We start from the raw sequence: 230686 nt of genomic DNA on the forward strand, positions 1-230686 counted from the left end.
TATTGAAACTTCCTGCGTGTCTTCTAAGGGTTCTATTCGTACCATGACATCGCTTGATTCAAGCGTGCCTGCAACGGCTGCGTGGAGTATTTTCATAGTTCACCTGTGACTAATTCAGAATTTTCGATACGGTGAGGGGCCGATGTTGAACGGGAAGCTAACATATCCTCTAAATAGCGATAGGTTGCCTCGGGAACAATCGGCTTGATCGCCGCAAGATCTTTTTTAGCAAGCAGTCTACGAACTTGTGAGGCGGATACCGCCGTGCCGTCATAGACCATTCGCGGAAATTCAACCAGCTCAATAGGTGGATAACTAAGCGTGCGAGTTTCGAGCCAATAGCGCATGTCTTCGTTATATTGATTAGTGACTTTGCAAAAAGGCTCAGTGCCCACAAAACGGTGTGTGATCCCCAGTGCTGGTGCAATATATTGACGGAAAATTTTGATATCGATTTCGGTATAACAATTATCAACAACGGCTTTGTCCTTGATGAAATAGCAGGGAAAAGTCGCTCTTGAGATGATGTATTCAGAGCCTTTGTGGATAGTGAGATTTTCAATTCCTTTGGTGCCAGCTTCAATCAGTGCTAAGCGAACGCTATAAGGGAACCGTGAGGTATCTTCTTTGACGACAAATAAATGTAGCCAATCACAAGACTGAGCGGCTTTTTCGATTAAATAGCGGTGACCCAGAGTGAATGGATTGGCATTCATCACGATAGCACCTATTTTTTTGCCTTCTTTACGGTAGTTTTTTAAGTTTTTAATATAGCGTTTTAAGTAACAACAACTATTTTCCATTAATACCATGATATTTGGCACAGTAGCCAAAGTATGGAATCCACATTGTTGAAATAAACTTTCGTTTTGAGTTTTAGTATAAATGAAGAGATGGGTTGTATTATTTTCGTAGGCAAGGTTAACTAATTCAGTGGCTAATTTTAATGCAAGACCTTCACCACGAACATGATCACTGATAGCCACACATTTAATAACATTTTTAGCGAGGCCACCACATGCAATTAATTTATCATTGCGCGTAATTGTAATAAAAACGTCAATGCTTGAATCAATGTCGAGGTCGTTCTCTTTTAAAAACTGAGCAATTTCAGCTAGTTTCCTGTTCTCATGACGTTTTACTTGGTGAAACGTTATGTTTTCGAACATATTAGTATCCTGCATCTCATATAGAGATGTTTTTAAGTTGTTACTAATGTTAAAGTTAATTAAATAAAACTCTTAATATTAATTTAATAAATAACTCATTAGCTTTTTATTTAATTATCCTTTTCGATATTAATATTAATGCTTATAGCATTATTATATTTGACCTGTTTCATGTTTCTAAAAGGAGTTTGTATTTGTTTAATGGTTTTTATGCACTTTATTATGGGATATGTTTTTTATTGCTTGGTTTTAATGGATTTAATTATTAATATGGTGTTTATTTGTTTGCTAAATCGAGTCTAGTGTGTGTTATTGGCTTGCTTTTCGTGTAACAATATTTTTACTTTTCAGTAGGTAACATAGGGTATCTCATGGCAAAAGAGCATCAACGTTCTCTATTTAGAAAAAATAAATCGATATCCTTTTCAGTGCGGGTGTTCTTTTTGCTATTACTCGTTTCTGTCGTATTGACTTTTAGCCTAGGCAAGTATTTCACCGACACGGCAGAAAACCGTTTAATGGCCAATATTCGCTCTCTTGCCATGAGTCAGGCGAAGCTAATTGCATCGATGGAAGGTATCGTCCAATCCGTCAAAACCAAAGACATTCAAAGCCTCAAAGTGATTGCAGATCAACTAAATCAAGATTCAGATTATGATTATGTGGTGATAGGGGATGAAAATTCGATGCGCTTATATCACCCAAACCAAGAAAAGGTTGGCTTTAAAATGCAGTGGAATAAACCCGGTGCATTGGAACGAGGTGAAAGCTATTTTATTGACGGAGAAGGGTCTATAGGGAATGCTGTACGCGCAAAAACGCCGATATTTGATGAAAATAATAAGGTGATTGGGGTGGTGTCTATCGGGTACCTCACCAATAAAATTGAAACTTCCCGTAGTGAATTATTTGTACAAACGGGTGCCACCTTTTTTGGGGTTTTGGTCATCTTGCTTTTTTTGTCATGGGCCTTTACTCGGTTGATCCAACGGCAAATGCTGGGGATGGAGCCTGAGCAGATCGCGCAAATGGTGGTTATGCAAAAAGGGATCTTTGAAGCCGTTTTCGAAGGGGTGATTGCCGTTGATTGTGAAGGGCGCATCATTAATATCAATCACAACGCACGCAAAATGCTCTCCCTAAGTGAACCATCTAACCATTTGGTTGGGCGCGCTATCAGTGAGTTAGTGACGCCGGCAACATTTTTTATTAATGATATCTCTACCACACAACATGATGTCATTTGTTCCTTCAATGGGTTAAATGTGATTGCAAACCGCATTGCATTACACGATGAAAATCACTTAATTGGTGCGGTCATTAGCTTTCGTAGCCAAAATGATATTGAATCTCTCAATTCCCAATTGACACAAGTACGTCAATACGTTGAGAATTTGCGCTCTTTGCGTCATGAACACCTTAATTGGATGTCAACGCTGAGCGGCCTTCTACAAATGAAGGAATATGATCAAGCACTAGCGATGATCAAAGGGGAATCTGAGTCACAACAGCAGTTGATTGATTCATTACGCAAGCAATTTGCAGATAAGCAAGTCGCTGGGTTACTGTTTGGTAAATATCACCGTGCCAGAGAGCTTGGGGTGCAATTGGTATTTATAGAAGGGTGCCAATTGAGTTCGTTACCGCCGTTACTTAGCAGTACAGAATTTTGTGCCATTTTGGGGAATCTTCTGGATAATGCGTTTGAAGCAAGCTTGAAAAATAATGAGGGTAATAAGCAGGTTGAGTTGTACCTTTCTGATGAAGGGAGCGAGTTTGTGATCGAAGTCGCGGATCAGGGCTGTGGTTTCCCTGCTGAAATGAAAGAAAGGTGGTTTGAAAGAGGTATGACAACAAAAACGGAGTCAGTCGATGGGCACGGCATTGGCTTGTATCTTGTGGCTTCGTATGTCAAAAGGTGTGATGGTGTGGTTATAATTGAAGATAATCAACCACATGGTACTCTATTCTCAATTTTTATTCCGAAAGTGAAGATGCAAAATGATTAAGATAAAAATCCTCATTGTGGAAGATGAACTCTTATTAGCAGAAATGCACGGTGAGTATATAAAATCCTATCCCGCTTGCGATAAAGTTTGGGTTGCAGGTGATTTGGCTCAGGCCAGAAAAATGATTGAATATATGAAGCCTGATCTCATCTTACTCGATAACTATTTGCCTGACGGTAAAGGCATTGATCTGGTTCATGAATTGATCCAAGAAAGAAACAATGCCGATATCGTATTTACCACGGCGGCGAGCGATATGGAAACTGTCTCAGAAGCTATCCGCTTAGGTGTGTTCGATTATTTGGTGAAGCCTATTGCTTATGAGCGCTTAGGGCAAACACTCGATCGCTATATTCAACGTAAATCAGTGTTACAGGCAGGGAGCAAAACGAATCAAAGCCAAATCGACGATATGTTTAATACTTATGCACGGGGGGAGGCCAAAGAGGAACTACCAACAGGGATTGATGCGTTGACACTCGAAAAAGTGCTCTCACTTTTTGCACAACCCGATGCGGAATATACCGCCGAGACAATTGCAGAAACAATTAAACTGAGCCGTACAACGGCACGCCGTTATTTAGAGTACTGCTTAGCTCAACATAAAATCGAAGCGGAAATTGAGTACGGCAAAGTAGGGCGGCCTCAACGAATCTACCGTGCCGTTCAAAAATAGCGGGTAATAACATCATGAAGTCTGCATAAACAAACAGCAAACCGTTTTTATGCAGACAAGCAGGATTATTTTTTAAGGTTATTTTCGAGGATCAACACTTTCTTTTCTGCTCTTTCATTTCCCTGAGAGGCGGCGAGCTTATACCAGTAAAGTGCTTTTCTATCATCCTGTTTGACGCCCATACCGTATTGGTAGCATGCTCCCGTGGCATATTGTGCGTCATTATTACCGTGTTGGGCTGCGCGAATAAACCAGTGACAGGCTTTTGCTTGGTCAGCAGGCATACCATCACCCCTCGCATAAATTAATGCTAAATTAAATTGAGCAGAAATTTCACCTTGTTCGGAGGCCAGTGTTAGCCATTTAATCGCGGATTTCACCTCTTTTTTCACCCCCTGACCATGCAAATAGAGCATACCTAAGCTATTTTGTGCGGGTGAAAAGCCCAGTTGAGCTGAGCGTGAAAAGTATTGATAGGCTTGCTGATAATCGGCTTTATCATACATGCCAGTGGCGGCTTGATAACCCAATAAATAAAGAGCTTGGGGATTATTTTGCTTTGCCAGCGATTGGTAGATTTGTTGTGCTTTTTGGGGGTCTTCAGTAACGGCAATGCCTTTTTCATACCAGTAAGCTAGCATTAATTCTGCGGGTTGAAAATGTTGTGCTGCCGCCTTAACCAACCAAGCTTCGGCTTGTTGTTTATTTTTAGGCAATAATTTATCAACGCCGCTCAGAGTATATTCAGCCATATTTAATTGGCCTAGAGGGTCGCCTGCTTCAGCCGCTTTTTTCATCCAAAACAGCATTTGTTCTGGGCTCTTATCGACACCATTGCCTTGTTGATACAGCAACGCAAGGTTAATTTGCGCTTTTGTAAACCCTTGCTGAGCCGACAAACGATACCACTTAGCGGCCTCCGTTAACTGTTTTTCGGATTGAAGCAGCATAGCAAGGTTAAACTGAGCTTCGGCTTGTCCGTCCTGCGCACTTTTGAGCAACAGTTGTTTGTCTTGAGGGGGAGACAAAGGTGCTGCATAACTGTTAAGCGCAAAGGCACTACAAATAACGAACAGTGACAACAAAAATTTTTTCACTGAAGATCCTTTTATTAACGTATCTACCATAAGGTTAACTCGCTGTTTTCCCTAGCGCAATAAACAATCTCTTTCAGGTGGTTATCGCAAAATAGCTATTTGTGCTGCAAAAGGAATTTCTGGTGATAAAAAAATAAAAAATTATGAACCTTTTGTATGAGCTGGTGGTCTTAGTAATAAGTATATTCTGTTTGCTTGCGTAAACATTCATATATTTACCCTCAACATTCATTTCTTTACATGAAGTAATGCAATAATGCAGCTATGAAATGGTAGTTTTACTCGAAGTAACTAAGATCCTTAAGTAGAATGCATTATGCCCAGCCGATTTGCTGGGCTTTTTTTTATCTAACTTCCTTCAAATCCCACCTGATTAGTTCTGTGAATAGATAGATGGAGTGTGGTTCCATACGACTCCCATCGCGTGATTAAATATCAAACAACTCATCCCAAATAGAGTATCCAATAATAGATTTTTTAGTCGGACGGCACTGTCATATAACAATCTACCGAGGGAAAGATATAAGGTTATTAATTGAAATGAGCTTAAGGTAAATTTAATTATCTTAGTTTTAAAATTAGCACAAAATGTTTAACATTTACGTATCAATTGGTTAATTAATATCCAGCATTAACTGTGTAAATTAGCTATAAAAGTGACCTTATTCACGATATCGAACTATTTATGGGGTAATTAGTACTAGCTAAATCTTTATTTTTGGTGCATAAATAGCGTATATTGCTTAATTGATTTTCGCATTTCTAGCGGTATTTATCACTATCAATGTTGAATAAATAATCAAATCTGCTTTAACTCATTGAATTTTATGTTTGTGCTTCATAAGCATCCTATTACACACAGTGATGTCGAATTTGAAGGTTAATGTATCGGCGGGAAGTTAGTGAATTTAACGCGTTTAACCGGACAACTTTGGATTTTTAAACTGGAATTCTTGAGACAATAACAATGCTGAGGGTATAAACAGTACCCCATTTAGCTTTTTTTGCTTATGTACAGGTTGTCATAGAGGTAACTAGTGTCCACAACTAATAACAAAGAGGAAGTCAGTCTTAACGCGTTTAAGCAACCTCGCTCGTTCTATCTCATCTTTTCTATTGAACTTTGGGAACGTTTTGGTTATTACGGTCTCCAAGGGATCCTCCCTCTCTACCTAAGCCAAGTGCTGGGCATGTCAGAAACAGAGTCAATTACTTTGTTTTCTGCTTTTGCTGCATTAGTTTATGGCTTTGTTGCTATTGGGGGATGGTTAGGCGATAAAATTCTCGGCACAAAACGCGTTATCGTTCTCGGTACGTTAGTGTTAATTGCTGGTTATGCTTTCGTCGCATATTCAGGGCACGATGTCTCCATGGTGTATATCGGGCTAGCAACGATTGCTGTTGGTAATGGTTTATTTAAGGCTAACCCATCATCGTTACTATCCACTTGTTATGAAAAAGATGACCCGCGTTTGGATGGTGCATTCACCATGTACTATATGTCCGTTAACATCGGCTCTCTTTTCTCGATGTTAGCAACGCCTTGGTTGGCAAAACATTATGGTTGGGATATTGCCTTTTCCCTCAGTGTTGTCGGCCTCGTTATCACATTGATTAACTTCTTTATGTGTAAGAAATGGGTTGCCGATCATGGTTCTAAACCTGACTTTGCTCCAATAGTGATTTCTAAATTGCTAGTGACTATTGTAGGGGTTGTGGCTCTGATCGTGATTTCTACATGGTTACTGCACAATTTGGAGATCGCTCGTGCAGCATTGGGTATCATTTCGCTAGGGATTATTGTTATCTTTATTAAAGAAACCTTAGCGCTAAATGGCTCTGCACGTCGTCGCATGATTGTTGCACTTATTCTGATGTTAGAAGCTATCGTCTTCTTTGTTCTGTACAGTCAGATGCCAACCTCGCTTAACTTCTTTGCGTTACACAACGTTGAGCATGAAATATTTGGAATATTCTCTGTTGAACCAGCACAATATCAAGCATTAAACCCATTCTGGATTATTATTGGTAGCCCAATTCTGGCGGCAATCTACAATAAAATGGGCGATCACTTACCGATGCCACACAAGTTTGCTATCGGTATGTTGCTATGCTCGGCAGCCTTCTTGGTGTTGCCATTAGGTGCGAAATTTGCCAACGAGGCGGGGATAGTGTCTGCTGGCTGGCTCATAATTTGTTACGGTTTCCAAAGTATTGGTGAACTGATGATCTCAGGTCTCGGCCTCGCGATGGTAGCGCAATTGGTTCCTCAGCGTTTGATGGGCTTTATCATGGGAGCATGGTTCTTAACTAACTCTGCTGCTGCATTTATTGCCGGTTACGTAGCATCCTTGGCCGCTGTACCAGAAGGGAAGGTGACAAGTTCACTTGAATCACTATCCGTTTACAGTGATGTCTTCTTGAAAATTGGTATTGTAACGGGTGTGATTGCGATTTTGATGGTGATTACTGCTCCAATGTTGAACCGTATGACATTGGCACAAGATAAATAACGCAGTTTAACCTATATAAAAGGCCATAGACGGTGAGCTGTCTATGGCCTTTTTACTATGTCACCATCCTTTTTACTATGATGGGGTCAGGAATATGTTGTTGTAATACCATGCAAGGGAACAACCGCATATTGGGGCAATTAGTTTTTCACTTTATGCACAATATCAACGTATTTTGATTTATCATCCGGTGTTGGATAAATACGATAAGTATATTCTTCCGGCGTCACGGTGATGTTTTCAACTACGCGGGTAAATAGCACTTCACCTTTATCATTTTTCGCGGTAATTGAGCGGCTTTTACCATCGTCACTAAATGACCAGTCACCCTGCATTTTTGGCTTACCTTCTGGCGTCATCATTTTAAATGTGCCATCTGGAAAGTATTCGGCAAGTCCAAAGAAATTGGCAACTTGTTCATTGGCGGGGTCAACTTGCTTGTTATCTTGATCAAGCGCTTCTGTGGTTACCCAGACTTTACCTACCATGATATCCTCATAGCTATTGAGTTTTTTCGCGACAGACGCTGAAAACGTAGTGCTAGCGTTAGCATTTGAGTTAGCTTGAGCTGTAAAAGCAGACAGGGTTGACAGAGCGACGGCTGTGGCGATAAAAAGTTTCAATTTCATAAATACTCCATTATTAGATCATGATACAGATGATTAAAAAATATCCTTCTATAACCTAGAAGAATAATGTCAAAATGTGAAGGTGAAAATTATTGCCAATTATGTCGTCGAACTAAGTAGATTTACAAAGGCGCTTTGAAAAAGAACTGGTAGGTTTAATACCAGTTCGATCAGATGAGATTAATGGAAATGTCGGTTATTAATAATCTTTAACGAACGGTTATGACCATTAATTAGCAGCGTATTCGAGGTGTAACTGTGGGAATGATGCGCGATGCCATCCATTAACACTGTGGGGGTAATGGCTGTTGCTGCAAACATGACATCATTACTACTCACCATTGAGTCTAATGTGAGAATTTCCCCAATATTCACGCCCATTTGGCGGCAGCGCGCTGCCTCTTGTTCAGCTAAGAGTCTATTTTGTGCATTATCTCCTTTAGCTTGAGTACGAGAGACTAAACGAGCTTGCATATCACCACCTAAAGCACGTGCAATGGCGGCACTAATAATACCTTCAGGTGCACCGCCAATACCATACATCATATCAATAGGATGCTCAGGTAAGATAGCTAATAAGGAAGCTAAAACATCGCCATCAGGGATTGCAATGACATTCGCACCAAAATTGCGAATTGTTTGCATGATATGTTGATGGCGTGGCTTATCAAGCATAGCAATTGATAAATGAGCTATTGGTTTATTCAGTGCTGAGGAGAGGTTTTCAAGATTTTTTTCTAATGGATTATTGAGATGTACTGTACCTTTGGCTTCGTAACCGACAACCAATTTTTCCATATACATATCTGGAGCCTGTAACAGGGTACCCGTTGGCGCTGCGGCTAAAACCGCAATGGCATTGTGCTCATTACAGGCGACCATACGAGTACCATCAATAGGATCAACAGCGATATCTAATTTCTGTTTCGCTGAGGGATTACCCACTTGCTCCCCAATATATAGCATGGGCGCATCGTCAATTTCACCTTCACCGATCACGACTTGACCGTGAAAATCTAATTCATTTAGGCGGTTACGCATGGCTTCAACGGCGGCTTTATCTGCTGCGTTTTTATCTTGTTTACCTACCCAATTATGCGCGGCTAATGCCGCAACCTCTGTAACGGAAGCGATTGCATAAGCTAATTCATCGCTAATTTTCATTATTTATTCCCTGAATGCGAAAAGAAATCATATATAGATATGATACTTTTTTTGTGATCTCTATGGCAAATAATCGGTGAACAAAATCAGGAAGGAAAAGCAGGCTAATGCTAGCCTGCTGAGTAGGTTAGAGCATTTCGACGATAGTAATACCGCCAATAATTGAGATGAGGGAGGCTAATGTACTGAGTAAAACTGTGCCAGCGGAGGTGTCCGTGTAAGCCTTATTACTGATAGCCAGTGCCGGTACCGCCGTTGCTGTTGGTAAAATACCGATAATAAAGGCTGATTTTAACATATCGCCCTGTAGCCCCAATGCAATACCCGTTCCTAGTATTAATGCGGCTTGCAAAAAGTTTTTCACAAAGACGTTGAACACAATCTCAACACTGATTTTCAGCTTAATACCTGAAAGTAATAAGCCAAGGAAAAACAGCGCGACACCACCAGCGGTTTTACCTAATTCGTTGACCGAATTTTGCAAAATTTCAGGTAATTTAACGCCAAATATGGCTAATAGCGCCCCTAATATAGGTAAGAAAACTAATGGCTGTGCAATCGCTTTGCCGATCGATTTAAAAATACCATTATTCTGTTGTCTGCCACTAATAAGCAACAGGGTAAAAGGAATAATAATAATGGTATAAATTAAATTTCCCAACACCATCGCAATAAGACCGGACGACCCGACCGTTGCTAATAAAACAGGTGGTCCACAGTAAGCCATATCAGGGAAGGAAACCGATAAGGCTTGCATTGCTGCATCTTTCTTATTATGACGAAAGAATAACTTACCAACCACGAAGCCAATAATATAAGAAGCGATTAAACCAACCGCCAACGCTAATAGATAATCAATATTTAGCAGTACGGAAGGTGGCGCTTGTGCAGCGGCAAGAAATAAAGCAAAAGGTAGCGCAATTTTAACCACAAAGTCTGCAAACGCTTGTGAATACTCACGTTTTATAAAACCATATTTCCCGGATAGCCACCCGACCGCTAAACCGAGGATGATTGGTCCAAGTGCAGCCATTATTATATGTAACAGCATAATGTCCTCATAATATGAAATAAAAATATTTCCAGCATATTTAAGCTGCGATTGATGGAATCGATTAATCCTAATTTGAGTATCGAAATAAAACTATTTATATGCAATCTAAATTATTTTGTATATACTTCTTTTATTGATACTCTTTCTTACATTATTAATGCGTATTTATTTTTTAATAATGTAAACATATAAATAACATAAATTTATAAAGAAAGGCGAAAAAAAGATGAGTTTTTATTAAATAACATCAATGAAAACAAAAAAAAGAGTTACAGAGAATCAAGAGAGATAAAAAATAGTCAATAAGCATATTACATTAGCAAAAAAGGCTATTTTATGGTTCCTCTTAATAAGAGTAATAGCGTGTTGGCTTGTAGGACAAACTCTTTTTGAGTTACCGTTTTTAGGCATAACCTAGCGAGCACTTTAATTTGTAATAATTTATTACAGCAGCTTGGCAATAGCTAGAATGCTATCTACACTAGGCGAAGAGAGGAATACGCTTTTTTTGCAAATTTTTTAATCGTAGGTTTAAAGATGAGGGAAAGCTATTTGTGGATGGCTTGATACTGATAGGGTTAATAATTGCTATTTTAGCAGCTGTTTCACCTATACTTGCGATTATCGCAATAGTTTTTGTCCAGCGAGTGAAATACCAATTATTCCAGCAAAATCAACGTATTCTATCATTAGAGCAAACGCTAAAGCGCTATCAAGATAGGGAGATTAATCAGCAAACGGAGCTGAGCCCTCCAGAAACGATTGTTGCCTCTGAAAAACCACAACAATATCAAAGCGCCTCGGAAGAGCTCTCTCATTATTCTAATGAGTTGGAGCCTTTGCCTACGGCTCCACCCGTCTTAAACTCCCAAGTAACAGAAGAAGTACCTCAACGGCAATTCCAACCAACAGTGGATGTTAATCGTGTTGCTCAATCTTCAAACAACGTTGGTCATCCTTCAAACAATAAAGTGAGTGGCCAAAATAATGAGGTAGTCCCTCTATTTAGTCACTTTTTTAGTTGGATTTGGAAAGGGAACCCACTAGCAAAAATTGGTATTCTTTTGCTGTTTTTTGGTATCGCTTATTTACTGAAATTCAGTATTCAAAACAACATGCTATCACCACAAGTACGCCTGATAGCGAGTGCAGTAGCTTGTTTAGCTTTACTTGGTGTGGGGTGGTATTTACGCCATAAAAAGTCTTTATTTGCCTTGATCTTACAAGGTGGCTCAATAGGCTGTTTTTACATTACCGTTTTTGCCGCTTTTAAACTGTATACAATGCTACCTTATAGTATGGCATTCGTTGCAATGATCTTGATTTGTGCAGCCAGTATTTTGCTTGCATTGTTACAACGAGCGATCAGTTTGGCTGTTTTAGCCTCGTTAGGCGGGTATTTAGCGCCTATTTTGCTATCTACTGGTGGCGGAAATCATATTCTGCTCTTTTCCTACTATTTAATGTTATCAATCGCCATTTTAGTGATTAGTGTATGGCAAGCATGGCGCCCACTTAATTTAGTTGGCATGTTCATGACCTATGCAGTCGCACTATTATGGGGAGTACAGTATTATCAAATTGACTATTATGTTTCTAGCCAACTGTTTCTGATTGCTAACTTAATTGTGTTTAATGTGTTAACACAATTATTTGCATTACGTTACCCACACGAGAAGCAATTAGTTGTCGACTATACATTACTGCTTGTTCCACCTTTTATTAGTATGGCAATGCAGTGTGCAATTTCTTGGCAAATCAGCTTTGCGCCAGCATTTTCGGCACTATTACTCGGTTTACTTTATTTACTCGCTGGGTTAAGGATCCATAAACGCTATGCTGTGGTGGGGAAAAATTTAGCATTAGGCAATATTATCATTGGTATTGGGTTCGTTACGTTGGCAATACCACTGGCGCTCACCTATGAATGGACATCAATTCTTTGGTCTGTCGAAGGGTTATTATTACTGTACTATGGCTTCTCTCAGCAAAATAAAAAACTAATCGTAATTGGGCCATGGCTTATTTCAGTGAGTGCCTTGATCTTATTAGCTGGTTTTTCCTTCAATATATGGAGCCGTACAAGTACTTATTTGGTGCCTGTCTTATTGGCGGCTTGTTTCAGTGCCGGTGCGATATTTCACGTAAAACGTGGCACATCAGAAAATTACAAAGTGCTTAGCTATGCTTTCTTAATTCTTGGCTTGATGATTTGGATTGTATGGCTCCCTGTTATCACCGACATATTATCTTGGAGCGGTGAGTCTGAAAGCTTCATCATCATGGCATTAGTCATTATTTCCGCTTGGCTATGGCGCATGTTAGCCATTAAGACTGATTGGGTGCCTTTATTGTTATGCCAATCGTTTATTTGGCTAATTGGCTATTACTATCTGGCCTTGGATTTTATTAATGACCAAAACCCAATGGGGAGAGGAGATGGCTCTCTGATTTGGCCAGTGATGTTAGGTAGTTCGATTTTATTTGTGATACATGCTCAGAAAGCGCGTAATATTTGGCTGCAACGTATATTACACGGTGCAACGTTTTGGCTGATCTTGGCGTTTATTGCGACACAAGTGAATTGGTTTGTCGCCATTTTACCTTGGGGAATGAATGAGCTTGGTTACTTTATCTATGTGATGGCGATAACCCTAACAATTTTAGTGATGTATTGGTTGCAAAGCCAAAAAATGCCGCCAATGAAACGCAACGGTATAATTTATTGGTATAGTTTTTTACCTGTTATTGTTGTTTTAATCGGCCTCTCATTTATTGCTAATTTTGAAGATGGGAAACTGACATTCTGGAATTATGTTCCACTGATCAACCCATTGGATGAAGCCGGTTTATTTAGCATTGCTTCGTTATTATTAATGCGTCGTGGGCTAATACAAAAATTAAAGAAAATTAGGGAATTTGACCTTTGGATCATTAGGGGACTAGGCTTTTCGGCTATCGTTCTGAGTGGGGTATGGTTTAATGGCATAATCATCAGGATCATCTCCGATTTTGCTGAAATTAATTGGAATGTCGATGCGCTCTTTAATTCTCGATTAGTCCAAACTGTCCTCTCTATTAGTTGGTCACTAGTCGCTTTAGGCTTTATGATTTTTGCCAGCATTAAACAAAACCGTATGAGCTGGTTCTTGGGGGCAGGAATATTTGCTTGTGTTATTGCTAAATTATTCTTAGTCGATATTTATGGGCAGGATGGCTTATCTCGTGCAATAAGCTTTATTGTTGTCGCGGTGTTGATTTTAGTGGTGGGGTATTTTTCACCACTGCCACCAAAAACAGCCCAACATAAAGGAACTAATGAGGTTGAAGATGAAGCTAACTAAAAGCAAAGGGAAGTGGCTGACTTTCGTTTATCTTTCTTTTTCATTTTTATTGTCTAGCTTCGTGCATGCACAAGAGCAAAAAGCATTAACGCCCTATGACTTTTATCAGGGCATAGAATTGAAATATTCTAGCGATAATAGTTCGTTTGCTTGGCTTGAGCTTCCTTCTGAAGCCTATATCAACTCTGCATATCCTCAAACATTACAAGATGTCAGAGTGTTTAATGGAACAGGTCAGGAGGTTCCATCGGCTTTATTTTATGATACAGAAGAGAGGCGTAAAATCTCACAAGTTAGCTTTGCTTTGCAGCGACTAATTATTCGTGCAGACCAAGTCAATTCGAAAGAAGAAACTCACGACGATCAACAATATCTTTTGATTGAAACGCAACCAAGTAAGCTAACACGCATAGAATTGCCCGCAATGCAGCAAGCCAAAGATGCGGTATATCAATCTTATCTATTAACGCGACAAAATAATAATCAAGAAGATTTTCCGATTCAGACACTTTCTTTGCAGTGGATGAATAATCAACAAGATTGGCAAGGGAAAGTGTTTATTTATGCTAGCGATAATAAACAGGATTGGGTGAATATTTCTGCTTATCAGCCTGTCATGAGTTTGAATTCAAACTCTGGGGGGATTTATAGCAATACAATTAAGTTATTAGAAGGGCATTACGTTGCGCTAAGAGCCCCTTATTTGATGGTCATTATTGTGGCAGCTAAAGAGACGAAGATCCCTGATTTAACAATGGCGCAAGGGACCTCTATGGTTGTTCATTCAACAAGGCGGCAAGAGACCTGCCACTTTATTACCAATAATGAAGGGGTGTCACTAAACCAATTAATATATCGTTTACCCTCGCCACAGCCTTTAAGTGCGATTGTGATCCAATTGCGGCAAGCAAACCGCGTGTTGCCTTTACACATTGAATATACCTCTACTTCTGGAGAAGAATGGCTACCACTAACAAATATAGTGGCCTATAACCAAATACAAAATGGCCAAGAAATCCGCAATCCGGAGTTGGTATTAAATGATTTAATGGTTAAAAAACTCAGAATTACTGCATTAAAAGGCAGCTGGGATGATAAACCACCATATATTGAAGGGAAACGCGATGCCGTTAATTTAATGTTCAACGTACAAGGAGCATCGCCTTATCTATTAGTTTGGGGGAGCCAGCTTGCCGGTATTGATAATATCAGCTACCAAGAGTTACTTGGTCAACCACTAACAATCGATGAATTAATGCATCGTTATCCTAAATTGTATGTGCCAGAAGAGATTATTGAGCTGGGTGGTGAAGAGCAATTAACATCAAATGACTTTGTGATAAATGAGTTTGACTGGATGACTATCACGTTATGGGTGCTACTTGGGGTAGGGATCATCGTATTGCTGTATTTCTGCTGGTATCTATTAAAAGAAGTGAATGCAAAGTCATCAGAATAAATTAACTTCCTTTCGAAAATCCTTATCGCTAATAGGGGGAAAACGTTCTCCCTATTGTGATAAGCGACCGTACAGCGCCTTTATAGAAAAGGCATATTTTGCTATTAAAAAATTTACAAAATTCCCCAAATGATTACTTGTCGGTACTATTTTTTGACATGGTATTGCGCTAAAACGAAGGTTGAGCAGGAGGGAATTTCAATGAGAACACGTTTTTTTTCAAAGTTATTTATTGCTATCGCATTGCTAACCAGCGCGTCATTATTTGCTGAGGCGGCAGAAACGGTCACTTCATACGAGCAGGTTAATGTGAAAATAGAACATCCATTGAAACAAAATAAGATGCAAGATCTTGGTGATATAGAATCAATGCGTGAGCAAGCCGAGGTAAGGCGTGTAGAGCTGACTGAAACAACAACAGATCGCCGCTTTAATGGTCGCCAATTCCGAATTGGTGACAAGCAATGATCACCTTGTATTTTTATCGTGTCTCATCTTATAGTGAGCACTAAACTAACGTGAATCATCAAAAGGAAATACCATGTATCAAGGGCAATGCCTCTGCGGCGCTGTAAAAATTAGTACCCATCAGCCTATCGATAAAATAAGTGTTTGTCATTGCGGTATGTGTCAACGTTGGAATGGTGGTCCAGGCTTTAGTGTTGATTGCCATGATGATGTCGTTATTGAAGGGGAAGAGGCGGTGACGCGTTTTGCCTCATCACAATGGGGTGAACGCGCATTTTGCCAACGGTGCGGAACGCATCTATTTTATCATCTGCATTCACCGTCTTCTTACTATGTTTCTGCGGCTTTATTTGAAGAAAGTCAGCATGCAGAGATGGCCATGCAAATATTTGTTGAGAGTAAACCTAAGTACTACAACTTTATTGAAAAAACACCCATGCTGACAGAACAAGATATTATGAAGCTAATGGCTAAATAAAAGGTTTGAGAGCCAGCCGTTGCTGGCTTAGTTAAATTTAATCTATTTTATTTTGCTTCCATAATGTTAATACCCTAAATATGAATTACAATAACCTAAAAGACTTATAACCTTTTATAGAAGGCGATTTAATTCTGTGCATTTGATGCGGGGAAGTGCACGCAAGCTTACCATATCAATATGCATCACTATCTAGGGAATATAACGAATGAATAGTATGAGAAATATGCGGCACGCCAGTAATATTGCGTGGGTTTTGCAATGGGTATTAAATATTGGCTTGATCGCATTAGCGATTGTACTGGTTTTCTTTTTAGCAAAAGAAACGTACACCATGGCCTCCTTAATGTTTAGTGGGCAAAAGGAAGCAACAGCATATGAACTATTAGAAGGAATTGTGATTTACTTCCTCTATTTCGAGTTTATTGCACTGATTACTAAGTATTTTTTGTCTGGTTACCATTTTCCATTAAGGTATTTTATCTATATCGGCATTACGGCTGTAATACGTTTAATTATTGTTGATCACAGCGATCCACTGACAACACTACTTCATTCTGCTGCAATTTTAGTCTTAGTGGTTGCCCTTTATATCGCCAATACCGAAAAACTAAAACGAGAGTAGAATATTTCAAAAAAAATTAATGGTAAAAAAGGAATGTTATTCATTCCTTTTTCTTATCTTTTGATTAATAAAAAATAATCGTTAATTTGCGAAATCTGAGAAGTTATCCCTAACAAAAGCATATTCCTGCTGAGTTTAAATAATTAAGATAATTTATAATGATAAATTATCTTAATGCAAGTCATCACAACTGGTTTATCCTGTTAAATAATCGAAAGAAAGTATTTTACTTTTCATAAATCGTTATTTAGTGTGTAAAAGTTTATTACTCTAATAACTTAAGTACTTGCAAATATGACAACAAATACACTCCCTAAAAAAAAGGGCTTCTTAAACCGTGTTGAACGTATCGGTAACGTGATGCCTGACGTTACAATGCTGTTTATTTATGCCTTGATAATCTGTTGGTTTTTATCTTATTTACTTTCATTTGTAGATTTTAATTATTACCATCCAGTGTCGAAAGAAAAAATCACTGTCATTAATATGTTTAACTATGAGGAAATCATATTATTCATCACAGCGGCAGTGAAAAATTTTATTAATTTCCCTCCTCTTGGAATAACAATAGTTGCAACATTGGGGATAGGGATTGCTGAAAGCAGCGGTTTTATCAATACTGCGCTGAAAAAAATGCTCTCGTTTATCACTCCGAAAATGTTGACGCCAACGGTAGTGTTCGTGGGGATTGTTTCCCATATTGCTTCTGACTCTGCTTACGTTATTTTGATGCCTGTCGCTGCAATGATGTTTTACGCGAGTGGTCGCCATCCATTAGCGGGTATTGCGGCTGCATTCGCAGGATTAGCGGGCGGATTTACTGCAAGTTATACGCCTTCTATCATCGATCCTATTATGCAAAGCTTCACACAAGATGCTGCGCAAATGATGGCTCCTGGCTATAGTGTTAACGTACTGTGTAATTACTTCTTTAGCCTTGGTGGCACATTTGGTGTTATTTTTACTTGCTGGTTTATTACCGAAAAAATTGTTGAGCCATGGTTAAATAAAAACTGCCCAATTACCACCAAAGATGTGGATACCGATGCCGATCAGGACCTCGGTAAGATCACGCCATTAGAAAATAGAGCGTTTCGCGTATCGGGTCTTGTCGTGCTGGCTTTGGCAGCGGGTCTGTTTGCCTTATTATGGCCGGAAAACTCATTATTACGTGGCCCAGATGGCAGCTTGACTAGCCCGAAAGCGCCTATCATGCAAATCGTTGTGCCACTGCTGTTTATTTTCTTTGCGTTGCCCGGCATCGTGTACGGCTATATGACTAAATCTTTCACCTCTACGAAAGATGTGGTGAAAGCGATGGAAAATATTACTAAATCACTGATCCCCTTTATTGTCTTCGCTTTCTTTGCCGCGCAATTCTTATATTCGTTCCAACATTCGAATCTAGGTACATTATTAGCGTTATCTGGTGCGGAATTACTGCGTACCCTTGATATGCCTTCAGGATTGACTGTTTTTGGTGTCATTCTACTGACTGCAATATTAAATATTATGATCACCTCAGCCACGTCTAAGTGGGCGATCATGGCTCCTGTACTTGTGCCAATGTTGATGGCGGTCGGCATCTCTCCGGAACTTACCCAAGCGGCCTTCCGAGTCAGTGATTCGGCAATGAACGTCAGTACCCCCATGTTCCCATTCTATCCGTTGATCCTGATGTATTGTCAGAAATATTACAAAAATGCAGGAATTGGTACTCTTTGCTCCATGATGATACCGTTTACGGTGGGTCTGTTGATCACATTGACCGCAACGCTATACCTCTTCTGGGCATTCGATATTCCAATTGGATTTGACAGTGGTTATACATGGCAGCCAACACCATAAGTCAGTTGTTGGATTGAGTAAAAGGAACAAGAAAAATGAATAAATTAGGTAAACAGCTCGAACAACGTTTTTTTCGCTATCTTGCAATCGAAAGTCAAAGTGATGCAGCGGCAACGGTTGTGCCGAGTACAGAAGGGCAACGTGATTTAGCGAAATTGCTGGCAAAAGAGCTAGAAAGTTATGGCCTAAAAGAGATTTATATCGATGAACATGCAATTCTTTATGCTGTACGTCCGGGCAATAAACCTTCAGCACCTAAAATCGGTTTTGTCACCCATTTAGATACGGTCGATGTTGGTCTATCGCCAGTTATTAAGCCTCAAACACTTAAATATGAAGGCAAAGATCTGTGTTTGAATGCCCAAGAAGATATTTGGTTTAAAGCGTCAGAGCACCCAGAAGCGGCCCCTTATATCGGTGAAGAGATTATCTTTAGTGACGGAACGAGCGTACTCGGTGCGGACAACAAGGCCGCGGTTACCGTGGTTATGGAGTTAATGGATAAGCTGCAACAGGCAGATTTTGATTGCGGTGATATCTATATTGCCTTTGTTCCTGATGAAGAAATAGGGTTACGTGGCTCAAAAATCATGGACCTATCTCGCTTCAAAGTAGATTTTGCCTACACCATTGACTGTTGTGACCTCGGGGAAGTGGTGTATGAAACCTTTAATGCAGCGTCAATTGAGGTGACAATTAAAGGGGTTACGGCTCATCCTATGTCGGCAAAAAATGTACTATTGAATCCTATTCGTGTCGCACATGATTTTATCGGCTGTTTTGACCGTTTTGATACTCCTGAACATACCGAGCAGCGCGAAGGTTATTTCTATGTGACTGATTTAATAGCAAATCCCGATAATGCAAAAATCAAAATGGCGATCCGCGATTTTGACCGAAACAGCTATGAAGCTCGTAAACGTTATATCGGTGAAGCGATTGAATTGATCCGAACGCGCCATCCGAGAGCAAAAATTGATTTTAAAATCGAAGATGTGTACAGCAATATCAGTGATTCGCTCGGTGATGACCGTACGGCTATCGACTTAATTTTTGAAGCATTAAAAATTCAAAATGTTGAGCCTAAAGTGATCCCTATGCGAGGGGGCACAGATGGTTCTGCACTCTCTGCTAGAGGAATTTTAACGCCGAATTACTTTACAGGCGCATTAAATTTCCACTCGCGATTTGAATTCTTGCCTCTCAGCTCGTTTGAGAAAAGCTATTTGGTATCAGAGAGTATCTGCCGTTTAGTCGGTCAGAAATAACCAATTAGTTTCTATTTATAATAATGTCATAGCCATGTATTTGCATGGCTATTTTATTTTAAAAGGATATCGCTTTTTTGACGTTATTTTTAGCATGTATTGATTCGTAGAATAATAAAGCAATCAGTTAATCACGAAACGAAAAGACTATATTTTATTTTGTAAAATTGCTATTTATGGAGGTTTATATGGGTGAGTCGTCATAAAATATAGAGAGAAAGATGATTAATATTATAATTATTGATAATAATAATATATTAATTCGTGGGCTTGAGGCTATTTTTAGCCGACACAAACGATGTCATATTGTGGCTTCATTTCCTTTAATCGAACAAGCCATCTCATGGAATCGGCAACAAAAAGCCAGCATTATCTTAATTAATAACGATAACTGCCAATTTGAATCATTAAAGGCGCTACAAACGCTAAGACGAACACAGCCTGATGTTGGTATTATTATTTATAATATTCACGCTCATTATTCATTCTTACTCAAAGCGCTCGATCTTGGGATCCAAGGTATACTAAGTGCCAAAATTGAAGTAAATGAATTCTTAGAAGCTATACAGGTGGTCAATGCGCGCAGCAAAATTATCTCACCAGACATTGCGCAATCTATTGCTTTAAAACGTATTAATCAGCATGAACAGACCGATCTCTATGAGTTATTGTCAACGCGTGAGTTAGAAATCATGTTGCTTATCACCCAAGGGATCCCCACAAAACAGATAGCACAGGTGCTAAATTTAAGCCCTAAAACAGTAAATACCTATCGATATCGAATGTTTGGTAAACTTAATATCCGTAGTGATGTAGAATTAACCCATATTGCCATTAGCTATGGGTTAATTGTAGCCAAACAGGGTTTATTAGGGTGTCAGAACAGTTTGAACCAAAAGCTTTCTTAAAGACAGTGACCAACCAACCCGGCGTCTATCGAATGTATGATGCTGGGGGAACGGTTATTTATGTCGGTAAAGCAAAAGATTTAAAAAAACGACTTTCCAGTTATTTCCGTACTAACGTCAGCAGCCGAAAAACTGAACAGTTAGTGAAAAATATCGCCTCCATTGACGTCACGGTTACACACACAGAAACAGAGGCGCTATTACTCGAACACAACTATATCAAGCTTTATCAGCCTCGCTATAACGTCTTACTGCGTGATGACAAATCCTATCCTTATATCTTTCTGAGTAAAGAAACGCATCCAAGATTATCGATGCACCGTGGTGCTAAGCATGCGAAAGGTGAATATTTTGGGCCATTTCCTAACTCTTATGCAGTAAGGGAAACATTGGCTTTGATGCAAAAGCTATTTCCTATCCGACAATGTGAAGATAGCGTCTACAAAAATCGTTCAAGGCCGTGCCTACAATACCAAATCGGGCGTTGTTTAGGCCCTTGTGTTAAGGGATTAGTGAGCGATGAAGAGTATGAACAACAAGTTAATTACGTTCGTTTATTTTTAACAGGTAAAGACCAGCAAGTATTAACTGGCTTGATTGAACGGATGGAAAAGGCCAGTCAAGCGTTACGTTTTGAAGAAGCGGCACGGTTTCGTGATCAAATTCAAGCGGTGAGGGCGGTAACAGAGCAACAATTTGTTTCTGGTGATAGCGATGACCTTGATGTGATTGGTGTAGCATTCGAGGCAGGGCTTGCTTGTATTCATGTGTTGTTTATACGGCAGGGGAAAGTGTTAGGAAGCCGGAGTTATTATCCTAAAATACCGGCTGACACATTACTTGAAGAAGTGGTGCAAACTTTTCTTGGGCAGTTCTATTTACAAGGAAGTGAAAATCGAACATTGCCCGGAGAGATCCTGTTAGATTTTGCGTTACCTGAGAAAACATTGCTGGCTGACTCACTATCGCATATCGCTGGGCGTAAAATTCAAATTCAAACTCAACCTCGTGGTGCAAGGGCGCGTTATCTGAAACTGGCACGGACGAATGCATCAACCGCGTTATTAACCAAGCTTGCACAGCAGTCCACAATCCATCAACGGATGTCATCATTAGCGAAAACAGTTGGGTTGGATTCAATCGCTCGAATGGAGTGCTTTGATATTTCCCATACGATGGGGGAACAAACCGTCGCATCTTGTGTTGTTTTCGATAAAAATGGTCCAGTGAAGTCGGAGTATCGGCGCTATAACATTACGGGGATCACCCCAGGTGATGATTATGCTGCGATGCATCAGGTTCTTACTCGCCGCTATGGCAAGCATATTGATGAGAGTAAAGTACCTGACATTATTTTTATTGATGGGGGGAAAGGGCAATTAGGCCAAGCAAAAGATGTGTTTAATTCTCTGGATGTGGATTGGGATAAAAATCGACCATTGTTAATTGGGGTTGCAAAAGGGAGTGACCGTAAAGCAGGGTTAGAGACGCTATTCTTTAAGCCAGAAGGGGAAGGGGTTGCGTTGCCGCCTGATTCACCTGCACTGCATGTGATCCAACATATACGAGACGAATCACATAATCATGCGATTACAGGCCACCGCCAGCGTAGAGCAAAGGTTAAAAATACCAGCGCGCTCGAATCTATTGAAGGTGTAGGACCCAAACGTCGTCAAATGCTACTAAAATATATGGGGGGCTTACAGCCGCTGAAAAATGCAAGTATAGAAGAGATAGCAAAAGTGCCCTCGATCTCATACGCGTTGGCAGAAAAGATTTATAATGCATTGAAACAGTAGGTGTCTTAAGGCACCATACTTATTAAATCCAATTTGGTCAAAAAGTTACTGAGCATGATGAAATTAAATATTCCTACGTGGTTGACCCTGTTCCGAGTCATTCTGATACCGTTTTTTGTGCTGGCTTTTTATTTACCAGTCAGTTGGGGGCCTTTTGTTTGCGCATTAATTTTCGTTATTGCGGCAGTAACAGATTGGTTTGATGGCTATTTAGCAAGGTTATGGAAGCAAACAACCAAGTTTGGGGCATTCCTAGATCCTGTTGCCGATAAGGTGATGGTGGCAACAGCATTAGTGCTTGTTACGGAAAGTTTTGATGTTTGGTATGTCACTTTACCCGCCGCGACGATGATCGCTCGTGAAATTATTATTTCTTCGTTAAGAGAATGGATGGCTGAGATAGGCAAAAGAAGTAGTGTTGCCGTGTCATGGATTGGTAAATTTAAGACAACAGCCCAAATGATCTCTTTAGTTGGGTTATTGTGGCGTCCAAATTTGCTTATTGAGAATCTTGCTATCGCATTATTGTATGTTGCAGCTATCTTAACGTTCTGGTCAATGTATCAATATTTGAAGGCAGCATGGTCAGATTTGAGCGAAGCTTGATCGAAATGATTGAAAAAACAGCGAACGAACGGTTTTGAGTGATTTTTTTAAATATTTGTGTTGACTCAAAATGTGAAATCAGTAGAATGCAACGCATCGAACGGCAACGAGGTTTACGAAAAAAAATAAGTAAATCAGCCAGTTTGAAAAGCGAAAGCTGAAAGGCGGGAATAGCTCAGTTGGTAGAGCACGACCTTGCCAAGGTCGGGGTCGCGAGTTCGAGTCTCGTTTCCCGCTCCAAATCTCAGTAAGAGATTGAGAAGAAGGCGCGTTAGCAAAGCGGTTATGCACCGGATTGCAAATCCGTGTAGCTCGGTTCGACTCCGGGACGCGCCTCCAAAATTCAGCCCAGGTGGTGAAATCGGTAGACACAAGGGATTTAAAATCCCTCGGCCTTTAGGCTGTGCGGGTTCAAGTCCCGCCCTGGGCACCAAATAAAAACTCAGTTGAATATCAACGAGTTAGGGAAAGAAAGAAGCCACCTTTTAGGTGGCTTTTTTTGTGACTGAAATCACCTTTCGCTATTATTTCGCTATTAACTTTCGCTACTAACTCCCCCCATTCACTAACGCTTTTGCCCTCCGACCGTTGGAACGATTACTACTTTTCGATCATATCGTGCAGTCTGTGATGGTGTTTTATGGCCAGAAATATTTTGTTTCTCACTCAGCGTTCCTTCCAGATCAGATATTCCTTTGGCCTTCAAATCATGAAACGTAAAATTAAAATCTAAATAAGGAAATTTTTTTACAGCTTCTTCTTTAGCTTTTTGCCAACGACTATTAAAGCCATCTCGCGTATATTTTGAACCTTTCGATTGATGAATGACATAAATACTACTAATTCCTGAGCTAAGTGGTAATGTTCTACTTAAATCAATGGCTGCTTTTAATCTTTCCGTCCACGCTTTAATTTGTTTCTTACCCGTCTTCCCTTGTTTAATAAATATTCCATCATCAGATAATTGTGAATAAGTGAGCGTTAAAACGTCTGCTTGCCGCGCACTACATAAATAAGCGATCTCCATAGCGACTTTGACTATATCCGGTGCAACAGAATAGAGCGCATTATATTCATCGTCTGTAATGTACCTATCGCGCGCAATTTCTTTAAACTGCCTAACACCCTTGCATGGATTACCTTTCACCATGCCGCGTTCATATGCCCAGCTGAACACGCGAGATAAAAAAGCTTTTTCTCTATTCGCTTGGGTTTGGCTATTAACACCGCGTTTGTCCATATATTTTCTAACATGCTCAGGCTTGATATTATCAGGTAGCATTTTTCCAAAAACAGGTAATAGCTTTTTTGAATACTTTCTATAGTCTTTCTGCGATGTCACGGAAAGATTGGTAAAGTCAGCTGAGAAAAAGAATTTATCAATTAAAGCATTCAATGTTTCTTCGTTTTTTTGATCATTAATAAACTTTTCATAAGCAAACCACACTTCAGCCTGTGTGAATGTTAAGTCACACAATCGAACAGTTCTTCCTCCTGGTACTTGGAATTCAAATGCAGATTTACCTCTTCGTACTCGAGGAGGCATCCAATTATCCTCAGCGTTTTTTCTTCTTCTAACTCGCACCATGATCACATCGCCCCGAAGTCAGGTTCTTCTTGTGCATGTACTTGAGCGCGTTGTTTAAGAGGGTTGTTAAAATGACCCCACGTGGTTTTCGGGTAGCCGTCAGGGCGCTTAACAAAGAAGATCCCCGAACGAGTTAAAACTTCGCACTGTTTTGATGGAAATTGATAGCCGGTTAATTCAATCATTTCCTCATGAGTGATAATGTCATGATCGCTTTTCATTTTGGTCTTGCCTCATCATCAATAAAATAAGCAAATCGGCTGTATCACAAGCGCGTTTTATATCTGCTTCAGTTAATTGCTTGTTTTTAACGCTTGCTGCTAATCTGCCTAATTTAATATCGAAATCCGTTAATAACTGCTCTTCGGGCTTCCAAGGTTGTAATTGCATGGTGTTAACTCGTTTGGTCGTTGAGAAAACACCATGCTAGTAATAAATAAAAAATAAAACTGATTATGCTTAATCAATTATTCGCTCGAATAATCGCATCAACGGGATAACATTCAGCAACCTTACCTTCACTAACTAATAGTTCTCTATCTACTAAACAGTTGATCTCATCAGGATAGATATAGCCATAAGGTTCAAACTGGCAATTCATGGCGCTGCAGACCATCAGAAATAAACCAAACATTATTGCTTACTCCTCTGTTGCTCTGCCTGAGTAGGTTGAATTTCAATTTTGATATACGCAGGAAAGTCATAAGAAACTTTGCAGCGCCTGTCCGTTGAAATAAAACCGTACGATCCATCGGGTAGGGTGATTTTTACTTCCTGGTCTTTTTGATGTTCGTGTCTTAGCATTGGTCTTGCCTCTTGGTTTCTCTACTTCTAATTGCCATTTTTATTCTTGCCAATTGTAAAACAGTCTGTTTATGTTCATGTGTTGCACCAGACAAATGTCGATTAATAACAGCGTGCTCTTTTGTAGAAATAATCATCAAATTATTGATGTCACAATTCTGCTTATCATCATCAATAAATTTAATGATGAATCCCTTTTCTAATTTCCCGTTGTATTTTTCCCAAACTAGTCGATGCTTTAATTCCCATTTATTTGGCTCTGCTATTTTAACTTTAACATAACCGTCTGTTGTTAATGTTTCAGCACCAACTGGTTGGTAATTGTACGGTTTATTTCCTTTTTTAAATGAACCGCTATTTGCTGAAATTAAACCCTTCTTATTTTTGTTAAATGGAATACAACCTTTTTTAAAATTTCCGGATCTTCCTGTTCTCAGTTTTAAACGTTGACGTAACCCATTAATGTCTACTGTTGAACGTGTAGTTGAAAACTGTTCATTAAAAGCTTTTGTCAATTCACCTATCGGTAACAAATAGTTTTTGCGCATAAAGTCATGCATTTCTTTTGTATAAACAAATCGAACCCGAGTCATTCTTTTACATCCTTTTTCACTAGATAGGTTGGTGTATTTTGAATTCGTCCTTCATCAGCCATTTTTATTGCTGTGAGTGCCAATTTCCCATTCTCAACAATTGATGAGGCAATTTCTGATACTGCTTTTGCTCGATTGATTTCTTCTTTTAATTGTTCGCCTTTGAGGTCTTCATCTGATAAACGTTCTAATTGTGCAAATAAATGATTGTGCAAATCTTCTATATTATTCTTCATAATCAATACTCCGTGACATGTCACGCTAGTGTAAAATAGTTGAGTTTGTTGGAGCGTTTAACTGTAGTAATAATGCTTTTTGTACCTGCGATAGCATTTGACGCTCTTGCTTTGTGACATCTTCCGTTGACGCTGTGGACCATTCGATACTGGATTTATTACTGTCTTCGTCGTGGTTGATGATGATTTCTAATTTCATGGCCATAATATTATTTCCTATAACGCGCCCATTTCTGAGCGCTAAAAGCTATTAACGAACTTGCAAAGTACGCTCACCGATTTCTAAGTGTGCACCAGCCACTTTTTTACCTTTTTCAATCGCTTCTTTAATGGCTTTTTTGTCTGGCGTAGTTACCACTTGAACTTGGATTAGATCATCAGGAAGCAACTCTTCGTTATCAATGACAACAGAAGTTGATCCTTTACGCGCAGTAAATGTATTTTTAAGGGTTTTGAGTTTATCTAAACCCGATGCGAGTAAGCATGCTAAAGCATATTTTTTTAAGTTTTTAGCCTGATTTTCGAATGATTTTTTACGCTCAGACAAACGCTTAGATTCTTCATCTAATGTTTTTGCTTGCCCTTAAATATTGCGAACATGAACCATAATTGCATCTAGCTTATCGCCTAACTCGCCCTCAATGCCTTCTAACGTATCAGCGATTTCTTCAGGGGAAAAATCGCCAGTCTCAACTAGTTGTTGTAGCTTTTCATAGCTTGCAGCGAGTGCAATAGCAGTAGTTTTGGTCATTAGATTGCCTCTTCTTTCTGTTTAAATAGGTCTATACACTCTTTTTCAATTTCATTTAATCGACGTAACCTACCTGATAAATATTTTGCGTACTCTTTGTCACCGCGATCTTGTGCTAACTTAATGTGTGTTGATATTTCACGAGTAAGGGTAGATGCAATACCGCGCAATTCATTTTGTGTAACAGCACTGCGCATGGTTTCAGTATGCTTAGTAAATTTCTCATCCAGCTCTTTACGAACGCGAGTCACATCTTCTGCGCTATCTGTTGCGGCTTTGATTTCGTACTCGAGCTTATTACTTGCTACATATTCAGGGTTATCATGCATGCCCAAAAAGACATCAGCTGAGAAACCAAGCATGGATAATCCTTTTTTTATGGCATCTGTTAATGATTTTTTATAAACCTCAATATCAGTCACTAAGCCATTATTAGATTTGTATCTAAATTTGGTTGCGCCGTAGCTAATTATTTCTCCACGAACCTCACCTTCAATGATGTACCAAAGTAGAATTTTTATAGAATGGTGTTGCTCGCAAAATAATGATCCATCCGCATCGCGTAAATAACGGGCTCCAATATATTTATTTTTCTCATCGTAAATAGGTTCAGAAAGTGGCATACCGTCGATAAATTCACTTTCAAGCACTTCATAATTCCAACCTGTACCTAATGGTCCAAATATTTCAGTTGCACGCATTACCATGTAAGTGCCGTTTATGCTTGTTCCTGTATAACCTACACCGGTTAGTGGCTTTGTGAATCTAGGATCAGTGCGCTGTACTTGCTGCCATATATACATGTTGGCTTGTTGTTCTGCTGATTGTTGCTTGAGAGACTCTTCTAGTATCGTTGCTCGTTGTTCGAAATCGTCATGCTGTACTGCTGATTGAGTTGTTTTAATTACGACCGCCTCAGGCTCTTTTGTTTGTTCAGTGGCAGTTTCGGTAGCTGTGCTTTCTTCGACTTTAGCTGGCTCCTTTTTCTTGCGGGTGCGCCTTGGTTTTTCTTCAATAACAGGGGGTTTTTCTTCAACAACAGAGGGTTTTTCTTCAACTGTCGTTGATGATTGTTCATCATTAGCCGGTTGCTGAATTAAATTATCAACTGAAAAACGGCCGTTACCGAGTGCTGTTACTTTGGGTTGGTTGGTACCAAGTTTTGAATCAATAAACGCTTTACGTGCATTTGCATCACTTAGTAATTCAGTTCGTTCGCGAGCTTCTGTGATGAGTGAAAAAATTTTCTCGCGAGGAATGTCGAGAATGTCGGGATAGATACGCAAACTCATTGACCAGCGTTTCCATGCGTTGTCATCGTTGCTGATCAGTTCTTTAGCTCTGCGAACATCAGAACATTTCACGTCATCGATATCAACATTACTTAACAGTGCGAGCGCGATTTCAGTATCAAGCATCGCGTAATCGCGTTTTATCACCTGTTCTTCATGTGCCGTTTCAACTTCTGATTTAGGCTCTTCAATTAACCAATTGTTACCTAACCCGATCGCATCAATGACGGAAATATCATCATCAGCAAACTCAAAAACAGCATTAGCAATTTCATATGTTTGCTCTGCATCCATCGAATCTAGCTGTTTTATTTTTCCTAAACCTTCTGCGATATTGCGAATTTTATGTTGCTCTTTGCTTTCGTTAACAAAGCTTACCGCTTTACTGACATCAGAACGGGTGAATTGCGTTTTATTGAATAACAAAATAGCAGCGATACGAATAACGACATTTATTTTGTTAAAATCTTCATATTGAACAGGTACCCATTTTTCACCATCGAATTCATTTTCAAGTGCAAACTTCTCGTCGAACTTATCGAGGGCAGGGCGAGGGGAACCGACACTATCTTCACAGACAATCGGCTCATCAGTATTAAAATTATCCATAGCTTCTGGATAAGCTTCAGACAGCTTGATCATTGCAGCAGCAGAAGCTAATTTTGCATTTGTAGAATTCAATGCAATTGTTAAAGGTACAGCACCGTTCGTCCGAGCGTCGATAGTCGGCTCGAATACACAGATAAAAGTTTTCATTGGTCTTGCCTCTTAGTAAGGTATTTCTTCGTCGATTTTTGAAATTGGTTTGCCTTCTACACAGAGCAGCATTTGGATCTGATCTTCCAGCAAACTGGATTTCACATGCGCATCAGCAAGTATTTTATTTTGCTCTGAACGTAATGCCTCAATTTCAGCATTTACCAGCTGCTCAGTTGTAAGCTCTTGGAATGGGATCTCAACGTTGCATTCAGATACAACAAAGCCTAAGTCAGAATCGATATCGTATTTGAATGTAGAAGGGCGGTATCGATATGAACCGTCAAATTGCTTCTGTGCATGAATGTATAGTGTGACATTTAGGGGGGTTTTAGGTTGTGCTTTCATAGCAACTCCTTTAAAATATAGTCTGATCAGTGATTCTTATCATTGGTCTTGCCTCTTAAGCGGATTGGTCTCCGCTAAGAACTTCCGGTTAGCTTTGGTCGGCGACCCGGGTAAAAGAGCCCACCTCGGTGGGTTTTTTTACGTCTATAATTTGTTGCCCGTCTTTCCGAGCTGTCAGGTCTGGTCTTGCCTCGATCGTGGTCGATGGTCTTGCCTAGCTTTGGTCTAAAAGTTTTCCCTGGTACTGCTAAAAAATTGCCGTTATATCGTGGTAATCATGGTCAGTCGCGATGAGGGTGACGGTTCTCCTCCGACATAACAGCAATAAATCTGGTTTGAACACTTACCTAAACACTTGCTGTGTTGTTTGCTTGCTGATAAATCTACAAGTTTAAATTGAATATTGCAAGTGATAATTACAAAATATTCTTGTAGATGTTGGCGTGAAAAATTACAAGAAAGCTAAGTTCTTGTAATTTATATTGAATGGATTGTGTTTATTTTAAGCGTAACGCTTGTAAGTTCTAGATTGGCTAAGAAGCACTTTTCCTGAGATGAAAAATTGTTCTTCATCTTCTTTCGTTATTTCCCAATCACGATATTTAGCATTATCAGAAATAACAACTAGTTGATTTTTAATCATTTGCAACCGTTTGATATGAAGTGTCTGCCCAAATACAAACACATAAATGCCATCACCATCAAAATGATTTATATGAATATCTATAAATATTTGGTCACCAGGGCATATAGTGTCATTCATGCTATCGCCAGTAACAGTGATCATTTTTATGTTTGAACTAGGCCTATTTCCAAATAAACGTAGAGCTTCATCGGAAGTATACTCAATAGATCTAATGGTTTCGGTAAACTCCCCTTTAGTAATAATTCCTGGACCTGCACTAGCTTCAATATCAAGTAATTCAACGAAATATGAATCTTCTCGCCGAGAAATTACAGTTGGTTTATCTACTGATTCAGCTGAAATACTATCCATAAGAAACCAATGCTCAGGGTAACCAGTAACAGAAGATAATGCGGACAGATTCGCTCCTCTAGGTGCAGTTTTTCCACTCACCCAGAACTGAACAGATTGAGGGCTAACACCAATCCTTCGAGCTAACTCTGATTGAGACCAGCCTCTTTCATCTAATATTTGATTGATTCGTGTTGCTGACACGACATTCTGATTTTTTTTCATAACCTGATACTACAAGGATTCCTTGTAAAACTCACTTCAAGAAAAACTTGAAATAAGATTATGTTTGATTGTAAGATAAACTTGTAATCACTAAAGGAGGCTACAAATGACACCACTTGTAAAAAATAAAATTATTCATCTGGCTAATCAATCTGAGATTGCCAGACGATTAGGAACTAAACCTCAAACAGTCAATCTTTGGTTTAAGAATGGCGTTCCCGCGCAGAAAGTTTTAAGCCTGTGTGAATGTTTAGAATGGCGCATTACACCTCACGAAGTGGCGCCTGATATTTACCCGAATACAAACGATGGCCTCCCAAGTGAACATCTAGTATTACAAGTTTCAAATTAAAAAACTGATTAAGGCAAATCAATTTTTGCGACAGGAGACGCGAGTAGATGAATTTTGATATCGATATTGTTCGTTCCGAGGTTGAGAGCTGGGCCTCAGAACAAGGACAAGAACACGTAGCGATTGAAATCAGTCGTGCGTACTTACAGATCATCAGAGACAAATCACAAAGCAGGTTACATGTGATTGAAGACGAACAGGGCAGGGCAGATTGGAAAGCCATCAACAACAACCGGCAACAAATTTTCAGATGGTTACGAGGAGATTCTGCGGCATCGATGCGAAAGATAGCTGAGTTAATGCCGGCGATACAAATCGCGTTACCGGCTTCGAGGTTAGCTCGAGTACGTGGCGACACGAAAAATTATTTAACGTCAGTGGCGATACAACTTTTTGCTGATGCGATCAGTGAAATTTTATTAGAGGGGCGTGACATGTCACATCGAATAAATAATGCCATTAACGCACTTAATGCAATATCACGCCCGACAAGCATGCATTAATTCAAGAGGCAAGACCAATGCTAAGAACAATTGAGAAAATCACATATCGCAATGGTTTTTTGTTGAACGGAAAACCGGCTGATAGAGAGAAAGTCGAAGATGTTTTCGAAGGTAGACGAGCAGCTGCTCTGAGCGTTTGGGAGCAGTACGAACAACAGAAAAAAAAGCTGCTTTCAAAGAAACTCACGCCGGAACAATACCAGAACGCCTGCCGTGATATAGCCAAAGCACTGGGGGTGTGAAGTGAATAACGCACTGATGACAGAGACAGTCAGCCAAATAGGGCGCATGAACATAACGGGTAATGTGATCCCCGCGAACTGGTGGCATCACATCAAAATGCCAAGTGGCAAGCCTGATAATATTGGGATCATATTGCTTTCAGAAATTATTTACTGGTACCGGCCAGCGGAAATTCGGGATGAGTTTACTGGCGAACTTCAAGGGTGGCGCAAGCGGTTTCAAAGCGATAAGTTGCAACGTAGCTATCAATCATTTGCGGATCAATTTGGTTTTACAAAACGGGAAGTCACCGAAGCGATAAAACGGTTGAAAGCAAAAGGTGTTATTACACTAGAGTTTCGTACCATTAATACAGTAAGTGGGCCATGTAACAATGTGATGTTTATTGAGCCGGTTGTTGAGTCCATTCATGAGATAACTAACTCTATCTCATTGATTAATAATCAAACAGAATTAGGGCATGTTTCTGTGATAGGTCTCACTTCTAAACGTGATAGGGGGTACGTTGAAACGGAACAGCCCCCACATACAGAAGTGATAGCCCCCACTTCTAAACGTGAGACAAATACAGAGATTACTACAGAGACTACTACAGAGATTATTGATGGTACGTCAGGTGAACCTGACGACAACAAACCATCATCAAAAATTAAATTGAATTATGGAAAAATTATCGATTCATATCACGATATTTTACCTGATATGCCTGCTATCAAAGTTTTGACTGATGAACGCAAGCGCAAAATAAAAAACTTCTGGATTAAATTTAAATTCAATCAAGAGCGCTGGGAGAACTATTTGACCTATGTTTCTAGCAATTGCTGCTGGATGTTGGAAGAGAGAGAAAATGGTCGTGGTGGCTTATGGCGCCGTAAAAATTTGGATTATTTGATTACTGAGCGCTGTTATGTTGCGGTCAAGGAGGAACGTGCTAATGACAAATAATTACTTTGTGCCACCAAACAGCACGGAAGCCGAACAAGCGGTGTTAGGTGGTTTGATGATGAGCACGGATGAAGACAAGCGTCAGTATGTTATTTCGCAGATCAAACCGGAATCGTTTTATCAGTGGTCTCACAATCGAATTTTCGCTGAAATTGTTAAATTGATTAAATCTAATTACCCAACGGACGTGATCACTGTAAGTGATGCCCTAACCGAAGCCGGTGATTTGGATAAAGTTGGCGGATTTGCCTATGTAGCGGAGCTTTGTAAGTTACCTACAGCAGCTAACATTGTGAATTATGCACGTATTGTCAGAGACAAAGCCATTCAGCGTTACGCAATCAATAATCTCAATACCTGTGTTGAAATGATGCTGGCTAATGATGGCTTAGAAGTCAGTAATAAACTTGCCAATGTTCAGCAAGTGATTTCAAGTGTGGTTGAGCATGCTAAAACAGGCAAAAGCAAAGGATTACGACCTGCTCGTGATGTCGTCGGTGATTGGGTGTGCGAGGTTGAAAGACGCTTTGATGATCCGAAAAATGCGGCTGGTTTTACTTTAGGTATCGAATCACTTGATGATTTAATGGCTCCCAAACAAGCGCTAAGAGGATCTCTAATTGTCGTGGGTGCTAGACCTAAAATGGGAAAAACCGCGTTCTACAACCGTGTAGCGACTCATTTTGCTTTAAATCACCGGTTACCCACGTTGTTATTCAGCCTTGAAATGACTGACCGTGGGATCATTGAGCGCATGATAGCCCAAGAAGGCGGAGTTTCAGCAGATATATTTTATACTGGCGCACATGATGATATGGAAATGGCGCGTGCATTAGCAAGAGCTGAAGAGATCGCTGAGTCGAATATGTATATCGATAGCACTCCTGGTGTTGATTTGCACCATATTATTGCTGAGTGTCGAAAGGTAAAAAGGGTTAAAGGGAAAGTTGGGCTTATTGCTGTGGATTATCTAACATTAATCAAAGCTGCCCCAGCAGAACGCCGCGATATTGCCTACGGTGACATTACAACGGGTTTAAAAAACTTAGCTAAGGAAATGGATTGTGTGGTCCTGTTACTTACCCAGCTTAACCGTAAGCTGGAAGAACGAGCAGACAAACGACCGACACCCGCTGATAGCAGAGATACAGGGCAAATAGAGCAAGATTGTGATGTGTGGATAGGTTTATATCGTGATGCGGTTTATAACACTAATGCGGATAAATCGTTGATGGAGATAATTTTACGATTAAACCGTGATGGTAAAACGGGTACCGCCTACGCTCAATTGGTTAACTCGTATATCAAAAATATCAGCCAACGAGATGCTGAACAATTAGCATTTAAAGGGCGAGAAAATAACCGAAGTTACTCTCAAAAAGGAACACAAAACACAAACGCATTTTAAGCAGTTAACAAGGCTTGACCAAGCCATTGACCAATAAATTAGAGGCAGACCAAATGATAATCAAAGACCCCATCACACACGAATCACTCGTGCGTGATAACAGACCTATTTTCCCTGATGATGGTTGTGACTATTCGCAATGTCACATCGACCGCCTTAACGCAGCTGCAAGAGCAAGAACCAAGGCACCTTATCAACCGGTACTGAAACCACAAAAGAGGTAGGTATGTCAGGGCAATCAAGTTACTTGCCTGATGGACTTCCTCACAATCGTGCTTTATGGCCAGAAAAGTATCGCGAACTGGAGCAGCTTGATTTATTGGCTAGCCGGCTAATACGACAGCTTAAAAATCGCAAAATCTACAGAGAGCGAGTACTGGTTGAAATTGAAAAAGCACCAGAGGTACATCGGGAATTTTTTAGAGATAGACTCAATTATTGGCGTGAGGTGATGAAGGTATGAGTATGCAGCAAATCAAGCATCCGGTGAGTCGGTATCATGGCGGTAAGTTTCGTTTAGCTAAATGGATAATAAGTTACTTTCCTGAACATCGTTGCTATGTAGAGCCATTCGGCGGTGTAGCCAGTGTACTCATGCTGAAGGAACGTAGTTATGCAGAAGTATATAACGACCTTGATGGTGAAGTTGTGAATCTATTTAGAGTGTTACGTGACCCTAATTTAAACACTCAATTGCAAGAGGCTTGTGTATTAACGCCTTATTCTCGTGATGAGTTTATTTTAGCAAAAGAGTTTATTACTGATCCACTGGAACGTGCGAGGCGTATGGTCGTTCGCGCATGCATGGGCTTTGGCTCAGCTGCCGGTTTAAATGGTAATTCAGGTTTTCAATCTGACAGTAAACGTGAGTATTCAATCTATTCTCATTTGTGGGCTAAATATCCTGAAAACTTATCTGCTTTTTGTCAGCGCTTGCAAGGGGTAATTATTGAAAATAGGCCAGCGTTAGATTTGATTAAAAAGCACGATTCTACAGATACGTTATTTTATTTGGATCCGCCTTATGTTCCATCGACAAGAGTTGCTGGTAATCGTTATTATAATTTTGAAATGACGAACGAACAGCATAGTGAATTACTTCAAGTAATTAAATCGGTTTCTGGAAAAGTGGCTATTAGCGGCTATAACTGCGATTTATACAACAACGAATTATCTGGCTGGCGAAAGGTTACTAAAGATGCCCGAATTTCTGCAGGTCGTGGTACTAGAATTCGAACTGAATGTTTGTGGATGAATTATTGAGTAGAGAGGCAAGACCAATGAAAATGACCGCATCCGAACGTAAGGCTAAGCAACGTGAAAGACAAAAGCAGCAAGGCTTAGTCAAAGTTGAATTATTACTTGATGAACAAGAAATGGGGATGCTCCAAAGAAACTGTGCATTACGTAGACCAGGAAGGGATCCGTATGATATCGCTGAATATCTCTCAATGTTGATTAGAATTGATGACCGTTCAGTTATATCTTTGGTTACAGAACTAAATAAACAGCGTTGTAAAAAATGTAATGAACAACTACCGGTGGATAAATGTTGCCTTAGTGGTAGCGATGAGTGCTGGAATACGTTAGGGTGGCATGAATTGAAATTGAATATAGAATAGTGATTCCAATTTAATATAGGAGCATCATATGACAGTAGTAGACTTTTTTACTATTTTGGGTAGTTTTGCATCTGCAGGGGCAATAATTGTTTCGCTTATTGTTTACAATTGTCAAGTAAGGAAAGAAAAAACAAATAAAAATGCACAAGATATTAATGAGCGGAAAGCATTGTTTACTTTAATTGGTAACAATGTTTCGGAGACTAGGAGTATTCTTGAACAAGTTAAAAGGTTTTCAGACTACTCACAAAAACATGGAAAATTGCCAGCCTCATTACAGCAGGATTCTAGTGGAATAAATTGTGTGTCAACTTCTTTAGGCGGTTTTGATTTTTATACAGCAAAAGCGGTAAATGTTAATTTTGTTGAATTCATTTTGGATATATGCAGGATTGACAATAAATTAGCTTTAGAGTTACTCGATATTAGTAAAAGAAAAGATGAATACAATTTCGAAGTACTTCAAAGACCATTGTCATTCGTAGACGATAAAGGAACTACGAAGAACCTTGAGGATAGCATTCGCATGGTTACATCAAGTGCGGAGTATTTTTACGAAAAGCTAATAGAGATAGAGGGGATTCTATCTCTAAAGTAAACTTTAGCCCATTTTACGAAAAACGGTTTATTTATTAGAATTAGTTCTATTGGTCTGAATACCCCAAACCTAAACAATTTCTGTGTCTACTGAGAGAAACTATGGCGCAGCATAGCTAGGCCATAATACCTAATGAGTACTAGTCTAGTATTGGAGGATAATGAATGTAGTATCAGTCCTGCATTGTTCGGACTGATACTAGCTAATCTATTTTTGGTTAAAAGCAGTAGGCTTATTTCATAGAAAATGCAATATTTTTCTGCTTAAATGTTAAATAAGAGTGGGCGTATGGGCTTAGGTGTCCATATTTTTCAATAAAAGCAAAAAAGTAATAGTCTTTTTCACTTCCCAATGCATGAATGTTTCTCAGCTTATTTTGCAGCTCATCAGATAGATTTAATTTAAAACTGCCATTAATACATATAGATGGTCTGTAAATATACTTATTTATCCATTTAAGGTTAGTGGTATACTTCAATCCTTGTGGTCTATTGGATTTTTTATAATTATCAATGAATTCATATAAAATCCCCTCTTGCAAAATTTTTGAATCTATGTGATAAAGTAGTCGCCCACTGATATTACTATTCATATTTTTCAGAAACTTGCTCATGAAATGTGATTCAATCAAAATAAAACAATGATTTAGCATGGTGAAATAATAAAACTCACCGCTTATAAAATCTTTGCGACCATATTTTTTTGGAAATATTAATGAGTAAGCATCCACCATGTATATAGGAACTGATACTATTTTATAATTTTGGGGTTGAGTGCCTAAAAGTAAATAATTTTTTAGCTCATCGACTAAACTATCACTTAAACTTAGTCTATCATAGCATGTCCAATTAAAGGTGGCACGCCAGAACATACTAGAAGCAAAATAGAATAAATAATTGTCATCTAAGTCTGTAATATCATGAAATATAGAGAGATTGCTTGTCATTGAACATCTTTTTAAATATGCAAGTAACAAGTCTGAAATGTTTGTTTGTTTGTTTTTTCTCCATTTTTTCGCAACATAATTTTCACCGTTCTTGGTGAAAAGTTCTTCACAAATATGACATAGCAAATAAGACTTTATTTCTTTAAACAATGGCTTAGCATTATTACGATAAGTTATTATCTTTTCATGACCCTCAAGTAACATAGGTGCTAATTCTCTGTATACAAATTTGGGGAAGAAATGACTATTTTGGATTTTTTCAGCATTATTGCCACATAAAGCACATTTAGTATTTTCTTTCTGCGTCACAAGCTAGTTCCTTTAGGTGATTAACTATTAGATAATCATATGAAATTTAACTTTGAGAGCAAAGCGGAACACCTTTAAAAGTATATTTTTTTTGCTATAATCCTATTGTTGGTCTGAACACCCAATCCTAACTACTTGCTGTGTCTACTGAGAGAAAAAGTATGGCACAGCATAGCTTTATTAAAATGTCTAACGACACTCTTGTACCGGCTAATCCCGCTGCGAGAGATTTCCTGCATTCAAAAATCAAGTGTGGTGATGTGCTTTCGGCTGATTTCAAGAAAGCTCGCAACCCACGTTTTCACCGTAAATACTTCGCTTTACTCAATCTAGGGTATGAATACTGGGAACCCACCGGCGGTACCATTTCGCCTGAAGAAAAAGGACTCGTTCGCGGTTACGTTAAATTCCTCTCTTACTACACCGATAACGACGACGCCCTTCAATCCGCTGCAGATATTTATCTCGAGGAGATAGCACAGAAACGTGCTCACAATATTTCAGCAACCAAATCCTTTGATGCTTTCCGCTATTGGGTAGTAGAGCAATCTGGCCGTTATGAAACGTTCGAAATGCCTGACGGCAGCCTGAGGCGTGTCGCCAAATCAATCAGTTTTGCCAAAATGGATGATCTAGCTTTTGGTGAACTCTACAAAGCCACACTCGATGTGCTTTGGAACTTCATTCTATTCCGTAAATTTCCCACCCAACAAGCTGCTGAAAATGCGGCGGCCCAGTTATTAGATTTTACCTAGAGGCAAGACCAATGACCAAAAAATCAAAGACCAAAGAAGAGAAACAGTGGTTATCAGATGTAGCAGAACTCGGCTGTATTTGTTGTAGAAACATGGGGTATGGGGCAACTCCTGCGGAAATCCATCATACACGAACAGGGCAGGGAATAGCGCAGCGTGCTAGTCATAAAGATGTATTGCCGTTATGCCCGCCTCATCACCGCGCTAGCTATGACACCGGCTTTCATGCGGCCCCAAAAACATGGCAGCAAATTCACGGTACCGAAGCGGAATTGCTTGAGCAAACCAAAAGAGAAGTCATGGAGCTGCGCGCATGTCGTATCTGATAGCCATTAAAAAATATTGTTGATGTGTAATAGGTGGTGAACCAATGAAACTCGAAAATACACTTAAAAACTTTCACCCTAAGTCACCTACATTCGGTAATGTAGCAGGTTGCACGTCCCCTGACCGAATAACAGGCACAGATATTATGGCGGCTATGGGGATGACCGAATCACAAGCTAAGTTTGGTATGACGGCTTTTCTGGCTAAAAATGATGTTAGCAAAGAGGATAAGTTTTCAACAGTAGAGGCATTAACTCAATATGCTAAAAAAATAACACCAAAGCTGGTGGCTAAAGCTGCAGGAAAGAAACTGGGTCACTGTTTGATTATTCTGGCCAGAATGGCATTTGAGGATTACGCGCGGTCAGCGGGTTCGGTTTATCAGTGTTCAGCATGTAGCGGGAAAGGGTTGATCTACAAAATGAAAGATGTTGTCAAACATCCCGGTATCACGACTCTTGAAGGCGAAACGATTATTGATCCAAACATCAGAGAGGAGCTAGTTGGTGAGCTATGTCAGGACTGTAATGGAAAAGGTCAGCTAACTAATCGTTGTCGCTGTAAAGGGCGGGGTAAGGTATTAGATGAAGAACAGACCGAATTACAAGGTGCGCCTGTTTTTAAACTGTGTGACCGCTGCGCTGGGCGAGGGTATAAACGTGTACCGTCGTCTATAGCGTATAATGCGATAAAACATTTAGTGCCAGATCTTAATGAGAGAACGTGGCGTCGAAATTGGAAGCCATTCTATGAGAAATTAAGGAGTAAGTGTTTTATTGAAGAAAGCATTGCTGAGCAGGCATTTAGCAAGGTAATAAAATAGATAGCGCACTTATGAAAGTACGCTATTAAAGGGGATTATTTTTTATTATTTAAAAAGTTAGATATTGACGGCTGGGAGGTGTTGGCGAAAGCGGCTGTGACTTCTTGCGTGTTGTTGACCATCATTTCATTGATTGCTTGATCTGGGGTGCTACCTTCGTTCAAAAATGTAACGGTTGTTGTGTGTTGCTTTTGCTCAACCAATAACCCATTACCAGCAACTATTGCGCTAGTCCCTGTATTTTTATACAAGGTACCTGTATGAAATGTTGCGTCAACAATTCCCATTTGTGACAATGTGTTATGCATTTGATTTGCTTGTTGAACGGCTTGCCCCAAATTAACAGATGTTTGATTTAATTCTGAGAAGGGGATCAATCCATTCTCAGCGTCTTTGTCATTAGACATATGCAAAATCCTTGAATTTTTTGATTAAAGTTGGGATTACTAATCTACCTAATTCATTTATTGAACGGTAATTGTAATGCGGCACTTGTAAGATATATGTGGCACTGGTGATTATATATTTTGTAGCTTAAGTTAAATTGTAATTAACTAATTAGTATTTGCATTTTGTCCGAAACTGGCTTATTATCTTCTAATAATGGACATTCTATACCTAGTCGCATTAAACCAATTTAAGACCTCGCAATGCGGGGTTTTTCGCACTATAGAGGTTTATATATGTTTGATGATTTTGAGGGGTTTGATGAGTTCGAGTGGGTTTAATTTATTGATATTGTTAAGTGGCTTATTGCTGAATTAAGCATATCTATATGATTAAAGTTAGTAATTAGATGAATTAAAGAAAAAAGCCATTCAGTATCAAATGGCTTAAATATCGAAAGTTGATTATTTATTGTTAATTATTAATTATCGTCATATACATCATTGTCTGGTATAATGTTGTTTGACATATCAAAGCCAATCAGGCCGCTATCATCTAACGAAATTCCAGCCCTTAGATACTTAGGGCCTAATAAATTATTAGGGTTTGAAAAAGATGGCGATCCATAGCAATATGAGAGCAGTGTTTGGTAGAACATCATGTCAAGTTTTGAGTGTAGATTTAAATTAACCACCTCTGTCCCTCCGCTAGCTCTTTCTAGCATTAACCTAAAAGGAATATCCTCCCCCGCAAAGTCATTATATATACTAGAAAACCCTTTAACATTGAAAACTATATAACGGCGCCTTTCCATAAAAACCTCGCTTAAATTTTATTAATAGACTAAGTTTTTGAAATTCAATTTAACTGTAGTTAATTAAAGCAACAAAAGCTAATTAATATTAAAATATTTAATGGAATGTGTTTTTTGTATTTAAGTGAGTATCTTTGATTGATTGATTGATTGGTTGATTCAAAATTAACACAGTCAGATCTAGCGAGAGAGATGGGAGTTAAAAAGCAGGAAATCACCCGGCTTTTTAATCTTCAACACTCAACTAAAATTGACACTATTAATCAAGCTATTATTGCAATGGGGCATAGACTAACCCTTTCATTATTATAGTGCAAAACATCTAACCAAGAGGTCGCCTAGTGCGGCCTTTTTTCGTATACAGCCCCCGCAAATCACTATTAACACGTTTAATTACTGCAATGACGTTGCGGTTGGCTACCTATTAACTAAATCATGGAACACTCCATCGGGGGTGGATATGCGTATGCCACATAGAGATCCAAATAACTATAGCTGGTTCCGCGAGGTGCTTATCTTATTGATGACCATGCTCGGCGTGGCTGCCAGCTATGCATATAAGGTTTTAAACGGAGAGAGGTTCAGCTGGCGGACTTTTATCTTACAAGCAATTGTTGCGGTATTTGCTGGCGCAATTGTATTTCTTGCATCTAGTTACTATCAATGGGTTCCTGAAATAGCTGGCGGAGCAGCTGGCTTTGCTGGCTGGTCTGGTGCTGAGCTCATTAAAACAATCGAAAAGCGTTTTTTAAGGAAGGTATCAGGTGAGTAAATTTAAATTCAGTAAACGCAGTGAAGAGAACTTAAGAGGTGTTCATCCGGACTTAGTTAAAGTGACCCGTCGAGCGATCGAGTTAACCAATATTGATTTTATGGTTATCGAAGGTAAGCGAACTGAAGCTCGCCAACGACAATTAGTGAAAAATGGCGCTAGCCAGACTATGAATAGTCGCCACTTAACTGGACACGCTGTTGACTGCGCACCGTTGGTTAATCGTGAAATTCCGTGGAACGATTGGTCTAAGTTCAAGTTAGTTGCTGATGCAATGTTGCAAGCTGCCAAAGAGCTTAATGTCGATCTGGAGTGGGGCGGAAACTGGAAAAGCTTTAAAGATGGTCCTCATTTCCAATTAACACATAAATCATATCCGGCTTAATGCTTACAGAGGTCATTATGAAATTCGATAAGTCATTTTGGCTATTTATCATGGTAGTGATATTAGGCTGGTGGGTTGTTACTGTTCACGATAGCAACAAGCTACTGAAAAAAGAAAATTCAGAGCTTATTGATAGTATTCAAAACTACGAAAAGCGCATTAACTCCCTTCACGAACTCGACACTAAACATACCCAAGAGCTAACAAATGCAAAAGCTGAAATTGATAAGTTGCGTATTGCTGCTGAGCGCAATCCTGAGCGGGTGTACATCAAAGCCAGTTGTAAAAAAGCCGAGGGCACTACCGCCACCGGCTTGGATGATGCAATCACCGCCAGACCTACTGACACCGCTATCCGAAATTATTGGTTACTCAGAGAGCGAATTGCAGAGTCAGAGCAAATGATTAAAGGACTTCAGGAATATGTGAAAAATCAATGTATTTCTGCTAATTAGTTATGTTGTGCATTTAGAAAGACTTTCAGGTATTGAAAACAATGGTTGGTAGACTGAAGCAACATATAACCATGTTATAACCACAGCCCCTACAATAATGGCTATATACACAAAGATTAATTTTAAAGAAAGTTTTTCATGTTTTATAGGTTTTAGAGGAAAGTAATTAGTAAACACATCATTGATAAAGAGAAAAAACAATATGCCAATAAAAAAGGCGCTTACGTGATAGAAAGCTCCCTGAAACTCAGGGAATCTGCATGATGCCTTTATAGCTATAAGGAAGATTAAACCATTTACCACAGTATATGCGGCTAAGTTTGAAGCTACACTACTAACTCTCTTGCTAATAGATGGTAATTCATCAGTATGCTTGTTTAATGCTTCAATGCATTTATGCAATCGTTCGAATATGTCAGTAAGTTTCATTCATGATTCCTTAAGGTAAATAAAATTGATTTAATATAACTCATTACAAAGCCTACTTTCGAGTGGGTTTTTTAATAGGTTAAAGGAGATAAACACGATGGCTAAACCGGATTGGGGGACGCTACAGCAACAGTTCCTCACCGAACATGCTAAATCAGGAATATCCCCTAAAGAGTGGTGTGAAGACCAGGGACTCAATTACGCAACAGCAAGGCGATATATAAAAAGGCCAGCTGCGCAATCTGCGCAAAAAACTGCGCACAAGAAATTGCACACTGCGCACGAAAAAGAATGCGCAAAAGAGCCAGTGCGCAAAAGTGATATATCAACTGCGCAAAGTAGAGGACAAGATAATGCGCACGATGATGAAAACACGTTTAACCTGCGCAACTACGGGCTTAGTGACCTACAGGCTAAATTCGTTAATGAGTATCTTGTCGATTTGAACCGCACGGCTGCATACAAGAGAGCTGGTGGTAAATGCGAGGGTAATTCTGCATATGTAAGTGCGAGTAGGATGTTTAGAAATGTTAAGGTCAATCGGGCAATAACTGATGCTTTAGCAGAACGAGAACGTCGAACCGAGATAACCCAAGATGCCGTATTAAAAATGTGGTGGGATATTGCGACTGCAGACGTTAACGAACTAACTGAATATCGCCGGCTGTGTTGTCGTCATTGCTGGGGCTTTGGTTTTAATTATCAGTGGCGTGATGCGGTCGAATATGATGATGCTGTGAAAAAAGCCATGGCAGCGAGTAAAGCGCCTCCGCAAGATGTGGGTGGCTACGGTTACGATGACACATTAGACCCTAATCCCGATTGCCCTCGATGCAATGGTGCTGGTATTGGCCGTGCTCATTTTCACGATACACGTGATTTAACCGGCGCAGCTCGTCGTTTATTTGCCGGTGTGAAAGAGGGTAAGTTTGGTGTCGAGGTGATCACTCGTAATCAAGATGATGCGCTTAAGATGGTTGCACAACATTTAGGGATGGTGAAAACCAGAACTGAATTAACTGGTAAAGATGGCGAACCTATCAAAACGGAAGTTGCAAACATGACTTCACAAGAAGCCGCAGACGCTTATAAAAAGCTAATGGGTTAATTGGTAAAAATAACCGTTTAAGCCCAAAAATAGGCTATGCAAAATCACACCTATTTTATGCATGCTTTATTCACTCTAATTTTCACTAATCCAAGTAGATAACTATGATAAATACCCCTCAAATTTAAGAAATTAACTATGCCTATCCCATTTCCATTTGATTTTAAAAATCCTGACTATACGCAGGTGTTTGAATGGCGAATGGAACGATTAACACGTATTCGCCAAAACCCCGAAGCTATACCTGTGCTCAATGCTTATTACAAGGATAACCCTGCTCAGTTTATTATCGATTGGGGAATGACTTACGACCCGCGAAACCCTGAGCGTGGTTTACCTTCTTATATTCCATTTCTGCTATTTCCTCGACAAGAGGAGTGGGCCGAATGGTTTATGGAACGATGGAAAGCACAAGAACCAGGCGTTACGGAAAAAAAACGTGATATGGGAATGAGTTGGTTAACTGTAGGATTGGCTTGCACAGTATGTAATTTTAATCGTGGCATCAGCGTAGGTATTGGTAGCTGTAAAGAAGAGTACGTCGATAAAATTGGTGTGCCTAAATCGTTGCTAGAAAAAGCGCGTATTTTTATGACTTATCTACCGGCTGAATTTTGTTTCGGTTGGGATAGGGCTAAAGACGCACCTCACATGAGAATTAAATTCCCTTATACTTACTCAATCATATCAGATGAGTGTGGTGATAGTATTGTGTGGGGAGATCGTGCGAGTTTTTATATTGTCGATGAAACCGCTTTTCTTGAGCGACCCACTTTAGTAGATGCTTCACTCTCTGCGACAACCAACTCCCGACAAGATATTTCAACCCCTAAATAGTAGCAGAGAAAAGCTGGCGGAATGGAACAATAAATAATAAATTGCATTTAAGCATCAAGTCACGTTGTTGATTCCGGTGCTTACTTTCCATGATTAATTAAGGAACTAAGGTTGATGAAAAGCCGTTATCAGATTCAATTTTCACTATCGAGATTGGAAGTAGAGAAAATACAAAAGCTAATACAACAGCCTGTTGTTATAGATAAAGAAAAAATGCCATACAGGTTATTCACTAAGCTATGGAATATATTTTCAATGATATCGATTGCATTAGGGGGCGTATTATTAATAATTGGATATGAGGCTTATTCAGTTTTGGATGAATTTTCTGTTCTTAAAGACTTAGGTTTTTTTTCCTTTTGTGGCTTGATTATCTCATTGATATGTCTGTATATAACATTTCGCATAGAGCAGCGTTACATAGAAAAAAACGAGAAAAAAGAACAAAGTAATCCTGACAGACTAGTTAAGATTAAAATTAATAGGAAATATATAGACAGTATTATGAAAGGTACTCTAATAAGGGTATTTTGGCAAAATATAGAAGAATGCTATATCAAGGAAGAATACATGTTTATTTTTGCTTTTGATGGTGAAGGAGCCGTTATCCCAGCGAGTGCTCTAGCAGATGGTGAATTTCAAGAGTTATATCAGTTTGTTAGGGAGCAGATGGCTAGCCATAAATCCAAATAAAAAGACCGTCAAAGCATAAGCCAAGGTAATATGAGCCTGTTTAGAAATTTGTGTATTTGCCTGATTTTGATATGTTCAATCTAACATCAAAAGCAGGTTGTTTTATGGACGAAAAACATTATAGGCTCTGGCTAACGAATTGGTCGAAAATCTCAAAACCCTTGAAGATCTCAACCAGTTCGATCGCCTGCTGAAAAAACCAGTGTTGAAGCAGCGCTCAATGCTGAAATGACTTACTACATCGGCTATGATAAAAACCAGTCTAGAGTAAGCGTCAGTGCCCGCAACAGCTATTCGACAAAGACAGTTTCTACTGGCGACGGTGCGCACTTTCCGCGATTGTAACGGCTCCTTCGAACCGCAATTGGTGGAAAATAGATCGGTATGGCGCCGATGTTTCGCCGGAGATGGCCTCAAAGGTCACTGATGCTGCGATGGAATAGGTTGTTAAATGGCAGAATTGGTCAATTGATACTGTCTATCCCATTGTTTACCTTGACTGTATTTTCCTAAAAGCACAGCAGAACAGCCTCGTCATTAACAAATTCGCATTTCTAGCTCTGGGTATCAATATCGAAGGCCAGAAAGAGCTATTAAATATGTGGCAGACCGAAAATGAAGGCGCAAAGTTCTGGCTTAATATGCTGACAGAGCTGAAAAAACGTGGTCTGAATGATATCCCCATTGCGCGTTGACGGGCGGAAAGGTCCCCATGCCGTGTATCCGCAGGCACGTATCCAGTTGTGTATCACACATACTCAAGAGTTCTCCTTCTATTCCTTGATATCAGGAAAGAATAGGGCAAATAGTGGTACATCAAAGTTGTTCAAAATAGATAAAGGCTTTCATGAGATCACTTTCACTTTCTGGCTTATTCAAATCTACGCCTGTCGCTTTCATTGTGATTTTAAATAGCTCTTCCCGTGTTATACCAAGTCTAGCAGAAACATGATTAGCGCAGCTTCTAACATGGGATGCTCTTTGATTTAAAGGTAATTCAGAGTTGAGGGCTTTTGACCTCGAACTATTGTGTGACATAAATTAACCCTAATAAATTCAACATGAGTTATTGTAACATTAGGAGACGCTGAAATTGGAAACTCGTACTGATGGACAAATTTAAAATAAATAATAGGCCAAAAATGAAAACTAACAAAAAGATAATGGAATTGGGTGAAAAGCTTAAAGATAGACTGCCACTAGAGCGAGTTATGTTCGCGGTCGAATATGTTAATTATTGTGAAAGTCCTTTAGCTTTAGAAACGTTACGTGATTATATCGAAGAATACGATGTAGTGATTACTCATGATGAATATAATTCCTTCATCGAAATAGCAGAAGAATTAAATATCCAGCTAGATACGAAAGACTTAATTGTGAGGTGAAAAAATTGAATAACCACAGTGCAAATAAGCACTCAGGATATACATCAATACGTTATCATAAAATTACCCTAGTGCTACATTAAGGTTTCAGGCGGTCAAATTACCGTTAGTAGATAAAACTCATTAATAGTTACACCTATCAGATGAAAACTATTTTTGGGTTAATAGATCAATATTTGACAAGGCGCTACTGTTGTTAATGAATAATTAGGTTAGCGTAAAACTCTAAACGAAGGTGGTAATCATGAATTTTCAGCATTTTCGAATAGCTAGGCCAGTGAGCAATTTAACAAAAAGTCGTGAAATGTATTGCGGTGGGCTAGGGCTAGAAATAATTGGCTCATTTTCAAATCATGATGGTTTTAGTGGGTGCATGTTAGGAAAAGTAGAGCTGGGTTGGCATATTGAATTTACGGAATGCCATGAGCACCCCGTATCACCATCCCCTACAAATGAGGATTTATTGGTGCTGTATATCCCAAATCGAGAAGAGTGGCTTGATGTTTGTTTGAAAATGGATAATGCAGGATTTAATAGAGTGAGATCATTTAATCCATATTGGGATATTGAGGGAGTGACATTCAGTGATTGTGATGGGTATAGAGTTGTTCTACAGAACGGAAAATGGGGCTAGTGTATTACACGGTTAAGATTATCTTTGGTTGGCGTTTCAGTATCTGCAATAAATTGATTATTGATGATACTTATGCAACATTCGTAATAAACCCTATCATAGTATAATAGAATGATAATCGTGCTCACAAGATAGCCAGAAAAATGTATGTAGGGAATAAAAAGGGGCATTCAATCTATCTTTTAAAATAATTAAAAATTAATTATATCAAATTGCTAGTCCCCGCGTTGGCAATAAAAATAACCTTTATTACTAAATGACTAGATGAATTTATTTTCGATGAAAATCATGCTTCATGATATTTTCAGATGCCCGTTCAGAATATAAATTTTACGTTAGGAAATTTTATGCATGATTTCTGATTATCTACGTCTGGCGCTGATATATCCTGCAAAATCCTTCCAGTAGAATGGTGATATTGTTCCGACTAAAAAGAAGATATCTTCCCAACGAATGATATGTACTTAACCTAGAAATAAGCAACGGTAAAAAAAGCAGTGGCATAGATAGCTAGAAAGTACCACTGAAAAACAAAGGCGCTTTCTTGAATGTTATGATGTTCATGATGCATTGCCAGCGGCGTTGCATTCATCTTATGGGATACGGGCTTAAAAGCCTACTTTTGCCATTGAGGCATGAATAATTTGCAAAAATCATCGACATGACAGAATAAATTAACTAGATTACGCATAGCGGGTTCCTCAGTGAAAAGTTATTTCTTGGTCGAAAGATCTGATCACAGAACCCGCTTTTAGTTCCTTTCTTTTTTGTTTTTCTTATCCCGAGTTCAGGTTAATTAATAATTCAATGAAGTAATCAAGAAAAAGATAATAAAAATCAGTAAAAAAATGGCAGATAGACCAACTAATACACGAAACATATTAAGCAGATCAATGGCAATGCTAGATTTGTTGTCATTTTTGTTGATTGGCTTGGAACTTATCCCTTTAAACGACAGCCAAATAATCAAGAGCAACACGGGACCTAGAATGAGTGTAGTAATACCTAAGACAATGGGGACTAAAGCCATAATGTATTCCTAATCTTGCGATGCAGGTTTCATAAGGAGAAATTATACAAAAATACGGTAACAAAAATAATTAATGGAATAAAAAATGAAGCAAAAAATGAGTAAAGGCACCCAGACATAGAAGTATCACCTTTATATTTATGATCCATATAAAGGGCTATGGCTGTGAATGAAATAAACGAAACAATGAATGCAGTAAAAAGAGCAGCTCCTAAGTCAGCCATAATAGATAAGTTCCTGTTCAATCGAAGTTGCCAGTATACATAAGTTAAATATTTATAGCCATCAGCTAATCGCTAGTGGTTTTTTCATTTATGGATACGTCATGTTAAATAAGAGGAGCGCGGCGCATTGTTGCTGCCTCATGTGTTATCTATATTCCTTATGTAGTGAGCGCATACTGAGAATCAAACACAATGAATACCACCGTTTGGGTTGTTTTTCTGGAGATCACAGTAACGTTTGCTGTGGATAGAAGAAATGACGTGACAGCGGGACAATCAAAAATCTATTTTTATGAGTGGGCTTTTTAATCAGCGAAGAAGATAAACACGATGGCTAAATCAGATTGGGGGACTTTAGCCGGTGCATCTTGCCAGTTATTTGTTGGGGGAAGGAGGGGAAGTTTGGCGTTGAGGCAATCACTCGCTATTAAGGTGATGCGCTTAAAATGGCCACACAACATTTAGGGATGGTGAAAACCCGAACTGAATTAACCAGCAAAGGCGGCGAACCTATCAAAACCGAAGTTGCAAACATGATTTCACAAGAAGTTGCCGACGCTTATAAAAAACTAATGGGTTAATTACTGGAAATAGCCGTTTGAGCGAAAAAATAGGTTATGCAAAATTACACCTATTTTACGTACTTTTTATTCACTGAGAATTTATGCATTTTTAAGGAGTAATCTAGATAAATGGTGCTTATCTGCAGAAACTAAATTGAACCTGTTTTCCGTAGGGGTAAGCACCATAATTTTAAATAAGAATGTGTTAGTCACATTTAAGGGGGCCGAATGCCCCTTAGGGGGTGTCGTTTAAAAGAAACAATAAAAGCATTGCCACGGCGTTATTAATCATATGCAAAATAATTGGTGCCATAAGCGAATTAGTCTGAATTCTGACATGGCAAAAAATAACGGACATCACAAAAATCATAATAAATGTGGCAGGTGAATTATATTGATGGTGTATCATTGCAAATAGTACAGAGGTGATAATAATCATCACATGCTTGCCATTTGGGCCGTAGCCCATTCCGGCATTCAGTAAAAAGCCTCTGAAAATAATTTCTTCAATAATTGGCGCTGCGAAAACGACTGACACGACCAGAATAAACTGATGCAATGGTGATAGGGCGAGCATCTCAAGTATCGATGTTTCATCTTCTCCGTAAAACATAGTTGCAACAGATAATATGACCATTGCTATTATTGGAAGCCTGAGATCTGAAAATCGTACTGTGCCGAAAGGCATTAGCCCGGTTCGTTTCTGGTAATATGCTCGAGAGAACAGGGAATAAGGTAAGATAAATAGAATCGTAAATAGTGGCCAAGCGGCTAAGGCATCGTTATAGGTGGTTATCCCAGGAAATGCCAGTAAGGCATACTGAATTAAGTACCAACCTACAAAAAAACTGACGCAGACCAAGCTGTGTAGAACTCTGTCCATAGATATCATTATTATCCACATTGTTTTGTTGTTTATAAACGTTGATTTTAATGTATTACCAATAAAAAACCAAAAAATATTGGTTTTGTTTCATTTGCCATTGTCGAAGCGCTTAAGTGGATTATATTAAATAGCCCCTAAATGTAAGGAATTGACTAAGCCAACTCCTTCCCATTTGATTTAAAAATACTGAGCTATTTCCTGCATGATGAGCATGTGACAAAGACAATCCAGCCCAATTTATCATTGATTGGGGGATGATTAACGACCCACGTAATCCTGAGCGTGGCTTACCCTCGTATATTCCATTTACTGCTCTTTCCTTGGCAGGAAGAATGGGCTAAACGGTTTATCAGTAACGCACTAACAAAATATCGTCGTCTGTAATGAGGCGGCGCTAATCTCCCAGAGCGAGAATGATACGTATGATAATGTAAAACAATGCTATTAGCTTAATAAAAGTTAACTTTCACTCTTATCTGGAGTAATAGCTATCATATATCTAGATATGGTGTATAGCTCGTAGGCTTACAATGATGTTGATGTGGGGCACGCACTGCAAAAGTAAATATACCTGCTCGTAATAAAAGTAAAATCGCAATACCAAGGCTAGCCACGAGCAAGAATCCACTCAGGATGAGTAAATTAAAAATGCATTTGACCTTGGTTTTGCTTGCCACGAAAAAAACATGGAAAATTAGCTAAGGTAAAGTGAGTGCTGAATATCTCAGAGAAATTTGTTGCAGGAATTACTTATCTGTCAGTTGATGACTTAAAAAGTATCAACAGCGTATTGATAGTGCTGCAAACTCTTAATGAGCCAATAGAAGTAGAAGTATTGAACTTCAATGATCTTAGTTTATCCCAATCAAGTTCAAGTCATGTGAACTATTACCAGCAAACAGATGATATGTTTGTTCTTGTTTCATCTTTAATTAAAAGCTGGATAAGAAACCACCCGGTTACTAATGCGAATAAATGAACCGCTATGATGGCGAGTTGTGTTTATCTACTGCTTAACGGTTATGAGTTAACTACCCCAAAGAATGAGGTCATAGAGATGGCTAATGGAATGGCGACCAAAGAATATTCGCTTATTGAGTTAGATGGTTGGTTAAGTTTCTGATTTAGGCCTTTTGACTTAAGACAATTGTGTGAGTAAACGGAGATAGCAGCCATCTCAATCATCAAGATAAAGATAGACTAGTTCACTGTGGCGATTTTCCTAGGCATAAAAAAGTCGAAGGTGTTATCACCTCAGCTATAGATAATACCATCATCGACCAACCTGCTCATTTCGCTAACAAAATTATTGGTTATTCAGATAGCACATGATTTTAAGGTCGCAGAATTATGTAAGACAGAAGTGTTTATTTGAATAGCAAATAAGTGATACTGATTAAAAAGGGAAGGTATCCAGTATTGAAAAGATATAAAGAATAATGTTAACAAGAGGTATATCACTAAAATATATACGATTATATCAAAAATCTTTCCCGTATGTTGATTGCGTTCAAATATAACAATATAAATCTTATTTAAGTTTTAATAGGATTTATATTAACTAGCCATACGGGAACAGCAATAGTTAAAATAACAAGTCAACAAAAAGCAACATCGCTACACATATGCAGATATAAAGAAAAGGGGGATGCCATCATCTTGAGCAAAGGAGGGTGCAACCGATACTGCATGCTCCTCTTTCTTTAATGACGCTAACTAACAATGTTCACCAAATAAATACATTGTGTGATGTTTTAATTGACTTGAGAGTCTTCTTGCTCAGCGAATGCTTGTAATTCCCTGATATATCTATGCCATTGCCTTCCCTTTATTTCTTGAGCGTATTCACGAATAGGGAGGGTTCGGTCATGAGTGATAGAGTGGTCGATTCGAGAAATTTCAAATATAACAACCATCTCTCCATTAACTAAGTAGGTATAAATATTTTCACCTTGTTCAATCATCTCATAAATACAAAATACTGATTTTAATTCGGTAGGATGAATCACTTGCCTTAAGTAAGGGACTATCACCTCATTTTGTTTTATCATAAATTTCTGCATATAGTCTTGAGTGGTGTGTTTATTCTTCATTTATAAGCCTTTTAGCAATTCAGGGTTTAAATAACTATATATTTATAACCCGTCATAGTGAATGATCCCTAGCAACTGGCTCTCCAATTTTTGAGGACAAAACAGAAAATTAGGTCTCTGTCAGCAGTAGGCGTTCATAATGATCTATGGTTCGTTTAGCTCTTGAATTATTTCTGAAGAAAAGAATAATATTGACTCATGACTGTGTTTGGATAGTCGTTCAAAATGTGGTCACTTCGTGACAAATCGTTTTTTGAAGGATTCAAAATATTCAGTAAGATAATTGCCTATCTGTACACTGTATTTAGTGAAATTTCCTGCCAATGATTCTGTCTGTAAAGTAATTTATCACGCTACCAAGTCAGCCTCTAAACAGTGGCGTATGTCAATTTGAAGCCGAAGGCAGGCGATGCATCGCTTTATTATTGAGCTTAGTGACAGCATAGATGATTATCTTAAATGCAAGGCAAATACACAAAGGTATTTTAGGTGCGGATATAAATTTATCCGTAAATGCTTCCCTCTCAGCAATCGCTTCCTTTAACAACATAAATATTTATCATGGAAATAGCGGTTTATTTAATAAGGAATAAAAATGTTTAATGTTGCTATTATTATTTTTGATGAATTTACTGATATCGATTACTTTTTGATGCGTGATATTTTTGGTCGCTGCCGTGAGGATTGGAATGTTAGCGTGTTGGGCACTAAACCCTTTCACACATCTACTCTTGGGCAAAAGGTCGAAACCGATGGTCACGTCTCACTTGCAAATCAAGCTGATGTCGTTTTATTCAGCAGCGGTCAGCAAGGTGTGCCAAATGCACTTGCCGATAAAAGTTTTATGCAGTCCTTTAAACTTAACAGTCAGCAACAAATCATTGGTTCTATTTGCGCAGGCTCCTTTATCTTACATAAGCTTGGATTATTGAATGACATTCAAGCAACGACACATCCCGATGCAAGAAATGCGTTTATTAATATGGGAGCAGACGTTGAAGATAAGCCTCTGGTTATTCGTGGTAATATCGGTACAGCAGGGGGGTGTTTATCCGCCTTATATTTAACGGGGTGGATAGCTGAAAAACTTTTTGATAGTGACAAACGTCGACAAATGCATCGTCAGATATTACCTGCAAACCAACACGAGTTATATGAACAAATTATTGTTAATGCAATTACAGAAGCCCAACACTAAATTACAATAAGTTTTATTGGTTTTTAAATGCGAAATGGATTGCGCAATAGTCTGAACCATCTGCTCAGCGGGTGGTTATGTTTTGTGCTATAGCATCGCTATTCTTATTAAATATGTCATTTTTTACCTTGAATATTGATGAAAAATCAAAAACAGAATTGTTCAGTTATAGATGAACAACGTCAGGGCTGATAGAAAAAAATGGTGCCGCGTGGTGAGTGTTTAATTATACATATTGCTCAATGAATGACCTTGATAAGGCTTATTTTAATATTATCGGGTGTATTACTGTTTTGATAGCATTATTATCAACCCCCTTTTATCACTGCGCATAGCTGATGATTAATATAACAATGTGCTACAGTGATTATTAGTATTTGAGTGATCCCTCAACTAACCAAAAACATCAAAATAAAGCCTCACCGAAGTGAGGCTTATGTATATGCGCTTTGCTAAAGAAACACTAAGGATCCTATACACGGTAAATGAATAAAGAATATTGCAGAAAGTACCAATATCAGGGTTAGCAATAAAAGGATTGAATGTCTAAAAAAGCTTACGGATTTTGGATTTTTCAGGAAAAATATTAATAAAAATGGGATGATAATTCCTAATATAGATACATAAGTTAGATACTTATCCAAATATTTAAACATAACTAACCCTATTTAAATTGGCTCTTTATATTGTCATTTCACGTACACAAATGGCCATTTATATCTGCCAGCTAGTAAGGCCGTCAGTGCCAATGACATTGTAGTGACAGCGGCTGCAAGGTAGCTTCCTTTAGAGCAGTGCGGCATAACGAGTTTTAAATTCCCAGTTATAGGCCACACCAGTCTTGCTCTTGCCATTATCCCAATTCACCGACCAAGTCATTAGGCCTTTAATCGACAAGTTTTTGGCATCAAGACGCGCAAAAGCATTATAGACAGCTTGTTTATCAATCACATAACCAGAGCCAGCAGCATCGTTGTTGGCAGGCAAACCGATAACAAATTTAGAGGGTGGAATTTTTGTATAACCGCGGGTACCAGTAACTAGACTTTCAGTCAGGTAATACAAAAAGTCTTCTTTCATTGCGTCACTATTTTGGGAGAGCCAAGCACCTTTACCGCTCGTGGTTTCATCAACCCAAATACCATCGCCACCCTGATTATAATATTGCGGAGCAATAAAATCATAATATCCTTCTAGGGCATTGATATAATCTAGATAAGCACCGTTGATGCGTAAATATGGGAATTCTGGCGCCATACTGATAATAAAGTTTTTCCCTTCGGCGGCGTAATGTTCTTTTACTTTTTTCAATGCGGCAGGTAAAACTGTTTTATTATTAGCTGAACTAATGGCGGTTTGCTCTAAATCGATATCTAAGCCATCAAAGCCGTAGGTTTCCACCAAACGGATAATTTCATTAGTTAGCTTGTCTTCGTCGCCAGTTTTCAATTGGATATGCGCATCGGCACCACCTAGGGAAATGAGTACTGCGCGGCCTTGGCTGTTTAATACTCCGACTTGACGGCGGAACTCGGCATCCGACAGATTGTATGGCTTGAAGGTTGGAATACCTTCGCCTTTCATAAAGGCCACGGCCACCACGTTATATTCTTCAGGAATGTCTGTCAGATTCATATTGGCACATTGCCCCTGCTGATAGCCATCACTGGCACCCGCGGCCCAATTGTGCCAAAAACCCATCATAATTTTTTTATTAGAGATATCCGGCATGGCGGCTGCGTCATCTACGACTTGTGTATTGATAATGTTATCTGAGCTCATAGTAACCTCGTTATTTTAGGTAAGATTAATTCCACACGCGCCAATATTGGTGGGCGTAAAGATATAATGCGTTTTTTTAACGAGGGTAAGGTGAAACCTTTTCCTGCCAATAATAAATTAAATTCAAGCTAACAGGAAAATGTAGGATGCTTTCAAAAAAGAATGTTTTGCTCTTAGATATATAATTTTTCAGATTAGTGGAGGCGTATTTATAGCAATGGCTATCTTCAAATGACTCACTAAAGAGTAAATAAATTATGACAGTAATTGTTACATATTATTTATAGCTATTATTCCAATTTATATTGATGATATTTATTGTCAGTATCATGCCGCGGTTTTCACTTATGAAGCGAGTGACGATTAGCTTTGTGAAATGGATAGATGAACCATAATCTGATAATGTTGACAAATTAGCAGGGGTTCGCAAGAGGCTAGAAACGACGTATCAAGTGAGCCGTGCAAGAAAATAAAATAGGTAATTCTGCTAGTATTATTGGTTACAGCGGAATAGCTAGTGTTTATTTTATAAATGATAATGATTGTTTATAAGTGGAATCTTATCTGCTTTGGTCTTTATTGTCTATTTTATGGGGGATGCCAAAGATATTACAACAAAATTCTAAAATTAGAAATTGGAGTGGTGAGTCGTGATAGAAAAATAGAGTATTTCGCTTTTAGTTAAAATGCTAGAATCATTCTACCTATGAAAATGCGATAGAGAATTAAAATGATTAGATTATTTCTATTTTTAATATTTGTGTTCCCTTCAATCACATACGCTGCAAGTTTTGATTGTGCTAAGGCTCAGAGTAATGTGGAAAAACTAATATGCAATACTCCTGAGCTATCTAAAGCAGATGATGAATTATATGTTGATTATCTGCAAGCAAAGTTAGTAACTGGAAACAGCGATGAATTTAAGAGGTTAGTTAAAAAGAATTGGGAATTGCGGGTTAAAAATTGCGATACAAAGTCGTGCTTGCTAGATTGGTATCATCGCTCAACGATTATTTATAGAAATATTGCTGCTAGCCAACCAGTAGATGAGCAAGATATATCTGAATTTAATTATTATTATAATTCGCCAGTAAAGTTAAGAGGCGTTATTAGATTAGAAAAACCAGATGGGTTCTTAACATTAAGAACAGATAATATAATTTCTGTCTCATCAAAAGAACCGGAAGATAGTGAGGGAGAGCCCACTGAATGGGGGATAGGTGCTTTGCATTTAGCACCAAGAAATTCAGATCAATTTAATCAGCTAAAAGAGATCCAAGGTAAAAAGGTAGATATCACTTGTGACCTATACCATGCAACCAATATTCATCACAAAACTCCGGTTCTTTGCAGTGTTGAACATTATGTTTTGGTTAAGTAATTGGCTGTATGGCATAAAACTGAAAACATAAAGTATCGTAGAAAAATGAAATAGGGCAACCTGCTATTCGTTTGTGATGAGTGACTGAAGGTACGATATTTTTATCTTTTTTTACCCTTTATTTTTTGCTCAAAAAATTTCCCTTTAAAAATAATAAGTTATATTCTGTCGTAGAAATGAAGGTATTTTGCATAAAATCGTTGTAATTTATTGTTGCGCTAAGATTTTTTCCTGATAATTTATAGTGTACTGCCGCATAGGCAGCTTAGAAAAATACGACCCCGAATAAAGCACACATGATCTGGTGTACTGCCGCATAGGCAGCTTAGAAAATTAATCTCCTTATCGATGCTATTGACGTACCGTGTACTGCCGTATAGGCAGCTTAGAAATTGGCGATATCGCACTCATGGATGATTTTCTGGTGTACTCCGGATGCAACTCCCGCTATCGCTGGCAACACCAGAGAAAATTGTAAAACCAAAACAAATAGTGAAAGTAAAACAAATTATGCGGGAACCATATATTTGACATAACCTAAAACAGCAAAGTTTATCGATTATATTCGTGAAGCATTACACCATCAACATGCAAAAAGGCATCTCTTAGTATTCCCAATGATTGAAACTCATTTAACTTATGATAATACGTCGACTCTACCTGTTCACGGGTAAGGCCTGTGAGGTAATCATTTTGTTGATTTGTTTCCCAATAAATCTCACCTTTTCCTTTTATGAAGTATCCTCTTAAAAATCCAGGCCATTTATCACGCATGTTAGATATCAACAGAGAGTGGCTATCAGGCTGTGTTGCTTGAAATTCATGAAAAAAATCACCTCTAAAGATAAAAATATTATTGCATTTAGTACATTGATAGATATCTCTTACATACTTGTATGCTACAGAAGCAAAATTATCTCTAGACTCCCCTTCTAGTTCATCAAGAAAATCATAGAAGTCTTGATCAGAGATGTAATAAGCCTTATAACTAAGATAATCTGTATTATCCCTAATTATATGACCGCAGCTACATTGAAACTTAGACATTTAATATTGACCTCATAATTCTGGATTTAGAATAAGATTATCGCCAATATTGATAATACATAATGTTAGATAAAAACATCATAAATATCTTAAAATTACCTAGAGTGATAAATATAACAGTATGTTAAATAAAAACACACTGAATTGACGTAAACACGGGCTTATAGGCTTACAAATCAAACTTGCTCATGGATATCTTATCAATTAATCTCTTTAGTAAATGGTCATTATTTTTTCCACACTGGGGATGGCTAATTTTTGAGGCGCTTAACCTATGATATTGGGTACGACTCATTGTATTTATTGCTTAGTCAAGTGAGATAATCTTTGATTAAAATACACTAGTATGAAAAGATTACCATTAATGTATTAGAGTAAGAGGAAATGCGTGTCAATGAAGGCAATATATTTATTACTGGGGTTGCTGTTTTCATCTTTTGCATTCTCAGCTGAAAACTCAGTGATGATCCTTGGCGATGATTATAGGCATACCTTAGTTAAGGAGCTAGAAGGGGCAACATTTGTAACTCATGGAAAGAATGACTCACTCATTCAGCAGGTTAAACAAGCATTTAATCAAGACAGTATTATTTTGGTTATTAACATGGCGGATGGACCAACTCAAAATCTTAGAGAATCCATCTTAATAGCAAGGCAATCAGGTCATAATTCTGTCCAAGTTTATTATCATGGTAAGCATTTACCAAAAGAGATGCTTAATGATGATGACTTTAAGAAGCTAATGACACTTGTTGTTAAGGAAGTTAACGAATTATTGGATCTGTATGAAATCCAAATAACAGGGGCTTATTATGATTGGGAAAGAGATTTTCCAGAAAAATTTCAGTTACAAAAAAATATTATGGCTAAATTTAGTCCAGAGCCTAACACGTTAATGACTGAAATACATAGTTATGCCTATGTGTTTACAAAGGAAGAAGCAAGTGATAATACTATCATCACTGATGGAACGGTATTGGCATTTGCTTGTCAGGATGTCATTGGTAATGCGACTGTTCGAAGCCAAGATCCCATAAAGAGAGGTGGGAATTATTCTCACATAGTATTGGAGTTAGAAAAGCCAACATTAATCCCTTTACACGCACGATGCTTAGGTACATTAAATAACACGTTAGCTATGGCTTTTATTACTTTATTAGAGAATGAGAAATAATTAAATATCATGATAGTTTTAAGGTATCCACTATCTCATTTTGTTTTAAATACCTGTTTATAGACAGATGTTTGAATGATGAATGGAGCTATTAACGAATACGTACTAAACTCCTGAATATATAATTGTATTCAATTTGTCAGGCTGCATGTTATGAAATATTTAGAGCGTTATCTGTATCACATCATCTATTGAATTTTATGATAAATATAACGGTATCATTATCAATTTAACTATTTAAATTTATCAATATATTAATGCGAAATAGAGTATATTGATTGAAATAAACACCACTTAAACAATTTAACGGAAAAATTCTTTTAGCGAAGAATCTTTAAACCCTATTTAAATCCTTTACAGAACAGTATGTTTATTCTGTTTTATATAGAGTGCATATCAATCTCAGGTGCCTCAGCTAGAAACTATCCGAAGGTATTAGCAATGGGGCATCATTTCATTTGGTTTGCGGCAATTGAAAAAGTTATTGATGCTTTAGATAAATGATCGCTGATAAAATTAGCAAACATGATATTTTCATAATTACATTAAAATCAGATAGTTAAAAAAATATAACTATTGAAAATGAATTGACAATTTTCCGAGTGATTTAAGCGCGGTAATTGCGACCTCTTTATTAGGATCAAAGCAAAGCTCTATTAATCGGTTTAAGGTTTCTTCATTTTGAATTGCGTATTTGTAATCACCAAGGATGGATATCGCAGTGAGTTTAACTTCATTATTAGTTCCTTGTGTGAGCTGGATTAGTGTATTTAATATGATTTTTTGTCGTGAATGATTCATTTATTCATACCTAGCTAGGATATGTTAAGAAAAATCTGATTATAATCAGCCAAAATAGACATCATATTGTTATTTCCCCTTATTGCATTGTTCCTAGATGACAACTTTAATAAAAAGTATATGAGAAATTTGCATTTTATAAACAATAGCAACTAAATTTACTACGGATAGGCATCGGTATAATCACCATCTAATGTTAAAATCAGGGCGAAGTAGGTTTTTTATACATCCTATTAGTAAGATACATGATAGGAAAACTTAATAGCTAGTTAAATTAACTGAGCTAAGAGGTATTTTCACTATTTGATTATAGAGTGCTAATAAGAGCCCAAAATATGGGCTCTTATCTATAAACGTCATTCATGTGTTATTCTCAACAAATTGAATGTTAATTACTTAAATTCACATCGATAACTTGATAAAAAGCATTTTGGGTATTATCAACATCCCATGTTGCAAGAATAACATGGTAACCTTCATGATCAGCGGGCACATCACATATAAAGTTGATATCCACTTCGATCAATGGCATTGCTCCATGATCATCTCTTTGACAAAATGGCGTTAACTCAAAAGCTGAACGAGTTAATGGTGCTGATTGGTCCCAGCCATTTTTTGTAATAAAAAACCGCCAATTATCGGTTGCATGAGCCATAGTTAGATACCAAGTGAAGGTATTGAGACCCGTTTTCATATCAATTTTATGCCAACGGGTAGGTGTTTGCACATCAAGAGGACTGAAACGTTCTATACCACCTCCGCTAGCTATTAATCCATCAGGAGGCCCAGATTCTGGAAAGCCTTTTTGAGTTTCAATGCTCTGAGGTTCATATTCAGGCCCTAATCCACAATCATTGTTTAATGGTGTTTTTGGCTCCTTAAGATAGTCGTTAAAGCTACATAGATAAGCGCGACTTTCTGGCATCCTTATATAGCCATGGGCGCTCGCGTAGAATGAAAATAACGTTAATACAGTGCCTAATATACTTGGATATATTAATGGTATGATTAGATTTTTCATAATCACCTCGGACATAAAGATAAAGAATATTTACTGATCGATTATTGAATGATGTGTCAGAGAACTCATTCATCGTTTCAGTAATAATATTTTTATCATACTGACTTGCAGCAAAATTGAATAATTTAGTTCTTTATTTATTAAATTTTGCGTCATCTTTGCTGATTAATCATCTAATTAGTTAAATCTAAGTATTATTTAATGAGATTTAAAGGTATGAGAAGTTGAAATAGGGTAGAGTGGTATTATCCTAATCCTCCAAAGGAAAAGAGGGTTAGAACCAATAGCATTATTCAATCAGCATTAGGGGCCTTCGCCGCCTGAATCAATCCCTCCCATTCCTGGTGTATAAGTTATGCAATCTGGTTTGCCTGTAACAGGATTTGGTTCAGGTGAGCACCAAGTAACAGTGTTAGTCGCGTAAGCCGATGAACAAAGAATTGAAATAATAAATAATAGTTTTTTCATGATTATTTCCTTCTATTTGATAATCATGACTACTTTATTTTAATTATGTAGGCGAAGTTCATATTCCATTACTTAATGTGATGGGTGTCTCTTAAATAATTTTTTATTTAAGTGATTGATTTAATGCTCTTAAAAATAAGAGATGATATTTTACTATATGGGTAATTTATAGGTTAAGGTTGTTATGGCGTAATCATTAAAATATTTTATTGATTATGGTGTAACTGATATTGTGTATAACGTGATGTGTTAGTATGGAGAGATAAAGGTATTTAAATGATTCAAATAATTAACAATAAATTAGGCGAACCTACTAAAAGGTTCGCCATTCAATCATTATTTAATACTGTCATTTAATAATTCATTGAAATAAATGATTTTTTGGTCAAAATCAATAGCTATATTTTGATCTTTACACTCATTATTAGATATTATTTTACAGGAAGATTGTATGTTTTTTTCATGGATGCCTAACCATTCAGCTAATAAATGAAATAAATTCAGTCCACTCCTTTGCGCTGATATTATCTCTCTCGTATTTGAATCTGAAGAAGTAATAAAAAGAGGCGTTTCAAAATTTTGACGATGTTTATCACCATGGATTAGATCTTGTTGATTATCAATAAAAGAAAGCCCATGATCTGAAAAATATAACATAGACCATGAGTTTTTAGACTTTGATAATATGTCATGTAATAGAGGTAACTGTAAATCAGTATTTTTTATACTTTGAACATAGCAAGATAAATCTTTGCTTTTATAAAATTTATCATACTTATTTGAGATCCTTTTACAAAATGGAGAGTGGCTACCAATTAAATGAACAACAATCAGTTTTTTCTTTGCAGGATTGTCGATGGACTCAATAAACTTGGGAATAATAGGGCCATCTTCTGTTAGTGGGTATACAAAGCTGTTTCTATATTTACTTTTAGTGTGAGCAGTCGCACATTTGCAAAATTAACCATGATGTTGCTAATAAGGGAAGTTGATACACCAGTATAGATTTATTATGTACTGAGTTATGATTATGGTGTCATTTTTGACGTAACTTAGGGGTAATAATATGTTAAAAGTAATTGCAGAAGATTTTATCCAGCTTGAGGCTATAAATATCGTACTCCCACTTTACCGTGAATTAGTTGAAGCGACTAAGCGTGAGCCTCTCTGTATTGCTTATGATTTATATGTTGACCAAAAAGATAGGGGGCATTTTATTTTTATCGAAGAGTGGCCTGATCAAGCAGCCTTAGATGCACATTGTAAGAGCGAACATTTTCAACGCCTTGTTCCCATGATTAATCAATATCAGCGAAAAGAGCCTTCTTTTATATTTATGGATGACGCTCTAGCTAAAATATAAACACTATAGAATTTCTTTTCGATAAAAATCATTTGGGTAACTCTATTTTAATGCCATTAGTGTATAGCTGATGGTTATTTTATTTTTAATGGTGATGCAGAAAGGGCTAGGGGATAATTGGTCAATAGGTATGTTTAACTTTACTTATTTGGTTAACCGGGATTTTATTTTTTCTAAAAGGTAAAAAGCGACTTTCAGCTTAACTAATGATTTTATAGGGCCATCAAACTATCTGTTAGGTGTGTGTGAAATATTTATTTTAATAGTATTTAATGTATAAAAGGTTGGGTTAATTTTTTCGTCTAATCAGCAAGTGATTTTCCTTGTTTTTTACCCTTTAAATTTTTAAAGTTTTTATATCCTTTTAAAACAATAGGTTATGTTACCTGATAAAAAAGAAGGTATTTAAGGGGAAATTGTTATAATTTACTGTTGCATAAAGTTTTTTTACTGATAATTTATAGTTCACTGCCGTATAGGCAGCTTAGAAAAGAATTGCTAATGACCTTCTTGAGGCTGCTATGTTCACTGCCGTATAGGCAGCTTAGAAAGATTGGCAGAATACGAAAGTAGGTAATACCGTGTTCACTGCCGTATAGGCAGCTTAGAAAAAGAACAACGCTCGTCCACTCTGACTGATTCCGTTCACTGCCGTATAGGCAGCTTAGAAACTAGCTGGAAAGAAGATATGATAGGGGATGGTGTTCACTGCCGTATAGGCAGCTTAGAAAATTGCTATAATTCGACCGAAATCATCTGGGTAGCTCACTGCCATATAGGCAGCTTAAAAATACGTTTTAATATAACTTAAAATTTCTACCTTATCCTTTCTAGCACACCCTCAATAAGATTTAGTGATTTTCACTTATCATGCAGAATAAAAGACTGCTATCCTTGATACGAAGTCAGAATAAGGCTTATGATATTTTGTACATGGAGGCTATTATAGGAATATTACCTATGGTGAGGAGGGGCGTTGATGTGTATTTTGAAAATACCAGCTCGGTGGAGGTATTTATATGAATAAGCTTTTTCGAATGTGCAACCTATTGCTATTAACTGCAAGCTTCTCAGTGGTTTCTTTATCTTCCTATGCAGATCCCAATCCCAATGGCGGTCATGGTCATAGGCAAGGAAAAGAGCATCAAAAAAATAAGCCTAACAAAGGTCATAATGGTAACGGAAAAGAAAAAGCAGATCATTTATCCTTAAATAAGAGTAATTCAATATCAGTATCATTAACTTACAATGAAGCAAGAGCACTCGCTTTAGACAGTGGTATTACAGGCTATCACGCGTTACCACCCGGTATTGCCAAAAACTTAGCTAGAGGGAAACCATTGCCGCCAGGGATAGCTAAAAAGGTTGTTCCGCCTTCTATGCTTGTACAATTACCTCATTATCCAGGCTATGAATGGAGTATTGTTGGTAATGACTTAGTACTTATTGCATTAAGTACAGCGGTAGTCACTTCGATTATTAATAATGTATTTGACTGATCTTAGTAATGTGTATTGAAGCCATTAAGTAATATATACCTGTTAAATTGAAAAAGACCGTTCATTTGATAAACGTTATCCCATTAGCCCTCAATTTTTTGAGGGCTATGCAATCAAAGGGATTATTATTTCGTTTTATTCTTTTCTAACCATTTTTGCATTTGCTCTATTTCTGGACCTTGGGCGTTAATAATCTCTTCTGCAAGCTTTCTCATTTCAGGGTCGGTGCCATATTTTAATTCAATTTTTGCCATATCAATTGCCCCTAGGTGATGAGCGATCATACCTTGCGCAAATGCAATATCTGCATTCTCTTCATTCATACCTTTGGCCATATCTGCATGCATTTTATCCATAGATTGGTTTAACTCTTTTTGCATTTCGTTGCTGGCAGGAGCTTGAGCATGCATAGAATGATTTGAATTAGCAAAAGAACTAAAGGAGGCGATGCTAATGGTTAAAATTGCAGCGATAGGAAGCATTTTTTTCATGATAAATACCTTATTAAAAGGGGATTAAGTTAGGTTGACGATAAAGCTTCCCCTAAGGTTAAGGTCAATGGGGTAATAACAGATTTAACTTATTTTACATATAAATTGATTTTTATACTTAACTCATTTAATTGAGAGAGACGCAGTGAGTCTAAAAATAGTGGTATGATAAAATGAAATAACGATTCTTTATAATAGTGATCTATATCAAAAATTTCGAATAAGCGCTTATCTGTTTTTTACCGGTTTATATAAATCGAATGGATAATTAGATGCGTGGTATTATTGGTTTTATGTATTGTTCGCCATGTAAATATACTCTTTAATTATTTTTAAATATGGGGTTTATGTGGTAATTGATTGATTTTAAGGTTGAAGTTTTTTTAGGCTTTATTGTTAAAGTATATCTTTTTATTTAAATTTCATAAAATAAATTATCAATGTTAATGATAATGATTTCTATTTGAGAGTCTATTCTAGGTTGTTATATACTCTGATTTAAACAGGTGTGGTGATGATTCAGGGGTTATTAATGGCTATGCAGAAATAGTCTCTTAATACGGGGGAGATTAAGAATAATTAGGTTGGGTTAATTCTATAAATATTAAAAATCCTTTTTATAGCTAATGGAGTGAAGCTGTTATATTTATTACGTTTTTAAAATTATTTATATTATTAAATAATGGTCTTCACAATAAATAGCAGGCAGGAAAATTTTTATAAAAATGAAAATTAACATAGATATTTTATTCTGTAAATTTGAATCCTTATTTGAGTGATAATCAACTCATTATTTTTACTGTTATTTACTGATGTTCAAAGTGTTGCTATGCCATCAAAAATAATATTGAAAGTTATTGCAAATAACAGTTACTGATAGGGGAGCGCATCTGCAATGTTGTATGTTTATTTGTTGAATTTTTATGCAGTCATTGTGCTTAAAAAAAGGAAATGGAGTGGGGGAAAGAATCAATGTATGAGGCTTTATGATGCAGATCACATAATAAATTCTTATGTTTTCATTGTGGTTATTATATGAAAGGTAATTGAAATTTATATAGGCAATATAATAGTCTTAATTTTTCTATTTTTCCATTCTATAGGCCTAAATTTATCCTAAGTTAGGATAATTGTTTAATCGTCTGTTTTTTAATGATATTTGTTATTTTTTTATTCGATTTTGCCATGATTATAGCGTAAAAAGAAGTAAAATACCTACAAATGGTAATGATAATAATAACTATTTGCAATTGGGTGGGGTTGATATATACTCCAAATCGATCATTTATTTTAATGAATCTGTTGTGAGTAGATAGTTATATTTAATATGCATTTATCATTTATATGGCAAGGAATATTATGAAAAACCTATCATTAACAGCATTAACAATTGTTTTATCGAGTGTCGCGTTTAGTACTAGTGGAGAGACGGTTTCAGGACAGAGCCAAGCGTATGATTCCAATGGAGTTGAGGTGAATGTTGGAAAAACACAGTTTGCACAAGGCACCCATAGTGGGGTTATTGGTGATCCTGGTGTTGGTTTGAAAACCATCGCTAACGGTACAAGAATTGGTTTTTCTGGTTTTAAATCATTAGCACCAGAGAATGAGCAAGGTGTCAATGTATTACCTGCATCAAGTGGTGGCCATGGAGGGGCGATGGGGGAGTTTCATTTTACACAAGTTGCTAATGCAGAAGTCTATTTTGGCGACTGGTCTAAAACGGGGAGTGTAGGTGACCAAACTCATACTGCTTTCTTCTCAGGTAAAGAAGCCACAGAGTCGGTACCAACCGCGGGGCAGGCGGAATATACCATTGCTGGTATCAATCAATTTGATGGTCCAGGTAAATTAAGCGGTGTATTTAATGCTGATTTTGGTTCGAAAAAATATACAGGCGCTCTAAATGGTCAATCTCTTAATATTACTATGAATGGTAACATTCAAGACAAAGGGCAATTTTCTGGTAGTGCAATAGCAAATGGTTCAATTCAGGGTAAAAGCTCAGGGCAGTTTTTTGGCAAAAATGCGGATGTTGTCGCGGGTATAACCACCTTTGATAGTGACCATACAAAAGACACTTCGTTTGGCGGTTCAAAAGTGCAATAACTTATATTGCGGGTGGAAAGGATTTCCACCTATTACGATTACTTTAATAGAACATTGGTTGAGATTTATGGGGTTATTTCGAGCGGGTATCCTATGGTTGTTACTTTATAGTAGTGTCGCCATCGGAGAGATAAGTGATATTGATAATTATCGCTTTTTATTAAAAGATAAAGCGGAATTTAGTCGAAAATCTCCCGTTATTGAAAATAATAAACCGTTTATTAAAGATGACATCAAAATTAATTTCGATGGTAAAGAATATCAGGTTAGTAATACGCTTAATGAGATGGGAATGGCTATTTATATTGCCTTAAATCGTGGGCAATACGATGACGTAGAACGTCTATTATCATATTACCAACAATTAAGTGGATATGACGTTTTACTTGTTGAGTTTGCTAAAGCACAAATGGCACGTGCAAATCATGATTATGCTCAGGCTATTTTTCACTACCAAACTATTTTAGCGCTAAAACCTGATTTTTTGCGTGTCGAGCTGGAATTAGCTCGAACTTATTTTGAAGATCAACAAAATAATGAGGCATCTTCACAGTTTAAACGGGTATTGGAAAAGTATCAGCAGCAGTTACCACAAAGTGTATTAGCTACAATTTCACAATTTACTACGGAATTAAGTAAACGAAATAGTTGGTCAGGAAGTTTTTCGGTAGGTTACGGTTACAACTCTAATATTAATCAAGTACCGGGGGATAAAAGACAGCGTTGCTACAGAAATGCAGTGCAGCAGTTTTGTTATGGTGCTGGATTGGCGGATAAAGGCACCAAATTCATCTATGATGGTGATATTAAACGTACCTTTTCACTTTACCAGCATCACAGTTTACTGTTTAAAGCATATACCTATGGCAATAAGTATGATGGTGCTGCCGAGTATAATGAAAATACCAGCCACATACGGGTTTATTATCAATATCAGGATGCAAAAAAATCATTCGCTATTGGTCCAATTAGTGAATTTAAATGGGTAGGAGAGCGGCAACACTATTATGGTGTTGGAGTGGGAATGGAAGCGGAGTATCGTTTTTTACCCCAATTTTCGCTGAGTACAGTGATTGATCACCAAAAAATAAACTATCGTTCACCTTATCAAAGCCAAGATGGTAATAAGAGTCAGGCTTATATCACAGGGATTTATGCTCTTAGCTCAGATGCGGTGATATTTGGTGGTGTAGATAGTGGGTATGTGAATAAGGTTTATGATAGTGACAGTTATAAACAATATGGCATAAGAGGAGGAATATTTAAGGACGTTAGTCAGTATTATCATCTATTGGGGATCGCCAGTTATAAGCAAACTCGATTTAATGCTCCGCAATATGCGTTGGGAAGTCAAAATCGAATGGATGATGAACAACTGTATTTGGCTAAGTTAAGTTTACCTAAATACAGTATTGCCACAATGACACCATCCATTTCTTATAGGTATAGAGTCAATAAAAGTAATATTGATGCACTGTATTCATATCAACAAAGTGAAATTGAAATTAGATTAGAAAAACGCTTTTAATATTTTAGGTGTTAACAATGAAAATAAAAAAAATCATCACAATGAATATTGTGACAGGGATTTCGCTTACCTTAATTTCCGGTTTAGTGTTAGCAAAAGAACAAGAAGACCTCGGTACTATTATTGTTAAAGATAACGCAGAAACAATTAAGGAACGCGATCAAAAAGGTTATGACGATCAGTATGATAAAAATGAATCCAATATTTACCTCGGAAAAGATCTTGTTGAACGTTATAAAGGAACTAACCCAGCAGATGTGCTCAATAGTGCGGTAGGGGTGTATAGTGGAGATGCACGTAATAGTGGTGCATTAGATCCCAATATTCGGGGGATACAAGGTCAAGGCCGAGTACCAGTCACTGTCGATGGCACAGAGCAAGCCCAAACAGTGTGGCGAGGATATAACGGAGCCAATAATCGTAATTATGTTGACCCAAATATGATCAGCAGTATAACGATTCAAAAAAGTGCATCCTTAAACCCTAATGTGAAAACATCGGTTGGTGGGGGCATTGCGATAAAGACACTTAATATTGATGATGTCGTTGCTCCAGATGAAACGTTTGGTTTTGATTTAAAATTGGAAACCAGCAGTAATTCAACAAAACCAAGAGTACCTAATTTAGATTATGGGCATGACTATCGAGATGACCCTGCGATTATGGATAATATAAAAAATGGCAACAAAGCAAGAATGCTGTTTAATGATCCAGGGCTGCTAGTTACGCCTAAATCTCGTGGAGACGCAAACTTTTTTAATTTTAAAGATAATGCAGTTAGGGTCGCGGTGGGAACTCGGCAATCACGTTTCGATATCATGGCGGCTTATAGTTATCGAGACCAAGGAAACTACTTTGCAGGTAAACGTGGAGCTAATCGCTATAAAGATGATGTGTTTAGTTATGACCCGAAGAACCCATCTAAACCGGTTGACCCCTATTTGCCTTTTGCTGCGAACGTGTTTGCACCAGGTAAAGAGGTAACTAATACCTCCAGTGAAATGGAGAGTTATTTAGTGAAAACGAATCTATTTTTATCTGACTCACAAAAGGTATCATTAGGATATACCCATACGACGAACCACTATGGGGAAATCATGCCATCAAGGATCAGTTTCATGGAGTTAGATGGAAAAGTGCCGCAATGGACACTCGCGAAATTTAATATTCAAGCTTTTCATGCCGACTATTATTTAAATCCTGAAGATAATCCATACGTAAATATGAAACTTGGTTACTGGATGACCAAAACAACGAGTGATACGAATACTTCAGGCGGTTTTCCTCGAGAGCCTAAAGAGCGTGATATGGGGTTTGAATATGGGTGGATGCCTCGCAACCCTAATATTGATGGTACGTTAGTACCGGGTGCATCCTTGAATTCAACGAACAAACGACAAGGCTTAAATTTATCTAACCAAATGGCATTAACAGATAGCCTTGATTTAACTTTAATGGGGAGTTTTAGCAAAGAAACGGTTGATACAGAGGATGATATTTTTGAATATTCAGGGAGTTCTACATCGACGATTTTCCGAGCTGTACCGAGAGAAGGGGAAAGGCAAGAGAATACATTCGCATTTAATTTTGAATGGCGGCCAACAGATTGGTTGAATGTGACGGCTGGTGCTCAACGAACGAGTTATTGGTCGAAAGATCATTTATTAGATAAACGACGCGATGCGAAAGATGTTAACTTTGCGAGACCTCATCAACTACTCTCCAAAAACTATGATATTTCACGCACAATTACACAAAATGAATATGACACATTGACTCGTTTTACCAATGCTGAAGGGCAAAAATTAGATGACGTCATGGATTCGCCTTATTATTTAGAAAGGTTTGTTGAGGAAGCGCTAAATTTACAAAAACATTCTCTCGATTATGCGGGATTCAGATCTGCAAATGGGCAAGGGGAGTTCCGCATAGATGAAAAAAATAAGGCTAAATGGCGACCCGATGGAAAAAATAAACTGACCCGAGAAACCAACCCTTTTTATAATGGTACGATTGATACAAAAGCACAGACTGTCGATCCATTTACAGGAAAAGTGGTTAATCAATATATTCCCAATCAATCTCGCTCTAGCGATGAACAGGAAGATATTCGCTATTTATCCGAAGAAGAACGATTCCGCCATCAGGGGAAAAAGAAAGCACATGCTTGGGCGCCTTCCTTTTCCGCTTCTGCCTATTTAACTGATAATGACCGAGTTTACGCGAGCTATACGGAAACGGTACGTATGCCTAGTATCTTTGAGGATACGGTAGGTTTTTCTGGCTCAAGGGGTTATGCGTCACTCACCGAGAAGTTTGAGCCTGAACGCGGTAAAACAGTGGAAGTGGGTTATGTGCGTAATTTACAAAGTCTACTGGGTGCGGAACGTTTTGCTGACGTGCGTATTAATTATTATCACACGGTCATTGAAAACGCGTTTGAACGGGATATCTATCTCAAGTTTACACAAGTAGATAAGCACAAAACATCAGGTATTGAGCTACAAGCTCGTTATGACAATGGTAATTATTTTGGGGATATTGGGCTTGATTACCGTTTGCAAAATGAGGTGTGTGATAGTGCCTCCATTGCTGCTTTAGATCCAACTAACAAGTTTAATATGTCTGAATGTGTTGATGCGGGCTTTCCTGGTGGGTTTTTACGCACACAATTACAACCTAAATACAGTATTAATGCCAATTTAGGGATGCGTTTTTTGGATGAGCGTTTAGAAATTGGTAGCCGCATGCGTTATCACAGCCGTGCTGAAAATAATGACGAAAAGAAAATGATGGATAAATATCCGGCCAACTACGCGCCTTTAAATAATAGCCCAATGCGCTGGGAGCCTGTATTTGTTGCCGATGCTTACGTCAGTTATGGCATTTCAGACAACGTCAAAATGGAATTGTTAGCGACAAATATTCTTGATGAATATTATGTGGATCCACTCACTCGAACCATGATGCCTGCTCCAGGTAGAACGTTACGATTGAATTTTACAAGCCATTTTTAAAGCAAAATGCCCTTCTTGTGGTACTAAGAAGGGCATCTTAAGATTCTCATGAAAAAGACGCGTTTTTTAACTGTTACTCTGTCTGTTTTGCTGCACGCTGTCATTATTATGGGCTTTATTCATCTGGCTCAAGAAGAAAAAAATCAACAGCATCAAGCGGTAATGGATGCGCCAGTGATGTCGATTGCGTTAACACACGCTATTGAAGAAACTGCGCCAACAGACTCAGATATGACACCCATGGTTGAGCCTGAAGCGGAGATTGTTCCGCCTGTTGTCGTAGAGACGGCACAGGTAGTGCTACCAAAAAAAGAGAAGAAAATTGAGCGACCTAAAAAAAAGGTCAAAGAGCCAAATAAGCGTTTAAGCGAGAAAAAAGAGGTTGAACAGCAAAAAGTATCTACCAATAAAATAACCAAGTCGGCAATAACACCACAGCAGTCACAACAAGGGGAAACGGCGGCATCTTCCCCTTCGATGGGGAAGGTGGGGCAACCTAAAAATGGGATGTCAAACCTAGCAGATACTCAGCAAATCAATGCATACAGGGAAAAATTACGCCAAGAAGTTGAAAGGCATAAACGCTATCCTCGGCGCGCCAAAAGTATGAAGAAACAAGGTGTTGCTCAAGTCCAATTTAGGTTAACGGAGACGGGAGAAATAACGTCAGCGCGTATTGTGAGTAGTTCAGGTAGTGAACTATTGGATAACGCTGCGCTCGCTGCTGTTGAAAAAAGCCAGTCAGTAGGGAAGCCACCTTCCGGCTTTGCTCACATAGTCACCTTTAAAATTGAATTTAAATAGCGATTGTGGGCGGCACACATCATTCAGTTGCCGTAGATATTTTTTCGCCAATAAAGTTAATCGTTGAAATCCCTTTTTCACAGGCTGTTTCTTTCAGTGTAGAAGGGGTTTTTTCTGCTGATTTTTTAAGGTTGTTTAGCTGCTTAACATATTTTTCTGAACCTGCAATTGTCGGGTTCTCTTCTAAATAACCTATCAGTGAATCTATTTGTTGATAGAAATAGTCGCATTGACTTTGATTGGGTTCAATTTTCTTGAAATTTTTTAGCCCTTCGGGAATTAAGTTTGCTGTATTATCTTTAACTAATTCAGCATATTGCCCATTTTTAATTTGTTCGACAGTTGAGTCAATTTTGCTTTTTAAGTTAAAAAACAGAGCTCCCACGACAATAATGGTGATCAGCAATACCACATTTACAAAAAGGCTAATTGGCAACAAATACTTTTTCATAGTAATCCCTTAGATATCAGGTTCGTTGTTGATATATGTATTTTTCCATCGAGCCTAATATAGCACTTAACTTGAATTACAGTAAAATAAAATATGCAAGTAACCTCTAATATTAAAACGGTGATTAAGTGTCTCTAGAACAAAAGTAATTTTTAAGGCAAACAGTATGGTGCTACAGCGTAGGATAAATAAACTACCTGTTTATAGGGTACAAAGGAGATTGCATAAAACGCATTGTTTATTTGCATAAAGGTCAATGTTCAGTGTTCCGCTAGCGAAGTATATTAGGTTTGATTCCTTAGGATATAAAGGAAAAATGCAGTAGCCAGTAAATTATTTCTGTTGGTGAGGAATTATTCAGGCTGATATTCTTTTGAGTTTGTTATTCGCCATATTAATCACGATGGTGAGAGTCTAAAATTTCAAACGAATATTATTCGCTTAATTTCCCATCCAGTTTGAATTTAGTTAATGCTTATTAATAATTTTATGATTGCGTTTTTAAAATCTGAACTCGCTATATGTTTTATTTTATTTTTATTAATTAGCATTTTAATTTATGGATAAAAATCTATCGACTGCTGGGTTTTTATCAATCATTTTATATTAATCAGTCTAAGGTTATTTTATGAATAAAGTATTATTTTCTATTATAGCAACATTCTTTTTTTGTTCTTCAGCGGTAGCACAATCACAGGCTCACGATAAGGTACGTACGCATGAAAATGCGCTGATTGCTTTAAGTTTTACAGAAAACAGTACCTCTCAAGCTAACCAAATTGCGATGGCTAGGCATGCTGAAAAAGCCAATATTGAAAAACCAACGATTAATGGCCTATCGAAAACGTTTTCAAATATGGATGCCCATGAAAAAGCCGCGACGGCATTAAGTTTCACAGAAAATAGCCAATCGTATGCTGTACAACGTGTATTAATCAACATATGGCAAGAAGCCAAACTAAATAAGCTTAATGAAATAGCGCATAGACACTCTATGCGCTATTAAGCATTTAGCAATGTGAATTAAAATAGTTTTTTCTGGGGAGGCCCTGAGAAATTCATTTTACCAATATTTTCCATAAGGACTTCTACAACGACAGGCTGTTTTAATTCGATGGCACGTTGTAACGTAGATTTAAAATCTTCTGCCTTATCAACGGTTAGTGCTTTAATTCCCATTGATTCTGCTAATCGCGTAAATGAAGGAGTGAGTAACTCATTATAATATTGCCGATCAGCGAAATATTTCTCTTGGATCCCGCGCATAACACCATATCCATGGTCATTCATAATAAGAAGCACAATCGGTAGTTGCTCTTGTGCCATGGTAGCAAGCTCCCCAATACCTAGCATTAAACCACCATCGCCAACTAAGCCAATAACGGGAGTCTGAGGATTCGCTTTAGCGCTACCGATAGCCATTGCTAAGCCTAATCCAATCGCACCAGCCAAAGAGTGAATATTGTGTAATGGCTGAGTCGCTTTTAGTAAGCGGCTTCCCCATAAGCTACCTGAAACGGTGATATCTCGCACAAATATACCGTGATCTGGCAGTACCTGCTCAACCGCATCGCTTAATTGGCTGTATGGTCCACATTGCGCTCTGAGTTGTGCTTCGGCTTGCTGAGTGGCTTCTTGGACTTGTTGTTGCCATTGTGGTGAAATTGTTCGCTTAGCTTGCTCGAGTTTGCTGGCTAATGCGTTCAGAATACTATGGCAATCGGCAGTAACCACCAAATCTGCACGATAGTTTCGATTAGCCGCTAGCGGATCGATATCAATTTGAATTAAAGGTTGTGGCAAGGGTAATGACCACGTTTTGGTTTCATTACTGCGTAAACGAGAGCCAGCGACGAGTGTGATATCGCAAGAACGCATCAATGTATCAATAGCATCTGCGTTATGGAAAGCGCGTAAGCTAAATGGATGTTCGTCAGATAAAATACCTCGCCCATGCGTACTACTGATCACGGCTACCCCCTGATCTGCCAATTTTTTAATCGCATCAGAGGCGTGTAGCGCACCACCACCAATCCATAATAAAGGGCGTTGTGCATGCTGTAATTTTTGCCAAATCGCATCGACTTGATCCGCCGTTGCTTCTGGTAAAGGTTGAACTGTCAGTGGTGCGCTGAGTAGCGATAAGGGAACTTGTGCGCTTTGTATATCAATCGGTATTTCGATAGAGACGGGGCCACAAGGAACGGTTTGTGCAACTTGAATGGCTTTATGTAAGACGGCAACCGCTTGTTCGGCGCTATGGACGCGAAATGCTTGCTTAGAGCTGGCTTTTAAAAAGCCAAGTTGATCGCGCGTTTCGTGAATAAAACCGGCATCCATATCCAGATACGCTTTTTCTACTTGCCCTGTAATATGGATAATTGGCGAGCAAGCATTCATGGCTTCAATCATTGAGCCCACGGCATTACCCGCGCCGGCTCCTGTGCTGGTTAAGGCGACGCCAAGTCCGGTGAAGCGACCATGTGCATCAGCCATGGTAACGGCACCCGCTTCCCCACGGCTAGGGGTGAAGTCAATCATGCCACGGCGACCAATTGCATCTGCAATCGGCAGGTTGTGGATTGAGATAACGCCATAGACGGTACTGACTTGGTATTGTTCTAATGTTCTGGCGATCGCCTCGCCAACCGTGATTGTCTCATACATAGTGTTCTCCTTTAGAATTCGATAACCAATAATTTGCAACGTGAAGATATTTACGGATGCATGGTCATTTATTCACACCAACGGTTTGGTTGTGGGTTTAGTGCCAGAAAAATACTTTTTTGCTGCATATAAGCTTTGAGGCTTTCAAGGCCTTTTTCTCTACCGAGTCCACTCTCTTTAAACCCACCAAAAGGTGTTGAAATGGAGAAAACTTTGTAGGTATTGATCCAAACAGTACCAACGTCTAAAGCATCTGCTAATTTAAAGGCGCGAGTGTAATCTTGCGTCCAGATCCCCGCAGCAAGGCCATAAATAGAATCATTGGCTTCTTCTATGAGTTGCGTTTCATTATCAAAAGGGATAACGACCAGTACAGGCCCGAAGATCTCTTCTTGGCAGACAGAAGCTTGGTTATTCAGCCCTTCAATAATGGTTGGTAAATAATAATTCCCTGCTTGTAAGTTAGGGTCTTGGGGGATAGCTCCGCCAAGGCGAATTGTGCTACCTTCAGCGATTGCTTGGTTGACGTAGCGAATAACACTTTCTCGGTGTTCGGGGGATATCAAAGGGCCGACATGAACCCGTTCTTGGCGAGGGTCTCCGATAATGAGTTGTTGAGTCAGTGCAGTGAGCTTTTCCATAAAAGGTTCATAAACAGCACGTGAGACGAACAGCCTAGAGCCTGCAATACAAGCTTGCCCCATTGAACTGAAAATACCATAACAAACGCCATGTGCCGCAAGGTTGAGATCCGCATCTTCTAAGACAATAGTAGGAGACTTGCCACCAAGCTCTAGTGACGTTGTGATCAGTTTTTCTGCCGCAATATGTGCGAGTTGTCGGCCTGTATTGGTGCCGCCAGTAAAGGATATTTTTTTCACTAAAGGATGGCGGACAAGTGCATCACCAACGATAGAGCCTTTACCGGGGAGTACGCTGAGTAAGCCACTCGGTAGACCCGCTTGCTCAAATAATTCCGCGAGTTTCAATGAGATAAGCGGGGTCGCCTCGGCGGGTTTTAATATCACAGCATTGCCCGCAGCTAGTGCAGGTGCAATTTTTTGCATATCGCTAGCAATCGGTGAATTCCATGGTGTAATAGCGGCAATAACACCTAGGGGTTGATATGTACTTAATGTCATCATATCGGGCTGGCGACGAGGAGGCAGCTCTCCGCCACTGACTTCGCATACGGCGGCAAAATAACGGGCTGTTGCCGCGGCACTCATGACTAGCCCACGAGCTTCTGCCCAAGGTTTACCATTGTCGAGAGTTTGTAAGCGGGTTAGCTCGTCTGCTTGCTCTTCGATTAGCATACTGACGTTGTGTAAAATAGTCGCGCGTTGATGTGGGGGCATATTGCGCCAACTTGGCGCTCGCCATGCACGCTCTGCCGCATGAACCGCTTCTTCAACATCACTTACACTGGCGCTGTTGAGCGTGGCGACAATGTGTTGGTCACCCGGAAAGCGAGAGCACATTTCATTACCGCGCCCTTGTTGCCATCGTCCACCGACAAATATATCGAGTTTTTTCATGGGAATTCTCCAGTCAGATAATGGCATCTTGATCTGCAATGCGACGGCAAATTTCGACGGCACTTAATGCAGATAGCAGGGATGTTTTAGGATTTGAAGGTAATGGGTTACCATTTAATTCGATACAAAAATGGCCAAAATCACCAGTAACCTCAATGCGATGACTATTTTGCTTGGTCGTCGGGTCGACCATAAGTTCGACTTTTGTTTTATCCATACCGATACCGTAGAGGGCAACCGTCGCCGCCACATTGGCATTTGCGGGGAATTTCAGTGCCGCCTCGCGTGCTGTTCCGTGGAAAAAAACCGTTGGCTCTGTAACCGTATCTAGGTCGATGTAATTTTCAGCCGGACCATTGCGCCAGCTGGCAGGACTTTTACGTGATTGGTAGGTCACTTGGCGGATTGCGGCTTCTTTTGCACAACGTAGTCCATCGAGACCAGCAACAGCCCCTGATAATGGGATAAAGATAGCGTGGTGTTGTTGAGCTTTTTGGCTTAGCGTTTGTGCTAATTGCGCATCCGCCAGTGCGCCGGTTGAAATCACGGCTAGCGTCCAGCCTTTTTCTAAAACCATGGGGGCATACTGTTTGACAGCATGTTGACTAGCACACTCCAAGACTAAGTCTGGTTTTTGTGAGGCGTGCGTCGGGCAGCTTAGTGGTATCACACGGTTTTGAAAGCGTTGTTTGATATCATTGTGGTGATGTTCGCGAGCCACTATCCAGCCTAGCTCAATCCCAGCAGGAAGCCGTTGGATCACTTCATTCGCCATAGCACCATATCCGATAAGCATCAGTGTTTTCATCATCGTTCCCTTAAATGTGGTGGCAAAAACCGCCGGAGACATCTAACGCTGCACCAGAGGTAAATGAAGCCATTGGTGAAGCTAAAAACACCAATGCTCTAGCAGGCTCTTCTGGTTTCCCTAAGCGTTGCATTGGAATGCCGCGTTTTTTGGCGATCTCACCAATCCAACTGTGCCAATCAAGACTTTTGTCGCTACGCGCCTCAAAGCGGCGACGCCATTGCTCTGACTCCACCATGCCGAGCAAGATAGAATTGACACGAATGCCTTTCGGCAGAAGGGTTTTCGATAGATTAAGCGTGAGATTGAGTAAAGCCGCGCGAGCGGCAGAGGTCGCTACCATATGAGGCTCTGGTTGTCTTGCTAATAGCGAGTTGACACAGGTAATTGACGCGATATCTGACTGTTCTAACAAGGGCATAAATGCATTAACGGGATTGATAACGCCAAACAATTTAAGTTGCGCTTCTTGTAACCAAGCTTCTTCAGGCGTATCAGCGTAGTGAGCCACATATCCTTGACCTGCATTATTAATCAGTAAATCGACTTGCCCAAAATGTGTTTGTACTTGCTGTGCAAATGCCTCAGTTTGCGTTTTATCCAGCACATCGCAACAGACAGCGAGCAACTTAGCGTGTGGATAGGCCGCCTGTAATGCGTGATGTGCCTCGGTCAGTTTATCTTGGTTTCGACCACAAAAGGCGACATGACATCCTTCGGCTAACAGGAGTCGGACTGTGGCTAGGCCAATTCCTGAACTTCCTCCAGTGACGACGGCGACACGATTTTCTAATTGTAAATTCATAGCGCTTTCCTTAATCAAACTTCTACTACGGCATAGGTCGCCAAAAATTGCTTCAGGTAATGGTTAAATGGCTGAGATGCATCGAGATAACTTGCATGTCCTGCTCGTTCAATATAGGTAAGGGGGCAACTGTGTTGCTGAGCGAGCATGTGCACTTTTTCAGGCGGCGTAATGGTGTCATCAAGGCCAACAACCATTTGGACGGGGCCTGAATAAAGATTGAGGTAACGGCTAATATCATCGTGAGCCAACATCCATGCTGCGGCTAAGAAACCGCGAGGGTTAAGTTTACGCATGGTTTGCCTTACCCAATCAATCTGTGGTTCACTGGCAGATGGGCTTAGTAGGGCGGCGGCACGATGCTGTGCATAATATTCAATACCTGAATTGAAGACGATTTCTCGTCGTTGTTCATAAACCTGTCTCTGTTCAGTTTTATGTTTAGTTGCGTAGCCTTGCGCCGGATTGGCTAAAAATAAACCTTTTATTTTTTGTGGATATTTTGCAGCGAACGCACAGGCCATGATGGCACCAAGTGAATGACCAACCAATACAACTTGAGGAAGATCTAAGCCATCGATAAAGGCCGCTAATGCTTCCGCATAGTCATTGGCGGTTGGGGTGTCGGTAGTCAGGGCTCGGCTATTGAGGTAGCCTGGTGCATCCCATGCCAGCAAGCGGTATTGCTGGGTCAGTGATGAATCTGTCAGTTGATAAATCCACGATGCAGAGCCTGAGCTAATACCATGAAGTAAGATCACCGTTTCACCGTTCCCGGCTTCACGCCAATTCAAATGATATGAGCCGAATTCAGCGGTTTGGATAGTGGGTAAATGTTCAATAGGCAGTTTCATCACTGAATTCTCCTGTTAACTACGTTTGACTTTTGATAATGGATGATCGTCTGGGTAAGTCGGAATGGCAGGCTTAGGCGTACCGATCATTACGCACATCAACGCTTCTTCTTCACCATGATTAAATAAACCACGGTAAATCCCAGCTGGAACCGAAATTAGGTCACGCTCCTTGAGCACGGTTTCATACTCCTCATCCCCATCTTTAATAAATAAGGTGATGGTTCCTTTGAGCATGAAAAAGACTTCTTCAACATCAGGGTGCAGGTGCAGCGGTCCTTCACACTTTGAGGGCAGTACCATGGTTGAGAAGGTAAAGTTTTCCGCGGGAACGGTATTGGCATCGTTGGCAACCCCTGTCGCCCCCGTACCGATGTAACGCATCTGCGCCCGACGGTATTTAGGGTCAAAATCCGCCTGAAATTTCAATGCATTCCAGTCATATTTGCGGCCTTCAAAACGGGCGATGCGTGATTCAACCCAATCCGCCATCGAGATGCCTTGTGGTTTTATTTGATTCAGTTGTTGTGACATAGTGATATCTCCTGATATTGAGTAGTTAAATCAGTATCTTTTTATAAGGGGGATAAGTAATACGCTGCCGATCAAACCGATAATGACAATAAATAACAGGCCACTATCCATATTGTGGGTGAGGGTGATTAATACCCCCATTAACAACGGTGCGGCGGCACCCGCAAGGTTGCCTAATCCATTGAAAATGCCGCCAGCGAGTGCACTGACTTGCTTTTGTGTCGCTTTGGCCAGAAGAGCAAATATATTTGGAGCACCAGCCCCCCACATAAACATGCTAAAGGCCATCATTAAAATAATGCTGTAGGTACTGGTGAGAAATAGCACACCTGAAAGACCGATTACGGCGCCAAGTAATGAGATAAAACAGACTAAGGCACGACGATCATAACGGTCAGAAATCCATGCTCCTATCGCTTCACCAAATAACATGGCGATAAAGGGGAGTGAGGATAAGACCCCCGCGTGCTCTAAATTGATTGATTTGCCTTTGATTAAATAGCTTGGTAACCAGCCGTTCATGCCCCAGAGGTAAACTAAGAAGGCAATATTAAATAAGCAGATAATCCAAAAATGGCTATTGCGTAACAGGGTGTTACGTTGAATTTTAGCTTCTGCCATGTCTTTGGTAGAGACTTTGCCATCCACGTTTTGTGTTTGCTTATTGACTAAATTGGGGTGGCGAATGCCGATAACGACTAGCCACCATACGGGTACAGTGAAAGCCGCCATAACGAAAAAGGTGCTTTGCCAGCCAAAATTATTCAGTAAGTACAAGGAAATTGGAAAACCAAGAGCCGCGCCAATAGGCGTGCCTAATAACCAAAGCATTGTCGCTCTTGCTTGCATTTTTTGTGGAAAAGTACGGCGCACGATGGCATAGGAAATGGCAAGTAATGGCCCTTCAGCAATACCTAGTAATACTCGAAGAAAAACCATTGTGGCGTAATGGTGAGTAAAACCCATAAAAATCATTAAAATACACCAGCTACTGATCATAAATAGCAGCATTTTGGTGGGGTGAAATTTATCGCCAATCCCACTGAGCAGCATGGATGACACGCCATAGGCAAACAGGAATGCACTCATCAATAGCCCAAGACGTGTGGGATCAAAATCAATTCCTAGAGCTTTTTGGAACTGTTCATCAGAAAATAGGGCGGCAATACTAATTTTGTCGAAAAAGGCTAACAGTACGCAGGAAAATAGTGCGATTGGGATCAACCAGTTCACGCTTTCTTGCGGTGATGCCATTTCATTTTCTTGTGTCACTGAGGGCACGGGTATCGGTTGGTTTGCCATATTATTTCTCCTACCTGCACATTTACTTCAGTGACATCAGTGAAAAATTAGGATCTGCAAGTTCCGATGGGGATAACTTGCGGCTGTTTTGCATCCACCTTTTGCCTAGCTTGATGGAACGAGGGTCATTAAATGCGACCATCTGAACTAATTCGTTGTCATCATTCAGTGAAAAATGCACTTCAGCATTTGGTGTGATGCGTTGAATATGTTGGGTTGCTAGTGGGGTTGGGATCCCTAAAATCTGGATATTGTCTTGATATTGATCTGACCATAGCCATGCAGGGTCATTAAAATCCTCACTGTGGGCATTAAGCATGGCTTTGGCGGTGGTAATGGCTTGGTTTTGTGCATAAGCCCAAGATTGTAAACACAGGGATAATGTGGGATGACAAGCAACATCGCCAGCAGCATAAATATCAGGGTGAGATGTTTGCCCTTGTCCATTGATCACAATACCGTGTGTGACTTCAAGGCCTGCTGTTGCCGCTAGCTCAAGATTTAATTCAACACCGATCCCCATAACAGCAAGATCAAAGGATTGGCTAGGCTGCTTAGCACAACTGATCCGTAAATCATCGTGACTTTCATCGAGCAAAATTTCGCCACAATCGGTTATGATTTCTACCCCCGCTTGCTGGTGGCGTTGCGCGAGTGCGTTTGAAACAGATACAGGTACACTACGCTGACATAAGCGCTCTTGGCGTTCAAAAACGGTAACGTCAATGCCCATTTGGCGTGCAGAGGCCGCAACTTCTAAGCCAATCCATCCACCGCCAATAATGGCCATTTTTTTAGCGGACAACAGCGCTTCACGTAAACGTTGCCCATCATCCCAAGTACGCAGTGCAAATACGCGTGGATGCGATTGCCAAGCAGAAGAGAGAAAACGGGGCCGGCCTCCCGTTGCAATTAATAATTTATCAAAAGCTAAATGGCGACCATCACTGAGCTGCACCTGCTTTTTGTTGGCATCAATATGGGTCGCACGAACAGGGCGATACCAAGTCAAATTCAGAGAGTCCGTTTCATCTTCACTAAATAGGCGTGATAGAGGGGTGCCCTCCTGTTTCAAAGCTGCCTTTGATAAAGGCGGTCGTTCATAGAAATCATGTGGCTCATCACTAATAACAGATAAAATGCCTTGGTAGCCTTCATCTCGTAATGTTTTTGCGGCCCAGCCACCGGCTTGCCCGCCGCCGATAATGACAATACCGCCATCAATAAGTTGTGTCATGGCATCACTCCTTGTCTTTTTTCACTTGTCGGCGTGTTTCGTGGTCGATACCACCTTCAACCGCCCATTCGGTAAAGGAAACGAGAGAGTGCTCTAGTTCACGGGGTTGCCATTTTTCGGTTAGATAGTCGTCGTTGGTGTAGTACTCAAACGCACCGCCCGTTGGGCTATTGACATACCAGAAGTAGGCAGACGAAATAGGGTGACGACCCGGGCCAATAAAAGTACTCCATTTTTGGCGGTTCATGGCGAGGCCACCGCCAATCACCTCATGAATATCGCGAACCGTAAATGCCACATGATTCAGGCCCCGCCCGCGATGAGGCAGCTTGAGTAGGAATAAATTATGGTGGCAACCATTAATTTGTGTACGTAAAAAAACCGCACGGTCGATATAACGGTCAGACACTTGGAAGCCCAGTTTTTGGCAATAGAATGCTTCTGTGGCCTGTAGGTCATCAACAAAAAAGACCACATGACCAATATTAATGGGGGTTGCTTTGTCATAAACAGGGCTTGGCGCATCAATACGACGAATATCTCCCCACTGGTTGATAGGGGAAATATCGACGGTAACATCTTGTTGTTGGCTAATCGTAAAAGCCACCGTCATACCGTTCGGGTCAAGGCACTGTGCCCCATCAGAGGTGAGTTGAAAGCCTGCGCAATTTTCAATCTGTTTGATGACCTGTTCGAGTGTAACGCGGTCTTTTACGCCCCAAGTGATCCGTCGTAAGGTGGAGCCTGGTTCAAAAGGTGTAGGCAAGCGGGGATCATCAATCGATGAAAGGGCGACGCTTGCACCGGACAGTGTTGTAAAATAAGAAGGGTTATTGGGTGATGTTTGCAGTCCAAAATCCTGCAAGAATTGCTGACAAGCGGCAAGGTTATCAACACCAAACTCTAATTTTTCAATACCAATGACTGACATAATTTGACCCTCTATATAATCGTTTTTTATTGCCGACCTTGTTTTTGGGCAAGCAGAGGCCTGAGGCTTATGGCAATAAACCTAATATTTAGTTTTATTTATGGGTAACGCTATACCGCTTTAGCGGAGGTTATTCCGCCAATAAACTCAGTAAGTTTTTGGGCTGCATCGCTCACTTCATTTTGTAATCGTTGGCGTTCTTGCGCGGGAATGCTATTCATTGGCACCATAATACTGATCGCCGCCTCGACACCGTGGTCTCGGTTGTAAACAGGGTAAACAATGGAAGAGATACCCCGACGGTAAAAAGACTCTCCGATAACATAACCCCGTAGCCGGTCTGCTTGGATCATTGTCCAAAATGCCTGTTTACTTCCCGCATCATCAGGTAACTCATCATCAGGATAGAGGGTATCGAACTCCTCTCGACTTAAGCCACTAAGTAACATCCGACCAATTGAGGTGCGGTGAGCTAATAACCGAGTACCAACACTCACGTGGTTAATTTTTGATTCGGCAGCACTAACCCGAGCAATATAAATAATGTCTCGCCCATCGCGTATGACGAGGTGACTATTGCACTGGCTACGGTCGCGTAATTGTTCAATGATCGGTTGGCCTAACTGTGTTAGATCGAGTGAGGCAATGTACCCTAAACCTAAGCTAAGCACTTTGCGACCGAGTGAAAAAGCCCCTGTCCTTGGGTGTTGTTCGATAAAGTCTAAATGCACCAAAGTTTGTATTGCACGATAGGCCGTCGCTTTCGGCATATCGATTAGACGTAAAATTTCAGCAAAGGTTAGCTCTCGGTGCTGCTGTGCTAGGAGTAACAAAAGCTGCAATCCTTTTTCCAAACCGGGGATCAAATATTTGCATGTTGAACTCAAAGCGTTAACCTCCCCGCATTAAGCGGCGTCTTTAGTTAAATACAAACCCACCATTGACGGGGATCAGTTGGCCCGTCACAAAATCGGCCATTGGCGAAAGCAAATATAAGACAGTACCGGTCACATCTTCGGGCTTTTGCTCCCCTTGAATAGCACGCCCATTTTCATAAAGCTGGTGGCGCTCAACTGGTACATATTCGGTGGCTTCAACTTTAGTTAGGCCAGGCGCGATAGCATTGACACAGATCCGGTGTGTGCCAAGCTCCCTTGCCATTGAGCGTGTCATGCTAATAATTGCCCCTTTGCTCGCGACGTAAGCCATCAGCTTAGGGGCGCCCCATAGAGCTGTATCAGAAGCAATATTCACTATCTTGGCATTTCTACTTTGGCGCAAAAATGGGAGTGCCGCCTTTGTCACTAACCATGTGCCTCTTACATTAACGGTCATGACGCGATCCCATAGATTTAAGTCATACTCATCCAATGTTTTGCCGCCAACGCCAGTGGCAAGGGCGGCATTATTAACGAGGCCATCAATATTGCCTTGTTGACCAATCTGCTGAAAAACATGCGCTATGGCCTCGGGGTCGGCAATATCTAAGTTAAAACCATCGGCAGTCAAACCGGCTTGGCGTAGCTGGGTAATGCTTTGCTGTAGGCGATCACTTAATATGTCGCACAGGATGACGTGAGCACCTTGTTGTGCGATCGCTTTCGCAAATTCAAAGCCTAAGCCTCTTGCTGCACCCGTAATGACGATGCGTTTGCCTGCCAGTAAATTATGCATTTGACGTTTCCTTATTATAAATTTGGTCAAATTGCTTTTTGGCTTCACGTTGCATAATACGGCGTAGGCGAGATAGCCCAACATCATGCTGATAAAGGAACTCATGTTGGCGAGCATTAGGCGCCATATTTTCAAGGATAATACGGTCTTGCTCTAAAACATCCCAATGTAATCCCTCTAAGCGATTACGGTACATAAAGCGCCAGAGATCACGTTGCCAATCTTTTACTTTACGGATACGCCAAAAGAAGACCCGGGTATTGAAGCGATCTTCTGGCACAACCATTCCGATGATCCAGAAGTGGCCACCCGGTCCGAAACGTTTTTGATAAGGGATGGATAGGCGTAGCCAGTTCGCGCCAGTACTGGCAAATTCAACCCAATCAAAATTCACCCCCATTTGGTCATTTTTGCGGAAGATAAACCCATTTTGAGTCGGTTCTAAAATCATCTCTGATTGCTTATCACCGTCCGCCATTGAATGCGAAGAAGAGTGGAGATAAGTGCCATGCATGGGATCCATGACATTTTCGAGTGCATATTGATAATTACAATGCCAAGTGGCTGTACATAAGAAATGGCTATGATTTTCACTATCCGCCAGCTCTTCAGGGAACGCTAGCGTCGGTGGCTCTTCATCAGTAATGGCAAAATAAAGAAAGATTGCGCCATGATATTCTTGAACTGGGTAGGTTTTTAGGCACTTTTGACCTTCTAATGGACATTGGCTAACAGCAGGAACATCTTTGACAATACCATCGCCTCCAACTTCAACGCCGTGATACCAGCAGGCAATACGTTCACCTAGGTTCCAGCCCATTGATAAGCGTGCACCACGGTGAGGGCAGCGGTCTTCAAGCGCATGAATTTGACCTTGCTGATCACGCCATAACACAATTTGTTCTTCTAAGCGGGTGATACCGATTGGGTTGCTAGTGACTTCCCAACTGGATAAAACGGGATACCACTGGCCTCTAAGTCCAACGTCTAAATAATCTTGATAGTTCTGAAGTTGTGCATGAGTTGTCATAATCTGCTTCCTGTTGTCGTGGGGTATCGTTGGTTATTATTATTTCTGCGTCACTGGCAGGAGATTAATACCCGTTTACTTGGAGAAATTCGCGAAAACTGGCTTCATTCCATGGTTGTCCTTGTCTATCAAAGAGTTGTCTTTGATTGAGTGCACTAATAATTTGCTCGAGAGTTTCAATACCTGAATCAAATAAGATTTCCAATGTGGCAATGAGAGCGGTTTCGTAGTCATCAGGGAGACGTGAGCGAGTTTGCCAAACGATATTTGGCGCCGTTCCCGGTGCTTGGATTTGCCCTTTACCGCCTTCACGAGCCGGTATAATTTGGTGATTAGCAGGTAAGTAAGGGTTGAAATTCTGTATCGGTTCCATTTCTACTCCTCAATAAAGCTAATTTCGATTTGGTTGTTATTAATGCGAGTCTGGTAGGTTTTGAGATCGCGACCACCTGGCTCACGTAGGCATTTTCCTGTTTTGATATCAAATACAGCCTCATGAAGTGGGCACTCCACTTTGCCATCCTCAACAAACCCTTGACTGAGTAGGGCATAGGCATGAGGGCAAACATCTTCCATGGCGTAATATTGATCATCCACTAAGAAAACACCGATCTCGGTATCATTGACTCGGGCTGAATAAGGAAATTCTTCTTGTACTTGCGAGACATCACAAATCGCGACCCAACTCATATTGTTTCCTCCACAGCAAAATAGTGTTGTTTCATATATAAAACATTGTTTATTATTTAAAACTAGCCTAATAGGCTGAGCGATAAACAGTCAATCGAATGTTACTCATATGTAAAATATTTGTTTTGAAATGTGCAGTGTGTCGAGATTATGGTCATTTTTAGTTTCATATGAGAAACAAAATGGGCTGAAAATAGTGTGACTATCGTTTGATGGATAAAATCATAAAATAAGGGATTATCATTATTTCACGGTAAATTACCCATTATAGTGGTAAAAAATAAATAACAGCAAAGAGTGAGAATTATTTCTGATATGAGAAAGCCTTTATCCATTAAGGCGTTTTTTTATTTTCTTCAGAGAGAAGGAATAGGAAAATTGAAAGGAATGAGATTTAAAAGTTTATATTTTTTAGTTTGTTACTAAGAATTAAATTAAAACCCACCGAAGTGGGTTAGTGAATTATCGTACTGTTAAGACAGAAATCTTAGAGTTTTGGATGATCATCGAAGCTGTTGATCCTAAGAAATACGTTGACATTCCAGGGCGTCTAGAACCAATAACAATCAAATCTGCTTGAATATCATCGGCAATACGCAAAATTTCATCCCTAGGCGTTCCCATGACGACCTGAGCGGTAAACTTTTCTTTAGGAAGATTAAAATCTTTAATAATATCAACTAATTGATTTGTTACTTTATCTTGTTCGCTATCTGCCTTTTCGGCAAAACCAAAGCCCATAGAGGTATAAAAAGGGATAGTAGGAATAACGGCTAAAAAATGAATATGAGCGCCTTCTTCCTCCGAAAGGTATTGAATATGAGGAAGTACAAGGTTTGCTAAATTTTTCTCTGTAATATCAATAGGAACTAAAATTTTTTTATACATATTGTTCTCCGAACAATTATCCAAGCCTATTTAAAATCTATCCGCTAAAAACAATCAGTAAAAATAAAGATAAGTTTAATATTTAATCAATTTAACATCTTATAGCCAATACAAAAATGGAGTTAGCTAACAATAACAATACAACGTTGTAACGAACAATACTTTGACGGCGGCTTGAAGTTAGAAAATTAAAACGGTTTGATGAAAAAACAGTTCATTTGTGCGGTTCCCCATTGAATGACTATCTTTCTCATCTTAGTTATTATATGGTTTATATATAAATCGTAATATTTTATATGTTAATGAGGTGCTGTCTTGGGAATCGTGAAAATTTCAGATGATCTGCATGACTATTTGCGCCGTGCTAGCCAAGTGATGTCACGCTCGATCAATTCTCAGGCTGAATTTTGGATAAAAATAGGTATCCAAGCCGAATTAAATCCCGATAAAACCTTCACAACGCTTATCAGCGAAATGCTAGAAAAAGAATCTGTTAACCATAAAGGGAAGTACCATGAGTAATATCACAATCAAAACAGCTGAAGAAATTGAATTGATGCGTGAATCCGGCCGTTTATTAGCCAAAGTATTTGCGATGTTAGATACTTTTATTGTGCCGGGTATTACGACCATGGAAATTAATGACAAGGTTGAAGATTATATTGTTAATGAATTGCAGGCGAGACCAGCCAGCAAAGGCCAGTATGGTTATCAATATGTATTAAATACCTCCCTTAATGAAGTGGTGTGCCATGGCGTACCGAAAGCTGATGAACATTTGAAAGCCAGAGATATTATCAATGTTGATATCACATTAGAGAAAAATGGCTTTATTGCAGACTCAAGTAAGATGTATGTGATGCCCGAAGCCTCACCATTAGCACGTAAACTTGTTAAGGATACTTATGAGGCTATGTGGGAAGGGATCAAACAAGTCAAACCAGGGGCAACACTAGGGGATATTGGTTCTGCAATCCAACACCATGCAGAAAAAAATGGTTATAGCGTGGTTCGTGAATATTGTGGTCATGGTATAGGCCGTGAAATGCACGAAGCTCCACAAGTGCTACATTATGGTGTACGTGGGCAAGGGGTTACCTTAAAAGAAGGGATGACATTCACAATAGAGCCGATGATCAACCAAGGTGGTATGAAAATTAAGACCAAAAAAGATGGTTGGACAGTTGTGACGCGAGATAAAAAATTATCGGCCCAATCAGAACATACTGTTTTAGTGACCGCAACCGGTTATGAAGTCTTAACTTTACGCGATGAAGAAAAAGCATTTGTCGCAAAACATCATCTTTAAAATTTGACGATGGCTCTGCAAAGCCGCGAGTGCGGCTTTCAGACTGTTATCGCGAAGCATAATAATTAATTTCATAACGCTGGCCATATTCGCTCTTGGGATTCAGTCTTTCAAACAGAAAATCGATAGCCATTCTTGTTTTATGGGGTAAATAGTGTCTATTAGGATAAACCGCATAAATAGAGTGTTCTGGCAATGAGTAATCCGTCAGTAAAGGGGTTAGCATACCTTTTTCAATATAAGGGGCGGCGATAAAGCAGGGTAGCAGCGAAATTCCCACTCCTTGAACAGTCGCTTGTAATAGCGACTCACTATTATTAACGATCAAATTCCCCGTGGGGCTAATGTGCTCAGCTTGGTTATCTTTATAAAATACCCACTCTTGGCCTGATTGGTATAACGAATAAAAAAGACAGTTATGCTCTTTTAAATCGGTCACGGTTTTAGGTTGCTTATGCAAAGATAAATAGTCAGGGGAAGCACAAAGCGCACTATAACAAGGCGTGATTTTCTTACCAATGAGTGACGAATCAGGCAAATGGCCAATGCGAATTGCAACATCAAACCCTTCTGCAACTAAATCAACAACGCTATCATCTAATATCAATTCAGTTTGTAAATCAGGATACAGTTTTAAAAACTCCGCGATGATCTTTGATAAATGAAGTGTACCAAAGGACATTGGTGCACTGATTTTGATTCTCCCCGCAGCCTTGATATTGAGTTGTGCAATGGCATCGTTTCCTTGTTCGATAAAAGAGTATGACGCCTTTAAATATTCGATATAGGTTGTGCCAATTTCAGTCAAACTAATATGGCGAGTCGAACGATTAAATAATTTTACCCCTAAATGGCTTTCGACCGTACTAATCGACTTGCTGACCGCTGATTTAGTCATATGTAATTTTTTAGCAGCCTGAGTAAAACTCAAACATTCAGCCACTTCGATAAGGATAGGAATTGCATTTAAATCGTGCATATTGTCAACTTATTATGAACGCAGTGTTTCCTATTTTATCTCTTAATTAAAGTGTTTAGCAAAATTATAATAAGAGCCTGCTAATAAAGAGTTATTATTATGAAAAATAAACTATTTCTATCATTACTGGCAATAGTGTCAGGGGTGTTGCTTACACTAATGATCATGAGCAACAGTTATTTATCACAATTTACATCACCGATAAAAGCATCTTGGTTAACTCATGGGGTAGGCACTCTATTTGCTTTTGTTGTATTCCTGATTTTCAATTTAAAGCAAAGCGCGATCGTGCCAAAAGAAAAAGTACCATTAATGGGTTATTTGGCAGGGATCCCCGGGGCATTTACGGTTTTGTTGGCGGCGATCACTGTGAATAGCTCACTCTCCTTATCAGGCAGTATTGTCCTTATGCTTTTAGGTCAGGTGATATTTAGTTTGGCGATCGATTATTTTGGTTTTTGGGGCCTTAAAACGACGAGGAAAAAAATCAAAGGCCATGATTTTGTTGTTTCGATGTTATTTATGCTAGGCAGTTTGTTGATTGTGTTAGGGAAATAACGATGCTTTTTTTTATTATTATAGCTTTGTTGAATGGGGTCTGTATTGTAACGAGCCGGACTCTTAATGGGGCATTAGCCCAAAGTAAAAATGCTTTTTACGCTTCGTTAACTAATCATAGTGTTGGATTTTTATTTCTTAGCCTAGTGTTGGCTTGCCAAGATAATTTAGCGATAGGAAACCTCAATGAAATCCCCATGATTGCCTTTATTGGCGGTATGATTGGCACATTTTTTGTGGTTATTAATAGTTATGTTCTGCCTAAACTCGGTGTCACACTTACAACGCTATTCGCTATTATTGGTCAAGTCGTATCAAGCTTTATCTTAGATATCATCAACGGGCAGGCTGGAAATCATTTACTCTTACAATCGATAGGGTTGCTATTGATTATTTTAGGCGTGTATTATCAATACATAAAAAAATATAATTAAAATGATAATCATAAAGGTAATATTTTGTTGTCAGTAGGGTTATATTTTTTGTGTTGTCATTTGAAGAGTAATAATTATTAATGACTAAAGAAATAGCATATTTAGGTCGAGAAGAGTTTGTGTAAGGATCCATTCTGTATGCTAGTTTATATTAGATAATATAAATTAAGATATGTAAACAATTAATGATTGTGATTTTATTTTAATCTTATTTAGCTTGGTTTTTACAATATTTGTAATACTATTCTTTTGTTATTACGATACATAAGTAGAATGTGAAATTAATTTTAATGACTATTGAAATAATTAATATTTAATATCATATGATTGTGATGCCCATTATTTCGATAGTTTTATATAAACAATAAGGGGGCTTCATTTATTGACAATAAACTAGCACTCCATTTAGGAGGTACCATTATGCATGAAAAAAATATCGATTTTTGGGCGCAAGTTTTCCGCTGGGTTCAACTCAATTTACCTTTATTAAGTGGTGTTATGTTAGCAACGTTGATTGCATTTGTTAGAGAGTGGCGAGAGAGTAAAAGTACATGGCAATCATTAGCAGAAGCTGTAATATGTGGTGCTATTACAGTCAGTGCTATTCGAGCGCTTCAATGGTTACTTGTCTATTTAAATTATTCTGATGCTTGGTCATCACTTGCCGAGTTTTGTGGTGCGATGATAGGTTTCCTAGGTACAAAGAAGCTCAGTTGGGTTATTGATTCGATGTTGATTGCAATTCAAAAACGCTATAGAAATAAAGAATAATATTTTGAAGTATAGAAAAATCATTCTTATCAGAAATAAGTTGTACGATAAGCCCAAAATGAGGCTTATCGAGATACCTACCTTAAGGAGGTACAGTTATTTAAAACGATTATAATTCTACTGCTATCTTAATTACCATTTAGTGATTACCTAACTATCATCTCTGATCCCTTCAATAAGAGAATTATTTATTTTTTACTGCATCGGTATCAATATAAGAAGAAGTATATTGATATCATTAATCAAATGCTAATGAACTCCATAATGGCTAATTTTATGCTCTAAAAGAGAACAATCTTGTGGTGTTCTGCAATGATGGGTAAGATCTCGTGTTTTGTTTGTTTATTAAACATGTTATTTCTCTGGCTAGCTTAAAGCGGTAGGAAGTTTGTGTGAAACCATAAAATCTATTACTCTTTGCATTATCTCTAATTAACTTAAAAGGTTTAAGCTGATGACGGAGCCAATGAAAAAGCCGAGAACAAAACCCGCAAAAGAGAGATTGGATGATTTAATGAATGCTGCTGAGCATTTATTTCTCACGAAAGGTTTTTTAGAGACAACAGTGAGTGAAATAGTTAGCCAAGCCGATGTGGCGAAAGGTACTTTTTACCACTACTTTAAATCGAAGGATGAGATTTTAGAGGCTTTGCGCGAGCGTTATATGACATGGTATTTGGGAAAAATTGATGATGCACTGAAAGAGAAGGTGGACAGTCAAGCGATGCTAAGCCAGTGGTGTGAAAGCAGCGTACAATATTATGTTGAAAAAAGACGTATTCATGACATGCTATTTCATGAAAGTTTTCATACGTGTAGCAACGTACATGAACAGCGGGCAATTTCACAAGTGAAAAAAATCTTGTTACATGGAAAGGCGCAAGGTGTTTGGTCAGCAGAGCCAATTGGGCTGGTTAGCTCTATGCTGTATCACAGTATGCACGCTGCCGTCGATGAGCTTGCATCGAGCCTTGAATATGATGAGAACACATTAGGCGCAATACTTTATCAAAAGTTACTCGGTTTAGTTCAATAACACCGTATCTAATCACTCTTCTATCCTTCTAGAAATAGAAGGATGCTGTCATTTAAATCTGTCTTGTACTGAAGTTAAATTACATATCTAAAAGTGACTAAAAAACAGTAGGTTAAGCGACTGTTTTTTATGATTGCATCGTTAATACTATCATGTTTTTATCGTTTGATGATGACATTTTAGCGTTAAAATCTAAACTGATTTTTGCCAGTGAAAAAGCTAGAAAAATTTATTCTGGATGTGTTATATCATCGGAAAATTACTTGTCTGGACATGTTTTATGTTTAATTTTTCCGAGTTTATTAATGATACACCAATTGACTCTATCTTATTGTTTATAATTACATTTTCCTTACTCATTATTTCAGCTTATATCGGTAAATTTATCTTTAAGCGTAAGAAGCTTAATGATGATATTGCTGATGACGAAGCAAAAATTATATTAGGGGCTATCTTATCGTTATTAGGCTTATTGATTGGTTTTGTTCTCTCAATCTCGATCAGTGGCTACAACAATCGTCAGCAAACAGAAGAGAATGAAGCGATTGCGATAGGGAATGCTTACCAACGAGCGCAATTATTAAACAGCAGTGACAGACGTGAAGCAATCCATTTATTGCAGCAGTACCTAGAGGCGAGAATTGAATTTTTTAAATCAGGTGTCAGCGATGAAAATAATCAATGGCGGAGAGTCTCATTAGAAAAACAAGCTACCTTGTGGGAAATTGCGGTTAAAGAGGCAAATCAATCACCAAATCCAGTGATCGCCTCGGTATTAACTGCATTTAGTGATCTTTATCTTTCACAACAAAAAACGATGGCGAGTTGGCGGCATCAAATACCGAATGCAGCATGGTTCTTATTAATTTTCTTTGCGATTTGTTCTAACGTTTTAATTGGTTATAACATTCGAGGAACTAAAGGTAAAAACTGGCTGATCCTCATATTGCCATCATTAACAACACTGGCACTATTTATGATCGCAGAAATTGATATTCCCGGTGAGGGGGTCATTCATGTGACGCCGGATGATTTAATATCATTACAGGAATTCTTATTTAAAGAAGGGGCGTTAGTCGGGAAACTTGATTAAATAAATATGCCCCGTAACGGAAGTATTACGGGGCACTATGGTTAGCGGACAATAATGCCTAAAAGAATACCAATAGCACCAAAGTCTGCATCACTAAATGTGGTATTAGCGATACCAATGTCACCAAGGACAGGTAATAAAAAGACAGGTAAGAAGGTAATGAGTAAACCTTGTGCAAAGGCACCTAAAATAGCGCCTCGGCGACCTCCTGTTGCGTTACCAAAGACTCCCGCCGCTGCACCAACAAAGAAGTGTGGCACGACACCTGGGATAATGACGGTCATATTCAACGCATACAGTATGAACATACCGATAATACCCGCAGCAAAACTGCTTAAAAAGCCGACTAACACGGCATTTGGTGCATAAGGGAAAACAACAGGGCAGTCTAGCGCTGGTTTAGCATTTGGAACCAATTTATCCGAAATCCCTTTAAATGCGGGTACGATCTCCGCAATTACCATACGTACACCTTGCAGAATAATGTAAACACCCGCAGCAAATGTAATGGATTGCATTAATGAGAACATGAACCAGTTTTTGCCACCGCTGACTTCACGAACATAATCTCCTCCCGCAAATAAGCAGGTAATAATGAAAATAATGAACATAGTGAATGAGATGGCAACTGGTGTGTCTCGTAGGAAAAGCAAACTTTTTGGCACATTCATATCTTCAGTAGAATGTTCTTTGTTGCCAAATTTGCTGCCAATAAAACCTGCAAGGACATACGATATCGTTGAAAAGTGACCAATTGCAACGTCATCAGAGCCAGTGATTTTTTTCATGTATGGATGTGCAATGGCTGGGAAGAACACCATACAAAAGCCGACGATTAATGAACCAACAACCACTAATAGAGTGCCTTCCATACCCGCTGTTGCTAAAATTACGGCAACCATCATCGACATGAAGAGTGTGTGATGCCCTGTGAGAAAGATAAATTTCCAAGGGGTGAGGCGTGCAATTAAAATATTAATTAACATGGCAAAGAACATGATCATTGCCATTTCACGGCCAAAACTCTTCTGGGCGATAGAAACAATCGCTTCGTTATTTGGAACGACGCCATTAATACCAAATGCGTGTTGGAAAATAGCGGAGAAATCGCCTAATGAACTAACAACTAAGCCAGCACCCGCTCCTAAGATCACAAAACCCATAATGGTTTTGATGGTGCCTTTAATACATTCGGTGGCGGGTTTCTTTTGAGCGATAAGGCCGATAAGCGCTATCAAACCCACTAAAATAGCGGGTTCAGATAACACATCTTGCATCAGAAAACGAAAAAATGACATACAGCCTCCGCTTATAGTGCGCCGAGATTACGTAAAGCCACACTTAAGTGCTCTTTCATTGCCACTTTGTCTATCATATTTTCCAAAGCAACAATTTCTCCAGCAACTTGTTGAGCAACCAATTGTTCGGCAATATCTTTGGTGCCAACAAAAATATCACTGGCGGTACCTTTAGCTGAGCCAAGATCAACGTGGTCAACCTCGGCACTGACTTGAAGATCTTTTAAAATATTTTTGATGCTCATTTCCATCATTAGGCTAGTGCCTAAACCATTTCCGCATACGACTGTAATTTTCATATTGTTTCCTTTTAATAATTAATAACGCGCGATGATGTTGAGGATGTCATCGACGTTTTCTGATTGCATGATGTTGTCAATATCTTCTTGGTTATCAAAAAGTTCAGCGAGTTTAGCGATAGCGCCGATATGGCTGTTGCTATCGGTTGCGGCAAGAACAATTAATAACTTAACAGGATCGTTGCCATCGGCACCAAACTCAACACCGCGTTTAATAACGGTAAGGCCAAGAGATAGCTGATTGACGCCGTCTTCAGGGCGAGCATGTGGCATTGCAATGCCTGGGCCCAGTACATAGTAAGGACCAATCTTTTCATGTGAATGAATGATGGCATCAACATAAGATTGTTGAATACGGTGGTTTTTGAGGAGTGGTTCGCAAGCGATTTGGATCGCATCGCGCCAATCGGTGGCACTTTCAACAACCTGAATGACATTGGGGGTCAATAATGTGGTTAACATTAAGTTTGCTCCTGGTGGTGTAAAACTATTTTTAGCTTTTTTTCTAACTAAGGGCATAGTAGTGATCAATGGTAGCGCTATCTAGTCGAATTATTCATTTTCGTGATAGCGCTATCATTTCGCATAAATAAAGCCAATAAAAACTCAAGAACACGAAAGTCCACTCATGAACAAAACTAACCTGTGGTAAGTTATAGTGAGATAAGAGTGAATAGAGCAAAAAATAATTTTTTATGGAAAAAATACGCAAGAGAAAGAATACAGGACGAGTTACGCTACAGGATGTGGCTAAATATGCAGGCGTTGGTTCAATGACTGTATCTAGAGCGTTGCGTACACCAGATTTGGTCTCAGATAAACTGCGAGAAAAAATCAATGAAGCAATCACTGAGCTAGGATATATACCAAATTCAGCCGCAGGTATATTGGCATCAGGTCAAAGTCGTACAGTTGCTGTATTGGTGCCTTCATTAAGGGATTACGCAAGCTCTGCATTTCTGCAACCATTACAAGAGGTCCTCAATAAAAATAGCTATCAGGTTGTTATTGGTAGTCATAACTATCAGCAGAAAAAAGAGTCTGAAGTCCTCTTTACGTTACTGCAAAGTAACCCTGCTGCTGTGGTTATTTTTGGTGGGATTAATTCAGAGAGCGTATTTAGTTATCTCAAAAACCTTGATATTCCTGTTATTGGTGTGGCGGGGGAGTCGAGTCATCTATTCTCATTAAATATAAGAAGTAATATTGGTGAAGCCGTATTTTTTCTAACCAACTACATGTTGCAAAAGGGATATCGGAAAATAGGCTATATTGGTGCTCAGATGGATAGCAAAATACAGAGCCAACAACTGAGTGGTTGGACTAAAGCGATGCTAAATCATTATCATAGCGCAGAGCAAAGTATTACGACACCGTATGTGGCGACAATGGATTTTGGTCGTCAAGCGATTAGTGAAATGTTAACTCGGCAGCCGGAATTAGATGCAGTAATATGCAGTCATGAAATGATTGCGCTAGGTGTTTTGTTTGAATGCCAAAGAAGGTTAATTAAAGTGCCTTCTATGTTGGCAGTGGCTTGTGTTGAAGGGTCGTCTAATTGTGATTATATTCACCCGTCGTTAACATCGGTGCGTATTGATTACAATAAAATGGCGAAAGAAACGGCGAAAAAATTACAAAAATGGTTAGCTGAACCTGATAGTGGTTCTCCGCATCAACAAGAAGAAATTATTTTTCCCTATAAATTCGAAGCAAGGCAAAGCGCATAATGATGAAGTTTGTTGTTTTTTTGTTAACATTATTGGGTTTATCAACATCAACGGTATCAGCGGCATCGATAGCGAAAGGATATTTACCAGCAGTACAGAATATATATGTATTGTTTAGTGGGGTATTAGTAAAAGGCCCAGTGAAAGAGATAAAAGCGACTTTTTATACCGAAGATAAGACGGTGACACAGGATATCCAATTAAAATTGGATCAAAAGAGTTGCATTGAAAGCTTTGAATCAATTTCTCATGGCATACAACAGCATATTCAACTCAAAAGAGATAATAACCAACTGAAGGGCAGCAGCAATGAAGGGGAAATTATCATCGATTTAGACGAACAGTGCCGTTTTATATCCCAAAAAGACTCTTATGGTACGACGTATTTTGAATATGATGAACGTAACTACATTAAGAGTATCCATTCTAAAGAGGATAACGGCACCGTTGATAAGGTAGTATATAGTAATTTAGGTGAGTTACAGGAAATGAATTACTATGATAAAAATCAGTTATATATGCAAACTCTCTTCAAGCCATTAGCTGATATAAACCGTTATGCGGATATTCAAATAGAGCAGAAAATGTTAGGTGATTTGGGCTATATTTCTGAGAGAAAATGCCAATATAATCATTTTGGTGCACCAACAAATTGTCAAATTTTGACCAAATATGATGTTGATGGAGAGATGCAAACTCAACGGCAATCTGTCGTGATTGACACACAGTTTGAGGAGTGACAATAAGCACAAGATTAACTTATTGATTAAATAACAGTTAGCTTGTGTGCCATGCAAAAGCGGAGGGGATCGTTAAAAGAAGTCACGGCACTTGAATTTGTGTCTATTTAATGAAACTCACATTTTTTCGATGAGCGCCTCTTAAGTGAAAACTAAGGAGGCGCTTTTTAATATTATTCTTTATTAATTTGCATTTTTCTTTGAATAAAACGCGTTTCTGCTTGCTGCAAGTAGCTTTGAATTAATTGGTAGATTTCGTCGCGTCGATCGTATAAATCGCTATTATTTTTCAATATAGGTTCAACTTGTTCGATAAATCCCTTCATAAAATCATTAAGCTTTAACTGCTTGTGAGCAATCTGCGCGTAATAAAATTGATATACATACGATGCATGTGTATGGGAGAGAGGAGCACTTGCGTTAAAATTGTTGGTTGCAAGTAATAGCAATTGAATGTTTGTCATGGTACACCCTATCAGAGAGACACGTAGATGCTACCGGACTAAAATAAAATCTATTGTCAAAATTAGCCGTAAAATTTTAGTTTTTCAATCAAAGGGCTATTTATAGGAATATTCTGTATTTGCTGTTGTTTGCTGGTATGGCCTTTATTTAATCGCCCCTTTCTTACTAGTCGCTAACCTCCCTCAAAATCATTAATTTTCATAATGAATATGGCATTAAGAAACACAAATACTCGCAATAAGAGTAGTTGTTTTTGAGTTTATATGTAAATTATTTTTATGTTTAGTGTCTGTTGTAACATTTAGCTTATGGATATGGGCATGTAGTACTACAGCATGTTTCCACGCGAGAGAGGAAAGTTGCATCATCGTACCCGTTCAAAATTGATAGAGAACGTTAATGACAGAATGCAGGTGAGTACTTTGTATAAAAAGACATAAAGAAACACACTACAACTAAAGAGGGTAACTGATCATTTAGCTGAGGATTTTCTTCATGTCGGTTATCTTGAAAACAAGATACATACAAGCAAATATCAGCAAAAGCATCATGTGATAAACACTAAAAAACAGAATAGGTTGCAGAATATATTGCAATTGAGAGGACAGTTTTTATTTTTTTATGATCAATCTACTCCTATTTAGGGTTGGTTAATACTCTGTAATACATATTATCTAATTGAATAATTTATTTATGTTTATTCATGCTTGAAAATGAAATATGATTAATACTTAAATTAAATAACTATTTTGAGTGTTATACCCAAGAGTTCTTTTTGGGAGGAAGACACAAATTGTAACAGTTTGCTGTATTGCTGACTCTTATTTTTAAACATTATTACTGTTAGGATTACTCTCGGTTTGTGTGAAGGAATGCGTAAAGACTGAAATGGCGAGCATTTAATTGTTACTATCTATTATATTGTAAGGATTTTTTAATCGATGAGAGTTCATTTTAATTTATATAGTAAGGTAACTTTAAGTAATTAATAGGATGTATATCTCTATTAGAAATAGCACCTCAATCCATATTATTTAGAAATACTTGATTAAGATACCTACTGTTCAAGTGATCTGTCTTTATTATCAAATTACTCGTTGTGTTATACAAGAGCGAAAAGTATGAATATGGTTAAATTGCTCATTACTGTATTACTTATTGGTTGTTCATTTTTATTAGGGGTAATGGTTAATTATAAGCCAAACCCAGATCTGATTAAATTGGCCAAATACAATGTGGCAGATTACTTGTCTTATCCTGAATCCGCATCATTTAGGAATATTAAGTATAATTTTATTCGCTCAACGGCTGATAAAGGGGAGGTCGGCTATGTTTGTGGTGAAGTACTGCGTGTTAAAAATGCAAAAATCGAGGGTTATAAGCGATTTGCCGTAAAAACGTATAAAAATCAAGATGGCAGGATTGCACTATCGATTCCGCTCGTAGAAGGTGATTATGATTTGTTACCTTTATCGGTCATGGAATCTTTATGGACAAGATATTGTCAGTAAATAGATATTTTATTTTACTTTTTATTAACATTTAAAACGTAAAGTAATAACTGTTTAATATTATTAGGTATCTACAGGAAAGGCTTGAATATTAGCAAAGCTGTAAATTAACTGGCTATAAAGATTAACGCTTGATAACGTCGCTATTATCAAGCGTTTTCTTTATTGTTATTTATTTAATGTATTGATTAATAACTGATGGCGGCTATTGTAAAACTTAAGATAGGTCATATAACCTGCCAAAATGGTCGATAAGCTGGCTGTTGCTAGTAACATAAAAGTGACCATGATTTGATATTTCACTGCTTCTAATGGATCAACCCCAGCAAAAATTAATCCAGACATCATACCGGGTAAACTGACAATACCGACGGTTTTTGCGGAATCTACAGTCGGGATTAAGGATGCGCGAATACTGTCTCGAATAATGGCGATAGAGGCCACCTTAGGTGTTGCACCTAAACTTAGCATCTCTTGTATTTGTTGTTGTTGGCTACTAAATCGTTGGCCTAGATTATTGAAACACAGACCGACAGCAATCATGGCGTTCCCTGCGATCATGCCTGTGATTGGAATAACTTGCATCGGGGTAAAAGCTATTGCTTTTGTGATGATCAGTATTAATAGGGTTAAGAGTGTTCCAGAGGTAATGGCGATAAAAGCGGTCAAAAAGATTTTATCAATATATTTACTGCGCTTTTTGGCATTCCAAGCCGCATTAAAACAGATAAACATCACCATCGCGATAGTCAGAACTTCATGATCAACATTAAAAATGTATTTTAGAATATAGCCAACAATCAATAGCTGGATGATAGCGCGTAGAGTGCTCCAAATAATATCTTTTTCTAATGCCAGTTTTTCTTTATGGCTGATAAAGATAGCGACCAAAACAAGCATAATAGAAAAGCCCAGAGATTCATTGGTAATAGTGGGTTGGTGCATGACTCATTCCTATTTATCTGCATTATGGACGGGAAGGGTAATAATGTCATCAGCATGTGCAATTTCATCCTGATCATGAGTCACCCAAAGAATAGCGATATTTTGTTGTGTCGCTAATTGGTGGATTAGCTCATTAACTTTTACTTTATTTGCTTCGTCTAATGCGCTGGTTATTTCATCTAACAGTAATATTTTTGGTAGAAACTGAAGGTTGCGAATCAACGAGATACGTTGTTTTTCTCCACCAGATAATTCATTAATGCCTTTTTCTAATATTGAATCGGGTAAAGAAAAGTAACCAAGGTCTTTATAAATTTTATCTTTATTAAACGGTAGCTTACGTATCTGATAAGGGAAAAATAAGTTATCGTAAACGGTGGCTCCAAATAAAGAGGGGGTTTGAGTGCAATAAGAAACCTGTTGGCGATATTCCTCAGGGGGGATGGTTGAATAGTCATTGCCATTGAAGATAATTTGCCCTGAGGTAGGGGAAAGTAATGAAGAGATGATCTTAAGTAGCGTACTTTTACCGCATCCCGAAGGCCCCGTAATGAGTTTAAATTCACCAGCCGATAAATCAAACTGAACTTTATCTAGTATTGTTTTGTTATCAATAACATATCCAATATTTTCTAATTGCAATAAACCGCGGTTTTTATCCATTTTTACGCTTAGCCCATAGAGTTAATGTGACGTCATGCAGGCAATTTTATAATTGATCATTGATTTGCTCGCGACATGAAACGGAACAAGGAATTTACCTTGTATTGTAATCCAAAATATTATGCGCCATTCACGCTAAGATTGACATATTAAGCGGAGCAGGGATCAAATAAAGAAGATGATTAGGATTAAGAAAATACATCTATTGATGGTTTTTAAACCATATTACATGGCTTAATCAAATAACGATATGTAGCAATAGGAATGTCATTAATGGTAGTGCAAAGAAATTAACGTTACATTGTGTTTAACAAGAGAAATTCTTAAAGCTGGGGCTATTTACCTTGTTGTTAATTGCAGATATTCTAACAAAAGGAGATGGCATTCCTCCTGTTTAAAAACCGTCCAAATAAAGGGCTGATGATGCCTGCGTTCACCTTTTTAAATGATAGGGTACAGGTATTATGTGCCCTGAATATTTGGGGTATAAATGAGAGAGATCCCGTTCATTTATCCCCTTAAGCGCGATAAGGGGCTTCGTATGTATGCATCACTTTTTTCTATCGCATTAGGCTCAATTTTAGGTGGCTGGCTAAGATGGTTTGTGGGGCTGAAGCTGAATAACTTATACCCAAATATTCCGATGGGAACTGTTTTTGTCAATCTTGTCGGGGGATTTGTTATCGGTTTTGCCATTTCTTATTTTGCCAATGCCAATATTAGCCCCAATTATAAACTATTTATTGTCACCGGCTTTTGTGGCGCGTTTACTACATTTTCCACTTTCTCTTTGGAAGTATTAACGTTGATCCAAGAAGGGAAGTTAATGGTTGCATTGAGCACAATCGCCATTCATGTCATAGGCGCACTCATTTTTACTTTTTTAGGCATGATGAGTCACCACTGGCTCACTCAGTCGTAATCAACGAGTAGGGTAGATAGATGTAGGTGAAAAATGTGGTTGTTAGGCATTCGATAATCATCTTCTGATATTGCTGTGTTGAGAGCGGCAATCGTAAAATATTTCCCCAATTGATCTGTAAAATCGAGATCAACAGCAATAAATAGTCTGTTATTCCACGATGGTGTATTTTGAGGTGGTTATTTTTCCATTATGGCTAAAAGGATGACTTAAGAAATCTAACGCACTTTAGCTATGATATTATTAAAGACTATCTCGACAATAAATCCCCCATTATTTTTGGATAAAATATCACCAGATAGTATGTGATCTTAGTGATGGTTAGTCGTCATTTTATGGTTATTGTGAGTAAAAAAACACGTTTCGAGGGTTAAATTTAACAAATTAGTAATAAAGTAGATTGTTTGGAATAACTGCTTTTACTTGCCTACAAAATTATTCTTTTCTAAAAATAATAAGTATATTTTTTGCAAACTCTCCATCTGACAACAGAATATAATCCCGTTGATTAATAAATAAACTAAAGTGTTATTCATTGTTAATGAGCTTTAATTAGAACGATAACGCTGCTCTTTAGCTAAAAAACAGACTAATTCTAATGTTATATGACGCTATGGTGTCATTTGTCACTGCTAAGGGGATGAGTCTTCTATTTTGCTATTCGCCCATTCTTCTAGAACGTTATCTATACATATTGATTTTCGATGATATTATGATTTTTACTGCTGTTTTTTATTAATAGCAGCGAAATAATCTTAATTTTGGCTATATATCACACCATCACTAAAAATATATTTTGTATAAAAATAAATAATAAAATTTATCATCTAAAGAAAATTGAATTAGAAACAGATATTGACGGGGAAAAGTTATGTCACAGATGTTAGCACTGTTTATTATCGTTTTGATTTTATACATTGGGGATGCTATTGCAGTAAGAACCAAAGCGTGGATCCCTTCCGTATTTGTATGTGCTGTTTTATTCCTATTCGGTTATTGGACATTCTTCCCTAAAGATATCGTCAGCATTGCCGGAATACCGCAAGTCGTGGCGGTGATGTTGATGTATCTGTTAATTACTAATATGGGAACGCTGCTATCACTCAAAGAGCTGTTGCGGCAGTGGAAAACCATTTTAATTTCGTTATCAGGGATCTTGGGCATCATTGTTTTTATTTATGCTGCCGGAATGGTGTTATTTGACCTGAATACAGTATTAGTGGCGATCCCTCCATTAGTCGGTGGTATCGTGTCATCCTTGATCATGTCTAAAGGTGCTGCTGATGCGGGTCTTATTGACCTATCGGTTTTTGCCATCCTTATTTACGTTATGCAGGGGTTTGCGGGTTATCCATTGACAGCGGTAATGTTAAAACGTGAAGGGCGTCGAGTGCTTGAGCAATATCGTCATGGTCAGTGGAAGGCGTCATTATCGGTTGAAGGGGCCGATAATGTTGAAGTGAAAACAGTCGTTTCAGAAGATGAGATGCCGAGATTATTTAAAAAAATTCCTTCTCACTACAATACCAGTTACTTCAAGTTTTTGCGCTTAGCAGCGGTGGGGTACCTTGCTTATTTAGTTTCTACATGGGCAGCACCTATCGTGAGTATTAGCCCGTTTGTATTATGTTTACTATTTGGCGTTATTGCATCGTCACTGGGCTTTTTGGAAAGACAACCGCTACAAAAAGCGAATGGTTTTGGTTTTGCCATTATGGCGTTAATGCTATTTATTTTTGACACTCTGAATCATGCAACCCCAGACATGTTATTAAGGCTTGTCTACCCTATGTTGGTGCTGATCATTGCAGCCGTTATTGGGATGTATTTAGCTTCGTGGATTGTGGGAAAAATACTGGGTGTCTCTAAAGAGATGGCCTTTGCCGTGTCGTTAACCGCACTGTATGGCTTCCCTGCCGACTATATCATTACGAATGAAGCCATCAATGCGCTGACCAAAGATGAGAAAGAGCGTCAAATTTTGACCGGACATATGTTAGGGCCGATGTTAGTCGGTGGATTTATCTCAGTAACCATGGTTTCTGTGGTATTGGCTGGGATTATGGTTGGTTTTATTACACCGCTTGCAGGGTAAATGATGATGGAAACAAGTACATTAAGAATACAACGCCATTTAGAACAATTGGCTGAATTTACAGCAACGCCGGGTCAAGGAACGACACGAATGAGCTATAGCGAGCAAGATAAGCAAGCACGTGATTATATAAAACAGCAAATGCGTGCACTTGGCTTGCAAGTTCGAGAAGATGCCATCGGTAATATTTATGGTCGTTTAGAAGGCTCAGAGGAGGGATTGCCTGCTGTGATTATTGGTTCACACTTTGACTCTGTTCCCCATGGCGGCGCTTTTGATGGCCCGGCAGGAATTGTGACAGGGTTAGATGTGGTTGCGCGTATTCGTGAACAACAATTGCAACCCCGTTACCCTCTTGAAGTGATCGCATTAGTCGAAGAGGAAGGTACGAGTTTTGGTCGTGGCTTGATGGCATCAAGTGTCATTACTGGGCTTATCGGAACTCAAACGCTATATCAACTGAAAGATAGGCAGGGTGTTTCGGCAGCGCAACGCATGGCAGATGCGGGCTTTAATGCAGATAAGGCGGCAGAGGCAGTGCTGGCACCTTCATCAGTCAAAGCATTTTTAGAATTGCATATTGAACAAGGTCCAGTGCTAGAGCAGGCCAATGAAGATATTGGAATTGTAGATATTATTGTTGGTATTGCACAACTGGAAGTGAAGTTAAGCGGTAAGGCGGGACATGCAGGAACGACACCAATGGATATGCGCGCTGACGCATTAGTCAACGCTAGCCGTATCATTAGCCAAATTCCTGATATTGCTACTGCCGCTGGGGATAATACGGTTGCAACAGTAGGGCGATTAAACGTCTTACCAAATGGCGCAAATGTGATCCCAAGTGAAGTGACTTTTAGCGTCGACATTCGCTCAAGAAATGAATCCGCTTTGCATAACACCATCGAGCAGATCATTGCATTGGTGAAACAAGAGAGTGCTAAAGGCAATATTCAAAGTGATATCGTTCAGCCTCTTTATGTGTCTCCTACCGAATTAGCCCCTGAAATCCATCAATTGATGGTACAACATGCACAAAAGCAAGGTTTGCGTTATCGCACTATGGTCAGTGGTGCGGGACATGACACGATGATTTTTGCCGGTATTACGCGCACGGGGCTAATTTTTGTGCCTAGCCGTAATGGGTTAAGTCATCACCCTGATGAATGGACGGATTATGCACAAATTGCGCTAGGAGTCGATGTAATGTTCGCGACGGTTCGTTCGCTAACAGAGTGTTAAAGTGAAGAGAAGTATTATGTGATTAAGCAGATGAAGGCGTCTGTGCATAAGAAGGTAAAGGTAGAAAAATGGTAAACACAACAATTACAGCAGCAATCAAAAAACATACCGCAGATATGATTGCATTTCGTCGAGACCTGCATTCACACCCTGAATTGCCATGGGAAGAAGTACGAACCACTAAACGGATTGCGGAAGAGTTAAGTAAAATCGGTATCGAATATCGTTTAACAGAGCCAACAGGCATTATCGCGGAAATTAAGGGCGGTAAACCGGGAAAAACCGTTGCATTACGAGCTGATATCGATGCGCTACCCGTACTTGAGCTGAATGATGCATTAGACTATAAGTCTCAAAATCAAGGAAAAATGCACGCTTGTGGTCATGATGCGCATACCTCTATGTTACTGACGGCGGCAAAAGCGTTGTATGAAATTCGTGAGGATTTGAAAGGCAATGTAAGGTTGATTTTCCAACCGGCGGAAGAGATTGCTCAAGGTGCACGTGAAATGGTCAAGCAAGGTGCAATTGACAATGTTGATAACGTTTTTGGGATGCATATTTGGTCTACAACCCCCTCTGGGAAAGTCTCTTGTAATGTGGGGGGAACCTTTGCGTCGGCGGATTTACTTGTCGTGAAGTTTAAAGGACGTGGCGGTCATGGTTCGATGCCTGAAGCAACGGTCGATGCGGCTGTTGTGGCTTCTTCTTTTGTGATGAACTTACAAGCTGTCATTTCACGGGAAACATCGGCACTTGAGTCTGCAGTGGTCAGTATCGGTAAAATGGACGTGGGAACGCGTTTTAATGTTATTGCGGAGAATGCAGTATTAGACGGAACGGTACGTTGTTTTAATATCGAAACTCGGGATCGTATTGAAGCGGCTATCAGACGTTATGCAGAACATACCGCAGCGATGTATGGGGCTACAGCAGAAGTTATTTATACGTATGGAACACTGCCTGTGATCAATGAAGAGCGTAGTGCGCTATTGGCGCAATCTGTCATTACACAAGCATTTGGTGAAGATGCGTTGATGTTTGAAAAACCAACGACAGGTGGCGAAGACTTTAGTTTTTATATCGAAAATATTCCAGGTTGTTTTGCTTTATTAGGTTCAGGAAACCCTGATAAAGATACACAGTGGGCGCACCATCATGGGCGTTTTAATATTGATGAAGACGCAATGGCAACGGGAGCTGAACTGTATGCACAATATGCATGGTCCTATTTACAACAGGATAATTTCTAGTTAATGGTTCACCTTGTCGCGATAATCGCGGCAAGGTTTTATTTGTATTCTTACCTGCCGATAGAATCGTTTTATCTCATCGTTAAATCACAAGATACCTTGATGGATATTGTGAACATCAAAAATAAATCTAGCCATAAATGTCATCTCCCCTAAAAGAGACGCAATTTAAAATTTTTAGAATACGTGAAGTATTGAGATTAAAATTTAGCTATAAATATAAAGAGAGAGAATGTTTTTATTTTTATTCTATTAAAAATGGTGATTTTGCGACGAATAAATAAATTATTAATATAGTGTTTAAAATATTTTACCAAAATACGCATAGTCAAATATAAACAAATGATTGTATATTTCACTTAAGTGGCCTATTTTATTGACATGCTTGTTTTCATTAATATAATTCGGTGAAGTTTTACTTATATTGTGATGAGTAACAATAATTGAAACTCATCACAATTAAGCTAAGACTCATGATGTTTAAATATCGCTTTTCTTAAACGTTGTTGCTGCTCGAAACGTTGCTCTTGTGTTAATTGAGCGTCGTGAGAAAGCTGTGCCAGCAATATATTCATATTTGAGATTGAGTTTTCTGCTAATAGTGCGTCAACGTGTTTAACAATATTGTCGTAGTGTTGCATAACTATCTCCAATAGACATGATTAAAAATTATAACACATGGAATGTGGGTAGTATTATTTATTGTGGCTGTCGATGATTTATTTTTTATTACATCTAGCATAGGAATAAGATATTGAAATTAACCGTTATACTGCTGTGTTTTCTACTGTGTGCTTGTACATCAAAATGGGAACCAATAGGCCCTGTGGAATGGACTTACCAAGAGGCAGATTCACAATGTGAATTTGATTCTTTTAAGCGATTTCCAGTTCGTAACGAAGTCGCCCAAAGAACGGTGTATGAAACAATTACGAAAAAATGCAAGAAAAACGATGAATGCGGTAAAGAGAAAACTTATGAGGAAAAAGTTCCCAAGACGGAAAGTTATGTTTTGGATGTGAATAAAGATAGCCGCCATCGCGAATATATGAGTTGTATGAAAAGAAAAGGGTGGCAAGAGAAAAATATCTACTTTTGGGAATAGGCGCTTGCTAGCGTTTAATTAGATAAAAACTCAGATAGAGCCTTATGTGATAACTGAGGCTCTATCTATTGAGTATGCGTCAAATGGTAGACATCTAATTTTGTTTATCAATGATCATGACAGCCATGGTATTTGGCTCAAGTGCTCGCATAATATGCGGCTCATCACCGGGGTAGTGGATATAGTCACCGGGAAACAACTCTGTTGGGTTATCTAAAGGGCCAACCATGGCACGACCGCTCATCAAAATAATATGTTCACTCACACCACGCATATGAGGTTCTGAAATACGATCTCGCCCAGGCTCAGCAACCACAGTATAGATATCACGTTGTGAGTTTGCGGGTGCTGCTGAAAGTAAAAAAGCGAGATAATTAGCATGTTCAGCACTGACTTGAATACCATCACCATGGCGAATGACGGTGACTGGCTCATGTCTATCTTCAATTAATCGAGAAAACGGCACATCTAAAGCGACACAGATAGCCCATAGAGTTTCAATACTTGGATTGCCATTTCCGGCCTCTAGTTGCGAGAGTGTCGATTTAGCAATGCCCGCCTGACGAGAGAGTTCGGAGAGTGACAGACCACTTTTTTGCCGTTCTCTGACTAATGCTTTGGCGATTAACTCAATAGGTGGAGTGAAGGAGCTCAAGTTTTAGTTTCCTATTTTGATTGCACTTTTAGATAACTACCGACATAATGAACGAACGTATTATATATCGAACGACTCATTATGCTAACCTCAACGCTTAATCATAGCACGGTAAAAAACATTGCACTGGTTTGTCTTGCGGATTTAATTGTCGGCATCTCATATGGGGCGCTAGCGCATTCTCAAGGATTTGATTTTTGGGTTCCTTTGACTCTTTCTATTTTAGTGTTAGCAGGGGCGTCAGAATTTCTTTTTATTGGGGTCATTTTTTCAGGCGGAAGCCCTATTTCTGCTGCCTTGGCGGGGTTACTCGTGAATTCACGGCATATTCCATTTAGCTTTGCCGTCAGTGAATTAGCGGGGAAAGGCCCAAAAGCGCTATTGGGTTATCATATTATGAATGATGAAAGTGTGGTATTTGGGTTATCTCAGGAAACTGAAAAAGAAAAAAGAGCGGCATTTTGGTTATGCGGATTAGGGATATTAATTTGTTGGCCAATAGGCGTATTGATTGGTGAAGGTGTAGGAAGCTTTATTCAAGATACTCATACACTTGGTATGGATGCGATGTTCCCCGCAATTATATTGGCGCTTTCATTACCCGCATTGAAAGATAAGCGATTGCGGTTAGCGGCAATCGTTGGTGCTGTGATTGCCGTGATCGCTACTCCCTTTTTACCAGCAGGGATCCCCGTATTACTGGCCTTATTAAGCTTAGTTATATATGTGAGAGGTTAATAATGATGGATAACCCATGGCTGATTTTGAGTGGAATTTTATTGCTGGCAGTGGGCACTTATCTAATGCGCTCATCGGGTGCCTTGCTCAAAGGAAAAATTATTTTATCAGATAATAGCAAGGCTCTGTTTTCAGCAGCAGCTATTGTGATCTTGTTTTCAGTTGCGATGACTTCGACAGTATTTGAAGGTGACCATTTTTCGGATATACCTAAAATAATTGGTGTATGTGTAGCCGGATTGCTTACTTGGTATCAAAAACCTTTTATTGTCATTGTGTTATCTGCTTCTGTGGTGACCGCATTACTGCGCTTAATTTTTTGATATTAGCTTAAAACGCCCCGTTCAAACGGACAAGGGCGTTTAATTCACAATAATTTGATAAAACGAGTGGATGGAAATTAAACGGTAAGATCTTTGATTTCGTCCGTTGCTGCATTTTTTTGGACAGAAGCAATCCCTTTTAATGCCGCTTGTTTAGTTGAATACATCTCGCTACTGGCGATAATCTCATGATTGGCCGCTTTAAGAACAAAATAATAAGGCTGAGCGGTGTCTTTTGTTGATTTTTTCAGTTCAAAATAACCCATGATTGACTCCAAAAATGGTATAAAGTGGACACTCAGAATGTCGCAATACTCGCTATTGCCTCTTAAGATTAGAAATAAATAGGCAAATTTACTAGTTTCAGAGCCTATTTAATTTGAAAAAAAAGCCTCTATAACATAGAGGCAATCGTAGGATTAATAGAACTAATTATTGTTAGTTTAAGATAACGAATATGAAGAATAGATGCTATTTGATTCTGCATATTAATCTAAAAGGTCGCATCTATAGATATTTTATTTTAGCGTTTATTGTGCAGCAGGCTCTGGTGCTGGTGCACTCTTTGTTGGTTGTGATGTGGGTTTCTGTTTTGCTGACACATATTCAGGCACTTCAATAATACTCATTTTAACAAGGTAACGTTTACCATCAGCCGCTTTTGGTGCGTCATTCGCTAATTTTTTCAATGTCTCATTCGGTGTCGTTGTTTGTTGAGCAACACTAAACAACACATTGTGGTGGTTCCCCATATGTGGGCGTGAAGAGCGGTTATCAGGGCCGTTGGCTGCTGCGGCAAATCCAACAGACATTAACATGAGAGCAAGTAAACCAGAATTTAGTTTGTTCATTGATATATCCTCTTATTTGTATTGATTCAGATAATCAATTAATTCATTTTTTGCCGCAATCGCTTTTACCTCCTTTGACCGAAGCTTCACAATTACTGCACTTTTTCCATATTTTCTACTTAATTAGCCCCGCTCGTATCGACAAGGACTATAAAAAAGCATCACTTGTGCGGTGTCTACTTGAGTGGCTGGAAGGCGGCATGATAATCGATTAGCATGGTAGTTAAATAACAAAATAGCAATAAAGTGAGCCGTTATGTCTGAGATACAAATTCCATTTTCAATATTAGATCTCGCACCTATTCCACAAGGCGCTTCTGCGAAGGAGGCTTTCTCTCACTCTTTAGATTTAGCCCAATTGGCCGAGAAACTTGGCTTCCACCGTTATTGGCTTGCAGAGCATCATAATATGACGGGAATTGCCAGTGCCGCCACCTCGGTGTTGATTGGTTACCTTGCCGCCAATACCACAACACTGCATCTTGGCTCTGGGGGCGTGATGTTACCCAATCATTCACCGCTAGTGATCGCTGAGCAGTTTGGCACATTGAATACGTTATATCCTAATCGAATTGATTTAGGGATCGGTCGAGCGCCTGGGAGTGACCAACAAACCATGAGAGCGTTACGTCGCCATATGAGTCATGATATTGATAATTTCCCTCGCGATGTGGCTGAGTTGGTGAATTGGTTTGATGCAACAGATCCTAATCCTCCTGTCAGGCCAGTTCCCGGTTATGGTGAAAAGATACCTGTGTGGCTGCTAGGATCAAGTTTATACAGTGCGCAACTTGCAGCCCAAATGGGGTTACCTTTCGCCTTTGCCTCTCATTTTGCCCCTGATTTGTTATTACAGGCATTACAGACGTATCGGGAAAACTTTACGCCCTCATCTAGGCTCGCTAAGCCATATGCAATAGTTTGTATTAATATTATTGCTGCTGATACTGTTCGTGATGCGGAGTTTTTATTTACATCTATGCAGCAAGCTTTTGTGATGTTACGTAGAGGTCAGCCTGCACAATTACCACCTCCAGTGGAAGATATGGGGAAAATTTGGTCGCCTGCTGAACAATTTGGCGTGCAACAAGCACTCGGGATGTCATTAGTGGGGGATAAAGCCAAAATTCGCCATGGGCTAGCATCCGTATTACGTCAAACTCAAGCGGATGAAATCATGGTTAATGGGCAAATTTTTGATCATCAAGCCCGCTTATATTCATTTGAATTAGCGATGCAAGCAATGCAGGCGCTGAGAGAGCAGTAACGCTTATGAATAGCGGTAGCGACACTATTTATCCCATTAATATAAAATCCGTTTAGCATCACGAGTTAACCGCATTTTTATGGGCTACAGGCGATAACGAGAGGTATTGACCTGTGGCCCAAGCTTCTTCTGTTCGGCTAGATTGCATTCAAGACGCTGGCTTTTAAACGATGCTCTGTCAATTGAGCACAATGAATCGACTTATTTTCCCAATGCTAGAGGGCGACTCAAAATGGCAGAGTACGTTCAACGTGGTAGCATTTAGCTATTATTTTAGAGGATAAGTGAGATAACCCAGAATAATCTGGGTCATAGACGGCTAACAAGCGATTTGTGGCAGATGGGGTTCAAGAGGGGGCAGACCATGAGCCGCTCTAGCTCGGTCACAAGCTTCATTATGAACGCCATCAACCCAAGATTGCTCGAATTCGCGGCAAGGGGTAGGCCTTTGACTATAGATAGCACAAGAGACACATTCACCAACCGTACCGGTTAATGCTGTGCAGCGTGTATTGTGTTTTTGATTGGTGCCCTTCATTGCACTCATAAATGGTGTTATTTGCTCAGTGAGATCTTGAGGAACCGTGCCACCACCACTTTCGCTTTCTGCCCAATAAAATGAGACGCGAAAATAAGCGCAACAAGCACCACAACTTACACAGGGATTATTTTCAGGATCAGTTTTTATTATATGAGTAATATTGGTCATATATAAAATCACTAAAAAATTTTGGAAATAATGACCCGCAGAAAACGGGCTGACGCAACATAGGCAGGAGGCCTAGAATCGTTGCTCAAACGCTATTATCTTACGTATTATTTCCGATTGGCAAGGTTTTTCAGTGTTTCATACTGATATTTCTCATTATCTATACGATAAATAAATTCGATTAGAATTTAAAAAAAAACAAAAACTGCACCTTAATCAGTCGTGTTGCAACTTTTGGGGTGCAGTCAGTGGATAATTTTATCTTAAATTACGCTAATGTAAATTAGACGTGTTTTAGCTCACCATCATCCTCTTGGTTGTAGATGGTTTTGTCAGTTTCACCCATTAATTGGCTAGTGACCGTGCCCGCTGTCATAGAGCCGCTGACGTTGAGGGCGGTACGACCCATATCAATCAGAGGTTCGACGGAGATCAGTAAGGCAACCAGTGTGACAGGTAACCCCATAGCAGGGAGTACAATCAGCGCGGCAAATGTTGCACCACCACCAACACCAGCAACCCCTGCTGAGCTAACAGTAACAATCCCAACTAATGTCGCAATCCACAGTGGATCAAATGGGTTAATGCCCATGGTGGGGGCAACCATAACAGCTAACATAGCGGGATAGATACCAGCACAACCGTTTTGACCGATTGTCGCGCCAAATGAAGCCGAGAAGCTGGCGATAGATTCAGGAACACCAAAGCGACGAGTTTGAGTTTCAATATTCAGAGGAATACTGGCGGCACTCGAACGGCTTGTGAACGCGAATGTTAATACAGGGCCTGCTTTTTTGAAAAACTTAATAGGACTGAGGCCTGTTACCGCAATGAAAATACCGTGAACGATAAACATCAGTGCTAGTGCGACGTACGACGCTATCACGAATGTGCCTAGATTAATGATGTCTGATAGGTTAGAGCTTGCAACAACCTTGATCATCAACGCCATGACACCATAAGGTGTTAAGCGCATAACTAGACGGACGAGTTTCATTGCCCAAGCTTGCAGCACATCGATAGCCGCGAGCGCTTTTTCACCACGTTGTTGGTCATCTTTGAGTAATTGCAGAGCAGCAACCCCCAAGAAGGCAGCAAAGATAACCACGCTGATAATAGATGTTGGGCTAGCGCCCGTCAGATCAGCAAATGGGTTTTTAGGAATAAATGATAAAATAAGTTGTGGAACAGTTAGATCAGACACTTTGCCCGCATAATTATTTTGAATTGCATCAAGGCGAGCAGTTTCTTGTTGACCTTGAACCAAACCTTCGGCAGTTAAGCCAAAAAGATTCGCAATCAAAATACCAATAAGTGCGGCTATTGCAGTGGTTAATAACAGTGTTCCGATAGTTAAGAAACTGATTTTACCTAACGATGATGCCTTGTGCAGACGTGCGACCGCGCTCAGTATCGATGCGAAAACTAATGGCATAATCACCATTTGCAATAGCTGTACATAGCCATTACCCACGATATTAAACCAGAGAATAGAGTCTTTCAGTGTTTGGTGATTAGTACCGTACACCAAATGGAGAGCGACGCCATATGCCACACCAAAAACCAGACCTAATAGAACTTTTTTCGACAGGCTCCAGCCTTTTGCCCCTAGTTTTGCCAGTAGTATGAGCAGTGCTACAAAGACAAGCACATTAATAATTAAAGGAATATTCATTCCGAACTCCAATCGCAGTTTTTTGAATTATGTTATTAGCGCTGTAAACCTTAAAGGTTATAAGGAATTAGCTCATCCTAACAACTGGTTATATGTTATCAGCAGATAAAAGACAATTCTTATACTGAAAAGTAATAACTTATGATGAATGATGCTTACAGTATATTACAAAATAGATGACTATGTAGACATGCGTATATCTATTTGATTATGAATATATTTTATTATGCTTTCAAATTGGCTATGAAAATCAAAGCTATAACTAACGGGTATAAAGCAAGCACAAACAGCCAAAACGATTGCGATAAAACGTTCTGCACGTTTATTTGACTTGCTACGCAGTAACGGAAAACAAAAACGAAAAGGCAGAGGCCATAAGAAGGGAACTCCGGAAGGGGTGAGTATATCAGCCACTAAATGGCTCATATAACCCAGTAAAAATGCTTGGATCAAATCATTAGGAATAGGCCAGTTGGCCGGTAGCCATTGGTAACAGGCGAGCACTAATAGTAGCCATGCGATTAAACTGTGTGTAAAACCTCGATGCCCACATAATTTGGAAATCGGCAGGGAAAGGATCCTTAACATCCGGCCGGGTATCGATGAAGGGTGGTCGATATCGGGGAGTAATGCCCCCAATAGCGCACCTGGCACCATATGCAGCCAATCACCTTGAGCAAGCTCAGGTGTGATCTCTAGCTTATGTGCCATTATTAATGAGGCGACAGAAAATAGCAGGTGCCCTTCAGCGGTCATGGTGGATAAATTACCATCTGTTTATCTATACAGTTAGGAGGGCAGTATAAAGCGTTTAAAAAGAATATGATAGGGCTAGAAATGCAAAAAACTCTTAGTTATTAGCAAATAACATCAGAGTTTTATACTTTTATGTAATATCCCTATCAAAACGTGATAGGGACGGGCGAAAAAAGCGGCAATAGATAATTAACGCAAATATTTTTCGGTGAGTTCATTAAGTGATGCGAGTTTAACATCCGCTAATCCCCAACGCGGATCATGAAAATGCTGTTGGTCAGGAACAACGATTGAGCGCATTCTTGCCGCTTTTGCAGCAATCATACCGTTAAAGGAGTCTTCTAGTGATACGCAGTGGATGGGTTTTGTCTCCAGCAAAGCAGCTGCATTGAGATAAACTTCAGGGTGCGGTTTACTGTGAGGTAAATCAGCCGCCGAAACAACTGCCGAAAAATAATCACGGATCTCAAATAAGTTCAGTACTTTCTCTAACATGTATTGCGGCGAGGCAGAGGCGAGGGCGATATTCAATCCCATTGAACGGCATAGTTCTAATGCGTGATGCACACCGGGAAGGAGGGGACGCTGCTCTTCAACTAAGCCAATAACACGATCAATAATCATCTGTTCGACTTCTTTTAGGCTATGTCCTTGCCACGGAGAAGCGTGATACCAAAGCTCTACGACATGGTCGATTCGTAAGCCTAGTGTATCGGGTAGTTTATCAGCGATGGATAGGTCGATGCCTAATTGAGTAAAAATTTCACGCTCCCCTTGCGCCCAAAAAGGCTCAGAGTCAATCAGCAAGCCATCCATATCAAAGATAACAGACTGGATGGATAAGTTGTGGTACATGTCAAAACTCCATTCATGTATGTGTGACCTTGCCATGTTTCAAGGTGTTGTATGCAGTAACAGGATTGACCCAATTAATTTGTCACCGTATCAATTCAAGGTATTGCATATCATCTGAAACTGATAGCCCTTTATTGCGATGAGTATTGTAGCAAGTCACTGACTGATTATATATATCGAAACGGTCATCTTTATCTTGAGTGTGAACGTTCCCCAAAAGTTGGATCTTTATGAAACTATTCAGTTATGGATTGAAAATGCTCGATAACATGGCTGAGATATCAACACAGCAATCCATATCCGACACACGGGAATATGGGAATGACAAGCCCCCTAAATCCGTCATATCGCGGTTGCGGTCTAAGAAGTGGGCAGCTTTGCCACTGACGACAATGGGCAGTCACGAAAGCGCAAGTTAAATAATCTGAAATTGCGAGTATCCGTATTATTCCTTGTGGTAAATTTGGTGGCTTTATAAAAATTCAGTTATGATTAGTTATAAAAAAATTTTTAGAGGGTCAATAATGAATTACCAGACTGCAAGTTATGTCGCAATCGGCAAGCGTATTATCGGTTGGATTGTTTTTCTTGTAGCATTGATTTCCACTTTAGCGTCATTAGTCAAATTGGCGGGTATGAAAGGGTTAGAAGGAGAGGGTATTAATGCAGTAGCCAATGATTTTATTAAATTAATGGCTGAAATGACGCGCCAAAGTACACCGTTTCTTAATGTCTTCTGGAACAACTCCCCAGTACCTCAAGTTGCCAATGGTTTTTCAGGCGCGAATATCGGCTTTATCATTATCTTTCTTTTTATCTTTGTTGGCTTAGCACTAAGCGCTTCTGGCTTACGCATGTATCGACAAATTAAATTTATTCGTGAAAGCCTCGAAGATCACGTGATATTGGAAAAAGCCAAAGGAAATGAAGTCTCGAAAGAAGAGCTTGAGGCTAAAGTGACGATCCCTCGACACACCATATTTACCCAATTCTTTATTCTTTATTTTTCGCCAATCGCATTCGGTATAGTTATCTATTTGGCATTAAAGTTGCTGAATTGGTAATTATCTGGCCCAGTCAGGCATCGCTGGGCCAACACCGTCATTATTTCTCGCCAATTAACTCATCGATAATGGTACGTGCGTGCAAATAGCTTTTTTCAAGGCCAAAAATATTGGATTGGCAAAGTAGATAATAAAGTTGATAAATAGGTTGCCTTTCGAGGAAGCCCGAAGGTAAAGGCCACACACTTTGGTATCCGTCAATAATTTGGATGGGTAACTCTGGGTATAAAGGCAACATTGCCATATCACATTCTCTATCCCCCCAATAGCAGGCGGGATCATATAAAATACCATTCTGCTCTTGTGTCATAGCGCAGTTGGCAGGCCACAAATCCCCATGAAGTAAGGAAGGTTGCGGTTGATGTCCTGTCAGGCGCTCTTTGACAATATCAACGATCTGCTGAATATCGCCAAAGACCATTCCTTTCTCAGCGGCAATTTGTAATTGCAAACCAATACGTTTTTCGGCGAAGAAAGAGTTCCACCGTTTTTCCCAACCATTTGGCTGAGTGATGGTGCCTAACATTGTATCAAAGTCAAAACCATAGCTCGGTTGCTCTTCCCATTGATGTAGGTGGGCTAATTGCTGGCCGAAACGCCATGCGTTAGTTGCATCAAAACTTTTTAAAGGAAAATATTCTAATAGCAGAAAGCTGTGGTGTTTATTACTCCCTACACCATACACTTTAGGCACGGTGATGGTTTTGCTTTTGGCAAGCATTTCAAGCTGTTCGGCTTCTTGTTTAAATAAAGGCAGAAATTCACGCAGATTCTGTTTGACGAAAATGGTATGGTCACCGTAATCGATTTTCATCGTGTGATGAATATCACCCCCAGAAAGTATTTCTTTGTTATGAAGTTCTGCTTCACCTAAGTGTTCGCTTAATAAACGGTACATTGCTTGCCACATGATACACCTCGCTTTGCTTTGGTCTTCACTAACACGATTCTATAGCGACAGTTTAGGAATTAACAGCAATAATTATTTAAAAAGAAGAGCCTATCACGAAATGGCTCAACTATAACATTATGTTGAATGGATTATTTTAGATATTCATTATTATCGATATATTGTTTTTAAATTAATAACTAGTCATAAATAAATATTGAAATAAGACTATGAATATATTTCAAATGTTATTTTTCTTTTTTAAAAAATAAAGCCTTATTGTAATGACTATTATTTGCTATATTTTCTAATGAATATAATAAAATTAATTTTATACATAATTAGATTGTAATTATTCGATGTTTATTTTTTGCAATATTTAAATTAAAAAGAGTAATGAAAATGAAAGAGAAAATTGAAAATTACACTGGTCCTGCCGCTGGCTGGGGCGCGGTAAAAGCCGTGGCTGAAGCTATTCGAGGCCAAATGGAAATTGGTCATGATGTGATTGCTATGTTTGAAATGAATAAGCCTCAGGGGTTTGATTGCCCTGGTTGTGCATGGCCTGATCCTAAACATTATGCCTCCTTCGATATATGTGAAAATGGCGCAAAAGCCATGTCATGGGAAGCAACATCGAAAAGAACCACACCTGAATTTTTTGCAAAACATTCAGTAACTGAATTATTAAAGTGGGATGATTACGATTTAGAAAATGAAGGTCGTTTAACGCATCCAATGAAATATAATCCGCAAACTGACCATTATGAAGTGATTGAATGGGAAGAAGCCTTTGCACAAATAGGTAAACATTTATCTGGCTATGCCGACCCTAATGTGGTCGAGTTTTATACCTCTGGGCGCACCTCAAACGAAGCTGCGTTTTTATATCAACTGTTTGCAAGAGAGTACGGAACGAATAATTTCCCTGATTGTTCCAATATGTGCCATGAACCAACGAGTGTTGGACTTGCTGCATCTATTGGGGTGGGTAAGGGCACTGTGTTATTGGAAGACTTTGATAAAGCCGATTTAGTGATCTGTATTGGTCATAACCCCGGCACTAACCACCCAAGAATGCTGAGCTCATTGCGTGAAGTGTCAAAACGTGGTGCAAAAATTATCGCGATCAATCCGTTAAAAGAACGTGGGTTGGAACGGTTTGAGTACCCACAAGATCCTGTTGAGATGCTGACTTTAGAGTCAACTCAATTAGCTCAACACTATTATAAAGTACGCATCGGTGGCGATACCGCATTAATAAAAGGCGTGATGCGTGTTGTTATTGAGCAGCATGAGGCTGCGGTCGCACAAGGTAAATCGCCTATATTAGATAATGAGTTTATTCAGTCTCACACTGCCGGTTTTGAGGCACTCAAACATGATGTGATGTCGACGCGTTGGGAAGATATATTACGTGTTAGCGGTCTGACTCGTGATGAAATCGAACAAATAGCCCAATTATATATTGAGGCGGATAGCACGATTATTTGTTATGGAATGGGGATCACTCAGCACCAGCACGGTACACAAAATATTCAGCAATTAGTGAATTTGCTGCTGCTCAAAGGGAATATTGGACGTGAAGGGGCCGGCATCTGTCCTTTACGTGGGCACTCCAATGTACAAGGAGACCGTACTGTTGGGATCACCGAAAAACCAAGCCAAGCTTTTCTCGATAAAATCGAACAACGGTTTGGTTTTAAACCCCCAGCTAAATTTGGCCATGCCGCTGTCGCGAGTATGCAAGCTATTTCTCAAGGAAGTGCGCGTGCATTGATCTGTATGGGCGGTAATTTAGCGGTTGCGATGCCGGATCAGGATGCCTGCTATAGCGGTATGAAAAAATTAGACTTAGCAGTGCATGCAGCGACTAAACTTAATCGCTCCCATCTGTTGACAGCCAAAAACACATTCCTATTCCCCGTATTAGGGCGTACTGAACGGGATGAACAAAAAACCGGACCACAAAGTATTACCGTTGAGGATTCTATGTCGATGGTACATGCCTCGCACGGTAAGCTAAAACCGGCTAGCCCTCACTTGAAATCAGAGTGTGCCATCGTAGCCGGTATGGCTAAGGCTACATTGCCAAATACTAAAGTGGAATGGGATGAGTTTATCGATGACTACGATAAAATTCGTGACGCGATGGAGGCGGTGTTACCGGGTTTTGAAGATTATAACGCGCGGATCCGTGTGCCCGGTGGTTTTCACTTAACCAATGCGGCTGCAGAGCGGCGCTGGTTGACGTCATCAGGAAAAGCAAACTTCATTACGACGCAAGGCGTTATTGAAGACCCTAAATCAGCGGTGAATAGTGAATTAGTCTTGGCGACAGTGCGTAGCCATGACCAATATAACACCACTATCTATGGACTCAATGACCGCTATCGCGGTGTTTTTGGCCAACGTGATGTGATGTTTATTAGCGAAGCACAGGCTAAGAAACAGAACTTAGCCGCAGGCGATAGAGTCAATATTATTGCACTGGATAGTGAACAAAAGCGCACTCATCGCCGCTTAGATAACTTAAAAGTGGTTATCCATGATATGGCTGATCGCTGCGTGGCGACCTATTTTCCAGAAGCGAATAACTTAATTGCGTTGGATAATTTTGACCCGCAAAGTGGTATTCCGGCTTACAAAAACATTCCAGTGGTACTAGAAAAAGTGGATGTAGCGTCTTAACACCATCTCTTGATGACATAGAGACAAAAGCCACCCTTAGATGATTGGGTGGCTTTTTATTTTGCTTATTATCGCTAACAGCGCATTAGGCCGACTGTAACTTTTCTTGCGGCAATTTCGCTTTTTTACGCGCTAAGACCATTTTGCTATAGAGCAGGGCAATGATGAAGTAGATGGCTTGAGTAATAACAATACAAGGGCCTGTAGCACCGTCAATGTGGAAACTGACAATGGTTCCAATCACACTAGAGGTGACGGAGGCAATCACGGCCACAAAGAGCATCCACCCAAAGCTTCGACACAGGACAAAAGCGATGATGCCTGGGGAGATAAGCATCGCAATGACTAAGATGATCCCAACCGCTTGAAGCGAGGCGACAATGGTAAGGGCGAGCAATGAGAGCAGACCATAATGGATCAACTTCACAGGCAGGCCAATCACACGCGCTTGATTAGGATCAAAGCAATACAGCATAAAATCTTTACGTTTTAGTAAGATAATAGCGATGGTAATGCCTGCAAACCATAGGTTTTGCTTAAATTCGGCATCGGTAATACCAAGAATATCCCCAAATAGGATATGAGTAAGATGCTGCTCGGTATCGATTTTGGCAAACATCACTAAGCCGACGGCGAACATGCCTGAAAAGACAATTCCCATCACGGTATCTTCTTTGATACGACTATTCTCTTTGAGGTATCCGGTGGCAAATGCACAAAACAGGCCCGAAACAAATGCCCCAATAGCGAGTGGTATACCCGCAACAGAAGCAATAACAATCCCCGGTAATACAGCATGGGAGATGGCATCCCCCATTAATGACCAGCCTTTAAGCACTAAAAAGCAAGATAAAATCGCACAGACTGCACCTGTCACGATAGCCGTAATAATCGCTTTCTGCATAAACGGGAAAATAAACGGTGCCGTTAGTAAGTCAATAAAATCACTCATTAGAGGCTCCTTGTTGTTTTATTTTATGCAGGTTCTCGACTTCCTGTTTTGCCTTACGACGAGAAGCAAAAATGCCGTGTTTTGGCGCAAAGAAGAATGCCAACAAGAAAATAACCGTTTGAAGCGTCACAATTAAGCCGCCAGTTGCCCCATTGAGGAAATAGCTGGCATAAGCACCAATCGCGCTGGTGGCAGTACCAATAGCGACTGCAATGATTAATAAACGCTTAAATTGGTCAGTGAGTAGATAAGCTGTTGCCCCGGGAGTTACCACCATAGCAATAACTAAGATTGCACCAACCGTTTGTAATGCAGCTACCGTACAAGCACTTAGTAGAGTAAAAAAGATAATTTTTAAGCGCAATGGATTCAAGCCAATTGAACGAGCGTGGCTTTCATCAAAGAACACGGCGAGTAAATCCTTCCATAAAGCCAGTAGCACGATAAAGGAGATGGCGATAATAATTTCAACCTGCAATACATCGGCGTCGGCGATACCTAAAATATTACCGAAAATGATGGTTTGCACATTCACTGAGGTTGGGTTTAAAGAGACGATTAATAGCCCCGCGGCAAAGAAAGTTGAAAAGATAAAGCCGATAACGGCATCTTCACGTAACCGAGTAATATGCTTAATAAAGGTCATGGCTAGGGCCGCGAGGATCCCCGTAAAAAAGGCGCCGGCGGCATAGGGTAAGCCTAACGCATAAGCTCCGGCAACACCCGGTACAACGGAATGAGAGAGGGCATCGCCCATTAATGACCAACCTTTGAGCATTAGGTAAGCTGAAAGAAATGCACAAACGGCACCCACAATAGCGCTTACCCAAATGGCTTTAACCATATAGTTGTACTCGAAAGGTTGCAGTAACAACTCGATCATACTGGATCCTTAGGCTGGTTTGTTCTAACGGGGGCATTGTGGTCATGGCCATAGAAAACGGCGGCGCGTTCATCATCGGTAATCACCGTGACAGAGCGTGGATCGTCGTCGTCATGCAGCTCTTGACCTGAAAGATTGATATGGCGTAGCACACCACCAAAAGCCACTTGCAAATTCTTTTGGGTAAATGTGGTTTCAGTCGGACCACTTGCGAGTACGGTGCGATTAATCAAAATGACTTGGTCACAAAACTCAGGCACACTCCCTAAGTTGTGAGTAGACACCAAAATCAGGTGGCCTTCATCACGTAGGCTACGTAACAGGTCAATAATGGCGTTTTCTGTTTTAACATCGACCCCTGTAAAGGGTTCATCAAGTAGGAGCACTTTACCTTGTTGGGCTAGCGCACGAGCTAAAAAGACGCGTTTTTTCTGCCCGCCAGAAAGCTCGCCAATCTGGCGATGCTCTAACCCTGCCAAATCTACACGTTCAAGTGCTTTTTTTACCGCTTCTTTGTCTTCACTTTTAGGAATACGAAAAAAGCCCATTTTGCCGTAACGCCCCATCATCACCACATCGGAGACAAGCACAGGAAAGTTCCAATCCACTTCCTCTGTTTGAGGAACGTAGGCAATAATGTTTTCTTTGAGAGCCTCTTTGATTGGCTCACCATTGAGCGTGACACTGCCAGATGATGGGGTGACTAACCCCATGATCGTTTTAAATAAGGTGGATTTACCACTGCCGTTGACGCCAACCAATGCACATATTGATCCGCCTGTAATATCAAAACTTGCATCATAAATTGCAGTGTGACCGTTGTTGTAAGTGACAGTGGCATCATCCACAACCAAATTAGGGTGTTCAAAGCGTTTCGAGTTACTCATATTACTGATCAAATCCTTTCGCTATAGTGTCAACGGTTGTATTTAACAGTTCGATATAGGTTGGTACTGGGCCATCTGCGGTTGATAGTGAATCTACATAAAGGACTCCACCGTATTTTGCCCCAGTTTCTTTACTAACTTGGCGTGCTGGTTTGTCTGAAATTGTACTTTCGCTAAATACCACAGGGATATTATATTTACGTACAGTATCAATCACATTTTTAACTTGTTGTGGCGTTCCTTGTTCTTCCGCATTAATTGGCCAGAGATAAGCTTCTTTAAAGCCATAATCTTTTGTTAAGTAGCTGAAAGCGCCTTCACTTGAGACTAACCAACGTTTCTCTTCAGGGATACGGTTGAGTCGCTCACGCAGTGGAGCATCAAGTTGTGCAATCTGTTCAGCATATTTTTTCGCATTTTGGTTGTAGATTTCTGCGTTTTCTGGATCATACTTAACCAATGCTTTGCGAATATTTTCGATATAAATTTGGGCGTTTGCAGGTGACATCCATGCGTGTGGGTTCGGATTCCCCTTATATTCGCCTTCACGAATTGGCATAGGGTCAATCCCCTCAGTGACGACAACAGCAGGAACATTTTGGAAATTTTCAAAGAAGCGTTGGAACCAGACTTCAAGGTTTAAGCCATTCCATAAGATCAGGTCGGCATCATAGGCCTTCATGATATCTTTTGGTGTTGGTTGGTAGCCGTGGATTTCAGCGCCAGGCTTGGTTATCGATTCCACAACGGCGGCATCCCCTGCGACGTTTTGTGCGATATCTTGAATAATGGTAAAAGTTGTGACGACCTTAAACTTTTTAGCTAATGCAGGTTGACTGATTAGTAAAATAGTAGATAAAGCAAAGACAGCAGAAAGTAGTGGTTTAGACAGTAGAGATAGTGTTTTCTTCATTATTCAGACCCTGACATCATTGGCTTAGTGGATTTTTTAATTACCCTGTTACGCATAAAAAGAATAGCAGGAGCAAAATTCAATTGATAATGATTATCAATATCAATTGGATAAAGTCAAGACAAAAAGTGTGTGATTTTTCTATTATTGTGATTACTTTTTTCAATGACTAAAACATGTCTTGAAGTAAAAGTTAAGTAAAAATTATTTTATTTTTCTTACTATTAGTTATTCTTCCGTCAGTTTTATTAGCAGAGGATATCTCGGTGAAAAAAAATATCAGTGGCGCATTGGTATTTCTGTTGCTAGCGGGTTGCTCTAGTGAACCAGAAAAACAAGTATCAACACAACGGATGTTAAATAAAAGTAGCAATTTATCAACAGTGCAGCAAAATATTTCCTTTCCTCGTACGCCATTTGATGAGTTCATTCGAGAGTCTGCGAGTCGTTATAATGTCGATGAAACCTTAATTCGGGCCATCATTGAGGTTGAATCAAATTTCCGGCCGGATGTCGTCAGTAAGTCGAATGCGATTGGTTTAATGCAAATCAAAGCTTCAACTGCGGGGCGTGATGCATATCGTTACCAAGGGAAATCAGGGGAGCCTTCAACGCGAGATTTAAAAGATCCGAGAAAAAATATTGATATTGGCACAGCTTATATTCGGATATTAAAAGAGCAACACCTTGCTGGGATTAACAATCCCCAAACGATGTACTATGCGACTGTCGTGGCTTACGTCAATGGTGCTGGCGCCTTGTTAAGGACATTTGATAATGATAAAGGCAGAGCTATCGCGATGATTAATCGATTGACACCTGAAGAGTTTTATCAACACGTTCAAACGAAACACCCAGCGCCTCAAGCTCCGCGTTATTTATGGAAAGTCAAAAATGCCTATAATTCATTAGCCATGAATTAATGATGTGCCGCCACTAAATGTGGGAGTTGCGCGACAATCTCAACGATACCGTTGATAACAAACTGCACTCCCATACAAATTAATAAGAACCCCATTACCCTTGATATCGCATCAATTCCACCATTACCTAACCATTTCATGATAGAAGTGGCACCTCGTAATGCTAACCAAACAATTAAGCTAACAATGAAAAAGGTGATTACCGGAGCGACTTTTAATACCCAAGGGGCAAAGCCAACATCACCTTGTAAAGAGGCCGCTGAGCTAATGATAATAGCGATGGTACCTGGCCCGGCAGTACTCGGCATGGCAAGGGGAACAAACGCAATATTAGGTGATTTTTGACGTTTTTTAGAGACGGTTGTGTCATCAGGTGTTAAGGCACTGGTATCATCGTTATTCTCACCGCTAGGGAATAGCATACCAAAACCAATAAATGCCACAATTAACCCACCAGCAATGCGTAATCCGGGAATCGAAATACCAAATGTATTCATCACTAATTGCCCTGCGTAGAAGGCAATAGTCATGATCGCGAAAATATAAATAGAAGCCAAAAGTGATTGATGGTTTCGCTGCTCTTTGGTCATGTTGCCAGACAAACTCAGCATCACTGCAATTGTTGTCAATGGGTTGGCAAGAGGAAGTATTAAAACCAATCCAATACCGATGGCCTGAAATAGCTGAAGAAAATCATTCATAATAGGCAAATTAAGCTCTTAATGGAGGTTAAAATTCAGTGCGAATTGGCACTATAGCAAAAATTATGCACAGATGCCCCGTAAAACCGCTTATCTCGCTACACAATCTCTGATATATCACGCGATAAAGTTACCAATCTTATTGCGATGATTTTTTTAAGATTTAAAAAGAAGTAGTTGTACACATTAACTGTGGATAACATTCGCATTCTATTGTGAATAAGTTGATTTACTCTTTTTATAACAGTGAGATATAACAGTGAGCTAAAAAATGTTCAATTTTTAAGATAAAAAAAACCCTTTTTATGGGGGACATAAAAAGGGAAAGGGCATCTATTAGTAGGTTGTCAAAATTTCGATATGGTTAAGTTATACCGTTAATTTTGTTATTTACTTACTGGTTATGTAAATTCATTAAAAGAATACGTGTACAATTATTTATTAGTGAGCGTGGGAGAAAAAATGCTAATTGGAATCAATCATTTAACTCTAGCCGTTAGTGACATACAAAAAAGTATTTCTTTTTATCAGACGGTATTAGGAATGCAGTTACATGCAAGTTGGGAGCGAGGGGCTTATTTAACCTGTGGTGCACTATGGGTATGCCTTTCTTATGATCCGATGAGACAAGAGGTTGCTGCTGCAAAGCGTCGTGATTACACCCATTATGCTTTTACGGTGTTAGCTGAGGATTTTTCGGATATCGTTGAAAAATTGCATCAAGCCGGCGTGACTGTCTGGAAAGATAACCGCAGTGAAGGTGACTCCTTCTATTTTTTAGATCCAGATGGTCATCAATTAGAAATTCATGTTGGTTCATTAATAGATAGATTAAAGAGTTGCCGCAAAAAGCCGTACGACGGAATGGTATTTTATTCATAGTCAATACACCGCGGCGAATAGGTGATAACACAGGTGAAAGTTATAGGGAAACATTATGTCTATTCAAAGTGTAGCGACTGTTGGTGGATTGGAACAACAATTAGATTGGTTATTAATCGACTGTGTGAACAGTGGGGCTTCGATTGGATTTATTGCTCCAATAACACAGGTTGAAGCGCGCAATTATTGGCAAACAGTTGATCAAGGCTTGCAAACCGGTGAACGTTTATTACTCGTAAAATTAGTCGACAAACAGTTAGCTGGGGCAATTCAACTTTCATTTTGCGCAAAGGCAAATGGTCGCCATCGGGCAGAAGTTGAAAAACTCATGGTACACACAGCTTTTCGTCAGCAAGGCATAGCTAAACAGTTACTTCTCGCTGTGGAGCAGGTAGCGCTAAGCCATCAACGAACATTACTTGTATTAGATACTCGTACAGGTGATGTTGCTGCACATCTGTATCGCCAACAAGATTATATCGAGGTGGGCGAAATTCCTCATTTTGTATCGAATGCTCAACAGGAGTTTGAGAGTACAACTATTTTCTATAAGCACTTAAGCGTAAACGTATCATCTTAATTTGCTTGCTTTTATTAGCCTATTAATATTGCTAGAGTTTTCTTTACAAACTATTTTTTATTATAAATATTGCTTTACGCCCTATGCACTATGCTAACTAAAGTCAAACAGGTAAGTTTTGGGGTTGTAAATGAAAAATGTAATGACGGCTCTGACGGCATTCGTCATGCTAATGGGAGTCGCAATAGCTGCACTGCTTATTGTTTTTCCGCAGCAATGGAAGCAGGACATCTATCCTAGTGTAGCAAGTATTTTGCCTGAATCTATTAATGCGCTAATGCCAAGCTGGGGTGCGGATTATAATGCATGTGACAGTTTAGAAAGTAATTTGCAAACCTTTGCCGAATATTTAAAGACAAATGAAGATGTTGTCAACGTTAAAGGTATGAATGGACTGGACGACCAATTGAATGCCATACGCTCACGGGTTGAGAGTATGCCAGTACAAGTACGGAAATTAGTTTGCCAACAAGAATATGCACGCTTAGAAGGGTTAAAAAGTGTGTTCTTTTTGGGAAATAATTAGCGTTAATTTAATCAAAATAGTGCAGAAAATATCGCAAGGATAGAAAGCAAAATTTGTTATTTAAAACATCTTACATGATTTGTGTTAGTCTAAGTATGCCGTGTTGATTTAGGGAGCGTATCATGCGCATATTTAGACTTCCTTTCTTAAATTGGCTAATTTTCAACGCCATCGCCTTCTATTATCTTGATACGAAAAATAGCCTGTCTTGGAGTTTCTCTGGTTGGATGGGAATATTGGCGATACTGGTTGCGTTGGAAAGCTTTGGGTGGATAGCCGCCAGTTTATATTATTTTTATCGTTACAAGACATCCCCTAATCCCATCGTTCAGGCAACAGCGTTGATCACGGAGGGGCCATTTAAATTCTCTCGTAATCCACTCTATTTGGCGTTTACATCCTTGTGTGTCAGTTTGGCACTGTTTACCCAATCACCGTATTTTCTTATATCAGGCCTTGTATTTTGGCTGGTGACCGATCTGTATACTATCCCTCAAGAAGAAAAGTTCCTATCAGCACGTTTTCAAGAGGAGTGGCAACGTTATAGCCAACAAACACGACGCTGGCTGTAACTTAAGAATACGGTGTGTATTTTAAAATAACCGTTAAATATGCATTTTGTTCTTAACAACTAGCGCAAAATATCGTTGTTTATCATATTGTCTTGTTTATTTATCAGCGGAGCGTATCACGACTAGAGGTATCTATTTACTGGTTGATGACGTAAAACGAGGCATGCGCACGCAGAGATAAAAAAAGTGAATTCAGATCACTTTACACTGCTCTTCACTCAGTATTCAGCGGCCGGAAGGCCAATGCATTGAGTAAACAATCCATTGCTATTTTTTATTAACCATTTGCTCAATAGATGCACACACTATGAATATTGAAACTTTCATTTCGTTATCGATGTTTTCTTTTGTCACGTCCATTACCCCAGGCCCCAATAACATCATGTTACTTGCATCGGGGATGAATTTTGGACTAAAGCGAACTATGCCACACGCATTAGGGGTCTCAATAGGCTTTTTGGTGATGCTAATTGCAGTGGGAATGGGAGTGGGGGCTTTAATTAAGTCGTCAGAGATCGTTTATAATATTTTGAAGTATCTAGGGATAGCCTATTTATTATGGCTAGCTTGGAAGACGACAATCAGCCGTTCAGTTGGATCAGCAAAAAACAGTAATGAAAAACCGCTAACGTTGTTAGAAGCAGCGCTGTTTCAATGGGTAAACCCAAAAGCATGGATGATGGCGATATCGGGTATGGCCCTCTACACAGACTCAACGAACCCTTATAGCTCAATGTTGCTTGTGGCGGTTATTTTTAGCCTAATTAATTTTCCATCTGTCACGATTTGGGCTATGTTTGGTAGTGAGTTGCGCGAACGATTGAAGAACCCTAATGTTTTGAAAAAGTTTAATTTAATTATGGGGCTATTGCTTGCGGCAAGTGCGATATCAGTGATATTCCAATAATATCTTATCGCCTCAACAGTAAGGCAAAAAGGGAAATATTGGGTTATCGGATAAGTGATAGTGGATATACAGCATTATGGTGTATATGGGGAGTGTAGGCAGGCTGGTGGAAAGACGCATACCACCTATACATTCCGCTATATACCTCCACGCGCACAATTGAGTTAATTAAACCAATCGAAACGGGAATGAATATTGAGCAAACCTACGATTAAATAAATCGGATAGAAAGTCAGCATTAGTGAAAAAGGGGCTGACTGAATTGTGATTATCATTGCGCTGATATATAGGCTCAGTTTTTCACTCGTCATTTTGAAAAATAGGCGGCCTTTAATGGGAAGCAGCTATTAGCAACCTGTGGTGACAATCCAAATATTTTTCCAGTTGAGCAAAGCCAAGGGTTGATTATTTTAGTATTTATACCTATTTATATTGTTGTGGCAATGCGGCATATCTTGTTTTAATTGTAGAAAATAGACTCAGTATTTTTATTGCGCTCATTTTCGTATTGATTGGTACTTCATATAAACTCACCATTTTCTATGTTGCACTATTCAAATTGTGTCCATCGCTCTATTTGAGCAGGCTTGAACTATTCGGCGATAATAACCACTCATCTATCGCGAATAAATCAGTCTGTGTTATCATTGTCAATGAGTTACTTTTAATGTGCATAGTCAGTTAGTCATTTGTGTACATATCTCGCATAGTGAAGTGAGGAATTAATCGTAACGTATTGTTTTATAAACTTGGAATAATCAAGCAAGTGATCTTTCGTGTGGGTCACCACTGCTGATAAGGATTTATTAATGCCTGTTATTACTCTTCCTGATGGAAGTCAGCGTCAGTTCGACCATGCCGTTTCTGTGATGGATGTTGCGCGTGATATTGGAGCAGGTCTCGCAAAAGCGTGTATTGCGGGCCGTGTAAACGGTGAATTGGTTGATGCCTGTGAACTGATCGAGCATGATGCCAATTTGGCTATCATTACCAGCAAAGATGATGAAGGGTTAGAAATCATTCGTCACTCTTGTGCTCACTTGCTAGGTCATGCAATCAAACAATTGTGGCCAAACACCAAAATGGCAATTGGTCCAGTTATCGATAATGGTTTTTATTATGATATTGACCTAGATTATGCGCTGACGCAGGAAGACTTGGAAAAGCTTGAAAAGCGTATGCTTGAGCTTGCCAAAACAGATTATGATGTAATTAAAAAACGTGTTTCTTGGGCCGAAGCTCGCGAAACCTTTGTTGCCCGTGGCGAAGATTATAAAGTTGAAATTCTTGATCAAAATATTAGTCAAGACGACCGCCCAGGCTTATATCATCATCAAGAATATATTGATATGTGTCGCGGTCCACACGTACCTAATATGCGTTTCTGTCACCACTTTAAATTACAGAAAGTGGCGGGTGCATACTGGCGTGGTAACAGCGATAATAAAATGCTGCAACGTATTTACGGTACCGCTTGGGCAGATAAAAAGCAGCTAAATGCCTATCTATTACGCCTTGAAGAGGCGGCTAAGCGTGACCACCGTAAAATTGGTAAGCAATTAGATTTATACCATATGCAGGAAGAAGCGCCGGGTATGGCGTTCTGGCACAATGATGGCTGGACAATCTTCCGTGAATTAGAAACCTTTGTACGTACTAAACTAAAAGCCTATAACTATCAAGAAGTAAAAGGTCCATTTATGATGGATCGGGTGCTTTGGGAAAGAACTGGGCACTGGGAAAACTACAAAGACGCGATGTTCACAACGTCTTCTGAGAACCGTGAGTATTGCGTGAAACCAATGAACTGCCCAGGTCACGTACAAATTTTCAACCAAGGTTTGAAATCATACCGTGATCTGCCATTAAGAATGGCTGAGTTTGGTAGCTGCCATCGTAATGAACCATCCGGCGCGTTACATGGTTTAATGCGTGTACGTGGCTTTACACAAGATGATGCTCATATCTTCTGTACTGAAGATCAAATCTTAAGTGAAGTCACCGACTGTATTAAAATGATTTATGACGTTTATGCAACATTTGGCTTTGAAAAAATTGTTGTTAAATTGTCTACACGTCCTGAAAAACGTATCGGTACTGACGATATGTGGGATACCGCAGAAGCGGATCTGGCTCAGGCGTTAAAAGATCAAGGTATTGAGTTTGAATACCAGCCAGGCGAAGGGGCATTCTATGGTCCTAAAATTGAATTTACACTGTATGACTGCCTAGACCGCGCATGGCAGTGTGGTACTGTACAGTTAGACTTCTTCTTGCCAGGCCGCCTCAATGCATCTTATGTTGGTGAAAACAACGAACGTATTGTGCCTGTGATGATCCACCGTGCGGTATTAGGTTCACTTGAACGCTTTATCGGTATTTTGACAGAAGAATATGCAGGCTTCTTCCCAACATGGTTGGCGCCACAACAAGTGGTTGTGATGAACATCACTGATACTCAGGCGGATTATGTTCAAGAATTAGTCAGCAAGCTACAAAGTGTTGGCATTCGTGCGAAAGCGGACTTACGTAACGAGAAAATCGGCTTTAAGATCCGCGAACACACCTTGCGTCGTGTTCCTTACATGTTAGTTTGCGGCGATAAAGAAGTTGAATCAGGTAAAGTCTCTGTACGTACCCGTCGCGGTAAAGATTTAGGCAGCCTAGATGTCAATGAATTTACAAACAAACTGCTAGAAGAAATTCGCAGTCGTCAGCTTAATCAGATGGAGGAATAAGGTATTAAAGGCGGAAAAAAACTCCCAACAGCACGTCCAAATCGTATTAACGAAGAAATCCGTGCAACTGAAATTCGAGTTACCGGTTTTGACGGTGAGCAACTCGGTGTCATGAGTGTGCGTGAAGCACTTGCGAAAGCGGAAGAGGCTGGTGTTGACCTAGTTGAAATTAGCCCTAATGCTGAGCCACCTGTTTGCCGGATCATGGATTACGGCAAATATCTTTATGAGAAGAGTAAGTCTCAGAAAGAGCAAAAGAAAAAACAAAAAGTTGTTCAAGTGAAGGAAATTAAATTCCGTCCAGGAACAGATGAAGGCGACTATCAAGTTAAACTACGTAGTCTGATTCGCTTTTTGGAAGATGGTGATAAAGCCAAAGTTACCTTGCGTTTTCGCGGTCGTGAAATGGCTCACCAACAGATCGGTATGGAAGTGCTTAACCGCATTAAAGCCGATCTGGATGAACTGGCGTCTGTGGAGTCATTCCCTTCAAGAATTGAAGGTCGCCAGATGATCATGGTCTTAGCACCAAAGAAAAAGTAAGTTTATCATCATGAACAGCACCCGCATAAAAGCGGGTGCTATATCTTGTTGAACCAATCATGGAAAATATCTAACAACCTATATTGGATGCTCTGAATATAGGCTTGATAGTATGAAAAGACATGGGTTTATGCGAAAAAATTGATTATCTACTTGAGTAATCGGGCAATAAGCATTAAAATCCGCGGTCGAATCGCCTTATCATTCGGTAATTACCCGAGGTGACGTAGGCAAAGAATATGGCACTTTAGTTATCAACATATTGAATCTATTAGATTAAACGGTAACTAGGGTGTATGCTTTAGAGAATATAAGCAAATCTCTTTATCCAGTTGGAGGAATAAAGTATTAAAGGCGGAAAAAGAATCCCAACAGCACGTCCAAATCGTATTAACGATGAAATTCGTGTGAATGAAGTCCGTTTAACCGGTTTAGACGGCGAACAGCTCGGCATTATGAGCCTGCGTGATGCACTAGAAAAAGCCGAAGAAGCAGGGGTAGACCTTGTTGAAATCAGCCCAAATGCCGAACCGCCAGTTTGTCGTATCATGGATTACGGCAAATTCCTTTATGAGAAGAGCAAGTCTCAAAAAGAACAGAAGAAGAAGCAAAAAGTTGTTCAGGTGAAGGAAATTAAATTCCGCCCTGGTACAGATGAAGGTGATTATCAGGTCAAACTACGCAACCTGATTCGCTTTCTCGAAGATGGTGACAAAGCCAAAGTTACACTGCGTTTTCGTGGTCGTGAAATGGCTCACCAACAAATCGGTATGGATGTACTTAACCGTATTAAGTCCGATTTGGATGAGCTGGCGTCTGTGGAGTCATTCCCTTCAAAAATTGAAGGGCGTCAGATGATCATGGTGCTGGCACCTAAGAAGAAATAATTAGGCCATCAAGTAATTGTGTTTACAGTAATGTAGATGCTATTCGCCTAATTAATTCGTAGTTTATCACAATGCGAAGTTGGAAATTAAAGAAATGCCAAAGATTAAAACTGTACGTGGCGCAGCAAAGCGCTTTAAAAAAACTGCAGGCGGTGGCTTTAAGCGCAAGCATGCAAACCTTCGTCATATTCTGACTAAAAAGTCTACTAAGCGTAAACGCCATTTACGTCCGAAAGGAATGGTATCTAAGGGCGATCTGGGTCTGGTAGTTGCCTGCCTGCCTTACGCATAAGTAAACATTGGTTAATAAGATTAAAGACGATAGGAGATAGCTATGGCTCGCGCAAAACGTGGTGTAATCGCCCGTGCACGTCACAAAAAAATTCTGAAGCAGGCGAAAGGTTACTATGGTGCACGTTCTCGTGTTTACCGCGTAGCGTTTCAGGCGGTAATCAAAGCTGGTCAATACGCTTACCGTGACCGCCGTCAACGTAAACGTCAGTTCCGTCAACTGTGGATCGCGCGTATCAACGCAGCGGCTCGCCAAAACGGTCTGTCTTACAGCCGTTTCATCAATGGCTTGAAAAAAGCTTCAATTGAAATCGACCGTAAGATCCTGGCAGACATCGCCGTATTCGACAAAGCAGCATTCACTGCTTTAGTTGAAAAAGCGAAAGGCGCTTTAGCTTAATGTTTGCTTGAAAAGAGGAAGGAGACTTCCTCTTTTCATTTATGTGGTTTTATGTTAATACTTAAGTAATACAGTCTGTTTAGTGAATTAATTATATGCAAATCGTCGCTTTTCGTTTCTTCTTTTACTTTAGCACCTGAGTTTCGGGGGCTTGCGCGCGTAAGAAAAGAAACGAAAAGTTACGCTAAAGCCTCCGTCAGGAGGCTTTTTTGTTTTTGATTGAAGAAAAATACAGTAAAATCAGTTAAGTGCTTATCCATTCAATAAATGGCAAGTGAGAACTTAATAAATCGGTGAATAACTAGCAAAACGACCGTAAGGTCATAAAGGGGAAATAATGCCACATCTCGCTGAGTTGGTTGCACAGGCAAAAGCAGCCATTGAACAGGCCCAAGATGTTGCTACGTTAGAGTCAGTTCGTGTTGAATATTTAGGCAAAAGTGGCCACTTCACACTACAGATGAAAACGTTGCGTGATCTGCCTGCTGATGAACGTCCAGCAGCAGGGGCTGTGATTAATGAAGCCAAAGTACAGGTTCAAGATGCACTGAATATGCGTAAAGCAGCCATGCAGGCTGAAATACTGAATGCACGTTTAGCATCGGAGAAAATTGATGTCTCATTACCTGGGCGTCGTATGGAAAATGGGGGATTACACCCAGTTACCCGTACCATTCAGCGAATTGAAGAGTTTTTTGGTGAGTTAGGCTTTAGTGTTGAGACAGGGCCTGAAATCGAAGATGACTACCATAACTTTGATGCATTAAATATTCCTGCCCACCACCCAGCTCGTGCCGATCATGATACTTTCTGGTTTGATGCGAAGCGTTTGCTGCGTACCCAAACTTCCGGTGTGCAAATTCGTACCATGAATGGGCAACAACCGCCAATCCGTATTATCGCACCTGGTCGTGTTTACCGTAACGATTACGACCAAACACACACGCCAATGTTCCATCAAACAGAAGGGTTGATTGTTGATAAAGATATCAGCTTTACTAACCTAAAAGGCACATTGCATGATTTCCTAAATAATTTCTTTGAAGAAGAAGTCCAAGTCCGCTTCCGTCCATCTTATTTCCCATTCACAGAGCCTTCTGCTGAAGTGGATGTTATGGGGAAAAATGGTAAGTGGTTAGAAGTGTTAGGTTGCGGCATGGTTCATCCAAATGTACTACGCAATGTGGGTATTGATCCAGAAATCTACTCAGGCTTTGCATTTGGCATGGGAATGGAGCGCCTTACAATGTTGCGCTACGGTGTTTCTGATTTGCGCGCATTCTTCGAAAATGATCTTCGTTTCCTCAAACAGTTTAAATAAGGCGGGACTTTCTCATGAAATTCAGTGAACTTTGGTTACGTGAATGGGTGAACCCAGCCATTAGCAGTGAAGCATTATCCGAACAAATCACGATGGCCGGTTTGGAAGTTGATGGTGTTGAACCGGTGGCGGGGCAATTTACAGGTGTTGTTGTTGGTGAAGTGGTCGAATGTGGTCAGCATCCAAATGCAGATAAACTACGAGTCACAAAAGTCAATGTTGGCGGCGATCGCTTGCTTGATATCGTGTGTGGGGCACCTAACTGCCGTCAAGGCTTGAAAGTAGCTGTCGCAACGGTTGGTGCAGTTCTACCCGGCGATTTTAAAATCAAAGCAGCAAAACTCCGTGGCGAGCCGTCAGAAGGGATGCTCTGTTCATTCTCTGAGTTAGGTATTTCTGATGATCATAGCGGTATTATTGAGCTGCCATTAGATGCGCCAATTGGTACTGATTTACGTGATTATTTGAAATTTGATGACAGCATCATCGAAATTAGCATTACGCCAAACCGTGCGGACTGTTTAAGCATTCTTGGTGTAGCACGTGATGTGGCTGTAATCAATAAACAAGCACTGACAGCGCCTAAGATTGAGGCGGTGAAAGCCACTACAACCGATACCTTCCCAATCCGCGTTGAAGCACCTGAAGCATGTCCGCGTTTTCTTGGTCGAGTTATCAAAAATATTGATGTCTCTGCACCAACCCCAATGTGGATGAAAGAGAAATTGCGCCGTGGTGGCGTGCGTTCAATCGATGCTGTTGTTGATATCACAAACTATGTATTGCTTGAACTGGGTCAACCTCAGCATGCCTATGACCTCGATCGCCTAAATGGCGCTATCGTGGTGCGTATGGCAAAACAAGATGAAAAGCTGGTTCTGTTAGATGGTAGCGAAGCGACGCTGAAAGCTGATACGCTAGTGATTGCTGATGAGAAAAATCCACTCGGTATTGCGGGTATTTTTGGTGGTGAGCATTCAGGTGTTAACAGCGAAACCAAAAACATCCTTCTAGAATGTGCGTTTTTTAATCCACTAGCGATTACAGGCCGTGCACGTAATTATGGTTTGCACACTGATGCTTCTCACCGTTTTGAGCGTGGTGTTGATCCTGAATTACAGTTCAAAGCCATTGAACGTGCGACACAATTGATTCTGGATATTTGTGGTGGTGAAGTTGGTGACATTATTGATGTCACCAGCTCAGCACATTTACCGAAAGTCGCTCATATTACTCTGACTCGCAATAAACTCGATCGATTGATTGGTTATGCGATTGCGGATGATGTTGTGACAGATATTTTGACCCGTTTAGGTTGCCAAGTGAAAGCTTCTGAAGGGCGTTGGGATGTGGTTGCACCAAGCTGGCGTTTCGATATGCAGATCGAAGAAGATCTGGTTGAAGAAGTTGCGCGGGTTTATGGTTATAACAACATTCCAGATGTACCGCTGCGTGCAGATTTAGTCATGACTAAGCACAAAGAAGCTAATCTGCCGCTTAAGCGTATTAAGGCGATGTTAGTTGATAAAGGCTACCAAGAAGCAATTACTTACAGCTTTGTCGACCCGAAAGTGCAAGCTTTGCTTCACCCAGAGCAGGAAGCATTAGTGTTACCAAACCCAATTTCTGCTGATATGTCGGCGATGCGTTTGTCACTTTTAACAGGTCTTTTGACTACGGTAGTCTATAATCAAAATCGTCAACAAAATAGAATTCGATTATTTGAGACAGGTTTGCGCTTTATCCCTGATAATCAAGCAGAATATCAAATCCGTCAGGAAACCATGCTGGCTGGCGTGATTGCGGGTAACCGATTCGATGAACATTGGTCATTAGATAAACAAGTTGTGGACTTCTTTGATTTAAAAGGTGATCTTGAAGCTGTTTTGGAATTGACTGGCAAACTGAATCAAATTACATTTAAACCTGAAGTACATCCGGCATTGCACCCTGGTCAAAGTGCTGGGATTTATCTGGAAAATGAACATATTGGTATTATTGGTGTTGTTCATCCAGAACTAGAACGTAAACTCGATTTAAATGGTCGAACTGTGGTATTTGAGGTTCGTTGTGATGCGATAGCACATCGTGCAATCCCTGATGCGAAGGCGATTTCACGCTATCCATCGAACCGTCGCGACATTGCGATTGTTGTGCCAGAAAACGTTGCCGCCGCAGATGTTTTGGCAGAATGTAAAAAAGTTGGCATAAATCATATAGTTGGCATAAACTTGTTTGATGTGTATTGTGGTGAAGGGATAGCAGACGGTTATAAGAGTCTCGCTATCAGTCTCGTCTTCCAAGATACAACGCGTACCATGGAAGAAGAAGAGATAACCGCGACCGTTGATCTGTGTATTGCTGCATTAAAACAGCGATTCCAAGCCTCCTTGAGGGACTAAAACTATGGCGCTTACTAAAGCTGAAATGTCAGAAAATTTGTTTGAAAAACTGGGTGTTAGCAAACGTGATGCTAAAGACCTTGTGGAATCTTTCTTTGAGGAGGTTCGCCTCTCCTTAGAAAATGGTGAGCAAGTGAAATTATCTGGATTCGGTAACTTTGATTTACGTGATAAAAATCAACGTCCCGGTCGTAACCCAAAAACTGGGGAAGATATTCCAATTACTGCACGCCGTGTTGTCACTTTCCGTCCTGGCCAAAAATTGAAGAGCCGCGTCGAAAAAGCGACACCAAAAGAGTGATAGTAGACTTGCATTGCGAGTAAAAGACCGCCGTTTAGGCGGTCTTTTGTTTTTCATGGCACAGCATTATTTCAATATATTTTATGCTATCTATCTGGATGCAGAATAGGGTTTCCACACTATCAGCTAGAAAATATTTAGAGGATATTGAGGATTGATCACACTGATGTATTTATCGATATTTTAAATAGCTACCTATGGTATCGGTAGCTATAACTTTTAAGGTGGAAAAATTTATATTCGGTCGCCTATCTTTGCAACAATGCGGTAAAATAATTAATAGGTAATTGTGCAAGTCCTATTTGTTTAAGTTGATCAAGAGGATTTCCCGCCGTTTTAGAATAATCGGTTCTATCGAGAGTCGGGGCAAAGGCGATCGATAAATTTTCTGGGGTCATCTGGTGTTTTTCTGCATGACGGCTGATTTCGGTAAGTAGGGGCACCGCTATTTGCAATATCAATGGCAGTTTTTTTAGCGGTGGCAGTGAGTCTAAAATTTTTGTATCAGAAACGGCTAAAATATTATTTTTGTTCGTTGCCAATGTTGGGTTTGTTTCAATAGCACGTTTCACTGTAGCTTTGTTTCCGATTGCATCATGATATTTTGTGAAGAGAGTCGATAATGTTTTTTGTTCACTCGATGAACTATCTAAAACGTTGCCAACTAATTTTTTATATGCTGATGTTAGATCAGATACGTCAATGTTATTTTTTTGAATAAAAAAGATATCAATAGATTTATTGCTAGCGAGATGCTCTAATATTATTTCAACTCTCTGTTTGTTGCCTGATATTCGAAATGGTCCTGTTTCATGTAAGTAATTTGGATGAGATAAGATAGCAGTACCAATCTCATTAATTTGCTGGTATTTAAGGCGATCTTCATAAGCGATACCAATATACTCATTGATAGCATCTATATTCTGTTTTTCAATGAGTTTTGCTGTTTGTTGTTGCGCTATCCGCATTTGCATTGCGTTTAATTCAGCCGGAGTTTTGTATTGAGAAGGGGGGAGCGCATTTTCTTGATCGCTATCGCTTAATTTTTTGTAATTTAATACATCAATATTTTTATTTTTTATTTCAATAGATTCATGTTGGTGTTGCGAAGGTAACCCTAAAAATTTTTTTAAAACATTAGTCACTCGTTGGATTGATGCAGCAAAGAGGCTTGTTTTGGGTTGATTGATAGGCTTAAGGGGTGTATCGGCTATTTTAGTTGTGGAAGTGAAGTCGGGCGTTGATGTTGATAAAGTCGATTTCATATTGTCCCTTCAAATGCTCAAATAAAAATGGATGTGCAGTATAAATTTGCTGCATTGGTATCGCTTGCACAAAAAGCTATAATTGGGCAATACTGTTAATATTTAAGACATTTTCTACTTAATGAATAATCAATTGCTTACCCTTCAAAAACGTCAGAGGCACGCCGATATACGGTTACTGTGTGTATTGGTCTGTTTTTTAATCGTTGTCAGTGTCTTGGCTTTGAGTGTCGGCGAAGTAGGGTTATGGCCTAACCAATGGGCGAGCGAATCGGCACAATTATTTATTTGGCAAATTCGTTTTCCTCGATTATTGGCAGTCATTACCATTGGTGCAGCCCTTGCGGTAACAGGGGCTATCATGCAAGCCTTATTCGAAAATCCACTGGCTGAACCTGGGTTATTGGGGATCAGCAATGGTGCTGGTGTCGCCGTCGTTCTGATTGTTTTGCTCTCTCATGGGGTAACTCAGTATTGGCTAATAAGTTCAGGTGCAATTGTTGGTGCATTATTGTTAACCGCGATACTGCTGTTTTTTGCCAAACGAAAGCATTTTAATAACACGAGCTTACTGCTAGTTGGCGTGGCGCTTGGTGTGATTTGTGGTGCGATAATGACTTGGATGGTCTATATGAGTAGCAGCCTAGACCTACGTCAACTCCTCTATTGGATGATGGGAAGCTTTAGCGGTATTGATTGGCGTCAATTTGCTCTAGTCATTGCTTGTATTCCTTTTTTATTGTGGGCAATTTGCCAAGGTAATACACTCAATTACTTATCACTTGGATCATTGCAAGCTTATCAACTCGGTTTTTCTCACCATCGCTGGCGTCTTGCTCTGATTATCGTGACGGGGGTGCTAATTGGTTTGAGCGTTGCTCTTGCGGGTGCTATTAGTTTCGTTGGGTTAGTCATTCCCCATATTTTACGGTTGGCAGGATTGACCGACCACCGAACATTATTGCCGGGGTGTGCTATCACAGGAGCGGGAGGGTTATTATTAGCCGATATGCTTTCACGCACACTGATTGCTAATGCTGAGGTACCTATTGGTGTGATAACCGCGACGTTAGGGGCACCTATCTTTATTTGGCTATTAGCGCGTAACAATCAATGGCGATAAAATAAAATGATGAATAGACAACCTATCATTGAGCTAATTCAGTTTTCCATTGATAGCCGACTTATCAATATTAATGAAACTGTGTTTGCGGGAGAGCAAATTCATTTACTTGGTGCAAATGGGGCGGGGAAAAGTACCTTGCTCAGTGGAATGAGTGGTTTTTTAGCTTTTCAAGGACAATTAAATATTAATGGTCGGGCGCTCAACGAGTATCGGGTGCAAGCTTTGCGTCAGCAGAGAGCTTATTTTCCTCAGCAAGTATCAACGCAACCTATTTTAAAAGTCTTTCAATATCTGGCGCTGTTTTATTCATCAAATGAGTATCAAATAGCGTTATTTAACCAATTAACTGAAGATTTCCAATTAGCGTGCTTGTTAATGAAACCTATTACACAACTTTCGGGTGGTGAATGGCAGCGAGTCCGTATTATTGCAACTTTTTTGCAAGTTTGGGATCGTCAAGATTTAAGTGGAAAATTTATTCTATTTGATGAACCAACAAACAATTTAGATATTATTCAACAATCCAAGCTTGATAAATGGGTGAAATATTTTTGTGATTGCCAAGGAACGGTTATAATGAGTGGGCATAACTTGAGTCATTCATATCGACATGCAAGTCGTATATGGATGTTAAAAAAAGGTGAAATTATTTTTTCAGGTAAACCTGAGCAAGTGATGACTGACTTTAATTTATCTGAGATATTTGCAAGTAAAATTATTTCAAGTACAGATAGCGAAACGAAAACTTGGCAAGTAATTAGTTTTGACGAGTAGCAGAAAAATTGTTTTAATCGTCGGTTTCATTATGCTTTACGATATAAGAAATGTTTTCAGGTGTTGATGTTCGGTTAAAGTAACTTTAACTAGAATACTCTCTTCTTAATAAAAAATTAGGCTACAGATTATATGAGCAATTTCCTTCCGTTTTCAAAACCGGCAATCGGTGACGAAGAGGTTAAGGCAGTAGAGAAAGTTCTACGTTCAGGCTGGATTACGACAGGGCCTCAGAACCATCAGTTGGAACAAGATTTTTGTGAACGTTATGGTTGTAAGCATGCAATAGCGCTAAGTTCAGCCACTGCGGGTATGCATGTTGTTTTAATGGCATTGGGTATCGGCCCAGGCGATGAGGTGATCACCCCGTCGCAGACATGGGTATCCACCATTAATATGATTGAGTTATTAGGCGCGACACCCGTTATGATTGATGTCGACCGTGATACATTAATGGTACAACCCGATGCGGTAGAAAAAGCGCTTACTGCGAAAACGAAAGCGATAATTCCTGTACATTACGCAGGTGCTCCTTGTGATCTTGACGCTTTGCGTACTATCGCGCAAAAAGCGGGAGTGGCGTTGATTGAAGATGCGGCTCATGCGGTGGGAACGCGCTATAAAGAAGAATGGATTGGTCAGCAGGGAACCGCTATTTTTTCTTTTCATGCAATTAAAAATGTGACGTGTGCGGAAGGTGGATTAGTCGTCACTGATGATGATGAATTAGCACAGCGCGTTCGTACCTTAAAATTCCATGGTCTCGGGGTTGACGCCTTTGATAGACAAATGCAAGGTCGAAAACCACAAGCAGAAGTGGTTGAACCTGGTTTAAAATATAATTTATCTGATATTCATGCAGCGATTGCTGTTGTTCAGTTGTCTCGTGTTGAAGAAATGAATCAACGTCGTGCACAATTGGTAGCGCGTTATCGTGCCGCACTGAAAGACTCCCCATTACAAATGCTTTCAGTTCCTGAATATTCACATTTGCATGCTAACCACTTATTTATGGTGCGTGTCGATAAAAGTGTATGCGGTATTGATCGTGATAGCTTTATGGAAAAACTAAAAGCGTATGATATCGGTACAGGTTTACATTTCCGTGCCGCACATACACAGAAATATTACCGTGAGAAATACCCAGAGCTCTCACTCGTAGAGTCAGAATGGAACACCGCGACCCTTTGTTCCCTGCCTCTCTTCCCTGATATGTCTGATGCAGATGTTGATCGGGTTGTTAAAGCGATAAATGAAATCCTTTTGGAGTCAAAATAGTGTCATTTGTAGATGAATTTGAAGAGATAAAAAAAGTCTCTGTTGTAATCCCTGTTTATAATGAAGAGCAAAGCCTACCTCAGTTACTTGAGCGTACAATTAAAGCGTGTAAACAACTTACGCAAGAGTATGAGTTGATTTTAGTGGATGATGGGAGTAGTGACCGTTCCGCTAAAATGTTGACTGAGGCAGCAGAAAATCCTGATAACCATGTTATCGCGATTATTTTGAATCGTAATTATGGGCAGCATTCTGCAATTATGGCTGGTTTCAATCAAGCGGATGGTGATTTGGTGATTACACTGGATGCTGATTTACAAAACCCTCCAGAAGAGATCCCTCGCTTAGTGCAAACGGCGGCACAAGGCTATGATGTTGTTGGCACGCGTCGTGCTAACCGTCAAGATTCTTGGTTCCGTAAAACGGCATCTAAAATGATTAATGCGATGATCACAAAAGCGACCGGTCGCTCTATGGGCGATTATGGTTGTATGTTGCGTGCTTATCGCCGTCATATTATTGATGCGATGTTGCAATGCCATGAAAGAAGTACATTTATTCCAATTTTAGCCAACACGTTTGCTCGTAGAACCATTGAAATTGATGTAGCGCATGCTGAACGTGAGTTTGGCGATTCTAAATACAGCTTTATGAAGCTGATTAATTTAATGTATGACCTGTTGACGTGTTTAACAACAGCACCTTTGCGTTTGTTAAGTGTTGTTGGGAGTATTATTGCAGCAGGCGGTTTCTTGCTTGCAGTGTTGTTAATCGTATTACGTTTGCTCTTTGGTGCAACATGGGCCGCTGACGGCGTATTCACACTGTTTGCAATACTCTTTATGTTTATCGGTGCACAATTTGTTGCTATGGGCTTGCTTGGTGAATATATCGGCAGGATTTATAATGATGTGCGCGCGAGACCCCGTTATTTTATTCAAAAAGTCGTCGGTGCTAAGGCTAAGACTGACAAAAACCAGGAAGAAAACTAATGAAAGCTATTGTTTTTGCCTATCATGATATTGGCTGTGTAGGGCTGAAAGCGCTAAAAAAAGCAGGTTTCGATATTCAAGCAGTATTTACTCATACTGATGATCCTAACGAAAACCACTTTTTCTCTTCAGTAGCGCGTGTCAGCGCGGACATGGAACTTCCTGTTTACGCGCCAGAAAACGTAAACCATCCGCTATGGATTGAACGTATTCGCGAATTAAAACCTGATGTAATTTTCTCATTCTATTACCGCGATATGCTCAGTGAAGAACTGCTGGCATTGGCCCCTAAAGGTGCATTTAACCTGCATGGCTCTTTACTGCCTAAATACCGCGGTCGTGCACCAATTAACTGGGCATTGCTGAACGGCGAGAAAGAAACAGGCGTGACGTTGCACAAAATGGTCACTAAAGCCGACGCGGGTGACATTGTTGCACAAGAAAAAGTCACAATCACCGATACTGATACTGCATTAACGTTACACGCAAAAGTTCGTGAAGCGGCTGAAGTACTGTTAGATAAAACACTGCCATTGATTGAAGCGGGTAGCTATAAAACAGTGGCGCAAGATGAGAGCCAAGCAAGCTATTTCGGTCGTCGTACCGCTCAAGATGGCTTGATCGACTGGAACCGTTCTGCAAAAGAAATTGATTGCTTAATTCGTGCTGTTACTGAGCCATACCCAGGCGCATTTACCTATTTAGGTGAGCGTAAAATGGTAATTTGGCGTGCACGTGTGCTCGATGATAATCAAGGTAAACGCGCGGGTACAGTATTATCAAGTGACCCTCTGCGTATTGCTTGTGGCGAAGGGGCTATTGAAGTTGTTAGTGGTCAGGGTGACTCCGGTTTATATATGCAAGGCAACCGTCTAGCAAATGAAATGGGTATCGTGACTGATGTTCGTGTAGGGCCAAAACCGACTGCACAAATTAAACGTCGTAAGCGTGTTCTGATCTTAGGTGTTAACGGTTTTATCGGTAACCATTTAACAGAGCGTTTATTGCAAGATGATAATTATGATATCTATGGTATGGATATCAGCTCATCGGCGATTGACCGCTTTATTGGTAACCCACGTTTCCACTTTATCGAAGGTGACGTCAGTATTCATACCGAATGGATCGAATACCACATTAAGAAATGTGACGTTATTCTGCCATTGGTGGCGATTGCAACACCAATCGAATATACCCGTAACCCACTGCGTGTCTTTGAATTAGACTTTGAAGAAAACCTGAAAATCGTGCGTTACTGCGTGAAATATAACAAACGTATTATCTTCCCATCGACTTCTGAAGTTTATGGGATGTGTGATGATAAAGAGTTTGATGAAGATGAGTCACGTTTGATTGTTGGTCCTATCAATAAACAGCGCTGGATCTACTCTGTGTCTAAACAGCTGTTAGACCGAGTGATTTGGGCATATGGCGCGAAAGAAGGCTTGAAATTTACGTTATTCCGTCCGTTTAACTGGATGGGGCCACGTTTGGATAGCCTGAACTCAGCACGTATTGGTAGCTCTCGTGCGATCACTCAGTTAATCTTGAATTTAGTTGAAGGTTCGCCAATTAAATTGGTTGATGGTGGTGAGCAAAAACGCTGTTTCACTGATATTAAAGATGGTATCGAAGCACTGTTCCGTATTATTGAAAACAAAGACGGCAAATGCGACGGTCAGATCATCAATATCGGTAACCCAACAAACGAAGCAAGCATTCGCCAATTAGCTGAAATGTTACTTGAAAGTTTCGAAAAACACCCTCTACGCGGCCATTTCCCTCCGTTTGCAGGTTTCCGTGAAATCGAAAGTAGCAGCTACTATGGTAAAGGTTATCAAGATGTTGAACACCGTAAACCAAGCGTGGAAAATGCACGTCGTCTGCTTGATTGGGTTCCAACAATCGATATGAAAGATACTATTGAAGAGACACTGGATTTCTTCTTGCAAGGTGCGGTAGAAGAATTAGGTAAGAACTAATGAAAAAAGTTGGCTTGAGAATTGATGTGGATACCTATCGAGGCACATTAGAAGGTGTACCACAACTACTCAACGTGCTGAAACAGCATGACATTCAGGCCAGCTTTTTCTTCAGTGTAGGACCCGATAACATGGGGCGCCATTTATGGCGCCTTTTGCGTCCTAAATTCCTGTGGAAAATGCTGAGGTCAAATGCCGCCTCCCTATATGGGCTAGATATTTTATTGGCGGGTACAGCGTGGCCAGGTAAAAAAATAGCCAAAGATTTAGGCTATTTGATGAAACAAACGCTAGATGCAGGTCATGAAGTAGGGTTGCATGCTTGGGATCACCAAGGTTGGCAAGCCAAAGTGGCTAAATGGAGCGAAGCCCAATTAACGGAGCAGGTTAAATTGGGAGTTGATGCTTTGCAGCAAGCCATCGGTCAGCCTGTTACGTGTTCGGCGGTTGCTGGCTGGCGAGGCGATGAACGTGTGCTTGAGGTTAAACAAAAGTTTGGTTTTAATTACAACAGCGATTGTCGCGGTAAGTATCCATTTAGACCCATTTTACGTGATGGTTCAATAGGCACGGTACAAATTCCTGTCACATTACCGACTTATGATGAAGTCGTTGGCACCGTTGTCAGTGATGAAAATTTTAATGATTTTATCCTTCAAGCGATAAAAGAGGATCAAGGTGTCCCCGTTTACACCATTCATACTGAAGTTGAAGGTATGACTAAATCAGAACAATTTTCACAATTATTGGAACGAATTGCCCAAGAAGAAATCCAATTCTGTACATTGAGTGATTTGCTGCCAGAAGACATTAGCACTTTACCTAAAGGGAAAGTCGTGAGAGCGCCATTCCCAGGGCGTGAGGGTTGGCTTGGCTGCCAAGAAGAGGGATAGTATAAGCATGTTGAATAATCGAGCGAGCAAAGTAGGAGCCTCTCTGCTGGCTCTTTTTTTTATCTTAACTTATCTGCTACCGTTAAATAGCCGTTTACTCTGGCAACCTGACGAAACACGATATGCAGAAATCAGCCGTGAAATGTTACAACGCGGTGATTGGATCGTGCCATATATGCTGGATATACGCTATTTTGAAAAGCCAGTAGCAGGCTATTGGATCAACAATATTAGCCAAATGATTTTTGGCGATACTAACTTTGCAGTTCGTTTTGGTTCGGTATTTTGTATTTTGCTCAGTGCATTACTTGTTTACCGAATGGCAAAAATGATGTGGCGTAACAACCATGTCGCTTATGTCGCAAGTTTTATTTATGTGTCGATGTTCTTGGTATTTGCTGTCGGCACCTATAGTGTACTTGACCCTATGCTATCACTCTGGATAGCAGCCAGTATGTATTGTTGCCTATGGGCGATGAAGGCGCGTGGCGTAAAAGAAAAACTTGCTGCATGGATATGTCTTGGTTTAGCGTGTGGGATGGCCTTTATGACCAAAGGGTTCCTTGCGCTTGCCATTCCTGTGATTGTAATGTTGCCTATCACAATCTACCAAAAGCGCTTTCTTGAGATGGTGAAGTATGGGCCATTGGCGATTATATCAGCGGTTATCATTAGTTTACCTTGGGCGCTAGCCATCGCTAAACAGGAGCCTGACTATTGGAATTACTTCTTCTGGATAGAGCACATTAAACGTTTTACCGCCGATGATGCGCAACACATTGCTCCTTTTTGGTATTACATTCCGATTATTTTATTAGGCAGTATACCTTGGGTTGGGTTATTACCTGGCTCTTTGCTGAAAGGTTGGAGAGAGCGCAAATCAAGTCCAGATATGTTTTTCTTACTCTGTTGGTTTATTGTGCCTGTGATCTTCTTCAGCATTTCACGCGGCAAATTGCCAACATATATGCTGCCATTTATGGCTCCACTAGCACTGCTCATGGCTAAATATGGGGTGGATTGTGTACGCAGTGGGAAGATGAAAGCATTAAAGGCCAATGGCATGATCAACGTTGCGATTGGGGTGCTCGCCGTAATCGCTGTCATTGTTGTCAGTACGGTGATTAAGCGCCCGTTATACGAAGCCGACGAATGGTCAAAAATGGTGCTTGGTATCGTTGCTTTTTCGATTTGGGGTATCATCGGTTACCTATGTACCGTGTTAAATGCCAAATATTGGCTATGGGCCGCCTCTTGCTCGTTGGCGGTGAGCCTGTGTATCGGTAGTGCATTGCCAAATAACACGATAAATTCCAAACTGCCACAGAGCTTTATCCACCAAAACCATGACTTGTTGATGGATAGCAAATATCTTATGGCGAGTAATGTGGGCATTGCAGCCGGGTTAGCGTGGGAAACGAAAAACGCTAATATCTACCTGTATAATAGCAGCGGTGAGCTGACTTATGGTTTGGAATACCCGGATAGCCAACACCGTTTAGTGAAGCCTGATCAATTTGCGGCTTGGTTGGCAAAAGCTCGCCAAGAAGGCCAAGTGACAGTGGTTTTCTTACTTGGACGTAAAGAAGGATTACCGGATATTCCTAAGCCAGATGAGGTGATCAGTAATTCGCGAATTGCGATAGTGGTGTATCACAAACAATGATTGCTCAATTATTATTACTGCTTTTAGTTAGTGTACTCACTTGCCTTGGGCAAATAGCGCAAAAGCAAGCGGTGGTATGCTGGCAGGGTGATAAACATAATAAAACGGCATCAGCCATTCGTTGGCTGGTGCTGGCATTGCTAATGCTTGGGTTAGGCATGCTGTTTTGGCTTAAATTGCTCGAAAGCATGCCGCTTAGCATTGCGTATCCAATGCTTAGTATTAATTTTGTGTTGGTTACTTTGATTGGTCAGTTTGTCTACCATGAGCAGACAGGGCTTAATCATTGGCTAGGTGTGGCGGCAATTATGTTTGGTATTTTTTTGATGAGTATAAGCGGATGAACAAAGGCTATTTTTGGGTAATAGGAAGTGCGCTATTAGTCACCATTGCACAATTAAGCTTAAAAGCAGGTGTAGTGGGGTTGCCTTCGTTTACATTAGGATGGCATTGGTTACAATCTGAATGGCTACTCGCAAATCTGGCAAATCTTAGCATAGTGTTTGTGGGGTTAGTCTGCTATGCCTTATCAATGCTATGTTGGTTGTTTGCACTAAAATCCATTCCGCTTAATAAAGCCTATCCGCTGATTAGCTTAAGCTATGTATTTGTTTATCTATTAGCGGTTATTTTACCTTGGTATCATGAACCCGCGACTTGGCTAAAAGCAGGGGGCGTTGCATTTATTATCCTTGGTGTTTGGTTAATTAGCCGTCCAACAAAAGGACAATCTCAAAAGTAGAATAATTTGGTTGCGTGATAATTTATTTTTCATATTTGAGCAACTATGATAATAAATTAAGCGTGTCGATTGTTTATTTAAGGGTGCAACATGATAATAAAATGGCAACACCTACCATTATTGCTTTCATTAGTGTTGATTGGCTGCTCTTCCACGTCGGTAAAAAGAACGCCACCACCGCCACTAAAAACGCAATTATCTGACCCTATAATGACCATTGCACAACTTAAAGAACAGTTAGAGCAATGGTATGGTACGCCATATAATTATGGTGGGATGAGTCAAAGCGGTATTGATTGCTCTGGGTTTGTTTACCGTACATTTAGCGACCGTTTTGCTATCCAATTGCCGCGTACAACGATAGATCAAACACGATTGGGAACGCGTATTGATAAATCCGATCTGATGCCGGGTGATCTCGTCTTCTTTAAAACGGGGTCCGGTGAAAATGGTTTACATGTCGGAATTTATGATACAGATAATACCTTTATTCATGCATCGACCAGTAAGGGTGTGATCCGTTCGTCAATGGATAATGTGTATTGGCGAAAAGTGTTTTGGCAAGCGCGGCGTATCTGATTTCCCGTGTGATCCCCTCATTTTTGTCTTCAATTATGCTATCTTAGTTGCAACTTTTGTTTCTAGGATAGCTTAATGTCTCGCTTACGTTTACTGATTTCAGAATCTTTCGACCCTTGGTTTAATCTTGCGGTTGAAGAGACGATTTTTCGTCAAATGCCCGCCGATCAACGTGTTATGTTTTTATGGCGTAACGCTGACACGGTCGTTATTGGGCGAGCACAGAACCCATGGAAAGAGTGTAATACGCGTCGTATGGAAGAGGATAATGTACGCTTAGCTCGCCGTAGTAGCGGGGGCGGTGCCGTTTTTCAAGATCTCGGCAATACGTGTTTTACCTTCATGGCGGGCAAACCAGAATATGATAAAAGTATTTCGACAAAAATTATTGTGGATGGCTTAGCAAGGGTGGGGATCAATGCTGAGGTTTCTGGTCGCAATGATTTGGTATTAAACACCGATGATGGGCCAAGGAAAATATCAGGATCTGCTTACCGAGAAACCCGTGACAGAGGATTCCATCATGGTACTTTACTTATCAATTCTGATTTAAATCGGCTTGCAGATTATCTTAATCCTGACCCTAAAAAATTACAGGCTAAAGGGATCACTTCAGTTCGCTCAAGAGTCACGAATTTATGTGAACTGGTATCAGATATCAGTCATGAAAAAGTGTGCGAGGGTATCGTAAAAAGCTTTTTCGATTATTATGGTGAAACCGTTGAGGCTGAATTTATCTCACCTGAGAAATTACCGGACTTACCGCATTTTCGTGAAACTTTTGCGAAGCAAAGTAGTTGGGAATGGAATTTCGGTCAAGCACCTGCTTTTACCCATTACAGTGATACACGTTTCCCATGGGGAGGTATCGAATTTCATTTTGATATCGAAAAAGGGGTTATTAAACGTTGCCAATTTTTTACGGACAGTCTTGACCCATCCCCATTAGAATGGTTAAGCCAGAAACTTACCGATCAAGTTTACCAAACAGAAACCATTCGTAAATTAATATTAGAAATGCATCAAATATGGCCTGAATTAACCGAACAGTTATCTGATCTTGAAAGCTGGCTAGTGCATGAGTTAAGCTAAATACGCTTTGTTTCTATGCTGCTTAAATGTTACCTAACCCGAAATAAAAATAGGTAAGGGGTAGGTAACATTAAGCGTTATTTACCATGAATATTAATAGCGTCATCCGGTTTGTCTTCTATTTTTTCACTCAAACCAAAATCTTCTATATAATTTTCTGAATTAAATAAATGATAATTTTCATTTAGAAGCGGATTAGAAACGCCTAACCAATTAGCAATACCATCAATAAACATCATCCCAGATTTGTTAGCAACAATATATTGAGTTGATTGGTGATCGGAAGAGAGCTGGATTAATGGAACACGGTACGCATATTTTGTTTTTCCGTGTAGGAGCTTTATTTGGTCTCCCTCTTCTTGATGGGAAAGACCATGATCAGCAAAGTAAATCATTGAGAATTTACGTTCTTTTTGTTGGTATTGCGTCTCTAACAATGAATAAATTGACTCAAGGATCTCATCTGTTTTATTAATGCTTGCAACATAGCAGGAGATATTATGATATTGCCTATCTTGGGTAATAAAATGATTTTCATAATCCTGAATTCTACCGCATGGGTTCGGGTGTGAACCATAAAGATGTATAATAAATAATCTTTTTTGTTTCTTTTGGATAGGGGCATTTAATTCTTTTTGAAAGATAGGAATAAGGGAAAAATCACTTTCATCATTAGAATTGAAGGCGCCGAGTTTATTGAATTTTTTCACATCAGCATGCTTTGCTATAAAGGTAATTGGAGTGTCGTGTTTACCGATATAACCTTGATTCGATATCCAGTATGTTTTGAAACCGGCTGATTTGGCGAGTCCAACTAGATTTAAGCCATAATTAGGTTCTAATTTTTCTTTATCTGACTGTGTTAACATTAATCTTAATGAGCCAATAGTGTTATTTCCAGCACTGTTTAACCCATCAATAATGGTACTGTTCACACGGCTTAAGAAGGGGGTGTTATTTATAGGGTATCCATAGACACCCATATAATCACGGCGAACACTCTCTCCGATCACTAATACATAGTCATCATAACGGCTGTTGTTATTTAACGTTGATTTTCCCCATTCGCTGGATTTGGTAAAATCATGTAGTGCGCTAACCTCACCCTTAACCTTAGATATGGATTCATAAATATTGTAGAAATAATCAAATGGCGATTGATTAATCAAGGCAATTATCACCAGAATGATCATCAGTGTTTTGTTTCGATAATAATTAATATTTAATTTTGTACATAATTTTTGGAAGGCGAATATTCCAACAATAATGAGGACGGCATAAAGATAATGAGTAAATGGAATTTGTGTGAAAAACTCAATGCCCTCAATAGCATCAGTTGCAATAACCGAAGCAAAATATTGGTAGGTTGGTTTATCAAAGGTCAGTCCAATAGGCGTATAAATAGCATACAATATTGCTATTGGTAAACCTATCCAATAATAAGCTTTTTTTGAAGCGTAAAGGATAATATAAAGAGCACAGACGAGCGTAATGTCTCTCGGAGTTGGATGAGCATACCCAGAACCTTTCAACATTAATTTTGATGAAACGATAAGAATGATGAGTGGTATAATGTATACAAAATAGTGTTTTATTTTTAAGATTTTATTTTGCATTCTATTTTTATACCATGCAAATAATCTGGAATGTCCCACAAAAACAGCCTTTATAACAATAAGAAAATAATATTAATAATAATTTAACTATAACACTCATAAATGAGTTGCCGCAGATTATGTTTTTTTTCAATAAATGTCAAAAAAATACACATTGGACGTGTGTGCTTTAAAGGCATGACATCACTCTATTATCCGTTCTGAAATGATCTTTTAAGAGAAGATAGCTTTCTTTTGTTGCTATATAAGGCGGTATTGAGGATAAACTTGTTAGCGATATGGGCAAATTTCAAAAAAAGAGCCGGTATTTACCGGCTCGGACATAGACTTCAATGTTTAGGGAATGAAAAAATAATTAAGGGGACTATTAATACTCAACTATACAACTGAAATTTATTTAGTTGTTGCAGTTGCAAGACATAAATGTTTTACATTCAGGCAACTGACCACTTTGACGAAATTTTGCTGGGGTAATGTCAAAGTGTTTTTTAAAGATACGTGTAAAAGTGGCTTGTGAGCTAAAACCATATTGCAGAGCGATATCTAAAATTGGCAGGTTACCATTGCGTAATGATTTAGCAGCTTCTAATAAACGGCGTTTACGAACGTATTCGCCAAGCGTGCAACCTTTCATTTCTTTGAAAACACGCTGTAAATGCCACTTTGAATAACCACTTTTATCGGCAATTGTGTCGATTTTGATGCCTTCATTGCGCTGTAACTGACTTTCCAGCCATTTAACAATATCGTTGACTACACTCTCAGACATATTTACCTCCCACTTCTATGGGTTATTGTTCATTAATAACTAATAATAACTAAAGAAATTACTGTCTATTCTTCCCATTTTTCCGATATATCGATAGGCATAACGTGCTTTTTTTTAATGAGAATAGTTATTGATACGATAGATTTTATTAATAACTCAAACTTATACATACAAGAGTGTATGTTATTTATCTATTAAAATCAAATGGCTGAGTGTAAATGGTAGGGGTTGATATATCAAAAAAGCAGTCGGATATATCAAGTTCAATTTTTTTGTTGGATGTATTCGAAATTATTAACCAAGTAAAATATTGAAAAATTAATTTAACTTAAGTTGTGATGGGTGTGCTGATTTTTACCATCAATACTTAGGAAATACCGAGGTAATAGTGACGGGGGTTAATGCTCAATAATCTGTGATTTTTGATGCTAATGGTTGACTGTTTAACTTTAGTTGAACTATCAAATAAGTCAATTTACTTAACGTATCTTTAACAATTTAAAAAAATCACTTGACTCAACATGGTATAAGCAAGAAATACATGGCGTGGCATTCATGTCCTGTTTTGGCAAAGAGGTTAGCTGGAGATGAAATTATGCAAAGGGAAGACTATTAGGTTTCTTGAGAAGACCCAAGAAACCTAATAGGTGATTAACGACGCAAGTAGATGTGTGGGGTGGCTGTTTCAGGATGTGAGATCACATCTAAATCTGCTTTATACCAACGAGTTAGATTTTCTGTCGTCAGAACTTCTTCAGGCGTACCTGCCGCCGCAAGTTGGCCTTGGTGAATTAAGTACACGCGATCAGCATACAGGGAGGTAAGGTTAAGATCGTGTAAGACGCAACACACGCCAAAAGGCCGCTCACGTGTTAATTGGTGTAATAACCGTAGGCTATGTTGTTGATGGTAAAGATCAAGAGCTGAAGTTGGTTCATCAAGAAAAAGACAAGCAGGGCTATGGTTGGGTTGCCAGACTTGAGCAAGTACTCGTGCTAACTGAACGCGTTGTTGTTCACCACCAGAAAGCTGACGGAAATCGCGTTGGCGTAATTCCAAACAATCTGTTTGTGCTAACGCCTCTTCAATGGCTTGTTGCTTATGCTCAGCGCCATGCGGGCTACGCCCCATCGCCACGACATCTTCAACAGTAAAGGCAAATGATAAGCTACTTTGTTGCTTCATCACCGCACGTTTTTTTGCCAATGCATTATGTTGCCATTTGCGTAAATCTAAACCTTCTAACAGACACTCCCCGTGAGTAGGAGAGTGAAAACCAGTCAGTAGTTTTAATAAACTGGATTTTCCTGCACCGTTTGGACCAATAATGACGACCATTTCATGTTGCTGTATGGATAAACTGATATCTTTTATTAATACCTTATCGGCAACGTGAAAACTGAGGTTACGTGCTTCAAGTAGAGTTTGTGTATTCATGATGTTTAAACTCTCCCTGCTGGTTGACGTAAAATTAGCCATAAAAAGTAAGGCCCGCCAATGAGCCCTGTTAGTAATCCAACAGGAATTTCAGCAGGAGAAACCGCAGTTCGAGCAATGGTATCGGCAATTAAAAGTAAGGTTGCTCCAACAATCGCAGAGCCAGGTATTAGCCAGCGGTGATCAGGGCCTAGCGTCATACGGATTAAATGGGGCACCACGAGGCCGACGAAACCAATCACGCCACTCATTGCAACAGCACAACCTACCAGTAAGGCGCTAAGGAATAGTAAAATAAATTTTGTTCGCTCCACATTTAACCCGAGATAGTGAGCGTCTTCATCACCTAGTTGCAGTAGATTAAGTCTATTACCTTGCCAAAGGCAGACAAAGCAGGTCGGTAAGATAACACTGGCGGCAATCGTTAAGGAAGTCCAGTCGACATTCGCAAGTGTTCCCATCATCCATAAGCTAAAAGTACGCAGCTGTTGGTCATCGCTGATATAGCTTAGTACGCCGATGAATGACATACACAAGGCATTGATCGCAATCCCAGCGAGAAGTAAGCGTGCTAAATTCCCATTTGAGTAGCGATTTAAGCTAAAAATAATAATTGAAACAATAAGGCTGCCGACGAAAGCGGCGCCAATATGCCCATAGTTAAGTAGGGCGGTAGGTAATGAAAAAGAGAATACAATAAATGCAGCGACACATAAGGCAGCGCCACTGCTGATCCCTAATAAGCTGGGATCAGCAAGCGGGTTACGAAATAACCCCTGCATGATGGCACCTGAAACAGCAAGAGCAAGACCGACTAAAATCGCTAGCAAAATACGTGGTAGCCGGATATTGAGCCAGATCTGCCAAAGAGGGTCTGTGGCAGGCGTCTGCCACAGAGTTTTAAACGATACATTCATTGCGCCAGCGTTGGAGGCAAGTAAGGCAATCGCCATCAAAACGAACAATAACGCAATGATAGCGAACAGAGGGTATTTAATTCGACTCATTGAAACTTCTCTAATGCCTCGCGTATCTGTTGCATGACTTTAGGGGTACCAAGGCTAAATCCAAGCATTCCCATATCATCAACAACGATTAGTGCCTTATTTTTTGCGGCAGGTGTCATTGCCAGGCCTGGCAATTTCCAGACTTTATCTTCACCACCTAATGATTTGATGCCTTCATGGGTGACGATAATCAAATCAGGTTGACTTGCAATCACACCTTCTTGTGATAATGGGCGGTAACTATTAAACCCGTTCATGGCGTTTTTAGCTCCCGCCGCTTTGATAAGACTATCCGCAGCGGTTTGCTGCCCCGCAGCAAGCGGCATTACGCCACCATGACTCATGATAAACAGAATTTTTTTATCTATGGGTGAGGTATTTACTTTGGCAATCTGTTGATTAAATTGCTCAACTAACCGTTTACCTTGTTCTGTTTTACCGACAGCATTAGCCACCGTTGTAATTTTTTCTGGAATGGCTTCTAATGCAGGCTTACCAGTCACCTTGATGACTTTTACACCACTTTTTTCTATCTGGGAAAGTGCCATTGAGGGTTTTGCTAGTTCACTGGCAAGCACAAGCGTTGGGCGCATAGAAAGCACACCTTCAGCGTTGAGCATTCGCATATAACCGACATCGGGTAGCTTAACAGCTTGAGCAGGATGAAGGCTGGTGCTATCTCGAGCAACCACTTGAGCGCCTGCATCAAGTTCAAAAACAATCTCCGTAACATCACCACCTAACGTGATGATCCGTTCGGCTGATTGAGCGGAAAAGCTCATGATTAATGTCACTGCAATTAGAAGCCATTGTTTCATTTTTATTTACCTAACGATTAAATGTGCGGTAGCGCCATAACCTGATTACGCCATTGTTCTTGCTCTGGAGTACCTTCAGTACGTTGCCCGTACATTTGTACGATTTGATTACCGTCTTTATCGAAGACTTCAAGGCTTGTGACGAAACCATCTTGAGTAGGTTTACGTGTTACCCAACACTCTGAAACGCCGTTTTCAATCATATGCAACGTAAAGTCTGGATTAAAAATGTTGAGCCATTTAATGTCCGAACCTTCTGCTTGGTATGGCATAAGGCGTTTTAATTGACCAGTAAAAATCTGCACGCAGCCACGATTACCAACAAAAATCATGATTTCATTTTGGTCATTAAACGCGGTATTGACTAATTGATTGAATGAATCAACAGGAACTTGCCATGCTAAATCATCACTAACGGCACGGAAGACTTGTTGGCGACTAAGATTATTTTTTTTCAATAAAATAAAGAACTGGTGGACATCGGTCATGTTGCGCCACTCTTGTTCTAGCTGCTGTTTCAATTCATCACTGATTGGCTGCTCAGAGAATGGCACAGCAGCTTCAATAGCAAGAGGTGGATTGTCTGACGTTGCATATTGTGCAATGAGAGAGTTCCATGCCGCCATATCAGTCTCATCTGTAGTATAGACTTTATGCAGCGCATCGCCTTGTTTATCGAAAAATTGAATACTATGGCGTTCACCATTTTTTGAATCTTCAGTCAGCGTGAAAATGGCATCCCAATGAGAGAAGAACATGCGTAAGTCTAAGGCGCGTGGATTTAAAATTAATCCTGCATGGTCGCTAAATTTTGCATTGTCATAGCGACCAACTTGCTCATGAACGACATACTCATTGCGGGTGATGGCCTTAACTTTACCGACAGATGCTAGCGCTTTCAGTAGTGTTGGGGCATCAACATTCAGTCTTTGTGCTTTGTCATGACCTACACGACAATGCAATAGTTCACCTTCTGAAACATTAAGGTAGGCAGCCAGATCACGAGCGTATTTTGCTTTGTTTTCTGCTTTTGCTTGTTGGTAACGCTCGAAAAGTGTTGAACTCACAGTGTATCTCCTTAATTAACTATAAATTACCATTGGAAGCTGACGAGCAGCTTGGCATTACGCCCATCCTGAGGGACGCCTTGTGACGAGTAGTATTCTTTATCGAAGGCATTGCCTAAAACGACACTGGTTCCTAGGCCTTTTAATTGGCCTTCACCTTGGTAGCTAACGTAAAAATCATGAACAGCGTAGCCTGCTTGGCGCGGTGCTTTGGATGCATCGTTGAAATCGGTATGACGAGTAAATTCACCTAACCAACCCACAGAAAAACCACTGTCTGAAATTGGTACGTTAAGGTTGCTGGTTAGCGAGTCAGGTTTAATGGAGGTAATTGATTTACCATTTGATTCATCTTTACCTTCGGTGTGGTTATAAGCTAAATTCCAACCCAAATAGTCGTTTTTATAGTCCATTGAAGCATCCCAACCCCAAATTTTAGCTCGTTTTGTATTGATGGAGGTTGTGTAGTTATTCTGAGGATTTCTAAAGTCAACGTTCACATAGGTATTGATATAGTCTTTTGCTTTAGTGTCAAAATAACTTGCTTTAAATTGTAGATTGTCACGTTCAGTGAATAGATCATCAAACCGTAGCCCAACCCCATATTCAGCAGTACGTGTAGACTCTGGTTTGAGATTCGGATTTGGTCGCCATTTATTTACTATTGGGCCCATTTGGAAATGAATTTCATCGTTATACATTTCCATCATAGAAGGTGCTCGGAAAGCTTCTGAATAAGAGGCAAATAGCATTGACCAGTCTGTTGGTGTAATGCTAACGGCGCCTTTAGAAGACCATTTGCCTTCTTTCACGTCCTCATTATCTTTAGCGGTTGCTTTATAATGGTCATAGCGAGTGCCAACAATAAACGATACAGGTAAATCTTTTAAGGCGATTTCATCTTGCAAGAAACCTGAAGCAAAGGTGATATCAGCATCAGGGAATTGCGTTGTTGAAGCGTAAGGTGTTTGATTTTGTTTGTATGTTTCGCCACCATAAGTAAAGTTATGGGCTGCGATAGGTAAATCATACAAGTGTGTTTTATTATCAACTTTCAGACCATAAGTTTTTTGGGTACGGCCTTCATAGTGAGTATTTTTACCTTTAGCGGTAATATTAACGTCAGAATAGTAAGTGGTTGCTTTAAGATTTAACCAATCGTTTGATTCTGGGTTTAACTGGTAAGTCGCTTGGGCATCACGTTGACGTGTAGTGCGGTTAACCTTTAGATTATCCTTAGTAATATCGATTTGTTGTGGGTCTTTGGGTTCATAAGCATTGTTATTGTAATAGCGCAGTTGCCCTGATAGCTTTTGCTTATCATCAAACTGCCATGTCCCTTTGGCGAGTAGGTTTGAGATGGTTTCTTTGTTTTCCATATCATCGCCATTGCTTAAGCGAACATCTCCGACTTGTTTGGTAACAAAACTAAACAAACCATCAAATTGCTCAGTACGCCCAAAAGATGTACCGCCAAAACCAAAGCTATGATCCCCTGTAGCAGCTTGGCTAAAGACACGAAAGCCACTGTTTTGACCCTCACGTAATAGATCTTTAGCATCTACGGTTTCCCAAGCGATCACACCTCCCATCGCGCCGCTACCATACAGTAGAGCTGAAGGGCCACGAACAATTTCGACTTGTTTTATCAGTGCAGGATCAATAAATGTGCCGTTAACGTGACCAGTATCAGTACCTTGGCGTACATTATCGACGAGGGTTAAAATACCGCGACGGTCAAAACCACGCATGTAGATATCTTGACCATTAGTGCGACTAGTACCAGTAACACCGATCCCCGGAATTTTACGCAAGATATCGTTGACCGTACTTGCCGTTTTTGTTTCAGGTGAGTCATTTTTGATCACAGTGACCATCATTGGGGCATCGAAGCTATCTCTTTCAGTACCTGTTGCATAGACGGTCATCACATCATTGCGATTTGATGGTGTTGTTTCTGCATGAGCGCTTGCCATAACGGAAAGTATTGCGCTTGTCAGAACGGATAAACGTAAAACATGAGACATATTGTTATACTCCATAAAGTGTTACCGGTTTGCTCCCTAAGTTTCGATTTTGCCTAAATCTGTATGCAGGGAAACAAACCGGCGAGTATTATTTATTTTATAATTATTAAATGGTTACCATTGATAACTCACATTGAAATAGAAATTACGGCCTTCTTGGGGAACCCCCATCGAAGAGACATATTGACGATCAAAGGCGTTTTTCATCGTTAATGTCGTATTCAACCCTTTTATAAATTGGTCAGCTTGATAGTTCACATAAAAGTCATGAAGGCTATAGCCTGCATACTGGATGACTTCTTTATGGTAACGATCGAGTCCATGCTGAGATTTGTGTTGTTTTAATTGGTACTTAGCATTGCCTTGGAACTGTGTTTTAGCCGCAAATTCACCTACCCAGCCAAGACTAAGGCCAGTTGTTGCAATAGGGGCATTGAAGCGAATGAGTAGCGTTTCAGGGCGAATGGAAGAGAGAGAATAGCCTGTGCCGTCCTCTTTACCTGTTGTTTTGTTATGACTGATATTTAAATCAAACCAGAGGGTTTTGTAGCGAATAAAGCTATCAATACCTCGAATGGTGGCGGAAGGAACATTGCTAAAATAAATTTCATTAGGGAACCATTGATATTGCCCTTTCATGAAATGGTATTTTTTAGTGTAACGACCTTCAACGGCAATATGGTTTTTTGCTTTAGTATCAAAATACGTTGACCCAAATTGCAGTTCATCGCCATTTGATAACAGATCATCAAAACTTGCTTTTAAACCAACTTCTACTGTTTTATTTGTCTCAGGTTGTAAGTCAGGCGTAGGTCTAAAATCGGAAGTTAGCCAGCCGCCCATCACCGAAAAGTGATTAGAATTGTTATACAGCTCTGCCATACGAGGCGTCCGATAACCTTCGGAGTAAGAGGAGTATAGGTTTAACCAATGTGCCGGCGTGATACTGACCGCAAAACGTGACGACCAATTCGTGTCTCTATTTTTTGCAAACCCTTGACGTGAAGCTTCATAGCTTGTGAAACGGGTTCCTGCTGAGAGTGTAATAGGCAGGTGGTGTAACGTCATATCATTGTTAACCCAGCCCGAAATATTAGCTAGTCGAGCAGGGGGGTAGCTGATCGCGTGTTTATTGGGTTTTTGCTGTTGTTGATAATACTCGATACCACTTTCTATTTGGTTATTCACCCAGCCCTCAATAGGAACAATAAAGTGATTAGTCAATTTGGTACCATAGGTATATTGCGTACGCTTTTCGCGTTGATATTGATTATCAGCCTTAGCTTTTTCTCTATCTAACTGACTCAAAGAGAGGTCGGTATAGTACAGATCCCAATTTGCTTGCCAGTTAGGGAAACGGTTTGAGGTAATATATTGACTAATTGAAACATCCCGCTGGTGGCTATCGCGCTCGTGGGGCGTGTTTTTAAAACGCGTATCAGCGGAGTTGTTTACTGTAGGTTGTTTGAGACCTAACCCATCATTACGATAATCACGTAGCTGTAAGGCTAAATGATAATTAGGGTGTGCATACCAAGTGGTTTTTAATAACCAATTATGCACTTTCTCATGATTATCTTGAGTTGGAAAATCCGCAGATGCGAGTGAATATTTTTTACGTTGGCTATAACTTAATAGTATATCCAGAGGGCCAGTATGTCCATATACCGATGCCCCGGCAAGGTAGCTGTGGTCATTGCGGTTGACCCCACTGAAAACGCGGCCTCCTAATGCCTGCCCTTGCTTTAATAAATCCTTTGCATTCACGGTTTTCATCGCTACGACACCCGCTAGCGCGCCACTTCCATGAGCAACGGATGAAGCACCTTTATGGACAAAGACTTTTTTTACCAGTGACGGGTCAATAAATGTCGCATTGTATAACCCAGAATTAAAATCTTGAGTGACGTTATCCACCGTGATTTTTACACCACGAGAATCATAGCCACGTAGATGAACCTCTTGACCGTAGGTTCCACCAGTACCAGAAACAAAAATACCGGGTTGGCCTTTTAATAAATCTAAGGCAGAGCTTGCTGATTGATATTCAGGGGCTTGAGCATCAATGACATCGACTTGCTCGGCCACCGCAATATTTTCGTGATGAAAAGGGTGGGTCGTAACATGAACAGTATCACCTATCGTCTTTTTTGCTGTTGCAACCGCGCTAAATCCTGAAATAGCGAGTGTTGTCGCAAGTGCGGAAACGGTTATTTTTGATCCATTTAACGATATGGTGGGTGTAACAGACATCAGTTTAAACTCCATAGGAAATCCTTTCCTTATGTGGTGAATATCGCTGGCTGCCTTGATACAAGATCTGGGTGGCTTGCTGTGAATAAATTTTGAATAAAAACTATTTGGTTAAAATCAGTTTACCAGCACGAGTCTGCCTTAACTGGTATATCTCGCCGCGATGTTGGATCGCTAATTTACCTTCAGAGCCTAATAATTGATGACTATCTATAACGTCAACTTTTACGGGCGGAAGGGTTGAGTTGGCGATATTTTCAATAGGTGGTTTAGTGATGTTATCAGTCATATTTGGCCCAATTGATAATAAAACTAAGAGTGAGAATCATTATCTTTAAGTTGCTAAGTAACATCAAGGGGTTTTTACATTTAGATGACAAAATCACTACAATGCATGAGTTGCTTATCGATTTAGGTCAATATTTGGTGAATATTTATGCGGAAAGGAACTCGACTCTTTCCTATCAGAGAGAGTGAAAGAGTCGGTGGGGGAATAAAATGTCAGCTTATTTAAAGCGGCTTTCTACTGCTTGGACCAAGATATCAATGAGTTGCTCGGTATCATCCCAGCCTAAACAGGGGTCTGTGATGGATTGCCCGTAAGTTAGAGGTTGACCTGCAATAATTTTTTGAGTGCCTTCAAGTAAGAAGCTTTCAGCCATTACACCACTAATTGCGGTCGAACCGCCTTTGATTTGCTCGGCAATATCGCGGGCGACTTCAAGTTGGCGACGGTGGATTTTTTGGCAGTTACCATGGCTAAAATCAACGACTAAATGTTCAGCTAATTCAAATTCACGTAGCTTATCACAAGCCGCTGCAATATCTCCGGCAGAGTAGTTAGGCTGCTTTCCACCACGCATAATAATATGACCATGTGGGTTACCACTGGTTTGGTAGATGGTCATTTGGCCACTTTTATCGGGCGATAAAAACATATGTTGAGCGCTGGCTGCGCGGATGGCATCGATAGCAATGCGGATATTGCCATCAGTACCATTTTTAAAACCAACAGGGCAAGAGAGTGCCGATGCCATTTCTCGATGGATTTGGCTTTCTGTTGTTCTTGCGCCAATCGCTCCCCAACTGATCAAATCAGCAATATATTGCCCTGTGACCATATCGAGAAATTCTGTTGCGGTAGGTAGCCCAAGCTGATTGACATCAATAAGTAATTTGCGGGCGAGCCGTATCCCCGTATTGACTTGGCAAGAGTTATCTAAATTAGGATCGGAGATCAGGCCTTTCCAACCTACAACGGTACGGGGTTTTTCAAAGTAGGTACGCATAACAATTTCAAGACGGTCTTGATAGCGTTCACGTAAGACATTCAGCCGATTAGCATATTCCAGAGCCGCATCAATATCATGAATAGAGCATGGGCCAACAATAACCAATAAACGGGGATCTTCCCCCGATAAAATTTTCTCTATCCGTTTACGTGACGCTGTCACGTTTTCAGCCACTTTCTCAGAAATAGGAAATTCGTCAGCGAGTGTCTGTGGGGTAATTAAGCTATCCACACGCTGAGTACGTAGTTCATCAGTTTTTTGCATTCTTTCTTCTCAAAAGCTTTAATAGGCAGAGCCGTATCAGTGATTAGGATCACAATAAACGAAAATGGCTCGAATTCAACCTACAACGTGAGATTGAATGAAAGATTTTTTAAAAAATACATTTCGACTAAAAGATACGCCGTTTTAGCCCCATCGTGTCAATGACTTTGGCAGAAATTTCCTCTACTGAGTAATTGGTTGTATTGAGATAGTTGATCTTGTTTTGTCTAAATAGTGCCTCGACCTCAGCAATTTCAATGCGGCATTGACGTAATGATGCATAGCGGCTGTTTTCACGTCGCTCTTCACGAATAGCGGCTAGTCTTTCCGGGCTTATCGTCAAACCAAATAATTTATGCGTATAAGGGCGTAGTGCAGCGGGTAACTGCAAGTTATCCATATCGTCTGCCGTAAATGGGTAGTTAGCGGCTTGAATACCAAATTGCATGGCTAAATAGAGGCTGGTAGGGGTTTTACCACAACGGGAGACGCCTAACAAAATCACTTGTGCTTGGTCTAGGTTGCGCAAGGAAATACCGTCATCATGGGCTAATGTGTATTCGATAGCAGCAATGCGAGCATCATATTGATTGATATTCTGTAGTGATAAGCCATGGGTACGGTTGAGTTTAGGCTCAGGCTCTAACCCCACTTCTTGCTGAATAGGGGCAACCAAGGTTTGCACAATATCCTGACAAAAACCGGCGCTGTCGGTAATAATTTTTTTTACGGAGGGGGAAATGATGGAATAGAACACCAGTGGACGGTTTTGAGTCTCTTGATAAATCGTATCAATTTTCTGTTTTATTTCCTGCGCACGTGCTTCTGTGGTGACAAAAGGTAGCGTATAGGAATTGAAAACTAAGGGAAATTGCGACAAAACAGCATGTCCTAGCGTTTCTGCGGTTATTGCGGTTCCATCTGAAATAAAAAAAACAGTTCGTTCTGTGAGGTTTGTTTTATGATTAGTTGCGGTTATTTCGCTCATATATAGTGTCTTTTGTTGTATTTTTCGTTGGTTTTAGAGAGATATTATATTTGATTAAAGTTTAAAAAATAGTTTATAGGGGAAAGTATAGCCAATATTTGAACAATTTTTAGAACAAAAATTTTTTCTTGCTAGTTGGAACGATTCACCAGTCTATATTCAGATATTGTCTGTGCTAGTCTATTTCGTGAGGCGAATTATCGCCAATGAGATTTTTTACGATTTGTACCTTGTCACTAAATTGCTAGATAAAGATAAAGGATCGCTTTCAATGTCCACAAATGGCCTCACTCCGTGTAATGTACTTTGGTATAACCAATTAGGGATGAATGATGTTGACCGTGTTGGCGGCAAAAATGCCTCGCTCGGTGAAATGATTACCAACCTGTCCGATCTTGGTGTATCCGTACCTAACGGATTTGCGACAACCGCACAGGCGTTTAATGATTTTCTTGAGCAGAGCGGCGTGAATCAGCGCATTTATCAGCTGCTAGATGAAACGGATATTGATGATGTTAATCAACTCGCTGCGGCGGGGGAAAAGATCCGTCAATGGGTTATCGACACCCCTTTTACACCACAGTTAGAAAGTGATATTCGTGCGGCATACCAAACACTGTCTGAAGGTGAAAAAGATGCCTCGTTTGCTGTACGTTCATCTGCAACAGCAGAGGACATGCCTGATGCTTCATTCGCAGGGCAGCAAGAGACTTTCTTGAACGTTCAAGGCATCGATGCTGTATTGGTTGCTATTAAACACGTATTCGCTTCCTTATTTAATGACCGCGCGATTTCATATCGTGTCCACCAAGGCTATGACCACCGTGGAGTGGCACTCTCCGCGGGTGTTCAAAGAATGGTGCGCTCAGATTTAGCATCTTCTGGCGTGATGTTCACCATTGATACTGAATCAGGGTTCGACCAAGTCGTCTTCATCACCTCAGCTTATGGCTTAGGTGAGATGGTTGTGCAAGGGGCAGTAAACCCAGATGAGTTTTATGTGCATAAACCCACCTTGCTGAATAATCGTCCAGCTATTGTGCGTCGTACTCTTGGCTCGAAAAAATTACAAATGGTTTATGCGAACAGTCAAGAGCACGGTAAGCAAGTACAGATTGAAGATGTGCCAGAAGCACTACGCAATCGTTTCTCTTTGACTGATCACGAAGTTGAAGAGCTGGCGCGCCAAGCATTACAGATTGAAAAACATTATGGTCGCCCAATGGATATCGAATGGGCTAAAGATGGTCATAATGGGCGTCTGTACATCGTTCAGGCTCGCCCAGAAACCGTTCGCTCGAATCAACAAGTGATGGAACGTTACCAATTAAAACAACAAGGGAATGTGTTGGTTGAAGGGCGTGCTATCGGGCATCGTATCGGTTCAGGCCATGTTAAAGTGATCCATAACTTAAATGAGATGGATAGGATCCAAGCTGGCGACGTACTCGTTACTGATATGACAGACCCAGATTGGGAGCCTATCATGAAAAAAGCGGCTGCGATTGTGACCAATCGTGGCGGTCGTACCTGCCATGCGGCGATTATTGCCCGCGAATTGGGTATCCCCGCTGTGGTCGGTTGCGGTGATGCGACAGAGCGCCTGCTGGAAAATAGTCAGGTGACTGTTTCCTGTGCTGAAGGGGATACAGGGTTTGTCTATGAAGGTGAGCTAGGATTTGAAATTCATAGTTCCGCCGTTGACGAAATGCCAGCGCTTGATGTCAAGATCATGATGAACGTGGGTAACCCGGATCGTGCATTTGATTTTGCCTGTTTACCAAACGAAGGGGTTGGCTTAGCGAGGTTAGAATTCATTATTAACCGAATGATTGGTGTTCACCCAAGAGCTTTACTGGAGTTCGATTCACAAACTCCTGAGCTACAAAATGAAATTCGCACCATGATGGCAGGTTATGATGATCCCATTGAATTCTATGTTGGTAAGTTGACTGAAGGGATTTCGACGTTAGCGGCAGCATTCTGGCCAAAACGGGTTATCGTGCGTCTTTCTGACTTTAAATCTAATGAGTATGCCAACCTTGTCGGTGGGGATATTTATGAGCCGGAAGAAGAGAACCCAATGTTAGGTTTCCGTGGAGCAGGGCGCTATGTCTCAGATAGCTTCCGAGATTGTTTCGCTCTTGAGTGTGAAGCCGTTAAGCGGGTACGTAATGAGATGGGGCTAACAAACGTTGAAGTGATGATCCCATTTGTGCGGACTGTCGCTCAGGCGGAAGCCGTAGTGGCTGAATTAGCGAAGCATGACCTCAAACGTGGTGAAAACGGCTTGAAAGTCATTATGATGTGTGAGATCCCATCAAACGCATTACTGGCAGACCAATTCCTTGAACATTTTGATGGCTTCTCTATTGGTTCTAACGATATGACCCAATTGACCTTAGGTTTAGATAGGGATTCTGGAGTCGTTTCTGAGCTATTTGATGAACGCAATGATGCCGTAAAAGCCATGTTATCGATGGCGATTCAAGCGGCTAAACGTCAAAACAAATATGTCGGTATTTGTGGTCAAGGCCCATCGGATCATCAAGATTTTGCGCAATGGTTAGTTGAAGAGGGAATAGATAGTCTTTCTCTTAACCCAGATACCGTTGTACAAACTTGGTTAAAATTAGCTGATTCATAATGAATTAATCTATTATTTAAGACGAGAGTCTCAAGCCGACAATTATAATTGTCGGCTTTTTTTATAAATCAAATTGAATATACCGATTGTCAACTTCAATAGAAGCTATCAGTTATTAATTAATATCTAATATAAGTAAATTTAAATACTGGATGAGAATTAATAGGTGTTTACACGGATTAAGTAATATTAGAAAGTTAATAAACCGATCCATTAGTGTTAATCATTTTGAGTTAAATCAATAAGTGATGCTATATAAATAACTATATAAAGAATTATAAGGTGATATTACTTACTCAAAATGGGAGTAATAAAAGATGAAGTCATTACCTTAGTTGCAGGCCAGCCGGCGAGGCCTAGGATGATGAACAAAATTCATGTTGAGAAAAAAATAAAAAAAAAGCCTATCATGGGCTGACAGGCAAAGACTACACACAGCAATTCTATTGGGATAATCACGCATTAAATTAAATAAGCATGATATTGAGATTCGTATTAATCAAAACGTAATTCGATGTGAAGATAATAAATTAATTAAAAATTATAATCACTAAGAACACTCTTAATATATTTATTAGTCGCTGTATCATAAAGAGAATTCGTTTCAACGAAAAAGATAATATCACAAATGAGCTTGAATACTAACATTAGTCTGTTAAATATTGTTTCTAAATATTAATGAACATAATCGATAATCCAACAGTATGCTTAATAGAGAGCATACTGTTGGTTAGTTTAAAGTAAATTTATTTTTTACTCATAAACTCTTCTTCGAGAAACTTTTCTGTTTCTTCAAGGTTTTCATTTGGTATGGCGACCTCATTCATCCAGGCTTTTAATAGACTGTATGACACCGCAAGTACGACCGGACCTATAAACAAACCAATCATACCAAAGGAGAGGATACCACCGATAACCCCAACAAGTATGAGCACCATCGGCAAGTCAGCCCCCATTTTGATCAGCCATGGACGTAAAACGCCATCCATAGTTGCGACAACAGCAGCCCAAACAGCGAGGATGATTGCCCATGTTGTATCCCCTGTCCAGAATAGCCAAATGACGGATGGTACCATAATCAGTAGCGGGCCAAGCTGAGCAACACAGCAGATAAAGAGGAGAACGGTTAAGATAGCCGCATAGCTGATACCCGATAAGGCAAGCCCTACACCGCCAACAATAGCTTGAATAAGGGCGGTGACGACGACACCTAATGCAACGGCGCGGATTGACTGTGCGGCTAAGACTACCGCTGCATCGCCACGTATCCCTGCTAATCGAACGGCAAAATGACGGATACCTAACATCACAGATTCGCCTTTAAGGTAGAGTAAACCGCTAAATAGCAACATTAAGGCGAGATGGAACATAAAACGGCCGGCATTGATGGCTTGTGCGAGGAACCAACCAGCAGCTTGTCCTAAATAGGGTTGGACTTTGGCTAACAGTGCATTACCGCCACTGGCAACCAAACTATGCCAAGCGTAATAAATTTTTTCACCAACGAAAGGGACGCTGTTAAGCCATTCTAGATCAGGCAAGCGCAAACTGTTAGGTGACTTAGCGAGTTCAATTAGCGGAGTGCTATTTTGAATAATACTGCCAATAAGAATACCCAGCGGTATAACGAATAGTAAAAGTATTAAGGAGACCATGACTAAAGCCGCCAACCAACGCTTGTTCCACAACCTTGCTTCAATGCGTAGGAGTAGTGGCCATGTTGCTATCACCATCATACCAGCCCATACAAAACCAAGAATAAACGGGTTCAGTACCCAAAAACAGGCCGCTATCATTAAAATGATAAATGCGAAGCCAAAAATAAGTTTGGGTAAGTCGAGACGTTTTTGCGATTTTTCCATTAATGCCTAATCCTTAACAAATAAAAACACTGCAAGTGAGCTATTTTTTCAGGTGAAAATAACGTAATTTCTTTTTCACGATCAAAAAAAACAATATTGTGATATGGTTCCATCACTGACAATGTCATCAGCGGTTGTACCTTCTTTAAGGAAAACGGGTTTTGCAGGGGGAAGCTCCGTAAACCAATCAGGCACTATTGTGCTACTTAAAATAAAGATAGTACATAACGAGTAATGCGAACACTAAACAACAAGAGTCATCGTTAATAATGATCCCGCGTATAACTGAAGCACCTCATTTAAGTAAACTAGTTATTGAATTTCTGCACCAACTACAGGCACATGGCTTTACAGGCGATAATGGCACTAGCTATGCGGAACGCTTATCAATGGCGACCGATAATAGCATTTATCAATTATTACCTCAGGCGGTGGTATTTCCTCGTTCGAGTGCGGATGTCCAAATTATAACCCGTGTTGCCGGATTAGAAAAATTCAGAGAATTAACCTTCACCCCACGAGGTGGTGGCACAGGAACGAATGGTCAATCATTGACCGAAGGGATTGTGGTTGATATGTCACGTTATATGAACCGCATTCTAGAAATTAACCCTGAACAGGGCTGGGTTAAAGTAGAAGCGGGTGTGGTGAAAGATCAACTAAACCAATTTCTCAAACCCTATGGCTATTTTTTCTCACCTGAGTTGTCCACCAGTAACCGAGCCACATTAGGGGGGATGATCAATACCGATGCATCGGGGCAAGGCTCTTTGGTGTACGGTAAAACCTCAGATCACGTGCTGGGTGTTAAAGCGGTTTTGCTGGGAGGGGAATGCCTTGAAACACGCGCTATGCCTATCGCACTCGCCCAAACGATTGCGTCAGAGGATTCTGTCACAGGGCGTATCTACAAAACCGTACTTGAACGCTGTTTAGAGCAGCGCCCTTTGATTGAAGAAAAATTTCCAAAATTGAACCGTTTTTTAACGGGCTATGATTTACGTCATGTGTTTAATGATGACCTTAGTGAATTCGACCTGACGCGTATTTTAACGGGGTCGGAAGGTTCACTGGCTTTTATTACCGAAGCCACGTTGGATATCACCCCTTTACCAAAAGTACGCCGTTTGGTGAACGTTAAATATGACTCTTTTGAATCTGCACTACGTAATGCGCCGTTTATGGTGCAGGCAAAAGCTCTGTCTGTCGAAACCGTCGATTCAAAAGTACTGAATTTAGCACGGGAAGATATCGTTTGGCATTCCGTGAAAGCATTAATCACCGATGTACCAAACAAAGAGATGCTGGGCCTTAATATTGTTGAATTTAGTGGGGATGATGAGGACGAAATCAATCACTTAACCACGAGCCTGTGCCAGCGTTTAGATGAGTTAATGGCCAATCACCAAGCGGGTGTGATTGGCTATCAAGTCTGTCATGATTTGGATGACATCAACCGTATTTACAATATGCGTAAAAAAGCGGTTGGTTTATTAGGAAATAGTAAAGGGGCTGCTAAACCGATCCCATTTGTTGAAGATACCTGCGTACCACCTGAACACCTAGCGGATTACATAGTAGAGTTTAGAGCACTGCTGGATAGCCACAATCTGAATTACGGGATGTTTGGGCATGTGGATGCGGGGGTTTTACACGTACGTCCTGCTTTAGATATGTGTGACCCGCAACAAGAAGTGTTGATGAAGCAAATTTCAGATGACATTGTCGCGCTGACTGCCAAATATGGCGGGTTATTATGGGGGGAGCACGGTAAAGGGTTCCGCGCTCAATATAGCCCGGCGTTTTTCGGTGAAGTGTTGTATAACGAGTTACGGAATATCAAAGCCGCTTTTGACCCTGATAACCGTCTGAATCCAGGTAAAATCTGTCCGCCAGCCGGTATTGATGCGCCAATGAAACAGGTGGATGCAGTTAAGCGAGGCACCTATGATCGCCAAATACCTGTACAGGTACGCCAAACGTTCCGTGGGGCGATGGAGTGTAACGGTAATGGGCTATGTTTTAACTTTGATGTGAAAAGCCCTATGTGTCCATCAATGAAAATAAGTGGACAGCGGATCCATTCGCCAAAAGGGCGTGCGACCCTCGTTCGTGAATGGTTACGGCTTCTTTCTAACCAAGGCGTCACGCCAGAAAGCTTAGAAAAAGGAATACAAGAAAACCGTCCATCACTACGCGGCTTGATTGAGAAAACACGCAATACATGGCAGGCGAAAAAAGGGGATTATGACTTTTCTCATGAAGTTAAAGCCGCGATGTCTGGGTGCTTAGCTTGTAAAGCTTGCTCAACACAATGCCCGATCAAAATCGATGTGCCTTCATTTAGAGCCAAATTTTTAGCGCTATATCACAGCCGATATTTAAGGCCTGTGCGGGATCATATTGTGGCGGGAGTGGAAAATAGCGCCCCCTTGATGTCGAAAGCGCCGGGTGTATTTAACTTTTTCTTACGTCAGCCATGGGTACAGAAATTAAGTGAGCAGACGATTGGAATGGTCGATCTCCCGCAGTTTTCTCAACCTACCTTAAAGCAAGAGCTATCAGGGCATGCGGCGATGACAGTGACGCTGGAGCAGTTAGAGTCGATGTCTCCTGCACAACGTGAAAACCATGTGTTGGTAGTACAGGACCCATTCACCAGTTATTACGATGCAAAAGTCGTGGCGGATTTTGTCAAATTAATCGAAAAATTGGGCTTTAAACCTGTTTTATTACCATTTTCACCGAATGGTAAGGCGCAACATGTCAAAGGGTTCCTTGCTCGCTTTGCCAAAACAGCGCAGAAAACCGCTGATTTTCTAAATCGGGTCGCCAAATTAGAGTTACCTATGGTTGGCGTCGATCCTGCATTAGTGTTGTGTTATCGCGATGAATACCGTGAGATTTTAGGGGCGCAGCAGTGCCGTTTTACCGTACAACTTGCTCATGAGTGGCTAGTGACATTGCCTGAGCCTACCGAGCATCGTCAGGTGTCGTCTGCCCCATGGTATTTCTTTGGTCATTGCACGGAAACAACCGCATTGCCAAATAGTGCGACTCAGTGGGCAAATTTGTTTAAACGTTATGGTCAAGAGCTTAAAAACATCAGTGTAGGGTGTTGTGGTATGGCTGGGACTTATGGTCATGAAGTGGCGAATATCAAAAACTCGAAAGGTATCTATAATTTATCGTGGAAACCCGCGATAGAGAAATTACCCAAAGAGCGTTGTTTAAGCACAGGGTATTCATGTCGCAGCCAAGTAAAACGTATGGAAAATACACAAATAAAACACCCTATACAGGCGTTATTGGAGATAGTTGAATGATTTGGAGACGTAAATTTACGCTTGACCACATGGCAGAAATGGCCAAAGGCTGTATGTTAGGCCATCTAGGTATTGAGATCACGGGGTATGGTGATGATTACCTTGAAGGCACTATGCCAGTCGACCAACGAACAAAACAGCCATTTGGTTTATTACATGGGGGCGCTTCTGTTGTGCTGGCGGAATCATTAGGCTCAATAGCAGGTTACCTATGCAGTGAAGGGGAACAACGTGTTGTTGGCCTTGAAATTAATGCTAATCACATTCGTTCGGCAACCCAAGGTGTAGTGAAAGGCGTTTGTAAGCCTGTTCACCTAGGGCGCCGCCAGCAGGTATGGAATATTGATATTTTCAATGAGAAAGGGCAACTGTGTTGTACTTCTCGTTTAACGACCGCGGTACTCTCCGATTGATACCCATTAACCTCAACTCGAATAGGGTTGAGGTTCCTTCAACAATTTCATCAGAATTTCAATTTTTGTCTTGCCGATTAAGTTGTATAATAAATGTATCTTTATTAATTTGTGCCATTTAAGTGTATTGATGAGTACATAATATTAAAAAAAATGTAACTTTTTTTAATCGTTATATTTTAATGAGTTAGTGTACATTTTTACACACGATGGCGTATAAATAAGCGCAAAATGCGTAAAAAATGAGCTAGAATAGGTATAACCTTTCAAAACAAATGGTTGAAGTGACAAAGGTTATCGTTACCATAGGATAAACGGAGTTAATCTCCTGATAACTGGCTGAAAAGCCATGAGAATTGTGGGGTCAATATGACTGCAAATGTGAATGACAGCGTAGAAACTTTTTCTATAGACGAAACGAATTGGCAAGGTGTCAGCCTAACTGATAGCGCGGCGAAACAAATCAAAAAATTGATGGAGCAAAATCCTGAAACTAAAGGGCTTTCGCTGGGTGTTAAACAGTCTGGATGCGCTGGCTTTGGCTATGTTTTCGAGATGATCGAGAACCCAACAGAGGATCATTTACTCTTTGAACATGATGGTGCACGTCTGTATGTACCTAAAGAAGCCATGCCATTTATCGATGGTACAGTTGTCGATTATGTCCAAGAAGGGCTTAATCGGATATTTAAATTCAATAATCCGAAAGCGCAACATGCCTGTGGGTGTGGTGAAAGCTTCGGTGTTTAATATGTGAAGTCAGATTATGTCTCAGAGCAATGTAGAAATTGGCGATGAAGTTCAAAGCTGGCTAAATGACCAGCGTTATAAAGAAGGCTTTTTTACGAATGTCGCCACAGATGAAATGGCTAAAGGGATCAACGAAGATGTTGTCCGAGCGATTTCTGCAAAACGTAATGAGCCAGAGTGGATGCTAAAATTCCGCCTTGATGCCTATCATCACTGGAAAGGAATGGAAGAGCCACACTGGTTAAAAGCCCATTATCCAAATTTAGATTATCAAGACTACAGCTATTACTCAGCGCCATCTTGTGGTTCTTGTGATGACAGTTGCGGGTCACAATCCGGTGCGAAGCAAGGAACTGGTGTTACAGAAACCAATAATTATCTAACGGCTGAAGTTGAAGAGGCCTTCAACCAACTCGGTGTTCCTGTTCGTGAAGGGAAGGCCGTGGCGGTCGATGCTATTTTTGACTCAGTATCTGTTTCTACAACATATCGTGATGATCTTGCTAAACACGGCATTATTTTCTGTTCATTCAGTGAAGCTATCCAAGAGTACCCTGAGTTGGTGCAAAAATACCTTGGTACTGTCGTTTCTAGTCACGATAACTTCTTTGCTGCGCTCAATGCGGCGGTGGCATCGGATGGCACTTTTGTGTATATCCCGAAAGGGGTACGTTGTCCGATGGAGCTTTCCACTTACTTCCGTATTAATGCTGCAAAAACAGGGCAATTTGAACGGACGATTTTGATCGCCGACGAAGGAAGCTATGTCAGCTACATTGAGGGCTGTTCAGCACCTGTCCGTGATAGCTATCAGTTACACGCTGCGGTCGTCGAAGTCATCATCCATAAAGATGCAGAAGTGAAATACTCAACGGTTCAAAACTGGTTCTCCGGTGGCGACAGTGAAGCAGGTGGTATTCTTAACTTTGTGACTAAGCGTGCGCTGTGCGAAGGTGAGAATTCGAAAATGTCATGGACTCAATCTGAAACGGGTTCTGCGATCACCTGGAAATATCCAAGTGTTATCTTAAAAGGGGATAACTCGGTTGGTGAGTTTTTCTCTGTGGCACTGACAAACGGTAACCAGCAAGCCGATACCGGCACTAAAATGATCCATATTGGTAAAAATACGCGTTCGACGATCATCTCTAAAGGTATCTCAGCGGGTAAAAGCCAAAATAGCTATCGCGGCTTAGTGAAAATCTTACCAAGCGCACATAATGCACGCAATTTCACTCAATGTGACTCGATGCTTATTGGTACTCAGTGTGGAGCACACACATTCCCTTACGTTGAAGTCAAAAATAACACCGCTCAGCTAGAACATGAGGCGACCACTTCTCGCATTGGTGAAGATCAGCTTTTTTACTGCTTACAGCGTGGAATTAGTGAAGATGATGCGATTTCAATGATCGTAAATGGTTTCTGTAAAGACGTTTTCTCGGAACTTCCGTTAGAGTTTGCGGTAGAAGCACAGAAATTGCTGGCAATCAGCCTAGAGCACAGTGTGGGCTGATCACAATCAGGTTTATATGCGCAAAAGCGCTAAAGGCATGTTGATATGTTAAGTGTTAAAAATTTACATGTAAGTGTAGAAGGCAATGAAATATTAAAGGGCTTATCATTGGAAGTGAAACCGGGTGAGGTTCACGCCATTATGGGTCCGAATGGTTCAGGTAAAAGTACGTTATCTGCAACACTCGCTGGTCGTGAAGAGTATGACATCGACAGTGGCGAAGTCATTTTCAAAGGTAAAGATTTGCTAGAGTTGGACCCAGAAGAGCGAGCTGGTGAGGGTATCTTCTTAGCGTTCCAATACCCAGTAGAAATTCCAGGGGTGAGTAACCAATTCTTCCTCCAAACGGCCGTCAATGCGGTTCGTGAATATCGTCAGCAAGAACCTTTAGATCGTTTTGATTTCCAAGATTTTATTGAAGATAAAATTAACTTACTGGAGATGCCTCAAGATTTATTGACACGCTCTGTTAACGTGGGCTTCTCCGGCGGTGAAAAAAAACGTAATGATATTCTGCAAATGGCTGCTCTTGAGCCAGAACTCTGCATCTTAGATGAAACTGACTCAGGGTTAGATATTGATGCACTGAAAACCGTTGCCAATGGTGTCAATTCACTGCGCTCTCCAGACCGTTCATTTATCATTGTGACGCATTACCAGCGCATTCTGGATTACGTCAAACCTGATTTTGTGCATGTGCTGTATCAGGGGAAAATCATCAAATCAGGTGATTTCAGCTTGGCGAAAAAACTGGAGGAGCAAGGTTATGGCTGGCTTATTGACCAACAGTGAAAGAGCAGGAAAACGTGCTCAGGTAGCTGCATTAAATGAGCAAGCGATGGCGCGTTTTGCAACACTTTTTGAGCAACGCTCTGGGGCGAAATCGCATCATGCGGCGGCACATTGGGAAAAAGCTAAACAAGTCGGTTTACCGGTTTTTCGTCATGAAGATTGGCACTATACGCCGTTGCATTCGGTATTGAATACACATTATCGTTTTGCCGAACAAGATCTTGACGAAAAAGCGTGTGAAGCTTTAGCGCTTCCGATTGATGCCTATCGAATCGTACTTGTTGATGGCCGCTATAGCTCAACACTTAGCTCTATCGATATGGGGCCATTTCAAGTTGCGCTATTAGATAGCCAAGATATGCTGCCCGATGCGGTTAATAGTGAGATCTTTTTGCATTTAACGGAAAGTCTTGCTCAACAGCCAATTGTTATTCACCTAGGTGCAAATCAAATTGCACAAAAGCCCCTTTATCTACTGAATATATCCAGCGGTAGTGATGGCGATACGGTGAATACTAGCCAATATCGCTATCACATCACGTTAGATGCAAACAGCAAAGCGCAAGTGATCGAGCATTTTGTCAGTTTTAACGATAAAGCCCATTTTACTGGGGGCCGTTTAACAGTTGAAGTGGGGGATAATGCGCAATATCAGCACTTCAAACTGAATAACGAAAACAATGTAGCTCAGCATTTTGCTCATAATGACATCGTGGTTGGTCGCGATAGCCAAGTATTAAGCAGCAGCTTTTTGCTGGGTGGAGCACTAACGCGCCATCATACGAGCGCACAACTGATGGGTGAAAATGGGCATTTTTCACTCAATAGCTTGTTATTGCCAAAAGACAGTGAAATTGTCGATACTCGGACTTACCTTGAACACAATGTAGGTCAGTGTGAAAGCCGGCAATTACATAAAGTCATTGCCATGGACGGAAGTAAAGCCGTGTTCAATGGCATGATCAAAGTGGCGCCAAATGCCTTAAAAACAGACGGTCAAATGAGCAATCACACGTTATTATTGGGTGATAAAGCAGAAGTTGACACTAAGCCTCAGCTAGAAATTTATGCTGACGATGTGAAGTGTGGGCATGGTGCAACGGTAGGCCGTATTGATGATGAGCAGTTATTTTACCTGCGCTCCAGAGGGATTGACGGTAAAGCCGCAAAACATATGATTATCATTGCTTTTGCAGCGGAGTTGACTGAGTCGATTGAAAATGAAGAACTCAAACAAGCCGTCATGGCGAATATTCGCCAACGCTTAGCAGAGGTCTAATACGCGTATGACATACAACGTAACAGCAGTTAGGCAGGATTTTCCTGCCTTATCCCAAAGTGTGAATAATCATCCTTTGGTCTATCTTGATAGTGCAGCAAGTGCACAGAAGCCTCTGCAAGTGATTGAAAAAGAGAGCGAGTTTACGTTGCATCAATATGCTGCGGTACATCGTGGGATACATACCCTCAGCGCGCAAGCGACAAGCATGATGGAAGAGGTACGCCAAAAAGCGGCCGATTTTATTCATGCCTCTTCAGCAGAAGAAATAGTTTTTGTTAAAGGCACAACCGAAGCAATCAACCTTGTTGCCAATACCTTCGGGCGAACATTTATCGGTAAAGGCGATAATATTGTCATTACTGAGATGGAACACCACGCCAACATCGTACCTTGGTACATATTAGCCGAATCTATAGGCTTTGAAATTCGGGTCATTCCTGTTAGTGATGATGGGCGGTTACTGTTAACGCAACTTGGTGAACTCATTGATGCCAAAACACGGTTATTGAGCTTTACTCACATCTCTAATGTGCTAGGCACCGTTAACCCCGTTAAAGAGATTATTCAGCAAGCGAGGGCTTTAGCGGCTAATTGTGGGGCTGAGTTGTATGTGCTAGTCGATGGCGCTCAAGGTGCGATGCACAGTGTTGTTGATGTGCAAGAGTTAGACTGTGATTTTTATACTTTCTCAGGGCATAAACTGTATGGGCCGACAGGGATTGGCATTCTGTATGGCAAAAAATCACTTTTAGATAAGATGCCTCCGTGGGAAGGGGGCGGAGCAATGATCCGCCATGTCAGTCTTAAAAACGGGATCACTTATGCGGATGCGCCATGGCGTTTTGAAGCAGGAACCCCCAATGTTAGCGCCATTATTGGCTTAGGGGCGGCCTTTGATTATCTCAACGCGTTAGGGAGAGCAGAAGCCTTTGCTTATGAAAAGGAAGTGATGTCCTATGCTTCTAAAAAATTAAAAGAAATTCCCTCATTAACCCTATACGGTAACGATCAACGTGAAGGGGTGATCGCATTTAACCTCGGCACACATCATGCTTACGATGTTGGCTCTTTTTTAGATCAATATGGTATTGCTATCCGTACTGGGCACCATTGTGCATTACCATTGATGGACCGCTATAATGTTCCTGCAATGTGTCGCGCTTCGGTAGGTATCTATACGACCAAAGAAGAGATAGATTCCTTATTCAATGCATTACAGCGCATTAAAAAATTGTTAGGCTAGGCGTTAAAGCCTGATTGTTTTTGTTATCATTGACTGAAAAAGCCAATATGTTATTGGCTTTTTCATTTATTAACCCTGCTCCTATTAACTGAACGATTTGCTAATCAGCAGAGAAAACGAATCAGGTTGACTAGCCTTAGAGACATTTGTGATTAATTAAGGAAAGAAGTATGCCAGCTTTACCCGATGAACATAAATTGCTACGGAATTTTGCACGTTGCCAAGACTGGGAAGAGCGTTATCTATACATGATAGAGCTTGGTGGGCGCTTAACGCCATTAACAGAGCAACAACGTAGCGATAGTAACTTGATTGCAGGTTGTCAAAGCCAAGTCTGGATAGATATGCAAAAACAGCCAGATGGTAGCATTTGTTTTGCTGGTGATAGTGACGCGGCGATCGTGAAAGGGTTAGTTGCAATAGTCATTATTCTTTTTCAGGGGAAAACGGCTGAGCAGATCTTGTCAGTAGATGTCAAATCATTTTTCGCTCAACTTGCTTTGGAGCAGCATTTGACGCCGTCGCGTACTCAGGGCCTTAATGCGATGATCCGGACAATCCTTTCCCGAGCAACACAGCTACAATAATTATCTCGCGGGGAATACTATTTCCCTGCTTGTTTTTTTGAACTGTTCTGAGCAGCCATCCCTTGTATTCATGATTAACTCTTCGATTTAGCTTAACTCATTGTTTCATCAATGATATAACGATTACTACTTACAAAATATTCAACGGGTATTAAAGATGAGCAATATAGTTGCTATTATGTACATCTTGAATGAGAAGCGATGTCTATCCGCTTCGAATCGTCGAGTTGTGGCTAAGCTCCATTTGAATTTCTCGTGGCTGCTTTTTTGCTGCCTAGCTACCCCTCAAGTTATTAGAGCATAGTTTGGTATTCCCTGGAGTCGGTATGAAGAAAGCGTTAACTGTGGCAAGTTTGTTTGTGGCAAGTGTATTGCTATCGCCAGTACAAGCGAAGGATTATCCATTACCAGATAGCAATACGCGCCTTATCGGGGAAAATACACACTATGTTGTTCCCAATGATGGTCGTTCATTAGAAATGATTGCCAGCGAATATCAAATTGGTTTACTGGCGATGCTAGAAGCGAACCCCGGTACGGATCCTTATTTACCCGAAGCTGGCAAAGAGTTGATTATTCCGACGCAAATGTTATTGCCAGCAACACCTCGGACGGGGATTATTATTAACCTCGCCGAATTAAGACTGTATTACTATCCTGAAGGTAGTAAAGAAGTGGTGGTCTATCCTATCGGAATTGGTCAATTAGGGCGTGATACACCGGAAATGGTGACATCTGTGAGCCAATCCATTAAAGATCCCACATGGACGCCAACGGCGAATATTCGTAAAAATTATGCCAAAGAAGGGATCACTTTGCCTGCGGTGGTACCCGCAGGACCAGACAACCCAATGGGGCTTTATGCGTTACGTTTAGCATATGGCAGAGGTGAATATTTAATTCACGGCACGAATGCTGATTTTGGTATTGGTATGCGTGTTAGCTCAGGCTGTATTCGTCTACGCCCAGATGATATTGAAGCTCTGTTTAAAACGGTTCCTAAAGGAACGCGAGTGCAAGTGATCAATCAACCGGTTAAATATTCAAAAGAAGCCGATGGTAGCTATTACATCGAAGTACACCAACCTCTTTCCAAGAAAGCCTCAGATGATCCACAAACAATGCCGATACCGCTCTCTGATGATTTTAAACGTTTCCTTGAAAATGAAGAGATTGATAAAGCATTAGTGGAAAAAGAGCTGGCAAGGCGTTCAGGGTTGCCTGTGAGGGTTAACAAGGAGCAGGGGGTTGAAAGGCAATATGAACCGGAGTACAGCGTGAGTGGCAGTCAAACGGATGAAGTCATCAATGAACAGGGTAAATATCCAGCGTTGAATCCGATTGATGAATTTACTATTTCACAGCCTCAACCTGTCTATCAGGGATCTGAAAACGAATAACAGGTAAAAAATAAGGGCCTAATATCTAGGCCCTCTACATATAAGATTATGCGGTATAAAACAGTAGACTGTTATACCGTTGCTAATTCAAACTTACTTTTTGTAAGAACGAACTTGGTTATCAAGACGTTGGTTAGCACGAGCTGCTTCTTGTTGTGCAGCTTGAACTTCAGCGCGAATAGTCTGGACATCGTTGCTCAGTTGATCAACTTTACCATTCAGAGTTTGCACGTCTGAAGAGAGTTTTTGCACTTCAGTGCTGTTAGAACAACCCGCCAGTAATGCTGAAGCTAGAACGATAGAGCCCAGAACAATTTTAGTACGAATCATTATTTTACCCTCTAGATAGATTTATCTTGAAAATACCAAAGTAAGCGACCAGTAAAATAGATATCAGATTGTTTCTACATCTACTTATTCCATATGAACAACGCAATGCGTTCAGGAATGGTACTTACTTTTTCTTATGCTAGTACTTAATTTCCAGTTTTGCTAGAAATACTTTTAGCCAGACAGTAGGAAAAATAAGAAAAAATGTATTCTCAACTCTCAAGGCTATTATTCAATCAAATCAAACTCTCTTTGAGATATTAGTCTAATATAGCAAATGAATAATAGATTGCAATAACGCCATAAATCAAAATATTCTCTACCGGAAGCATTTTATGTTAAAACAAAACATCCTACCTTATTCGACTAATAGTATAAGTGTTGGATGAGCGAAAATGGCAACCATTTATTGTGCTCAGGCAGAATGACAAACATTCATTTATTGAAACATGACTTAAAAAAACAAAAACGGGAAAAACAAAGTTCTCCCCGTTTTAATTACGCCCTAAACGATGTCTTAAGACGTTATGGATTTTAAGCTATTGCTAATTACAGCACGTGTACGGAAGATGTATTGGTTGTTCCGCTTGGAACTAATGCACCAGATACCATCACAATAGCATCACCTTCTTTCGCCAAGCCGCTATTTAAAGCTGCACGTTTACCTTCGCGGTAAAAATCATCTGTTGATGTGAAACCACCAACCATCATTGGTACTACACCTTTTACCAATAACAACTGACGAGCGGTTTCTTCGTTAGTGGTTAGCGCTAAAATAGGCGCGGTAGGGAAGTATTTACGGACTGATTTGGCTGATTTACCGCCGAAAGTAGCAACGACAATCAGTGGAACGTCTAACTTCTCAGACATCTCAACGGCGCCACGGCAAACCGCTTCGGTGACACGTAGGCGTTGGCCTGGTTTTTGGTTATCAATACGGGTTGGCATGATGCGATCTGTGCGCTCACAAATCGTTGCCATGATAGTAACGGCTTCAACAGGGTATTTGCCTTTAGCACTTTCACCTGAAAGCATCACAGCATCCGTACCATCAAGGATGGCGTTTGCCACGTCGCCTGCCTCAGCGCGAGTAGGGCGTGGGTTTTTGATCATTGAATCTAACATTTGCGTTGCGGTGATCACGACTTTACGTGCAGCAATACATTTCTCAATCATCATTTTTTGGGCGAAAATAACTTCTTCTACAGGGATCTCAACACCCAAGTCACCACGGGCAACCATGATACCATCAGACGCTTCTAGGATATCATCAAAGTTATTCAAACCTTCTTGGTTTTCAATTTTTGAGATGATCTGAATATTTTCGCCACCGTGTTTTTTCAGGTGAGCACGGATTTCTTCCACATCAGAACGTTTACGGATAAACGACGCGGCGACAAAATCGACGCCTTGCTCACAACCAAAAATCAGGTCTTCTTTATCTTTTTCAGCGAGAGCAGGTAAACCAATAGAGACGCCGGGTAGGTTAACGCCTTTTTTCTCACCTAAATCACCATTATTCAAGACTTCACAGATCACTTCTGTCGCGGTGACATCTTTCACTTTCATGCCAATTAAACCGTCGTCGACTAAAACGGTATCACCCGCGTTAAGATCTGCGGTCAAACCGGCATAAGTTACAGCAACTCTGTCCTTATTACCGATAACTGAGGTATCTGTAGTGAATGTAAAAGTTTGACCAGCAACGAGAGAAACATCGTTACCGCCCTCAAGTTTCATGGTGCGGATTTCAGGCCCTTTAGTATCAAGCAGGATAGCGGCTTGTTTGCCAGTTCTCGCACAGACTGCACGTAGATTTTTGATACGTTGACCATGCTCTTCATAGTCGCCGTGAGAGAAGTTGAGACGCATGACATTCATGCCTGCATCAAGAAGTTGGTTCAATTTTTCTTCTGATTCGGTTTTTGGACCGATGGTACAAACAATTTTCGTTTTTTTCATGGCAGTCTATCTAAAGGTTATAAAGGAAATCGGTATTGTCGTCGATTCATGAATACGTTTTGTTGCGCAACGCATTGTATTAAGAATAGGCGACAGTCTGGTGTTCAATGCAATTATGTTGTGGATTAGATCACATTTTTTATGCTAATTATTATGATTGTAACCTAATGCACTAAAGCTAACTTACTGATTTATTTTTGATGAAACCTTTCAGCTTGTGCGATTATTATAGACAACAAAAAACTGTGAGACAAATCAAATTTTGCAAAATTGAGTGAAGAGATATTTCAGATCAAAATAATTGAAGATTTTATCGGTGCTGTTGCGCAACACGAGAAGGTGGTCACAAAAACGGTGGAGCAGATAAGAAAACAAGAGAGAAACAGTGAATAACATCGTTGAATGGTGCGTCCGAGTAGACTCGAACTACCGACCCCCACCATGTCAAGGTGGTGCTCTAACCAACTGAGCTACGGACGCATTGTAATATCATTGACGTTGTGAAATGGTGCGTCCGAGTAGACTCGAACTACCGACCCCCACCATGTCAAGGTGGTGCTCTAACCAACTGAGCTACGGACGCGTTTCAAAACTGTCAGGGTGACAACGGGAACGAATATTAACGTCCTACCGCCGTTCTGGCAAGGGGAAAATGTATTTTCGTGATAGTTTGCTCGTATTTACAGCGACTAAAGCAAAAATACATTCCCCAATCGAATAATTTGCTTGTTATTCCATCAATTAGCGCGTTGAACGAAGTAAAACAACGCTATCAGGTTGCCTATGGATCCACCAAATACGGGTGGCCATACCCACGGCAGCCGCACTTAGACCCACAATAAATCCGATCCAAAAGCCTTTAGGTCCCATCGCAGGGAAGATAAAGTCAGTTAATGCGAGTACATAACCCACAGGTAACCCTAAAATCCAGTAAGCGGTAAAGGTAATAAAGAAGATAGAACGCGTATCTTTATAGCCGCGTAAAATACCTGCACCGATGACCTGCACCGAATCTGAAAGCTGGTAAATCGCTGCAAATAGCATGAGGCTTGAAGCGAGAACAACTACTTCAGGGCTTTTGTTATACATTAACGCAATAGGTTCACGTAAGGTTGCCGTCAGGATCGCGGTACAGCATGCGACTAATAAGCCAACTGCCAAACTGGTATAAGAAGAGACTTTCGCTGCTTCAGTCGATTGTTGTCCAAGGTTATAACCCACACGGATAGTGGCAGCGATACCCAATGACAATGGGAACATAAACATGACCGAGCTGAAGTTTAATGCAACTTGGTGTCCTGCAACCGCCACGACACCCAGCGGCGCAACCAGCAATGCGACGATGGCAAATAGTGTCACTTCAAAAAATAACGCTAACCCAATAGGTGCACCTAAAACAAAAATACGTTTCATAATAAGTGGGTTAGGGGAAGCAAAGGGTTGTGTCGCCTTAATATCGCGTTGTGAGCCCGCTCTTTTTACGTACCAACGCATCATAATGCACATTACCCAGTAGACTGATGCAGTTGCGACACCACAACCCACACCACCTAATGCAGGCGCACCAAAATGCCCATAAATAAAGATATAGTTAATGGGAATGTTGACCATCAAGCCGAGAAAACCAATCACCATGCCTGGTTTGGTTTTGGATAGACCTTCACATTGGCTACGAAAGACCTGATAAAATAGATAGCCGGGCGCACCCCACATAATCGCATGTAAGAAACGGACAGACTTATCTGCTAGCTCTTCATTAATATGCGGCATGTTACCAATAATTAACTTACTATTATAAAGTAAAAAAATCACACCCAGTGAAAGGAAGAACGCTAGCCATAGCCCTTGCTGAATTTGATTACCAATTAACTGACGGCGACCAGAACCATTCATCTGTGCGACGATAGGTGTCAGTGCCATTAATAACCCCTGACCAAAAAGAATAGCTGGCAGCCAGATAGAAAATCCAACTGCAACTGCTGACATCTCGGTTTCACTGACACTACCTGCCATCACGGTATCCACAAAACCCATCGCCGTTTGTGAAAATTGAGCAAGAATGATCGGAATGCCGAGAGCGAGCAAGCTACGCGCTTCTGTAAAATATTTCTGCACGCATACACCTTTAGAGTAATAAATACTGATTAATAGAATATAGAGAAAGAAATGCTAATGATTTTTGATAAATCAAATAGTTAATAGCAACTTTATATTTTAACTCTTTTGATAACTTAAGCCAATGATCTGTTGTTCTTAATATGAAAGAAAGTTGTGTATGGAGCGGCATGATAATGTTACACAAATTCACACATAGGTTGAGCCAAACCACTCAAATTAGATAGATCTCTAAGAATGTTTAGGTAAACTGAGACTATCAATTCATAGCACTGAGAATCATTATGTTTACAGGTATCGTTCAGGGGACTGCCCCAATTGTTGAGGTTACAGAGAGAGCTAACTTTCGTACCCATGTGATGAAATTTACACCAGAACTGCTTGTCGGCTTAGAGACCGGCGCTTCCGTAGCGCATAATGGTTGTTGCCTAACAGTAACAAAAATAGATGGCGAATATGTTAGCTTTGATTTAATCAAGGAAACACTCAGGCTAACCAACCTAGGTGAATTGAAGGTTGGTGATGTTGTTAACATTGAAAGAGCTGCAAAGTATGGTGATGAGATAGGCGGCCATGTGGTATCAGGCCACATTGTGACGACCGCAGAGATCAGTAAAATCTTCACATCAGAAGATAATCATCAAATTTGGTTGTCTATCTATGACAAAGCATTGATGAAATATATTTTACACAAGGGGTTTGTTGCGATTGATGGGATCAGTCTCACTGTCGGTGACGTAATCAATAACCGTTTTTGTGTACATCTGATCCCTGAAACCTTAGCAAGAACCACATTAGGTTTGAAACGGCTGGGGGATAAAGTGAACATTGAAATAGATCCACAAACTCAAGCGATAGTTGATACAGTCGAACGAGTTTTATTGCAGAAAGAGCAGGAAAAAAAAGCTCAGGAAGCGATTACACAGGCAAGCGATAACTAAATGTAACCCTTTGTATGAGGGAAACTGAAAATGCTATAGCACCGAGGAGTTAGCTGGTGTTATAGCATTAAAAGTCTGATAAGTTTTACTATCTTAAGGGGAAATCCCTTGTATTTGCACTTTTGTTGGGTTTTTTAGTACCAAGTATTAATTTGCGCCACTATGCTTTTTCGCTAAAATTAATAGAAATGCTAGCATTATCACGTTCAATTGCTTCAACGAGCCGTTTAAAATGCGCTGACTTTTTATGCATTTCAAGCGCATCGGTACTTTCCCATTCTTCAAAAACGATGTAACCATCCTCTTTAGTGATAAGGTCATATTTAATGCATCCTTGCTCACGACGACTTAGCTTAGCTAAATTTTTGATTATGTCTTTGGTTAAAAATCCATTCTTATTTTCTGTTGTGATTTGTGCATATACAACAATACTCATTCCGTTCTCCTTATGTGTATCGAGAACTATCTTAAAGGGAACTTGGCTTTTGTATTGTAAAAAAACGAATAATGAGACTTCAAAAAAGCAGACGGCGTCATCGTGAAATAACGCTTAAAATCACGATAGAAATGGGACTGATCATAATAGCCTGTTTCTAGCCAGCGATAGGTATCTTGCTCGGCAAGCATTGCCTTAAGTAGTTGTTCTAGACGGCAATTTATCTGATATCTTTTAGGGGTAATGCCATATTCTTTTAAAAATTCTTTTTGTATAAAACGTGCGCTGTATCCCATTTCATCAGCAATATCATTAATCTTTTTGGTTGGATTTCGGTAGAGGATCGCCAATATATCATCCACTAATTGATGCTGTTTTGAGACTTTCGTCGCATTAAAACAATCAAGGAGTCCTTTAAAGGATGATTTCGATAACTCTTTATACCAAGGATCCTGCCATATATCGGCTAACGCGGTCGGTATATCGGTATAAGTTAAGATGCGTTTAGGTAATAAAAAACGCACGGCATCATGGCGTACACGCAATACCATGAGCTTCCCATGATTAGGCTCTGCGGTAAAAGTGTCGATACGCGGAATAACAAGCTGATATTTGTTGACTTGTTGATGGTGATCAGTAGACAGACGTAACGCTTTGGTAGAAACCCAAATTTCTGCGCCAGTACCAGGAAAAATTTTAATCGGTGTTGTAAATTTCTTGATAATTAGAATCGAACTGATAAAACCATTCAATTCCGTTGGCGGATAATACTGTTTGAGCATAATTCCTACATAGCGAGTTGTTCGAATCACTTATAATAACGTTTTTTAGTCGAAAGACTAATTAAAATAATATTTATGCATTATTAAAGGCTCTATAAAGAGATTCATCTCAATAATAGAGCCTTTATAAGAAGGAATATTCCGTAATTGTGTTACCGAGGAACTCTAATGCCTCCGCTAACGCCGTTCGGACTCCAGAGGATTTGCCACAACTGAATATCTCTTGCTCGGAAAGCGCCAGCACAAGAGTTTAAGTAATAGGTAAACATACGTTTAAAGCGAGGAGTATAATTATTACTTAGTTCTGACCAACTATTTAAGAAGCGTTCATACCAAGCCATTAACGTTTTATCGTAATCAGCCCCAAAATTGTGCCAATCTTCCATGATAAATTTACCTTCACTTGAGTTCCCAATATTTTGAATAGAGGGTAATACGCCATTTGGGAAAATATATTTACCAATCCACGAGTCCACATTGACTTTATTTTTGTTAGAACCAATTGTGTGTAACAAAAATAAGCCATCGTCTTTAATATTTCTACGTGCCACATCGAAATAGGTTGCGTAGTTTTTAGGGCCAACGTGTTCAAACATGCCAACAGAGACGATGCGATCAAATTTATCATTTAACTCACGGTAATCTTGCAAAATGATATTAACGTCTAAGCCTTTACAACGCTCTTGTGCGAGTTTTTGTTGCTCTTTAGAGATAGTGACCCCTGTAACAGAGGCGCCATAATGGCGAGCGGCATAGGCGCTTAAGCCTCCCCAGCCACAACCAATATCTAAAAGGCGCATACCCGGCTCTATTTGCAGTTTGCGACAAATTAGATCCAATTTATTAATTTGTGCCTGTTCAAGTGATGTCGCATCATGCCAATAACCGCAAGAATATTGCATATAAGGGTCAAGCATTAGGGTAAAAAGATCATTACCCAAATCATAGTGCTCTTCTCCTACAATCCAAGACCGTTTTTGGGTTTGCAGGTTTCTTAGGCGCGCCATAGCGACTTTCATGATATCGGTAAGGTTATTCGGCAGCTTAGTGTCGAGTTTCGCTTGCAATACTTTATAGAAAAATATATCTAAGCGCTCACAGTCCCACCAGCCGTCCATATAACTCTCGCCAAGACCGAGAGACCCTTTTTGTAAAACCCTTTTATAAAAATCGGTATTATGTATTTGAATATCGAAAGGGCGAGAGCCGTTTATTTCTATGCCTGCTTGGTTTAATAAAGACTCTGCGATCCTTTGCCAATTCGAAACTTTCGCTTTAGTTTCATCTACACAAGTGCTCATATGCTCTCCAACTTGAGATGAAGGTTTTTGAGATAGAATTTCAGTTTGCTGAAAGTGTAGGGTTGCGAAGAATAGCTTCACAAAGACAGGAGCGCATTTATACCGTCGCGCCCTGAGTTTAAACCATCAATATTTATTAACTCAAAAATCACTTCGGACTAAGTATTATCCGAGTATAGAAGCGATAGTTTTATTTAACAATGGCGAAAAATGTCACTTTAGCCAGAAAAGTAGAATTTGAAAGTAAATATACAGAATTGGAATGTCAAATAAAGAGTGGATGATTTTAAAAAGACGACTTAATTAGGTTTTTTATTCCAAATCAGCCACTACAGAGTAGTGGCTGATAGCAAAATTAGTTATTGAGGCTGATATTCTGCATTTTTCCGTGATGATTCAGTGCAATCTTTTGTATTTTGAACAAAATAACCAATAATCATTGGTAATATTGTTATTGCCATGACACCTGTTGTGGATAGTAGCGGCTCAAAAGGTAATGCGGAAACTAATATACTGGCGACAAAACACAATCCCAGTTGTAAGGTATTTTGCAATGCGGCAGCTTTACCACTTGCCTGAGGGTAGGCATTCAGCGCTTTTGAAACTGCAATTGGGTAAGAAGCACCGTTCATTGCTGCCATAAAACAAAAGGGGATTAAGATCATGGTTAGGCTTGGTGTGGTATAAATTGCCATTACAAACAGAATTGACATACTCACAGCATAGCCGATCAATAATAATGGAAATAAGATTTCAGCACGGACTTTGATTAATAAAAAACGACATCCATAACCACCAATAATAAAGGCAAGAGTTTGAGGAATATAACTCAGACCAATATCTGCTGGGTCAAAACCCATATTTCTTAAAATAAAAGGTGACCCCGTTAACCAAGCAAAGAAACCGGCACTACAGGATGCGTAAACCAAAACGTTACCACTGTATATACGTGAGCTGAGTAATTTTAAAAATGAAACGGACTCTTTTCCTGATGTACTACTAATGATCTCTTTTGGGGCAACATTTTTTAATAAAAATGTCGGAAGTAATAATAAAACCCCAACGGCCATTAAAACAACAAAGATAATTTCCCAATCATAATGCTCAAGCACCCATGCACCCAATAAAGGCGCCAAAGCAGGAGAAAGAGCAACTAGGGGCATAATGGTCGCAAACACTTTTTGCGTACTAGAGGAGTCATAACGGTCGATAACTAGTGCTTGCCAAAGAACGGCTGCACTACAGACGCCAATTGCCTGTAAAAAACGTAAGATAAGCAGTTGTGTTGCACTGGTGACCCATAACATCCCTAAACAACTTAAAATAAAGAGTGACAAACCGGCAATGAGGATCGGTTTACGACCTAGCTTATCCGATAAAGGCCCCCATAGCAGTTGAGCAAGGGCAAATCCCCCTAAGAAGATACTTAGAGAAGCACTAATTGCGCCTTCAGAAGTATTTAATGCAGTTTGCATTGACCCAAATGCGGGAAGATACATATCAATAGCTAAGAACCCTAGCATACTCAACCCAGCAAGGTAGAACATAAAGCCTGGGGAGTTTTTTGTCGCAGTATTTGTCATGGCAGATTACTTATCTAAAATTTACAAAATTGTTAATAGATACCCTATTGTATAGGTTGTATTTTTACATTGTGAAACGGTAATATTTGGAATGTGCTATCAAAATTTTTGAAAGGTATCGTTATGTGGTCAGCTCATTCCTTAGAAGTGATTGATGCAGTTGCAAGAACTGGGAGTTTTAGTGGTGCAGCAGAGGAGCTTCACCGAGTGCCTTCTGCGATTAGCTATACGGTCAAGCAAGTCGAGGAATGGCTTGCAGTACCGATATTTGAGCGACGTCACCGCGATGTTGTTTTAACAGAGGCTGGGGAAATATTTATCAAGCAAAGTCGATCTGTTATCAAAAAAATGACACAGACACGCCACCAGTGTCAGCAAGCCGCAAATGGCTGGCGAGGGCAGTTTAGTATTGCGGTTGACTGCATAGTGAAACCTCAACGAACGGAGCAATTGATCCTCGATTTCTATCGCCACTTCCCAGACATTGAGTTGTATATCCATCCTGAAGTTTTTAACGGTGTTTGGGATGCGCTTGCGGATGGGCGTGTCGATGTGGCCATTGGTGCAACACGCGCCTCACCGATCGGCGAACGCTATAGTTTTCGCGATATGGGGTTTATGTCATGGTTATGTGTTGCCAGTCCTAACCACCCATTAGCGCAGTTAAAGGGAGGATTAACGGATGACCAAATGCGTGAATACCCAAGTCTATGCCTTGAAGATACATCAAGGAACCTACCCAAACGCGATACATGGGCACTAGATAACCAGCGGCGTTTAGTCGTGCCATTTTGGGAAAATGGAATGGCATGTTTAGTGAATGGGTTATGTGTTGGGATGGTACCTGAACACCGCGGAGCGCCATTTTGTGAAGCTGGAAAGCTTGTGCCATTACAATTAACACAGCCGTTTCCGCCAAGCCCATGCTGTTTAACTTGGGTTGAAAAAAATACCTCACCGGCGTTGAGTTGGTTACTTGAATACTTAGGAGACAGTGAAACACTCAACGCCGAATGGCTAGCTCCTTAATTAGCGGCGGTAATCGATGAACGGACCATCAGCCACTGAGCGCCGTTCAACTAAACGTGGATGCACTTCGATTGTTTGTGCATCTTCACGTTTATTCACTATGCGATCTAGCAACATAGCGAATGCCATTTGGCCTAAGCGTTCTTTAGGTTGATGTATTGTGGTTAATGCAGGGGTGAAATAACGTGCATTGCGCACATTATCATAACCTATAATGGAAATATCTTGAGGAACCCGTAGCCCCATTTCGTCAGCGGCACAAATGGCGCCCATCGCCATGATGTCACCACCACAGAATACGGCAGTGGGTTTTTGCTTATTACTCAAAATTTGCATCATGGCTTTATAGCCTGACTCAGGTTCAAAGTCGCCTTGAACAATCCATTCGTCACGTAAAGTGACCTTCGCCTCTTCCATGGCCTTTTTAAAGCCAGTGAGCCGCCCAATCCCTGTATTTCTTTCCAAAGAGCCGGGGATCACCGCAATATCGCGATGGCCTCGGTCAATTAAGTAACGACCCGCGAGATAGCCGCCATGGAATGAATTATCAATGATACTGTCAGTAAAGTCACCGCGTGATGTTCCCCAATCCATAACGACCATTGGGATGTTACGGTAATCTTCTAACATATTGATTAGTTTATCAGGGTATTCAGAACACATGACGAGTAGGCCATCGACACGTTTTTGTGCCAGCATCTGTAAATAAGCTTGTTGTTTACCTAAGTTATTATGCGAATTACATAAAATTAGAGTATAGCCTTTCTCATAACAACTGTTTTCAACAGACTCAATGACCTCAGCAAAATAAGGTGCCTCACTCGATGTCGCGAGCAAGCCGATGGATTTTGTATGATTAACTTTCAAACTACGAGCAACGGCACTCGGCGAATAATTGAGTTCTTTTATTGCAGCCCAAACAGCAGCCTTAGTATCATCGGCTACAAAGCGTGTTTTGTTAATTACATGGGATACGGTTGTGGTGGAGACGCCAGCGCGCTTCGCCACATCTTTAATCGTTGCCATGGGGAAAAAAAACTCCTGACCAATAAGCGGTCTTGTCATGAATTCTTATTAAAAATTACCAGCATATTGAGGCATAGTACCTTAACTGGCAATAATTTAGCGATTTGTTATCGATTTTGTCTGATCTAGCGCAAAAACAAAAGAAATAATTGATGTTATAACCTGTGATATAGACACTGGTTTTTATAAATCGTCATGTCATACTTATTTAACCATGTTAAAGTTATGGTTATGTTGCTGGTTAACTGTTCGTTTGATGAGAGGAACTCATGGATACAGATTTTAAATTTGGATTATTAGCAGCGTTAGGTTCTTTGGCTGTGATCATTGCTTTTGCAGTACATATTTTCTAATTTTGCCTTTTAAATAAAGGTAGAATGAATAAGGGCGAGTGAATACTCGCCCTTATTGTTAGTGATAAAAATCAATTAAGCTAGATTTTCTTCAACAAATTTCCAATTAACCAGCGCCCAGAAGTTCTCTAAATACTTAGGACGTGCATTGCGGTAGTCAATATAGTAGGCGTGCTCCCAAATATCGACAGTAAGAAGAGGTTTGTCATCACCAGAGATAGGGGTGCCAGCGTTAGAGGTATTTACAATCGCTAAGCTGCCATCAGTTTTTTTAACTAACCAAGTCCAACCAGCACCAAAGTTTTTGGTTGCTGCATCAGTGAACTGCTGTTTAAATTCAGCGAAAGAACCAAATGCTTTGTTAATCGCTTCTGCGACTTTACCTGTTGGTTCCCCGCCAGCGTTTGGCGCTAAGCAGTTCCAGTAGAAAGTGTGATTCCAAACTTGTGCCGCATTGTTAAAAATACCAGCATCTGAGGTTTTAATGATCTCTTCCAGTGATTTACCTTCGAAAGCAGTACCTTTGACTAAGTTATTCAGGTTAACAACATAGGTATTATGGTGTTTACCATAATGGTACTCGAGTGTTTCTTCCGAGATATAAGGTTCTAGAGCATTCTTAGCATAAGGTAGAGCGGGTAGTTCAAAAGACATTGCGTACTCCTTGTTTAGGTGTAAAACAACACATATGGGTGTAGTGCTCATAAAGTTGAGCGAATATTTTTATAGCCATGATCATGCTGTTAATGTGCATAAACTGAACATTTATGCGGCATGAACTATTATTTAATATATTAATAATAGCACGATATGGCTGTCTGATTGTAGGCTTAGTCATTATAGGGTTATCTTAACAAATCTTACTGATAAATACACCGTAAAATCATAGGGATATTATTTTATCAGCAGAGTTTCACCGTAACTGTAAACGGGGAGATGAACGTATGGCTTTTCAATAGCGGGTGGATGACTAACGTGTAGTTAGCTCATAACTACCGTCGCTATCCTGATTGTTCCCTAATACCAAATAAATTTGTGAGATAAGCTGATAGTTCAGTGAGACTGTTATTCGTCGGTTTTTTATCATTGCGGGAGAGTATGGTAGGAAAAGAGTGATGCAGAGCAGGGAGCGTGCTAGGTAGTAGATTTATTTGACTTGAATCATAAATAAGTCACAATACAAGCAAACCAAAGGAGGGGCTTAACACCCCTCTTTTTCATTCGTAATCGCAGCTTAACTCATTGATGTATTAAGAGTGAAATGTAGTATTATGTAGTATGTTTTTTGTTCTGTATTTTTTATCTGATTGAAAAACAAGAAATATACTAATTATATTAATGTTAAGGAAGTAAAAATGACGACAATTGAAAGAATCGAACGCCAGATTAAAGAAAACCCAATCCTGCTGTATATGAAAGGCTCTCCTAAGCTTCCTAGCTGCGGTTTTTCTGCTCAGGCAGTTCAAGCGTTATCTGCTTGTGGTGAACGTTTCGCTTATGTCGATATCCTGCAAAATCCAGATATCCGTGCAGAGCTACCAAAATACGCAAATTGGCCAACATTTCCCCAATTATGGGTTGACGGTGAATTAGTAGGTGGTTGTGATATCATCATGGAAATGTATCAGCGTGGTGAATTACAGTCACTGATTAAAGAAACAGCAGACAAGTACCGTCCTGCTGATGAGACGAAAGCTGAGTAATCTCGTCATTAATGTATCTAAAAAGACCGTATTAAGCGTTTAGACTAATACGGTCTTTCTATTTCGGAAACGGCTATTTTTTACTCTTGCTCCGCCGGTGGCCATCCACCGAGCTTTTTCCACTTATTAACTAACTCACAAAAAAGAAGAGCAGTGCGGTTTGTATCATACAAAGCGCCGTGAGCCTGCTTACCGTCGAAAGGGATCCCTGCTGCGACACAGGCCTTAGCTAAAATCGTTTGCCCAAAAACAAGGCCACTTAATGCAGCGGTATCAAAAGTCGCAAAAGGGTGGAAAGGGTTACGTTTTAAACCCGCACGTTCAGCGGCATTCATGACAAAGCTGTGGTCGAATGTGGCGTTGTGAGCCACAATGATAGCTCGATTACAATCGGTCGCTTTCATCCCTTTTCGTACCATTTTAAAAATGGCATGCAGTGCTTCATACTCACTAACAGCACCACGTAAAGGGTTAGTTGGGTCAATCCCCGTAAAAGCTAACGCAGCGGGTTCTAAATTAGCCCCTTCAAAGGGTTCAACATGAAAATGAAGTGTTTCATCAGGCGATAACCAGCCATCTTTATCCATTTTGAGCGTGATGGCGGCAATTTCAAGTAGACCATCCGTTTTGGCATTAAACCCACCAGTTTCTACATCAATGACAACAGGGTAATAGCCCCTGAAGCGGCTAACCAGTGCGTTAGGATTATTTTTATCAGACATTAGGCTTTCATTTTAGGTTTCCGGTTGTTGGTTATTATGCCAAAAACCGAAAAGTTTTGCAGATAAACTCACACTAGGCAGCATATGAACTGCCTAGTGACTTAAGAATCGAAATGAATTAATTACCGAGGCCTTTGCTAGCACTTTTGTTCTCAATTAGCTCGATTTTGTACCCATCAGGGTCTTCTACAAAAGCAATAATTGTACTACCACCTTTGACTGGGCCTGCTTCACGTGTCACATTTCCACCTGCACGGCGGATATCTTCACAGGTCTGAGCGACGTTATCGACACCGAGGGCAATATGGCCATAAGCTGTGCCTAATTCGTAACTATCAACCCCCCAGTTATAGGTGAGCTCAATTACGGCACCTTCACTTTCGTCACTGTAACCCACGAATGCCAATGAATATTTATACTCAGGGTTTTCACTGGTACGCAGTAGACGCATACCGAGAACCTTCGTGTAAAAATCAATTGAACGCTGCATATCCGTCACACGTAACATGGTATGTAGTAAGCGCATAAGAGAACTCCCTTGAATTAACTAAATGAAACTGAATCGTTTTAACGACTAATATAACGTACCTATTATCTTTAACACAATGAAATAGGTTTATTTATTGTACAAATAATAGATATAATCGTATTAGTGGAGTATATCATTAATTGGTGTTTTTAGTTAGGTGATATCAGTATGGCAGAGCAACTCGAGTTTTTTGAAATTCAAAGCCCTTGTCGTGGGATTTGCCAAGCCAATGAGCAAGGTTATTGCCGTGGTTGCTTTCGCTCTAGGGAAGAACGTTTCGGATGGTTAAAATTTACCGATAGCCAAAAGCGTAATATCTTACGTTTATGTCGTCAGCGCTATATTCGTTCAATAGCCGTCAAAACTCAGCAAGATGACTCACCTTCACCTCAACAAGAGCTTTTTTAATTGTTATCAACGCACTCATCCCCCATCAATCTTTTTAATTAAAGTTTTTTAACGACTATTCGTTGAAGCGTAATTAAATTGAAATGAAATTAATAAAACATAGTTAATTACTTCATATATCCTTCAATTAAATTTTAGTTATTCAAAATAATAATCAAATAAGGGCAAAGCTACCGAAAATGGCATGATTTTAAGATTAACTATATTTAATTGTTTTTAAAGGAGTAATCGGCAATTGTCTTTTTTATTGTTAATTGTAATTACTATAAGGGTTAAAATAGATAGATTCGAAAGAGGAGTAAGGCTATTCTTATTAACAAGATCATTGATAGTCTATGTGAGTAAATAAAACGATGTTTAATATATAAAATGAGTGGATTTAATGGGTGATTAAAATCACAAATCAAATGATTGACTATGACTATAAATAGGTATTTATCATGGTTTTTTCTAATAATTAGTTGTCATAGCAAGAAGGAGTGAATATATAATTTAAAGAATAATTTATGGGTTGTATATTTGTTGGGCAGAATAGTGTTATATAAGGAGGGAACATTGGAGTCACAAATAGGAGCTGATTTATCACGTGTTGTACGCATGTGGAGATCACTGATTGATCATCGTTTGAAACCACTTAAGCTAACGCAAACGCATTGGATTACGTTACATAATATTAGCCAGCTACCGCCGGAGCAGTCGCAAATTCAACTTGCAAAAGCGATTGGTATTGAGCAACCTTCATTAGTGAGAACGTTAGATCAGTTAGAGGAAAAAAAACTGATTTCTCGTCACACTTGTGCGAATGACCGTCGTGCAAAAAGAATAAAACTGACACCAGAGTCTGAGCCATTTATCAAAACAGTTGATGAGGTAATTGATAATACACGCAAAGAGATTTTAGGAAATATTACACAGGATGAACTGGGTCAGTTATCATTATTGTTACTGAAATTAGAGAAAAATATTTTACGATTACAAGGAGATTTATAATTAGTGAAATTATTAATGAGCTAAGTACATTATTAAACTTTAAATCATTATGACAAGATTAATTATCTATTTTATTGATAGAACTTTTCTTCTGATTTTTTCGCCTAATAAATTAGTATGAAACTAAATTATTGGCTTTATTTATTGTTTGATGATAAATCATTTTTATTTTAACTGATTTATAAGATAGAAGGGTGTTTAAAGTTTACTGCTGTTAACTTGAGTAGCAAGTGATACTTTTTAGATTAATTGTGTTTTGAGGAACAAATCAAACAGCGTAAAAATAATCATTGGAATTTAAGCAAACATTAATATTTGTCAGTTATTTACAGATGTTCAACGGTTTGTTGGTACTGCATAAGATGTCAAATCCAAAGTCCAATAAGGAAGTGAAACTGTAGATGTATGATGACTACACAACAATGGTTTAGGTAACCTTAAAATTAAGAAGATATGTTCACCGGTCAGAATTTTGCCGGTGAACATATACTAAGATTAACGTGGAGAAACAGTGACCGTGCCGCCACTATTTGCAATCATGACACGTTGGCCAGAACGGAAAACACTTGGATCTTGTTTTTGAACGACGACAATGTTTTTGCCGCTATCAAGACGGATCTCTAACTGTACACCTTGGCTTCTATTCAGCGCACCTTGGGCTTCTTGGCCTGCTAAACCACCCGCAATAGCCCCCGCAGCGGTTGCAAGCGTTTTACCAGAGCCGCCACCAATGGTGTTACCCAATAGGCCGCCTAGTACCGCACCACCAATTGCACCGATAACGTTTCCATCATCACCTGCTTGGATAGTAACAGGGCGAGCATTAAGCACAGTGCCGTAAGTCACAGTCTGTACTTGTTTCGCGTCTTTAGCTGAAATAGTATCACCAGAAAGTGTACTGGTATTGACACAGCCAGATAATACAGTGACTGCTACAACACCGACGAAAACTTTCTTAAGCATAATTACTCCTATGAGACTTGCTGTCTGTGGCACTAACATAGCATTGGATTGTTGTTTTAACCATAATCACAATATGAAGATGACCATTATGATGTAGGGCTAAAACGGGTATCAGACTACTGATTTTGTTTTAAACAAAGTGTAAACACTAGGTAAAATATCTCAAAGTAGGAAATATTTCATAAAGTAAGGCACACTTTGTTAAATGTTTCCATTAAATAAATTGACGATACAAATATCATTGTGTGTTAATTGCACAAAAATTGTTCTAATTACCCAATGACGACCCTTGTTTGCATTGATAAATACCTTAGCTTGTTAATTATACTATAACTTATAATTGGCTAGGTAGATATTCGAGCGCCCAAATAACCTTATTGTCGATATTTTAAACGTAAAATCGTCAGGATCCGTGTACTGACTTTTTTTCTGCGAGTCAGCCCGAGAAATTACAATGTGTGGTTGACAAACTCCCCCATCAAAGCACAATCTTTTGAAGCTTAAATTCACAAAGCGTTATGCAACCTAAAGGAACAATAATGATAAAGTCAGGTCGTTATATAGGGATTATGTCAGGAACCAGCTTAGATGGGGTTGATGTTGTTCTTGCAGCGATTAGCGATAAATTTGTTGCTGAGCAATTAAGCATTAGTGTTGCGTTTCCTGTGGAGCTAAAAAAAAGAATTCTTAATATTTGCCAAGGCCAAGAAACCACATTATCTGAAATAGGAAAAATTGACCGTGAATTAGGGTCACTTTATGCCGATGCTGTGAATCAATTATTGGCGAAAGCCGGCATTCCCGCAAAAGATATCATTGCAATTGGTTGCCATGGGCAAACCGTCTGGCATGAACCCGATGGCCCGCAACCTTTTACTACACAACTGGGCGATAACAATAGAGTTGCTGCATTAACAGGCATTACGACGGTGGGGGATTTTAGGCGTCGCGATATGGCCTATGGTGGACAGGGGGCTCCATTAGTACCTGCATTCCACTTGGCAGTATTAGGCCATGCAATAGAAAAAAGAATTATATTAAATATTGGTGGCATATCGAACATTACCGCTTTACTGCCGGGGGCTTATGTCAAAGGTTACGATACCGGGCCTGGTAATATGTTGATGGATACCTGGATATGGCGTCATAAACAGTGTGCATACGATGAAAATGGTCATTGGGCGAGTACAGGTACGGTACATCAACCTTTGCTCAAGGCGATGTTACGTGATCCGTACTTCCGGCGGTCGGCACCAAAAAGCACTGGGCGTGAATATTTTAATATGCAATGGTTAGATAAGCACTTATCTGACTTCCCTGATATTTTGCCTCAAGATGTGCAAGCGACTTTATGTGAATTAACCGCCGCGTCAATTGCCGAGCAGATTTTACTGTGTGGCGGCTGTGAACGTTTAATTGTTTGTGGGGGTGGTGCAAAAAATAGCTTTTTGATGCAGCGCCTAGCGGCTTTGCTTCCGGGGACAGAGGTGGGGCCAAGTGATAAATATGGTTTAAGCGGTGATGATATGGAAGCATTAGCTTTCGCATGGCTGGCTGCTCGAACTATGGCTAATTTGCCGGGGAATCTTGCATCCGTGACAGGCGCTGAACGTGAAACGGTGTTAGGTGCGATTTATCCCGCGAATATCGATGAAAAATAATTGCGTTAAGGAAATAAGTAAACGATGAATGACGCACAAAATTTAGAGTTAGCAGCATTACGCCGTGAATACACGAAAGGTGGTTTAAGGCGATCTGACTTAACGGCAGACCCACTAGATCTGTTTGAGAAGTGGTTAAAACAGGCCTGTGAAGCGAATTTAAGTGATCCTACTGCAATGTGTGTTGCGACTGTTGATGAAACAGGTCAGCCGTATCAACGTATTGTTTTGTTAAAGCACTTCGATGAAAAAGGGTTGGTCTTTTATACCAACATGGGGAGCCGAAAAGCGCAGCATTTAGGAAAAAACAATAAAGTCAGCTTACATTTCCCATGGTACCCACTTGAGCGCCAAGTGAGTTTTTTAGGGGTGGCAGAGCGTTTAAACCCTATTGAGGTCGTCAAGTATTTCCATAGTCGTCCAAAAGATAGCCAGATTGCGGCTTGGGCATCTCAGCAATCATCCAGAATTTCAGCGCGTAGCATTTTGGAAGGTAAATTTTTAGAACTAAAACAAAAGTTCCAAAATGGCGAAGTGCCACTACCGAGTTTTTGGGGTGGTTTCCGTGTGGTATTCAATAGTGTTGAGTTCTGGCAAGGGGGAGCCAACCGGTTACATGACCGTTTTATTTATCAGCGAGACGGGGATGGCTGGAAAATTGATAGATTAGCGCCGTAATTAAATGTTTTTTAGCTGGCACTTCACAGCTAGGCGCTTTATGCTATAGGTTCGTTTACGAAAACTGACAAGCGACACCTACGAGATTGGGTAATCACTCCCAGCTCGAGGTCATTTTACTAAAAATAGATAGACAAAATTCAACTGATGGAGTCATTGATGTCTAGCAATAACCTGATTAAACAATTGCAAGAGCGGGGCCTCGTTGCCCAGGTAACGGATGAGGATGCGTTAGCAGAGAGACTGGCGCAAGGCCCTATCTCTCTCTATTGCGGCTTCGACCCTACCGCCGACAGCTTGCACTTGGGACATCTGGTTCCCTTGCTGTGTTTAAAACGATTCCAACTAGCCGGGCACAAGCCTGTGGCGTTGGTCGGTGGCGCGACGGGTCTGATTGGCGATCCGAGTTTTAAAGCCTCTGAGCGTAAATTAAATACCGCAGAGACCGTCCAAGAATGGGTAGAAAAAATCCGTAATCAAGTATCGCCTTTCCTAAGTTTTGATTGTGGCGATAACAGCGCTAAATTAGCCAACAACTACGATTGGTTTGGTAAAATGGATGTGCTGACTTTCTTACGTGATATTGGTAAACACTTTTCTGTTAACCAAATGATCAACAAAGAAGCGGTAAAACAACGCCTAAATCGTGATGATGTGGGGATCTCTTTCACTGAGTTTGCTTATAACCTGCTGCAAGGTTATGACTTCGCAAACCTCAATAAAGAGCATGGTGTTGAGTTACAAATTGGTGGTTCTGACCAGTGGGGTAACATTACTTCGGGTATTGATTTGACTCGCCGTTTAAATCAAAACCAAGTATTCGGTATGACTGTACCGTTAATCACCAAATCAGATGGTACTAAATTCGGTAAAACTGAAGGTGGTGCAGTCTGGCTTGATCCTAAGAAAACCAGTCCATACAAATTCTACCAATTCTGGATCAATACGGCTGATGCTGACGTCTATCGCTTCTTAAAATTCTTTACCTTCATGGAGTTAAGCGAAATTGATGCACTTGAAGAAGAAGATAAAAACAGCGGTAAAGCGCCACGTGCACAATATGTTTTAGCTGAAAATGTAACTCGACTGGTACATGGTGAAGAAGGTTTAGCCGCGGCGCGTCGTATTACTGAAAGCCTTTTCTCTGGTGCAGTGTCTGATTTGACCGAAGCGGATTTTGAACAATTGGCTCAAGATGGTATGCCATGCATTACGCTTGAAAATGGTGCTGACTTACAGCAAGCGCTTGTTGATTCAGAGTTAACGCCTTCACGCGGACAGGCAAGAACAGCAATTAGTTCAAATGCGGTGGCAGTTAACGGTCAAAAACAGACCGATCCAATGTATGTGTTCAGTGATTCTGATCGCCTGTTTGGGCGTTTCACACTGATCCGTCGTGGTAAGAAAAACGACTGCTTAATCAACTGGAAATAACGCTGACGAACCTTTGTCCTACTAGCCCGAGAAGTTCTCGGGCTATTTGTATTCATCATATTTTTCAGATGGCATGATTGACTAAATATATTGAGTTACTGTGAACATACCTGTTTCTATGAACGTTAGTATTGCCTCATTGGTTGGTCACATCTATTTGGAATTATTTTGAATCTATATACGCAATGGTGAATCACTGATTTCGCTTCATTCGATTTAACAATTCCTTGGGTCTTCCATGAAAAGTGTTCTCTCAATTCAATCCCATGTTGTTTTCGGTCATGCAGGAAACAGTGCGGCTGTCTTTCCTATGTGCCGTATGGGCGTCGATGTATGGCCACTCAACACCGTACAATTTTCCAATCATACGCAGTACCCGCAATGGACGGGCACAGTTTTTCCCGCTCAACATTTAACAGAGATTGTTAGCGGCTTAGCTAAAATTCATAAATTAGACATTTGTGATGCCGTCTTAAGCGGTTATATCGGCTCTGCTGAGCAAGGCAATGATATTCTTGCGATTGTCAAACAAGTCAAAGCAGCAAATCCACAGGCGCTCTATTTTTGTGATCCGGTAATGGGGCATCCAGAGAAAGGATGTATCGTTGCTCCAGGAGTCGCTGAGTTTTTATGTCAACAAGCCTTACAAGCTAGTGACATCATCGCACCTAACCTACTTGAGTTAGAAACACTGTCAGGAAAAACCATTGCAACGGTAGAGCAAGCTGTGGAAGCAGCACGTCAATTATGTTGCAAAGGGCCTAAAATTGTTCTAGTCAAACATCTAAGTCGAGCGGGCTACAGAGCCGATCGTTTTGAAATGATTTTAGTCACCGCAGAGCATAGCTGGCATGTGAGCCGACCTTTGGTTGATTTTGGTGAAAAGCAGCCGGTAGGAGTGGGGGATTTGACGAGTGGTTTGATGCTGGTGAATTTATTAAAAGGTGAAAGTTTGCCTAAAGCTTTAGAGCATGTAGCTGCCGCTGTTTATGAGGTGATGTTACAAACCAAAGTAATGGGTGAGTATGAGCTTCAATTAGTTGCGGCGCAGGATAAGATGGTTACACCAGAACATAAATTCTGTGCAACCGCACTTGATTAAAGTGTGCAAACAAATAGAACAGGTAGCGCTCCATTATGGAGCGCTACAGTAAAATCAGATCAAACCTTCAGCAGCTAATGCTTCTTGGACTTTAGGGCGCTTAGCGACTTTGTCTCGATACTCTGTTAAATGTTTCAGATGAGTAATATCAACACCGACGATTTTTGCCCAGTTACTCACGGTAAATAAATAAGCATCAGCAACAGTAAAGCTGTCATCGGCAAAGAAGGCTTTTTTAGCCAGTACATCATCAACATATTGGAATTTTTTGATGAGTGTCGCTTTAGCCATCTCTTTATACTCATCAGGAGTGCCCGGCGTGAATAAAGGCGCAAAATTCTTATGTAGCTCAGTAGAAATAAAATTCAGAGCCTCCAATTGATGGTAGCGTTTCATCGTACCTGCTGGCGCGATTAGATTTCTATCTTGTTTTTGATCAGCGAGATACTGGACGATCACGGCTCCTTCAGTTAGCTGTTCGCCATCATCTAAGATTAAAGTAGGAACTTGCCCTTTCGGGTTGATAGCTAAGAAATCTTCGCCATTTTCGGTTTTCTTCTCTTTTAAATTGACACGCACAATGCTGAAATCCAGCCCTGTTTCGCGCAAGATAATGTGAGGGGAAAGGGAACAAGCACCGGGAGCATAATACAATTTCATCATAAAACTCCTAAATAGTTATATTGGCAATCAGCAGACTAATATCACCCATAGTATATCATGACGTATGAGAAAGCATTTGCTTTAAGATGTCAGTATTTATTCGTTTTAGAGTAGGCAGATGATTAGATGTAACTTTAGTAAATAATTAAGACTAATGCCTTATCTTTTATTGTGTGGAACTTGTTAGGATCCGCGTTCAAAATCAACTATCACAGAGTCGCCACTTTATAACGTTAGGCTTGTAACATGGAAAGTATGTGTAACAAATTAAAAATATTAAATAAACTTGATAACGTATTAATGGCGCATACGCCTAATCAGAGTACTGGATTTAAGCGTTTTGTTTTAGAATTTTGGTTTTTTGGCTTAATCAATGCGCGCTCATGCTTATTTGCGGGCTTCTTTTTTTTAGCATTGTTTCTTGTTCCTGTTAAAGGGCTATTTGGTTTACCTCGCTATGATATTTTACTGGTGTTTGCAGTACTATTTCAGGCTTTTCTTGTTTGGTCAAAGTTAGAGACTTGGGATGAGCTAAAAGCGATTTGTGTTTTCCATTTAGTGGGGTTTATCATGGAGTTGTTTAAAACTTCAGCGACAATAGCCTCGTGGCAATACCCCGATGAAGCCTATAGTAAACTGTGGGGAGTTCCTCTATTTACAGGATTTATGTATGCGGCTGTTGGTAGCTATATTATTCAGTCGTGGCGTTTTTTTAAAGTGCGTATTGAGCATTACCCACCTTATTGGATGGCAACATTGGTGGCTTTAGCGATATACATTAATTTTTTTAGCCATCATTATATTGATGATTACCGTTGGTATTTAACGGCTTTTATTTTTGGCCTATATGCACGTAGTACCGTTTTTTATACTCCCTTAGATAAAGAGCGGCGAATGCCATTATTACTTGCGTTTATGCTGATCGGCTTTTTTATTTGGTTAGCGGAAAATTTCGGAACTTTTTTGGGGTTTGGCAATACCCGAACCAAATTGGTGCGTGGTCGGTTGTGCATGCAGGGAAGTGGGGAGCTTGGTCTTTATTAGTCATTGTGACTTTTACGATTGTCGTTCATCTTAAACATATTAAGGCGAATGTCACAATCGCTCGTTAAATGCGGTTGTTTTTAAAAGCAAAACGCCATCCGGAGATGGCGTTTGTCATCAATCAACTAAAACTTATTTAAGTTCCAGTTCATTCATTGCGGCAATGCTGAAACCACCATCAACATGTACGACTTCACCAGTAATACCTGCTGCAAGATTTGAGCTTAGGAATGCCGCTGTATTACCCACGTCTTCGATAGTGACTGTACGACGAATTGGCGTTACAGCTTCGCAGTGTGCCAGCATTTTACGGAAGTCTTTGATACCTGATGCCGCGAGTGTACGGATTGGGCCTGCTGAAACCGCGTTGACACGGATACCTTGAGGACCCATTGCATTTGCCATATAACGAACGTTAGCTTCTAAAGAGGCTTTAGCAAGACCCATTACGTTATAGTTAGGAATAGCGCGCTCAGCACCTAAATAGGTAAGCGTCAGTAAAGAAGCATCTGGGTTTAGCATGTTACGGCATGCTTTTGCCATCGCAACAAAACTGTATGCACTGATATCGTGAGCGATACGGAAACCATCACGTGTTACCGCGTCAACATAATCGCCGTCAAGCTGATCTGCTGGTGCAAAGCCGATTGAGTGGACAAAGCCATCAAATTTAGGCCAGGATTTTCCTAATTCAGCAAACATAGCGTCAATACTTGCATCAACAGCAACATCACACTCAAGAACGATGTTAGAGTTTAAAGATGCAGCAAACTCTTCGACACGAGGTTTTAATTTTTCGTTTTGATAAGTGAACGCCAGTTCAGCGCCTTGTTCATGCATTGCTTTAGCAATACCGTATGCAATTGATAATTTACTGGCAACGCCAGTGATTAGAATGCGTTTGCCGGTTAAAAAACCCATAGCATTATCCTTGTTTATTTTCTATTGAAAACGCGAATATAACAGAAGACACCGTGTCTTGGGTAGTTTTCGCATTTTTTATTGACGAATCGTCGATATCTTACCATGTATTGCATAAAGAAGGGTATTTTGCTGTTCTCCTCGGAGCAGTCAAATATCCTGTCGCCATGCGTCAATGGATAAAGGTTCGCCGAAATGGCTCTCAATCAATCGACGGGTGACATCATGAAGTGGTGACGCTAGCACTTCAGCAGTATTTCCGCGCTCGACGACAACCCCTTTATCCATGACTAACATTTTATCGCTAATATGCTTCATCATTCCTAAATGCTGCGTGACATAAATGTAAGCAATATCCTGCTTTGCCTGCAACTCCAACATCAGATTGATAATTTGTGAACGCATTGACATATCTAAGGAGGCCAATGCTTCATCCGCAATAATAATTTCAGGCTGTAAAATTAGCGCTCTTGCCAATGCGACACGCTGCTTTTGGCCTGACGCAAGCATATGAGGGTAATATTCTGCATGATCGGCCAATAGACCCACTTGGCGAAGCGTTTGAATAATACGGCGCTCTCGCTCAATACCGGTCAGTTCCGTGTTCAGCTTTAGTGGTAACTCAAGGGTTTGACCAATACGTTGGCGAGGGTTTAGCGAGGTGCTGGGATCTTGGAATATCATACGGATACGCTGGCTACGGTAACTGTAGTCACCATAACTGAGGCGGTGACCGCGGATCATAATCTCGCCTGCGGTCGGCTCCGTGACGCCGGATAACATACGAGCAAGGGTTGATTTCCCCGAACCGTTGGCACCAATAATGGCTAATGTCTGGCCTGCCTGTAAGTTAAAGCTCAATGGTTTCACCGCTTCTAATTCATAACGGCGGAATAGCCCCTCGCGAAAACGAAAAGTTTTGGTGAGATTGCGAACCTCAAGTAACGTTTCCATCAGGATGGTTCCTCCGTATTTAGCGGATAATGACAGGCAAACAGATGGTTTTTGATATTACGTAGAGGTGGAGCCACGATACATGTCCGTTGTGCATAAGGGCAGCGGGGGCCAAGGCGACAGCCAATTGGAAGATGTTCCAGCGATGGGATGGCGCCCGGAAGGGTATTTAATCGGCCTTTATGGGGAATCGGGCTTTCAAAATCAGGTATTGAACGAATCAGTGCTTGTGTATAGGGGTGGCGAGGGCGTTGCAAAATATCCTCTGGTGTTGCGCTTTCAACAGTTTGACCACAATAAAGCACGTTAATTCTATCCACGAGTTTTGACATCATTTCCATATCATGGCTGATCAACAAGATAGTCATATTATTGTTTTGATTAAGCTTATCGAGCAGTCGGAAAATTTGTGCTTGGGTAGTGGACTCCATCGCATTGGTTGGCTCATCGGCTATCAATAAACGTGGCTGATTCGCAATTGCAATGGCTATCATGACTTTTTGGCATTCACCATCAGTAAGTTCATAAGGGTAGCTACGCATAATGTCTTTATGATCTTTGATCCCCACGCGGTGTAATAATTCGATGGCTCGGCGCTTACGCCAATTAAAACGTTGCCACCAACGACCTTTATAAGTCCAGCCTGGGATAGCCTGTATCAATTGCTTGCCAATATTTTCGGCGGGGTCGAGACAAGATTGCGGCTCTTGGAAAATCATCGAAATATTATGACCGATCAACCGACGGCGCTTACGAGGGCTAAGTTTAAGTAAGTCAATATCTTGGAAACGAAAGCGGTCGGCGGTAACACGGATATTATCTTTGGTGACGCCACAAATGGCTTTGGCAATGAGGCTTTTACCTGAGCCAGACTCACCAACTAAGCCACGGACTTCCCCCTCAGTAAGGGTCATCGAAATACGGTCAACGGCTTTGACTGGGCCGTTGGCTGTCATAAATTCAATGGTCAAATTGCGGATGTCTAACAATGGCATTATTCAACCCCCGCATTGATTGCTCGGTGTAAGCCATCACCGAGTAAATTGACGAATAAGACACTTATCATAATCGCTGCACCGGGCAAAATGACTGACCAAGGGGCGACATAGATAAGCTCTAAACTATCCCCTAACATGGCTCCCCACTCAGAAGAGGGCAACTGTGCACCCAGATCAAGAAAGCCCAGCGCGGCAATATCCAAAATAGCGATAGAAAGTGCTCTCGTCAGCTCTGTTACTAAGATTGGGGTAATGTTAGGTAATACGGTATACCACAAAATAAAAATATTTGATGCGCCGTCAAGCCTAGCAGCAACAATATACTCTTTATCTAGCTCATCGTGAACAGCAACATAAATTGTTCTCACCATGCGAGGGATCAGGGCTAAGCAGATTGCGAGCATAGCATTTTGTAAACTCGCGCCCATGAATGCAACCACGATAATGGCAAGTAACAAAGACGGGATGGATAACAATGTATCAAGTATATGGTTGAAAACCGCTGATTTTAAGCCCCGTGTCATCCCTGCTAGACAGCCTAATATCAGGCCTATTAGAGTGGCAATAAAAGTGATTAATAATGCCGCGCCGAACGTCGATTTTGTGCCCAAAATGAGGCGGCTTAGGATATCCCTGCCGAGGTCGTCAGTACCTAGGAAAAAGGCGACATTACCATAGTGAGACCAAGAAGGCGGTAATAATTGGTAACCTAAGAATTGCTGATCGATGGTATAGGGCGCGATATAAGGGCCAATAAAAGAGAGCGCTAATAAAAATAGCACGCCATAGAAACCGATCATCGAGAGAATATCAGATGAAAAAATATTCCAGACAACCCGCGTAGGGGAAGGCATCTTCTGTTCACGATAAAAATTATCTGAGGACATACCAATCCTTATGTTTTAACGGATCCATCATTGCCCCTAAAATATCAGACAGTACGTTAACGGTAATCACTAAGGCCCCAATCAACATGACGCCAGCAGAAATAGCAGAGTAGTCTTGTTGGCGGATGGCGGTGACTAACCAACGCCCCAGTCCTGGCCAGTTAAATACCAATTCGGTCACCATGGTCAGTGTTAACATGGTAGAGAATTGTAGTCCTAATTTAGGGATAATTGGCGGGATCGCATTGTGGAAAATATGACGACGGATAATGGTAAGTCGTGATAACCCACGCGTTGCAGCCGCTTTAATGTAATTTTCACTGGCTATCTCTTCAGTACTATTTCGAACTAAACGAATGACCTCGGTAGTCGGAGCCAGAGCCAGTGTTAATACAGGTAAAATCATATGTTCGAGTACGTTTATGATCATTTGTTGGCGATAAGGTGAGTCGGAAAGCCAAGCATCAATTAATGCAAAACCTGTAACAGATTTTAGATTATAGAGAAGATCAATACGCCCAGACACTGGCAGCCAGCCTAATCGTAGTGAGAAAAACAGTGTCAAGACTAACGCTAACACAAAGACGGGTACAGAAAAGCCAAGTAATGCAAAGGTGCTGATTGCAATATCTGCGGGTTTATTTCGCCAAAAGGCGGCAATCATCCCTAAAGGAATACCGACGATCAGGGCAAACATAAAGGCTAAAATACACAATTCCATTGTTGCAGGGAACGTGTCTTTTAATTGCTCTGTAATGGGTTCGCCATTAATACTGGAAACGCCAAAATCAAAGTGGAGTAGACCATCGAAATAAAATAGATAAGCATCAATAAGCGATGCGCCGCTTAAAGGCGCATTAGGCGTGAAATAGCTGAGGCTAAAGCTCACCAAAGAGAGAAAAAAAACGGTGACTAACAGCAAAAGTAAACGACGCAGCGAATAGATGATCATGGTTACTGTTCCTGTTTATGACCTGTTTTTTGGCTATTTTCATTCATATCTCTGTACACGCCTGCAAATGAAGTATTACCAAATGCACTGATCACGAGGCCCTTCATATCAAAGCGATAGGCTTGCAAACGTAAAGAGTAAGCGAGAGGTAAAACAGGCAAATCATCGCTCAGTAGCTGTTGGGCTTGATGATAGTAATCAATACGGGCGGCAAGTTGCTCCGTTAACAGTGCTTTATGCAGTATTTCGTCAAAAGCAGGGCTGCACCAATGACTTAGGTTGGTTTGAGAAGCTATCGCGGCACAACTCAGCAAAGGACGGAAGAAACTGTCTGGGTCGTTACTGTCGGTCGCCCAACCCGCTAAAGTCATATCATGGGAGCGATCCATTAATTGGTTCTCTTGAAAACGGCCTTCGACAGAGCGAATATTCATGATAATGCCTACTTGCGCCAAATCAGCTTGGATAAGCTCAGCCATTTTTAATGGGCTAGGGTTATACGATTGTGATGAAACAGGTACCCAAAGGTCAAGTTGCAAGTTTTCCAGTCCTAGCTCTTGTAACATTTTTTTGGCTAACTCGGGGTTATAATCAGTCACTTTGGCTTGATTATCATAGGCCCAAGAAGCTCGAGGCAAAATCGAAGCGGCAGTTTCTGCTGTGCCGTAGTAGATAGATTGCATCAAGCGATCATTATTAATGGCATAAGCGATGGCTTGGCGCACTTTGAGTTGGTCCAAAGGGGGCTTGCTGGTATTGAAAGCCAAATATGCGATATTCATGCCTGAACGCATTGATAGGCGTAGACGTGGGTCATCACGTAACACTGACAATTGGCTGGCGGCAGGGTAAGCCAACACATCGCATTCGCCAGTGAGCAATTTTGAGATTCTCCCCGTACCGCCTGCGCCCATATCAATAACCACTTCTTTCATGCGAGGTTCACCCTTCCAGTAGTTATCATTACGAAACAGACGGACAAATTGGCCTGCTTGATAGTCATCAAGGCGAAATGGTCCGGTGCCGACAGGGCGCCAATCAATCATCTCTTGGCGATTAATTTGAGCGAGGTGATCGGCATATTCAGCCGATAAAATAGGCGCATAGTGGGTCGCTAAGTGCCATAGAAAAGAAGCATCAGGGGCATTCAGACGGAATTCAACCGTATAATCATTTAATTTACGAATACTTTGTACGCTATTGGCAAATTGCAAACTATCAAAATAGGGGTAGTGACCGCCATTAATGTAGTGATAAGGATGATTAACTTCAAACATGCGAGCGAAGCTAAAAACAACATCATCGGCATTCATATTACGTGTTGGAGTAAACCACGGTGTTTGCTGAAATTTGACATCTTTACGCAGTGTTAATCGATAAGTTGCGCCATTATCCAGTACCTCCCAGCGTGACGCCACTTCCGGAATTAACCGATAGGTAAAAGGGTCAACATCTAGCAGGCGATCATAAATTTGCGCTGCCAAGGGGTCGACAATTAGGCCACTACTGACTAACTGGGGATTGAAAGTGGTAACAATGCCATTAACACAATAGATAAAGCCGTTTTGGCGGATGTTTTTGGGAACATCATTCGCCGCAGTATCCTGATATGACACATCGTTAGCCTGAGCGACCAGTGAAAAAGTAAATAGAAGCCAAAGAATTATTAAGCGCATAGCACTGATATCGTTAACCTTAAATATCCTATTGTAGCGTAAAAAGGGGCTGACAGGATATAAGCAAAAATAGTGTTTATTTTTAGGACAAGCAGGGCCGTCATGAATAGAAAACAGTCTGAAAAAGGAAAATAATATTATTAAAATTCATCTAATTATACTTAAATGAGAAAAAATCTCATTAAACTGCTTTACAAATGGTACTGATAACTATTATCATTCGCTTTGCCTCCTAAGCAAAAAGCTTGTGGTCAGGCATGACATTGCTCACATTGCTTCCAGTGTTTTTTTATAGCCAGCATGGGTGCTGGCTTTTTTTTATCTCAAAATAGATAGATTATACATATCAAAACGGATAAGGGTCGGCTAGTGTATTAACCCAACAGCTTGTAAATCCTTTTCTTCAACATTGCCTTGTAAAGTACACATAATTTTAACCGTGTTATTTTCCTTGTTGGCTTCGATAAAAAACAGTTTTTCAGCGGAATCACCAACAGGGATCAGGCCGCTAACTGGCGTGAGGTTTTTTTGCCAAGGTTCAGAAATCGCATTTCGCATTTTTGAATTGGCGACAAAATAGCCAGCCCCTTCAATCAGGGGGATGTGCTGAGATAAATGTTGAATGACATCTTGTTCTGGCATGGATGTTTCAAACCCCCAGTAATAAAACCTTCCCCCAATCTGGTTATTAGAAATTTCTTTATAACGTTCAAGATCAATAGCAATGGCGATAAAGTGGGTAAGTTCTAAACCATCTTTAGTGGTGTATTGCAAAGGAATATTGATGCCTGATTGACTAAATAATTCAGCGATAGTGATATTTTGGGGGAGCATTGCGAATTCTTGGTTATGTTTTATCTCTTCAAAAAAACGACTATCGCATGCAGAAAGTGCTTTTATAATACCGATTGCATGTGCAGAGTAAGTGCAACTTATCAATAAAGAGAATAAAATCATTTTTTTTATGATAGCCATTTTATACCCTCAAAAATATAGCCATAAACAGTGACAAAACGGTCAATGACAAGTAACGTATAAAATAAAAATTAAGTGATTAGCTTTCGTAATGTTAATTAAATTAAACTCAGTTAACTTGATAGCTCTACTTGCAGTTTATTTCACACTTATTAGGTGTACGTATATTTACTAATCGAGATGTTAGCCATTTATCCTTTAATGTAATAGTAGAGTGATATATGAAGATTAACAATATTTAAAAAATCACATCGGCTATTTTAGTTCGGTCATTATTTATCTACTCAATTATGTTGTACACAACAAATAAAAATATACGTTCTTACTCCCCCTACGAATAATACTATTAATAGGGAGAAAAGATAGTTTATGGATTAATCACTCATTAATTGCAAATGTGGCTACTATTGCCGAGAAATAGCATTTAAGTACTGTTAAAGACAATCATGCCATGTTCAGTCAGCTTTGTTTTGACGTTGACTGAAACGGATATTTAACACCATAAGAGATAAATAACAGAGCTTTTAATTTATTTTAGTATCATATCGATTTAATTATTAGTTGATAAATTATCAAGATTAATTTGATGTTTTTTAATTAACCCACGTAGCTGATCATAACTTAGAGATAACCGCTGAGCGGCTTTACGCTGATTAAATTGGCTCTGTTGTAAAGCTTGCTCAAGTAATTGTTTTTCACTTTGCTGCTGCCAAAGGCGTAAATCACATGGCAAAGAGGGTAATGATATTTTTTGCTCTGGTATCTTTTCAGGGTTTGAGAGGGCGGCGAGTTTCTCACCAAAAGGGTCAAAAATAATTGTTTCAACAGGCGCATCATTATCTTTATGCCGATAAACGGAACGCTCAACCACATTTTTTAATTCACGAATATTACCCGGCCACGGATATTGCTCTAACGCTTGCTGTGCTTTTGGACTAAAGCCGCTGAAATATGGGCGTTTGAGTTCACCACACATTGCGATGGCAAAATGTTCGGCTAAGAGCATGATATCGGACACACGCTCACGTAAAGGTGGAATACGGATCACTTCAAAGGCTAACCTATCAAGTAGATCTGCCCGAAAGCGGCCCTCTTTTGCCAATTCAGGTAAATTTGCATTTGTCGCACACACTAAACGCACGTTGACTTTCAGAGATTGACTGCCACCAACACGTTCAAGTTCGCCATATTCAATAACACGAAGAAGCTTTTCTTGTACGGACATAGGCGCAGTAGCAAGTTCATCGAGGAACAGCGTGCCTTTATCTGCCCGTTCGAAACGACCTTGATGGCGTTTTTGAGCGCCCGTAAATGAGCCTGCTTCGTGGCCAAATAATTCAGAATCTAGCAAATTCTCATTGAGTCCACTGCAATTTAGGGAGATAAAGGGTTCTTGCCAACGAGGAGAAAGGTAGTGTAGGCGATCGGCAATTAGCTCTTTACCTGTACCGCGCTCACCAATGACTAATATGGGTTTATTTAGTTGAGCCAGTTCAGACGTCCGTTCAAGTACATCTAAAAAGTTAGATGAGTTACCAATAATTGTATCATTAGTGTTTTTCATGGTTATTTTTACCAATAGTTGGTTTTGTTGGCCTATTTAAAATATAGTCTAGATTGACGCTAATGAATACAAAAATAATTTATTGGTTATAATTCAATGTGTTATGTATTTTTATGAAAGTTGGCACGCTGATTGCAGTAAATTAATCGTAATAGAACGAATGTCCTTGTCACAACGTTATGTGGCGGATGAAAACAGTTAAACGGAGCATCACGTATTGGTTGGAAGCCAAAATCGGGTTGAGGCTCTACTGAATGATAAAATCCATCAAGAGGAAATAAATAATGGGTATTTTTTCACGTTTTGCCGATATCATTAATGCAAATATCGCATCTTTGCTGGACAAAGCAGAGGATCCGCAAAAAATGATCCGCCTGATGATTCAGGAAATGGAAGACATGCTAGTTGAAATCCGTTCGACATCGGCTCGTACTTTAGCGGAGAAAAAAGGTTTAGAGCGTCGTATCGAAATGGGCGAAAAGCAAGTCGCTGATTGGCAAGAAAAAGCGGAATTGGCTCTTGTGAAAGATAAAGAAGATCTTGCGCGTGCCGCATTGATTGAAAAGCAAAAAGTCAACTCAATGGTTGATACCTTAAAACATGAGCTTATTATTGTTGAAGAGACGCTAACGCGCTTGAAAGGTGAAATCACTGAGCTTGAAAATAAATTGCAAGAAACGCGCGCTAAACAGCAATCCATGATGGTGCGTTTAGAAGCGGCACAATCTAGCCGTAATGTTCGTCGTCAACTCGATAGTGGTAAGTTAGACGAAGCAATGGCACGTTTTGAGCAGTTCGAACGCCGTATTGACCATATGGAAGGTGAAGCTCAGAGCTACGGTATTGGTAAACAAAAATCATTGGAACAACAATTTGCTGAATTGAAAGCAGATGATGAAATTAGTGAACAATTAGCGGCATTAAAGGCTAAAATCAACACTAATAAAGAACAGTAATTTTGTAATCCCTAAACCTTAGCGTAGCGAATGGCTGCGCTAGGGAAGGCGGATACCACCATTTGATATAAGGAAATGTGATGGGCTATGTTTTTCTGTCTCTCGTACTGATTGTTTTTCTCATTTTTATTCTGCCGTTTTGGTTGTGGTTACACTACAACAAACAGAATAACAGGCAGGGGAGCCAGCTAACAGAAAATGAAATCCAACGTTTAACTCAGCTTGCAGAGCAGACACAACGTATGCAACAGCGCATTAAAACGTTGGAAGATATTCTGGATGCGGAACATCCTAATTGGAGGCAAAAATAATGACCGATTTTCGCAATCGCCAATTATATCGATTAACTGACCGTCGTGTTTTTGGCGGAGTGTGTGCCGGTATCGCACAATTTTTTGATTTACCGGTTGCCTTAGTCAGGGTGATTGCCATATTGGCACTCTTTATGAGCTTTGGATTAACACTGGTCTTATATATCGTCATGTGTTTTGTGCTACCTAAAGCTCCAAGTGGTTATCAAGGTCAAGATGTTAGTGTTGAAGTTTCAAAACTATTTAATGAGATTGATGCACAGTTAAAATCAGGTGAACTACGCTTACGCCAAATAGAGCGCTATGTCACCTCAGATACCTATACCGTTAATAGTAAGTTTCGTCATTTATAATTAATGTGCGCCCTCACATTTCGGGGAATAAGACTTTTGTTTTATTCCCTAAAATGTCTATCCAACGCTTAAATTCATGCGGTGGCACTATGCAAACGAATATTAAACGTAAACTCAAACAACAAGCCAAAAAACAAGCACTCAGTAAAGGGTTGAAGATAGTTGCAACACTTGCCATAACTTATGGGCCAGGAGGTATTCTTGGTAAAATACTCAAAATAGTAGGCAGTAAGTGGGTCATCGGTTATTTAACAAAACGGATAGTAAAATAATCGTATAAAATACAGTGGTTATTGACTGAACCGTATAAAAACAAATTGCACTCAACAAATTAGTGATGCTGAATTTATGCTAAATTAGGCATCAATAATATTTGAGCGAGTGGGAGAAATATGAAACGGCTGCAAAATGAATTGACGGATTTGGTGAATCGTAGTGTCGATCGCCATGTTAGGCTCGCCGTAACTGGGCTGAGTCGTAGTGGAAAGACAGCATTTATTACTTCTCTTGTAAATCAGCTATTAAATGTAAATAGTGGTGCGCGTTTACCGCTATTTTCAGCCGCACGAGATAACCGTTTACTGGGTGTAAAACGGATACCGCAGCGTGACTTTTCGATCCAGCGCTTTACGTATGATGAAGGGATCGCACAATTATATGGTCATCCCCCTCAATGGCCAACGCCGACACGCGGTGTCAGTGAAATACGCTTGAAATTACATTATCGCTCAGAAGACTCATTTTTTCGTCATTTTGTTGATAACTCTTCTTTATATCTGGAAATTATCGATTATCCAGGGGAATGGTTACTCGACCTTCCTATGCTTGATCAAAGCTACTTAGAATGGTCTTCTCAAATGAAGACCTTACAAAAAGGAGAGCGAGGTAAGCTTGCGCAAGCATGGTTAACATTATGTGAGTCATGTGACCCACTCGCACCCGCCGATGAAAATTTACTCGCGGCAATTTCCACGGCCTACACCACGTATTTAGAAGAGTGTAAAGCGCAAGGCCAACATTTTATTCAACCCGGACGTTTTGTACTTCCAGGGGAGCTTGCTGGAGCGCCAGCATTACAGTTTTTTCCATGGCCGAATATCGAAAAATATGGTGAGAAAAAACTGGCGCAAGCCGATAAGCATACCAACATTGGTATGCTACAGCGTCGCTATCAATATTACTGTGAGAATGTTGTAAAAGGCTTTTATAAAGACCATTTTCAACGGTTTGATCGGCAAATTGTTCTGGTGGACTGTTTACAACCTTTAAACAGTGGTCCGGACGCATTTAACGATATGCGCATGGCTCTGACACAGCTAATGCGTAGCTTCCATTATGGTAAACGAACGCTACTAAGACGTATGTTTTCCCCCTGCATAGATAAGCTGCTATTTGCTGCAAGTAAGTCTGACCATGTCACGCCAGATCAACATGCTAACCTAGTGTCGTTATTACAGCAGTTGGTCCAAGAGGCTTGGCAAAACGCAGCATTCGAAGGAATTAGCATGGATTGTATTGGTCTTGCGTCTATCCAAGCCACAGAGAGTGGTATTGTTGATTATCAAGGTGAAAAGCTGCCAGCATTAAAAGGGGAACGTTTGAGCGATGGTCAATTGATGACATTCTATCCAGGGGAGGTTCCAAAAAGGCTTCCGAGTGAAGTCTTTTGGCAAAAGCAGCGGTTTGAGTTTGAAAACTTCCGTCCTCGGCAAACACCGTTAGATCAGCCGTTACCTCATATTCGGATGGACAGTGCACTGGAGTTCTTGTTGGGAGATAAATTGAAATGAATGAACCAATCAAACAACGAGTTGATTTTTCCGAAGAAGATATAGCAGCAGAGGCTGAAAAACTCAGAAAAGCACGCCACTTTGATCCGCAAGAGCAACATAAATTTACGCCCGTAGAAATTGAGGCCGAGCAAGATGAGCAAGAAGGTGAGGTTGAAAGTTTAATTAACGAAGCGCTTAAGCCTAAAAGGAGTTTCTGGCGTAGGCTAGTCGGAACGGCAGTTGGGATTTTTGCTGTGAGTGTGATGGCTCAGTTAGGTATCTGGATCCACACGTCATGGGTCACGCAAGATTGGACTGCATTGGGTACAGCAGCCGCAGGAGGACTAATTGTCGTTGCAGGTGTCGGATCAATTGCCACAGAATGGCGGCGTCTATATCGCTTAAAAGAGCGGGCTCAAGAGCGTGATATTGCAAGGGAATTGCTACACAGCCATGGCATGGGGCAAGGGAAAGTCTTTTGTGAAAAACTGGCAAAACAGTCGGCACTTTCGGAGCAGCATCCCGCAGTGCAACGTTGGCAGGCTACGATACAGGAAACACACAATGACCGTGAAGTGGTTGAGTTGTATAGCAAATTAGTTCAGCCGATTCTTGATGAACAAGCACGTAAAGAGATCAGCCGCTCGTCGGCCGAGTCTGCTCTGATGATTGCGGTTAGCCCACTTGCCATTGTTGATATGGCATTTATTGCATGGAGAAATATTCGCTTAATTAATAGAATTGCTGCAATTTACGGTATTGAATTAGGGTATTACAGCCGCATTCGACTCTTTCGAATGGTATTAATTAACATTGCTTTTGCCGGAGCGTCAGAGCTGATCCGTGAAGTGGGTATGGACTGGTTATCGCAAGATATTACGGCTCGTTTATCTACTCGTGCCGCACAAGGCATTGGTGCAGGGCTATTAACCGCCAGATTAGGGATTAAAGCGATGGAGTTGTGTCGCCCATTGCCGTGGATTGATGATAAACCGCGTTTAGCTGATTTCCGAGGGCAACTGCTGAGCCAAATAAAAAATGCGGTTCCGAGCAAAAAAGACGCTAAATAAAAGTCTCATCGCTGGCAGGTGTGATTGACAGTAAAGTACACTTGCCAGCCTAAAAACAGAAAGTGGTTATCTTTACTACCATCCCTGATTATTACTTGTTGTCGTAATAGCAATTTTTGCCATTTTCCCACGTTGTAAATTATTAGTGTCAACAATATGTGACACATGTGCTGTATTCTTACCGTAAATCAAGCTAAAATATTAGATCTATATTGTTTCTGCTAAAGGTTTTTATCCATGCGCCTCGAAGTGACTTGCCAAGACCGTATCGGTCTAACTCGTGAATTGCTTGATTTATTGGTCCTACAGAATATTGATCTTAAAGGCATTGAAATATCGGCGCAGAGACGGATATACCTCAATTTTACGCCTGTTGATTTTCAGGTGTTCAGCACGTTAATGGCAGAAATTCGTCGTATTAATGGCGTAATTGATGTACGTCGTATCTTTTTCATGCCGTCTGAGCGGGAGCATAAGGCGGTGTGGGCGCTATTAAACTCATTCCCTGAACCAGTTTTATCCATCGATAATAAACTAAACATTGAATTGGTTAACCCAATGTCATTACAAATTTTTGGCGTGGATGAAACCAAGATAAAACAAAAGACTTTCTCGCAACTGGTTAGTAACCATGGTTTACAACGTTGGTTTGAGCGAGAAGAGCCTGAGCCTTATACGGAAAGAGTAACCGTAAAAGGAAATGACTATTTAATGCAAGTCACGCCAATCATCTTAGCGGATGAAAATGGCAAGTCACACTGTACTGGTGCTGTTTTATTACTAAAATCAATAGCGATATTAGAAAAACAGCGCAAGCAAATTGTGGGTGCAGATGTGGATGGTTTTGACCTTATCGTTGCCAGTAGCCCCGCCATGTCACATGTTGTCGAACGTGCTAAACGTATCGCAATGTTAGATGAGCCTTTATTGTTAGTTGGGGAAACGGGAACAGGTAAAGATATGCTAGCCAAAGCGTGTCATTTGCATAGTGCACGCGGTAGTGCGCCATTTTTAGGGCTGAATTGTGCTTCAATGCCTGATGATGTGGTCGAAAGTGAATTGTTTGGTTATGCAGCAGGGGCATATCCGAATGCCTTAGATGGGAAAAAAGGGTTCTTTGAACAGGCAAACGGTGGCACGGTATTATTGGATGAAATTGCGGAAATGTCACCGCAAATGCAGATAAAACTATTGCGTTTTCTGAATGATGGAACATTTAGGCGCGTCGGTGAAGAGCGAGAAGTGAAAGTGGATGTGCGGGTCATTTGTGCCACACAAAAGAACCTGCCAGAGCTCGTTGCACAGAAAAAATTTAGGGAAGATTTATATTATCGCTTAAATGTTTTGAGCTTAACTATTCCTCCTTTACGTGAAAGACAAGAAGATATCCTGCCGCTAACCGAAGTTTTTGTCGCGAATTTTTCTAAAGAGCTAAATATCCCTAAACCTCGATTAGCACCTTCCTTAGTTGATTATCTAAGCCGCTATTATTGGCCTGGTAATGTAAGGCAGTTACGAAATGCCATTTATCAAGGCTTAACTCAATTAGAAGGGGATGTCCTGAATTCACATGATATTGATTTGCCAGAAATAGACAATTTACCAACGGTGGCTGTTGACTCTTTAAATGGTTCGTTAGATGAAATAACAAAACGTTATGAGGCATCGGTACTCGCACGTTTATATCGTGATTATCCAAGTACACGGAAGTTGGCAAAACGCCTTGACGTTTCCCATACCGCGATTGCGAATAAGTTACGCGAATATGGATTGAGCCAGAAAAAAGAGCAAGAATAACTTTTTTTGATGAGAAATGTGATCGTTGGCGATGATTTCATCACTGCGGGTATCTTTTAGCACAAAAAGCAAACTATACTGAGAATAACTGGATATTCATTTGAAAAACGTTAAAGCTGTATTTTGATTGATGATAACCGATATCGCAAGGCCGCCCGTGTGCCTGCAAGGAGTTGCTATGGATCAATTCGCTCTTAACTTTATTGTGAATACAAAACTACGTGAGTATCTCAATCAACGTCATTATAAAAATGATATGTTTGAGTCAGCGGCCTCGGCTGCTGAGTTATATTTGATGAATAGAGCGGCAGCCCGCTATTTAGAAAAACGCCATCGTTTCACATGGGAAGCCCTTGTTAAAAATGGCAATAAACCCCGTGATCTTATTATTGATATCCTCACATCCTCATGCCCCGCAAATAAAGAGCAGGCAATGAAAATCCTCAGTTGTTGTTCTCACTCGTTAGTCAATATGATGAGCGAAAATAAACTGTTTGCGAGTTTAGTGAATGCTAAACAGGGCAAGCCACTGAATTGGCTCTATGTGGAATAGTTGATGGGAATAAGCAGCCGGTTTTTAGGCTGGCTGCTATTGAGGATTACTTCAATGCAGCAAGTGCTTTGTCATAATCAGGTTCTTCAGTGATCTCTGGAACTAACTGGCTATAAATCACTTTATCATTCTCGTCTAATACGACAACAGAACGTGCTGTTAACCCTTTTAGTGGGCCACTCGTCATCGCAACGCCATAGTTTTTGGCAAACTCAGGGTGACGGAAAGTAGAAAGAGTGACAACGTTGTCTAAACCTTCTGCGCCACAAAAACGTGCTTGTGCAAAAGGCAAGTCAGCAGAAATACACAGGACAACAGTATTGTTGAGGTCATTGGCGAGTTGGTTAAATTTGCGTACAGATGCAGCGCAAACACCAGTATCAACACTTGGGAAAATGTTCAGAACTTTACGTTTACCTTTGTAACTTTCCAATGTTGCTTCAGAAAGGTCTTTAGTCACTAAGGTAAATGCTTTTGCTTGATGGCCAGGTTGTAAAAATACACCATCAACGGTGACTTCATTACCTTTTAACTTGACGGACTGTGACATATTATTTTCTCCCATATATGAGCAAGTTTGTGAAACTACGAATATTATTATTGATGAGCTTGCTAGCGACCAAGCTAGCACTAGATGAATTCAATAGCAACATAACACAACCAATTTGCTTTGATTGCTAATTAAGTGCTTATCTCATTATTTTAAATCAAGTGATTTTCCATAGGGAAAGCACAATACCTAGAAAGGGTTAAAGTGGTGAGAAAAGAGTCTGTCATCGGAAACAGATTAGAGTAGAGTATATAGATTTTTAAACAATGAAAGAATATGATGCCTAAAGGGTTCTTGGTCGTTTTGTGAAGCCATCAACCTCTAGCTAAGATATTTTATTAGTCATAATATGTAGAATATCTTTTATATTTGCTTAGCTGATTTTTCGGTCTCGTAGCACGAAATTGTCAGTTAACCTTATTTGCTAATACGACAGAATCCCAAAATGCATAAACGCTCACTTTCATCTTTAGCTATTATTTTTACAGCGATGTTTACCGCTGCTCCTGCTGTTTCGGCTGTTATTCCTGCTGGTACAGTACTGGCAGAAAAGCAAGAGGTGACCCGTCATCTAAAAGATGAACCGGCATCCTTAGATCCGATAAAGTCTGTTGGGCTGACTGAAGCTCAGGTTATGCGTGATTTATTCGAAGGGTTGGTTAATCAAGATAGTCATGGGAAACCTATCCCCGGCGTTGCGCAAAGTTGGAGCACGACGGATAATAAAACGTGGATGTTTAAGCTACGTCCTGATGCGCGTTGGTCAAATGGTGACCCTGTGACAGCCGACGATTTTGTATATAGCTGGCGTCGGTTAGTTATGCCTGAAAATACCTCACCGTTTGCGTGGTTTGGTGCCCTTGCTGGTATTAATAATGCACAACAAATTATTGATGGGAAATTACCTGCCGACCAACTGGGGGTAGAAGCCATTGACAAACGAACCCTTAAAATTACGCTTGATAAGCCAATTCCTTATTTCCCATCCTTAACGGCTAACTTTAGCTTATTCCCTGTTCATGCTAAGACGGTCGAAAAATATGGTGCGGATTGGATTAAAGTTGGTAATTTAGTGGGTAATGGTGCATTTATATTATCGGATAGAATGGTTAATGAAAAAATTGTGTTAACACCAAATCCATTCTACTGGGATCATGCAAATACTGTGATCACAAAAGTGACTTTTGTTCCTATCAACCAAGAGTCAAATGCAACAAATCGCTATTTAGCGGGGGATTTGGATATTACAGAATCTTTCCCTAAACAACGTTATCAAAAATTACTGGCAGATATTCCTAATGAGGTTTTCACACCTGACCAATTAGGCACTTATTACTATGCATTTAATACACAAAGAGCGCCAACTAACGATGCTCGTGTGCGTAAAGCCTTATCAATGACGATTGATCGTAATTTGATTGCTAAAAAAGTATTAGGTACAGGGGAAAAGCCAGCAAATCGTTTTACGCCAGACGTGACAGCCGGATTCAAACCGCAAAAAGGGATGTATGATAATGCTTCCCAAAAAGAGTTAGATGAAAAGGCAAAAGCGCTATTGCATTCAGCAGGCTATGGGCCTAATAACCCGTTAAGATTGGTTCTTCTGTATAATAGTTCGGAAAATCACCAAAAAATTGCCATTGCTGTGGCTTCAATGTGGAAGAAAAAATTGGGGGCTGAAGTTAAGCTAGTCAACCAAGAATGGAAAACCTATATTGATAGCCGCAATACGGGGAACTTTGACGTCATTAGGGCATCTTGGATAGGGGATTTTAATGAACCCTCTACCTTCTTATCGTTATTAACCGCTCAACACAGTGGCAATATCCCCAAATTTAATAGCAAAAGATATGATGAGGTGATGGCTTCGGCGAGTATTGAGACAAACGAAGAGTTGCGTAACCGTTATTATAATCAAGCGGAAGAAATAATCGCTCAAGAAGCACCGATTGCCCCAATATATCAGTATACGAATGGGCGTTTGATTAAGCCATGGTTAAAAGGGTATCCAATAGAAAACCCTGAAGATGTGGCATACAGCCATAGTTTTTATATTATTGAACACTAACGCCATACGCAGCCTATATATTTTTATATGGGCTGTTTTTTTGGGTGTAAAAAAGAAAAAGCTCCTTCCGCTGGAGAGACAGAAGGAGGACCAAAAAAGGAATAAACACTACAAAGTGAATACTAATGTAGTCCGATGTTAATTTATTGTTCTTTTGTGGCAAAGTAATGTTGGTATTTAGCAAAAATGGCGGTTGCAAAACAAATCGTTCGCTTTTACTGACTATACTTTCATTTGAACGCATTATTCTTACGTATTATCTGATAGCTGTCTGTTAATTAAACAAAATTTTATATGTTACGTCGAATAAGCGAAGAGAATATACTCGCTTTGATGTGCCATATTAATATAGGCGTTAGGCTGGATAGTAGGGACTTGCGAATTTTGTTATGACTACCATGATGAATAGATAATAAGCAGGTATGGTGAAAATATGGAGAATAATAAATATTCTAAATGTGATTTAACAGTACCATACTGATATTTCAAGCTTTGGTAGGGCTTATTTGAGATAAGCTAATAAGCAAAAATAGGCGTTATTCAACCTATATTTTATGTTACCTATATATTCAATCTAATCTAAGATATTTTTTATATTATCGATACGATAAAACCGTGAATTGGGTCAACGCTATTTTTCACCTTGATATTTCCGGCACATTCCCTCTATGCTATAACGATAACTGGCTTAAAAGGAAGGAGATAACGGCATGGCGTTGATTTATGGCTCATTATTTCAGAGTTCAAACCCTGTACATGCATTCCAATTAAATGGAGAGGGTGGATTTATTCCCCTTGATGTTAACGCGAGTGCCACTCAACAATCTCCTTTTTGGCTACATTATGATTATAAAAATCGAGAAAGTGAGCAATGGATCCAAAACTCAGAGCTGTTTAGCGAACAAGTTAAAGCCGCGCTTTGTGGCCATGCAGGTCGTTGGCGAATTTTGAGAGTTGGCGATGGCATTTTATTAACATTGCAAACGTTGAACACTAATGCAGGCCAGCGCCCTGAACAGCTAGTCGCTTTCCGTGTCTTTATTAACAGTCGATTGATTATTTCAAGTCGCCATAGAAAAGTAAATTCGCTCGATTCAGTTATTATTGACTTACAAGAAGGGGTTGGTGCGCAAAGTACCGGAGATTGGCTGGTGGAAGTTGCGGATGCGATTACTGATGAAATCAGCGACTTTACCGATACTTTACATGAACGTTTAATTGGGATGGAAGATACCATTTTGAATGGTGAAATCCCTGAGCGCGGTGAACTCGCGTTATTACGCAAACAAATTATTGTGATACGTCGCTATATGGCACCACAGCGGGATATGTTGGCGCGTTTGGCGACAGAAAAGCTATTATGGATTGATGATACCGATAGGCGGCGGTTGCAGGAAATTTCCGATCGTTTAGGGCGTTGTATTGAGGATTTGGATGGTTTTGTTTCGCGTACAGCAATTATGTCTGATGAAATCACCAATATGATGACCGAAATGATGAACCGTCGTATTTATACGATGTCACTACTTGCGATGATTTTTTTACCAACAACTTTTTTAACAGGGTTATTTGGGGTCAATTTAGCAGGTATTCCTGGCAGTGAATTTAGGTTTGCATTCAGCGTATTTTGTCTCTTATTGGCGGTATTAATTGGTACTGTTTTTTGGTGGTTGAGAAAAAGCCGTTGGCTTTAAAAAGAAAGTTATCTGTGTTAACCCACCCTTGTTTGAGATAAATCAATAAAAGGTACGTTGATTTGGGGCACTATTAATTCCGCAGGTGAATGCAACGTTGAGCGATGAACGTTGTGCTCCATAATTGTAGTTTTTCTCATATTGAGTTCTTGTACAGAATAATTGACCACTGTAATGCCGATGTATATTGCATCGGCTTTTTTTTATTCTAAATTTACCTTCAATCCATTCACATTGTAGAGAATGCAAAACGGATATTTGTTGGGGTAGCGACATTCAGGTGCGCAACATGATACAAATAAGTATCTTGCCACCTTCATACAAAGTGATGGTGGCAATGGCGTTATTTCACCTCAATAACATTCAGGCGTTCCGCAGTAAATTCAGGCCTATCGTCATCATCAACTTGGTGTTGTGTGGGGATTTCTTCTCGATCAAATGCTAAATCGCCACCATTGATGACGGTATCGCCATGAGCGACATTTTTAAAATCAAACAACTCAGTATCACATAAGTGAGAGGGAACGACATTTTGAGTGGCTCTGAACATCGTTTCAATACGACCTGGGTAGCGTTTATCCCAATCACGTAGCAGATCTTTAATTACTTGACGCTGTAAATTAGGTTGTGAGCCACAAAGATTACACGGAATAATTGGAAATTCTTTTGCTTGGGCGTAACGCTCAATATCTTTTTCTCGGCAATAAGCTAAAGGGCGGATCACAATATGTTTACCGTCATCGCTCATTAATTTAGGTGGCATACCTTTTAGTTTTCCACCGTAAAACATATTTAGAAAAAGAGTTTGTAAGATATCGTCGCGATGGTGGCCTAGTGCGATTTTAGTTGCGCCTAATTCTGTTGCGGTACGATATAAAATGCCTCTACGTAAACGGGAGCATAGTGAGCATGTTGTTTTCCCTTCTGGGATTTTCTCTTTTACAATCCCATAGGTATTCTCTTCAACAATCTTGTACTCGACTCCGAGGTTTTCAAGGTATTCGGGGAGAATATGCTCGGGGAAACCGGGTTGTTTTTGATCTAAGTTAACAGCAACCAACGAGAAAGAGATCGGTGCACTTTTTTGCAGGCTTTGCAAAATAGAAAGTAGGGTATAACTGTCTTTACCACCAGATAGGCAGACCATAATCCGATCGCCATCTTCAATCATGTTGAAGTCGGCAATGGCTTGCCCTACATCACGGCGCAATTTTTTTTGTAGCTTGTTAAAGTTATATTGTTCTTTCTGTGCGTTCATTTTCTACTGTTCTGTATCGTTGCTGATTATTGTTTAATTCAATGATTTTTAAGTTTTTTGTTTTTAATTGTCCTCATGGCCTATCATCTTGCTGTATCTTTTGTATAAGAAATAAGGCGCTTTATGGATGCGGGCAATAAACTCACTAACAAAAAACTTAAGGCAATCCTCGGTAAGGAAATTGCTAAGCCAGCCATAATAGCAGATGGACGAGGTCTTTCGATACAGGTAAGTCAAAATTGATCCATTTTAATAAATGAGGAGCTTTAGTAATGGAAGATAACTCAATTATTGTGGTGTTCATAACATAATGAAAAATCATAAGTTATAGTCAAAAGATTAAACTCAAATCTGTTAAATCCTAGAATCTTTAGGTATCGTAGCAACGCGCATTACAACCTCTAAAAAGCGTGGCTTTCATAGTGATAGAGGTACTTATATATCAATAAATTATATCGGTTGGCATGCGATAATGGCGGCATTAGTGACGGAGATTAGTTAGCCAAGGTATGTATGAATCTAGCCATAAAACAAATTGCATTAACACAACAGATAAAGCGATAACCCGCCATATCGATGGTTGTATCCATGTCATGCAAGATAGAAATAGAATCACAATAATGGATAAAAAAATCCTGACAAATAAAACGACTAACATAAGTGAATAGGCATGATTTACATCTAGCACTCGATATTTAAACACAAGTATCGAGGCAAACGTCATACTAGGAAGGATCAACATCCAAATCAGGAAAAATACAATGGCTAATGAATACCGACTTGTGCAGTATTTATGTAATTTACTCACCCAATACCCCAGATAAAAAATCAACTTAAGTCATATATTAAATAAATAAAGATCAAATGTCATCAAAAGTGTATTCAATGGTGATTAGTGAATAAAAAGTAGATTTTTCATTGGCTGATGCTGCTATGGCGTTTATCAGTCAAGCATAGGGTTTTTGACATCGTGTGTCGGTAAGAAATCAAAAATATTGGCTGCCACCATAAAGTGGTTTAGCTTTGATGTTGCGATTGGATTAGAATAAATTTTAGGGCAGTGAAAAATTATTAACGCATTAAAAAACAGCTAGAAATTCACAGTATATCTCGTTGATATTTTGATAATGCATTGCTTTATCAATTAGATATTAAAAAATACGATGGCATAGTTGCTAATAAAAGTAGCAATAACACATTAATATTGAGCGATTATTACTGTTTTTTTTGTAAAGCGCATGCTTGTTAACTTATTTAACTCATATTGTTAAATTTTATTATTCATCTAAAACTATTAATTATTAAATTTACTAGCTAGTCTTTATCATAAAATGATCATTAGAATAATACTAAGAATAACAAAAAATTAAATAACATTGGAAACAGTAGGGCGTTTAGCCCTGCTGTATATTCAGGGGTGAAGGAAGGACAGTCAATATCTATATCCAAGTTGGTTTTCCTGGTTTTTCAAAAACTTCAAGCAAATGTTTAATATCCACATCCAGTATACTAGAAACAATCATTAGGTGTTCCACATAAATAGAGACGCTTCCTTCTTCATATTGAATATAGTTTCGTTCTGATATTTTTAATGCAGCAGCCATGGCTTCCGTAGAGATACCTCGGGATGTACGTAGTTTTCTAATATAGTTGCCTAAAGCGATTCCTCTAAAGTTTGGTTGCTTCATGAGTCAATTATCCATAGCGTAAAATGTAAGGCTATTATCAGAAATAATATGATTAATTCAATAGTATTATTCTGCTAAAAAAGTGTATTTCATAAATTCAAAATAATCATATGGAAATTTTATATTTATCTAATAGTGAATTTGGCGATAAATGAATCTAAAAAATGTCAGATTTGTACAGTTATAGATATTAAAACTAATATCACTGGATAAATAATTTTTCTTAACATAAGAAAAGTTAAGTAAATCCACTTAGTACATGGTAAGAAATGACGAAAAATGAGGTAAATACAATTAAAAGTAAAAACGATAAATCTATCCCACTTTATCTGTTTCAAAAATAGAAGGTCTATTATCAATAAAGTATTTAACCTCATAAGATCACCTTACTCTATTTTGAGCTAATAATAGTAAGGTGCTATTTTCAAGGAAATGAATATTTATTATTCGCTTAAAGCAAAATCAACAGCTTTTTGAGCATGTAAAGCCGTTGTATCAAAAATAGGTACCGATGTATCATTTTGATCTACCAATAGCGTGATCTCTGTGCAACCCAAAATGATCCCTTCCGCGCCATTTTCAACCAGTGATGCCATAATTCGTTGATATTGCTTTTTAGATCCGTTAGTGATTTTTCCTAGGCACAGCTCTTGATAAATGATGTCATGAACAATTTTTCTATCTTGGTCGTTAGGTGTGAGCACAGATAAATTGTATTTTTCATGAAGACGATCTTTATAAAAAGGTTGCTCCATCGTAAAAGCCGTACCTAATAAACCGATTTTTCTAATGCCTGAATTGATAATGCGTTCGCCAGTCGCATCAGCAATATGCAGTAAAGGAATATTAATGTTATTCTCAATTTGCTCGGCAACTTTGTGCATTGTATTAGTACAAAGTACAACAAAGTCAGCACCTGCTTGCTCTACGTTTTTTCCTGCCTGCGCAAGGTATTGACCCGCAAGCTCCCATTGCCCTGCCGATTGCATATGTTCTATTTCAGCGAAATCGACACTATATAAAGCGATTTTTGCTGAATGAAGACCGCCAAGCTGTTGCTTGATGCCTTCATTAATCTGCCGGTAGTAAAGCAAAGTTGATTCCCAACTCATTCCCCCGATTAAACCAATTGTTTTCATATCCGTTTCTCCATTATATTTTTTATAGCTAAGAATACTTCTATAACAACTATTTTTTTAGGGCAATAGATTATTTAAGCTATTAAAATAACAAGTAGAAACTCTTAGATAAATTAAAAAAATAAAATGAAATGACGAAAAAAGAATAATTACGGATGAATCTTATGTATCAAAAAATGAGATTTGTCATGATATCGCCGAGAGGTAAGAACCTCTCAAAGCGATTTAAGGAGAAAAAATGCGTAAAGTTATTTCAGTTTCGGCTATAGCACTTGTTTCTGCATTAACAGCGTCATCTGCTTTTGCGGCAAAAACGGACATTTATAAGTGTGAAGATCAAAAAATTAGGGTTTCATTCCCTGATGAAAATACCGCTGTGATGCTTTATAGCGATGAACTTATCGTGTTAAAAAGCGCTCCAGCAGCAAATGGTGCTCGTTATGTTGGCGAAAACATGCAGTTGTGGTCTCATGGGAAGAATGAGTTTAATTTAGCCACAATTTCTGAAGATGATGTTGTTAACAATCGCATTACCGATGATAAAGGCCGTACTTGTAAATTAGTCAAATAATTAATGGAGTGTGCTAATTTATTTAGCACACTCTACTTTACTAATTATCGGTTATTGAAATTAAGGGATATTGGGGTCTAAATATAATTTAGCGGCAGGACGCGTTAATACTTGCTGATAATATTGTGAAATAGCAGGGGTGTTTGGCCTAATAATCGGTGTAAGCAACCAGCGATGTATAGAGAGTGCTAGAGTAATATCAGCTACCGTAAATTGTTTTCCATTAATAAAATTACCATTTTTTTCAAGCTCTGCTTCAAGCAGCAGCATTTTACTGTTCCACTCATCAGTACTTTTAGCTATCAATTCAGGGTACTGAATAAAACTATCACTTTTCCGAACAAGTGCCATAAAAGCAGCACGCCATGCGCTGTTTAGTTCAGTTGCTTGCCAATCCATCCATTTTTCAACGTCTGCTTTTTCTTCTGGGCTTTCAGGTAGTAGATCAAAGCGTTGTGCTTTGGTGGCAATATAGCGGCAAATTGTATTACTTTCCCACAAAATACCATTTTCGTGGATTAATACGGGGACGAGCCCATTAGGATTAAGCTTAAGATAATCAGCAGATTTTAGGCTTAACTCATCTCCCCATTGTGGCTCATGAATGAAGGGAAGTTGAGCTTCTTGTGCAGCCCACAGGACTTTGCGAACATTGATTGATGTGGTACGACCTAGGATCTTTAGCATAACGGCCTCGAAAAGCATCAATAAGAAATAATGGGAATAACATAGCTCTATAGGAAGCGCAATTTAAATGTGGTGATATCAGCTAAAAGCGCCATTATTGCTAATGGCGACGATGAAACGACGCCTATACGTATTGTAGTAGGCGTACACAAGAGTTAACTTTGAATAATACCATTGATGGTGGTAGGAAGAGGTTGATCAGTTAGTTCAATATGCTGTGATGAGACTCGTTGCCCTTTAACATATAACTCTGCTTTTACTGGCTCTAAGCGACGTTCAATATTAATGTGGAACTTATTCATTAACTGGCTAATAAATCGGTGTTGATCAAGTTGATATTGTTTTACCTCACCATTACGTAGCGTCACTGCAAGATATGGTTTAGTCGTATCGATAGTATCGTTGTTGTATACCATCCCATAAGAGCCTTCTAACGCAGGGTAGATATAGCTTTTTAATTGATTTTGTGGGTCATAAAAACCGACTAAAGTGACAACCGGAACACCTTGTTTTACGGGTTTTTGAATGAAGGTTAATTCAGAGGACGGCTCCCATGAATCTCCATTTGAAATATAATACACTTTTGTATTATGGCTGATTATCTGCTTATTACCATTAACATGTAGTTTAATACTCCATTGAGAAGTGCAATCTATCTCAATCACTTTATTTTTATTGCTGTGATCCGCTTGAGGTAGATAAATATTGGGTGGGTAGTGAGAATTATAACTCTCTATTTTTATATGGTCATTTTTATTAAGTAGCGCTGATAAAGTTGTCTCCGTAACATCTTGATTATCTACTATTGGTACATCCACAAAAGAAATATTTTTTGCATGAGGGGGTAGGTACTCTTGCATTGTTTGTGTATTGGGATCCCACTTTTGATAACCTGTTGACGATGTTTTGCTAAATATTGCAGAGTTCTCGAAAAAATGTTGAATAGCTTGAGCCGTTGTTGGGGTATGTAATGTGTACGCATTGTACGCTTTATCGTATAGCTCACCACCAGACATAGCATCTTTTAGCATTGCATGTTGCATATAGGGTTCTGCTTTTTCTGCATTAGGATCACGCGCATCTAAAACCGTGTACTTATTTGTTTTCTTTTTTTCAAAGTTAGGAATAAAAAAGTTGTTGTCGGCATCCCATCCCCATGTCGAATTAGGTTTATCGGGGGTTGCATGAACACCGCCTTTAAATCCCTTAAAGTAATGACCAATCTTATAATTATGACCCAGTTCATGACTAAATTCATTATCTACGGTGTTGTATAATGTGGCTTTTCCCGCTCCTCCTGACCAACCATGCTCTTGTAAGCCATTTTTATATATACCACGGGAATTATGTATCGTAATTTGTGCGGTAGGTAAGTAGTTATTTTCTTTTGTCGCCGATGAATGAACGCCGTAATTGGCTAAATTAATGCCATCTGAAATAAGATCTTTAGAAATTTGCTCTCGCATATCCCCATTATGCCCACCTCCATCATCATCTGAACGATGAGTTAAATGTTTTCCTGAAGGAAGAACAATCTCTTTTAAGTGGATTGGAGCGTAGTGAGAGACGATTAAACGATTAATAGGGATTTGTTGGAAATATTGGCGTTGTAATTCAGCATTTTTTTGAAATGCTAATTCTCCTCTATAGGGAGTCAACATGCCGATATCGATAGTATGGAGCAGAAGTTCTGTTGGGGCTCCGACATAAATATCAGATAGCGTACCTTGTTTTCCATGATAATCGAATTCCAACCTTATTTTGGGCTTAATGTATTCAGCAGGAATAGCAACAGACCAGCCATTTTCGATATACCTGATTTCATCACTGTCATCATTAATTAAAGGCTCACCTTCATATGTACGCCAAAAACCAAATTCATCACAAACAAATAATTGGCTATCACCTTTTCTTATCGTTATTTTTTGGTCACCATAGAAAACATGACTGTCATAGTCAGC

Annotated in this window: 227 protein-coding genes, 5 tRNA genes, 7 pseudogenes, 1 CRISPR repeat array, 1 riboswitch and 1 other annotated feature (2 of these 242 cut by a window edge); of the genes and pseudogenes, 129 read left to right on the plus strand and 110 right to left on the minus strand. The window is 40.1% G+C overall.

Features of this window, described 5'->3' with window-relative positions:
• Window positions 1-96: the 5' end (the start) of a citrate lyase acyl carrier protein gene (gene citD, locus PR699_RS00565; RefSeq protein ID WP_004918755.1), read on the minus strand. 201 nt of this gene lie to the left of the window's left edge; 96 of the gene's 297 nt are visible here — the first part of the coding sequence; it begins with the start codon at window positions 94-96; its stop codon lies off the left edge, out of view.
• The gene (gene citC / locus PR699_RS00570) at window positions 93-1169 is read right to left on the minus strand and encodes a [citrate (pro-3S)-lyase] ligase (RefSeq protein ID WP_036943776.1); all 1077 of its coding nucleotides are present in this window, start codon (window positions 1167-1169) and stop codon (window positions 93-95) included. The genes citD and citC overlap by 4 nt, the downstream gene beginning before the upstream one ends.
• 371 nt (window positions 1170-1540) lie before the next feature.
• Between citC and dpiB the strand changes: the two genes are divergently transcribed.
• Window positions 1541-3178, plus strand: a complete 1638-nt coding sequence (gene dpiB / locus PR699_RS00575) for a sensor histidine kinase DpiB (protein ID WP_014658097.1) — start codon at window positions 1541-1543, stop codon at window positions 3176-3178.
• Window positions 3171-3854, plus strand: a complete 684-nt coding sequence (gene dpiA, locus PR699_RS00580; protein ID WP_004918761.1) for a two-component response regulator DpiA — start codon at window positions 3171-3173, stop codon at window positions 3852-3854. The genes dpiB and dpiA overlap by 8 nt, the downstream gene beginning before the upstream one ends.
• A gap of 65 nt (window positions 3855-3919) precedes the next feature.
• Here dpiA and PR699_RS00585 read toward each other — a convergent pair whose 3' ends face one another.
• Window positions 3920-4951: a tetratricopeptide repeat protein gene (locus tag PR699_RS00585; protein ID WP_014658098.1), complete on the minus strand. Its 1032-nt coding sequence runs from the start codon at window positions 4949-4951 to the stop codon at window positions 3920-3922.
• A 1037-nt stretch (window positions 4952-5988) separates the two neighbouring features.
• Here PR699_RS00585 and dtpA point away from each other — a divergent pair.
• Window positions 5989-7464, plus strand: coding sequence for a dipeptide/tripeptide permease DtpA (gene dtpA, locus PR699_RS00590; protein WP_004918766.1), 1476 nt, complete (start codon window positions 5989-5991; stop codon window positions 7462-7464).
• A gap of 140 nt (window positions 7465-7604) precedes the next feature.
• Here the strand turns inward: dtpA and PR699_RS00595 are convergent, their stop codons facing one another.
• The 3 genes from PR699_RS00595 to PR699_RS00605 all read right to left on the minus strand — a co-directional run bounded on the left by PR699_RS00595 (window position 7605) and on the right by PR699_RS00605 (window position 10308).
• Window positions 7605-8093 (minus strand): DUF4822 domain-containing protein, encoded by a 489-nt coding sequence (locus PR699_RS00595; RefSeq protein ID WP_014658099.1) that lies wholly within the window; start codon window positions 8091-8093, stop codon window positions 7605-7607.
• Between the two features lie 180 nt (window positions 8094-8273).
• Window positions 8274-9257, minus strand: coding sequence for a class II fructose-bisphosphatase (gene glpX, locus PR699_RS00600; protein ID WP_004918770.1), 984 nt, complete (start codon window positions 9255-9257; stop codon window positions 8274-8276).
• A 127-nt stretch (window positions 9258-9384) separates the two neighbouring features.
• Entirely contained in the window at window positions 9385-10308 is a 924-nt protein-coding gene (locus PR699_RS00605; RefSeq protein WP_040133024.1) for an AEC family transporter, read from the minus strand.
• 557 nt (window positions 10309-10865) lie between these two features.
• Between PR699_RS00605 and PR699_RS00610 the strand changes: the two genes are divergently transcribed.
• The 13 genes from PR699_RS00610 (at window position 10866) to PR699_RS00670 (ending at window position 23547) form a co-directional block, all read left to right on the plus strand.
• The gene (locus tag PR699_RS00610; protein ID WP_014658101.1) at window positions 10866-13655 is read left to right on the plus strand and encodes a DUF2339 domain-containing protein; all 2790 of its coding nucleotides are present in this window, start codon (window positions 10866-10868) and stop codon (window positions 13653-13655) included.
• Complete coding sequence (locus PR699_RS00615) at window positions 13642-15114, plus strand: DUF3999 family protein (protein WP_004918779.1); 1473 nt, start codon at window positions 13642-13644, stop codon at window positions 15112-15114. Before PR699_RS00610 ends, PR699_RS00615 begins: the two co-directional genes overlap by 14 nt.
• 201 nt (window positions 15115-15315) lie before the next feature.
• Entirely contained in the window at window positions 15316-15582 is a 267-nt protein-coding gene (locus PR699_RS00620) for a hypothetical protein (RefSeq protein ID WP_014658102.1), read from the plus strand.
• Window positions 15583-15655: 73 nt separating this feature from the next.
• Window positions 15656-16060 (plus strand): GFA family protein, encoded by a 405-nt coding sequence (locus tag PR699_RS00625; RefSeq protein ID WP_004918784.1) that lies wholly within the window; start codon window positions 15656-15658, stop codon window positions 16058-16060.
• Between the two features lie 208 nt (window positions 16061-16268).
• Window positions 16269-16685, plus strand: a complete 417-nt coding sequence (gene psiE, locus PR699_RS00630) for a phosphate-starvation-inducible protein PsiE (protein ID WP_014658103.1) — start codon at window positions 16269-16271, stop codon at window positions 16683-16685.
• Between the two features lie 294 nt (window positions 16686-16979).
• A complete protein-coding gene (locus PR699_RS00635) occupies window positions 16980-18533 on the plus strand; it encodes an AbgT family transporter (RefSeq protein WP_014658104.1) in 1554 nt (517 codons plus the stop codon).
• A 35-nt stretch (window positions 18534-18568) separates the two neighbouring features.
• Window positions 18569-19801 carry a peptidase T gene (gene pepT / locus PR699_RS00640; RefSeq protein WP_014658105.1) on the plus strand — a complete coding sequence of 411 codons (1233 nt, stop codon included), beginning with the start codon at window positions 18569-18571 and terminating at the stop codon, window positions 19799-19801.
• Window positions 19802-20022: 221 nt separating this feature from the next.
• The gene (locus PR699_RS00645; RefSeq protein ID WP_004918792.1) at window positions 20023-20709 is read left to right on the plus strand and encodes a LuxR C-terminal-related transcriptional regulator; all 687 of its coding nucleotides are present in this window, start codon (window positions 20023-20025) and stop codon (window positions 20707-20709) included.
• Window positions 20676-22508 (plus strand): excinuclease ABC subunit UvrC, encoded by a 1833-nt coding sequence (uvrC, locus tag PR699_RS00650; protein ID WP_004918794.1) that lies wholly within the window; start codon window positions 20676-20678, stop codon window positions 22506-22508. The genes PR699_RS00645 and uvrC overlap by 34 nt, the downstream gene beginning before the upstream one ends.
• A gap of 57 nt (window positions 22509-22565) precedes the next feature.
• Window positions 22566-23114 (plus strand): CDP-diacylglycerol--glycerol-3-phosphate 3-phosphatidyltransferase, encoded by a 549-nt coding sequence (gene pgsA, locus PR699_RS00655; RefSeq protein ID WP_014658106.1) that lies wholly within the window; start codon window positions 22566-22568, stop codon window positions 23112-23114.
• 164 nt (window positions 23115-23278) lie between these two features.
• A tRNA-Gly gene (locus tag PR699_RS00660) sits at window positions 23279-23354 on the plus strand.
• 25 nt (window positions 23355-23379) lie between these two features.
• Window positions 23380-23453: transfer RNA gene (locus PR699_RS00665), tRNA-Cys, on the plus strand.
• Between the two features lie 7 nt (window positions 23454-23460).
• Window positions 23461-23547, plus strand: a tRNA-Leu gene (locus PR699_RS00670).
• A 132-nt stretch (window positions 23548-23679) separates the two neighbouring features.
• Here PR699_RS00670 and PR699_RS00675 read toward each other — a convergent pair.
• The 11 genes and pseudogenes from PR699_RS00675 to PR699_RS00725 form a co-directional block, all read right to left on the minus strand.
• On the minus strand, window positions 23680-24702 hold the full coding sequence (locus PR699_RS00675) for a tyrosine-type recombinase/integrase (RefSeq protein WP_041705273.1): 1023 nt from the start codon (window positions 24700-24702) through the stop codon (window positions 23680-23682).
• 2 nt (window positions 24703-24704) lie between these two features.
• The gene (locus PR699_RS00680) at window positions 24705-24923 is read right to left on the minus strand and encodes a DUF4224 domain-containing protein (protein ID WP_014658108.1); all 219 of its coding nucleotides are present in this window, start codon (window positions 24921-24923) and stop codon (window positions 24705-24707) included.
• Window positions 24907-25092: a hypothetical protein gene (locus PR699_RS00685; RefSeq protein ID WP_014658109.1), complete on the minus strand. Its 186-nt coding sequence runs from the start codon at window positions 25090-25092 to the stop codon at window positions 24907-24909. The genes PR699_RS00680 and PR699_RS00685 overlap by 17 nt, the downstream gene beginning before the upstream one ends.
• Before the next feature lie 73 nt (window positions 25093-25165).
• Window positions 25166-25336: a hypothetical protein gene (locus PR699_RS00690; protein WP_014658110.1), complete on the minus strand. Its 171-nt coding sequence runs from the start codon at window positions 25334-25336 to the stop codon at window positions 25166-25168.
• Between the two features lie 163 nt (window positions 25337-25499).
• The gene (locus PR699_RS00695; RefSeq protein ID WP_014658111.1) at window positions 25500-26099 is read right to left on the minus strand and encodes an HNH endonuclease signature motif containing protein; all 600 of its coding nucleotides are present in this window, start codon (window positions 26097-26099) and stop codon (window positions 25500-25502) included.
• The gene (locus PR699_RS00700; RefSeq protein WP_014658112.1) at window positions 26096-26335 is read right to left on the minus strand and encodes a hypothetical protein; all 240 of its coding nucleotides are present in this window, start codon (window positions 26333-26335) and stop codon (window positions 26096-26098) included. Before PR699_RS00700 ends, PR699_RS00695 begins: the two co-directional genes overlap by 4 nt.
• Window positions 26336-26360: 25 nt before the next feature.
• Window positions 26361-26540 (minus strand): hypothetical protein, encoded by a 180-nt coding sequence (locus PR699_RS00705; RefSeq protein ID WP_014658113.1) that lies wholly within the window; start codon window positions 26538-26540, stop codon window positions 26361-26363.
• A gap of 45 nt (window positions 26541-26585) precedes the next feature.
• Window positions 26586-27086: pseudogene (locus PR699_RS00710) on the minus strand (siphovirus Gp157 family protein).
• Window positions 27086-29134, minus strand: coding sequence for a hypothetical protein (locus PR699_RS00715; protein ID WP_014658116.1), 2049 nt, complete (start codon window positions 29132-29134; stop codon window positions 27086-27088). Before PR699_RS00715 ends, PR699_RS00710 begins: the two are co-directional and overlap by 1 nt.
• A gap of 12 nt (window positions 29135-29146) precedes the next feature.
• Window positions 29147-29482 (minus strand): hypothetical protein, encoded by a 336-nt coding sequence (locus PR699_RS00720; RefSeq protein WP_272577817.1) that lies wholly within the window; start codon window positions 29480-29482, stop codon window positions 29147-29149.
• Between the two features lie 502 nt (window positions 29483-29984).
• On the minus strand, window positions 29985-30683 hold the full coding sequence (locus PR699_RS00725; RefSeq protein ID WP_014658118.1) for a helix-turn-helix transcriptional regulator: 699 nt from the start codon (window positions 30681-30683) through the stop codon (window positions 29985-29987).
• A 106-nt stretch (window positions 30684-30789) separates the two neighbouring features.
• Between PR699_RS00725 and PR699_RS00730 the strand changes: the two genes are divergently transcribed.
• From PR699_RS00730 to PR699_RS00775, 10 genes are read left to right on the plus strand one after another with little or no spacing between them, the layout of a single operon-like run.
• Entirely contained in the window at window positions 30790-31035 is a 246-nt protein-coding gene (locus tag PR699_RS00730) for a YdaS family helix-turn-helix protein (protein ID WP_014658119.1), read from the plus strand.
• A gap of 47 nt (window positions 31036-31082) precedes the next feature.
• Window positions 31083-31538, plus strand: a complete 456-nt coding sequence (locus PR699_RS00735) for a toxin YdaT family protein (RefSeq protein ID WP_014658120.1) — start codon at window positions 31083-31085, stop codon at window positions 31536-31538.
• A gap of 17 nt (window positions 31539-31555) precedes the next feature.
• A complete protein-coding gene (locus PR699_RS00740; protein ID WP_163761996.1) occupies window positions 31556-31780 on the plus strand; it encodes a hypothetical protein in 225 nt (74 codons plus the stop codon).
• 16 nt (window positions 31781-31796) lie between these two features.
• Window positions 31797-32726, plus strand: a complete 930-nt coding sequence (locus tag PR699_RS00745; protein ID WP_237713200.1) for a replication protein — start codon at window positions 31797-31799, stop codon at window positions 32724-32726.
• Window positions 32716-34134, plus strand: a complete 1419-nt coding sequence (locus tag PR699_RS00750) for a DnaB-like helicase C-terminal domain-containing protein (RefSeq protein WP_014658123.1) — start codon at window positions 32716-32718, stop codon at window positions 34132-34134. Before PR699_RS00745 ends, PR699_RS00750 begins: the two co-directional genes overlap by 11 nt.
• A gap of 53 nt (window positions 34135-34187) precedes the next feature.
• Complete coding sequence (locus tag PR699_RS00755) at window positions 34188-34358, plus strand: hypothetical protein (protein ID WP_041705276.1); 171 nt, start codon at window positions 34188-34190, stop codon at window positions 34356-34358.
• Between the two features lie 2 nt (window positions 34359-34360).
• Window positions 34361-34597: a hypothetical protein gene (locus tag PR699_RS00760; protein WP_014658124.1), complete on the plus strand. Its 237-nt coding sequence runs from the start codon at window positions 34361-34363 to the stop codon at window positions 34595-34597.
• A 2-nt stretch (window positions 34598-34599) separates the two neighbouring features.
• Complete coding sequence (locus PR699_RS00765; RefSeq protein ID WP_050979653.1) at window positions 34600-35397, plus strand: DNA adenine methylase; 798 nt, start codon at window positions 34600-34602, stop codon at window positions 35395-35397.
• A gap of 17 nt (window positions 35398-35414) precedes the next feature.
• The gene (locus PR699_RS00770; RefSeq protein ID WP_014658126.1) at window positions 35415-35756 is read left to right on the plus strand and encodes a hypothetical protein; all 342 of its coding nucleotides are present in this window, start codon (window positions 35415-35417) and stop codon (window positions 35754-35756) included.
• Window positions 35757-35784: 28 nt separating this feature from the next.
• Window positions 35785-36354: a hypothetical protein gene (locus PR699_RS00775; protein ID WP_014658127.1), complete on the plus strand. Its 570-nt coding sequence runs from the start codon at window positions 35785-35787 to the stop codon at window positions 36352-36354.
• A gap of 232 nt (window positions 36355-36586) precedes the next feature.
• Here PR699_RS00775 and PR699_RS00780 read toward each other — a convergent pair whose 3' ends face one another.
• Window positions 36587-37609, minus strand: a complete 1023-nt coding sequence (locus PR699_RS00780) for a hypothetical protein (protein WP_014658128.1) — start codon at window positions 37607-37609, stop codon at window positions 36587-36589.
• Window positions 37610-37770: 161 nt separating this feature from the next.
• Here PR699_RS00780 and PR699_RS00785 point away from each other — a divergent pair, with 161 nt between their 5' ends.
• Genes PR699_RS00785 through PR699_RS00795 form a run of 3 tightly spaced genes read left to right on the plus strand, consistent with a single transcriptional unit; the run spans window position 37771 to window position 39514 of the window.
• Window positions 37771-38364 (plus strand): DUF1367 family protein, encoded by a 594-nt coding sequence (locus PR699_RS00785; RefSeq protein WP_014658129.1) that lies wholly within the window; start codon window positions 37771-37773, stop codon window positions 38362-38364.
• An 11-nt stretch (window positions 38365-38375) separates the two neighbouring features.
• Entirely contained in the window at window positions 38376-38690 is a 315-nt protein-coding gene (locus PR699_RS00790) for a Ref family recombination enhancement nuclease (RefSeq protein ID WP_014658130.1), read from the plus strand.
• 44 nt (window positions 38691-38734) lie between these two features.
• Complete coding sequence (locus tag PR699_RS00795; protein ID WP_014658131.1) at window positions 38735-39514, plus strand: antitermination protein; 780 nt, start codon at window positions 38735-38737, stop codon at window positions 39512-39514.
• Window positions 39515-39549: 35 nt separating this feature from the next.
• On the opposite strand, the gene PR699_RS00800 is transcribed toward PR699_RS00795, so the two are convergent.
• Together PR699_RS00800 and PR699_RS00805 are read right to left on the minus strand one after the other, a co-directional pair.
• On the minus strand, window positions 39550-39921 hold the full coding sequence (locus PR699_RS00800) for a hypothetical protein (protein WP_014658132.1): 372 nt from the start codon (window positions 39919-39921) through the stop codon (window positions 39550-39552).
• A gap of 461 nt (window positions 39922-40382) precedes the next feature.
• Window positions 40383-40715, minus strand: a complete 333-nt coding sequence (locus tag PR699_RS00805) for a hypothetical protein (RefSeq protein WP_014658133.1) — start codon at window positions 40713-40715, stop codon at window positions 40383-40385.
• A gap of 150 nt (window positions 40716-40865) precedes the next feature.
• Here PR699_RS00805 and PR699_RS00810 point away from each other — a divergent pair, with 150 nt between their 5' ends.
• From PR699_RS00810 to PR699_RS00825, 4 genes are all read left to right on the plus strand, one after another.
• Window positions 40866-41027 (plus strand): helix-turn-helix domain-containing protein, encoded by a 162-nt coding sequence (locus tag PR699_RS00810; protein ID WP_163767551.1) that lies wholly within the window; start codon window positions 40866-40868, stop codon window positions 41025-41027.
• 148 nt (window positions 41028-41175) lie between these two features.
• Window positions 41176-41487: a phage holin family protein gene (locus tag PR699_RS00815; RefSeq protein WP_167537612.1), complete on the plus strand. Its 312-nt coding sequence runs from the start codon at window positions 41176-41178 to the stop codon at window positions 41485-41487.
• Window positions 41480-41872 carry a M15 family metallopeptidase gene (locus tag PR699_RS00820; RefSeq protein WP_014658135.1) on the plus strand — a complete coding sequence of 131 codons (393 nt, stop codon included), beginning with the start codon at window positions 41480-41482 and terminating at the stop codon, window positions 41870-41872. Before PR699_RS00815 ends, PR699_RS00820 begins: the two co-directional genes overlap by 8 nt.
• Before the next feature lie 17 nt (window positions 41873-41889).
• The gene (locus tag PR699_RS00825) at window positions 41890-42327 is read left to right on the plus strand and encodes a lysis protein (protein WP_014658136.1); all 438 of its coding nucleotides are present in this window, start codon (window positions 41890-41892) and stop codon (window positions 42325-42327) included.
• Here PR699_RS00825 and PR699_RS00830 read toward each other — a convergent pair whose 3' ends face one another.
• On the minus strand, window positions 42328-42756 hold the full coding sequence (locus tag PR699_RS00830) for a hypothetical protein (RefSeq protein WP_014658137.1): 429 nt from the start codon (window positions 42754-42756) through the stop codon (window positions 42328-42330).
• A 97-nt stretch (window positions 42757-42853) separates the two neighbouring features.
• Here PR699_RS00830 and PR699_RS00835 point away from each other — a divergent pair, with 97 nt between their 5' ends.
• The 4 genes and pseudogenes from PR699_RS00835 to PR699_RS00850 form a co-directional block, all read left to right on the plus strand.
• Window positions 42854-43864, plus strand: coding sequence for a terminase small subunit (locus tag PR699_RS00835; RefSeq protein ID WP_014658138.1), 1011 nt, complete (start codon window positions 42854-42856; stop codon window positions 43862-43864).
• A 138-nt stretch (window positions 43865-44002) separates the two neighbouring features.
• Window positions 44003-44692: pseudogene (locus PR699_RS00840) on the plus strand (hypothetical protein); the annotation flags it as partial.
• A gap of 123 nt (window positions 44693-44815) precedes the next feature.
• On the plus strand, window positions 44816-45394 hold the full coding sequence (locus PR699_RS00845) for a hypothetical protein (RefSeq protein WP_014658140.1): 579 nt from the start codon (window positions 44816-44818) through the stop codon (window positions 45392-45394).
• A 127-nt stretch (window positions 45395-45521) separates the two neighbouring features.
• Window positions 45522-46150, plus strand: a pseudogene (locus PR699_RS00850) (transposase); the annotation flags it as partial.
• A gap of 60 nt (window positions 46151-46210) precedes the next feature.
• Here PR699_RS00850 and PR699_RS00855 read toward each other — a convergent pair.
• Entirely contained in the window at window positions 46211-46432 is a 222-nt protein-coding gene (locus PR699_RS00855; RefSeq protein ID WP_014658141.1) for a hypothetical protein, read from the minus strand.
• Window positions 46433-46536: 104 nt separating this feature from the next.
• Here PR699_RS00855 and PR699_RS00860 point away from each other — a divergent pair, with 104 nt between their 5' ends.
• From PR699_RS00860 to PR699_RS00870, 3 genes are all read left to right on the plus strand, one after another.
• The gene (locus PR699_RS00860) at window positions 46537-46779 is read left to right on the plus strand and encodes a MafI family immunity protein (RefSeq protein WP_230089715.1); all 243 of its coding nucleotides are present in this window, start codon (window positions 46537-46539) and stop codon (window positions 46777-46779) included.
• A gap of 244 nt (window positions 46780-47023) precedes the next feature.
• Window positions 47024-47413: a VOC family protein gene (locus tag PR699_RS00865; RefSeq protein ID WP_014658143.1), complete on the plus strand. Its 390-nt coding sequence runs from the start codon at window positions 47024-47026 to the stop codon at window positions 47411-47413.
• A 1700-nt stretch (window positions 47414-49113) separates the two neighbouring features.
• Window positions 49114-49248 (plus strand): hypothetical protein, encoded by a 135-nt coding sequence (locus PR699_RS00870; protein ID WP_004918846.1) that lies wholly within the window; start codon window positions 49114-49116, stop codon window positions 49246-49248.
• A 217-nt stretch (window positions 49249-49465) separates the two neighbouring features.
• On the opposite strand, the gene PR699_RS00875 is transcribed toward PR699_RS00870, so the two are convergent.
• Window positions 49466-50113, minus strand: a complete 648-nt coding sequence (locus PR699_RS00875) for a CPBP family intramembrane glutamic endopeptidase (protein WP_158002581.1) — start codon at window positions 50111-50113, stop codon at window positions 49466-49468.
• A 715-nt stretch (window positions 50114-50828) separates the two neighbouring features.
• On the opposite strand from PR699_RS00875, the pseudogene PR699_RS19630 reads away from it, so the two are divergent.
• Window positions 50829-51275 (plus strand): annotated as a pseudogene (locus tag PR699_RS19630) (type II toxin-antitoxin system death-on-curing family toxin).
• Window positions 51276-51870: 595 nt separating this feature from the next.
• Here the strand turns inward: PR699_RS19630 and PR699_RS00890 are convergent.
• Complete coding sequence (locus tag PR699_RS00890; RefSeq protein WP_014658146.1) at window positions 51871-52209, minus strand: hypothetical protein; 339 nt, start codon at window positions 52207-52209, stop codon at window positions 51871-51873.
• A 595-nt stretch (window positions 52210-52804) separates the two neighbouring features.
• Here PR699_RS00890 and PR699_RS00895 point away from each other — a divergent pair.
• Entirely contained in the window at window positions 52805-53407 is a 603-nt protein-coding gene (locus PR699_RS00895; protein WP_014658147.1) for a DJ-1/PfpI family protein, read from the plus strand.
• A gap of 789 nt (window positions 53408-54196) precedes the next feature.
• Here PR699_RS00895 and PR699_RS00900 read toward each other — a convergent pair.
• A pseudogene (locus tag PR699_RS00900) lies at window positions 54197-55189 on the minus strand (chitinase); the annotation flags it as partial.
• Between the two features lie 730 nt (window positions 55190-55919).
• On the opposite strand from PR699_RS00900, the gene PR699_RS00905 reads away from it, so the two are divergent.
• The gene (locus PR699_RS00905) at window positions 55920-56570 is read left to right on the plus strand and encodes a DUF4431 domain-containing protein (protein WP_014658149.1); all 651 of its coding nucleotides are present in this window, start codon (window positions 55920-55922) and stop codon (window positions 56568-56570) included.
• 552 nt (window positions 56571-57122) lie between these two features.
• Here the strand turns inward: PR699_RS00905 and PR699_RS00910 are convergent.
• Window positions 57123-57617: a hypothetical protein gene (locus PR699_RS00910; RefSeq protein ID WP_014658150.1), complete on the minus strand. Its 495-nt coding sequence runs from the start codon at window positions 57615-57617 to the stop codon at window positions 57123-57125.
• 394 nt (window positions 57618-58011) lie between these two features.
• On the opposite strand from PR699_RS00910, the gene PR699_RS00915 reads away from it, so the two are divergent.
• Window positions 58012-58791 (plus strand): elongation factor Tu-B, encoded by a 780-nt coding sequence (locus tag PR699_RS00915; protein WP_014658151.1) that lies wholly within the window; start codon window positions 58012-58014, stop codon window positions 58789-58791.
• A 573-nt stretch (window positions 58792-59364) separates the two neighbouring features.
• Here the strand turns inward: PR699_RS00915 and PR699_RS00920 are convergent.
• The 4 genes and pseudogenes from PR699_RS00920 to PR699_RS00935 all read right to left on the minus strand — a co-directional run.
• Window positions 59365-59592 (minus strand): HEAT repeat domain-containing protein, encoded by a 228-nt coding sequence (locus tag PR699_RS00920; protein ID WP_004918896.1) that lies wholly within the window; start codon window positions 59590-59592, stop codon window positions 59365-59367.
• A 388-nt stretch (window positions 59593-59980) separates the two neighbouring features.
• A complete protein-coding gene (locus tag PR699_RS00925) occupies window positions 59981-60628 on the minus strand; it encodes a lytic polysaccharide monooxygenase (RefSeq protein WP_004918900.1) in 648 nt (215 codons plus the stop codon).
• A 288-nt stretch (window positions 60629-60916) separates the two neighbouring features.
• Complete coding sequence (locus PR699_RS00930) at window positions 60917-61081, minus strand: hypothetical protein (protein ID WP_004918906.1); 165 nt, start codon at window positions 61079-61081, stop codon at window positions 60917-60919.
• 336 nt (window positions 61082-61417) lie between these two features.
• A pseudogene (locus PR699_RS00935) lies at window positions 61418-61996 on the minus strand (sulfatase-like hydrolase/transferase); the annotation flags it as partial.
• A 151-nt stretch (window positions 61997-62147) separates the two neighbouring features.
• Between PR699_RS00935 and PR699_RS00940 the strand changes: the two are divergent.
• Window positions 62148-62444, plus strand: coding sequence for a putative quinol monooxygenase (locus PR699_RS00940; RefSeq protein ID WP_004918910.1), 297 nt, complete (start codon window positions 62148-62150; stop codon window positions 62442-62444).
• Window positions 62445-62907: 463 nt separating this feature from the next.
• Window positions 62908-63235: direct repeats of the CRISPR family, unit length 28 nt; unit sequence GTTCACTGCCGTATAGGCAGCTTAGAAA.
• Between the two features lie 228 nt (window positions 63236-63463).
• A complete protein-coding gene (locus PR699_RS00945) occupies window positions 63464-63943 on the plus strand; it encodes an anti-virulence regulator CigR family protein (protein ID WP_014658153.1) in 480 nt (159 codons plus the stop codon).
• A 125-nt stretch (window positions 63944-64068) separates the two neighbouring features.
• Here the strand turns inward: PR699_RS00945 and PR699_RS00950 are convergent, their stop codons facing one another.
• Window positions 64069-64434: a DUF305 domain-containing protein gene (locus PR699_RS00950; protein WP_004918913.1), complete on the minus strand. Its 366-nt coding sequence runs from the start codon at window positions 64432-64434 to the stop codon at window positions 64069-64071.
• Between the two features lie 1359 nt (window positions 64435-65793).
• Here PR699_RS00950 and PR699_RS00955 point away from each other — a divergent pair.
• The 4 genes from PR699_RS00955 to PR699_RS00970 all read left to right on the plus strand — a co-directional run bounded on the left by PR699_RS00955 (window position 65794) and on the right by PR699_RS00970 (window position 71892).
• Complete coding sequence (locus PR699_RS00955) at window positions 65794-66543, plus strand: Slam-dependent surface lipoprotein (RefSeq protein ID WP_036943816.1); 750 nt, start codon at window positions 65794-65796, stop codon at window positions 66541-66543.
• Window positions 66544-66610: 67 nt separating this feature from the next.
• Complete coding sequence (locus tag PR699_RS00960; protein ID WP_014658156.1) at window positions 66611-68071, plus strand: porin family protein; 1461 nt, start codon at window positions 66611-66613, stop codon at window positions 68069-68071.
• 17 nt (window positions 68072-68088) lie between these two features.
• The gene (locus PR699_RS00965) at window positions 68089-71088 is read left to right on the plus strand and encodes a TonB-dependent receptor (protein WP_014658157.1); all 3000 of its coding nucleotides are present in this window, start codon (window positions 68089-68091) and stop codon (window positions 71086-71088) included.
• Between the two features lie 48 nt (window positions 71089-71136).
• On the plus strand, window positions 71137-71892 hold the full coding sequence (locus tag PR699_RS00970; RefSeq protein WP_004918928.1) for an energy transducer TonB: 756 nt from the start codon (window positions 71137-71139) through the stop codon (window positions 71890-71892).
• 19 nt (window positions 71893-71911) lie between these two features.
• On the opposite strand, the gene PR699_RS00975 is transcribed toward PR699_RS00970, so the two are convergent.
• On the minus strand, window positions 71912-72343 hold the full coding sequence (locus tag PR699_RS00975; protein WP_004918937.1) for a hypothetical protein: 432 nt from the start codon (window positions 72341-72343) through the stop codon (window positions 71912-71914).
• Window positions 72344-72971: 628 nt separating this feature from the next.
• Between PR699_RS00975 and PR699_RS00980 the strand changes: the two genes are divergently transcribed.
• On the plus strand, window positions 72972-73349 hold the full coding sequence (locus PR699_RS00980) for a hypothetical protein (protein ID WP_014658160.1): 378 nt from the start codon (window positions 72972-72974) through the stop codon (window positions 73347-73349).
• Between the two features lie 17 nt (window positions 73350-73366).
• Here PR699_RS00980 and PR699_RS00985 read toward each other — a convergent pair whose 3' ends face one another.
• The 15 genes from PR699_RS00985 to PR699_RS01055 all read right to left on the minus strand — a co-directional run bounded on the left by PR699_RS00985 (window position 73367) and on the right by PR699_RS01055 (window position 87301).
• Window positions 73367-75010 carry a thiamine pyrophosphate-binding protein gene (locus PR699_RS00985; protein ID WP_014658161.1) on the minus strand — a complete coding sequence of 548 codons (1644 nt, stop codon included), beginning with the start codon at window positions 75008-75010 and terminating at the stop codon, window positions 73367-73369.
• A gap of 68 nt (window positions 75011-75078) precedes the next feature.
• Window positions 75079-76548 (minus strand): aldehyde dehydrogenase, encoded by a 1470-nt coding sequence (locus tag PR699_RS00990; RefSeq protein WP_014658162.1) that lies wholly within the window; start codon window positions 76546-76548, stop codon window positions 75079-75081.
• Between the two features lie 13 nt (window positions 76549-76561).
• Window positions 76562-77356: an aspartate dehydrogenase gene (locus tag PR699_RS00995; RefSeq protein ID WP_014658163.1), complete on the minus strand. Its 795-nt coding sequence runs from the start codon at window positions 77354-77356 to the stop codon at window positions 76562-76564.
• Between the two features lie 10 nt (window positions 77357-77366).
• Entirely contained in the window at window positions 77367-78161 is a 795-nt protein-coding gene (locus PR699_RS01000) for an SDR family oxidoreductase (protein WP_014658164.1), read from the minus strand.
• Window positions 78162-78175: 14 nt separating this feature from the next.
• Window positions 78176-79015, minus strand: a complete 840-nt coding sequence (locus PR699_RS01005) for an alpha/beta fold hydrolase (RefSeq protein ID WP_004918949.1) — start codon at window positions 79013-79015, stop codon at window positions 78176-78178.
• A 15-nt stretch (window positions 79016-79030) separates the two neighbouring features.
• Window positions 79031-79549, minus strand: a complete 519-nt coding sequence (locus PR699_RS01010; protein ID WP_004918950.1) for a cupin domain-containing protein — start codon at window positions 79547-79549, stop codon at window positions 79031-79033.
• Between the two features lie 30 nt (window positions 79550-79579).
• A complete protein-coding gene (locus PR699_RS01015) occupies window positions 79580-80851 on the minus strand; it encodes an MFS transporter (RefSeq protein ID WP_014658165.1) in 1272 nt (423 codons plus the stop codon).
• 22 nt (window positions 80852-80873) lie between these two features.
• Complete coding sequence (locus PR699_RS01020; protein ID WP_014658166.1) at window positions 80874-82088, minus strand: NAD(P)/FAD-dependent oxidoreductase; 1215 nt, start codon at window positions 82086-82088, stop codon at window positions 80874-80876.
• A gap of 4 nt (window positions 82089-82092) precedes the next feature.
• Window positions 82093-83019, minus strand: coding sequence for a VOC family protein (locus tag PR699_RS01025; RefSeq protein WP_014658167.1), 927 nt, complete (start codon window positions 83017-83019; stop codon window positions 82093-82095).
• Window positions 83020-83129: 110 nt separating this feature from the next.
• Window positions 83130-83906 carry an IclR family transcriptional regulator gene (locus PR699_RS01030; RefSeq protein WP_041705283.1) on the minus strand — a complete coding sequence of 259 codons (777 nt, stop codon included), beginning with the start codon at window positions 83904-83906 and terminating at the stop codon, window positions 83130-83132.
• A gap of 31 nt (window positions 83907-83937) precedes the next feature.
• Window positions 83938-84693: an SDR family oxidoreductase gene (locus PR699_RS01035; RefSeq protein WP_004918960.1), complete on the minus strand. Its 756-nt coding sequence runs from the start codon at window positions 84691-84693 to the stop codon at window positions 83938-83940.
• Window positions 84686-85723, minus strand: coding sequence for an aromatic ring-hydroxylating dioxygenase subunit alpha (locus PR699_RS01040; protein WP_004918962.1), 1038 nt, complete (start codon window positions 85721-85723; stop codon window positions 84686-84688). Before PR699_RS01040 ends, PR699_RS01035 begins: the two co-directional genes overlap by 8 nt.
• A gap of 64 nt (window positions 85724-85787) precedes the next feature.
• Window positions 85788-86096, minus strand: a complete 309-nt coding sequence (locus tag PR699_RS01045) for a recombinase-like helix-turn-helix domain-containing protein (protein WP_004918964.1) — start codon at window positions 86094-86096, stop codon at window positions 85788-85790.
• 2 nt (window positions 86097-86098) lie between these two features.
• Window positions 86099-86413 carry a nitrite reductase small subunit NirD gene (gene nirD, locus PR699_RS01050; RefSeq protein WP_004918973.1) on the minus strand — a complete coding sequence of 105 codons (315 nt, stop codon included), beginning with the start codon at window positions 86411-86413 and terminating at the stop codon, window positions 86099-86101.
• 462 nt (window positions 86414-86875) lie between these two features.
• Window positions 86876-87301 carry a universal stress protein gene (locus PR699_RS01055; RefSeq protein ID WP_004918975.1) on the minus strand — a complete coding sequence of 142 codons (426 nt, stop codon included), beginning with the start codon at window positions 87299-87301 and terminating at the stop codon, window positions 86876-86878.
• Window positions 87302-87616: 315 nt separating this feature from the next.
• On the opposite strand from PR699_RS01055, the gene PR699_RS01060 reads away from it, so the two are divergent.
• Complete coding sequence (locus PR699_RS01060; RefSeq protein ID WP_014658170.1) at window positions 87617-87823, plus strand: ParD-like family protein; 207 nt, start codon at window positions 87617-87619, stop codon at window positions 87821-87823.
• Window positions 87816-88610 (plus strand): type I methionyl aminopeptidase, encoded by a 795-nt coding sequence (map, locus tag PR699_RS01065; RefSeq protein ID WP_004918978.1) that lies wholly within the window; start codon window positions 87816-87818, stop codon window positions 88608-88610. Before PR699_RS01060 ends, map begins: the two co-directional genes overlap by 8 nt.
• A gap of 46 nt (window positions 88611-88656) precedes the next feature.
• Here map and PR699_RS01070 read toward each other — a convergent pair whose 3' ends face one another.
• Window positions 88657-89589: a LysR family transcriptional regulator gene (locus tag PR699_RS01070; RefSeq protein WP_014658171.1), complete on the minus strand. Its 933-nt coding sequence runs from the start codon at window positions 89587-89589 to the stop codon at window positions 88657-88659.
• Between the two features lie 99 nt (window positions 89590-89688).
• Here PR699_RS01070 and PR699_RS01075 point away from each other — a divergent pair, with 99 nt between their 5' ends.
• From PR699_RS01075 to PR699_RS01095, 5 genes are all read left to right on the plus strand, one after another.
• The gene (locus tag PR699_RS01075; protein ID WP_014658172.1) at window positions 89689-90147 is read left to right on the plus strand and encodes a DMT family transporter; all 459 of its coding nucleotides are present in this window, start codon (window positions 89689-89691) and stop codon (window positions 90145-90147) included.
• 2 nt (window positions 90148-90149) lie between these two features.
• Window positions 90150-90581 carry a DMT family transporter gene (locus PR699_RS01080; RefSeq protein WP_272572868.1) on the plus strand — a complete coding sequence of 144 codons (432 nt, stop codon included), beginning with the start codon at window positions 90150-90152 and terminating at the stop codon, window positions 90579-90581.
• 420 nt (window positions 90582-91001) lie between these two features.
• Window positions 91002-91352 carry a phage holin family protein gene (locus PR699_RS01085; protein WP_004918982.1) on the plus strand — a complete coding sequence of 117 codons (351 nt, stop codon included), beginning with the start codon at window positions 91002-91004 and terminating at the stop codon, window positions 91350-91352.
• Between the two features lie 466 nt (window positions 91353-91818).
• A complete protein-coding gene (locus PR699_RS01090; protein ID WP_225829579.1) occupies window positions 91819-92388 on the plus strand; it encodes a TetR/AcrR family transcriptional regulator in 570 nt (189 codons plus the stop codon).
• A 280-nt stretch (window positions 92389-92668) separates the two neighbouring features.
• On the plus strand, window positions 92669-93481 hold the full coding sequence (locus PR699_RS01095; protein WP_004918991.1) for a hypothetical protein: 813 nt from the start codon (window positions 92669-92671) through the stop codon (window positions 93479-93481).
• Between the two features lie 41 nt (window positions 93482-93522).
• Here PR699_RS01095 and PR699_RS01100 read toward each other — a convergent pair whose 3' ends face one another.
• From PR699_RS01100 to PR699_RS01110, 3 genes are read right to left on the minus strand one after another with little or no spacing between them, the layout of a single operon-like run.
• Window positions 93523-94779, minus strand: a complete 1257-nt coding sequence (locus PR699_RS01100) for a PTS ascorbate transporter subunit IIC (RefSeq protein ID WP_014658176.1) — start codon at window positions 94777-94779, stop codon at window positions 93523-93525.
• An 11-nt stretch (window positions 94780-94790) separates the two neighbouring features.
• Complete coding sequence (locus PR699_RS01105) at window positions 94791-95078, minus strand: PTS sugar transporter subunit IIB (RefSeq protein ID WP_004918996.1); 288 nt, start codon at window positions 95076-95078, stop codon at window positions 94791-94793.
• 18 nt (window positions 95079-95096) lie between these two features.
• Window positions 95097-95540 (minus strand): PTS sugar transporter subunit IIA, encoded by a 444-nt coding sequence (locus tag PR699_RS01110; protein WP_014658177.1) that lies wholly within the window; start codon window positions 95538-95540, stop codon window positions 95097-95099.
• Between the two features lie 233 nt (window positions 95541-95773).
• Here PR699_RS01110 and PR699_RS01115 point away from each other — a divergent pair, with 233 nt between their 5' ends.
• Together PR699_RS01115 and PR699_RS01120 are read left to right on the plus strand one after the other, a co-directional pair.
• Window positions 95774-96808, plus strand: coding sequence for a LacI family DNA-binding transcriptional regulator (locus PR699_RS01115; RefSeq protein WP_041705293.1), 1035 nt, complete (start codon window positions 95774-95776; stop codon window positions 96806-96808).
• Window positions 96808-97548: a YnfC family lipoprotein gene (locus PR699_RS01120; protein WP_004919004.1), complete on the plus strand. Its 741-nt coding sequence runs from the start codon at window positions 96808-96810 to the stop codon at window positions 97546-97548. Before PR699_RS01115 ends, PR699_RS01120 begins: the two co-directional genes overlap by 1 nt.
• A gap of 173 nt (window positions 97549-97721) precedes the next feature.
• Here the strand turns inward: PR699_RS01120 and PR699_RS01125 are convergent, their stop codons facing one another.
• Entirely contained in the window at window positions 97722-98012 is a 291-nt protein-coding gene (locus tag PR699_RS01125) for a hypothetical protein (protein ID WP_004919006.1), read from the minus strand.
• A 1122-nt stretch (window positions 98013-99134) separates the two neighbouring features.
• Between PR699_RS01125 and PR699_RS01130 the strand changes: the two genes are divergently transcribed.
• Window positions 99135-99524, plus strand: a complete 390-nt coding sequence (locus PR699_RS01130) for a hypothetical protein (RefSeq protein WP_004919010.1) — start codon at window positions 99135-99137, stop codon at window positions 99522-99524.
• A gap of 168 nt (window positions 99525-99692) precedes the next feature.
• On the opposite strand, the gene fetB is transcribed toward PR699_RS01130, so the two are convergent.
• Together fetB and fetA are read right to left on the minus strand one after the other, a co-directional pair.
• On the minus strand, window positions 99693-100469 hold the full coding sequence (gene fetB / locus PR699_RS01135) for an iron export ABC transporter permease subunit FetB (RefSeq protein ID WP_004919013.1): 777 nt from the start codon (window positions 100467-100469) through the stop codon (window positions 99693-99695).
• A 9-nt stretch (window positions 100470-100478) separates the two neighbouring features.
• A complete protein-coding gene (gene fetA / locus PR699_RS01140) occupies window positions 100479-101132 on the minus strand; it encodes an iron ABC transporter ATP-binding protein FetA (protein WP_004919017.1) in 654 nt (217 codons plus the stop codon).
• A 365-nt stretch (window positions 101133-101497) separates the two neighbouring features.
• A riboswitch (Fluoride riboswitch) is annotated at window positions 101498-101569 on the plus strand.
• Window positions 101570-101673: 104 nt separating this feature from the next.
• Between fetA and crcB the strand changes: the two genes are divergently transcribed.
• From crcB to PR699_RS01160, 4 genes are all read left to right on the plus strand, one after another.
• Window positions 101674-102054 carry a fluoride efflux transporter CrcB gene (crcB, locus tag PR699_RS01145; protein WP_014658179.1) on the plus strand — a complete coding sequence of 127 codons (381 nt, stop codon included), beginning with the start codon at window positions 101674-101676 and terminating at the stop codon, window positions 102052-102054.
• Between the two features lie 871 nt (window positions 102055-102925).
• Window positions 102926-104149: a hypothetical protein gene (locus PR699_RS01150; protein WP_272577818.1), complete on the plus strand. Its 1224-nt coding sequence runs from the start codon at window positions 102926-102928 to the stop codon at window positions 104147-104149.
• Between the two features lie 3 nt (window positions 104150-104152).
• Entirely contained in the window at window positions 104153-105391 is a 1239-nt protein-coding gene (locus tag PR699_RS01155; RefSeq protein ID WP_272577819.1) for a Zn-dependent hydrolase, read from the plus strand.
• Window positions 105392-105459: 68 nt separating this feature from the next.
• Complete coding sequence (locus PR699_RS01160; protein ID WP_004919023.1) at window positions 105460-106644, plus strand: M20 family metallopeptidase; 1185 nt, start codon at window positions 105460-105462, stop codon at window positions 106642-106644.
• Between the two features lie 464 nt (window positions 106645-107108).
• Here PR699_RS01160 and PR699_RS01165 read toward each other — a convergent pair whose 3' ends face one another.
• A complete protein-coding gene (locus tag PR699_RS01165) occupies window positions 107109-107285 on the minus strand; it encodes a DUF2526 family protein (RefSeq protein WP_004919027.1) in 177 nt (58 codons plus the stop codon).
• Between the two features lie 113 nt (window positions 107286-107398).
• Here PR699_RS01165 and PR699_RS01170 point away from each other — a divergent pair, with 113 nt between their 5' ends.
• Complete coding sequence (locus PR699_RS01170) at window positions 107399-107749, plus strand: hypothetical protein (protein ID WP_014658181.1); 351 nt, start codon at window positions 107399-107401, stop codon at window positions 107747-107749.
• Window positions 107750-107843: 94 nt separating this feature from the next.
• Here the strand turns inward: PR699_RS01170 and PR699_RS01175 are convergent, their stop codons facing one another.
• Entirely contained in the window at window positions 107844-108404 is a 561-nt protein-coding gene (locus PR699_RS01175; RefSeq protein ID WP_004919030.1) for a helix-turn-helix domain-containing protein, read from the minus strand.
• A gap of 81 nt (window positions 108405-108485) precedes the next feature.
• Here PR699_RS01175 and PR699_RS01180 point away from each other — a divergent pair, with 81 nt between their 5' ends.
• Window positions 108486-109142, plus strand: coding sequence for an AzlC family ABC transporter permease (locus PR699_RS01180; protein WP_014658184.1), 657 nt, complete (start codon window positions 108486-108488; stop codon window positions 109140-109142).
• A 2-nt stretch (window positions 109143-109144) separates the two neighbouring features.
• A complete protein-coding gene (locus PR699_RS01185) occupies window positions 109145-109465 on the plus strand; it encodes an AzlD domain-containing protein (protein WP_004919032.1) in 321 nt (106 codons plus the stop codon).
• Between the two features lie 77 nt (window positions 109466-109542).
• Here PR699_RS01185 and PR699_RS01190 read toward each other — a convergent pair whose 3' ends face one another.
• A complete protein-coding gene (locus tag PR699_RS01190) occupies window positions 109543-109731 on the minus strand; it encodes a YegP family protein (RefSeq protein WP_004919033.1) in 189 nt (62 codons plus the stop codon).
• Window positions 109732-109995: 264 nt separating this feature from the next.
• On the minus strand, window positions 109996-110316 hold the full coding sequence (locus tag PR699_RS01195) for a hypothetical protein (RefSeq protein ID WP_014658186.1): 321 nt from the start codon (window positions 110314-110316) through the stop codon (window positions 109996-109998).
• Between the two features lie 256 nt (window positions 110317-110572).
• Between PR699_RS01195 and PR699_RS01200 the strand changes: the two genes are divergently transcribed.
• A complete protein-coding gene (locus tag PR699_RS01200) occupies window positions 110573-111583 on the plus strand; it encodes an LLM class flavin-dependent oxidoreductase (protein WP_004919035.1) in 1011 nt (336 codons plus the stop codon).
• 319 nt (window positions 111584-111902) lie between these two features.
• Here PR699_RS01200 and PR699_RS01205 read toward each other — a convergent pair whose 3' ends face one another.
• The 4 genes from PR699_RS01205 to hxpB form a co-directional block, all read right to left on the minus strand.
• Window positions 111903-112292 (minus strand): YkgJ family cysteine cluster protein, encoded by a 390-nt coding sequence (locus PR699_RS01205; RefSeq protein ID WP_004919036.1) that lies wholly within the window; start codon window positions 112290-112292, stop codon window positions 111903-111905.
• Window positions 112293-112575: 283 nt separating this feature from the next.
• On the minus strand, window positions 112576-113967 hold the full coding sequence (locus PR699_RS01210; protein ID WP_004919037.1) for an L-cystine transporter: 1392 nt from the start codon (window positions 113965-113967) through the stop codon (window positions 112576-112578).
• Between the two features lie 180 nt (window positions 113968-114147).
• Entirely contained in the window at window positions 114148-114723 is a 576-nt protein-coding gene (locus PR699_RS01215; RefSeq protein WP_004919040.1) for a metal-dependent hydrolase, read from the minus strand.
• Window positions 114724-114912: 189 nt separating this feature from the next.
• On the minus strand, window positions 114913-115578 hold the full coding sequence (gene hxpB, locus PR699_RS01220; protein ID WP_014658187.1) for a hexitol phosphatase HxpB: 666 nt from the start codon (window positions 115576-115578) through the stop codon (window positions 114913-114915).
• Window positions 115579-116102: 524 nt separating this feature from the next.
• Between hxpB and PR699_RS01225 the strand changes: the two genes are divergently transcribed.
• Window positions 116103-116642 carry a YniB family protein gene (locus PR699_RS01225; protein ID WP_014658188.1) on the plus strand — a complete coding sequence of 180 codons (540 nt, stop codon included), beginning with the start codon at window positions 116103-116105 and terminating at the stop codon, window positions 116640-116642.
• Between the two features lie 40 nt (window positions 116643-116682).
• Here the strand turns inward: PR699_RS01225 and PR699_RS01230 are convergent, their stop codons facing one another.
• Window positions 116683-117552 (minus strand): fructosamine kinase family protein, encoded by an 870-nt coding sequence (locus PR699_RS01230; RefSeq protein WP_004919048.1) that lies wholly within the window; start codon window positions 117550-117552, stop codon window positions 116683-116685.
• A 381-nt stretch (window positions 117553-117933) separates the two neighbouring features.
• Between PR699_RS01230 and PR699_RS01235 the strand changes: the two genes are divergently transcribed.
• Window positions 117934-120222: an FdhF/YdeP family oxidoreductase gene (locus PR699_RS01235; RefSeq protein ID WP_014658189.1), complete on the plus strand. Its 2289-nt coding sequence runs from the start codon at window positions 117934-117936 to the stop codon at window positions 120220-120222.
• A gap of 85 nt (window positions 120223-120307) precedes the next feature.
• Here the strand turns inward: PR699_RS01235 and PR699_RS01240 are convergent, their stop codons facing one another.
• The 4 genes from PR699_RS01240 to PR699_RS01255 are packed head-to-tail and all read right to left on the minus strand — an operon-like array spanning window position 120308 to window position 123857.
• Complete coding sequence (locus PR699_RS01240; protein ID WP_004919051.1) at window positions 120308-121174, minus strand: metal ABC transporter permease; 867 nt, start codon at window positions 121172-121174, stop codon at window positions 120308-120310.
• A complete protein-coding gene (locus PR699_RS01245; protein WP_004919054.1) occupies window positions 121167-122057 on the minus strand; it encodes a metal ABC transporter permease in 891 nt (296 codons plus the stop codon). Before PR699_RS01245 ends, PR699_RS01240 begins: the two co-directional genes overlap by 8 nt.
• Window positions 122054-122944 (minus strand): manganese/iron ABC transporter ATP-binding protein, encoded by an 891-nt coding sequence (locus PR699_RS01250; protein WP_014658190.1) that lies wholly within the window; start codon window positions 122942-122944, stop codon window positions 122054-122056. The genes PR699_RS01245 and PR699_RS01250 overlap by 4 nt, the downstream gene beginning before the upstream one ends.
• A gap of 1 nt (window position 122945) precedes the next feature.
• Window positions 122946-123857, minus strand: coding sequence for a metal ABC transporter substrate-binding protein (locus tag PR699_RS01255; protein ID WP_004919060.1), 912 nt, complete (start codon window positions 123855-123857; stop codon window positions 122946-122948).
• Window positions 123858-124123: 266 nt separating this feature from the next.
• Between PR699_RS01255 and PR699_RS01260 the strand changes: the two genes are divergently transcribed.
• Window positions 124124-124780: a transglycosylase SLT domain-containing protein gene (locus PR699_RS01260; RefSeq protein ID WP_004919061.1), complete on the plus strand. Its 657-nt coding sequence runs from the start codon at window positions 124124-124126 to the stop codon at window positions 124778-124780.
• On the opposite strand, the gene PR699_RS01265 is transcribed toward PR699_RS01260, so the two are convergent.
• Complete coding sequence (locus tag PR699_RS01265) at window positions 124777-125481, minus strand: MarC family NAAT transporter (RefSeq protein WP_004919062.1); 705 nt, start codon at window positions 125479-125481, stop codon at window positions 124777-124779. The two genes, PR699_RS01260 and PR699_RS01265, sit on opposite strands and share 4 nt — an antisense overlap.
• A 462-nt stretch (window positions 125482-125943) precedes the next feature.
• On the opposite strand from PR699_RS01265, the gene fos reads away from it, so the two are divergent.
• The 14 genes from fos (at window position 125944) to ihfA (ending at window position 137831) form a co-directional block, all read left to right on the plus strand.
• Window positions 125944-126363: a fosfomycin resistance glutathione transferase gene (gene fos, locus PR699_RS01270; protein ID WP_014658192.1), complete on the plus strand. Its 420-nt coding sequence runs from the start codon at window positions 125944-125946 to the stop codon at window positions 126361-126363.
• Window positions 126364-126418: 55 nt separating this feature from the next.
• Window positions 126419-126943, plus strand: a complete 525-nt coding sequence (locus tag PR699_RS01275; protein ID WP_004919069.1) for an N-acetyltransferase — start codon at window positions 126419-126421, stop codon at window positions 126941-126943.
• Window positions 126944-127073: 130 nt separating this feature from the next.
• Window positions 127074-127469 carry a hypothetical protein gene (locus PR699_RS01280; RefSeq protein ID WP_004919070.1) on the plus strand — a complete coding sequence of 132 codons (396 nt, stop codon included), beginning with the start codon at window positions 127074-127076 and terminating at the stop codon, window positions 127467-127469.
• A gap of 122 nt (window positions 127470-127591) precedes the next feature.
• Window positions 127592-128041, plus strand: a complete 450-nt coding sequence (locus PR699_RS01285) for an isoprenylcysteine carboxylmethyltransferase family protein (RefSeq protein WP_014658193.1) — start codon at window positions 127592-127594, stop codon at window positions 128039-128041.
• Window positions 128042-128348: 307 nt separating this feature from the next.
• The gene (locus PR699_RS01290) at window positions 128349-128948 is read left to right on the plus strand and encodes a LysE family translocator (protein ID WP_014658194.1); all 600 of its coding nucleotides are present in this window, start codon (window positions 128349-128351) and stop codon (window positions 128946-128948) included.
• Between the two features lie 809 nt (window positions 128949-129757).
• Window positions 129758-131686, plus strand: coding sequence for a threonine--tRNA ligase (gene thrS, locus PR699_RS01295; RefSeq protein WP_014658195.1), 1929 nt, complete (start codon window positions 129758-129760; stop codon window positions 131684-131686).
• A gap of 3 nt (window positions 131687-131689) precedes the next feature.
• Window positions 131690-132229 (plus strand): translation initiation factor IF-3, encoded by a 540-nt coding sequence (gene infC / locus PR699_RS01300; RefSeq protein ID WP_071599650.1) that lies wholly within the window; start codon window positions 131690-131692, stop codon window positions 132227-132229.
• Between the two features lie 347 nt (window positions 132230-132576).
• Entirely contained in the window at window positions 132577-133116 is a 540-nt protein-coding gene (gene infC / locus PR699_RS01305; RefSeq protein WP_036943861.1) for a translation initiation factor IF-3, read from the plus strand.
• Window positions 133117-133210: 94 nt separating this feature from the next.
• Window positions 133211-133408 (plus strand): 50S ribosomal protein L35, encoded by a 198-nt coding sequence (gene rpmI, locus PR699_RS01310; RefSeq protein WP_004263702.1) that lies wholly within the window; start codon window positions 133211-133213, stop codon window positions 133406-133408.
• 42 nt (window positions 133409-133450) lie between these two features.
• Window positions 133451-133807 carry a 50S ribosomal protein L20 gene (gene rplT / locus PR699_RS01315; RefSeq protein WP_004263714.1) on the plus strand — a complete coding sequence of 119 codons (357 nt, stop codon included), beginning with the start codon at window positions 133451-133453 and terminating at the stop codon, window positions 133805-133807.
• A gap of 89 nt (window positions 133808-133896) precedes the next feature.
• Window positions 133897-134021: a sequence feature (Phe leader region), on the plus strand.
• Window positions 133903-133947 carry a pheST operon leader peptide PheM gene (pheM, locus tag PR699_RS19650; RefSeq protein ID WP_120752679.1) on the plus strand — a complete coding sequence of 15 codons (45 nt, stop codon included), beginning with the start codon at window positions 133903-133905 and terminating at the stop codon, window positions 133945-133947. (Overlaps the previous feature by 45 nt.)
• A 123-nt stretch (window positions 134022-134144) precedes the next feature.
• Window positions 134145-135128 (plus strand): phenylalanine--tRNA ligase subunit alpha, encoded by a 984-nt coding sequence (gene pheS / locus PR699_RS01320; RefSeq protein WP_014658197.1) that lies wholly within the window; start codon window positions 134145-134147, stop codon window positions 135126-135128.
• Between the two features lie 14 nt (window positions 135129-135142).
• Entirely contained in the window at window positions 135143-137530 is a 2388-nt protein-coding gene (pheT, locus tag PR699_RS01325; protein WP_014658198.1) for a phenylalanine--tRNA ligase subunit beta, read from the plus strand.
• 4 nt (window positions 137531-137534) lie between these two features.
• Window positions 137535-137831 (plus strand): integration host factor subunit alpha, encoded by a 297-nt coding sequence (ihfA, locus tag PR699_RS01330; protein WP_004919089.1) that lies wholly within the window; start codon window positions 137535-137537, stop codon window positions 137829-137831.
• Between the two features lie 248 nt (window positions 137832-138079).
• Here the strand turns inward: ihfA and PR699_RS01335 are convergent, their stop codons facing one another.
• Window positions 138080-139096: a RhoGAP domain-containing protein gene (locus PR699_RS01335; RefSeq protein ID WP_014658199.1), complete on the minus strand. Its 1017-nt coding sequence runs from the start codon at window positions 139094-139096 to the stop codon at window positions 138080-138082.
• Window positions 139097-139217: 121 nt separating this feature from the next.
• Between PR699_RS01335 and btuC the strand changes: the two genes are divergently transcribed.
• The 11 genes from btuC to PR699_RS01390 all read left to right on the plus strand — a co-directional run bounded on the left by btuC (window position 139218) and on the right by PR699_RS01390 (window position 150220).
• The gene (gene btuC / locus PR699_RS01340; RefSeq protein ID WP_014658200.1) at window positions 139218-140219 is read left to right on the plus strand and encodes a vitamin B12 ABC transporter permease BtuC; all 1002 of its coding nucleotides are present in this window, start codon (window positions 139218-139220) and stop codon (window positions 140217-140219) included.
• A 6-nt stretch (window positions 140220-140225) separates the two neighbouring features.
• Complete coding sequence (locus tag PR699_RS01345) at window positions 140226-140996, plus strand: ATP-binding cassette domain-containing protein (RefSeq protein WP_004919095.1); 771 nt, start codon at window positions 140226-140228, stop codon at window positions 140994-140996.
• 132 nt (window positions 140997-141128) lie between these two features.
• Window positions 141129-142274 (plus strand): UDP-4-amino-4-deoxy-L-arabinose aminotransferase, encoded by a 1146-nt coding sequence (gene arnB / locus PR699_RS01350; RefSeq protein ID WP_014658201.1) that lies wholly within the window; start codon window positions 141129-141131, stop codon window positions 142272-142274.
• Window positions 142274-143266 (plus strand): undecaprenyl-phosphate 4-deoxy-4-formamido-L-arabinose transferase, encoded by a 993-nt coding sequence (arnC, locus tag PR699_RS01355; RefSeq protein WP_004919099.1) that lies wholly within the window; start codon window positions 142274-142276, stop codon window positions 143264-143266. The genes arnB and arnC overlap by 1 nt, the downstream gene beginning before the upstream one ends.
• Entirely contained in the window at window positions 143266-145248 is a 1983-nt protein-coding gene (gene arnA, locus PR699_RS01360) for a bifunctional UDP-4-amino-4-deoxy-L-arabinose formyltransferase/UDP-glucuronic acid oxidase ArnA (RefSeq protein WP_004919101.1), read from the plus strand. Before arnC ends, arnA begins: the two co-directional genes overlap by 1 nt.
• On the plus strand, window positions 145248-146141 hold the full coding sequence (gene arnD, locus PR699_RS01365; RefSeq protein ID WP_014658202.1) for a 4-deoxy-4-formamido-L-arabinose-phosphoundecaprenol deformylase: 894 nt from the start codon (window positions 145248-145250) through the stop codon (window positions 146139-146141). Before arnA ends, arnD begins: the two co-directional genes overlap by 1 nt.
• 7 nt (window positions 146142-146148) lie before the next feature.
• A complete protein-coding gene (gene arnT / locus PR699_RS01370; protein ID WP_004919103.1) occupies window positions 146149-147807 on the plus strand; it encodes a lipid IV(A) 4-amino-4-deoxy-L-arabinosyltransferase in 1659 nt (552 codons plus the stop codon).
• Complete coding sequence (gene arnE, locus PR699_RS01375) at window positions 147804-148151, plus strand: 4-amino-4-deoxy-L-arabinose-phosphoundecaprenol flippase subunit ArnE (protein WP_004919105.1); 348 nt, start codon at window positions 147804-147806, stop codon at window positions 148149-148151. Before arnT ends, arnE begins: the two co-directional genes overlap by 4 nt.
• Window positions 148148-148549: a 4-amino-4-deoxy-L-arabinose-phosphoundecaprenol flippase subunit ArnF gene (gene arnF / locus PR699_RS01380; RefSeq protein ID WP_004919107.1), complete on the plus strand. Its 402-nt coding sequence runs from the start codon at window positions 148148-148150 to the stop codon at window positions 148547-148549. The genes arnE and arnF overlap by 4 nt, the downstream gene beginning before the upstream one ends.
• A gap of 90 nt (window positions 148550-148639) precedes the next feature.
• Window positions 148640-149128 carry a C40 family peptidase gene (locus tag PR699_RS01385; protein WP_014658203.1) on the plus strand — a complete coding sequence of 163 codons (489 nt, stop codon included), beginning with the start codon at window positions 148640-148642 and terminating at the stop codon, window positions 149126-149128.
• Between the two features lie 75 nt (window positions 149129-149203).
• Window positions 149204-150220 (plus strand): lipoate--protein ligase, encoded by a 1017-nt coding sequence (locus PR699_RS01390; protein WP_004919115.1) that lies wholly within the window; start codon window positions 149204-149206, stop codon window positions 150218-150220.
• A 77-nt stretch (window positions 150221-150297) separates the two neighbouring features.
• Here PR699_RS01390 and PR699_RS01395 read toward each other — a convergent pair whose 3' ends face one another.
• The 11 genes from PR699_RS01395 to PR699_RS01445 form a co-directional block, all read right to left on the minus strand.
• Entirely contained in the window at window positions 150298-151836 is a 1539-nt protein-coding gene (locus PR699_RS01395; RefSeq protein ID WP_272572865.1) for a phosphoethanolamine transferase, read from the minus strand.
• A gap of 397 nt (window positions 151837-152233) precedes the next feature.
• Window positions 152234-152605, minus strand: a complete 372-nt coding sequence (locus PR699_RS01400; RefSeq protein ID WP_014658208.1) for a helix-turn-helix domain-containing protein — start codon at window positions 152603-152605, stop codon at window positions 152234-152236.
• Window positions 152606-153256: 651 nt separating this feature from the next.
• Complete coding sequence (locus PR699_RS01405) at window positions 153257-154042, minus strand: heme ABC transporter ATP-binding protein (RefSeq protein ID WP_014658209.1); 786 nt, start codon at window positions 154040-154042, stop codon at window positions 153257-153259.
• A 5-nt stretch (window positions 154043-154047) separates the two neighbouring features.
• Window positions 154048-155049, minus strand: coding sequence for an iron ABC transporter permease (locus PR699_RS01410; protein WP_004919125.1), 1002 nt, complete (start codon window positions 155047-155049; stop codon window positions 154048-154050).
• Window positions 155046-155867, minus strand: a complete 822-nt coding sequence (locus PR699_RS01415; RefSeq protein ID WP_004919127.1) for a hemin ABC transporter substrate-binding protein — start codon at window positions 155865-155867, stop codon at window positions 155046-155048. Before PR699_RS01415 ends, PR699_RS01410 begins: the two co-directional genes overlap by 4 nt.
• 17 nt (window positions 155868-155884) lie before the next feature.
• Window positions 155885-156934, minus strand: a complete 1050-nt coding sequence (locus PR699_RS01420; protein ID WP_004919129.1) for a hemin-degrading factor — start codon at window positions 156932-156934, stop codon at window positions 155885-155887.
• A 26-nt stretch (window positions 156935-156960) separates the two neighbouring features.
• Window positions 156961-158961: a TonB-dependent hemoglobin/transferrin/lactoferrin family receptor gene (locus PR699_RS01425; RefSeq protein WP_014658210.1), complete on the minus strand. Its 2001-nt coding sequence runs from the start codon at window positions 158959-158961 to the stop codon at window positions 156961-156963.
• A gap of 114 nt (window positions 158962-159075) precedes the next feature.
• Window positions 159076-161229 (minus strand): TonB-dependent receptor, encoded by a 2154-nt coding sequence (locus PR699_RS01430; RefSeq protein WP_014658211.1) that lies wholly within the window; start codon window positions 161227-161229, stop codon window positions 159076-159078.
• A gap of 88 nt (window positions 161230-161317) precedes the next feature.
• Window positions 161318-161503: a hemin uptake protein HemP gene (gene hemP / locus PR699_RS01435; RefSeq protein ID WP_004919137.1), complete on the minus strand. Its 186-nt coding sequence runs from the start codon at window positions 161501-161503 to the stop codon at window positions 161318-161320.
• Between the two features lie 217 nt (window positions 161504-161720).
• Complete coding sequence (locus PR699_RS01440; RefSeq protein WP_014658212.1) at window positions 161721-162770, minus strand: 3-deoxy-7-phosphoheptulonate synthase; 1050 nt, start codon at window positions 162768-162770, stop codon at window positions 161721-161723.
• A gap of 127 nt (window positions 162771-162897) precedes the next feature.
• The gene (locus PR699_RS01445; protein WP_004919142.1) at window positions 162898-163758 is read right to left on the minus strand and encodes a pyruvate, water dikinase regulatory protein; all 861 of its coding nucleotides are present in this window, start codon (window positions 163756-163758) and stop codon (window positions 162898-162900) included.
• 271 nt (window positions 163759-164029) lie between these two features.
• Between PR699_RS01445 and ppsA the strand changes: the two genes are divergently transcribed.
• Entirely contained in the window at window positions 164030-166405 is a 2376-nt protein-coding gene (gene ppsA / locus PR699_RS01450; protein WP_014658213.1) for a phosphoenolpyruvate synthase, read from the plus strand.
• A gap of 746 nt (window positions 166406-167151) precedes the next feature.
• Here ppsA and ydiK read toward each other — a convergent pair.
• Entirely contained in the window at window positions 167152-168267 is a 1116-nt protein-coding gene (ydiK, locus tag PR699_RS01455) for an AI-2E family transporter YdiK (protein WP_014658214.1), read from the minus strand.
• Between the two features lie 269 nt (window positions 168268-168536).
• On the opposite strand from ydiK, the gene PR699_RS01460 reads away from it, so the two are divergent.
• The 9 genes from PR699_RS01460 (at window position 168537) to PR699_RS01500 (ending at window position 179576) form a co-directional block, all read left to right on the plus strand.
• On the plus strand, window positions 168537-171593 hold the full coding sequence (locus PR699_RS01460) for an FAD-binding and (Fe-S)-binding domain-containing protein (protein ID WP_014658215.1): 3057 nt from the start codon (window positions 168537-168539) through the stop codon (window positions 171591-171593).
• Window positions 171590-172006, plus strand: a complete 417-nt coding sequence (gene menI, locus PR699_RS01465; RefSeq protein WP_004919152.1) for a 1,4-dihydroxy-2-naphthoyl-CoA hydrolase — start codon at window positions 171590-171592, stop codon at window positions 172004-172006. Before PR699_RS01460 ends, menI begins: the two co-directional genes overlap by 4 nt.
• A gap of 369 nt (window positions 172007-172375) precedes the next feature.
• The gene (gene sufA, locus PR699_RS01470) at window positions 172376-172756 is read left to right on the plus strand and encodes a Fe-S cluster assembly scaffold SufA (RefSeq protein WP_004919156.1); all 381 of its coding nucleotides are present in this window, start codon (window positions 172376-172378) and stop codon (window positions 172754-172756) included.
• A 16-nt stretch (window positions 172757-172772) separates the two neighbouring features.
• Window positions 172773-174272: a Fe-S cluster assembly protein SufB gene (gene sufB / locus PR699_RS01475; RefSeq protein WP_004919158.1), complete on the plus strand. Its 1500-nt coding sequence runs from the start codon at window positions 172773-172775 to the stop codon at window positions 174270-174272.
• Window positions 174273-174317: 45 nt separating this feature from the next.
• The gene (gene sufC / locus PR699_RS01480; protein ID WP_004919160.1) at window positions 174318-175064 is read left to right on the plus strand and encodes a Fe-S cluster assembly ATPase SufC; all 747 of its coding nucleotides are present in this window, start codon (window positions 174318-174320) and stop codon (window positions 175062-175064) included.
• Window positions 175039-176343, plus strand: a complete 1305-nt coding sequence (sufD, locus tag PR699_RS01485; RefSeq protein WP_004919163.1) for a Fe-S cluster assembly protein SufD — start codon at window positions 175039-175041, stop codon at window positions 176341-176343. Before sufC ends, sufD begins: the two co-directional genes overlap by 26 nt.
• 7 nt (window positions 176344-176350) lie before the next feature.
• The gene (gene sufS, locus PR699_RS01490; RefSeq protein ID WP_014658216.1) at window positions 176351-177589 is read left to right on the plus strand and encodes a cysteine desulfurase SufS; all 1239 of its coding nucleotides are present in this window, start codon (window positions 176351-176353) and stop codon (window positions 177587-177589) included.
• A 170-nt stretch (window positions 177590-177759) separates the two neighbouring features.
• The gene (sufE, locus tag PR699_RS01495) at window positions 177760-178176 is read left to right on the plus strand and encodes a cysteine desulfuration protein SufE (protein WP_004919167.1); all 417 of its coding nucleotides are present in this window, start codon (window positions 177760-177762) and stop codon (window positions 178174-178176) included.
• 326 nt (window positions 178177-178502) lie between these two features.
• Entirely contained in the window at window positions 178503-179576 is a 1074-nt protein-coding gene (locus tag PR699_RS01500) for a L,D-transpeptidase family protein (RefSeq protein ID WP_014658217.1), read from the plus strand.
• A 93-nt stretch (window positions 179577-179669) separates the two neighbouring features.
• Here the strand turns inward: PR699_RS01500 and PR699_RS01505 are convergent, their stop codons facing one another.
• From PR699_RS01505 to PR699_RS01525, 5 genes are all read right to left on the minus strand, one after another.
• Window positions 179670-179906, minus strand: a complete 237-nt coding sequence (locus PR699_RS01505) for a major outer membrane lipoprotein (RefSeq protein ID WP_004919171.1) — start codon at window positions 179904-179906, stop codon at window positions 179670-179672.
• Window positions 179907-180455: 549 nt separating this feature from the next.
• Window positions 180456-181868: a pyruvate kinase PykF gene (gene pykF, locus PR699_RS01510; protein WP_014658218.1), complete on the minus strand. Its 1413-nt coding sequence runs from the start codon at window positions 181866-181868 to the stop codon at window positions 180456-180458.
• A 403-nt stretch (window positions 181869-182271) separates the two neighbouring features.
• Window positions 182272-182348, minus strand: a tRNA-Val gene (locus tag PR699_RS01515).
• Window positions 182349-182374: 26 nt separating this feature from the next.
• A tRNA-Val gene (locus PR699_RS01520) sits at window positions 182375-182451 on the minus strand.
• A 158-nt stretch (window positions 182452-182609) separates the two neighbouring features.
• Window positions 182610-183983, minus strand: coding sequence for an MATE family efflux transporter (locus PR699_RS01525; RefSeq protein WP_004919178.1), 1374 nt, complete (start codon window positions 183981-183983; stop codon window positions 182610-182612).
• Between the two features lie 284 nt (window positions 183984-184267).
• Here PR699_RS01525 and PR699_RS01530 point away from each other — a divergent pair, with 284 nt between their 5' ends.
• Window positions 184268-184924, plus strand: coding sequence for a riboflavin synthase (locus PR699_RS01530; protein WP_004919182.1), 657 nt, complete (start codon window positions 184268-184270; stop codon window positions 184922-184924).
• Between the two features lie 160 nt (window positions 184925-185084).
• On the opposite strand, the gene PR699_RS01535 is transcribed toward PR699_RS01530, so the two are convergent.
• From PR699_RS01535 to punC, 4 genes are all read right to left on the minus strand, one after another.
• Window positions 185085-185360, minus strand: coding sequence for a putative quinol monooxygenase (locus PR699_RS01535; RefSeq protein WP_004919184.1), 276 nt, complete (start codon window positions 185358-185360; stop codon window positions 185085-185087).
• 26 nt (window positions 185361-185386) lie between these two features.
• Window positions 185387-186142, minus strand: a complete 756-nt coding sequence (locus tag PR699_RS01540; RefSeq protein WP_004919186.1) for a helix-turn-helix transcriptional regulator — start codon at window positions 186140-186142, stop codon at window positions 185387-185389.
• Window positions 186143-186294: 152 nt separating this feature from the next.
• A complete protein-coding gene (gene cfa / locus PR699_RS01545) occupies window positions 186295-187443 on the minus strand; it encodes a cyclopropane fatty acyl phospholipid synthase (RefSeq protein ID WP_014658221.1) in 1149 nt (382 codons plus the stop codon).
• Window positions 187444-187802: 359 nt separating this feature from the next.
• Window positions 187803-189026, minus strand: a complete 1224-nt coding sequence (gene punC / locus PR699_RS01550) for a purine nucleoside transporter PunC (protein ID WP_014658222.1) — start codon at window positions 189024-189026, stop codon at window positions 187803-187805.
• Window positions 189027-189149: 123 nt separating this feature from the next.
• On the opposite strand from punC, the gene punR reads away from it, so the two are divergent.
• Complete coding sequence (gene punR, locus PR699_RS01555) at window positions 189150-190055, plus strand: DNA-binding transcriptional activator PunR (RefSeq protein ID WP_014658223.1); 906 nt, start codon at window positions 189150-189152, stop codon at window positions 190053-190055.
• Here the strand turns inward: punR and purR are convergent, their stop codons facing one another.
• A complete protein-coding gene (purR, locus tag PR699_RS01560; protein WP_014658224.1) occupies window positions 190056-191081 on the minus strand; it encodes an HTH-type transcriptional repressor PurR in 1026 nt (341 codons plus the stop codon).
• Window positions 191082-191350: 269 nt separating this feature from the next.
• Here purR and PR699_RS19655 point away from each other — a divergent pair, with 269 nt between their 5' ends.
• Window positions 191351-191434, plus strand: a complete 84-nt coding sequence (locus tag PR699_RS19655; RefSeq protein WP_101495216.1) for a YnhF family membrane protein — start codon at window positions 191351-191353, stop codon at window positions 191432-191434.
• Between the two features lie 75 nt (window positions 191435-191509).
• Here PR699_RS19655 and sodB read toward each other — a convergent pair whose 3' ends face one another.
• Window positions 191510-192088, minus strand: a complete 579-nt coding sequence (gene sodB / locus PR699_RS01565; RefSeq protein WP_014658225.1) for a superoxide dismutase [Fe] — start codon at window positions 192086-192088, stop codon at window positions 191510-191512.
• A gap of 701 nt (window positions 192089-192789) precedes the next feature.
• Here sodB and PR699_RS01570 point away from each other — a divergent pair.
• Entirely contained in the window at window positions 192790-193137 is a 348-nt protein-coding gene (locus PR699_RS01570; RefSeq protein ID WP_014658226.1) for a Grx4 family monothiol glutaredoxin, read from the plus strand.
• A gap of 80 nt (window positions 193138-193217) precedes the next feature.
• Here PR699_RS01570 and rnt read toward each other — a convergent pair whose 3' ends face one another.
• Both rnt and gloA read right to left on the minus strand, forming a co-directional pair.
• Window positions 193218-193859 (minus strand): ribonuclease T, encoded by a 642-nt coding sequence (gene rnt, locus PR699_RS01575; protein WP_004919199.1) that lies wholly within the window; start codon window positions 193857-193859, stop codon window positions 193218-193220.
• Window positions 193860-193977: 118 nt separating this feature from the next.
• On the minus strand, window positions 193978-194385 hold the full coding sequence (gloA, locus tag PR699_RS01580) for a lactoylglutathione lyase (protein ID WP_014658227.1): 408 nt from the start codon (window positions 194383-194385) through the stop codon (window positions 193978-193980).
• Between the two features lie 171 nt (window positions 194386-194556).
• On the opposite strand from gloA, the gene PR699_RS01585 reads away from it, so the two are divergent.
• Window positions 194557-194796 carry a DUF1289 domain-containing protein gene (locus PR699_RS01585; RefSeq protein WP_004919204.1) on the plus strand — a complete coding sequence of 80 codons (240 nt, stop codon included), beginning with the start codon at window positions 194557-194559 and terminating at the stop codon, window positions 194794-194796.
• A gap of 555 nt (window positions 194797-195351) precedes the next feature.
• A complete protein-coding gene (slyA, locus tag PR699_RS01590) occupies window positions 195352-195786 on the plus strand; it encodes a transcriptional regulator SlyA (protein WP_036940025.1) in 435 nt (144 codons plus the stop codon).
• A 495-nt stretch (window positions 195787-196281) separates the two neighbouring features.
• On the opposite strand, the gene PR699_RS01595 is transcribed toward slyA, so the two are convergent.
• Complete coding sequence (locus tag PR699_RS01595) at window positions 196282-196749, minus strand: glycine zipper 2TM domain-containing protein (RefSeq protein WP_014658229.1); 468 nt, start codon at window positions 196747-196749, stop codon at window positions 196282-196284.
• A gap of 542 nt (window positions 196750-197291) precedes the next feature.
• Between PR699_RS01595 and anmK the strand changes: the two genes are divergently transcribed.
• The 4 genes from anmK (at window position 197292) to pdxY (ending at window position 201624) form a co-directional block, all read left to right on the plus strand.
• Window positions 197292-198410, plus strand: a complete 1119-nt coding sequence (gene anmK, locus PR699_RS01600) for an anhydro-N-acetylmuramic acid kinase (protein ID WP_041705626.1) — start codon at window positions 197292-197294, stop codon at window positions 198408-198410.
• A gap of 24 nt (window positions 198411-198434) precedes the next feature.
• Window positions 198435-199088, plus strand: coding sequence for a pyridoxamine 5'-phosphate oxidase (gene pdxH / locus PR699_RS01605; RefSeq protein ID WP_004919212.1), 654 nt, complete (start codon window positions 198435-198437; stop codon window positions 199086-199088).
• A gap of 159 nt (window positions 199089-199247) precedes the next feature.
• Window positions 199248-200522 carry a tyrosine--tRNA ligase gene (tyrS, locus tag PR699_RS01610; protein ID WP_004919214.1) on the plus strand — a complete coding sequence of 425 codons (1275 nt, stop codon included), beginning with the start codon at window positions 199248-199250 and terminating at the stop codon, window positions 200520-200522.
• Between the two features lie 238 nt (window positions 200523-200760).
• Complete coding sequence (pdxY, locus tag PR699_RS01615; protein ID WP_014658231.1) at window positions 200761-201624, plus strand: pyridoxal kinase PdxY; 864 nt, start codon at window positions 200761-200763, stop codon at window positions 201622-201624.
• Window positions 201625-201678: 54 nt separating this feature from the next.
• Here the strand turns inward: pdxY and gstA are convergent, their stop codons facing one another.
• Window positions 201679-202284, minus strand: a complete 606-nt coding sequence (gene gstA / locus PR699_RS01620; protein WP_014658232.1) for a glutathione transferase GstA — start codon at window positions 202282-202284, stop codon at window positions 201679-201681.
• Between the two features lie 372 nt (window positions 202285-202656).
• Here gstA and PR699_RS01625 point away from each other — a divergent pair.
• A pseudogene (locus PR699_RS01625) lies at window positions 202657-203399 on the plus strand (DUF817 domain-containing protein).
• A 64-nt stretch (window positions 203400-203463) separates the two neighbouring features.
• Here PR699_RS01625 and fabI read toward each other — a convergent pair.
• The 8 genes from fabI to pspF form a co-directional block, all read right to left on the minus strand.
• On the minus strand, window positions 203464-204252 hold the full coding sequence (fabI, locus tag PR699_RS01630) for an enoyl-ACP reductase FabI (protein ID WP_004919224.1): 789 nt from the start codon (window positions 204250-204252) through the stop codon (window positions 203464-203466).
• A gap of 150 nt (window positions 204253-204402) precedes the next feature.
• Window positions 204403-205206 (minus strand): putrescine export ABC transporter ATP-binding protein SapF, encoded by an 804-nt coding sequence (sapF, locus tag PR699_RS01635; protein ID WP_014658233.1) that lies wholly within the window; start codon window positions 205204-205206, stop codon window positions 204403-204405.
• Window positions 205206-206201, minus strand: a complete 996-nt coding sequence (gene sapD, locus PR699_RS01640) for a putrescine export ABC transporter ATP-binding protein SapD (RefSeq protein WP_004919228.1) — start codon at window positions 206199-206201, stop codon at window positions 205206-205208. Before sapD ends, sapF begins: the two co-directional genes overlap by 1 nt.
• Window positions 206201-207091 carry a putrescine export ABC transporter permease SapC gene (sapC, locus tag PR699_RS01645; RefSeq protein WP_004919231.1) on the minus strand — a complete coding sequence of 297 codons (891 nt, stop codon included), beginning with the start codon at window positions 207089-207091 and terminating at the stop codon, window positions 206201-206203. The genes sapD and sapC overlap by 1 nt, the downstream gene beginning before the upstream one ends.
• Window positions 207078-208043, minus strand: a complete 966-nt coding sequence (gene sapB / locus PR699_RS01650; RefSeq protein ID WP_004919233.1) for a putrescine export ABC transporter permease SapB — start codon at window positions 208041-208043, stop codon at window positions 207078-207080. The genes sapC and sapB overlap by 14 nt, the downstream gene beginning before the upstream one ends.
• Before the next feature lie 2 nt (window positions 208044-208045).
• Window positions 208046-209719, minus strand: a complete 1674-nt coding sequence (gene sapA, locus PR699_RS01655; protein WP_004919235.1) for an ABC transporter substrate-binding protein SapA — start codon at window positions 209717-209719, stop codon at window positions 208046-208048.
• Between the two features lie 366 nt (window positions 209720-210085).
• Window positions 210086-210694 (minus strand): hypothetical protein, encoded by a 609-nt coding sequence (locus PR699_RS01660; RefSeq protein ID WP_272572862.1) that lies wholly within the window; start codon window positions 210692-210694, stop codon window positions 210086-210088.
• Between the two features lie 550 nt (window positions 210695-211244).
• Window positions 211245-212258 carry a phage shock protein operon transcriptional activator gene (gene pspF / locus PR699_RS01665; protein WP_004919240.1) on the minus strand — a complete coding sequence of 338 codons (1014 nt, stop codon included), beginning with the start codon at window positions 212256-212258 and terminating at the stop codon, window positions 211245-211247.
• Window positions 212259-212542: 284 nt separating this feature from the next.
• Between pspF and pspA the strand changes: the two genes are divergently transcribed.
• From pspA to PR699_RS01705, 8 genes are all read left to right on the plus strand, one after another.
• Window positions 212543-213214, plus strand: coding sequence for a phage shock protein PspA (gene pspA / locus PR699_RS01670; RefSeq protein ID WP_004919242.1), 672 nt, complete (start codon window positions 212543-212545; stop codon window positions 213212-213214).
• A gap of 80 nt (window positions 213215-213294) precedes the next feature.
• Window positions 213295-213525 (plus strand): envelope stress response membrane protein PspB, encoded by a 231-nt coding sequence (pspB, locus tag PR699_RS01675; protein WP_004919244.1) that lies wholly within the window; start codon window positions 213295-213297, stop codon window positions 213523-213525.
• The gene (gene pspC, locus PR699_RS01680) at window positions 213525-213878 is read left to right on the plus strand and encodes an envelope stress response membrane protein PspC (RefSeq protein WP_014658236.1); all 354 of its coding nucleotides are present in this window, start codon (window positions 213525-213527) and stop codon (window positions 213876-213878) included. The genes pspB and pspC overlap by 1 nt, the downstream gene beginning before the upstream one ends.
• 89 nt (window positions 213879-213967) lie before the next feature.
• Window positions 213968-214150 carry a hypothetical protein gene (locus PR699_RS01685; RefSeq protein ID WP_004919249.1) on the plus strand — a complete coding sequence of 61 codons (183 nt, stop codon included), beginning with the start codon at window positions 213968-213970 and terminating at the stop codon, window positions 214148-214150.
• 120 nt (window positions 214151-214270) lie between these two features.
• The gene (locus PR699_RS01690) at window positions 214271-215668 is read left to right on the plus strand and encodes a YcjX family protein (RefSeq protein WP_004919250.1); all 1398 of its coding nucleotides are present in this window, start codon (window positions 214271-214273) and stop codon (window positions 215666-215668) included.
• Window positions 215665-216720 (plus strand): YcjF family protein, encoded by a 1056-nt coding sequence (locus PR699_RS01695; protein ID WP_004919253.1) that lies wholly within the window; start codon window positions 215665-215667, stop codon window positions 216718-216720. The genes PR699_RS01690 and PR699_RS01695 overlap by 4 nt, the downstream gene beginning before the upstream one ends.
• 237 nt (window positions 216721-216957) lie before the next feature.
• Window positions 216958-218517: a transcriptional regulator TyrR gene (gene tyrR / locus PR699_RS01700; RefSeq protein WP_014658237.1), complete on the plus strand. Its 1560-nt coding sequence runs from the start codon at window positions 216958-216960 to the stop codon at window positions 218515-218517.
• Between the two features lie 178 nt (window positions 218518-218695).
• A complete protein-coding gene (locus tag PR699_RS01705) occupies window positions 218696-219070 on the plus strand; it encodes a hypothetical protein (protein ID WP_014658238.1) in 375 nt (124 codons plus the stop codon).
• A 46-nt stretch (window positions 219071-219116) separates the two neighbouring features.
• On the opposite strand, the gene tpx is transcribed toward PR699_RS01705, so the two are convergent.
• A complete protein-coding gene (gene tpx, locus PR699_RS01710; RefSeq protein WP_014658239.1) occupies window positions 219117-219620 on the minus strand; it encodes a thiol peroxidase in 504 nt (167 codons plus the stop codon).
• A gap of 445 nt (window positions 219621-220065) precedes the next feature.
• Here tpx and PR699_RS01715 point away from each other — a divergent pair, with 445 nt between their 5' ends.
• Together PR699_RS01715 and zntB are read left to right on the plus strand one after the other, a co-directional pair.
• Entirely contained in the window at window positions 220066-221688 is a 1623-nt protein-coding gene (locus tag PR699_RS01715; RefSeq protein WP_004919261.1) for an ABC transporter substrate-binding protein, read from the plus strand.
• A 710-nt stretch (window positions 221689-222398) separates the two neighbouring features.
• Window positions 222399-223382 (plus strand): zinc transporter ZntB, encoded by a 984-nt coding sequence (gene zntB, locus PR699_RS01720; RefSeq protein WP_004919264.1) that lies wholly within the window; start codon window positions 222399-222401, stop codon window positions 223380-223382.
• 343 nt (window positions 223383-223725) lie between these two features.
• Here the strand turns inward: zntB and ttcA are convergent, their stop codons facing one another.
• The 3 genes from ttcA to PR699_RS01735 form a co-directional block, all read right to left on the minus strand.
• Window positions 223726-224640: a tRNA 2-thiocytidine(32) synthetase TtcA gene (gene ttcA / locus PR699_RS01725; RefSeq protein WP_014658240.1), complete on the minus strand. Its 915-nt coding sequence runs from the start codon at window positions 224638-224640 to the stop codon at window positions 223726-223728.
• A 1439-nt stretch (window positions 224641-226079) separates the two neighbouring features.
• Window positions 226080-226328 (minus strand): helix-turn-helix domain-containing protein, encoded by a 249-nt coding sequence (locus PR699_RS01730; RefSeq protein ID WP_004919272.1) that lies wholly within the window; start codon window positions 226326-226328, stop codon window positions 226080-226082.
• 443 nt (window positions 226329-226771) lie between these two features.
• Entirely contained in the window at window positions 226772-227467 is a 696-nt protein-coding gene (locus PR699_RS01735) for an aspartate/glutamate racemase family protein (protein WP_014658241.1), read from the minus strand.
• A gap of 238 nt (window positions 227468-227705) precedes the next feature.
• On the opposite strand from PR699_RS01735, the gene PR699_RS01740 reads away from it, so the two are divergent.
• Complete coding sequence (locus tag PR699_RS01740) at window positions 227706-228038, plus strand: MliC family protein (protein ID WP_014658242.1); 333 nt, start codon at window positions 227706-227708, stop codon at window positions 228036-228038.
• A 60-nt stretch (window positions 228039-228098) separates the two neighbouring features.
• Here PR699_RS01740 and PR699_RS01745 read toward each other — a convergent pair whose 3' ends face one another.
• Together PR699_RS01745 and PR699_RS01750 are read right to left on the minus strand one after the other, a co-directional pair.
• Window positions 228099-228725, minus strand: coding sequence for a glutathione S-transferase family protein (locus tag PR699_RS01745; protein ID WP_036943877.1), 627 nt, complete (start codon window positions 228723-228725; stop codon window positions 228099-228101).
• Between the two features lie 155 nt (window positions 228726-228880).
• Window positions 228881-230686 carry the 3' portion of a M66 family metalloprotease gene (locus tag PR699_RS01750; RefSeq protein WP_272577820.1) on the minus strand. 1497 nt of this gene lie beyond the right edge of the window, so 1806 of the gene's 3303 nt are visible here — the last part of the coding sequence; its start codon lies beyond the right edge, outside the window — the gene reads right to left on this strand; the stop codon is at window positions 228881-228883.

The sequence above is a fragment of the Providencia sp. PROV268 genome (assembly GCF_028477805.1).
GTDB classification, from domain to species: domain Bacteria; phylum Pseudomonadota; class Gammaproteobacteria; order Enterobacterales; family Enterobacteriaceae; genus Providencia; species Providencia stuartii.

What these genes read in the sequence shown, in the direction of transcription:
- citC (WP_036943776.1), bottom strand. Translation starts at nt 1,169, where the DNA reads ATGTTCGAAAACATAACGTTTCACCAAGTAAAACGTCATGAGAACAGG.
- dpiB (WP_014658097.1), top strand. Translation starts at nt 1,541, where the DNA reads ATGGCAAAAGAGCATCAACGTTCTCTATTTAGAAAAAATAAATCGATA.
- dpiA (WP_004918761.1), top strand. Translation starts at nt 3,171, where the DNA reads ATGATTAAGATAAAAATCCTCATTGTGGAAGATGAACTCTTATTAGCA.
- PR699_RS00595 (WP_014658099.1), bottom strand. Translation starts at nt 8,093, where the DNA reads ATGAAATTGAAACTTTTTATCGCCACAGCCGTCGCTCTGTCAACCCTG.
- glpX (WP_004918770.1), bottom strand. Translation starts at nt 9,257, where the DNA reads ATGAAAATTAGCGATGAATTAGCTTATGCAATCGCTTCCGTTACAGAG.
- PR699_RS00605 (WP_040133024.1), bottom strand. Translation starts at nt 10,308, where the DNA reads ATGCTGTTACATATAATAATGGCTGCACTTGGACCAATCATCCTCGGT.
- PR699_RS00615 (WP_004918779.1), top strand. Translation starts at nt 13,642, where the DNA reads ATGAAGCTAACTAAAAGCAAAGGGAAGTGGCTGACTTTCGTTTATCTT.
- PR699_RS00620 (WP_014658102.1), top strand. Translation starts at nt 15,316, where the DNA reads ATGAGAACACGTTTTTTTTCAAAGTTATTTATTGCTATCGCATTGCTA.
- PR699_RS00625 (WP_004918784.1), top strand. Translation starts at nt 15,656, where the DNA reads ATGTATCAAGGGCAATGCCTCTGCGGCGCTGTAAAAATTAGTACCCAT.
- psiE (WP_014658103.1), top strand. Translation starts at nt 16,269, where the DNA reads ATGAATAGTATGAGAAATATGCGGCACGCCAGTAATATTGCGTGGGTT.
- PR699_RS00635 (WP_014658104.1), top strand. Translation starts at nt 16,980, where the DNA reads ATGACAACAAATACACTCCCTAAAAAAAAGGGCTTCTTAAACCGTGTT.
- pepT (WP_014658105.1), top strand. Translation starts at nt 18,569, where the DNA reads ATGAATAAATTAGGTAAACAGCTCGAACAACGTTTTTTTCGCTATCTT.
- PR699_RS00645 (WP_004918792.1), top strand. Translation starts at nt 20,023, where the DNA reads ATGATTAATATTATAATTATTGATAATAATAATATATTAATTCGTGGG.
- pgsA (WP_014658106.1), top strand. Translation starts at nt 22,566, where the DNA reads ATGAAATTAAATATTCCTACGTGGTTGACCCTGTTCCGAGTCATTCTG.
- PR699_RS00675 (WP_041705273.1), bottom strand. Translation starts at nt 24,702, where the DNA reads ATGGTGCGAGTTAGAAGAAGAAAAAACGCTGAGGATAATTGGATGCCT.
- PR699_RS00680 (WP_014658108.1), bottom strand. Translation starts at nt 24,923, where the DNA reads ATGAAAAGCGATCATGACATTATCACTCATGAGGAAATGATTGAATTA.
- PR699_RS00685 (WP_014658109.1), bottom strand. Translation starts at nt 25,092, where the DNA reads ATGCAATTACAACCTTGGAAGCCCGAAGAGCAGTTATTAACGGATTTC.
- PR699_RS00690 (WP_014658110.1), bottom strand. Translation starts at nt 25,336, where the DNA reads ATGTTTGGTTTATTTCTGATGGTCTGCAGCGCCATGAATTGCCAGTTT.
- PR699_RS00695 (WP_014658111.1), bottom strand. Translation starts at nt 26,099, where the DNA reads ATGACTCGGGTTCGATTTGTTTATACAAAAGAAATGCATGACTTTATG.
- PR699_RS00700 (WP_014658112.1), bottom strand. Translation starts at nt 26,335, where the DNA reads ATGAAGAATAATATAGAAGATTTGCACAATCATTTATTTGCACAATTA.
- PR699_RS00705 (WP_014658113.1), bottom strand. Translation starts at nt 26,540, where the DNA reads ATGGCCATGAAATTAGAAATCATCATCAACCACGACGAAGACAGTAAT.
- PR699_RS00715 (WP_014658116.1), bottom strand. Translation starts at nt 29,134, where the DNA reads ATGAAAACTTTTATCTGTGTATTCGAGCCGACTATCGACGCTCGGACG.
- PR699_RS00720 (WP_272577817.1), bottom strand. Translation starts at nt 29,482, where the DNA reads ATGAAAGCACAACCTAAAACCCCCCTAAATGTCACACTATACATTCAT.
- PR699_RS00725 (WP_014658118.1), bottom strand. Translation starts at nt 30,683, where the DNA reads ATGAAAAAAAATCAGAATGTCGTGTCAGCAACACGAATCAATCAAATA.
- PR699_RS00730 (WP_014658119.1), top strand. Translation starts at nt 30,790, where the DNA reads ATGACACCACTTGTAAAAAATAAAATTATTCATCTGGCTAATCAATCT.
- PR699_RS00735 (WP_014658120.1), top strand. Translation starts at nt 31,083, where the DNA reads ATGAATTTTGATATCGATATTGTTCGTTCCGAGGTTGAGAGCTGGGCC.
- PR699_RS00740 (WP_163761996.1), top strand. Translation starts at nt 31,556, where the DNA reads ATGCTAAGAACAATTGAGAAAATCACATATCGCAATGGTTTTTTGTTG.
- PR699_RS00745 (WP_237713200.1), top strand. Translation starts at nt 31,797, where the DNA reads ATGACAGAGACAGTCAGCCAAATAGGGCGCATGAACATAACGGGTAAT.
- PR699_RS00750 (WP_014658123.1), top strand. Translation starts at nt 32,716, where the DNA reads ATGACAAATAATTACTTTGTGCCACCAAACAGCACGGAAGCCGAACAA.
- PR699_RS00755 (WP_041705276.1), top strand. Translation starts at nt 34,188, where the DNA reads ATGATAATCAAAGACCCCATCACACACGAATCACTCGTGCGTGATAAC.
- PR699_RS00760 (WP_014658124.1), top strand. Translation starts at nt 34,361, where the DNA reads ATGTCAGGGCAATCAAGTTACTTGCCTGATGGACTTCCTCACAATCGT.
- PR699_RS00765 (WP_050979653.1), top strand. Translation starts at nt 34,600, where the DNA reads ATGCAGCAAATCAAGCATCCGGTGAGTCGGTATCATGGCGGTAAGTTT.
- PR699_RS00770 (WP_014658126.1), top strand. Translation starts at nt 35,415, where the DNA reads ATGAAAATGACCGCATCCGAACGTAAGGCTAAGCAACGTGAAAGACAA.
- PR699_RS00775 (WP_014658127.1), top strand. Translation starts at nt 35,785, where the DNA reads ATGACAGTAGTAGACTTTTTTACTATTTTGGGTAGTTTTGCATCTGCA.
- PR699_RS00785 (WP_014658129.1), top strand. Translation starts at nt 37,771, where the DNA reads ATGGCACAGCATAGCTTTATTAAAATGTCTAACGACACTCTTGTACCG.
- PR699_RS00790 (WP_014658130.1), top strand. Translation starts at nt 38,376, where the DNA reads ATGACCAAAAAATCAAAGACCAAAGAAGAGAAACAGTGGTTATCAGAT.
- PR699_RS00795 (WP_014658131.1), top strand. Translation starts at nt 38,735, where the DNA reads ATGAAACTCGAAAATACACTTAAAAACTTTCACCCTAAGTCACCTACA.
- PR699_RS00800 (WP_014658132.1), bottom strand. Translation starts at nt 39,921, where the DNA reads ATGTCTAATGACAAAGACGCTGAGAATGGATTGATCCCCTTCTCAGAA.
- PR699_RS00805 (WP_014658133.1), bottom strand. Translation starts at nt 40,715, where the DNA reads ATGGAAAGGCGCCGTTATATAGTTTTCAATGTTAAAGGGTTTTCTAGT.
- PR699_RS00815 (WP_167537612.1), top strand. Translation starts at nt 41,176, where the DNA reads ATGCGTATGCCACATAGAGATCCAAATAACTATAGCTGGTTCCGCGAG.
- PR699_RS00825 (WP_014658136.1), top strand. Translation starts at nt 41,890, where the DNA reads ATGAAATTCGATAAGTCATTTTGGCTATTTATCATGGTAGTGATATTA.
- PR699_RS00830 (WP_014658137.1), bottom strand. Translation starts at nt 42,756, where the DNA reads ATGAAACTTACTGACATATTCGAACGATTGCATAAATGCATTGAAGCA.
- PR699_RS00835 (WP_014658138.1), top strand. Translation starts at nt 42,854, where the DNA reads ATGGCTAAACCGGATTGGGGGACGCTACAGCAACAGTTCCTCACCGAA.
- PR699_RS00845 (WP_014658140.1), top strand. Translation starts at nt 44,816, where the DNA reads ATGAAAAGCCGTTATCAGATTCAATTTTCACTATCGAGATTGGAAGTA.
- PR699_RS00855 (WP_014658141.1), bottom strand. Translation starts at nt 46,432, where the DNA reads ATGTCACACAATAGTTCGAGGTCAAAAGCCCTCAACTCTGAATTACCT.
- PR699_RS00860 (WP_230089715.1), top strand. Translation starts at nt 46,537, where the DNA reads ATGAAAACTAACAAAAAGATAATGGAATTGGGTGAAAAGCTTAAAGAT.
- PR699_RS00865 (WP_014658143.1), top strand. Translation starts at nt 47,024, where the DNA reads ATGAATTTTCAGCATTTTCGAATAGCTAGGCCAGTGAGCAATTTAACA.
- PR699_RS00870 (WP_004918846.1), top strand. Translation starts at nt 49,114, where the DNA reads ATGGCCACACAACATTTAGGGATGGTGAAAACCCGAACTGAATTAACC.
- PR699_RS00875 (WP_158002581.1), bottom strand. Translation starts at nt 50,113, where the DNA reads ATGGACAGAGTTCTACACAGCTTGGTCTGCGTCAGTTTTTTTGTAGGT.
- PR699_RS00890 (WP_014658146.1), bottom strand. Translation starts at nt 52,209, where the DNA reads ATGAAGAATAAACACACCACTCAAGACTATATGCAGAAATTTATGATA.
- PR699_RS00895 (WP_014658147.1), top strand. Translation starts at nt 52,805, where the DNA reads ATGTTTAATGTTGCTATTATTATTTTTGATGAATTTACTGATATCGAT.
- PR699_RS00905 (WP_014658149.1), top strand. Translation starts at nt 55,920, where the DNA reads ATGATTAGATTATTTCTATTTTTAATATTTGTGTTCCCTTCAATCACA.
- PR699_RS00910 (WP_014658150.1), bottom strand. Translation starts at nt 57,617, where the DNA reads ATGTCTAAGTTTCAATGTAGCTGCGGTCATATAATTAGGGATAATACA.
- PR699_RS00915 (WP_014658151.1), top strand. Translation starts at nt 58,012, where the DNA reads ATGAAGGCAATATATTTATTACTGGGGTTGCTGTTTTCATCTTTTGCA.
- PR699_RS00920 (WP_004918896.1), bottom strand. Translation starts at nt 59,592, where the DNA reads ATGAATCATTCACGACAAAAAATCATATTAAATACACTAATCCAGCTC.
- PR699_RS00925 (WP_004918900.1), bottom strand. Translation starts at nt 60,628, where the DNA reads ATGTCCGAGGTGATTATGAAAAATCTAATCATACCATTAATATATCCA.
- PR699_RS00930 (WP_004918906.1), bottom strand. Translation starts at nt 61,081, where the DNA reads ATGAAAAAACTATTATTTATTATTTCAATTCTTTGTTCATCGGCTTAC.
- PR699_RS00940 (WP_004918910.1), top strand. Translation starts at nt 62,148, where the DNA reads ATGTTAAAAGTAATTGCAGAAGATTTTATCCAGCTTGAGGCTATAAAT.
- PR699_RS00945 (WP_014658153.1), top strand. Translation starts at nt 63,464, where the DNA reads ATGAATAAGCTTTTTCGAATGTGCAACCTATTGCTATTAACTGCAAGC.
- PR699_RS00950 (WP_004918913.1), bottom strand. Translation starts at nt 64,434, where the DNA reads ATGAAAAAAATGCTTCCTATCGCTGCAATTTTAACCATTAGCATCGCC.
- PR699_RS00955 (WP_036943816.1), top strand. Translation starts at nt 65,794, where the DNA reads ATGAAAAACCTATCATTAACAGCATTAACAATTGTTTTATCGAGTGTC.
- PR699_RS00960 (WP_014658156.1), top strand. Translation starts at nt 66,611, where the DNA reads ATGGGGTTATTTCGAGCGGGTATCCTATGGTTGTTACTTTATAGTAGT.
- PR699_RS00965 (WP_014658157.1), top strand. Translation starts at nt 68,089, where the DNA reads ATGAAAATAAAAAAAATCATCACAATGAATATTGTGACAGGGATTTCG.
- PR699_RS00970 (WP_004918928.1), top strand. Translation starts at nt 71,137, where the DNA reads ATGAAAAAGACGCGTTTTTTAACTGTTACTCTGTCTGTTTTGCTGCAC.
- PR699_RS00975 (WP_004918937.1), bottom strand. Translation starts at nt 72,343, where the DNA reads ATGAAAAAGTATTTGTTGCCAATTAGCCTTTTTGTAAATGTGGTATTG.
- PR699_RS00980 (WP_014658160.1), top strand. Translation starts at nt 72,972, where the DNA reads ATGAATAAAGTATTATTTTCTATTATAGCAACATTCTTTTTTTGTTCT.
- PR699_RS00985 (WP_014658161.1), bottom strand. Translation starts at nt 75,010, where the DNA reads ATGTATGAGACAATCACGGTTGGCGAGGCGATCGCCAGAACATTAGAA.
- PR699_RS00990 (WP_014658162.1), bottom strand. Translation starts at nt 76,548, where the DNA reads ATGAAAAAACTCGATATATTTGTCGGTGGACGATGGCAACAAGGGCGC.
- PR699_RS00995 (WP_014658163.1), bottom strand. Translation starts at nt 77,356, where the DNA reads ATGAAAACACTGATGCTTATCGGATATGGTGCTATGGCGAATGAAGTG.
- PR699_RS01000 (WP_014658164.1), bottom strand. Translation starts at nt 78,161, where the DNA reads ATGAATTTACAATTAGAAAATCGTGTCGCCGTCGTCACTGGAGGAAGT.
- PR699_RS01005 (WP_004918949.1), bottom strand. Translation starts at nt 79,015, where the DNA reads ATGAAACTGCCTATTGAACATTTACCCACTATCCAAACCGCTGAATTC.
- PR699_RS01010 (WP_004918950.1), bottom strand. Translation starts at nt 79,549, where the DNA reads ATGTCACAACAACTGAATCAAATAAAACCACAAGGCATCTCGATGGCG.
- PR699_RS01015 (WP_014658165.1), bottom strand. Translation starts at nt 80,851, where the DNA reads ATGGCAAACCAACCGATACCCGTGCCCTCAGTGACACAAGAAAATGAA.
- PR699_RS01020 (WP_014658166.1), bottom strand. Translation starts at nt 82,088, where the DNA reads ATGACACAACTTATTGATGGCGGTATTGTCATTATCGGCGGCGGGCAA.
- PR699_RS01025 (WP_014658167.1), bottom strand. Translation starts at nt 83,019, where the DNA reads ATGTCAGTCATTGGTATTGAAAAATTAGAGTTTGGTGTTGATAACCTT.
- PR699_RS01035 (WP_004918960.1), bottom strand. Translation starts at nt 84,693, where the DNA reads ATGCATAATTTACTGGCAGGCAAACGCATCGTCATTACGGGTGCAGCA.
- PR699_RS01040 (WP_004918962.1), bottom strand. Translation starts at nt 85,723, where the DNA reads ATGACAACTCATGCACAACTTCAGAACTATCAAGATTATTTAGACGTT.
- PR699_RS01045 (WP_004918964.1), bottom strand. Translation starts at nt 86,096, where the DNA reads ATGGAACCGATACAGAATTTCAACCCTTACTTACCTGCTAATCACCAA.
- nirD (WP_004918973.1), bottom strand. Translation starts at nt 86,413, where the DNA reads ATGAGTTGGGTCGCGATTTGTGATGTCTCGCAAGTACAAGAAGAATTT.
- PR699_RS01055 (WP_004918975.1), bottom strand. Translation starts at nt 87,301, where the DNA reads ATGTATAAAAAAATTTTAGTTCCTATTGATATTACAGAGAAAAATTTA.
- map (WP_004918978.1), top strand. Translation starts at nt 87,816, where the DNA reads ATGAGTAATATCACAATCAAAACAGCTGAAGAAATTGAATTGATGCGT.
- PR699_RS01070 (WP_014658171.1), bottom strand. Translation starts at nt 89,589, where the DNA reads ATGCACGATTTAAATGCAATTCCTATCCTTATCGAAGTGGCTGAATGT.
- PR699_RS01075 (WP_014658172.1), top strand. Translation starts at nt 89,689, where the DNA reads ATGAAAAATAAACTATTTCTATCATTACTGGCAATAGTGTCAGGGGTG.
- PR699_RS01080 (WP_272572868.1), top strand. Translation starts at nt 90,150, where the DNA reads ATGCTTTTTTTTATTATTATAGCTTTGTTGAATGGGGTCTGTATTGTA.
- PR699_RS01085 (WP_004918982.1), top strand. Translation starts at nt 91,002, where the DNA reads ATGCATGAAAAAAATATCGATTTTTGGGCGCAAGTTTTCCGCTGGGTT.
- PR699_RS01090 (WP_225829579.1), top strand. Translation starts at nt 91,819, where the DNA reads ATGAAAAAGCCGAGAACAAAACCCGCAAAAGAGAGATTGGATGATTTA.
- PR699_RS01095 (WP_004918991.1), top strand. Translation starts at nt 92,669, where the DNA reads ATGTTTAATTTTTCCGAGTTTATTAATGATACACCAATTGACTCTATC.
- PR699_RS01100 (WP_014658176.1), bottom strand. Translation starts at nt 94,779, where the DNA reads ATGTCATTTTTTCGTTTTCTGATGCAAGATGTGTTATCTGAACCCGCT.
- PR699_RS01105 (WP_004918996.1), bottom strand. Translation starts at nt 95,078, where the DNA reads ATGAAAATTACAGTCGTATGCGGAAATGGTTTAGGCACTAGCCTAATG.
- PR699_RS01110 (WP_014658177.1), bottom strand. Translation starts at nt 95,540, where the DNA reads ATGTTAACCACATTATTGACCCCCAATGTCATTCAGGTTGTTGAAAGT.
- PR699_RS01115 (WP_041705293.1), top strand. Translation starts at nt 95,774, where the DNA reads ATGGAAAAAATACGCAAGAGAAAGAATACAGGACGAGTTACGCTACAG.
- PR699_RS01120 (WP_004919004.1), top strand. Translation starts at nt 96,808, where the DNA reads ATGATGAAGTTTGTTGTTTTTTTGTTAACATTATTGGGTTTATCAACA.
- PR699_RS01125 (WP_004919006.1), bottom strand. Translation starts at nt 98,012, where the DNA reads ATGACAAACATTCAATTGCTATTACTTGCAACCAACAATTTTAACGCA.
- PR699_RS01130 (WP_004919010.1), top strand. Translation starts at nt 99,135, where the DNA reads ATGAATATGGTTAAATTGCTCATTACTGTATTACTTATTGGTTGTTCA.
- fetB (WP_004919013.1), bottom strand. Translation starts at nt 100,469, where the DNA reads ATGCACCAACCCACTATTACCAATGAATCTCTGGGCTTTTCTATTATG.
- fetA (WP_004919017.1), bottom strand. Translation starts at nt 101,132, where the DNA reads ATGGATAAAAACCGCGGTTTATTGCAATTAGAAAATATTGGATATGTT.
- crcB (WP_014658179.1), top strand. Translation starts at nt 101,674, where the DNA reads ATGTATGCATCACTTTTTTCTATCGCATTAGGCTCAATTTTAGGTGGC.
- PR699_RS01150 (WP_272577818.1), top strand. Translation starts at nt 102,926, where the DNA reads ATGTCACAGATGTTAGCACTGTTTATTATCGTTTTGATTTTATACATT.
- PR699_RS01155 (WP_272577819.1), top strand. Translation starts at nt 104,153, where the DNA reads ATGATGGAAACAAGTACATTAAGAATACAACGCCATTTAGAACAATTG.
- PR699_RS01160 (WP_004919023.1), top strand. Translation starts at nt 105,460, where the DNA reads ATGGTAAACACAACAATTACAGCAGCAATCAAAAAACATACCGCAGAT.
- PR699_RS01165 (WP_004919027.1), bottom strand. Translation starts at nt 107,285, where the DNA reads ATGCAACACTACGACAATATTGTTAAACACGTTGACGCACTATTAGCA.
- PR699_RS01180 (WP_014658184.1), top strand. Translation starts at nt 108,486, where the DNA reads ATGCTAACCTCAACGCTTAATCATAGCACGGTAAAAAACATTGCACTG.
- PR699_RS01185 (WP_004919032.1), top strand. Translation starts at nt 109,145, where the DNA reads ATGATGGATAACCCATGGCTGATTTTGAGTGGAATTTTATTGCTGGCA.
- PR699_RS01190 (WP_004919033.1), bottom strand. Translation starts at nt 109,731, where the DNA reads ATGGGTTATTTTGAACTGAAAAAATCAACAAAAGACACCGCTCAGCCT.
- PR699_RS01195 (WP_014658186.1), bottom strand. Translation starts at nt 110,316, where the DNA reads ATGAACAAACTAAATTCTGGTTTACTTGCTCTCATGTTAATGTCTGTT.
- PR699_RS01200 (WP_004919035.1), top strand. Translation starts at nt 110,573, where the DNA reads ATGTCTGAGATACAAATTCCATTTTCAATATTAGATCTCGCACCTATT.
- PR699_RS01205 (WP_004919036.1), bottom strand. Translation starts at nt 112,292, where the DNA reads ATGACCAATATTACTCATATAATAAAAACTGATCCTGAAAATAATCCC.
- PR699_RS01210 (WP_004919037.1), bottom strand. Translation starts at nt 113,967, where the DNA reads ATGAATATTCCTTTAATTATTAATGTGCTTGTCTTTGTAGCACTGCTC.
- PR699_RS01215 (WP_004919040.1), bottom strand. Translation starts at nt 114,723, where the DNA reads ATGACCGCTGAAGGGCACCTGCTATTTTCTGTCGCCTCATTAATAATG.
- hxpB (WP_014658187.1), bottom strand. Translation starts at nt 115,578, where the DNA reads ATGTACCACAACTTATCCATCCAGTCTGTTATCTTTGATATGGATGGC.
- PR699_RS01225 (WP_014658188.1), top strand. Translation starts at nt 116,103, where the DNA reads ATGAATTACCAGACTGCAAGTTATGTCGCAATCGGCAAGCGTATTATC.
- PR699_RS01230 (WP_004919048.1), bottom strand. Translation starts at nt 117,552, where the DNA reads ATGTGGCAAGCAATGTACCGTTTATTAAGCGAACACTTAGGTGAAGCA.
- PR699_RS01235 (WP_014658189.1), top strand. Translation starts at nt 117,934, where the DNA reads ATGAAAGAGAAAATTGAAAATTACACTGGTCCTGCCGCTGGCTGGGGC.
- PR699_RS01240 (WP_004919051.1), bottom strand. Translation starts at nt 121,174, where the DNA reads ATGAGTGATTTTATTGACTTACTAACGGCACCGTTTATTTTCCCGTTT.
- PR699_RS01245 (WP_004919054.1), bottom strand. Translation starts at nt 122,057, where the DNA reads ATGATCGAGTTGTTACTGCAACCTTTCGAGTACAACTATATGGTTAAA.
- PR699_RS01250 (WP_014658190.1), bottom strand. Translation starts at nt 122,944, where the DNA reads ATGAGTAACTCGAAACGCTTTGAACACCCTAATTTGGTTGTGGATGAT.
- PR699_RS01255 (WP_004919060.1), bottom strand. Translation starts at nt 123,857, where the DNA reads ATGAAGAAAACACTATCTCTACTGTCTAAACCACTACTTTCTGCTGTC.
- PR699_RS01265 (WP_004919062.1), bottom strand. Translation starts at nt 125,481, where the DNA reads ATGAATGATTTTCTTCAGCTATTTCAGGCCATCGGTATTGGATTGGTT.
- fos (WP_014658192.1), top strand. Translation starts at nt 125,944, where the DNA reads ATGCTAATTGGAATCAATCATTTAACTCTAGCCGTTAGTGACATACAA.
- PR699_RS01275 (WP_004919069.1), top strand. Translation starts at nt 126,419, where the DNA reads ATGTCTATTCAAAGTGTAGCGACTGTTGGTGGATTGGAACAACAATTA.
- PR699_RS01280 (WP_004919070.1), top strand. Translation starts at nt 127,074, where the DNA reads ATGAAAAATGTAATGACGGCTCTGACGGCATTCGTCATGCTAATGGGA.
- PR699_RS01285 (WP_014658193.1), top strand. Translation starts at nt 127,592, where the DNA reads ATGCGCATATTTAGACTTCCTTTCTTAAATTGGCTAATTTTCAACGCC.
- PR699_RS01290 (WP_014658194.1), top strand. Translation starts at nt 128,349, where the DNA reads ATGAATATTGAAACTTTCATTTCGTTATCGATGTTTTCTTTTGTCACG.
- thrS (WP_014658195.1), top strand. Translation starts at nt 129,758, where the DNA reads ATGCCTGTTATTACTCTTCCTGATGGAAGTCAGCGTCAGTTCGACCAT.
- rpmI (WP_004263702.1), top strand. Translation starts at nt 133,211, where the DNA reads ATGCCAAAGATTAAAACTGTACGTGGCGCAGCAAAGCGCTTTAAAAAA.
- rplT (WP_004263714.1), top strand. Translation starts at nt 133,451, where the DNA reads ATGGCTCGCGCAAAACGTGGTGTAATCGCCCGTGCACGTCACAAAAAA.
- pheS (WP_014658197.1), top strand. Translation starts at nt 134,145, where the DNA reads ATGCCACATCTCGCTGAGTTGGTTGCACAGGCAAAAGCAGCCATTGAA.
- pheT (WP_014658198.1), top strand. Translation starts at nt 135,143, where the DNA reads ATGAAATTCAGTGAACTTTGGTTACGTGAATGGGTGAACCCAGCCATT.
- ihfA (WP_004919089.1), top strand. Translation starts at nt 137,535, where the DNA reads ATGGCGCTTACTAAAGCTGAAATGTCAGAAAATTTGTTTGAAAAACTG.
- PR699_RS01335 (WP_014658199.1), bottom strand. Translation starts at nt 139,096, where the DNA reads ATGAAATCGACTTTATCAACATCAACGCCCGACTTCACTTCCACAACT.
- btuC (WP_014658200.1), top strand. Translation starts at nt 139,218, where the DNA reads ATGAATAATCAATTGCTTACCCTTCAAAAACGTCAGAGGCACGCCGAT.
- PR699_RS01345 (WP_004919095.1), top strand. Translation starts at nt 140,226, where the DNA reads ATGATGAATAGACAACCTATCATTGAGCTAATTCAGTTTTCCATTGAT.
- arnB (WP_014658201.1), top strand. Translation starts at nt 141,129, where the DNA reads ATGAGCAATTTCCTTCCGTTTTCAAAACCGGCAATCGGTGACGAAGAG.
- arnA (WP_004919101.1), top strand. Translation starts at nt 143,266, where the DNA reads ATGAAAGCTATTGTTTTTGCCTATCATGATATTGGCTGTGTAGGGCTG.
- arnD (WP_014658202.1), top strand. Translation starts at nt 145,248, where the DNA reads ATGAAAAAAGTTGGCTTGAGAATTGATGTGGATACCTATCGAGGCACA.
- arnT (WP_004919103.1), top strand. Translation starts at nt 146,149, where the DNA reads ATGTTGAATAATCGAGCGAGCAAAGTAGGAGCCTCTCTGCTGGCTCTT.
- arnE (WP_004919105.1), top strand. Translation starts at nt 147,804, where the DNA reads ATGATTGCTCAATTATTATTACTGCTTTTAGTTAGTGTACTCACTTGC.
- arnF (WP_004919107.1), top strand. Translation starts at nt 148,148, where the DNA reads ATGAACAAAGGCTATTTTTGGGTAATAGGAAGTGCGCTATTAGTCACC.
- PR699_RS01385 (WP_014658203.1), top strand. Translation starts at nt 148,640, where the DNA reads ATGATAATAAAATGGCAACACCTACCATTATTGCTTTCATTAGTGTTG.
- PR699_RS01390 (WP_004919115.1), top strand. Translation starts at nt 149,204, where the DNA reads ATGTCTCGCTTACGTTTACTGATTTCAGAATCTTTCGACCCTTGGTTT.
- PR699_RS01395 (WP_272572865.1), bottom strand. Translation starts at nt 151,836, where the DNA reads ATGCAAAATAAAATCTTAAAAATAAAACACTATTTTGTATACATTATA.
- PR699_RS01400 (WP_014658208.1), bottom strand. Translation starts at nt 152,605, where the DNA reads ATGTCTGAGAGTGTAGTCAACGATATTGTTAAATGGCTGGAAAGTCAG.
- PR699_RS01405 (WP_014658209.1), bottom strand. Translation starts at nt 154,042, where the DNA reads ATGAATACACAAACTCTACTTGAAGCACGTAACCTCAGTTTTCACGTT.
- PR699_RS01410 (WP_004919125.1), bottom strand. Translation starts at nt 155,049, where the DNA reads ATGAGTCGAATTAAATACCCTCTGTTCGCTATCATTGCGTTATTGTTC.
- PR699_RS01415 (WP_004919127.1), bottom strand. Translation starts at nt 155,867, where the DNA reads ATGAAACAATGGCTTCTAATTGCAGTGACATTAATCATGAGCTTTTCC.
- PR699_RS01425 (WP_014658210.1), bottom strand. Translation starts at nt 158,961, where the DNA reads ATGTCTCATGTTTTACGTTTATCCGTTCTGACAAGCGCAATACTTTCC.
- PR699_RS01430 (WP_014658211.1), bottom strand. Translation starts at nt 161,229, where the DNA reads ATGGAGTTTAAACTGATGTCTGTTACACCCACCATATCGTTAAATGGA.
- hemP (WP_004919137.1), bottom strand. Translation starts at nt 161,503, where the DNA reads ATGACTGATAACATCACTAAACCACCTATTGAAAATATCGCCAACTCA.
- PR699_RS01440 (WP_014658212.1), bottom strand. Translation starts at nt 162,770, where the DNA reads ATGCAAAAAACTGATGAACTACGTACTCAGCGTGTGGATAGCTTAATT.
- PR699_RS01445 (WP_004919142.1), bottom strand. Translation starts at nt 163,758, where the DNA reads ATGAGCGAAATAACCGCAACTAATCATAAAACAAACCTCACAGAACGA.
- ppsA (WP_014658213.1), top strand. Translation starts at nt 164,030, where the DNA reads ATGTCCACAAATGGCCTCACTCCGTGTAATGTACTTTGGTATAACCAA.
- ydiK (WP_014658214.1), bottom strand. Translation starts at nt 168,267, where the DNA reads ATGGAAAAATCGCAAAAACGTCTCGACTTACCCAAACTTATTTTTGGC.
- PR699_RS01460 (WP_014658215.1), top strand. Translation starts at nt 168,537, where the DNA reads ATGATCCCGCGTATAACTGAAGCACCTCATTTAAGTAAACTAGTTATT.
- menI (WP_004919152.1), top strand. Translation starts at nt 171,590, where the DNA reads ATGATTTGGAGACGTAAATTTACGCTTGACCACATGGCAGAAATGGCC.
- sufA (WP_004919156.1), top strand. Translation starts at nt 172,376, where the DNA reads ATGACTGCAAATGTGAATGACAGCGTAGAAACTTTTTCTATAGACGAA.
- sufB (WP_004919158.1), top strand. Translation starts at nt 172,773, where the DNA reads ATGTCTCAGAGCAATGTAGAAATTGGCGATGAAGTTCAAAGCTGGCTA.
- sufC (WP_004919160.1), top strand. Translation starts at nt 174,318, where the DNA reads ATGTTAAGTGTTAAAAATTTACATGTAAGTGTAGAAGGCAATGAAATA.
- sufD (WP_004919163.1), top strand. Translation starts at nt 175,039, where the DNA reads ATGGCTGGCTTATTGACCAACAGTGAAAGAGCAGGAAAACGTGCTCAG.
- sufS (WP_014658216.1), top strand. Translation starts at nt 176,351, where the DNA reads ATGACATACAACGTAACAGCAGTTAGGCAGGATTTTCCTGCCTTATCC.
- sufE (WP_004919167.1), top strand. Translation starts at nt 177,760, where the DNA reads ATGCCAGCTTTACCCGATGAACATAAATTGCTACGGAATTTTGCACGT.
- PR699_RS01500 (WP_014658217.1), top strand. Translation starts at nt 178,503, where the DNA reads ATGAAGAAAGCGTTAACTGTGGCAAGTTTGTTTGTGGCAAGTGTATTG.
- PR699_RS01505 (WP_004919171.1), bottom strand. Translation starts at nt 179,906, where the DNA reads ATGATTCGTACTAAAATTGTTCTGGGCTCTATCGTTCTAGCTTCAGCA.
- pykF (WP_014658218.1), bottom strand. Translation starts at nt 181,868, where the DNA reads ATGAAAAAAACGAAAATTGTTTGTACCATCGGTCCAAAAACCGAATCA.
- PR699_RS01530 (WP_004919182.1), top strand. Translation starts at nt 184,268, where the DNA reads ATGTTTACAGGTATCGTTCAGGGGACTGCCCCAATTGTTGAGGTTACA.
- PR699_RS01535 (WP_004919184.1), bottom strand. Translation starts at nt 185,360, where the DNA reads ATGAGTATTGTTGTATATGCACAAATCACAACAGAAAATAAGAATGGA.
- PR699_RS01540 (WP_004919186.1), bottom strand. Translation starts at nt 186,142, where the DNA reads ATGCTCAAACAGTATTATCCGCCAACGGAATTGAATGGTTTTATCAGT.
- cfa (WP_014658221.1), bottom strand. Translation starts at nt 187,443, where the DNA reads ATGAGCACTTGTGTAGATGAAACTAAAGCGAAAGTTTCGAATTGGCAA.
- punC (WP_014658222.1), bottom strand. Translation starts at nt 189,026, where the DNA reads ATGACAAATACTGCGACAAAAAACTCCCCAGGCTTTATGTTCTACCTT.
- punR (WP_014658223.1), top strand. Translation starts at nt 189,150, where the DNA reads ATGTGGTCAGCTCATTCCTTAGAAGTGATTGATGCAGTTGCAAGAACT.
- purR (WP_014658224.1), bottom strand. Translation starts at nt 191,081, where the DNA reads ATGGCAACGATTAAAGATGTGGCGAAGCGCGCTGGCGTCTCCACCACA.
- PR699_RS19655 (WP_101495216.1), top strand. Translation starts at nt 191,351, where the DNA reads ATGGATACAGATTTTAAATTTGGATTATTAGCAGCGTTAGGTTCTTTG.
- sodB (WP_014658225.1), bottom strand. Translation starts at nt 192,088, where the DNA reads ATGTCTTTTGAACTACCCGCTCTACCTTATGCTAAGAATGCTCTAGAA.
- PR699_RS01570 (WP_014658226.1), top strand. Translation starts at nt 192,790, where the DNA reads ATGACGACAATTGAAAGAATCGAACGCCAGATTAAAGAAAACCCAATC.
- rnt (WP_004919199.1), bottom strand. Translation starts at nt 193,859, where the DNA reads ATGTCTGATAAAAATAATCCTAACGCACTGGTTAGCCGCTTCAGGGGC.
- gloA (WP_014658227.1), bottom strand. Translation starts at nt 194,385, where the DNA reads ATGCGCTTACTACATACCATGTTACGTGTGACGGATATGCAGCGTTCA.
- PR699_RS01585 (WP_004919204.1), top strand. Translation starts at nt 194,557, where the DNA reads ATGGCAGAGCAACTCGAGTTTTTTGAAATTCAAAGCCCTTGTCGTGGG.
- PR699_RS01595 (WP_014658229.1), bottom strand. Translation starts at nt 196,749, where the DNA reads ATGCTTAAGAAAGTTTTCGTCGGTGTTGTAGCAGTCACTGTATTATCT.
- pdxH (WP_004919212.1), top strand. Translation starts at nt 198,435, where the DNA reads ATGAATGACGCACAAAATTTAGAGTTAGCAGCATTACGCCGTGAATAC.
- tyrS (WP_004919214.1), top strand. Translation starts at nt 199,248, where the DNA reads ATGTCTAGCAATAACCTGATTAAACAATTGCAAGAGCGGGGCCTCGTT.
- pdxY (WP_014658231.1), top strand. Translation starts at nt 200,761, where the DNA reads ATGAAAAGTGTTCTCTCAATTCAATCCCATGTTGTTTTCGGTCATGCA.
- gstA (WP_014658232.1), bottom strand. Translation starts at nt 202,284, where the DNA reads ATGAAATTGTATTATGCTCCCGGTGCTTGTTCCCTTTCCCCTCACATT.
- fabI (WP_004919224.1), bottom strand. Translation starts at nt 204,252, where the DNA reads ATGGGTTTTTTAACCGGCAAACGCATTCTAATCACTGGCGTTGCCAGT.
- sapF (WP_014658233.1), bottom strand. Translation starts at nt 205,206, where the DNA reads ATGGAAACGTTACTTGAGGTTCGCAATCTCACCAAAACTTTTCGTTTT.
- sapD (WP_004919228.1), bottom strand. Translation starts at nt 206,201, where the DNA reads ATGCCATTGTTAGACATCCGCAATTTGACCATTGAATTTATGACAGCC.
- sapC (WP_004919231.1), bottom strand. Translation starts at nt 207,091, where the DNA reads ATGTCCTCAGATAATTTTTATCGTGAACAGAAGATGCCTTCCCCTACG.
- sapB (WP_004919233.1), bottom strand. Translation starts at nt 208,043, where the DNA reads ATGATCATCTATTCGCTGCGTCGTTTACTTTTGCTGTTAGTCACCGTT.
- sapA (WP_004919235.1), bottom strand. Translation starts at nt 209,719, where the DNA reads ATGCGCTTAATAATTCTTTGGCTTCTATTTACTTTTTCACTGGTCGCT.
- PR699_RS01660 (WP_272572862.1), bottom strand. Translation starts at nt 210,694, where the DNA reads ATGGCTATCATAAAAAAAATGATTTTATTCTCTTTATTGATAAGTTGC.
- pspF (WP_004919240.1), bottom strand. Translation starts at nt 212,258, where the DNA reads ATGAAAAACACTAATGATACAATTATTGGTAACTCATCTAACTTTTTA.
- pspA (WP_004919242.1), top strand. Translation starts at nt 212,543, where the DNA reads ATGGGTATTTTTTCACGTTTTGCCGATATCATTAATGCAAATATCGCA.
- pspB (WP_004919244.1), top strand. Translation starts at nt 213,295, where the DNA reads ATGGGCTATGTTTTTCTGTCTCTCGTACTGATTGTTTTTCTCATTTTT.
- pspC (WP_014658236.1), top strand. Translation starts at nt 213,525, where the DNA reads ATGACCGATTTTCGCAATCGCCAATTATATCGATTAACTGACCGTCGT.
- PR699_RS01685 (WP_004919249.1), top strand. Translation starts at nt 213,968, where the DNA reads ATGCAAACGAATATTAAACGTAAACTCAAACAACAAGCCAAAAAACAA.
- PR699_RS01690 (WP_004919250.1), top strand. Translation starts at nt 214,271, where the DNA reads ATGAAACGGCTGCAAAATGAATTGACGGATTTGGTGAATCGTAGTGTC.
- PR699_RS01695 (WP_004919253.1), top strand. Translation starts at nt 215,665, where the DNA reads ATGAATGAACCAATCAAACAACGAGTTGATTTTTCCGAAGAAGATATA.
- tyrR (WP_014658237.1), top strand. Translation starts at nt 216,958, where the DNA reads ATGCGCCTCGAAGTGACTTGCCAAGACCGTATCGGTCTAACTCGTGAA.
- PR699_RS01705 (WP_014658238.1), top strand. Translation starts at nt 218,696, where the DNA reads ATGGATCAATTCGCTCTTAACTTTATTGTGAATACAAAACTACGTGAG.
- tpx (WP_014658239.1), bottom strand. Translation starts at nt 219,620, where the DNA reads ATGTCACAGTCCGTCAAGTTAAAAGGTAATGAAGTCACCGTTGATGGT.
- PR699_RS01715 (WP_004919261.1), top strand. Translation starts at nt 220,066, where the DNA reads ATGCATAAACGCTCACTTTCATCTTTAGCTATTATTTTTACAGCGATG.
- zntB (WP_004919264.1), top strand. Translation starts at nt 222,399, where the DNA reads ATGGCGTTGATTTATGGCTCATTATTTCAGAGTTCAAACCCTGTACAT.
- ttcA (WP_014658240.1), bottom strand. Translation starts at nt 224,640, where the DNA reads ATGAACGCACAGAAAGAACAATATAACTTTAACAAGCTACAAAAAAAA.
- PR699_RS01730 (WP_004919272.1), bottom strand. Translation starts at nt 226,328, where the DNA reads ATGAAGCAACCAAACTTTAGAGGAATCGCTTTAGGCAACTATATTAGA.
- PR699_RS01735 (WP_014658241.1), bottom strand. Translation starts at nt 227,467, where the DNA reads ATGAAAACAATTGGTTTAATCGGGGGAATGAGTTGGGAATCAACTTTG.
- PR699_RS01740 (WP_014658242.1), top strand. Translation starts at nt 227,706, where the DNA reads ATGCGTAAAGTTATTTCAGTTTCGGCTATAGCACTTGTTTCTGCATTA.
- PR699_RS01745 (WP_036943877.1), bottom strand. Translation starts at nt 228,725, where the DNA reads ATGCTAAAGATCCTAGGTCGTACCACATCAATCAATGTTCGCAAAGTC.